The sequence below is a fragment of the Nocardia abscessus genome (genome assembly GCF_015477775.1).
Taxonomy (GTDB): domain Bacteria; phylum Actinomycetota; class Actinomycetes; order Mycobacteriales; family Mycobacteriaceae; genus Nocardia; species Nocardia abscessus_A.
In genome coordinates, this window is record NZ_JADLQO010000012.1 from 1 (window position 1) to 230686 (window position 230686).

Genomic DNA, 230686 nt, shown 5'->3' on the forward strand with positions numbered 1-230686 from the left:
TTCGCCGACGCAGGTGCGGATTTCGCCGGATCTGGTGCCGCCGGGGGTGTTGTCGCCGGGTTCGGATATGTCGGCGGTGCGTACCGGTGTGCCGGGCACTGATCCGGGCGAGCAGGCGCGGGCGGCGAGTCAGGCGCCGCGCCCGCGGCCGCGGCCGCTGCCGACGCAGGTGATGATCACGATTCCGGGTCTGCCGCCGATTCCGTGCGGGATCTTCTGCCCACCGCCACCGGTGAATCCCTGCGCGGGACAACCGGCTCCCGCGCCGATGCCGTTCCCGGAGCTACCCGGGACCGCACGCGTGCCGCTCGTACCGGGGCAGCCCTACGGCGGCGCACCGGCCGACTCCCGCAATTCCGGTGCAGGGGGCCCTGCCGATCCCGCAGGGGCGGGCACCTCCGCCTATGCCGGAACCGCGGGCCAGCCCGGCGCCCCGGACCAGCTTGCCGCCGGATGCGCCCAGCCCGACGCCACTCTCGCCACCAGCGAACCCGCCCTCATCCCGGGTGACCTGCCCGCTCACGACGACGCCTCGCGCACTGATCCCGAACCGACCACCGCCACACCGCCCGCGCCGGAACCCGAACCGGCGCCCAGCGCGGAAGCCCCACCCACGCCACCACCCGGGATCACCCTGCCCTTCGGAATCGTCATCCCGCTCCCCGCTCCACCGGCCGTGCCCCCACAGTAATTCAAACCTGATATCAGATCACGAAGGAGTAACAAAACTATCTCGGATGCGGTAACCTTCCCTTGTTCGATCACAAAGGGCTCACAGCGAGTCAGTGGGAGGGTCACCACACCGTGGGGCGTCATCGAAAACAACCGCCTGCCACCGTCCGGCGGAGTTCCGTTATCGCATTGACCGGATTGGTTCCCGCTGGGCTCGTATCCGTCACCGCCGCCTCCGAGGTCGGCGACGCCGTGCCACTCGCGGCCGCGGTCCAACCGACGGAAGGCGACCAGGAAGCACAGGGCGCCAGACCGCAGGTGGCGGCCGAGCCGGTCGCCGAATTCGTGACGCACGCGATGGCGAAGGCCGCGCCCACCGCCACGCCGGTGGTGAAAACCGTTGCGTTACCGAATGGCCGGCAACGCGCCGCGATGCCCGCAGGGCCGCTGGGCGTCCCCGGTGTGGCGGTCGCGGCCTATCAGAACGCCGAACGTGTCCTGGCGGCCGAGAATCCCGTGTGCGGCATGCCCTGGTCGCTGCTGGCCGGCATCGGCCGGGTCGAGTCCACCCACGCGTTCGGCGGCAAGGCCGACACCGACGGCAACCCGCTGAGCCCCGTCTACGGCCCGGTGCTGGACGGCTCGCTGAACGGCAACCACGTCATCCGCGACTCCGACGACGGCGCGCTGGACGGCCTGGACGGGTACGACCGCGCGATCGGCCCGATGCAGTTCCTCCCCGAAACCTGGAAGCGCTACGCGGCCGACGGCAACGGCGACGGCATCGCCGATCCGCAGAACCTCTTCGACGCCGCCCTGACCGCCGGGAAGTACCTGTGTGACGGCGGCTTGAACATGCGTGACCTGGCCCAACAGTCCAAGGCCATCCTGCGCTACAACCACTCCATGGCCTACGTCGCGAACGTCATGGCGTGGGAGACCTCCTACAGCACCGGGGTCGCACCCCGGGCCGGGGACTTGCCGAAAATTTGACACGCCTAAAATTTCTGCCATGCCAGTGCTTACGGAATCGGATGTGCGGGGTGCCCTCGCGAAGGTCGACGACCCGGAGATCCGCAAGCCGATCACCGAACTGGGCATGGTGAAAAGCGTCGCGATCGGCGCCGACAGCGATGTCCACGTGGAAATCTACCTGACGACGGCGGGCTGCCCCCTGCGGACCGAGATCACGCAGCGGGTCACGAAGGCCGTCGCCGACGTGCCGGGTGTCGGCGCGGTCACCGTCGACCTCGATGTGATGGACGACGAGCAGCGCACCGCGCTGCGCAAGCAGTTGCGCGGCGACGCGGCCGATCCGGTCATCCCGTTCGCCCAGCCCGGCTCGCTGACCCGCGTCTACGCGGTCGCCTCCGGAAAGGGCGGCGTCGGCAAGTCCAGCGTCACGGTGAACCTGGCCGCCGCCATGGCCGCGCGCGGCCTGTCGGTCGGCGTGCTGGACGCGGACATCTACGGTCATTCCGTCCCGCGCATGCTCGGCACCGACGCCCGGCCCACCCAGGTCGAGCGGATGATCATGCCGCCGGTCGCGCACGACGTGAAGATGATCTCGATCGCGCAGTTCACCCAGGGCAACACGCCCGTGGTGTGGCGCGGCCCGATGCTGCACCGGGCGCTGCAGCAGTTCCTCGCCGACGTGTTCTGGGGCGATCTGGACGTCCTGCTGCTCGACCTGCCGCCGGGCACCGGCGACGTCGCGATCTCCATCGCGCAGCTGATCCCGGGGGCCGAGATCCTGGTGGTCACCACCCCGCAGCCCGCCGCCGCGGAGGTGGCCGAGCGGGCGGGCGCGATCGCGCTGCAGACCCGGCAGCGCATCGCGGGCGTCGTGGAGAACATGTCCTGGCTGGACCTGCCGGACGGTACCCGGATGGACCTGTACGGCTCCGGTGGCGGGCAGGCCGTCGCCGACCGGCTCACCCGCGCGGTGGGCGCGACCGTGCCGCTGCTCGGTCAGATCCCCATCGAGCAGGCGCTGCGCGAAGCAGGCGACGAAGGCACCCCCATCGTGCTGCGCGATCCGGAGAACCCCGCCGCCAAGGCCTTGCTCGAGGTGGCCGACAAACTGGCCGTCCGGCGCCGCGGCCTCGCGGGCATGTCCCTCGGCATCGACACCACCAGGCATTTGTAATATCGCCGGCTGACCACAGCTTCGAAGTCACCCGGCATCGAGGTGCCGCGGTTCGCCGCTGCGCACGGCCACTCGGCCCGAACTCCGCGTTTCGAGCGCAGCGAGACCGGGCGCGGAAGTCAGCACTAATAAGCTGATCTCATGCTCACGATGCTGCTGTACGTGCTGATCGTCGGCTTGGTCGCCGCGGTGCTGTTCCTGCTCGCCAGTGCGGTGTTCGGGCGGTCGGAGGAACTCGGTCCGCTGCCGGAGGGGACGACGGCCACCGTGCTTCCGGTGGAAGGGATCACCGGGGCGGATGTGCGCGCGTTGCGGTTTCAGCAGGTGGTGCGCGGATACAAGGCCGCAGAGGTGGACTGGGCGCTGGCCAGGCTGGCCGCGCGGATCGATGAGCTGCAGCACCAGCTGGCCGAGGCACAGGCCGCGCGGTGGCAGACGCCGATCGCGCCGGAGTCGAAGTGACCTCCCCCGCGGGCGACGGCCTGGTCCGCTGCGCCTGGCCGCTGGAAACCCAGCTGTACCGGGACTACCACGACTACGAGTGGGGCAAGCCGCTGCACGGCGACGACGCGTTGTTCGAGCGGCTCTGCCTGGAGGCGTTTCAATCCGGCTTGTCCTGGCTGACCATCTTGCGGAAACGCCCCGCCTTCCGCGCGGCGTTCGCCGGGTTCTCGATCGAGCGCGTCGCGCGGTTCGGTGACGACGACGTCGCCCGCCTGATGGCCGACGCGGGCATCGTCCGCAACCGGAGCAAGATCGACGCGGCCATCGCCAACGCCCGAGTCGCCCGGGACCTCGACGTCGGCTTGGACGAGTTGCTGTGGTCGTTCGCCCCGCCGCCGCGCCCGCGCCCGCGCACCGGCGCCGACGTGCCCGCGACCACACCCGAATCCACCGCCCTGGCAAAAGAATTGAAACGGCGCGGATTCCGTTTCGTCGGACCGACAACGGCCTACGCCCTGATGCAGGCGACCGGAATGGTCGATGACCATGTGGCCGATTGCTGGGTGGGCGGCGACCGGTCCGGCACGGGCCGACCGGTCACTTTTTGAACTCAGCTATCCGTCCACATCAGCGATAGGGAAGAATGGGACGGGTGTAGCTCGCCAAACGCCGGCGAGCTCACTGGTTGGTGACAACTGGAGTTCCAAGAAAGTGCGCAGCAGACCGCGCAGATCTGGAGGGAGCAGAGGATGGCGGCCATGAAGCCCCGCACCGGGGACGGTCCCCTCGAGGCAACCAAAGAAGGGCGTGGAATCGTCATGCGGGTTCCACTCGAGGGTGGCGGGCGTCTGGTCGTCGAACTCACGCCGGACGAGGCAGCGGCGCTCGGGGACGAACTGAAGAGCGTCACGAGCTGAGTGGCCCCGGCTGAGCGCTCGGCCCTCGCCCTCGCGGCCGGCGTCCTGGCCTGCCCGGAATGTCTCCGGGCGCGCCAGGACGCCGCGCCGCTGGCACTGGAACCGCGGGATCGAGCACTGCGCTGCGGTCGCGGGCACAGCTTCGACGTCGCCAGGCAGGGCTACGTCAGCTTGCTCACCGGCGCGTCGACCAAGATGACCGGCGACACGGCGGCCATGCTCGACGCTCGTGCCGCCTTCCAGAGCGGGGGACACTTCGCGCCGATCGCCGACGCTGTGACGCGTGCCGTCACGGCGCACCGGACCGACGGCGCGGTACTGGAAATCGGCGCGGGCACCGGCTACTACCTGGCCCGCGCGCTCGACGCCGCTCCCCCGGCCGTCGGCATCGGACTGGACGTCGCCAAGCCGGCCGTCCGGCGCTGCGCCCGCGCCCACCCGCGCGCCGCGGCGGTGCTGGCCGACGCGTGGCGCGACCTGCCGATCCGCGACGGCGCGCTCGGCGGCGTGCTCTCGGTCTTCGCGCCGCGCAACCCCAGCGAAATCGCCAGGGTGCTCGATGACAACGGGCGTTTCGTCGTCGCCACCCCCACCGAACGCCACCTCGGCGAGCTGATCGAGCCGCTGGACATGGTGCGGGTCGACCCGGACAAGGACCGCAGGCTCGAGGCCGCGATGTCGGGGCATTTCGAGCCGGTCGACCAGAGGCTGGTCGAGTACCCGATGACGCTCGCCGGAACCGACGTCGCGCACGTGGTGGGCATGGGGCCCTCCGCGCACCACTCGGCCGCCGGTGCGGCACGCCTCGCGCGGCTGCCGGAATCCGTCGAGGTGACCGCGTCGGTCATGGTCGGCACCTACCGGCGCGCGGCCTGAGCGCTCCCGGTTCAGCCTTTCCTGATCTCGTCGTACACCGCGACCGTGCGCGCCGCGATCCGCGACCAGTCGAATTCGGAGATCGCGCGCTCCCGGCCCGCGGCGCCCAGACGGGCGGCCAGCGCCTGATCGCCCGCGACCTCGTTCACCGCGGCGGCCAGCGCCCGCTCGTAGTCCTCGGCGGTGCCCGCGTCGTAGTGCACCAGCCGACCGTTGCGACTGTCGACCACCTCGGGAATGCCGCCCACGTCGGAGGCCACCACCGCGGTCGCGCAGGCCATCGCCTCCAGGTTCACGATGCCCAGCGGCTCGTACACCGACGGGCACACGAACACCGACGCGGCGGCCAGGATCTGCCGGATCCGCTCGGTAGGCAGCATCTCGCGCACCCAGAACACGTTGCCGCGCCGCTGCCGCAGCTGTTGGACCGCCGTGGTGACCTCCTGGGCCAGCTCGGGCGTGTCCGGCGCGCCCGCGCACAGCACGAGCTGGATGTCGGGGTCGAAGTGGCGGGCGGCGGCGAGCAGGTGGCCGACGCCCTTCTGCCGCGTGATGCGGCCGACGAAGGCGACGATCGGGAGGTCGGGCCGCACGCCGAGTTCGGCGAGCGCCGACGGCTCGTCCTCGGCCACGGGACCCGGGTGCCAGATGGTCCCGTCGATGCCGTTGTGCACCACGTGGACCCGGTCCGGATCGACCGCCGGATAGGCGTCGAGCACATCGCGGCGCATGCCCTCGCTCACCGCGATGACGGCGTCGGCGTGCTCGACGGCGTTGCGCTCCGACCAGGACGAGAGCCGGTAGCCGCCGCCGAGTTGCTCGGCCTTCCACGGCCTGCGCGGCTCCAGCGAATGCGCGGTCAGCACGTGCGGCACGCCGTAGAGGGTCGCGGCCAGATGACCGGCCAGACCGCTGTACCAGGTGTGCGAGTGCACCACGTCCACTTCGCCCACGGCGTCGGCCATCCGCAGCTGGGCGGACATCATCTGCAGCGCGGCATTGGCGGCGTAGAGCGACGGATCCGGTTGATGCACCACCGCATCCGCGCGATCGACGCCCATACAGTGCACGGTCACCTCGCACAGGTGACGCAAATGCGCCGTCAGCTGCGTGACGTGCACTCCCGCGCCGCCGTACACCTCGGGTGGATATTCGCGGGTCAGCATCGCGACGCGAAGCCGGTCCCGCTCGCCGGAATCCACCGCCGAACGTCCGCCATCCGTGCCGAAACTCACCGGTTCAAAGTAGACGTTCGGGTCCGCGGCGGCCACTCACAGCCGCTCCACCCGGTAGTTTGGCAGGTGTGAGGAGCCAGCCGCACGTACTCGGGATCGTGCTCGCCGGTGGCGAGGGCAAGCGACTCTTTCCACTCACGGCCGACCGCGCCAAGCCCGCGGTCCCGTTCGGCGGCGCGTACCGCCTCATCGACTTCGTGCTCAGCAATCTGGTCAACGCGGGTTTCCTGCGGCTGTGCGTGCTCACCCAGTACAAGTCGCACTCGCTGGACCGGCACATCTCGCAGACCTGGCGGTTGTCCGGTTTCGCGGGCGAATACATCACGCCGGTGCCCGCTCAGCAGCGGCTCGGGCCGCGCTGGTACACCGGCAGCGCGGACGCGATCATGCAGTCGCTGAACCTGATCTACGACGAGGATCCGGACTACATCGTGGTTTTCGGCGCCGACCACGTGTACCGCATGGACCCGGAGCAGATGGTGCGCCATCACATCGATTCCGGCGCGGGCGTCACCGTGGCCGGCATCCGGGTGCCCCGCAGCGAGGCGAGCGCGTTCGGCTGCATCGACAGCGACGAATCCGGCCGCATCACGCAGTTCCTGGAGAAGCCCCCGCACCCGCCCGGCACCCCGGACGACCCGAACGTCACGTTCGCGTCCATGGGCAACTACGTCTTCACCACCAAGGTCCTGGTGGACTCGATCCGGGCGGACGCCGACAACGCCGACTCCGACCACGACATGGGCGGCGACATCATCCCCTCACTGGTCGCGGCGGGCCAGGCGGGCGTCTACGACTTCGCCGACAACGAGGTGCCCGGCGCCACCGACCGCGACCGTGGCTACTGGCGCGATGTCGGAACCATCGACGCGTTTTACGACGCGCACATGGATCTGGTGTCGGTGCATCCCGTGTTCAACCTGTACAACCGCCACTGGCCGATCCGCGGGGCGGCCGAGAACCTGCCCCCGGCCAAGTTCGCCCAGGGCGGGCTGGCACAGGAGTGCATCGTGGGCGCGGGCAGCATCCTGTCCGCCGCCACCGTCCGCACCTCGGTGCTCAGCGCCAACGTCGTGGTGGACGACGGCGCCACCGTCGAAGGCTGCGTGCTCATGCCGGGCGTGCGGATCGGTCGCGGCGCGGTGGTGCGTCACGCCATCCTGGACAAGAACGTGGTGGTCGGCGAGGGCGAGATCATCGGGGTGGACCTGGCGCGCGACCGCAGCCGCTTCGCCGTGAGCAACGGCGGCGTCGTCACGGTCGGCAAAGGCGTCTGGGTGTAGTCGGCGTATGGGCGTAGGCGGCCGGCCGGGTGTAGTCGCCCCCGGTGAGCGGTCACGGCCCGCCCGGCTCCGGCGCGGGCGAGCCGATGCAGAACGGCGCGCAGGGCCCCGGCGTGCGCGGCACGGTCGATTTCGAGGCGTCACCGAAATCGGCGGTGCTCACCAAATAGACCATCAGCAGAGCGAACAGCAGCACGGCGGCGAATGCCACCATGGCCCGCCCCCAGTGGATCGGCTTGGGACGACGCTCGTCCTCGTCCCAAAGGAACATCATCATCACCACACCGCACCTCTTCCGCACCCGCTCGGAGCGTGACCTCACCAGTATCGGTGATCATCGGCTTTTCATTGCAGAGTGCGCCGAACCGTCGCGGTGCGGTGGCTTTTTCGCAAACTTCGCCGATCATCGGCCGAGGCCGCTTTTCCTGGAAGACGAGGGTCCAGCGGCGGGATACCCGGAAAAACTTCGGCGGCAGGCATATTCGGCCGCAATGGGGCGACCGACGACAACGGCCGCTGCGGCGATGACTACTGGGCGGGCGGGGCGCCGTTCTGGGGGCAGAAAGGCTCGCAGGATCCCGGTGGCGGAGGGGTCTTCTCGGGGCCGGTGTCGAAATCGGTGTTGCTCACCACCACCATCACCAGCACAGCTCCCAGAATCACGAGCAACAGGGCCAGCATCGTGGGCCGCAGCCAGCTCGTTCGACGTTCTGTTACGACGTCCCCCATGGCCGCCATCTCTATGGGAGTTAGTTCACGCATAACTGTTTTCCTCACTGAGTTGTTTCTCAGCGCATACCCCGGATTCCGGGAAGAAATCAGCCCGCGGCGCGGCGGCCGCGCGAATCACTAACCCCGTGAGGCACAGAGCAATCCGTCGCCGACCGGAATCAGCACGCAGGTTAGTTCCGGGTTTTCCGCGATGGCGCGGGTCGCGGCGCGCACCGCCTGGGTGGCCGGATCGCGTTGCGCCGGATCGGGTACCCGCCCGCCCAGCAGCGCGTTGTGCAGCAGAATGGCGCCACCGTCGCGCAGCAGACGCACCGCTTGGGCGACGTACTCCGGGTGCTCGAGCGGCGCCGCGTCGATGAAGACCAGATCGTAGGCGCCGTCGGCGAGCCGGGGCAGCACATCGAGCGCGCGCCCGTTGATCAGCCGGGTGCGGGCCGGCGGGATATCGGCGGCGCGGAACGCCTCCTTGGCCGCGCGCTGGTGTTCCGGCTCCGAATCGATGGTGGTCAGCGTGCCGTCCTCGCGCATGCCGTCGAGCAGCCACAGCCCGCTGATTCCCGCGCCGGTGCCGACCTCGACCACCGCGCGCGCCCCGAGCAACTGCGCGTACATGCTCAGCAACGCGCCCACCGAGGGCGGTACCGGTACCGCGCCGAGTTCGGTGGCCCGTTCACGCGCGCTGACGAGGATTTCGTCCTCCACGACGGATTCCTCCACGTAGGCGAGATTCCGCTCCAGATTCGATGCCACGGGTATGAGGCTAACGCCGGGCGGGTGATCTCGGCGTTCCGGACAACACGCGCCGCCCGCCATTTCCGCCGCCGGTTTTCTCAGGTGTCCCTCAGGGTCTCCATACCCCGGCCATATCAGGACCAGAAAGAGTATGGGCAACGCAAGACCACCGACCGTGTTCAACACGGGGCGCGGGAACAACGACATACCGGTTGTCGGTTGTATCCGTACGCAACGGTCCGCAGACCCGGGCCCGAGCGAGTTCCGACGTTTGCGGTCCCTAGTAGGAGGTAGCCCCATCCACATGGTCGATGCGGCGCGCGAATACGCCACCCTGCCCGAGCAGATCCTGCCGGTCGAAGCCGACTCCGCCGCGGAGGCGGGCGAGCTGACCGGCACTGCTGCCTTCGATGCCACCGGTGACCGGTCGGCGATGCCGACGTGGGACGAACTCGTCCGCGAGCACGCCGACCGGGTCTACCGCTTGGCCTACCGCCTGTCCGGCGACGCCCAGGACGCGGAGGACCTCACCCAGGAGACGTTCATCCGGGTGTTCCGTTCGCTGTCGAACTACCAACCGGGCACTTTCGAGGGGTGGTTGCACCGCATCACCACCAACCTGTTCCTGGACATGGTCCGCCGCCGCAACCGGATCAGGATGGAAGCGCTGCCCGAGGACTACGACCGGGTGCCCGCCGAGGGCCCGGGGCCGGAGCAGGCCTATCACGACGCCCGGCTGGATCCCGACCTGCAAACGGCCCTGGATTCGCTCGCGCCGGAGTTCCGTGCCGCCGTGGTGCTGTGTGACATCGAGGGGCTGTCCTACGAGGAGATCGGCGCTACGCTCGGCGTGAAGCTGGGCACTGTGCGCAGTCGGATCCACCGTGGACGCCAAGCCCTGCGCGACTACCTTGCGCATAATGGAAGTGAGCAGCGGTTGGCCGCTGACGCGAACATAGGGTGATTCGTCGGACGCCGGCGTCGCCCGAACATCGGTCGAGGTCGGTTGAAAGGGTGAGCACCGAATGAGTGGCGACTCCAGCACGTCCGGTCGTCGTCCGCCCCGTTTCAGCCCCACCGAGCATCTGGCGAGTGAGGCGGTCGCGGCATACGTGGACGGTGAGCTGCGGATGAACGCCTACCTGCGGGCCGCTCAGCACCTCTCACTGTGCCCGGAGTGCGCGGCGGAGGTGGATGCCCAGCAACAGGCGCGCATCGCGCTGCGGCATGCCGGGCAGGTCGCGATCCCGACCGGGCTGCACGACAGCCTGACCAGGATCCCGCTCGCGGAACTGCCCGGGGGCGCGTCCAGCGGGCGCACACCGTCCTCGTCGTCCGACCAGTCCCCGCGCAACGACGCGGTTTTCGGATTTCTGACCGATTCGTTCACCGCGACACGGTGGACTACTTGGTGGCGCAAGTAGAGTTTTCCGCGTGACCACCGAATCGACGAATTCCGGATCGGCCGACACCTCGGATTCGGCGGCCAACCGCGGGAATCTCCGTCCGCCGGACGCACCCGTGCTCGGCCCGCGCCCGGTCTATCGGCCCCATGTCGACACGCACACCGCGCGCGCCTTCCGCAGGCCGTCGGGCCTCTCCGGCTCGTTCGCCGAGCCGCTGCCGCTGCGCAAGGCCGGTGCGGCGCCGCAATCCGGCCCCCTGATGCAGAATCGCCCGCCCGACGCGGTGCTGGCCGAGGCGTTCGGCCGCCCGGAGGGCTCCACCGAAATCCTGCAGCGCGACCCCGACGCCGCCGATGGTCCCGCATCCGTCGCCGGACCGGCCGATCCCTGGCGTGACCCCGAGGCGGTCGCTCGTCTCGGCTCCCCCGCGGTGCCCACGCCCAAGGCGCAGTCGCTGCCGCAGGCCGAGAAGCTCAGCGCGCGCGAAGTGCTGTTCGGCTCCCGCGTCGCGCCCAAGGCGCTGGCCCTGCTCGCGCTCGTCGCACTCGTCATCGGGCTGCTCGGCGGGCTGGTCGGACGATTGACCGCGGAAACCGCCTCGACGCTCACCTCCCGCAAGGTCACCCTCGAACAGTCCGGCGACGCCAGCCGTCCCCACGGCCTGATCGCGCAGGTGGCCAATGCGGTGCTGCCCTCGGTGGTCTCCATCCGGGTGACCGTCGGCGACAACGGCGCCACCGGCTCCGGCGTGGTGATCGACGGCGGAGGCTACGTGGTCACCAACAACCACGTGGTCTCGATGGCCGCCCAGGACAAGAGCAACCGGGCCGCCATCCAGGTGCAGTTCTCCGACGGCACCCGGGTACCCGCGCAGATCGTCGGTCGCGATCCGAAGACCGACCTGGCGGTGCTGAAAGTCGATGTGAAGAATCTCACCGTGGCCCAGCTCGGCAAATCCGGCGACGTCCAGGTCGGTGACGACGTGCTCGCCATCGGTTCGCCGCTGGGCCTGAGCAAGACGGTCACCTCCGGCATCGTCAGCGCCCTGCACCGTCCGGTGAAGCTGGAGGGCGAGGGCAGCGACACGAAGGCCGTGATCGACGCCGTGCAGACCGACGCGTCGATCAACCCGGGCAACTCCGGTGGCGCGCTCGTGGACATGGATGGCCGGGTCGTCGGCATCAACACCGCCATCCGCAGCGAGACCGGCGGCTCGGTCGGCCTCGGCTTCGCCATCCCGGTGGACAAGATGACCGAGGTCGCCCAGACCTTGATCCGCGATGGCGTCATGCACCATCCGACCATCGGCTTGAGCGCGCGCACCAAGCAGGTGGCCAACGAGGTCATGAGCGGCGCGGCCGTGGCGGACGTCGTGGCGGGCGGTCCCGCGGCGCGGGCCGGGATCGTGGAGGGCGACGTGATCGTGAAGGTCGGCGATCGCGAGGTCACCAACCCGGACGAACTGGTCGTGGCGGTGCAATCCCGCGAGATCGGCGAAACGGTGAACGTGCAGTTGATCCGCGATGGCAGGCAGGTAGACGTGCCGGTGACGCTGGAATCCGACTGAACCGCTGGTCGGATCGCCGGGTAGCCTGGTTACGTGTTCAGCAACATCGGCTGGAGCGAGATGGTCATCCTGCTCGTCGCCGCCCTCGTGATCCTCGGCCCGGAGCGTTTGCCCGGCGCCGTGCGCTGGACCACGCGCAGCTTGCGGCAGGTGCGCGATTACGCGAGTGGCGCCACCTCGCAGCTGCGGCAGGAACTCGGGCCGGAGTTCGACGACCTGCGCAAGCCGCTGGCCGACCTGAACGAATTGCGCGGTATGACCCCGCGGGCGATGGTGACCAAACACCTTCTCAACGGCGACGATTCGCTGTTCAAGGATTTCGACGGCGCCCTGCCCGATCCGAAGGATCTCTACAGCACCAACAGCGGCATGCCGGACTACCCGATGCCCAAGTTGGATAAGCCGTTGGAGCGCAACGAACGCCCTCCGATCGACACCGACGCCACCTGATTTGTCAAGAAGTCTAGACGCATTGCGCTGTTCAGCTGTCTAGACTTCGCACATGTCGGCCGATGACGTGGCGCGCGTGTTCGCGATCGAGGACAAGGTCGAGCGACTGAAGGCGGCCACCGATGGGGTGGCGGCGGCCCAGCAGACCATCAACGAACTGACCAGGATTCGGCGTGCCGTGATCCGGGAGCTCCATGCCGAAGGCTGGACGTTCGCCAGAATCGGTGCGGCGGCGGGGCTTTCCCGTGCCCGCATCCACCAGGTGAGTACGCAGGGGCCCGCGCCGGAGGGATTGTTCTTCGGGCACGGTTCACTCACCGTGCTCGTCCCCGAGGTGCGCGCCGGACGGGTGATCGGCGCGCCGGATCCGGCTGCGCCGCAACGCTTGGCCGAACTGCTACGCGAACTCGGCTTCGGTGTCGCGGTCGAGCATTTCCTCCCGGGCCGCCCGATCGACCTGCACCGCGACGGCCTGATCGTGTTGGGCGGTCCGGAGCTCTCCCCGAGTCTGCGCCAGTTGGTCGCCGCCGATCCCCGACTGCGGCGCGCGGTGGCCCGAATGGGTGACGCGCGACGGGGAATCGAGGACCGGGCGGCCCGGCGGGTCTACCGGCCGGGCGGACCCGAGCCGCACGACATCGCCTATCTGGGCAGGCTTCCCCGGCCCGACGGACGCGGCAGCGTGCTGATGATCGACGGCATGCATCCGCCCGGCTCGCTCGGCGCCATCCGGCTGCTCGCCACGAGGCTGGCCACGCTGCACGAACGGGCGGGCAATTACCTGTTCTCGGTGCTGATCGCCTGTCGTTTCGACCGCGCCACCGGCGAGCCACTCGAGGCCGAACTGCTCACGCCGGTCTACCGTCACGACCCCGAGAACCGATCACCGGCAACAGGTCTGCGTCGCTGAGCCGAGGGCAAAGAACGCCTCATCAGTCTCGTCCTGCGCGGCGCCGTTTCGCGGCGACCGAAATCCCGTGCGGTTGGTGGCGCCGGTCGTCCGCTGGCCTCTCGATGGGGAACCTCCACCGGCTGCTCGACGCCCGTTACCGGAGACCGGGTTCCGAGCGTCCCTGCGAGTTCGACCGAACCAAGGGCGGCGGACGCACTGCCGCAACGCGATTCAGCAAATCGATGGCACCGCAAGGGAGCGCCGACCACCCGTCGCGATGAACGCTGCGGAGCAGCCTGGTTGACCGGCAAACCCCTCCGCCGACAACCAGGTCATAGCGCCTATGCGAAGTCTCCTGAGCATGCCCACCCCTGTGTGGCACAGGTCACCAGCCCTCCCGCGAGCGGGTTCATACACAGATGATTGAATAGCTGGACGATAACCGCATGTGATAGGTGAACTCTGATGCGTGATCGAAAGTCGATGTCTGCGAGTTCGGTGTCCCTTCGTTCCGTACTGCGGTGCGAGCCGTACGGCATCGCGGCCCCTGCCCGCACCGGCGATCCGGCGGTGTCCACCCACCGGGTCACCTACAGCGACCGGCTGAAGGTCTTCCTCGGACGCGGTGCGGCCCTCGACAGCTTTCTCCGTCCTCTGCGCAGGTTGGACGGCTTCCACCGCTACTCGGTGAACATGACCCGGCTCGCCGAGCCGATGCGACCTGCCGACATCGACCCGGTGATCAGCGCCGCACCCGGCCGGGAGTACCTGCAGTGCACCGGCTCGGCGGACGCGCTGACCGTGGAGATGCGCACCGCCGTGGACGGCATGCCGCACCGCTTCACCGTCGGCCTCCCCGGCGACCGGATCGGTCCGCCCGCCGTCGAGGTCCCGGTTCCGCTGGGCGTGCCCACCCGCAGGGTCTATCCGGACGAAGTGTTCACGGCGGAGCAGGCCGCCGAGATTTTCACGGCGTACTTCGAGACCGACGCCGTCCCGCCCCATCTCCAGCTCCGCGAAACGGACGCGTGAGGCGTCCGGCAAGGAGGAAATCGTGAATCCGCTACTGCTCATCGGCGGCGCCGTCCTGGCGGTGGGGCTGCTCGGCCTGCTCGTCAGCGTGCTGCTGCGGCCAGGAAAGTCGAAAGCCCATCTGACCGTCGCCGATCTCCAGGCCCGGCTCGCGCACGAGCAGTCGGCCACCTCGCCCGAACCCGACGGTTCGGACGAACCGGCGGCCGACCAGCCGCACACCGACGACGCCGAGGCAGTCGACCCCGCGCGTCCGGAAGCCGAGGGACCTCGCACGGATGGCCCCAGTGCCGGGACCGCGAAACCCGCCGAGGCGCCCGCAGATCAGGTGCTGCTGCCGGATCACCGTCGCCGCGCCGAATAGCCTCTGAATAACTAGGCTTGGCGGTACGGCGCGGATTCGCCGTTCGCCTCGGGCCCGATGCGCCGGACCCGCTCGGGAAAGGACCGGTCGCGGTGCGCGCGATACTCGGGCAATTGATCACTCTGCTGCCGCACGGGCCGGTCGCGCTGGCCCGCGTGGTGGACACCACCGGCCCAGGACCTCGGGAACCGGGCGCGGCGATGATCGTCACCGGCTCCGGCTCCGTGCACGGCTCACTGTCCAGCGGATGCGTCGAGGCCGCCGTCGTCGCGTCGGCGCAGGATGTACTTGCCAGCGGCCACGCGGTGACCGACCGGTTCGGCTATGCCGATGCCGACGGGCCCGCCGTGGGCTTGACCTGCGGCGGGGAGATCGAGGTCTTCGTCGAGCGGATCTCGCGCGAGCGGCTGCCCCTACTCTCGGCGCTGCGGCGGCGGATCGAGGACGGCTTCCCCGTCGCCGCGGCCACCACGTTGGACGCCACACCGGAATGGAAACTACTGGCGCCCGAGGACACCGATCCGTGGCACGGCGTGGACCGCGACGCGCGGGCACTGCTGGCCGCGGGCCGCTGCGGCGTGGTGGGCGCCGACGAGTGCGCGGCACACGGGGCACCACGCCCCCGGACGTTCGTGCAGGTCTTCGCGGCCCCGGCCCGCATGATCCTGGCGGGCGCGAACGACTTCGTGCGCGCGCTCAGCCGCACCGGCCGCCAGCTCGGCTACCGGGTGACCGTCGTGGACGCCCGCGAGACCTTCACCACCACCACTCGGTTCCCCGCGGCCCACGAGGTCGTCGTGGACTGGCCGCACCGGTATCTGCGCGGGGAACAGCAGGCGGGGCGGATCGACCGGCGCACCGTGGTCTGCGTGCTCACTCATGACGCCAAGTTCGACGTCCCGATGCTGGTCGAGGCGCTGTCGTGCGCGCGGATCGGCTTCGTCGGCGCCCTCGGCTCCCGCCGGACGCACGCCGAGCGCGTCGAGCGATTGCGCGCCGCAGGCGTCACCGACGACCAGCTCGGACGGCTGCGAAGTCCGGTCGGGCTGGACCTCGACGCCCGGACGCCGGACGAGACGGCCATCTCCATCGCCGCTCAGATCCTGGCCGACCGCGGCGGCGCCTCCGCCCTTCCGCTGGATCGCCTCGACGGCCCCCTCCATCGCTGATCAGCTCGAAGTTCGCTGCGCGAAGCGGATTGGACGCCGGATCGCCGGGAATACCCGACCATAGAGCCGCACATACCGCCCAATTGCAGTCTCAATCCGCCTTGCACCGCGCGGCATGCGGCCGCACACTTGATTTGCTGAAAGTTAACTATGAGTAGGTGACGGTGCGTTGCGCTTCGGCCCCGCCACGCTCTGCCCGGCCCGCCCCACCGAGAGGAGAAAGCGCCGTGACCGCCACCCAGATCGCCGTCCTCTGCTCGCTCGCCGGCGCCGCCGGCCTGGTCGCCACCATCGGGTTGCTGCACGGACCGGCGAACCGGCGACGCAGGCTCGGCCTGGCCCAGCACGGGATCCCGCAGCGGATCCCCGCCACCGTGCTACCGGTCTGCCCGATCGGCAGACCGCAGCGAGTGCCCATCGAGCCGTTGACCGTCGCGGAAGCGCACGAACTCATGCAGCGCCACCGGATCTGTGAACCGTCCGAGTGCGTCTACAAGCTCGCCGCCTTCCGCACCCTGATCGAGGCGGGGTACATGCGGGACCCGCACGCGGAAGGCGCCTGAGGAGGCGATGCGCGGACCCGAGGGCGCTGGAGCGGCTCAGGCCGCCGCGCACGCGGGTCGCAGCGTGATCATCGGCGGGCGGTCCGCCAGCGACACTTCGGTGCTGTGCGCGGTGAATTCGCCGCCGATCAGCGGGAATTGCGTCAGCGCCGCACCGGAGTCCTGGACACCGCTGCGACCGAGCACCGTGCCGAGAATCTGACGGCTCATCACACCGAGGTCGGCCAGCGGCCGGTTGCGATGTGTGCGCACGCCCAGATTGACCTGGCCGATCGCGGACATGCCGAGCCGGTCGTAGGTGTCGAGCAGCAGCCCGATCTCCACGCCGTAACCCGGCGCGAACGGCACCGAGGTGAGCAGTTCGCGGGTGCCCGCGTATTCACCGCCGAGCGGCTGCAACACCTGCGAGAGCTCGGGTCGCAGCGCGGCCAGCAAGGGGCGGGCGACCAACTCGGTGACGCGGCCCCCGCCGTGCGCGTCCACCGCGCCGCCTTGCCGCAGCGGCCTGCGGTAGTAGGCCTTGGACAAGTGCATGTCGTCGACCGTGAGCAGCGGGCCGAGCAATTTCGGCACGAAGGCCGGATCCGGGTCGATCAAGTCGGAATCGACGAAGGCGATCAGATCACCGCTGGTCACCGCCAGGGAGCGCCACAACACCTCCCCCTTGCCCGGCACCGGCTCCAGCTCCGGCACCGCCTGCTCCCGGCTGATCACCTCGGCGCCCGCCGCGCGCGCACGCTGCGCGGTCGCGTCGGTCGAGCCGGAGTCCAGCACGATCAGCTCGTCGACGAGCGTGCCGAGCAGCGGGCGGATGCTGGCCACCACGTCGGCCACGGTCCGCTCTTCGTTCAACGCGGGCAGCACCACCGACACGGTGCGCCCGGCTTTGGCGGAGACGAGTTCGTCCACCCGCCAGTCCGGGGTGTCCCAGGTATTGGTCGTCGCCCAGGCGGGCTCACGGTATTTGAATGTCATGCCAGACCTCGCAAGGTTCGTGCGGGGGGCCGGATGCCCTGGATCGCGGCGATCATGTCCACCACCCGCCGGGTCGCGGCGACTTCGTGAACACGAAAGACTCGGGCGCCGGCCGCCGCCGACCATGCTGTTGCCGCCAATGTGCCCTCCAGCCGTTCGGAAAGACCCACACCTAAAGTCTCCCCGATGAAATCCTTGTTGCTCAGCGCCATCAAGACTGGCCATCCGGTTTTTACAAGAACGTCGACTCCGCGCAACAGTTCGAGACCGTGATAAGTGTTCTTGCCGAAATCATGGGTCGGATCGATCAGAATCGAATCCCGGGGTACCCCGGCCGCGAGCGCGTTCTCGGCGGCGTGCACCACGGTTTCGGTGACTTCGCCCACCACATCGGCGTAACGGACCCGGTGCGGCCTCGTGCGCGGCACCGCGCCGCCGGTGTGGCTGCACACCAGACCGGCGCCGTGCGCGGCGGCCACCGGAACGAGATCGGGGTCGGCGCCCGCCCACGTGTCGTTGATCAGATCCGCCCCCTCGCCCACCGCGGCCAGCGCCACCTCCGCGCGCCAGGTATCGATGCTGATCAGTAGCTGCGGGTACTTCGCCCGGATGGCCGCGACGAACGGCACCACCCTGCGCGTTTCCTCGGCCGCGTCCACCGAATCGCCGGGCCCGGCTTTCACCCCGCCGATGTCCACGAGATCGGCGCCCTCGTCCACCGCGCGCGCCACGGCGTCCATGGCCGCCGCATCGGTGAACGTGGCGCCGCGGTCGTAGAAGGAGTCCGGGGTGCGATTCACGATCGCCATCACCAGCGCTCGATCCGTCGCCACCGGCCGTCCGCACAGCGTCGGAAGCGGCGCCACGGAGCTGAACATGTCAACGACTGTAGCCAAGCCATCCGCCTCTCCGAGCCTTCAGGCCGTACCAGTCAGTTTGGCAGGCGATCTGCGTGCAGGTCCTGCGTTGAGTGCTGCTCAGGTTTGGGCGTACCCGGTGAGTTACCCATGTGCGTGCGAGATCGGTTCGCTCGTTCGAGGGCGTCGTGGGGAGATCGACGCCGGCAGGGTGCGCCGGGTTGTTCGGGTGCTGGATCAGCTCTTCGGGGCGCGGCCCGCCGCTACCTCTGCGGCGTAGTCGCCGTAGGCGGGGACGTAGCCTTCGGTGCGGCCCGCGAGTACGTACAGCGCGCTGTCGGAGTCGGGGGTGTAGCCCTGCTTGCGCAGTTCGACCTTGCGGCTTTTGAACGTGGAGGTCTGCTCCAGTTCGTGGACGATGCGGATGAACAGCGGGACGGCATAGCCCGGCAATTGCTCGTAGGCCAGTTTCGCCACCGCTGCCCCGTCGAACTCCGCGTCGGGGTGCAGCGTCACGGCGGCCATGCCCGCCTTGCCGTCGGTCCCGGGGATGTCCACGCCGTAGACCACCGCCTGCGCGATCGATTCCGCCTTGCTCAGCGCGCCCTCCACCTCCGTGGTCGCCACGTTCTCGCCCTTCCAGCGGAACGTGTCGCCGAGCCGGTCCACGAACGCGATGTGATGCCAGCCCTGCTCGCGGACCAGATCACCGGTGTCGAACCAGACATCGCCCGGCTCGAAGCCGTCGCGCACCAGTTTGGCCTCGGAGGCGGCCTTGTCGGTGTAACCGTCGAACGGGGAGCGGTCAGTGACCTTGGCCAGCAGCAGCCCGACGCCGCCGGTGCCGACCCGGAGCAAGCGCCCGTTCTTGTCACGCTTGGCCTTACCTGTCTCGTCGTCGTACTCCACGACGGCGTACGGCAGCGGACCGAATCCCGCCGTGCGGTTCACGCCGAACGCGTTGACGAACGCGATATTCGCCTCGCTCGCGCCGTAGAACTCCACGATCCGCTTGATGCCGAACCGGGACTTGAACTCGTCCCACAGTTCGGGGCGCAGCCCGTTGCCGACGGCGAGCCGGACCGAGTGCTGCCGGTCGGTCGGCTTGGCAGGCTGATTGACCAGGTAGCGGCACAGCTCGCCGATGTAGATGAACGCTGTCGCCTGTTCGCGAATGACCTCGTCCCAGAACCGGGACGCGGAGAATCCCCGGCCGAGGGCGAACGTGCCGCCGGAAGCCAGCACCGCCGACAGCGCGACGGTGAGCGCGTTGTTGTGATACAGCGGCAGGCAGCAGTACAGCGTGTCGTCGCCGCGCAGGCGGATCCCGAGGCCGCCCAATCCGGCCATGCTCTTGGTCCAGCGCAGGTGGGTCATCACGCTGGCCTTCGGCAGGCCCGTGGTGCCCGAGGTGAAGATGAGGAACGCCCGCTCCCGCGCGGTCACCTCCGCGCAGCTCGGCGGGTCGGTGTCGGCGGCGCTGCGGGCCGCCTGCTCGAGTTCGTCGGCCGGGAGGACGTGGGCGGGCGGCTCGGACAGCGAGTCGATCGCCTCGGCGCATTCCGCGCCGACCACGTTGAGCACGCTGTCGAGCAGGCCGAAGCTGTGCGCCAGCACTCGGTCACGCTGATGGTGGTTGAGCAGGCCCACGGTGGCCCCGAGCTTGACCGTGGCCAGCACGACGAACATCGTCTCGGGCCGGTTGGTCATCAGCACGCCCACCACGTCGCCGCGGCCGACCCCGCGCGCCGCGAGCACGCTCGCATACCGGTTCACCTGCGCGTTGACCTCGCCGTAGGTGTAGGCCGCACCCTCGAACCGCAGGAACACACGGTCTGGATGCCGGTGGGCGTTGCGCTGGAAGTACAGCCCCACCGAAGCCTTGGAATCCGGCGTCACCAGCATGCCCAGCGCGTTGCGCAGCATGCCCGGCGCGTCCAGGGCCATCGCGGGCAGGTTGCGGGCGAGGTCGATCAAACTCACCGTCGAGCGGGCGTCGGTGCTCACGTCTTCAGCTCTCCTCATCCCGGGTATGTACCCCCTCCAGCGCCGCGAAAGCGGACGGAAGATCGGTCACCACGGTAATCCGGGACAGGGCTGTCTGGGGCACGAACTTCCGCTCGTACAACTCGTCCAGCCAGGAGAACAAACCGCGGAAGAATCCATTGGGATCCAGCACAACAACGGGCTTCTCGTGCTGTCCCAGATAGCCACCGGTCCAGGTCTCGAAGAACTCCTCCAGGGTGCCGATGCCGCCGGGCAGGGTGAGGAAGGCGTCGGCGCGGTCCTCCATCACCTGCTTGCGCTGGCGCATCGTGTCGGTGACCACCAGTTCGTCGGCGTCGACGTCGGCGACCTCCCGGTGCACCAGGTGTTTCGGGATCACGCCGATGGTGTTCGCCCCACCCGCGCGCGCCGCGGTGGCGACCGCGCCCATCATCGACACGTGCCCGCCGCCGGACACCAATTGCCAACCGCGCCGGGCGATCTCGGTACCCACCCGGGCGGCCAGCGACAGGTAGTCCTGGTCGGTCGTACTCGCCGAGCAGTAGACACAGACGGCGAAAGGCTGTTCGCTCACCACTGATCCTCCGTCCCGATCGCGTCTTCGGCCCCGCCTGCCTCGGCGGCGGCCTGAATGATGTGCACGACCTCCTCGACGCTGTCGGTCACGTGCAACAGGCCGAGGTCACCCGGTGAGATCTTGCCGGAGCCGCCGAGCGAATCGCGCAACCAGTCGACCAGCCCCGACCAGTATCTGGTGCCGAACAGGATGATCGGGAACCTGGTGATCTTGCGGGTCTGCACCAGCGTCAGCGCCTCGAACAACTCGTCGAGGGTGCCGAAACCGCCGGGCAGGCAGATGAACGCCTGGGAGTACTTCACGAACATCGTCTTGCGGACGAAGAAGTACCGGAAGTTGATGCCCAGGTCCACCCACTCGTTGAGGCTCTGCTCGAACGGCAGCTCGATGCCGAGACCGATCGAGTAGCCGCCCGCTTCGCAGGCGCCCCGGTTGGCCGCTTCCATCGCGCCGGGGCCACCGCCGGTGATCACCGCGAAACCCGCCCTGGCCAGCGCGGCGCCGATCGCCAAGCCCGCCTGGTATTCCGGATGGTCGGCCGACGTGCGCGCGGAACCGAAGACGGTCACCGCCCGGGGCACCTCGGCGAGCGCGCCGAAGCCCTCGACGAACTCGGCTTGGATGCGCAGCACCCGCCAGGGATCGGTGTGTACCCAGTCCGTGTCACCGCGCTTGTCCAGCAGGTTCCGGTCGGCGGTACCCACGCCGTCCGCACGATCGCGGCGGAACATGATCGGCCCACGGAACTTCGGTGTCGACTTCGGCTTGTTGGCGACCTCATGGTCCGCGGCGTCGGTGGACATGCGTTCCACGCTACCGCCCGGCCGGGGCCGCTCAGGGGCCGGACGAGAGAAGTCGTCCGACGTTCAGCCGGGCGCCGCGGCGGCGAGACGCAGCCGCGATCTCGGCGCACGTCACGGCTGCGCGCCCAGCCGTTCAGTCCGGCGTGCCGCTCAGGTAACTGCGCAGCATGGCGGTGACCGCGGTGATCTGGTCGACGGGGACGTGCTCGTCGCGCTTGTGCGCGAGATTGGGATCGCCGGGACCGAAGTTGACGGCGGGAATGCCGCGCGCCGCGAAACGCGAGACGTCGGTCCAGCCGTACTTCGCGCGCACACCACCGCCGCCGTGGCGCTGCACCGAGGCGATGAGGTCCTTGGCCGCCGGTGCCGTCAGCCCCGGCAGCGCGCCCGGCGCCGAGTCGGTCACCTCGAAGGAGAGCTCGAGTCCGGCGAAGACTTCGCGCACGTGCTCGACGGCCTGGTCGACAGTGCGGTCGGGCGCGAAGCGGAAGTTGACGTCCAGCTCGGCGGCGTCCGGCACGACATTGCCCGCCACGCCGCCCTCCACCCGGACCGCGGACAGGCCCTCGCGATAGATGCAGCCGTCGATGTCCACTTCTCGTGCGCGGTAGTCGGCGAGCCGCTGCAAGATCGGGGCCAGCCGGTGAATCGCATTGTCGCCCAGCCACGCTCGCGCCGAGTGCGCGCGAACGCCGGAAGTGCGCAGCCGAGCGCGCAACGTGCCCTGGCAACCGGCCTCGATCCAGCCCCCGGACGGTTCGCCGAGCACGGCGAGGTCGCCGGTCAGCCAGTCCGGCAGATCGCGCTCGATGTGGCCGAGCCCGTTGAACTCGGCGGCGATCTCCTCGCCGTCGTAGAAGATCAGCGTCAGGTCGTGCACCGGGTCGGCGACGGTCGCGGCCAGGTGCAGGAACACCGCGTCGCCGGACTTCATGTCCACCGAACCGCAGCCGTAGAGCACCCGCTCGCCCGCCGGGCCCACGGCGAAGCGGCCCGGCACATTGTCGGCGATCGGCACGGTGTCCAAGTGCCCGGCCAGAATCACCCTGGTCGGCAGCCCGCGATGGGTGCGCGCCAGCACCACGTTCCCGTGCCGGACGATTTCGAAGCCCGTCGTCTGCTCCCGCAGCGCCCGCTCCACCACGTCGGTGACGGCCGCCTCGGCACGTGAGACGCTCGGGATGTCGACGAGGGCGGCGGTCAGCGTGATCGGGTCGGCATGCAGGTCGATGGTCACGCGCTTCACCCTACGGCCGCGCACCCGTCACGCCCGCACGCCACTTCCCTCCGGCCGGTCCCGAAATGCGGGCGGCGTACCTTCCAGGACCAGTCGGGCGAGGCCGATGCACCGCCTTCGTGGGTCCTTGTCAGCCGCAGGTTCCGGCACGGGCACGCCGCCGATCGGTCCCGAGTCGGACGCGTGCGAAGCCGGGTGACCGCGGTCGCCGGAGCAGCCGCACCGTTGTCCGGCGCGGGTCGGTAACCTCTAGGCCGTGAGCATCCAGGGAGCAGCAGCAATCGGTATCGCCAACGTGACCGCGGACGGGACCGTACTGGACACGTGGTACCCGAACCCGCAGCTGGGCGAGTTCGCCGAGACCGGCACCAAGCGGCTGGACGAGGCGCCCGCCGAGTACGCGGCGCTGCTCGGCTTCGACGACGCGCGCGGGGTCGACGTGATCGCGGTGCACACCACGATCGCCGACCTGTCCGCCGCCCCGGTCGACGCGCACGACGTCTACCTGCGCCTGCACCTGCTCTCGCACCGCCTGGTCAAGCCGCACGAGGTGAGCCTGGACGGCCAGTTCGGCCTGCTGACCAACGTGGTGTGGACCAACCACGGTCCCGCCGCGGTGGAGGGCTTCGAGGCGACCCGCGCCAAGCTGCGCGCCCGGGGCCCGGTCACCGTGTACAGCGTGGACAAGTTCCCGCGCATGGTCGACTACGTGCTGCCCTCCGGCGTGCGCATCGGCGACGCCGACCGGGTCCGCCTCGGCGCGCACCTGGCCTCCGGCACCACCGTCATGCACGAGGGCTTCGTGAACTTCAACGCGGGCACGCTCGGCGCGTCCATGATCGAGGGCCGCATCTCCGCGGGCGTCGTGGTCGGCGACGGCTCCGACATCGGCGGCGGCGCGTCCACCATGGGCACCCTGTCCGGCGGCGGCACCACGGTCATCTCCATCGGCGAGCGGTCGCTGCTCGGCGCGAACTCCGGCCTCGGCATCCCGCTCGGCAACGACTGCGTCGTGGAGGCGGGCCTCTACCTGACCGCGGGCACCAAGGTCACCACCCCCGACGGCACCCTGGTCAAGGCGGCCGAACTGGCCGGCCGCGACAACCTCCTGTTCCGCCGCAACTCCGCCACCGGCGCGGTCGAGGTGGTCCCGCGCAAGGGCACCGGCATCGAACTGAATGCCGACCTGCACGCCAACGACTGAATTCCACATCCGCTGGTAGACACCGAACGCAGATCGACAAGACCCGAGGGCCTGAGCCCGGCGCAAACCGGACTCAGGCCCTCGTCGGCTGAACTTGTACCCGGGCCGGTCCGGCTCCGAGGAGAATTCACCGGAGGTGGGGCTTCGGATCAGGCGTGGAAGGGCTCAACCGGTACCCGTCGTCCGTCGCAGGTCTGCACGTAGATACGTGGATCTTCACTCGTCCGCGCCCTGACGACCGCGAATGCCAGCCCGTCGCTGCCGATTGGTGCGATCCGCTCTTCGAGTTCAGAGGTCACCGACACATGGACGGCATCCCGGGCGGCGAGACCGGTGACGGCGAACCAGCTTTCGTCTCGGCGTGTGCCGTCCGGGTTGGGTAGCGTGAACAGCTTGGTCGACTTCCGTTGCAGCGGAAGGTGGTTCGGTGTGCGGTCCGCGCGTGGACCCTCCGGACGAGGTGATCCGATGATCATGCCCGGCGCGATCCAGCCCTCATCCTCGAACCGCACGAAACTGACGTAACGCCCTCGCTCGCCGTCGACGAGCACGGCGACGATCTCGTCCCGGACGATAACGCGGACCGGGGTGAGGTCCCGGTCAGCGCCCGCCAGCGCATCGATCGCCACCGTGACGGCTGGGTGGTCCAGTGTGTCCATCGGCCGTGCCCCTTCCGTCCAGGTCAGCACAGAGCCGCGATGGTTATGCTGTCGTCGTACTCCCGGTCCCAGTTGCCATTGAACGCCGTCATCGTCGCTTTGGTGTGGAACTGGTACAGGATTCCAGCCGTCGAGCACGAGGCGCTATAGAGGGTTTCCACATCCGGGTCTGTGGAGTCGTCGTTGCGCTCAGAGTGCACGTAGTACTTACCGTCTGCCGAGTCGTATCTGTACAACTTCGTGTTGACAGTGCGCAACGAGGGCCTGCCGGTGCAGTGCACGCGGAACCCGAAGTTGATCGAGGCGATGCTGCCCCCTCCGGTCTTGTAGGGCGGAATGGCGCTGATGAAGCACACCACATTGTCGGCGGCGGCCGAGGCGGGTTCAGCGTGTGCGGCGGTGGCCGTGCCGAGCAACAGAACGCTGGTGAGCAGAGCAATGCGGATTGCGGTGACGATGGTCATCGTTTCCTCTGTGGGTATCCAGGTTGTGCCCGGGGATGGCTAGTGGGTTCTGCGCGGCGGTCGAGCGCAATCACGGATGGCCCCGACGACCGCGAGCGCGGACGAACGGTAGGAGTCGCGCGGGGCCTGTGCCCACACCCGAAATCGCCCGCCTCCAACGTCATCGGCGGGCGACGGCAGCGCGATCTGCGCTCCGAACGGCGTCAAGGTCGCGTTGAGCCGGAACAGCTCGGCGAACAGCGACATGTCGTGCGGGATGTCCGGCACCACAAGGAAGGTCCATCGCTTCGAGCGTGGATGCGAGATGATCGGCCCGGCCGGGCCGCCGAACTTCTGCATCCGAATCTTCACGAGCGCACGAGTTGCGCAGGCATGGTGATCGCGCCAACGCTGCCCGACGGCACAAAGATTCGTCCCATCGGCTCGATCCGCGCGGGCAGCCCGCATACGTTCCGGTAGAACCGGCATCGAGACACCGGGGTGTCGGCCAGCACCACGGTGGCATCGTCGGCGAGAACCGTTGTCGTCTTAATCATCACGGCAACTCGCCCCAGTCGGCCAGCGCCTACGGTCGACTCCGGTGACGGCACCGAGGGTGATCAAGTATTTGCGCGGGATGTCGTGGCGGTCATCGACTATGGCGGCTCCGACCCATACGCAGAGGCCGGAAATATTGCGGTCATGCGGCCCGATCCGCCCGTCGTCGTAGGGTGCCAGCCGTTGGCAGTGCTGGGTTTCCGGGCATCGCACCCGCGATAGCGGCCCGTATGGTGATCCGTCTGTCGTTTCCCACTGCCCCACCTTCGACAGCCGGAACTTGTCTGCCTCTCCCATCCACGCCCCTCCGTATCAGTTGGAAGGCCGCCCGGCACAGGAGCTTCCACCGCTGATCGGTGACGGAAGCCGAAGGAGTGCCTCGGATGAGGACCCGAGGCTCGCCCAGCGCCGGGGGCCGTTCGAAGCGTGCACTGGGCGAGCCGCCGCAACTGGTTGCATCTCCCCACCATTCGGGATGGGGGAAGTCTCCCGACCTGCGTGGGTGGCACGATCTCCCCGCCCCTGGCCGCAACGGTGGCTATCCTGGTGTCACCTCTTCGCGGAGGCAATTGCCCCCGGTCGACGGGCCGGGGAGATCGCGACGAGGAACCGGATCCGCGAAGAAGGTGACAGGCATATGCCGACTCCTGACGAACTCGCCGGACGCTCCATCGGCGAACGCATCCAGATCATCCGTACGCGCACGGGTAAGTCACGCGCCGTCGTCGCCGGTCTCGTCGGCCGGTCCGAGGATTGGCTACGCGATGTCGAGCGCGGAAGGCAGGGAGCACCCGGCCTCGAGATGCTGCTGCGACTCGGGCAGGCGCTCGGCGTACGAGACCTCACCGAGCTGACTGGAGAGCATGAGTTGCTGGTCGGATTAGCCCGGCGTGCAGGACATCCTGTCGTGCCCGCTATCCGTAAGGCGATCGAATCGGTCGACCTCACCCCTTCGCCCTCGCCGGTCGCCCCCGCCGAACTCCGTGCCCGCGTCGACCGAGCTTGGCGGCTGTGGCACACCAGTTCGACACCGCGCGCGGACGCAGGCGCCATGCTGCCCGAGCTGATCCGTGACGGCCGCCGCGCGCTCCGGACACTCGACGGGCAGGAACGCCGCGCCGCCGCCGCCGCGCTGTCCGGCGCGTACGCGCTGTCCGAACAGGTGCTTGCGTGGGTCGCGGACGCACCGCTGCTGTGGCTTGCTGCTGACCGCTGCATGGCCGCAGCCGAAATCGCCGACGACCCTGTGACGCTCGCGTCAGCGTCGTGGGTGCTCGGTAACGTCTGGCGCTCCACCAACCGCGAAGAGGACGCCTACCGGCTGACACAGGGGGCGGTCGCGCTCCTCGAGCCACGCCTCGACGGCGACCATGAGGCACAAGCCCTGTGGGGGGCCTGCCACCTGCACAGTGCCATCACCGCCGCCCGGCTGGGACGGGAAGGCGACGCGCTGCGAAGCGTGGATCAGGCTATGGGAATGGCCCGCGCGCTCCCTTCCGGCAGCTCGCACCCCTGGACGCTGTTCGGTGTCGCCAACACCGAGGTGACTGCGGTGTCGGTTCAGGTGGACATGCGCAAATCCGGTGGCGCGCTGGAGGCTGCGAGCATGGTCGATCCGGACGCCGTGCCGAGCGTCGACCGGCGAGCCCGCCTGTGGCTGGAATTGAGCCGCGCTTACGGACAGCAAAAGGACTGGCTCGGCACACTCGGCGCGCTCAAGACAGCGGCCTCCGTATCCGAGGAATCGATGCGCTGCCATCCGCTGTCGCGCAATCTAGCGGCCGAGTTGGTTACGCACGGTGGCCGAATCGTGGAGCGCGAGGCCCGAGTACTCGCCAATCGCCTCGGTGTCACCGCATAGGAGTTTTTCTTCGTCTGGGTGTGGCCCGACGGCGCGGCCAGGGGATGACTACAGCCGGTCAACGCGCGGCGGGCAGACCTTTTGTGTCGACGGTCGACAGGAGTTCCACCCGGAAAGATGCGACGTAGTTCTCCCGCTGGCTGAGGAAGTGACGCGTGTGGGGCTGCCGCTCGTGCTCCCGGAATGCCTCGCGGTCGCGGTACACCTCGTAGAACACCCGCGACAGTGGTTCTCCCTCGACGGTATGCGTGGCGTACACCAGCGTTCTGGGTTCGAATTGGGTGACTGCCGAGACGGTTTCGGCTACCAGCTCATCGAACTCGGCAGCCTTCTCGGCATCCTGCAGGTCGAACCTCACCACGAGCGCGAACATAGCCCTCCTCGGCACCGGTACACGGTCACCGTACAGGGCAACAAGAGCCGCACGCGCTAACCCGAGCCTCGCGTCGGCTCGTCGCCGTCGCCGGGTGGGGCAGACGCCGAACAGACTATGACGCGCCCGCCCGCAAAACGTCGAGGACGATCAGGGCTTGTCCGGAGTCTCGTCGGTCAAACCGAAGGCGATGACCCGCTGGGGATGGATGCGGATCATTTCGCGGGAGACGCCGGTGATGTAGGGGTCGACGTCGGTGAGCGCTTCGGCGGTGCCGCGGATCTCCAGGCAGCGAACGCGCCACGGCTGGACCGAGGCCACGTCGTCGACGACGAACGCGACGTGGTCGTTGGTGGCGAGGTTGCGGAACTTCCGAGACGCGCCCATGTTCCAGCCCGCGATGTCGATGGTGCCGAGGTCGGCGTTGTAGCGGAAGCCCACCGGGTTGTTCTGCGGGGTGCCGTCGGGCCGGACGGTGGCCAGGCGACCCAGCTGCTGGGTGTGCAGGTAGTCGATCTGTTCGGGGGTCAGGGTCGAAGTCATGTGCCCGACCGTAGAACCTCTACCGAACTCGAGGTCAACCCAGCTTCTTCTTCTGCACCTTGCCCATGGCGTTGCGGGGCAGCGCGTCGACCACCCGGATCTCGCGCGGGCGCTTGTGCACCGAGAGTTGTGCGGCCACATGGTCGATCAGTTCGCGTTCGGTCGCGGACTCGCGCAGCACGACGAACGCGGTGATGCGCTGGCCGAGGTCGTGGTCGGGCAGGCCGACCACCGCGGCCTCCGCGACCGCGGGATGACCGAGCAGCACCGTCTCGACCTCCCCCGCGCCGACCCGGTATCCGCCGGACTTGATCAGGTCCACCGATTCCCGGCCGACGATGCGATGGAAGCCCTCCGCGTCGATGGCGGCGACGTCACCGGTGCGGAACCACCCGTCCTCGGTCCAGCTCTGCGCGGTGGCCTCCGGGCGGTTCAGATAGCCGTCGAAGAACATGGGCCCGGAGACCTCGAGCCCGCCGATGCTCTCGCCGTCGTGCGGGACCGGTGCGCCGGACTCGTCGCGCAGCCGGGTACGCACCCCGCGCACCGGCGTGCCGACCCAGCCCGGCCTGCGCTCGCCGTCGGCCCGGGTGGACAGCGTGATCATGGTTTCGCTCATGCCGTAGCGCTCGACCGGCGCGTGCCCGGTCAACTCGCGCAGTCGCTCGAACACCGGCGCCGGCAGCGGCGCACTGCCGGAAACCAGCAACCGCGCGTCGGCCAATTGCTTCGCCGAGTCGGGGTCCTCGACCACACGCGACCACACGGTCGGCACGCCGAAATACAGCGAGCCCTTGGCTGCCGCGTATGCCTGCGGTGTCGGCTTGCCGGTGTGGATCAGCGGACTGCCCACGCGCAGCGGGCCGAGCAAGCCCAGGATCAGCCCGTGCACATGGAACAGCGGAAGCCCGTGCACCAGAGTGTCGTTCGCGGTCCACGCCCACGCGTCGGCGAGGGCGTCCAGACCCGCGGCGATCGCGCCCCTACTGAGCAGCACGCCTTTGGGCAGGCCGGTGGTTCCCGAGGTGTAGAGCACGAAAGCCGTTGTGGCCGGATCGGGTTCGGGGTAGGTGTGCCACGACCTGGCGTGCCGCCGCACCGGCACCACGGGCAGTTCGGCGCCCTCCGGCGCTTTCCCCAGCCACGCCTGAGCGCCCGAGTCGGCCAGGATGTGACCCCGCTCGGTGGTGCCGGAGTCCGGGGGCACCGGCACCACCGTGACGCCCGCGATCAGGCAGCCGACCACCGCGAGCGCGGTCTCCACCGTCGCCTCGGCCAGCACCGCCACCCGCTCCGCGCGCGCGACGCGTTCGGCTACCGAAGTGGCCGCGCCCAGCAGGTCGCTGCGTGAGAGGGTGCTCCCGTCGATGGTGAGGGCGTCGGGGATATCCGCGCCGCCCGCGACGGCGAGCGGGTTCAGGGAACTGAGCAGCAACGGCGGGCCGAACGACATTCGACCACGCTACTTCGCCCGGTTCCGTGGCGGCGTCGCGACGTCCCGTGCCGACGCCGCAGAGTCTGCGTTGTGACGGTTGACACAGCCGCTGACGCGGTGAGAACGTTGTTGCATAGCCTTCTCAGTATTGCGAGGTCGATGATGACCAGGCCACTCCCCGCGACGCGTCACCCCGAACCGCCGGACACGTTCGACATCGGGCAGTACATCGACGGCATAGCCGGCCTGTTCGGCGGCGTCGCGAACGTCATCATGCAGTTGAGCACTCCCCCGGTCGGCTACGGCGTTCTGGAGAGCACGGTCCACAGCGGGAACGTGATGCTGCATCCGGTCAAACGGCTGCGCACCACCCTGACCTACCTGTCCGTGGCGATGCTCGGCACCGACGAGGAACGCGCCGCCTATCGCGAGGCGGTCAACGTCTCGCATCGCCCGGTGCGCTCGACCGCCTCGAGTCCGGTGCGCTACAACGCCTTCGACCCCGCGCTGCAACTCTGGGTCGCGGCCTGCCTGCATTGGGGGGCACGGGATCTGTACGACCGCATGCACGGCCCGATGGACGATGCGACGGCCGATGCGTTCTACCACTTGGCCGCCCGGCTCGGCACCACCCTCCAAATGCCCGAAGCGATGTGGCCTCCCGACCGTCGCGCCTTCGACGAGTACTGGGCGACGAATCTCGCGAAGACCAGCATCGATCCGGTTGTCCGCGCTTATTTCGACGACCTCATCGACCTGCGCATGCTGCCGCGTCCGGCACAGCTGGCGTTCGGGCGCGCGCATCGCTTCTTCGTCACCGGCCTCCTGCCCCAGCACCTGCGCGACGAGATGGGCATGACCTGGACCGACCGCGACGAGCGCACGCTCGGCCACATTCTGCGCGCCGTCGGCGCGACCGAGTCGCGGCTCCCGCGACCCATCCGAGCGTTTCCCCTGAACGCCTATCTGCTGGACATGCGCGTCCGGCGACTACTCGGTCTGCGCCTGGTCTGACGGATTCGCCGGGCTTCGTTTCATAAGAGCAACTGCTGGGCAATCGCAGTTGTACAACCGGATCGCGCCCACAGAGGGCGGTCGCCGATAGCCGTCCGATGCCGCGCCGCCGCGAGCCAGGAGGAGACGATGGGCTACCGAATGACGATGACCACCCTGGTCTCGTGCGCATTCCTGGCATTCTCCGCGCCGGTCGCCTGCGCTGAAGAAACTGCGGAAACCGAGGTAGCCGCAGTGCCGCCGCGCACCGCGATTTCGGTCCGCACGGCGGTCGGCCCTGGCTGGGGCACGGCGAACGAACACGAGTCACGCTCGAGCCTGTCGCTGGCCAAGCTGTTCCTCGCCGACTACGCCCTGCGCCACGGCGACGGCTCGCCCGAAGACCGCTTCCTAGCCGAGCAAATGATCCGCTACTCAGACGATGGGGCAGCGACCACGATGGAGGCCAAGTACCCCCAGGCCATCGCCGCCATCGCCGCCGAGTACGGCCTCACCGAGACGGTGCCGGGCCCCAACTGGGGCGCGAGCGCGACCAGCGTCGCGAACGTGTCCGACTTCCTCGCCACCAAACTGCGCACCGATCCCGGCTCACCGATCTTCGAATGGATGGCCGCCGCGGGTTCGACCGCGCTCGACGGCACCGAACAGGACTGGGGCACCGCGCGGTGGCCGTTCGTGCTCGGTACCAAGTGGGGGTGGTCGGATCTGGGCGAGCCGGAGGTCGCCTCGGCGTCCTACGGCCCCGGTTTCGCGGTGACCGCGCACACCCGTGGCACCGCGGCCGAGCAGACCGCCGACGTGCTCGCCGCACTCGCGGCGATGCTCACCGGGCAGCCCCGCTGAGCGCTCATCGCACCCGGAACGACACCACCACATGGTCGCGTGCGAACTTCCGGATCGACGCGTCGTCACCGAGCGGGATGACGGTCTGCGGCGTGAGCGCCAGTGACAGCGCGGTGCGGGCGATCATCTCGGCCAACGGCTCCGGGTCGTAGTCGGGCAGCTTGCCTTCCCGCTGCAAGCGGGTGATGAACTCGGCGAGATAGTCCCGGCCGAGTTCGATGACCGGCGCGCCCTGGGTGGTGAGGTAGGGCAGCACGAGTTCGGGCTCGGTAGCCAGCAGCCGGTGGATCAGCTGGTTTCCGCGCAACCCGTTGATGAACGCCGCGAACAGCTCGACGATCTGGTCCTCCGCGCTCGCGTCCCGGTCGACCTGCCGCTCGAGCGCGGCGTCGACCTCCTCGATGAACTCGCGGGTCTGCCGTAGCCCGACGGCCCTGATCAGGTCGGTCTTGCTCGCGAAGCGGCGATAGAGCGTGGCCAGGGACAATCCGCCGCGGCGCGCGACTTCGACCATGCTGGTGCGCTTGATGCCGAAGTCGAGGAACGCCAGTAGCGCCGCGTCCAGCACCCGGGTCTGATTGCGGTCCTCCGGGGCGGCGCTGCGCACCAGCGGCAGCAGTCTGGTCAGCCTGGCCATGCCTCAACCCTATCCGCGACAGCGAAACGATGACACTTTCAGCATCGCACATCGTCACCGGTGTCTCACGACGATTGACAGCTCCGCGAGTCGATGAGAAAGTTGGGGCATAATCTTCTCATCGACCGATTCTCCGGGATCGGGCGGACACGAAAGACGAGGTCGACGATGACCGCGCCACTGCGCACCGCCGAGCACGAGCCGGATCCGAGCGAGATTCTCACCCCGGAGACCGTCGGAGAATACGTGGACGGCATCGCCGCGTTCCTCGGCGGAGCCGCCAACGTCATCATGCAGCTGAGCCTGCGCCCCGTGGGCCGCGGCGTCTTGGAGAGCACGGTCGACAGCGGCAAGGTCACCCTGCATCCGATCAAGCGGCTGCGCACCACGCTGACCTACATCGCCGTCGCGCTGCTCGGGTCGGATACCGAACGCGAGGCCTACCGCGCGGCGGTCAATGTGTCGCACCGGTCGGTGCGCTCCACCGCCGCGAGCCCGGTGAAGTACAACGCCTTCGACCCGAACCTGCAATTATGGGTCGCCGCCTGCCTGTACTGGGGCATCGATGACCTCTACACCCGGATGCACGGCCCGATGGACGCCGCCACCGCCGAAGCCTTCTACAGCTACGCCGCGCGGCTGGGCACCACCCTGCAGATGCGGCCGGAGATGTGGCCGGCGAATCGCGCGGAATTCCAGCGGTACTGGGACGAGAACCTGAAGCAGCGCGGCATCGAGCCGGAACTGCGGGACTACTTCAACGGCCTGATCGACCTGAAGATGATGCCGCGACCGGTGCAGGTGGTCTTCGCCGGGCTGCAGCGCTTCGTCGTCACCGGCCTGCTCCCGCAGCACCTGCGCAACGAGATGGGCATGACCTGGACCGACCGCGACCAGCAGCGCTTGGACCGGCTGCTGCGGGCCATCGGCGCGGTGCACCGGCGGCTGCCCGCAGCGGCGCGGATGTTCCCGCTCAACGCCTATCTGTTCGACCTGCGCAGGCGGTTGCGGCAGGGAAAGCCGCTGGTCTGACACCGCGCCTCAGGTCCCCATGTGCGGGTAGCGGTAGTCCACGGGCGGCACGAAAGTCTCCTTGATCGTCCGCGGCGCGACCCAGCGCAGCAGGTTCAACGGCGAGCCCGCCTTGTCGTCGGTGCCGGAGGCCCGCGCCCCGCCGAACGGCTGCTGACCCACCACCGCGCCGGTGGGCTTGTCGTTGACGTAGAAGTTGCCCGCCGCGAAGCGCAATGCGGCGTCGGCTTGTTCGATCGCGTACCGGTCCTGCGCGAACACCGCGCCGGTCAGCGCGTAGGGCGCGCCCGACTCGACTTCGGCCAGAATCGCGCTGTAAGCGCCGGGTTCGGCGTCGTCGTAGACGTACACCGAGAGGATCGGTCCGAAGTACTCGGTGGCGAACGATTCGTCGTGCGGGTTGTCCACCAGGAACACGGTGGGCCGGACGAACCAGCCTTCGCTGTCGTCGTAGGTTCCGCCCACCGGGATGGTGACGCCCGCGTCCGCGGCGCGCCGGATCGCCGCCACGTTCTTGTCGAACGCGCGCCGATCGATCAGGGCCCCACCGAAATTCGACAGATCGGCCACGTCGCCATAGCTCAGCTCGGCCGCTTCGTGCAGGAAGTCCTCACCCATCGTGCGCCAGACCGACCGCGCGATGTAGGCCCGCGAGGCCGCGGAGCACTTCTGCCCCTGATACTCGTAGGCCCCGCGGATCAGTGCGGTGCGAAGTGCGCCCGGGTCGGCCGAGGAGTGCGCGACGATGAAGTCCTTCCCGCCGGTCTCGCCGACCAGGCGCGGGTAGCCGTGATAGCGACCGATATTCGTGCCCACCTCCTGCCAGAGGTGCTGGAATGTCTTGGTGGAGCCGGTGAAATGGATCCCGGCCAGCCGCGGATCGGCCAGGGCCACCTCCGACAACTGCACCCCGTCGCCGGTGACCATGTTGATCACGCCGGGCGGCAGGCCCGCCGCCTCGAGCAACCGCATCGTGTGGAAGGCCGACAACGTCTGCGTCGGCGAGGGCTTCCACACCACCGTGTTGCCCATGAGCGCGGGCGCGGTGGGCAGATTGCCCGCGATCGCGGTGAAGTTGAAGGGCGTGATCGCGTAGACGAACCCTTCCAGCGGCCGATAGTCCATCCGATTCCACACCCCTGCGCTGGACTGGGGCTGCTGCTCCAGGATCCCGCGCGCGAAGGCGACGTTGAACCGCCAGAAGTCGACCAGCTCGCAAGGTGCGTCGATCTCGGCTTGCTGGGCCGATTTCGACTGCCCGAGCATGGTGGCCGCCGCGACCGTCTCCCGCCACGGCCCGGCCAGCAGATCGGCGGCGCGCAACAGCACCGCGGCGCGCTCCTCGAACGGCATGGCCCGCCAGCCAGGGGCCGCCGCTGTCGCGGCGTCGATGGCACCGTGCGCTTCCGAGGGTGTGATGTCGGTGTAGGTCCCCAGCACCTGCCGATGCCGATGCGGTGCGACGATGTCGTGCCGGACACCGATGCCCGGTCGGTGCTTGCCGCCGATCACCAGCGGCACATCGACGGGTTCGGCGGACAGCTCGGCCAGTTTGCCGAGCAACAACTCCCGTTCGCTGGATCCGGGCGCGTAGGAGTGCACCGGTTCGTTGCCGGGTGTGGGGACAACCGTGACAGCGTCCATACCTCAGGCTAGCTCTCCCGGCCAGGCGCGCACCGGTGCCGACACACCCCCAGTCGGATCGGGAAGATCCTCGCGGCTGTGGCTCTGCGCGTCAGCCCGCGGCCAGGCGTTCGGCCGCCGCCGCGATCCGCTCGTCGGTGGCGGTCAGCGCGATCCGCACGTGCTCGCTCGCGCCGGGGCCGTAGAAGTCGCCGGGCGCGGCCAGGATGCCGCGGTCGGCCAGCCAGTCCAAGGTGGTCCGGCACGACTCGCCGCGGGTGGACCACAGGTACAGGCCCGCCTCGGAGTGATCGATCCGGAAACCGGCTCCCTCCAGCGCCTTTCGCAGCACGTCGCGACGAGCCCGGTACCGCTCGCGCTGCCGCGCCTCGTGCGCGTCGTCGCTGAGCGCGGCCGTCATCGCGGCCTGGATCGGGAACGGCACCATCATGCCCGCGTGCTTGCGCACCTCGAGCAACTCCGCGACCAGCGCCGGGTCGCCCGTCACGAATCCGGCGCGGTAGCTGGCCAGGTTGGAGGTCTTGGACAGCGAATGCACGGCGAGCAGGTTCGTGTGGTCGCCGTCGCACACCTCGGGGTCGAGCAAGGAGACGGCGCGCCCCTCCCAGGTCAGGCCCAGGTAGCACTCGTCGGAGGCGACGATCGCGCCGCGCTCGCGGGCGAAGGCCACCACCTTGCGCAGGTGATCGACGCCGAGCACCCGGCCGGTCGGGTTGGACGGCGAGTTCACGTAGATCAGCGCAGGCGTCTGCGGACCGAGCCTGGTCAGTCCGTCGGCGCGCAGCACCTGCGCACCCGCCAGCAGCGCGCCGACCTCGTAGGTGGGATAGGCGACCTCGGGAATGACGACCAGGTCGCTCGCGCCGAGACCGAGCAGCCGGGGCAGTCCCGCGATCAGCTCCTTGGTGCCGATCGCGGGCAGTACGGCCGCCGGCTCGAGTCCGGTGATCCCGTAGCGCCGCTTCAGCGCGTCGACAGCGGCCGCGCGGAGCTCGGGGGTGCCGTGCGTGGTCGGGTATCCGGGCACCGCGGCGACGGAGTTCAGCGCCGTCCGGATCAGCGGATCGACCGGGTCGACCGGAGTGCCGACGGACAGGTCGACGATTCCGCCGGGATGGGCGGCCGCGCGCGCCTTCACCGAAGCGATGGTGTCCCAGGGAAAATCGGGCAGCAGGCTGCTGACCCGGCCACGCGGTGACACGTCAGAACTCACTCACTCGCCATCGGGGGCAGTTCCTTGACGAACGGCGGGTCGTAGTCCACCTTGCCGACCTTCGTAGCGCCGCCGGGCGAGCCCAGCTCGTCGAAGAAGTCGACATTGGCGTTGACGTATCCGCTCCACTGGTCCGGGGTGTCGTCTTCGTAGAAGATCGCCTCCACCGGGCACACCGGCTCACATGCACCACAGTCCACGCACTCGTCGGGATGGATGTACAGCATCCGGCCACCCTCGTAGATGCAGTCCACGGGGCATTCCTCGATGCATGCCTTGTCCTTCACGTCAACGCACGGTTCAGCGATGATGTACGGCACTGCCGCTCTCCTAGTCTGTCCTCGCCTGCGGGATAGTCCGCCCGGCGAAACCCTATCCCGGCACCCCACGTTACTACTGGTCAGCCTGCCCTAACTTCGGGTGTCGCGCACGCCGACGCGGGTGGTGTATTCCACTCCGCCACCCGGCGTACGCGGTGGTCGCCGCGTTGTGCGAGGTCGTTCCGGAGCGAGGCGGGAACCGACCCGTCATTGCGCCGGTTCCCGTGTCACTCGACCAGTACAGCCTGCAGCCCCGCAGAGGCGGTCGGCCTCTTGTGGTCGGGCACGCCGTAAGTGGTCGTCCGCTCCCGGGCGGGCCTGCCGATGCCCGCGGCGATGTCCACCAGCTCGGCGACGGTCTTCGCCGACCCGTGCTGCGAGCCCGCCATCCGGGAGATGGTCTCCTCCATCAACGTGCCGCCCAGGTCGTTCGCGCCGCTGTTCAGCATCACCCGCGTTCCGGTGGTGCCGAGCTTGACCCAGCTGGTCTGGATGTTGTGGATCCGGCCGTGCAGCATGATCCTGGCCAGGGCGTGCGCGGCGCGGTTGTCCCGATTGGTCGGACCGGGCCGCGCTGCGCCCGCGAGGTACAGCGGCGCGCTCTGGTGCACGAACGGCAGCAGCACGAATTCGGTGAAACCGCCGGTCTCGTCCTGGATTCCGCGCAGCACCCGCAGATGCCCGACCCAGTGCTTCGGATTGTCCACGTGGCCGTACATCATGGTCGAGCTGGACCGGATCCCCACCCGGTGCGCGGTGGTGATCACATCGATCCACGCCGAGCTGGGCAGTTTGCCCTTGGTGAGCACCCAGCGCACCTCGTCGTCCAGGATCTCCGCCGCGGTGCCGGGAATGGTGTCCAGACCGGCCTCCTTCAGCGCGACCAGCCAGTCCCGGACGCTCTGGCCGCCGCGCGAGGCGCCGTTCACGATCTCCATCGGGCTGAACGCGTGCACATGCATCGACGGCACCCGCCGCTTGACCGCCCGCACCAGGTCGGCGTACCCGGTGACCGGCAGATCCGGGTCGATGCCGCCCTGCATGCACACCTCGGTGGCGCCGTCGACGTGCGCCTCCCAGGCACGGTCGGCGACCTCGTCCGTGCTCAGCGTGAACGCGTCCGCGTCGCCCTTACGCTGGGCGAACGCGCAGAACCGGCACCCGGTGTAGCAGATGTTGGTGAAGTTGATGTTCCGGTTCACCACGTAGGTGACGTCCTCGCCGACCGTGTCGCGGCGCAGCTGATCGGCCAGCGCGGCGACGGCCTCCAGCTCGGCGCCGTCCGCCGTGGCCAGCGCGAGGTAGTCGGCGTCACTGAGCCCGGCCGGGTCGCGTTCGGCGGCGCGCAGCGCGGCGAGCACGTCGGCGTCCAGCCGCTGCGGGGCGGCGGCGAGGTCGCGCGCCTGCTCACGGATGGTGTCCCAGTCGCCGAAGGCGCCGACGACGTCCTGCCCGAGCGCCGCGTCGCTGCGGGCCTCGGTGTTGCGGCCCTCGGTGTCGATGGCGGTGTTGAGGTCGACGCGCCCGGCCGATTCCCAGGACTCGTCCGGTTCCTGCCAGGGCAGGCCGACCGGGATCGCGTCCGGCTTCGCCAGCCCCGTCGCCGGGTCGGTGAGCGCCGCGACATGCGCGCCGATGCGCGGATCGATCCACGGGTTGCCCGCGCGCACGTACTTCGGGTGCGCGGAGGTCCGCTCGACCAGCTGATAGCCCGCCGCCTCGGTGATCTCGCGCAACGTGTCCAGGTTCGGCCACGGCCGCTCCGGGTTCACGTGGTCGGGCGTCACCGGCGAGACGCCGCCCCAGTCGTCGATGCCCGCCTCGATCAGCGCGCGGCACTCGGCGTGCGACACCAGGTTGGGCGGCGCCTGCACCGGCACGTCGGGCCCGAGCAGGATGCGGGTGACGGCGATGGTGGCGAGGAATTCCTCCAGGCCCGCGTCCGGCACGTCGCGCATCGCGGTGTCGTCCTTGGCGCGGAAGTTCTGGATGATGACTTCCTGGATGTGCCCGAACGCCTTGTGCTGCTTGCGAATCGCCATGATCGACTCGGCCCGCTCGGCCATCGTCTCCCCGATGCCCACCAGGATGCCCGTGGTGTAGGGCACCGAGAGCCGGCCCGCGTCGGTGATGGCGCGCAGCCGCACCGCGGGGTCCTTGTCCGGGCTGCCGTAGTGGCAGTTGCCCTTCTCGGTGAACAACCTGGCCGAGGTGGTCTCCAGCATCATGCCCATGGACTGCGCCACCGGCTTGAGCCGCGCGATCTCCTCCCAGGACAGCACGCCCGGGTTCAGGTGCGGCAGCAGGCCGGTCTCCTCCAGCACCATGATCGACACGGCGCGCAGATAGTCCAGCGTGGAGTCGTAGCCGCGCTCGTCCAGCCACTGCGCCGCCTCCGGCCAGCGGTCCTCGGGCCGGTCACCCAGCGTGAACAGCGCCTCCTTGCAACCGAGCGCGGCGCCCCGGCGGGCGATGTCCAGCACCTCGTCGGGTTCGAGGAACATCCCCTTGCCCTCGGCGCGCAGCTTGCCGGGCACGGTGACGAAGGTGCAGTAGTGGCATTTGTCCCGGCACAGCCGGGTGAGCGGGATGAAGACGTTGCGGGAGTAACTGATCGTCTCGGGACGCCCGGCGGACGCCAGCCCGGCGTCGCGCACCCGCGCGGCGCTGCGACACAGGTCGGCGAGATCGTCACCGGTCGCGTGCAGCAGCACCGCGGCCTCGTCCACGTTCAACGTGACACCGTCGCGGGCCCTGCGCAGCGCCCGGCGCATGGCCGATGGACTGGGCGGCGCGGACGGAACGCTCGGGTTCGGTAGGTCGGTCACGCCCTCGATCATGCGCTACACATCCGGAACTGTCTCCCTCCAGTGCTGGTTGCGGCAAAGCGGACGAGCCACTCGGGCCACTGCTCCGCTCACCACGGAGCCCACGCGGGGACGGAGGCGCCGTTGAGCGTTGACAACTGTGCGGTGCCCGAGGCTATTCCAGGGCACCGCACGCCTCCGTGCCCGCGCTCAGCCTTCGACTGTGCTCGGTGAGCACCGCCGAGCCGACCGTGCCCATGCGGTGGAACGGGAGTTCCGTGGTGCCGTGGGGAGTGATCGCGCCGCCGTCGATGCGCCGCCCCGCGGTCTCGCACCTGCCTGCCCGTCAGGTCGGCGGGATCGCCGGGCGCCGCTGACGATTGCCTGCGACAGCGCACGCGTGGTCGTGCAAACATTGGCAGCATGTCGCAGCCGCGCACGATCATGGCCGAGCCGGCCTGGCGCCCGAGTCCGAAGGCGAAGCTCCTGTGGACCGTGCAGGCCGCGCTGGCCTGGATGATCCCGTTCGCGGCGCTGCTGGTGTGGGCGGTGCTGGACTCCGCGCACCGCGGCTGGCAGCTCGGATGGTTCCTGCTCGCGCTGGTGCCCGCCGCGCTGAACATCGGGGTGGCGCCGTGGTGGCGGTACGCCGTGCACCGCTGGGAGGTCACCGACGAGGCGGTCTACACCCGGGTGGGCTGGCTCACCCAGGAGAGCCGGGTCGCGCCGATCTCGCGGGTGCAGACCGTCGACACCGAGCGCGGTCCGCTCGAGCGCCTGCTCGGCCTGGCCACGGTCACCGTGACCACCGCGTCTTCCGCGGGAGCGGTCCAGATCAGCGCGCTGGATCTCCCGGTGGCCGAAGAGACCGTGACGCGGCTGGCCCGCATCGCCGCCCAGCACCGCGGCGACGCGACATGAGCGGCGAGCCGGCGGCGGACCCCGCGCAGGCCGAGCAACCGTGGCAGCGGCTGGACAAGCGGATGCTGCTGGTCCATCCCATTACCGAGTTGGTGAAGTTCATCCCGGTGCTGATCGGGTCGGTGATCCTCGGCACCAGCAGCGGCAACCACATGTGGAGCATCATCCCGATCGTGCTGATCGTCGGGTTCGCGCTGACCCGCTGGTTCACCACGACCTACCGGGTCGGGCCGACGCACGTCGAGTTGCGAACCGGACTGCTGGCACGCAAGAAACTGTCGGTGCCGCGATCGCGGATCCGCTCGGTGGACATCGAGGCGGACCTGCTGCACCGGATGCTCGGGCTCGCGGTGCTGGCGATCGGGACCGGCCAGCAGGCCGACTCGGGTGAGCAGTTCAAGCTCGACGCTCTGGACGCACGGGGCGTACCGCCGTTGCGCACCGCACTGCTCGCCCACACGGCGGGTCCCGCGCACGCGCCAGAGGATCGAAAACAATCGCAGGAGAACGTATCCGGTGGTTTCACCGGGACGCGTACCCGGGGGCGCGAGATCGGGCACTGGAGTCCGGCCTGGGTGCGCTACGCCCCGCTGTCGCTGACCGGGTTCGCGATCATCGCACCGATCGTCGGCCTCGCGTTCCAGTACGGGCTCGGCGAGGTCGTCTTCCGGTCGGACGCGGTGCACGACGTGGAGGACGGCGGCGCGTTCGTCCTCGCGCTCGCCGGGGCCGCACTGTTGTGCGTCATCGTCCTCGTGGTCAGCGGCGCGGCGTGCGCGCACTATCTGACCACCTATTTCGGGCTACGCGTCCGCGACGACGGCAAGACCTTGCAGCTGCGCCATGGACTGTTCACCACCCGCCAGATCACCCTCGACCGGGCGCGGCTGCGCGGGGCCACGGTCAAGGAACCGCTGCTGCTGCGCCTGGCGGGCGGCGCCGAACTCGAAGCGATCATGACCGGTGAGAACCCGCGGCAGAAGATCCTGCCGCAGGCCCCGCGCGGCGCCGTCGAGCACACCCTCGGCCATCTGCTGGCCCCCGACGACGTACGCGAGAGCGACCTACCCGGCGGTCCCGACGCGCGGCCGTCGGGAGCAGGGGCGTCGGACGCGCACACCGTCCCGGCGCCGGGCAGCGCCCCTCTGATCGCGCACGGCCCGGCCGCGCGGCGCCGCAGGCATACCCGCGCGCTCGCGCCGGTCGTCTTCATCGCGGCGGTGATGGCGGCTATCTCCCTTGCGGGACAGCACTATTCACCGTGGTGGTGGCTGCTGCCCGGCCTCGCGCTGCCGCTCGCGCTCGCACTCGCGGAGGACCGCTACCGCGGCCTCGGGCACGCGGTGCTCCCCCGCACGGCAGCAGGCCCGACCTGGCTGATCACCCGGACCGGATCGCTCGACCGGGATCGTGACTGCCTGGAGGCGCCCGGCGTGATCGGCTGGACAGTGCGTCAGACCGTGTTCCAGCGGCGCGCCGGGGTCGCCACGGTGGTCGCGGCGACCGCGGCGGGCAAGAAGCGCTACGCGGTGGTCGACCTTCCCGCCGACGAAGCATGGCAGCTCATCGAAGCCGTCACCCCGGGGCTGACCGCCGCGCGCTGAGCACCCGCGCATCGGTGTCGCTGATCAGTTGCCGAGCGACTGCGGGGTTCAATGGACGCCGTGGTGACCAAGACCGAGCCGCACCCGCGGGAGCCGCGGATCGCCGACCGCCGCGTCCGGCAGATGCAGCGCGCGGACAAGTTCCGGCTGACCGCGATCGGCGGGCTCGCCGCGCTCTCGCTGGACGCGCTGTCCAGCGTCGCGTAACAGACCGCCGCCGGGCAGGGTCCGGCTCGCTCGAGCCGCCCGGCTCAGTGGCGGGTGAAGATGTGCGCGTTCGCCTGGATGTAGATGTACGCCAGCGGCGGGAGCAGCCCGCTGAACAACAACAGCGCTGTGCGCCAATCATTGCCGAGCAGTACGTCACCGCCCGGCCCCCTGCTCGCGCAGACCAGGAAGCCGAACGCCCAGGCCACCACCGGAAGACCCAGGACCGCGGGGCGCCGGGTGACCGTTCGCACGCCCGCGACGAGCAGGACGTTCACCACCCCGGCCGCCACCACGGATACCGGAAACGCGAGGGAGCCCAGATAGGTCGGCAGGTACAGCACTTCGAGCGCCAAGGTGACCAGGGCGTCGAAAATCAGCAGCACGACGATCACCTGGCCCAGAGCGACGCTTACCGGCAGCCGGGTGGCGCCGGCCGCCACGGGAGCGTGATCGCCTGCGTGGTCGTCGACCTTGGTCGTCACGGCACCGGAGGATAGCCGAGGAGGGTCAACAGGTGGCTCTGCATATCGGCGAACGCGTACAGCACGGTCATATACAGATCGTGCTGCTCCTGCCAGTGCGGCCGCATACTGTCGACGAACGCCGCGATCGCGTTCTGGAGCTCCCAGTTGTACATACTGCCGAGTCTATTCCGGCGCTCCGAGGCGCATGATCAGTTCTCCCGGTCGGCGACCACCCGGGTATTCGCCGGTGGTCGCGCCACGCAGATGATGCTCGTGGCAACCCTCAGGCAACCCTCAGGCAACGCGGAATCGCCGGGATTCCGTCATTCCACTCCGGCGATCAAATCGTGCTCCCGGCCGTCCGGGCCGAGCGGTCCGCGCCGACCTCGCACCAGGATGAAATGCTCCTCGGGCAGCACCGGCTGGGCGACATTGTTCGACAGCGCGAATTCCCGACCGGACGGCGCGACGGTGACCTGGGTGGCATGTGCCCGCAGCGCGGCGCGCTTGGCGGCCAGCACGTCGGAGACGTCGATCGTGGTGGTGACCTCGTGGCTGGGCACGCTGGCGAGCTCGCCTTCCGCGGGCAGCCGCCAGCCCGACGGCAGCGCGCCGGGCAGGCCGGCAGCCGTGCGCCGGGCCAGCGCGGTGGTGTGCGAGCGAAGCATGTCGGCGTCGGTGACGGTCCAGTAGAACTTCGGGGTGTCCCAGCCCTCGCCCGCGGCAACCCGCACCGCGGCCGTGGTGATCTCGTGCGCCCGGATGTGGTCCGGGTGGCCGTAGCCGCCTCTCGGGTCGTAGCCGACCACCACGCGCGGTCGCAAGCGCAGCACCACGTCCGTGAGAGCCCGCACCGCTTCGTCCCCGGAACGCACGAAGACCCGCGGCTTGTTCGCGGCCGGGGTTCCCGCCATTCCGGAGTCCCGCCAGCGGCCCGCGCCACCGAGGAAGAGCGGCGGCCCCGCGTCCAGCGCCTTCAGCGCACGAGACAGCTCCAGCACGCGATAACCGCCGAGCTGGTCGGCGTGCTGCGCGGCGAGCAGAGCCCACTCGTCGCCGATCACCTCGCCCTCCTCGCCGAGGGTGCAGGTGACCACGGTCACCGGCACGCCGCGACGACGGTAGAGCGCGATCGTCCCCCCGGTGGTGATGGACTCGTCGTCCGGATGGGCGTGCACCAGCAGCAGCCCGCCGGTCGCCGCCGTCACGGGATCCTGCGCCACATGGACGCGTCGCCGAAGACGCCGACCTGGATCGCGCCGCTGAGCGAGGCGCCGTCCACCCGGGGACCGGACGCGGCGACGGCGTTGTCCTGCACGATCGGCAGCACCGTCGCCATGGCCCACAGCTTGGGCTCCGCTTCGGCCAGCACGCGTGCCACGTCGCCGCCCCGCAGAGCCTCGTCGATCGCGGGTTGCAGGGCCGGATCACACACTCCGGACAGGTTGCTCGGAGCGCGCTGCGCCGCCTCGGCGATGGCCTGCGCCGGGCCGGTGACCCCCGGCAGCGCGGGCGGCGGGCATCCATAACGGGACGCCAACACGGTCGCCGGATCGGAACCAGCCACCTCCCAGCCGACGATCGCGTCGACCGTGCCCTCGATCAGTTCCTTGCCGTACAGCTCGTCGGCGGCGACGCTGCGCACCGTCGCGTCGATGCCCGCGCTGCGCAACTGGTCGGCGGCGGTGTTGGCCACCGCCAAGGCGGTCGCGTCCCGATCGACCGCGCCGATGCGCACGACCAGCGGCTTGCCGTCCTTCCCGATGGTGCGCGGCTGCGGTGCGGGCGAGGTCGGAGAGGTCGCGGGCGGCGGCTCCGGCGCACGTCCGTACCCCGCGGCGGCGAGCAGCCCGAACGCCTCCTCCGCGGACGGCCGCGGCGGGGCGGTCGGGGCGTAGCCGGGGTCGGACGGCGCGAGCACCTGCGCGCGAGCCGGTTCCACCCAATTGCCGGTCTGCGCGCCGACCGTCGCCAGCAGGGCGGGATCGAGCAGCGCCAGCACACCCGAACGCACCCGAGGATCGCTCAGTTCACCTTTGCGCCCGTTGAGCACCAGTTGCAGCACCCGCGACTGCGGCATGATCGCGGTCCGCACCGAGGGAATCGCCCCCAGCTGCGCCTGCGTCGCCACGCCGCCGTGGACCAGCGCCATCTGGACGTCGCCGGTGCGCAGCGAGCCCGCCAGCTGCGCGGTGGTGCCGCCGCGGCGGAGCAGGATCTGACCCGGCATCGCCGGTGTACCCCAGAACCGGTCGTTGCGTTCCAGCAGCATCTCGTCGCGGCCGGGGTCCGCCGAGCGGATCCCGAACGGGCCCCCGGACACGCGGACGCCGTTGACCTGACCGTTCATTCCCCGGGCGAACCCGCCGGGGGCGTCTTTGAGCAGATGGGACGGCAGCAGATCGGAGAACAACTGGTGCCAGCCGGGGTACGGCTGCGACATCACGACGGTGACCGTCTTGCCGCCGGCCGACGAGTTCACATCCGAGATCAACCGGTATCCGGCCGGATCGACCACGCCCGGTTCGGAGATCATCTCCTGCCACAGGTAGCGGAAGTCCTCGGCCGCGATCGGCGCCCCGTCCGACCAGGACGCTTCGTTGCGCAGCTTGTAGGTGATCGTGAACGGTTCCTGCGCGGTCACTTCGGCGGAGATCAGCAGCGACGAATCCGGCACCCAGGCCGTCGCTCCGGGCCGCGCCGGATCGAGCACCGGCCGGAACGGGCTGGGCAGCACCAGCGAGGCGATCGCCGAGGTGGCCGGGGACTGGTCCGAGCGCAGATGCGGATTGAAGGCGGTACCGATGGTGTCCAAGGCGACCACCACGGTCGTCTCCGCGGGCTTGACCGGTGTGGTCTTCGGGCTGTCGGTGCTCTCGATGGGCGGCGGCGGGTTCGCCGCACAGCTGCTGATCAAGGTCAGCACTGCCACGGCCGGCAACAACGTGCGCCACGCTGCGCGTTTTCCTGCGCCCACTTTCACGCTCGGGAACTCTACCGTACGGTCGAGTCCGGTCGCAGATTCCTGCCGACGTCGAGGGAATCGCCGTGAGCGCGCTGTTATCGGCGTAGAAGAACGCAGAAGAAACTGCAAGCGCGCCGCCGGTCGATGAGGTCACGCGCCGTACGGTGCCAAACCTCGGCAAATATTCGGCGTACCCGCCACGGCCGCAATACACGGTTGCGGAACCGCGCGAGGGAAGGCCGGAGGATGCACGGCGGCGGCGTCTGCGGAACCGGACGAGGCATCGCCGCGCTCCGAAAGTGAACAATTGCGCCGAGACGTCGAACAGCGCGGAAGCTCGACCCTTCGAGCGGCATCGGGCGGTAGCGCCGACGATCCGACCAACTCGCTCGATACTTGCACGTCAAGCCGGTTTCGGTCCCCGCGCGCAGTTCGTCGGACGACAGCTCATCTCCGCCACATGCGCGGTGCGAGACGATGCCGCGAACACACCCCCCGCCGACGAATCTTCCCGAACGACGGGAGACCTCCGATATGACTATCGCGTCGCCCATGGTTCACAATTTTCCCACAGCCGGAAATCACCCGTGCGCGATTATCCACACGGTACCGCTCATTTCTCATAGCCGCGCGTCACATGGACTGCACGAATAGCGGAGTATTCCGAACCATATGGCCAGCAAACACGGTGAATTCAGCTTTTCGATCCACCGCGACCCGGAGCCGAAAATTACAAATTGTTCTAGGACAGTTGCGTCCACAGCAATTTCCGACCTATCGGAACGAATTGCGAGGTCGACCCATCTGTGCGCGGCCCCTGCGCGGCGATCACGCGGACGACGCGTGAAAGCCACCCCACCGGCACGAGTTCCGGCGTCACCACAGCGACACCGGAACCCGTTCAGCCGGAAGAGAACTACAGCGCCGCGCGGTCGCGTGCCTTGCGCCGCGACAGTTCCCGCGCGCGCTCGTTCTGCCCGAGGATCACCTTGCGCACCCGGACCACTTCGGGGGTGACCTCCACGCACTCGTCGGCGGCGCAGAACTCCATCGCGCCTTCGAGATCCAGTTGCAGCGGCTTGGCCAGGGTCTCGATCACGTCGGCGGTCGAGCTGCGCATATTGGTCAGCTTCTTCTCCCGCGTGACGTTGATGTCGAGATCCTCCGCGCGGGGATTCACGCCGACCACATGGCCTTCGTAGGTGTCCGCGCCGGGCTCCACGAAGAACTGCCCGCGGTCGGCCAGCTGGATCATGGCGAACGGCGTCACGCTGCCCGACCGGTCCGAGACCAGCGAGCCGGTGTGCCTGGCCCGGATCTCGCCTGCCCACGGCGCGTAGCCGTGCGACACCGCGTTGGCGATGCCGGTGCCGCGGGTCTCGGTGAGGAAGTCGGTGCGGAAGCCGATCAGGCCACGGGAGGGGACGATGAACTCCATGCGCACCCAGCCCGCGGCGTGGTTGCTCATCTGCACCATCTTGCCCTTGCGCGCGGCCAGCAGCTGGGTGATCGCGCCGAGGTATTCGTCGGGGCAGTCGATGGTCAGCTCTTCGTACGGCTCGTGGACCTTGCCGTCGACCTGCTTGGTGACCACCTGCGGCTTGCCGACGGTCAGCTCGAAGCCCTCGCGGCGCATGGTCTCGACCAGGATGGCCAGCGCCAGCTCACCACGGCCCTGTACCTCCCAGGCGTCCGGGCGGCCGATGTCGAGCACGCGCAGCGACACGTTGCCGACCAGCTCCTGGTCCAGGCGCGCCTTCACCATGCGGGCGGTCAGCTTGTGGCCCTGCACCCGGCCGACCAGCGGCGAGGTATTGGTGCCGATGGTGACCGAGATGGCCGGCTCGTCGACGGTGATGCGCGGCAATGCGACGGGTTCGTCGATGTCGGCGAGGGTGTCGCCGATCATGATGTCCGGAATGCCCGCGATGGCGACGATGTCGCCCGCCACGGCGAGCTCACCGGGCTGACGCTCGACGCCGATCGTCTGCAGCAGTTCGGTGATCTTCACCTGCTTGACGCCGTCGGCGTGCATCCACGCCACGTTCTGGCCCTTGCGCAGTTCGCCGTTGTGGACGCGGACCAGCGCGAGGCGGCCGAGGAACGCCGAGGCGTCCAGGTTGGTCACGTGCGCCTGCAGCGGCGCGGTCGGGTCGCCCTTCGGCGCGGGGATGTGTTCGAGCAGCACGTCGAACAGCGCGTCGAGATTCTCGGCGGCGGGCGCGTTGCCGTTCTCCGGACGTTCCTTGGACGCCTTGCCTTCTCGCCCGGAGGCGTACAGCACCGGGAGGTCGAGCGCGAGCTCGGCGGCCTCGGCGGCGGCGTCGTCCAGATCGGAGGCCAGGTCCAGCAGCAGGTCGTGGCTTTCCTCCACGACCTCCTCGATGCGGGCGTCGGGGCGATCGGTCTTGTTGACTACCAGGATCACCGGCAGCGACGCGGCCAGCGCCTTGCGCAGTACGAACCGGGTCTGCGGCAACGGTCCCTCGGACGCGTCGACCAGCAGCACGACGCCGTCCACCATGGACAGGCCGCGCTCGACCTCGCCGCCGAAGTCGGCGTGACCCGGGGTATCGATGACGTTGATGACGGTGACCGAGCCATCCGGATGATGGCGGTGCACCGCGGTGTTCTTAGCGAGAATGGTGATGCCCTTCTCGCGTTCCAGATCCCCGGAGTCCATCACGCGATCGACGGGCTCGGCCCGCTCGGCGAAGGCGCCCGACTGGCGCAGCATGGCGTCGACCAGGGTCGTCTTGCCGTGGTCGACGTGGGCCACGATGGCGACGTTGCGGAAATCGCGTGCAGACGACACGCCTGAATCCTCCTGCTGTTCGGTGTGGGGCGCCGACGGTGCTCGGTGTCCGGCGTGAGTGGACCCTACGTGGTTACGCAGGCAGCCGCCTCCGGGTCCTGACGCTCACGCCGGGCTCCTTGCAAACGGGTGGAGAATCGAAACTCACCGGGCATCGCGGCCAGGTACACCCTACCGGCAGTCTGTTTCGCGCCGCGTTTCAGGCTTTGTAGTTAGGGTAAGCTAACCGCCGTGGGCAAGGTCAAAGCAAAGAAGGTTTCGAGCCTGAAACCGAAGAAGAAGTGCTGTCGGAAGAAGACGCGCTGCTTGAAGTGCCCCGTGGTCATCATGCGGATGAAGAAGTGCGAAGCAGCCGGTGTCACCGGCAAGGATCTGAAGAAGGCACTCAAGCAGGCCCGCGCAGCCTGACCCCCGCCGCCACCGTTTCCGGGGCGGCCCGAGGCGAGTAGTAAGGAGTGTTATGGCCCAGCAGACACTGCTTTCCGATACCGAGATCGCCGAGGCCCTCACCGAACTGCCGGACTGGACCAGATCAGGGGACAACCTGGTCCGCACTGTCCAAGCGCCCACCTTTCCCGCGGGCATCGAACTCGTGCGCCGGGTCGCGGAAGCCGCGGAGGAGGCCGATCACCACCCGGACATCGACATCCGCTGGCGCAAAGTCACCTTCAGTCTGTCCACCCATTCCGCGGGCGGACTCACCGCGCTGGACGTCGCCCTGGCGCACGAGATAGATCGGTTGTGTTGAATTGCCGCGACTTCGTCGCGGCGGGTTCGCGGCCCTCTTGTGGCTCGCGAGCCGGGCCGCGAACGGCGGATGCTCGGTCTCGCTTCGCTCGAAATCTGGGGTTGAGGTGGGCTGGGCGCGTTGGTCTTCGGGCGCTGATACATAGTGCGGGCGGTTTGTAGCGGCTGACCGATGGACCGTGGCATTTATGCGGCGCGCGCGGGGCCTTCGGTCGGTACGCGCGTTTCCTCGTGCGGGCCCGAGCGCGCGTGCCGGGGCCCGAAGCGGATCACCCAGAGATAGAAGACCACGACGCCGAGCACGTCGACGGCGCCGAGCCAGGCCAGCACGCCCGGGCGGGAAATGGTCCAGATCGAATCCTGGAAGAACGACAGCACCCACGGCACGCCGACGAGCATGGTCACCAGCCAGTATCCGGCGATGATCCGCGCGCCGGGCGCCCGGCGCAGCGGCCCGTAGACCAGCCAGAGCACCGTCGGCAGCAGCCACACCCAGTGATGCGACCATGAGATGGGCGAGATCATCAACCCGAACAACTGCACGATGATCAGCGTGCCGAGCCGGTCGTCGGGGGCGAGCTTGCGCCAAGCCAGGAATGCCAGCGCCGCGACCACGACCACGGCCGCGATCCACCACGGGCCGGATTCCACGTCGTAACCGAGGATCCGGCTCAGGGCGCCGCGCAACGACTGGTTCCACACCGAGCCCACCGGGCCGATCCGATCGGCGTCCCCGAGCAGCGTGCCGAAGTATCGGCGCGCCTCGGTCGGCGCGATCAGGAAACTCACGCCGACCGTCGCGCCGAACACCACCGCCGACCACGCCACAGTCCCCCAGCGCCTGCGCGCGACGAAATACAGGCCGGTGATCGCGGGCGTCAGCTTGATGCCCGCGACGATCCCGACCAATCCGCCGGAGATCCACCATCGCGAACTGCGCACCGCGAGCATCCCGCCGAGCACCAAAAACACATTGACCTGGCCATAATCCATCGTGGTCCGCACCGGCTCCAGCCATAGCCCCAGCGCGGTCCAGCCGACGGTTGCGGCCCGCCACTGTGGCGAGCGCAGCCGCTGCGCGCCGAACATCAACTCGAAACCGATGTGCACCACCGCGTACAGCGCCGCGGCGATGGCCAGCAGCCAGGCCACCGCGACCACCGTGAACGGCAGATAGTGCAGGGGGAAGAAGACCAGCGCCGCGAACGGCGGATAGGTGAACGGCAGCGGGAAGTCCGGCGTCTTCTCCGCATAGGTGAAGTCGTAGAGCTGATCGGTCAGCAACGCGGCCGACCCACCGACGTAGACGTGCAGATCGACCAGGTTCATCCCATTCGGGGACAACAGCATCCAGAGCAGCCGGGCCAGCACGGACAGGCCGAGCATCGACACAGCCCATCGGAGGTGACGATTCAAATCGCTGGCTTTCGGCTCGGGAGCGGTGCGTCGGTTCGGCGCGCCCGGACTTCGATGTTCTGGCGACAGCGCGGACGGCACGGATTAGATTAACCGCAGCGCGAATGCGGTCGGCGCCCCCCTGGAACCACCGGTAACATTTGCATCAACTTTCACACCAGTAACACAAAGGCGCGGTATGTTCTGCTAACACTGATCGTCCCCGGCGCCTTTCGGACGCCGCGGCTGTACACGTAGCCGCAATGTCCCTAGAGTGACCCCGAAACGATGGCTTTTAGCAATCGAACCCAGATGTACCCGAGGTAAGGACGGCCAGACCAGTGCTTCGCACCCGAGGATCGCGGATCGCATTGTCCGCACTCGCCATCGCGGCGAGTGCCACGCTCGCCGCGCCGACGACAGCAATCGCGGCCCCCGCGACCGCCCCCGCGGCGACAACGAACAGCGTTCCCATGGTTCCCGAAGGTGTTCCGGTGGATGCGCTGGCCGCGCTCGCCCCAGCCATAGTCGGCGCCATCGCGGGCCCCGCGGATATCGCGAGCCCCGCCGGGATCGCGGGCCCGCAGTCGGCCATCCTGGATCAGGCGCGCAGGCTGTTGGCTACCTTGAACCTGCCGCCGCAGATCAAGTCCACACTGGAACGGATCATCACCTTCCTGGACGGCAGCGGTGGCGGTGGCCCCGAGGTGCCGCAGGACGGCCCGGTGATCGCGCAGTTCCTGTACCCGACCATCGGCAAGGGCTGCATCGGCCCGACCTCCGACTCCGTCGGCACCGCGCTGGCCGTGCCCGGCCCGGCCACGCTGCCGCCGCCGGGACCGCAGGCGGGTCAGACCGGGTTCGTCTTCACCGCCCTCGGCACCAAGTCGCCGACGCCGGTGCAGAACCCGCCGATGACGGTGCAGTGGCTCAACCTCGACACCCGCCAGTCCGGCGTCCAGCCGCTGACCGACGAGGCCAAGATCAACCCCGATGGCCCCGCCACGCTGTCCGCGATCGCCGACACCGGCTTCGGCCGGGTCGTCGCGGTCGTCTCCGGTTCGCTGACCACCAAGTCCGGTGACGACGCGCCGCGGACCTGCTCGTTCCTGCCGACACTCGGATTCTTCACCGTCGGCTGAGCCTTCCGGCCGAGGGCGGCGATCCCATCGGGATCGCCGCCCTCGTCGTTTCCGTGAAGACCTCGAAAAGATCCGCCGCCTCGCCCCACGAGCGGTCCGCACTGTGGTAGACCGCTAACTATGGCGACCACCGATTGCTCGAAATCCAAGGACAGTTCGACACGGCCGGGTCACTCCATCCGGAGCAGGCGCTCACACCGATCCATCCTGTCGATCCGCTCGGAGGGGTCGATCCTGTCGATCGGATCGGCCTACTCCATCCTGTCCATCGGCAGCGTCGGCTCGGTGCTGTCGATCGGATCGGTGGGATCGTTCGGGTCGGCGATCTCGTCGTTCTCCTTCGCCAGCCTCGGCTCCGCGTTCTCCGGCGCGTCCCGGTGGTCGCTGTTCTCCTGGCTCGGCGACCACGAAGCGCCGGACAGCCGCCCGTCGCTGCGCGTCGTCCCGGACGACGAACCCGACTTGCGCGTCGCACCGATGAGCCACTGCCAGACGTAGGATTCGCAGCGCCTTCGGGGCGCTGCGTGTTCGCGGCCCCTCATGGCTCACTCCCGAGCAACCGCCGCTGGTGACTCCGCCGCGGACGCGGCGGCCGCTAGCCGCTGGGGGGATACGGACCTTCGGATGCGAGCGGCCGGGTAGCCGGTCGAACCGGATTCCGTTTCACCACTGCCCGTACTCGGGTGTGAGCACGTTGTTCACATCGATCCCCACCCCGTCGATGGATCGTTTGTCGATCTCGAACTGGTGCAGATGGGCGGTGGGGTGCACGAAACCCTTCGGGGTGCCCCAGTTGTGCTGCCAGTACCAGGAACACAATCCCGCGGTCCGGGCCAGCTCGATGGTGGGAGTGTTCGCGTAGACGCCGGTGTTCTCCTTGCCGAGCACGGACTGCCAGCCCAGCAGGTACGGCGCGATCATGGTGGCGAAGTCGACCGGGGAGGGGTTGTCGTCGATGGACGCGTAGATCGGCACGTTGTCGGGGCCGCCCGCGGCGCGGTGCAGCGCGAGCCCGCGCTCGGCGTGCCGCTTGCCCGCCTCCAGACCCCCGCGCCAGTCCGCGGACGGCCCCTTGCCGAACTGGTAGCACGAAACGATCCGCAGACCCGCCGCTTTGAGGTCGTCGACCTCGGCGGAGCGCAGCGGTTTGCCCGCCATCCACTCGGCGCCGGGCCTGCGATCGGACACGTAGCGGATCACGCCGAGATGTCCCGCGTCGCGGATCGCCGCGGCCGATGGCACGCCGCCCGCATAGTCGATCAGGGTGCCGAGCGAGGGCCGGGCGGAGGCCGGGGCCGCCGCCGCGGTCACGCCGACCACGGCCGCGGCGGCCGCGTAGGCGAACAGATCACGCCGGGATACCGAGCTGGAACGCATCGTGGACTCCTTCGCGCAACCCGACATGGATGGCAGCGTGCCCGGCGCACCTTCCCCATACCTGATGCGCGCCGGGAGCCTCGAACGTGAACTCATTTCACCACATTCACATTAGAACCGCTAGACCCAGGAGAAACACGTTTCACATTTGCCACAGAAGCAAACGCCGTCTCGAGGCTCAGGCGACGCCGTCGATGCGTGCGGCGACGTCGATGGTGCGCATCGCCGGGTCGGCGAGTTCTCTGCGGATCACCGCCGCCACCTGTGCCACCACCTGCTTCTTGATCCCGGCGAGCGCACCGAGGGCGGCCGCCCGCGCGCCGTGCGCGGTGAACTCCATCCGGATGTCCGCCGGGTTCGGCGGCGGCACGTCGATCACCACGCGCAACGGGTCGGCGGCGCGGGCGGTGAGCACCAACGGCACCTCGACGTCGGCGCGATAGCGATTGGCTTTCAGCACGTCCACCGTGATGTCCAGGCTCACCGGCAAGGTCAGGTCGAACGCGACCGGTTCCGCCGCCCGGTCCGTCAGTCGCGGTATCCGGACCGCGCCGCGGACGGTCACCACCACACCGGCCCGCGGCCCCGTCCGCAGCGGCCCGACCTCGATCGGCCGGCCCGCCAACCGCTCCACGACGTCGCACACCCGTTCGCGCGTCACGATGCGGGAGAAGAATCGATGACCGAATTCGTCGTAGCCGATCCAATCGAACGCGGTCTTGTCCCGATGCGGCGAGCGCTTGCCCGCGACCATGGCCTCGACGTCGAACACCAGGCCGCGGCGGGTGTGCGGATCCGCCAGCATGGCGTTGACCCGGGAGGCGACCTCCCGCTGCACGACGCCCGCGATCGGGTCGAGCAGCCATTCCCACGCCGAGTCCACCGCTTGGGCGCGCAGGACGAAGCTGATGTCGCGCTGGGTGATCGGCGGGATTTCGATGATGATGAGCACGGGTTCGGCGGTGCGGGCGTGCAGGGTCAGATCTATTTCGACCCTGGCCTCCAAGCGCAGCTTCCGGCCACCGAGCAGCACCTTCAGCGTCAGCGACACCGGAACGGTGACCTCGAAGGTCACGCGTGGACCGCTGTCCAGGACGCGCGGGGTGCCGACCTTCCCTTCGGCGACGAAACCGGCGAGCCCGGCCGGGCCGATCGAGACCGGGCCGATGGTGATGCCGCGCCCCGCCATGCCCGAGACGGCGGACTCGATCCGCGCAGCGTTCACGGCGTGCGTGACGAAACGCGCACCGAACTCGGCGTAGTCGATCCAGCCGGGCGCACTACCCGCGTCGTCGGTCGGATGCATCAATAGTCCCGGAACCCTCACCTCTCGATGGACACCCGACACGGTACGCGACCGATCTTGTCCCGCCCCGGAACGCGCTGGTCTGCCCGAGATCCCCGTCCTGCCGATGAGGGGGAAGCAGGGCGGGGACCGGCGACGGCGCTGCCGGGCGCCGCCGTCTCCATCGTAGGACTATCCGGCACGCCGTTTCACCCGCATATCGAACAGAATCCGCTGCGGGGAGGCGCTCGTCACAGTCGTCCGAAACCGACCACACCGGGTAGATCGGCCAGGGCGAGCCGGTACATGCGGACCTCGCCGAACTCGTTGCCGCCGATGGTGGTCACCTCGCCCGCGTCAGCCCACAGGACGATGTTGGTGTGCTGCCCATAGGGACTGGACTCTCCGTACAGCAGCACGTCGCCGGTGCGCGGGTGGTAGCCCGACCCGACTGCGGAGAACCGTCCGTTGCTCTCGTAGTACTCCTGCAGCGTGTACACGCCCGGAATCCGCCACGAGCCCGAATGCGGATTGGACAGCGGCACGCCCGCCTCGCGGAACACCCAGCTGACGAAGTCGGCGCACCATGCCTCATCGACCCCCTCGGCGTATTTCGTCCCGGCTCCCGGATCGTTGAATTCGCGCTCGGCGACCGCCACGATCCTGGCCTGAGCCGGATCCAGCGCCGACCGATCGAGGGCAGGGAACTCGGTGAGACGTTCCTCCCCGATCGCCGGATCGCCCCAGCGGTCCTGCCACAGATAGACCCCGGCGACTGCGGCGGCGGCCACACCGAGCGCCACCAAGACGAGCGCGATCCACCGACCCGTCTGTGATCCCGATTGTCGTCGCACCGTCCCGGTCCCTCCGTACTGCCGACTGTCGACCGTACCGAATGCAACGCGCGAACCCGCCGAACAGTTCCGGCCGCACCCCACGGCAGGTTTCGATTCCACGGCGACAGGGCAACCTCTACGAGCCGAAATCGTTTACGGCACCGGGACAACCGCGCTAGTCTCCGGAGAGACCAGCCGATGGGGAGGTACGGCCCTGGACACGCTGTGGACATTCATCGTGCACCGCCGGCACCAGTTGCTGGTCGACTCCTACCTGCACGTCTCGGCCGTGGTGCAATCGGTGCTGCTGGCCACGGTGGTCTCGGTGCTGATCGGAATCCTGGTCTACCGCAGCCCGCTCGGCTCATCGATCGCCTCCGCCCTGGCCGGCGCGGTGCTCACCGTTCCGTCGTTCGCACTGCTCGGCCTGTTGATCCCGGTTCTCGGCCTCGGTGTCGCACCGACGATCACGGCGCTGGTGGTGTACGCGCTGCTGCCGATCATGCGCAACACCATCATCGGGCTCGCCTCGGTGGATCCCGCCGTGACCGACGCGGCGCGCGGGGTCGGGATGAACCGGCTGCGCGTACTCGCCCGGATCGAACTGCCGCTGGCCTGGCCCGCCATCCTGGCCGGAATGCGGGTGAGCACCCAGCTGATCATGGGGATTCTCGCGCTCGCCGCCTACGCCAAAGGTCCCGGGCTGGGCAACCTGATCTTCTCCGGACTCGCGCGCCTCGGCAGCCCGAACGCGGTACCGCAGGCTCTGGTCGGCACGATCCTCGTCGTCGTGCTCGCCCTCGTGCTCGACGGGATCTACGTCCTGATCGGACGGCTCACCACCTCGAGGGGAATTCGTGACTGACACCGAAACCAGCGGCGCCGCCGCGTCGGTCGTCTCCGGCGTCGAGATCGTGCTCGACTCGGTGACCAAACACTATCCGGGACAACGTGATCCGACCGTGGACCGGGTCTCGCTGGCCATCCCGGCCGGTGAGATCGTGGTCCTGGTCGGACCGTCCGGCTGCGGCAAGACCACCACCATGCGGATGATCAATCGGCTGATCGAGCCCACCTCGGGCACCATCACGATCGACGGACGCGACGCGGCCACGATCCATCCCGACCGGTTGCGCCGCGGCATCGGCTACTCGATCCAGCAGGCGGGCCTGTTCCCGCACCTGACCGTCGCGAAGAACGTCGCGACCGTGCCCGGTCTGATCGGCTGGGACCGGCGGCGCATCGCGGCACGGGTCGAGGAGATGCTGGAGCTGGTCGGTCTGGACCCGGACACCTTCCGCGACCGCTATCCCCGCCAGCTCTCCGGCGGCCAGCAGCAGCGGGTCGGCGTGGCCAGGGCGCTGGCGGCCGACCCGCCCGTGCTGCTCATGGACGAGCCGTTCGGCGCGGTCGATCCGATCACGCGGGGACTGTTGCAGGACGAGCTGCTGCGCCTGCAAGGCGAACTCGGCAAGACGATCGTCTTCGTCACCCACGATTTCACCGAGGCGGTCAAGCTCGGCGACCGCATCGCCGTCTTGGGCGACCGATCCGAGATCCTGCAGTACGACACGCCCGCGGCGATCCTGGCCGACCCGGCCGACGAGACGGTCGCCGGGTTCGTCGGCGCGGACGCCTCGCTCAAGCAGCTGACGCTGACCCGGGTCCGGGACGTCGAACTCGGCGACTGCCCCACCGCGAGCGAGCAGGACCCGGTCGAACAGCTGCGCGCCGAGCTCGCCGACCGGGACTGGCCGTGGGCGCTGGTGCTGGACGCTCAGCGCCGCCCACGCCGGTGGGTTTCGGCCGGACAGCTGGCGCACGCCGCGTCCTTGCGCGACGTCGGCTCGCCGGTGCCGGAGACGTTGTCGCTGAAATCGACCCTGCAGGACGCGCTCGAGGCACTGCTGACCTATCAGAACGCGACCGCGGTGGTGACCGGGACGCGCGGCGAGTACGCCGGGCTGATCACCATCGACACCTTGATCGGCCATCTGTCGGCCCTGCGCGCCGAGCACGGCGCCGACCACGCCGCGGCGGACGGCGCGCCATGACCACGACAGCGTCACCCGCCGCCCAGCGCAGGGCCGAGCGCATCCGGCTGGTCGCCCAGCCCGCGCTCGTGCTCGCGCTCACCGCGGGCGTGCTGGTGTGGGCGTACGCCCGCGACCTCACCGTCACGCAGCAGGCCAGCCTGAACGCGGGCAACGTCGCGACCGTCACCTGGCAGCACGTGCTGATCACCGCGACCGTGGTGCTGATCGTCGTCGCGGTGGCCGTCCCGCTCGGCACCCTGCTCACCAGGCCGGGATTCCGCCGCCTGGCACCGGTTTTCGTCGGCATCGCGAACATGGCCGCTGCCGCACCGGCCATCGGCCTGATCGTGCTGTTCTATCTGGCCACCCGCACCACCGGCTTCTGGATCGGCGTGGCGCCGATCGCGCTCTACTCGCTGCTTCCGGTACTGCGCAACACCATCCTGGGTTACCAGCAGGTGGACCGGACGCTCGTCGACGCGGGCCGCGGCCAGGGGATGTCGGCGGCGACCGTGCTGCGACGCATCGAATTTCCGCTCGCGGTGCCCTACATCCTGGCCGGGCTGCGCACGTCGCTGGTGCTCGCGGTCGGCACCGCGACACTGTCGTTCCTGGTGAGCGCGGGCGGGCTCGGCATCCTGATCGACACCGGCTACAAGCTGCGCGACAACGTGACCCTGGTGGTCGGCGCGGTGCTGGCGGTGGCACTGGCCCTGCTGGTGGACTGGCTCGGCGCGCTCGCCGAAGCGTTCCTCGGGCCGAGGGGGCTGAAATGACCCGGGCGTGGCGCGCACTCGCGCTCGCGCTCGGTATGGCGCTGGTGGCCGCCTGCGGGCTGCAATCCGGCGGCGCGGTGCCGCTGCGGGTCGGTCCGGGCAGCATCGGACCGGTGCCCGAGCTCGAGGGCGTGCGCGTGACGGTGGGCTCCAAGGATTTCACCGAGCAGAACATCCTCGGGTATCTCATCGAGTTCGCCCTCTCGGCAGCGGGCGCCGACGTGCGCGACTTGACCAACATCCAGGGCTCCAACAGCGTGCGCGACGCCCAACTGCACGGGCAGATCGACATCGCCTACGACTACACCGGCACCGGCTGGATCAACTACCTCGGCAACGAGACGCCGGTGCCGGACGAGATCGGCCAGTTCGAGGCGGTTCGCGACGCCGACCTCGCCGAGCACGGCATGGTGTGGGCGGCGATGGCGCCGATGAACAACACCTACGCGCTGGTCATGAGCGCCCGGACCGCGCAGGAGACGGGCGTGCGGACGCTGTCGGACTACGCCCGGCTGGTCGGCGCCGACCCAGCCGCCGCGTCCATCTGCGTCGGCACCGAATTCAACGTCCGCCAGGACGGATTCCCCGGCCTGACCCGCAAATACGAGATCGACGCAGGCAAGGTGCGCAAGCAGATCGTCCAGGACGCCGTGGTCTACCAGGCGACCGCCGACGGCAAACAGTGCCGCTTCGGCTCCGTCGCCGCCACCGACGGACGCATTCCGGCGCTGAATCTGGTGCTGTTGCAGGACGATCGCGGCTTCTTCCCGAAATACAACGCCGCGCTGGTGATGCGCGCGAGTTTCGCCGAGGCGCATCCGCAGGTCGTCACCGTGCTGACCCCGATCTCGCAGCGCCTCACCAACGAGACCATCACCGAGCTCAACCGGCAGGTCGACGTGGACGGACGCGAACCCGCGGATGTGGCGCGGGATTGGATGGTCGCGCAGGGTTTCGTCACCCCGCGCTGACCCTCGGCACACACGGGTTACTCGGCCGGGCGAGTGCCGGGAACCGCCCGCGCCCGATCAGCACGGTTCGGCCCGCGACACCTTCGGTCGCACCATGCCGATGAACCCGGAGACGCCGGCCCAGGACGACGAGCTCTTGTCGCTGTTCGGGTTACCGTGTGACCGACAGGTTGCCGGTCGCCGCACCGGGCGGGCGACCGGCAAACCGCCTACCGGCGCTCAGGCGCGCGGCTCGCGGCCGAGGTAGCGCAGCAGGGCCGCGACGGCGGTGCTGTCGGCCGGGCCGTCCACGATCGCGGCGTACGCGCCCCACTGGCGCAACGGTTCTACGATCTCGGCCGCCTCGCCGCTCCCCGGCGCCGGATGGATCGCGCGGGCCGCGGTGAGCAGATGACCGGCCAGTTCGTCGGTCAGCGGCGAGGGCTGGCCGGTGGCGACCGCGATGTCCCAAGCGTGTACCGCGGCGTCCAGCGCGCACATGACCGCGGCGACCGGGGTGGCGAGCGCGCCGTGCGGCAGCGGCGTCGGCACGGTCCCGGTGGCGTCGTCGACCGTCGCCCAGGCGACGGAGGTCTGCTCGACCGCCTCGCGCACCAGGTCCGACGCGGTCCCGTCGATCGCACCCGAGGGGGCGAACGGGTTGTACGCCGGCCCGTCGCCGATGCCGAGGAACTTCGCGAAGGCCAGCTGATCACCCGCCGCGTGCTGAACGACCTGCGTCACATCCCATTCCGAGCACGGGGTGGGCAGGTGCCACTGGTCCGCGCCGACGCCCGCGACCACGGTCTCCAGGGCGCGGTAGGAGTCGGTGAGCACATCGCGCCAGACGGTCTGCAGGGCGGTGGAGGTGGCGTTCATGTCAGAGCCTTTCGCTTCGTTCTTGCTGCTGACACCAGCCTATGCGGCAATTAGGTTATTTCTGTTCCTAATAGTGCGAGGAGAAAAAGTGGCCTCGACCACGACGCGTCTGCTGCGGTTGCTGGCGCTGCTCCAAGACCGCGCGTACACCGGGCGCGAGCTCGCCGAGCGCCTCGGCGTCACCGATCGCACACTGCGCCACGACATCCAGCGTCTGCGCGAGCTGGGCTACCCGGTGCACGCCACACGCGGCGCGATCGGCGGCTACCGGCTCGGCCGCGGCACGACCATGCCGCCCCTGCTGCTCGACGACGACGAGGCGGTGGCCGTCGCGGTCGCGGTCGGGCTCGCCGAAGACGGCTCCACCGGCATCGCGGACATCGCGGAGCACGTCACGAAAGCCCTGGGCAAACTGGATCAGATCCTGCCGAAACGCTTGCAGCGCAAGGTGTCCGCACTGCGCGAGGCGACGGCGATCGGCCCGGCCACGACCGGATCGCGGGAGCCGGACGCGCCGGTGCCCGCCGCGGTGCTCACCACCCTGGCCGGCGCCATCCGCGACGGCGCGACGGTCCGGATCGCGGAAGCCGGAAGCGGATCCTCCGTCGAGATCGAGCCGTACCGGTTGATCAACTGGCAGCGCCGCTGGTATCTGGTCGCCTACAGCTTGGAAAACCACTCCTGGCGCGCGATCGCGCTGGCCGGGGTCCTTCGCGCCGAGCCGAATTCCCGCCGTTTCGCCGCCCGCTCACTCCCCGACCACGACCTGGTCGCTTTCGTCATGCGCCACATCGCCACCACGGGGTGGAAGGTGCAGGCTCGGGTCACCGTGCTCGCGCCCGCCGAAACCGTTGTCGCCCGGATCAACCCCGCCGTCGGCGTGGTCGAGGCAGTGAACGCGGACACCTGCGTCCTCTACACGGGCGCGGACGCGCTGGAGACGATCGCCATCTACCTGTCCATGCTGATGATGGACTTCCGCGTCGACGGCCCGCCGGAACTCGTCGCCCACATCCGCACCCTCGGCCGCCGGTACACCGCTGCCGTCCCGGACGCCTGAATCCCGGACGAGGTCAGGAATGCCCGGTAGTGGTCGCCGCGTCGGCCGTCTTCCGCATCGGGATCAGCGCGGTCAGGGCGATCGCGACCAGCGCCGCCGCCATCGCGATGAGGAAGGTGGTGTGGAACCCGTCGCGCGAGGGCAGCAGGTGCGGGCCGAACTGGATGGTCATGTGCGCCAGCACCACGCTCATCACCGCCGCCGAGGTCGAGGTGCCGATCGAGCGCATCAGCGAGTTCAAGCCGTTGGCCGCCGCGGTCTCGGTGATCGGCACCGCGCCCATGATCAGCGCGGGCATCGCCGCGTACGCCAGACCGACGCCGCCCGCGACGATCACCGAGGCGAGCATGATCTCCCAGACGCTGTTCATCAGGACCACCGCGCACAGGTAGCCGACGGCGATCACCGACGACCCGAGCGCGAGGGTGACCTTCGGTCCCCGGCTCGCCGACAGCCGCGCCGACACCGGGGAGAGCAGCATCATCACGAAACCGGTCGGGGCCAGCGCCAATCCCGCGCTGACCATGGACAGCCCGAAGCCGTATCCGGTCTGCTCCGGCGCCATCAGCAACTGCGGGAAGGTCAGCGACATGCCGTAGAGGGAGAACCCGACGGCGATCGAGGCGACGTTGGTGAACAGCACCCTCGGGCGCGCCGATACCCGCAGGTCCACCAGCGGCGAGCGTTGACGCAGTTCGAAAGCGCCCCAGCCGAGGAACACCACCACCGAAACGGCGAACAGGATCAGGATCGGCGCGCTGGCCCAGCCCCAGTCCGCGCCCTTGGTTATCGCGACCAGCAGCGCGAGCAGCGCGACCGACAGCCCGATCGCGCCGCCGAAATCGAACCGGGCGGGCGTCCGCACCGGCGACTCCGGCACGAACGCGAAGACCAGTGCGGCGCAGAGGACGCCGAGTCCGGCCGAAGTCCAGAACAGCACATGCCAGTCCGCGTTCTGCGCGATGGCCGCCGCGACCGGCAGGCCGATCGCGCCGCCGACGCCGAGCGTGGCGCTCATGATCGCCATCGCGGAACCGACCCGCTCGGCGGGTAATTCGTCCCGCATGATGCTGATGCCCAGCGGAATGGCCCCGACCGCCGCGCCTTGGAGGGAGCGGCCCACGATCTCGGGCAGCAGGGTGGAGAACGACGCGCAGACCACCGAACCGGCCACCAGCAGAAGCAGATTCGCGAACAAGACGCGGCGCTTGCCGAACATGTCGCCGAGCCGGCCACTGATCGGGGTCGCCACCGCACCCGCCAGCAGTGTGGCCGTGACGACCCAGGAGGCATTGGATGCCGAGGTGTGCAACAGGGCGGGCAGCGACGGAATGATCGGAATGACGAGCGTCTGCATCAGCGAGACGACGACACCGACCATGCCGAGCGTCGCGATGAGCAGTGCCGGCGCTGGACCGCGCCGATCGCCGGAACCGGAGACGGTCGAGGACGCGTCGGCAGATACAGTCACATATGCACGGTACATATCATGTGTATGGTGCACAATTTGATCTCGGCGTGATGCGCGCGACATAGTGGGGCATGTCCGATTTCGGCTCAGGCGACAGCGCAGCGCTGACCCGTCTCGCCTTCGAACTCTCGCTGCTGTCCAGGCACTTCCCCGCCGCCCTGCTACGCCGTCCCGGCTTCCGGCTGGACCGCTCGGCATATCTGATCCTGACCAGGCTCGAACTTGACCACCCGCTGAGCCTGCGCGAGCTGTCCGAAGCGTTCCGATTGGACATTTCCACGATCAACCGTCAGGTCGGGGCCATGCTCAAACAGGGATTGGTCGACCGGGTGCCCGACCCCGACGGCGGCATCGCCCGCAAGATCCGCGCCAGCGCCAAGGGATTGGACTTCCTGGCCGCAGACCGCGTGCAGAGCCGCCTGGGTATCGGCGCGGTGGTAGCCGAATGGAGCGACGCCGACGTCGATCAGTTCAGCAGGCTCATCGCGCGCTTCAACCAGTCGGTCGAAGACCGAGAGGACAACCCATGGCCCCGCCCGCAGGGGCTGGAGTGAGGCCGGATCGAACGGTCACGCCGCGGCGTACACGCCGGGGGTGATGGCGTAGCAACGTCGAAACCACCGGGTGAGGTGGGCTTGGTCGGCGAAACCGGCGGCGGTGGCCGCTTCGGCGACCGGACGGCCCGCCGCGATCAGGCGCCTGGCCGCGCGCAAACGCAGTAGACGCTGGTAATCGCTCGGCGCGAGGCCGTAATTCGCCCGGAAGGCGCGGTACAGCGCGAACCGGCTCGCGCCGCTCGCCTCGACCAGGTCGTCCATGGAGAGCGGGTCGAGATAGCGGTCGTCGAGGACGGCGCGCACGCGACGTGCGACGGCCGCGTCCGGCCGGGCCGTCGAGCGAACCTGCGGCCGCCGTGCCCCCCGCTGCACCAGCGCCGCGACCGAAGCGGCCAGCGCTTCGTCGGCGGCGAGTTCGGTGGCCGGGCCGGTCAGGCTCGCGCAGAGGCGGCGTAGCGCCGAGGTGAGCACCGGATCGCGCAGCACCGGGTCGGCGAACAGCGGCAGCCCGGTCGGACGGCCCGCCTGATCGGACAGCAGGTCGGTGACCAGCTCGGTGCCTATGTGCACGATCGAGTAGGTGAAGCCCTGCTCGGTTGTGCTGTGGCCGTTGTGCGGCTCGTCCGGGTTGAACGCCATCACCATGCCCGCCGCGCTGGTCCGCGCTGCACCGCGGCAATCGAAGCTCTGCGCGCCGAACTCGGTGAAGCCGAACGAGTAGGTCTCGTGGCTGTGCGAGTGATAGACGTGCCGCTCGAAGTGCGCGTGCATCAGTTCCACCGGGCGGTTCGGCATTCGCCGGTACCGCACCCACTCACCGTCGGCCACCGTCCCATTGTGCGCCGCGCACCAGCGTTCAATACCGCGGGGCGATGGCTCCGCAGGATCGGATCCGTGCGTATCCGATTGTTGCTCGTTGTGGTCGTGGCGTTGTGGGGCAGCGCCTTCGCGTGCTCGAAACTCGCGATCCAGGAGATCCCGCACGAGGTGGCGGGATTCCTGCGCTTCTTCCTCGGCGCCGTCGTTCTGCTGGTCGCCCTGCGTATGCCCAGGATCGCGGTACGGGACTTCGGGCGTGTGGCGGCGCTCGGCCTGATCGGCGTCTTCGGCTACAACTTCCTTTTCTTTTTCGGACTGGCCATGGCGCCCGCCGCGGACGGCAGTGTGATCGTGCCGATGGCCGCGCCGGTCATCACCGTCGCCGTCACGGCCGTGCTGACGCGCACCCGGCTGCCGCTGGCGCGCGCCGTCGGGATCGCCGTGGCGGTCTGCGGCGGCGCCGTCTTCTTTCTCGGTATTCCGTCCGGCGGCGCTCACCGGCTGCTCGGTGACCTCCTCTTCCTCGCCGCGGCCGCGTGCTGGGCGTGCTACACCATGTTCGGCGCTCCGGTCCTGGCCCGCCTCGCGGCCCCGGCCGTCACCGTATATGCCACGGCCACCGGCGCTTTGGCACTGGGCGTGGTCGCGCTGCCGCACCTGTCCGGCGTGGCGTGGTCCGAGCTCGGCCCCGGGTTCTGGCTCAACCAGGCATATCTCGGCGTCCTGCCGACCGCGCTCGCGTACGTCCTCTACTATCGCGCGGTCGGCGAGGTCGGCCCGGCGACCGCCGCCTCCGCCATGTTCCTGGTTCCCGCCTTCGGCCTCGCCTGCGCGTGGGTGCTGCTCGGCGAATCCATCGCGCCGGTCCAAGCGCTCGGCGCCGCACTGATGTTCGCCGGAGCATGGCTCAACACCCGCGACGGCAAGCCGCGTGCGGCCGTCGTGCCGACGATCGAACCGGATGCCGACAATTTGCCCCTCTCGCCGGGAGCGCGGCGCTAGGCTCCGCCCATGCGAGAGGTACATCGACCGAAGGGAACCGCGTGGTGGGACAACTACCTGGTCGCACTGGTCGGTCTACTTCTGGCCGGCGGACTGGCCTTCGCCGCCGTCACCGCGGCTCAGGCGGGCGCGTATCCACTGGCGATTGCCCTGGGAGTGCTGGCCATTCCCTTCGCCCTCCCCACGGTCGTGCAGATCGTGAGCGAACTCGTCGTCTACCTGACCCTGATCGGGCTCGTTCTGCTCCTGCCCGCGCTGCTCGTCAGCCCGGGATTGCGCAGGTGGGGGAAGAAACAGTGGCAGAGCCTGACGCAGTTCGGCTAGCCGCCGCAGACCTGCCGGTGCGCATTACGCAATGCGACCGCGAGCGGCTCCTGCGACAGGCCGTAGGGGTCGATGCTGTTGCGCACCACCCAGATGGCTCCGCCCACCACCAGGCACAGCGGAGTCGGTGGCTGCGACGGCGGATTCGCCTGGGCGATCGCCGTTCCCCCGGCCATGAACGAACCGGCGATCACCAACGCCGCGAGCATTTTTCGCATCGTGGAGTCCTTTCGTCGCCGCACAGCGTACGCCGGATCCCCCCTACCGAACCGAGGAATCCGGAGTCTCGGACGAAACCGGTGTGCGGGTCAGCGCTCCGTGCCGGGTGCCGCCCGTTGATGCCCGCAGACGGCTCGGCGATCTCGAACCGAAGGTGGTATCGACAGAAAGAAGGTTGCGACGTGAGCAGTGACGCGCCCACCGCCGAGCAATTCGCCGATCGCGTGGTGGCATCGGCCCTCTGCGCCATCGACATGCTCGCGATCCATCTGGGCGATCGGATGGGCTGGTATCGAGCACTGGCCGAGCACGGTCCCGCCGACGCCGCCGAACTGACCGGCCACGGGGGCGGCGACGAACGCTATGCCCGGGAATGGCTGGAGCAACAGGCCGCCGCCGGGATCCTCGCCGTCACCCCGGACCGCCGGTTCGAGCTGCCCGAGGGCGCCGCGGAGGTGCTCACCGACGCCACCAGCCTGAACTATCTGGCTCCGTTGGCGCGCATGCTGGCCGCCGCGGCGGTGCAGTCACCGGCACTGCTGCGGGCCTATCGGGACGGTGGCGGCGTCGGTTGGTCGGAGTTCGGCACGGACATGCGCGAAGCGCAGTCCGACATGAACCGGCCGTGGTTCGAGCAACGGCTCGCCGCCGCGCTGGCAGAGGCCCCGGACATCGCCGCGGCACTGTCGGAGCCGGGCGCGCGGGCCGCCGACGTCGGTTTCGGCGGCGGCTGGTCCAGCATCGCGCTGGCCAGGGCCTTCCCGGACCTGAGCGTCGACGGCTACGACATCGACGACCCGTCGGTGGCCATGGCGAACCACCACGCCGCGCAGGCCGGTCTGTCGGATCGGGTGCGGTTCCACCGCGCCGATGCCGCGTCCGCCTTGGGCGAGCGGACCTACGACGCGATCTTCGCCTTCGAATGCCTGCACGACATGCCCTATCCGGTCCAGGTACTGGCCGCCATGCGCCGGGCGCTGCGTCCCGGCGGCGCGGTGGTCGTCATGGACGAGGCGGTGGCGCCCGAGTTCCGGGCGCCCGCCGACGACCTCGACCGGCTGATGTACGGGTTCAGCCTGCTGATCTGCCTGCCCGACGGACGCGCCCATCCCGGCTCGGCCGCCACCGGCACCGTCATGCGCCACGACACCCTGCGCCGTTACGCCCACGAAGCGGGCTTCGCCGGCGCGGAGGTGCTTCCGATCGCGGACTTCGGCTTCTGGCGCTTCTATCGCCTGATCCCCTGAGCGCGCCCCGTCGACGAGCCGAACCTCGCAAGCGTCACGCGGTATAGGGATGTTCGGCGCGGGCCGACCGCAGCGCCCTGCCCCACCAGAACAGCTGGCCGAGCAGTTGATCGGCGGCCGCGACCGGCATTTCCGGGTCCGTCGGCTGTCCAGCGGCATCGAATCGCCTCCCGGCATCGTGGAAGCTCACCGTGTCGCGCACGGTGACCGCGTGCAGTTCGGCGAAGACGTGCCTGAGGTGCTCCACGGCACGCAAGCCGCCGGAGATGCCGCCGTAGGAGACGAATCCCACCGGCTTGGCCCGCCATTCGGTGTAATGCCAGTCGATGGCGTTCTTGACCGACGCCGGATAGCTGTGGTTGTACTCGGGTGTCACGACGACGAAAGCGTCCGCCGCGGCCAGTCTGGGGCCGACCGCTGCCAGCGCCCGCGCCGCCTCGGGTTCGGGACTGTGGGAAAGATGTTCCGGCAGAGAAGTTTCGGCCAGATCGATGACGTCCACGATGACGTCATCGCGCCGGTCGGCGTGTTCGACGAACCATTTCGCGACGGTCGGGCCGAAGCGGCCCGCACGAGTGCTGCCGATGATGACGGCGAGCTGGATCGGATTGTCAGGCATGGCACATTCCCTTCGATGCGTATCGATATGGGAACAGCCTCGAGCCTGAACAAAGGTTCAGGTCAAGTCGGCGCGATCGCCGGTCAGACCTCCAGTTCCTCCTCGATGCCCTTCAGACGATGCCGGGCCATCGCCAGGTTCGCCCGGCCCCGGTCCAGCGCCAGGTAGAGGAACAGGCCCTTGGACTTGCGGCCGGTCATCGGCCGGATGATGTGGTACTGGCCGGACAGCGTGATGAGGATGTCCTCGATGTCCTCCTTGAGACCGAGCTGGTCCATGGTGCGCATCTTGGCGCGCACCACCTCGGTGTTGCCCGCACCCGCGACCTGGAGATCCAGGGACTTGGAACTGCCGAGCATGCCCAGCGCCATGCCGCTGTTGTAGTCGACCACGGCGGCGCCGATCGCGCCGTCGATCACCATCATGTCTTTGAGTGCCAGATCCATATTGGACATATCTGTTCCTTTCAGTGGGTTTTCGTTGCCTGTTCGCTTCCCGCGTCGGTCGCTACCGGCGTCAGCAAGTCGGCGATCGCACGGGCCGTCGGGCGGGATTCCAGATGCAGCCTGCCGATGTTCACCTCGGGGGCGGCCAAGACGGTCAGCGAGGTCCAGCCCGCCGCGTAGATCACCACGTGCCCGCCGGTGCCGTGCACCACGACCTCGCTGAACCCGCCGCCGTGCGCGGTGCCGGCCAGCCGGTGCGACAGCGACAGCTGCGAGGCGGCCATCGCGGCCATCCCGTTGGGCTCGATCTGCGGAGGCAGATCGTGGGCGACCAGCAGCCCGTCGTTGGACGCCACCAGCGCGCCGGTCAGCCGCGGGACCCGATCACGCAGTGCCTTCAGTTCCGTGAGCACCGCCGCGTTCGGTTCGGGTCCGGACATCGCCACCTTGGTCAACCTTCCCATCAAATCGCCGAGCAGTTTCTTCCGCGCGGTCACGCGAGCTCCTCCAAAGCCGCTTGCAGGCGGACGAGCAGGTCGCGGTCCGGCGGCTCCGAACGATCGGCGACGGGGACCGGCGCCGAGTGCCGCCCCCGGCGTCGCGGAAGCCGTCCCGGCTCGGCGGGAGCGCGGGCGATCGCTACGGGCTCGGCGGTCGCCGGCGCGAGCACCGCGGGCTCGACCGCCATGGGAGCCGACGTCGCGCCGGGCGGCTCGATCAGTCCCGCGGCAGTCAGATCCCGCACCGCGACCAGACATCCATAGGTGGTGCGGCCGAGCTCACGACCGATCCCCGCGACGCTGCGCTGGGCGTCGGCGGCGGCCAGCACCTCGGCCTGACCCCCGGTGAGCATCACGCGCCGTCGCCGCACCCGCCGGACCGGGATGACCGGGACGCGATCGACCAGTTCCGCGGGCCACGGCCCGGACTCCGGATCGCCGCGCCGCGCGCACTCCTGTACCAGCGCCCGGGGCGTGATGTGGCAGACGGGAGCGAGCCAGTGCGGTGGCGCGGGCCGGAATTCCGGAACGGCCGGCGTGGCCAGCAAGAAGTAGGCGGCATCGAAAACCGACAGCATCGCGAGCGTTTCCAGCCGTGGCCGCCCCAGCACACGACCGGGATCACCCGACCCGGCGCGCCTCCAGTCCTCGGCGGTCGCCACCCCCGCCTCGACGACCAGCCGGTCCAGCCCGGTGGTACGCCTACAGTCGGCGGAAACGATCGCGCCTTCGGCGAGATGAAACGCACCGTCGCCCGCGTGCAGCACCCCCGTTCGTCCTTCCTGCTCCAGCCGCCGCAATTCGACCGCGAGTTCAGGGCTCATCGCCGTCCTCGGCCATTTCATCGAGAATTCCGCGGAGCTGGTATCGCGCCATCGCCAGATTCCCGGTGTCCTCGTCGAACAGAACGTGCACGAAAAGCCGTCCGTCGAAGTCGCCGTTCACCAGGTTCAGCAGGTGATATCCGCGGGTACCGCAGACGATGATCTCGGTGACGTCGTCGCCGTCGGTGGACAACGCCGGACAGGCGAGCACCGCGCGCACCACATCCGTTGTGGCCGCGGCGTCTTCGTGCTCGTCCACGAGGTCGTGCCTGCCGTCTGCGGCGATCGCCAGACCGCTCGCACCGTCCACCAGCGTCACACTGCGCGCACCCGGAATATCCATGATGCGTTTCAGAGAGCCGTCGATACCGATCACGCGCCACCACTTGTCATGTGAGGGGTTTACGGGTTCCAGACGCTACACACGGGCGCGGCGGGCTGTACAGCAAATCGGGGAGAAATTTCCGGTAAAAATTATTTTCCCTGGCAGCGCGGAATAATACCCTTCGGTATTCAATACCTTTTGGTATTCAATACCCGTCGGTTTTCCATGGTGACATACCGGATCCGGCCACAATAAGTCCTCGATACGGCCACCCGACTGCTTCCGTGCCACTTACACGACACGACTGCGACTATTCACGCACGGCCATGCGCCGCCGGAACCACACGGGCACACGCAGTTTCCCGATGTGGCGCCGCGACCCGGCACGCGGGCCCTGCTCGCCCAACAGCCACCTCGTAGCAATTACAAGATCGGCGACATGCCGATGCGGGCGGACGCGGACTCGGCCGCGCCGCCGGATGCCGGACGGGTCAGCCGCCGGTGATGCCGGTGGAGATCTTGACCACGACCTTGTCGTCGGTGACCTCTTGCACCGTGACGGTGCTCCCGTCGGCGGTCTGGGTCTCCCCGACCGGGACGGTGACCTCCTGACCGCCCACCGACAGGGTGACCAGGTTGCCGTTCACGGCAATGAGTTTCGCTTCGATACCCAGGATGCTCGCTCTGGCGTCCACACCGCGGGCGAAGGTCACCGTGCAACCGCTCACGGTGCAATCGGTCTTCGTACCAGGGCCTTCCGTTGTGCAGGCGGCCACGCCGAGCGGAGTCACCAAGGCGAACAAGGACACTGCGACGAGCCGGCGAAGAACCACACGCTCAGTGTAGAGCCGATCGACCGCCCCGTCCGGCGCATCCGCTTCGTGCGGCGGACCCGCCGTCCGTCACCGAAGACACCGCGCGGCGCGGGAGAACTTCAGCGCCTGCCGCGCAGGTAGTCGCTCACCACGGCGGCGCCGAGACCGTCCAGGTCCGGCGCCACCACGCGGCCACCGCTGCGACGGGCCACCAGGTCGACGAACGCGGCCAGGCGCGGGTCGTCACCGAGCATGAACACCGTCACCGACGCACCCAGTTTCGCCAAGGCATCGACCTGGGCCATGGTCACGGCCAGCGTGCGCTGCTCAGGTGGCCAGTTGAAGTACGCCTCGCCATCCGGCTCCAGATGCGCCGTCGGCTCGCCATCGGTGACGACGAGCACGACGGGCACCGCGTCCGGATGCCTGCGCAGGTGCGCCGCCGCCAACAGCAGCGCGTGGTGCAGATTGGTGCCCTGCTCCCACACCCCTTCCAGCGCGGTCAGTTCACCGATGCCGACGGTCGTGGCGTGCCTGCCGAAGGTGATCACGCTCAGCGCGTCGGAGCGGAACCGGGTGCCGATCAGGTGGTGCAGCGCGAGGGCGGTGCGCTTCATCGGCACCCACCTCCCGTCCTGCACCATCGACCAGGACGTATCCACGCACAGCGCGACGGCGGCCCTGGACCGCTGCTCGGTCTCCATGATCTCGACATCGGACACGTCCAGCGTCACCTGGCGGCTGCCCGTCGACGCCGACCGCAGCACGGCATTGCGCACGGTGCGCGACACGTCCCACGGCTCGGTGTCGCCGAATCGCCATGCCCTGGAACCGCCCGTCGGCTCGCCTGCCGCACCGGCCAGGGCCGTGTCCCGTTCACCACGCCGGGACCGCAACTGCCCGATGACGTCACGCAGCGCCACCTCGCCGAGCCGCCGTAAAGCCTTGGGCGTCAACCGCAACGAGCCGTCCTGCGCCCGCTCGAAGATGCCTTGCCTGCGCAACTCGCGCTCCAGCTCGGCCAGCCGCGCCGCGTCCACGCCTGTCTCCGCGCCGAGGTGGCGCGCCAACGCCTCCAGATCGATGTCCTCCAGCCGCGCACCGGCGTAGGTCTGGCCGAGTTGCTCGGCGAGTGCGTCGAGTTCGGCGAGATCCTGTAGAGCCTGCGCGCCCGCGCCGAGGCCCAGCGGGTCCTCGCCGCGGAAGCGCCGTCCGGACTCCCAGTCCTCGCTCGGGCGCAGCGCTCGTAGATGCGCATCCAGCGCGGCGACCTGCTGGGCGATCCCAGGGTCGCCGAACGCCTGGCCGATCAGCTCGGACAACTCCGCGCGCTGCTGCTCGGACATCGAATTCATCATCCGCTGCGCGGCGGCCGCGCGGGCGGCGAGCGCGTCGATCAATTCCTCGGTGTCGCGCGGGTTCTCCGGGAAGAACTCGCCGTGCTCGGCCATGAACTCGGCGAACCGCTGCTCGGTGTCCTCGCCGCGCGCGTGGGCGGCGAGCAGGTCGTTCAGGTCGGACATCATCCGCCTGACCCGCTCGACGTCCTGCGGCGTGGTGTTCCGCAAGGCCTCTTTCATGCCTTGGAAGCGCGATTCGAGCAGCTCGCGGCCGAGCAGGTCGCGGATCTTCCGATAGTTCTCGCGGCCGGTTTCCGACCGCCAGGGGTACTCGGCTAGTTCGGTGACGGCGGCGGCCGTGCTCGACGGCAGCGCGTCCAGCTGCGCCTCGGCGAACCTGGCGTCGTCGGAGGGGTCGGGGAACAGCGCGCCGCGCTCGGCTTCCAGTGCCTGTTCCAGCAGTTCCCGGACCTGCTGCAATGTGCCGTCGAGCCGGTGCCGCCGGGAGATCTCCGCGCGGCGCTGCCACAGTTTGCGCGTCAGCTCCTCCAGCCCCGGCATGCTGCGGGTGCCACGGCGCAACAGCTCTTGCAGGGCGTTGCGCGGCGAGCTGCCCTCCATCACCTCGCGGCCGATCCGGTCCAGGGCCTCCCGCAGGTCCAGCGGAGGCGCCAAGGGGTCGGGCCCGTCGTGGTAGGGGCCGTAGGAGTAGCGGTCCGGCGTCGTCACGACGCCTCGCCGGGAACCGCGGCGGTCATCGTCCGTACACCGCCGTGCCGTCGTCGGAGTCCTTCGCGATCTGGCGGGCCAGGTAGAGCGCCTCCAACGCGAATTCGACGGCCGAGGCGATCCGGGGCGGCGGATCGGCCGCGTCGACGCCGAGCCGTCCGGCGACCTCGTGCAGGATCGGCAGCTCGGGCAGCGCCGAGAGCACGTCCTCGCCGGGCACGCGTTCACCGGTGGTGACCAGGTGCCCGTCGCCGACCGCCTCGGCCAGCGGCCGCAGGTTCAGACCGCCGAGCAAGGCCCGAGCCGTCTCGGAGAACGAGCGGCGCAGCAGGTGTGTGAGGTGTTCCTGTTCACGGCCCTCCTCGCCGGACTCGAACTCCAGCTTGCCGCGCAGCACCGCGGGCACGGATTCGAGGTCGACCGGACGCGCGACCGCGGGACGCTCGCCGGTGACGGCCGACCTGCGCAACGCCGCCGCGGCCACCGTCTCGGCGGCGGCGACGGCGAACCGCGCGGAGACGCCGGACCGCTGGTCGATCGCCGACGACTCGCGCAGCTGCCGCACGAAACGAGCGAGCACCTCGATCAGCGGATCGCCGACCTCGGCCACCAGTTCGGCCTCCTGACGGACCAGAGCCACTTCGGCCTCGACGCTGAGCGGGTAGTGGGTGCGGATCTCCGCACCGAACCGGTCCTTCAGCGGCGTGATGATCCGGCCGCGGTTGGTGTAGTCCTCCGGGTTGGCGGTGGCGACGAGCAGAACGTCCAACGGCAGGCGCAGCGTGTAGCCGCGGACCTGGATGTCGCGTTCCTCCATGACGTTCAGCAGCGCGACCTGGATGCGTTCGGCGAGGTCGGGCAGCTCGTTGATGGCCACGATGCCGCGATGCGCTCGGGGCACCAACCCGAAGTGGATGGTCTCGGGATCGCCGAGACTGCGCCCCTCGGCCACCTTGACCGGATCGACGTCACCGATCAGGTCGCCGACGGAGGTGTCCGGCGTGGCGAGCTTCTCCGCGTACCGCTGCGAGCGATGCCGCCACGCGACGGGCAGATCGTCGCCCAGTTCGTCCGCCAGCCGCCGCCCGGCCGGGCTGATCGGGTCGAGTGGGTGCTCGCCCAGTTCGGCGCCCGCGATCACGGGTGTCCACTCGTCCAGCAGGCCGACCAGGGAACGCAGCAGCCGGGTCTTTCCCTGGCCGCGCTCGCCGAGCAGCACGACGTCGTGCCCGGCGAGCAGCGCGCGCTCCAGTTGCGGCACGACCGTCCGTTCGAACCCGACGATGCCGGGCCACGGGTCGGCGCCGGAAGCCAGCAGGGCGAGCAGGTTCTCGCGGATCTCGGTCTTCACGCCACGCGGTAGGTAGCCGGCCGAACGCAGCTCGCCCGCGGTGGTGGGCAGGTGTGCGGGAACTTTCACGAATTCGACGCTACGTCCATTCCGCCATCGGGTCGACCGGGAACGGCCACACCCAGCTAGCTTGCTAGCATGCTAGCATCGGCGGGTGGGCGACGAGGAAGTGAAGCAGTTCAACGTGTACCTGCCGATCGGACTGATCAAGCAGGTGAAATTCCGCGCCATCGAGTCGGGCACGTCCTTGTCCGCGCTGGTGGCGGAGGCGTTGCGCGCCTACCTCGAGGACACCCAAGGCAACGATCGCGACTGAAGGAGATTCGCTGTGACGACGAAGGGCATCGAGGGCGTGCACGTGGAGACGCACAACTGGGGGAAGACGGCGCGGTTCTTCCTGGCCCTGGGCTACGAACCGGAGTTCACCACCGACCACAACTCCGGCATGTTCCGCAACGGCGACGGACCCTACGTCTTCATCGCGGAGATCCCGAACAACCGGACTCCCCGGACGCAGCTGATCCTGACCGTCACCGACGCCGACGCGTTCCCGCCGGACAGCGACCTCGACGTGGTCACACCCTTCGAGGCAACCCATTACGGGACAAAGGAAATGACGGTGCGCGACCCGGACGGGCGTACGTGGAGTCTGCAGGCTCAGGGCTGAGATCGCCGAACTCCACGAGACAACGCCGAGTCGCCTATCGAATAGTGAGCTGAGGTTCGCCGTTCGCGCGCGGCGCTGCCGCAACGGTCGTGTCGTCGGTTTGGGGCGCGATCGGTGACAGGTCCGCGGCCACGACCGGTATGACCTTCTCCATCCGCGCCGGGCGATCGTTGTCGTCCGAGCTGGGCACGTAGTGCTGGGCCACGCCCGCACCGATCGGCTCCAGCGCACGGGCATCCGGCTCGGAGTGCGTCTCTGCGGTCTCCGACCGCACCGCGTGCTCCTCGGCGGCCGCGCGTACGGTAACCGCCTCAGCGACGTCAGGACGCGCCTCGGCGGTCTCCCCGCGCGCCCCCTGCTCGTCGGCCGTCTCCGCGAATCCGGCCGGGCTCGGTTCGGGCAGCGCAGCGGTGGGGTGCTCCCCCGGCTGCTCGGGCGACTCCGGCTGCCTGCTGAACCGAATCCGGTCGAGCGTCTGGCGCACCGCCGCCGCCAATCGTGCGTCCAGAACGGCCTCGTCCGCAGTGGCCTCGGCGGGCGCTTGCGCACCGTCCTCGGCAACGGCGACGGGCCGCTCGATCACTGGAAACGGCGTCGTGGCCAGCCACAGCTCTGTGAGTTCCGGCGCGGGATCGGGGGCAGGCGCGGCGGTTTCGGAGGCAGGCTGCACCGCCGCGGTCCGTTCGTGCGGCGGCGCATCGGCGGGCTGCGCCGAGCCGGCGGCGCCTTCGGCGTTCGAGGCAGGCTGCTGCGCGGTGGCAGGCTCGTGGTGAGCGGGCGCCTGCGGCTCCATGAGAATGCTCGGCAGGATCTGGTTTCCGGCACCGCCGACCTGAGTGAGCGCCGCCAGTCGCTCCTGGAGATCTTCGTGATCCGGTACGGCGGCGGTCGCCTGCTCGATCGCGCGCCCGTATCGCTCCGCGACCAGCCGGTGGGTGACGAGCGCGACGCCGATCATGATCGGCGCGATGGCGTGGATACCGATTCCGGCCAGGTCGCCTACTCGAAAGTACGGGAAGGTGTTCAGCGCGATGCTCGCCGTCAACAGGACGCCCTCGACGGTGTAGACCTGCCACAGCCGATCGATCACACCCCACTCGGCGGTATCCCCGGTGGACAGCATCAGCGCGACGAGCACCGCACTGATCAGGGCTTCCAGGCCGTAGGACAGCCAGAACATCGGATTGGCCACACCGCCGGTCGGCGCGATGTTCTGCTGCACCGTGACCGCGGAGAACAACATCGAGAACGCGACCACACCCGCGAGCAGCCCCAGCACCCGCGGCTTGCGCTGGTGCAGGCGAGCGACTTTCGCGTGCGGGCTACTGCTGTGGCGCTGCTCACCGATCGCCTGCGCGGCGCGAAGCAGGTCGGCGGCCTCGCGTTCGGCCAGCTCGGCGGCCGTGCGCCGCACCCGCTCCGCGGCGTCGGCGGCCGCCTGGATGCGCGCCCGTTTCTCATGGCGTTCGTAGTCGCGCACGAGCTCGGCCAACTCACGGGAGGCGGCGAGCTCACGCTCCGACAATGCTTCGAGCAGCGCAGGATCGTCCTGGTGGGCCAACCGCTCATGCGCGATCTGCACCCGATCCGGCAGTGCGCCGGCCACCAGATCATCCACCGGCGGCGCCCCAGTGGGCGCCTGGGTCGTGAAACGACGGAACATCAGCAAAGAACCTTTCCGACGATCGAGTGTTCCAGACGCAGCGCGCCATAGCTGCCTCGGCCGTCGACCACTTCCGCCGAACCGGACGACCGACCCGGCCCAGACCGAAAAGATAACCCGTCATCGAAATCCGTTCGACCCGACGAGCAAACGAGCCAGGTCGGAGGCCGTCGCCGGGTGACGGGACGAACCGCCCAGGACAGAGCTCGGGCCGCGACGCGGATCTCCTCGCGCGATCGTCGCTCAGTAGCCTTTCGGCGAACGGTTCGGATCGGCCTGCTGGACCTTCGCCTGCAGGTCGTGGCCGTCTCGGGAGACGCCGTATCGTTCCATGACATAGTTCATACTCGCGGCGACATTGGCCACCGGATCGTGAATGTTGTTGGACGTTCCGGCCACGTGATAGGCCGAGAACGTGCCAGGGATGGTCTGGGTAAGCCCCCTGGATGCCTTCCCCGCGGCGGCGTTGCTGTCCCAGTTGTTGACGGCGTTGGGGTTTCCGTTCGATTCCCGTTCGATCAGCACCTGATAGCCGCGCTTCCAGTATTCGCGGGCCACCGGATCGGTGATACCGAGTGCGTCCAGCGCGCCCTCGATCGCGGCGTCGACCGACACGTTGCCCTGGTAGCGGGCGTAGTCGGCGGTCGTCGCGGCGGGCACGAAGCTCGGGCCCGGCGAGTAGCTGCGCTGCATGTAGTTGCTGGGCACGTAGTTGCTGCCCGCGGACGCCGGACTGTACGTCGGGGTGGAGCCATTGATGTTGTTCGCGTGGGTCTGGACTTTGTCGTTGGCTTTCTCGATCTCGTCGTTCACGTTGTCGATCGTCTTCAGCACCGTGTTCGCCAGGCGCCTTTCGACGTCGCGGTCGATGAATTCCTTGTCGGGGCTCGGTTTCGGGGCCTCGCTCAGGGCGGACTGCAGATCCGTGACGTGCTGCTTGACCGCCGCGAAAGCGCCGCTGGAGGTGTCGTAGGCTCCGTAGGCGGACAGGTCGACGCTGTTGTCCTGCTTGTGGATTTCATCCTTGATGTCGCGAAACTCTTGCGCGCGGTCGGAGTAACCATCGGCCATGACGGACTTGTTCTCGTCACCGGTGACGAGCTTCTCATCGCGCAGCAGTTTCAACAGATCCGGCGCCTGCGAAGGCGAGCCCGTCGCCAGCAGATCCGCGGAGGTCTGAATCGCCTCCCGCGTCGCCTCGAGGAGACCGATGAAACCGGGGCGCACGCCTGCGGGCGGGTCGAGCTTCACTATCCAGCGTTCAGGGCTCATCGCGGCACCCGAACCCGGGTCGGCTGCCGACCTGCGAACACCGCCATCATCACCTCACGCCTGACAACCTTCATCAGGCCCTACGCGGCCTGCCACTGCGACACCCCGAGTATCGCGCAGCGGGGAATCGCCCATTCCCGATACTGGGAGTAGCCGGCAGCGCTCGGCGAAACCGCAGCTATCGACCCGATGGGACGATAGCTGCGGCTGTCGCGTTCTCGTGGCGGTATCCGGTCGGCTGCTCAGGTCGGCCGAACGACGATCGGCACCGTCATTTCGAGGGTGCGGTCATTTCGAGGGTGCGCCGAACCAGGAGGACAGCGCTTCTCGCAGCGCGAGCACGTCGGTGTCCGCGGATCCGTCGACGGGTGCGGCCCAGGCGATGTGGGCGTCCGGGCGGATCAGCAGAGCATCGGCTGGTCGGTCGTCGGTTTTGGCGGTGCGGATGTCGATCCGATGCTGCCAGTCGCGGGCCACCTCGCGGAGGTCCGCACGGTCAGCGAGGTCGAGCAGGACAGGCCGTGCGGTTCGCATGAGTTCCGCGACGCTGGTGATGCCCTGATCGGTGTGCAGGGTGAGGTCGGGCGCGAAGGTACCGGCCGAAGGGTGGTGGTCGGAGCCCGGCATCGGATAGCGAATGTCGGTGTGGCCCACCAGGGCGCCCATCCGGCGCAATGCCGGCTCATCGACGAGCAGTTCCCGGAAGACCTGCCGAAGCGCTTCGGCCGCCGGGTCGTGTCCGCGCCGCAGCGCCACCTGAGCTCGGGTCTGCAACCGCGCCCGTGCCCCGGCGAAGTGGCGCTCGTCGTGATAGGTGTCCAGCAGGCCTGCCTGCGCCCAGCCGTGGATGTCGGCGCCCAGCTTCCAAGCAAGGTTGACCGTGTCGAGCATGCCGACATTGAGCGCGGTGCCGGTGGCGGGGAACAGGTGGGCCGCGTCGCCGGCCAGCAGGATCCGCCCCTCGCGGTAACGTTCGGCCTGCCGGTCCTTGAAGGTGTAGCGCGTCAGCCGGGTCGGTTCGCCCAACGGAAGCTCCGCGCCGAGCACGCGGCGAGCACTGTCCGCGAGCTCAGCCGAGGTCAGCGGCTCGTCGTCGTCGTATTCGCCGGGCTCGTCCTCGGTGGTTTGCAGGAACATGACCCCGGAATCGACCGCGAAGGCGAACACACCGCGGTCTGTTCGCGTGAAACCCGTGTGGATCCTGCCCAACCCGGGGACGTCGATGTCGCCGTTGTCGAGCACGGTCACCGAATCGTGCACGGCGACCTGGCCGAGTCTGTTGACCTCCGGATACGTGGTACCGGAGAACGCGATTCCGGCCATGTCGCGGACCCGGCTGCGCCCGCCGTCGCAACCCACCAGATATCGGGCGGTGACCTGGTACGGCCCGTCCGGCCCACGCACGTCCACGGTCACCGTGGCGTCGTCCTGGCTCAGCCCGACCACGTCGTGTCCGCGACGGATCTCGGCGCCGAGTGCGCGGGCGCGTTCGTCGAGCAGTCGCTCGATTTCCAGCTGTGGGATCGGCAACGCCCGCATCGGGGGATCAGCCAGGTGTGTGAAGTCCAAATACAAATTGCCGAACGGGAATCGGGGAGCCAGGTTGGGGTCGCTGCTGGCCGCCTCGAACTGGTCAAGTAGGCCGCGGTAGCGCAGCAAGTCCAGGATCCGCCCGCCGAGACCGCTGGCCTTCGGGACATCGCGAGGTTGCGGATGCCGCTCCAGCACCAGCGGACGCACGCCGGCCAGGCGCAGTTCGCCTGCCAGCATCAGACCCGTCGGGCCCGCGCCCACGATGATCACATCGGTATCCGTCACTCGGTACTCCCATTTCCACTGGTTCTTGCAACGGTCAGCGATTCTGCGGCATACCCCGGGCCTTGCCGCAAGCCCCCCGGTGCGCTATAGATTGAAAACGGAAAGAGGAGCATCTGCTCCGTCACCTGCCCGAGTAACCGCAGACGTTGATCCGCCGGGCGCCTCGCCAGCCGGTCGGCGGCATGGAACAAACGGGCGCTATTGCGTGTTGTTGCTAGTGCCGCTACTGTAGGTGCGGTCTCCATCTTGTGGATGTAGGTGACAACTCCCTCCCACAAGAGTCCACATTCGCCACGGCGGTCTCGCATGCCGTGCACCCGGCACAGTGTCCGGGCTGGACGGATTCCAGCCACACGCCACGTCGGCACGTGCAGCGAGCGCCATTCCCAGCAGGCGGCATTCACGGCGGCCCGCCGCACCCATAACAAGCCTCAGGAGAAGAAATCATGCAGGACAACACTATTCGCAAGACAACTGGAGAGAGCCGGACGACGTCGGTCACCGGCATCCTCGACATCACCCCCAACCACGCCTCGCTGCACGTCGACGGCTATCTGCCCGGGCCCAACGACGCCCACGTGCCGCCGCGTTCGATCCGCGAGCACGGACTCCGCCGTGGCGATATCGTCACCGGCACAGTCGGACCCGCACGTGATGGCGCCAAACTCGCGCCGCTGATCCGAGTCGAGAGCATCAACGGTCTGCCCCCCGGTAATGCCAAGTCGCGACCGCACTTTTCCGACCTGGTTCCCATCTATCCCCAGGACCGTTTGCGGCTGGAGACCGAGCCGCATGAGCTGACCACGCGCGTCACCGATCTGGTCATGCCGATCGGCAAGGGTCAGCGCGCTTTGGTGGTCGCACCGCCCAAAGCGGGCAAAACGTCCGTGCTGCAGTCCATCGCCCACGGCATCGCCAAGAATCATCCCGAATGCCAACTGATGCTGGTACTGGTCGGAGAACGCCCGGAAGAGGTGACCGACCTGTCCCGCACGGTGCCGGCCGAAGTCGCCGCCGCCACCTTCGACCAGCCGGCCCACGAACACATCGCGCTCGCCGAACTGGCCATCGAACACGCCAAACGCCTCGTCGAAACGGGCCGCGACGTGGTCGTACTGCTGGACTCGCTGACCCGGCTCGCCCGCGCCTACAACCTGGCGGCCGCCGGTTCCGGCCGCATCCTCTCCGGCGGCGTCGACGCCGGGGCGCTCGCGCCACCGAAGAAATTTCTCGGCGCCGCACGCAATATCGAGAACGGCGGCTCACTGACCATCATCGCCAGCGCCCTGGTCGAAACCGGCTCACTCGCCGACACCGTGATCTTCGAGGAATACAAGGGAACCGGAAACGCCGAACTGAAACTCGATCGGCACCTCGCCGACCGCCGCCTGTTCCCCGCGATCGACATCGACCGCTCGAGCACACGCAAAGAGGAACTGCTCCTCACCCCCGATGAACTCACCGCAACCCAGTCCCTGCGAAAGACCCTCGCGGGCCGGGACCCGCGCCAAGCAATCGAACTACTACTGACCGGCCTCTCGCAAACCGAAACCAATCACGAATTCCTGACCCAGATCCGGGCCGCAGGGTGAGCCGGTGCTGGGCCTACCAGCGCCGAGTACCTCGCTCCTGGCCGCGGGCTTCTTTCGGACCTGCGGTGAGGTAGGTCCGCAGGCCCAGGGTCGATAAATTGCAGCGCCATAAGGGGAACGCAAGCCATCCGTACACGAACCAAGCGAAGCAACGTAGATTCACGATCGCGCGGCCGCGAGTTCGGCTGATGAACGATCGATTAAAGGAGCGACGAAGATCAGGGACGCGCTGCTTGATAGGCGTGACAAGTCACGAGCGGCTGAGCTGGCACGTAGGCCATAGGCACAGACCCTCTCGACGGCACCGACTAGACATTGAAGCGGAACTCGACCCCGTTGACATCCCATACCTGCACGTCAAACCCCCTACTCACACATCGCGTCACGTTCCGAAGCAGAATAACCTCTGCGCCTCTCCTCAACCCAACCAGCGCCGACGCCTCGTGAGATCCGACGCTCCGGCCGCACGGTCCGGCTGACTCTAGCGAACTCAAGTGCGCGCTCATGCCGATGTGCGCGCATCGCACAAGGCAAGCCGAGGTCCTTCGGTCCAAGCGAAAGTCTGCCGTTGGATCGACATTGTGTGCGTCGAAGCCGGGCGGGTTCGCCGGGTCCGCTTCGTAGGTGCTGCCGACCCAGCAGTGATCTTCCAGTCCGACCACGGCGGCTTGAGCAGGGCTGCCGCAGCGTATCAGGGCGGTGCCGCCGAGTGGTGGGTGACTGTCGGCGGGATGTGGTACATCAACTGTCGTGAGTGTTTCAAGCCCTGCCCGCACGGTGCGGCGGCCAATAATGTTGATCACATCCATCCTGCTCGGTGCGTCGTCCGTCGTCATCCTGATTTCGCTAGTTGTCGCACACTCATCACGCGCATTTTGGAGCGTGGCCGCCCAGCCCTTAGCGACGGTTTTCACCGGAACAGGTGCAATCGTGGCCGCCGGTCTCGTGCTTCTCAATGGGCACCTCGGCCGCAAGCAGGAAAGGGGTCAGCACGCCGACAAGGAGCACCGCGAACGGATCAGTACCTTGCACGGTCGGTACTCGACGATCGCTGGCCACATGGCGGATAAGTCGCACACTACAAGGCTTTTTGGTGTGCATGCACTGCTTGCGTTGGCCGACGATTGGGAAGATATCGGCCACGACAGGCAGAAAGATGTCTGCATCGGCATCTTGATAGATTATTTGCGGCATCCCATACCATTTACCGGCGCAAGTAATGCTAATGCCGACGTGCTGGGTGAACGGCAGGTGCGTCAAACAATTATTCGCGCTATTGCAGACCGCCGAGTGCTTCGAATCGAAGATACCGGTGAATCAGTACTCAAGGCTGAACAATGGATGTTCTCCAAAGAATCGAATCTTGCCCACATATCATTGGCGGGCTGCGATTTGTCGCAAATCCGACTGCGTGGAGCCTACCTGGGGAACGCAGACCTTCGAGGCGCGAATTTTGAAGGGTGCGAGTTGCGAGAAGCCAATCTGAACAGTTCAAACCTTTCGTCCGCCTGCTTCTCTCTGACTGATTTGGAGGGCGCAAACTTGGTTGGAGCAAACCTTACGGGTGCGTCCTTGGTGGCGGCTCATCTTGATGGAGCTACATTGTTGAATTCGACCTATTCCCAGACGACCTCTTGGCCCGATGGGAGTACACCGCCCGAGTCATCTCTCTTTATCCAGACTGGTGAGCGTCAGGCAAATGTGCGGTGCCAGTGGTGCGGGCGCTCGCATGGCAGAGATGCCGCAGGACCGATGTGAGACCAGTACGCCTGCTCGCAACACAACCGATTCCTCGCCACACAGTCGCAGATGACAAGAGCTGTCAGAAACTCAGAGCTGGCTTCAGCTCACTCAAGTGCGCGCTCATGCCGCATACCGCGCTGACCGAACGGGCCAGCGCGGGGTGCCGGCGACCGAAAACTGCTGCAGCGATACACGCGCTGCCCTACTTCTTCGCAGACGCTAATCCGCTACGGAATTCGACCCGCTCGCAAGATCCGGAGAACGTCACCAGCGCCAGGCTCACCTGCGTGGATGTACAGGTTGCCCATGCGCACGACACCTCCGCATCCCAGCCCCGAACAACCTAACCTTCGGGTAACGCCGCAGTTCCGGCCCAGGCCTCGTGGCGGTCCCTTGCAGCGACGAGCAACCGCTCACGAAGCTGGTGGCGCGACTGTCCTCGAGTCTTGACCGCATGGCAGTCCGGGCACAGCGCAATCATCTGCACCGGGTGGTCCCGGCCGCCTGTAGCGATGTCGGATACATGATCGACCTCTAGGACGGGTTGGCCCCGGTCAGTGTGATCCGGTGCGGGCTTGCCGCATGCTGGGTTCTCGCATAAACCTCCGCTGCGGAGGATGACAGCTTGCCGAGCTGCGGCCAGTCGGATCGGATCGTTGCCGACTACTGCACGTCGCTTACCGCGAGTGCTCGGTTCACGTCTCGCGACTACCTCGATCAAGTCCTGGTAGGTGCGCTTGGGATCGTCGCTGCCTGCGTCTTCGTCGGCCAGCGTGGGATCGTCATCGAGAATCGCGTCCCCCTCAAGGCCTACGGCCTTGGTCACCGCGGCGTAGTCGAAGTCATCGAAGAATTTGTCGATGATCGCAGCGACAACCCGCATCCGAGCCAAACCAGACGAGCGGAGCAGCTCATAGACCGGCTCGGGAAGCCCACCTTTGGGCTGGTGTTCGTCAAACCACCTGCGCAGCAGCGCATCACCATGAGCGGCAGGAACGGACGCCGAGGAATCGAGTGTCCACAGTCCAACACGACACAGCGCGGCAATAGGGTAGTCCGGGCGTCCCTCGGCGCGCTCACCGGATCTATGGTGTGCGGTCAGCAAAGGAATGAGTTCGGCCTGTGTGCGCTCCCACGTCAACACACGGTCCTCTCCCCGCTGTGCTCGACCGATCGCCCACAGCAGCACGACTGCCTGCTTGAGCATCGGACCGCTCGCCACCGTCGCTGGGCGAAGTGTATCGATCGCGCGGACCAGGTCGTGGACCGTCAATGTGGGAACGCGGTCGATGACGTCGAACCCCAGGCGCTGCAAGATCCCCGCAGCATGGCCCCAGCCGCCGGAGATTTCCGTGGCCTTCAAAGGAGACCCCCCGCTCATGAACGCGTGCGCGGCACCGGCGAGGGCTTTGGAATCGTAGAACTTGCCCTCGTACACGACGAACAATCGCCGAGACCCGGCGAACCCGTACTTAGCAAGGAACTGCTCACGCCCAGCACTATCGAACTCCTCGATCGCCGCGATGACCGCTTCTCGTGTCAGGTCCTTGAGCGCCACGTCGACAAGATAGGCGACCACACCGACAACATGGTCATCTCGTCAAGGATTCGTGCCTAACACACACTCGGGCTGTCTGTGGCCGCTCTATGCCGATTCACTCCGACACCCGCAATCGTCGACGCACGAGAGGACACGCTTGATCGGCGCTATCCGGCGTAATAGTGCCCGTTCGCCAGCGGAGAGACGACATCGGTATCCGGTTCACCAGTCTCCGCTGCGGGCAGGTCTGGCATGTCGTAAGCAATCCCAACGGTATATGGGGTGACCTCCTGACGATGGGCGACGATCGCGGTCACCGGTACGTTCAAGAGCCTGCCGGCGCCCGCTAGAGCCCGTCGACCGAGGTTCGATCGCGATTCTCGATCCTGACTCGCAACGCCCTGCCTTGGACTGCCGCCTGCTCGCGGCGCGCCCTCCCCGCGCCGCTGCCGACCCGGGCTGTCCTCACCTCCACTTCGCCGGTCGCCTCCACGAGAGGCCGGAGGCGCTATCGGTAACCGTGTTCGGTAACAAGGAGTTGCGAATGTGACTCATACCCAGATGCGCAGAGCGGGGCATAAGAGTCTTCAGCTCGGCGGAAAACCGGTCCGGCGGGAACATAGCGATCGTGACAAAGCTCGGATTGACGCGGCGAGCCATCCGTACCGCAGGTGCCAGGTCGCTGTCAGCCGAGATCAACAATGCCGTGTGAATGGACTTACTCGCGGCGTCGGCGACGAGTGAGACTGCAATGTTGACGTCTGTCTCTTTCTCCTCGTGGCGCTGCCACTGCCCTCCACATTGGTGGCATGTCATCGTCTTCGACTGGTATCGCCCCTGGACGATCTCGATCCGGCTGCCGTTCGTGGCTTTCAACGCTGCCAGATAGTCGCTCTGACGCGCCGCGGCCTGTGCATCGTTCAGCACTTGTGCGGTGAAGTAGTGAACCTTGGTCAGGGTGCTTCGCGGGCGAAGGCGCTCGGCAAGTTTGACCAGGTCGAGCCACAGATACTTGTGCGCGCTCTTCGCCTTGAGTCCGTAGTACAGATTGAACCCATCGACGTAGACCGAGAACTTTTCGGACACCGGTATGGCAGCTTTCGGACGTAGGGATGCGTGACGCAGGTCTAGTACTGGGCACACCATCCATACGTTATGATGACTCTGTACCCCGCCACCGCCTCGCGGCGATTGGCTCGACGGCCTCTCCTTGGAGAGGCCGTCTTTGTGTCTAGGACGCCAGAAGTCGCCGGGGGATCTACCGTCGATTGCGACTCCCGACAAGCTCGGGCGAACCTCCGGCCCAGGGAACCGAACCTCACATGAAGAGCGAGGTCGTGCAGACGCTGTTCACGAGGGCCAGTGGACGAAGATTTGCGTTGTCTATCGCAGGGCCAAGCTGGGACTATTCGGCGATGTCAGCTCCCCGCCTCGGTGGTCGTGCTGTACTCCGAGCTGCGCAAACTCAGCTGCTGCTTGACGTTCTCGGCCGCCTGCTTGACGGGCGCCCGGTTCGTTGAAATCTTTCCGTCGCTCGAGACGATGGTGCCCTCCCAGATGGCGGCGTTCCGGCGCCAGTCGATCTCAACTGCCAGACGCTTGTACTGCTCTTTGCGCCACTCCACGTTCGGGTTCTTCCGGATCTCGTAGGCGACCCGAGCGATGACGACGAGTCCGGTGGCGGTCATGTTCACGTACTTCTGCCGGTAGTCGGGAACCTTGGTCGCTGGTCCACCCGACTTCGGCAGATCAGCGATGGCGGCCCATGGGTCCATGTTCTCTGTCAACACGTCGAGGAGTGCGAGCGTGTCCGCCACGAACTCATCTTGCTGGGGGCGCGCCCCGATGAGTTGCTGACTTTGCTTTGCCACCGTGGTCTCGGCAAGGGCGTAGTCGGCGAACAGGAACTCCTTGACGAACTGCCGGACCTGGTTCAGCAGAAACACCGACTGCGACATCTTGGGTAGCGTCTTCGACGTCCTGTCAACCCGGCCGTTGAGCAGCGTGGACTTCTCGACGATATCGGTTAGCACGGCGTTCAGCGGCTCGCGGGTGTTGTAGACCGCAAGGAGGCTTGCCGGGATCTGCTTGGTCTGGGCGGCGTCGGCGAAGTCTTGATGTACGCGCTTGATGTCCGGCTCGACAACGATGACTACGGCCATGCTGTCCCCATCGAACCTCTGCTCGGCGTCGTCGACGAGTCCGACGATCGCGGACCTTCCGCTACCAGTGCCTTTGATCGCCACCAACCGGTGCTGCCCGTCGGTGACCTGGAACCGAGTTTCGTCCCCGATCACCATGAAGCCCATGACACTCTTGAAGTTCCCCCTCGGGACGTGGAGTGCGGGCAACTCGCGCGCGTTCAGCGTCAGCGGCGGCAGGATGTAGTCGGTCGCATTGGACTTCACGTAGTTGTTGATCGTCTTCACGTGGTCTGTCAGGAGCGGACGATTGGTGGCATTTCCCGGGTCGCCCCCCTTTGCCGCCGAGTCTGCGACAACCTGCCGGGCGAGGAACTGATACGGGAACGAAGTCGCGATCATCGTCCGTCCGCCCTGCTGGAACACGGTGCATGGGAACACCCGCGCACCGGAAGCTGCCGCGTCCAAGGACGCGGCACGCTGCGCTTCGTCCAAGCCCTCATGGCGCTTGAGGCCGAATTCGGACCCTGGGGAGCTATTCGTCATGATCGGCCTCTCAGCAATCCGTAGCGGCTAACGCCCTCTTACGTAGAGTACAGCACGTAAGACGTGCGCGTCAATCGCAACGGGACTGTGGCGCCATCGAAATAAGGTATCTGTATCGTCGGTCCAGGTGCAATACCGACCAATTCGACGCACCGCAACATACCACCAGCAACCCCGTGTGACCCAATCGACAGGTTGGCTCAATCAGATGGCCGAGCGAGACACTCCCCCACGGCGGGCAAACGCGCGTTCAATGCCGGTAAAACCACGCACGCCGAATCGGACAGCGCACCGACCCGAGGAACGACCGAGCCCCCACCCAAATGTCAGATGGAGGCTCAAAACCAGCAGCGATACGCGCGTCGCGCTACTTCTTCGCAGACGCTAATCCGCTGCGGAACTCGACCGTCTTGACATCCAATATCCGCACGTCAAACCCCCGGTCCACAACGAACTCCGGTTCCGAAGCCGAATAACGTCTGTACCTGCCTGCCGTGCCCACGGCCGCCAGCACCAGTAGGGGTCCACCTCGGAGCGAGATCAGGCAACAGTATCTGCCACACCTAGACCAGGGCACCGGGCCTCAAACCAACTACGCCACAACTGATCCGACCGCAGCCCAAGCGGCCCAACCTGGCCACAGGCCAACTTGCGGTAGCGCGCCTCCCGCGTCAGGAATGACTGCTGATGCTGAAGGGGGGACCACGTCGACTTCGGCACGGATTCCGTCGCCGAATGTCCCTTCTCGTGGTAGCCGACCGATGCAGCAAACCGCACGGTGGTGGAACTGCTACACGCCGCGGCAGGCGGTTCGGTGCCGGCCGGAACGAGGTCGGTCATTCGCATGGGTACAGGTAGCGGCCTAGCGCGTCGGTGACCGCTTCGACGAGAACGCTCTCGTCGACGACAACGTCGCGTGCCTGAAAGATCTAGACCTCAGCCGGGCGGATGCGCACGCAAGCGCCCGACACCCTTTGACATCGCATTGGTTCCCTGGATCGACGCACGAGTGGGCCACTCCAATGAAAGAGTTGGCGTATGCATGACAGTTGGCCTCTGCTGCGGAATGACCGGCTCAACGGCACGTATTCGATCGAAAGACTCTTCCGTCCACCTACACCGGCCCAGATTGTTGCCAGGGACAACTTTGCCAGTGCGTGCGAAGTGGTTGTCTCACTTTGCGACTCCTGGGGTGGCGCATACATGCCTCTGGTGCCGATAAACCCTGGCCAGCCGATCGATGATCTCTGGGTCCAGCTAGTCGATCGTAGTCCGGTCGACGGGATCAACGAGAGGGACCTAGTTGACACACAATCCCAACTCGGATACGGCTACTTCACGCACACCCCGACAGGGCTCTATTTGCTACGTATGCTGATGGATCTGCCCATCCCCACCAACCACGTGACAGTCCAAACTGCGCGTGGCGTTTCACCTGACGATCCTTGGTACCTCTCATATCTCGGCACCTTCGGCGATCATCCTCCAGAGGTGACGGAGGATCGACGAGAGTGGCACGGAATCGCGGCCGGTTTCAACTATGACGGTGTGGTCCCCATCAAGCAGTTCAGCGGGACGACTGGACCGGCTGACATCCTCAATCGCCTACGTAAACCGAACACCATGACTGCCGTGGAACTTACACTCAGTCGGCTTGGATACACCGAGGCACCAGTCGATCTCGGGTTTCCGTACTCCAATTCTATGGGCCTCCGGGAGTGGGCAGAAAGCTGGCGTTTCGGTCCTAATGTTGTCGTGGTCTATGAACAAGACAGTGTTGAGGACCTCGCCCTACTCTGGTACCTCCGTGCATTGAACGGCTTCCACCGTGGATTCCCGCTCGCGGTTCCAGCAGTTGCCGACGTGCCGGCCGCTCTAAGCTGCTGGCAGCATATGGGAGCACAACGACATTGGGGCTTTGCTGGCGGCGACATGGCAGTCATCTCAGCAAGCGTGGACTCCGATCTCCTCAAGGAGCTAGTAACTAACACCCGCTTCGAAGTGGCATCGGCGTCAGAAGTCTTGCGCCCGCTCGGTGGTTGCCAACTTCATGTTACGGACACTGCTCACTACACCAACGGGCGCGCTGAGATACCGCGCTTTGTTCCAACTGAAATCGAGGCGCTTGGTCGCGCGGCACTGAAAGAGGCGGGTGGTTGGAGCAGAGTCACGACAATTGTCACCGACAGCTACCTTCCGCCAAGCCGTACCTTGAGGCGTAGCGGCTACCCGCACCATGGCTACCTTCATGGCTACATTGCGCAGACCTCGACCAATGACAATATTTTAGAGGTGTTTCACCCTAGCGGGCTAGAGGTTCTGGATGCCCTCGCTCGTGATCAGAGTCAGACTGTTCGCCGCTCGGTACCTGGTCGTGCGGCGGCACAGTTGATTGAAATGATTGGCGGCATGCCAGGCATTACCAGGTTGGCATGCCCAACTGTGACCATACTCCTTGGCGAACTTACCCGTGGCCGGAGCAGCAGCATCGTCAAGAAGCAGCTCCGCCAGTTCTTGAAGGTGGAGAACGATGCCGAGACAAAAAACGACCGCTACCGCCTCCTCGAAAGCCGCCTTGAGGAGGCGCTGGCGAAGCCAGACGTCGAAGATGTCGGCTACAAGACCGTCAACGAGATCCGCACGATTGCAAAACTGAGTCGAGAAGCGGGAAATGAGTGGATCCAGTGGGCCAACCGGCGAGGCATGCTACTGCGCGGCTTCCAGTCCTCTTGCGAAAACTGCAGCCACAAGCAATGGAGACCGCTTGCTGATGCCGTCCCTGAGCTTATCTGCCATGGCTGCGGGCAAGTGGTGCCAGACCCGCTTGGTCTCGATACCGCACAGATCCGCTACCGAGCCGGGGAAACACTGCTGCGGGCTATGAATTTCGACGTACTCTCACATGTCCTCGCTTTGCGCTATCTGTGCGAGGTATGGGATGGGAGAGTCGGAGGGGGGCCACGGAACGTCTTCGGCGCATATCCCGGCCTTGAGCTCGTTGATGCCGAAAGCAAGCAAGTCGTTGCCGAAGCCGACGTCGCCGTAATTCTTTCGAACGGACGGTGGATCGTTGGTGAGTGCAAGACGACCGCCCTCGGGCTACGCGAGTCTGATCTTACGAAGTTGTGGGACTTCGCAGATCGTGTCAACGCCCCCGCCACGTTCGTCGCGACGCTACAGTCGTCGGCTGAGTGCGGGGAAATCTGGCAGCGTACGTCCAGCCCAAGCGGTCGCCCACACTTTGCTCTCACCGCTGAGCACCTCTACAACCTCAACTTCAGCACCGTATCCCACTTGGGCAAGGACCCTCTGGCCTGGAGAACGCAATACAACACTTCGGACGGTACGGCTGGATCAGCTGCATCAGATTTCAGCGCATTCCTCAGCAGCGTTGACGAGGACACCACCGCATGGAGGCGTGCACCTTGGACTCATGCCGAGGACTGATAGATTCCCGCTAGTGCCGGCGGAACGCCAGTATCTAAAGGAACCGGCGAACGACCCGGGCCTCCGGGGCTCAGCAGAGTCTCTACCAGCAACGATCAAACAGAACTGCCTACTTCTTCCCAGACGCTAATCCGCTGCGGAACTCGACAACGTCGCCGTCGGCCATGACGTAATCCTTGCCTTCCATGCGGACCTTACCCGCGGCTTTGGCGGCGGCCATGGAGCCGGCTTCGACCAGGTCGTTGTAGGCGACGACTTCGGCCTTGATGAAGCCGCGTTCGAAGTCGGTGTGGATGACGCCTGCGGCCTTGGGGGCGGTGTCGCCCTGGTGGATGGTCCAGGCGCGGGCTTCTTTCGGGCCTGCGGTGAGGTAGGTCTGCAGGCCGAGGGTGTGGAAGCCGGCGCGGGCGAGGGCGTGCAGGCCGGGTTCGGTCTGGCCGATGGATTCGAGGAGTTCGATGGCGGATTCCTCGTCGAGTTCGAGGAGTTCGGCTTCCACCTTGGCGTCGAGGAAGACCGCGTCGGCCGGGGCGACGGACGCTTTCAGCTCGGCGACCTTCGCTTCGTCGGTGAGTACCGACTCGTCGGCGTTGAAGACGTAGAGGAAGGGCTTGGTGGTGAGCAGCGAAAGTTCCTTCAGCAGCTCGGCGTCGACCTTGTCGGCCGCGGCGAACAGGGTGGTGCCGCTGTCGAGGATCTCCTGCGCGGCCTTGGCGGCGTCGGCGACCGGCTTGCGCTCCTTCTTGACCTTGGCTTCCTTCTCCAACCGCACGACCGCCTTCTCCAGGGTCTGCAGGTCGGCGAGGATGAGTTCGGTCTCGATCACCTCGATGTCGGCGCTGGGGTCGACGCGACCGTCGACGTGCACCACGTCGTCATCGGCGAACACCCGCACCACCTGGCAGATGGCGTCGGCCTCGCGAATGTTGGCGAGGAACTTGTTGCCGAGGCCCGCGCCCTCGGAAGCGCCCTTCACGATGCCCGCGATGTCGACGAACGACACGGTGGCGGGCACGATCCGTTCCGAGGAGAAGATCTCGGCCAGCTTGTTCAGCCGCGGGTCGGGCAGCGGAACCACGCCGACGTTGGGCTCGATGGTCGCGAACGGGTAGTTCGCGGCGAGCACGTCGTTCTTGGTCAACGCGTTGAACAGCGTCGACTTTCCGACGTTGGGCAGGCCGACGATTCCGAGGGTGAGACTCACGAGGAACAGAGTCTACGCGGCGCACCGGCTCCCCTCCCCCGCGCCCGCCCCGTCCACACCAGCACGGACGTCCCTTCTGACCAGGACACCCGCCCACCGACCGCAATCACACCGTGTCCCCACACGAGAACTGGACCACGGCGCACCACTACACCTCCACGAGTGGCACATGGCGGAGGGGGCCTCTGGGACTTTGCCGCGACCACGCGCCACTCGCGGTACCCCGTCAGGGGATGAGGACGACTTTGCCGAGATTGGCGCGGGCTTCGATGACGGCGTGGGCGGCGGCGGCTTCCTCGAGCGGGAATTCGGCGTGCACGGCGGGGCGGAGCTGTCCGGAGGCGAAGTATTGCCACAGCTCTTGGCGCCAGTGCTCGTAGCGGTCGGGCTGTCCTTGCGCGATGCGGGCCATCTGGAAGCCGATCACCGATTTCGCGCCGACGAGCAGGTCGTAGGCCTGAATGGCGCCACCGCCGGAGCTGTAGGCGACCAGTCTGCCGCCGGGGGCGAGGGCCGCGAGCGCGGGAGAGAGCAGGTCGCCGCCCACCGCGTCGAGCACGTAGTCGGCGGGAGCGCCCCACGACTGCCTGCCGTACTCGACCACGTCGTCGGCGCCGAGCTTTTGTACGAACTCGGCCTTGGCGAGATCCGACACCGCGCCGACCACACGCGCAGCACCGCGCACCCGCGCCAACTGAAGCGCGAGGTGGCCCACGCCGCTCGCGGCGGCGGTGATCAGGGCGGACTCGCCCTCCGCGGGAGCCGCGGCGTCGAGCGCGCCGAGCGCCACCAAGCCGCTGCGCACCAGGGCGACCGCGTCGACCGCCGACGCTCCGTCGGGGATCGGCGAGGCCATGGCCGCCGAGAGCAGGGCGTAGTCGGCGTAGCCGTGGCCGAACACCAGGCCGGTCACGCGGTAGCCCGGCGCGTACCGGTCGACGCCCTCGCCTACCGCGACCACCTCGCCCGCGACCTCCCCGCCCAGAGCGATCGGTTCGCGCTGCTCACGTACCTTCCGCACCACCGGCAGGGTCACCCCGACCGCCTCGACGCGGACCAGGAGCTCCCCCGGCCCGGGCGTCGGGACCTCGACCGAGACGAGCTCGAGCACCTCGGGACCACCGCTGCGCTCGTACTGCACCCGCCGCATCACACCTCCAGAAATCGTTAGGAGGCGCAACGGTAACCGGGTCGAGGCCGGTGACCCCAGTCAACTACACGCTGTAGTGGTACATCTCACCGTCCCCTGGCACCGGCGGAGAGGCTCCCTGGCAAGCGTTCGCCGTCACGATCGACGCACCCGCCGCGCACACTGCCCGAGACTACGAACCAGGGTCCGTGCCGATTCGCGAGCGGGTTCAACCGGCGCTCGTGCGGCGTCCGCACCGCGGTCGAGCGGAACGTACTGTTCGGCATCCGCATCGCGGCCGGCGACCGAGCCGGCTGCCTGCTCGACCCGGCCACCGACGAATCGGCCATTCACAAGCACGTCGGCGTGGCGAACTGATCGACCTCGCGACGGGCCACATGTCGGTCTCCCGGCGTAGCGTGACCCGTATGGAGCCGACCACGGAGGTGGTGACGGCGCGTCCGGCACCCGCGCTCGCGGCGTTCATCGACCGCTATATCGGCTATCGCATGTCCGGGTTCGCGGCGGGGCTCCATCGCGGGCTGCCCTCGCGGCACATGACGTTCATCGTCGCGATCGGCCCCACGATCGACGTCGTGGAGCAGACCGATCCGCGCCAGGCTCCGCAGAACTACCGGTGCGTGCTGAGCGGCCTACAGGCGAGCACGGCGCTGATCGCGCACGACGGTCGCCAAGAGGGCGTGGCCGTAGCACTGACGCCACTCGGTTGCCGCACCTTGTTCGGCATCCCGGCGGCGGCGCTGTGGGACACGTCGGTCGAGTTCTCCGATGTCGTCGGCCCCGCAGGCCGGGAGTTGTGGGAGCGGTTGCAATCCGCGCCGACTTGGCCGGCTCGTTTCGCCACCTGTGATCGGGTGCTTTCGGCGCTCGCCCATCCGGATCGCGCGGTCGGTCCCGAACTCACCTGGGCTTGGCGCAGTGTGGTCGGTTCGGGCGGCGGCATCGCGATCGGCCCGCTGGCCGAGGAGATCGGGTGGAGCAGGCAGCATCTGACGCGCCGATTCGGTCGTGAGTTCGGTCTGAGCCCGAAGCTCGCCGCCCGGATCACCCGTTTCGAGCGGGCGCGCCGCATGCTCGCGCAGACGCCTTCGTACATCACGATCGCCCAGGTGGCCGCCGCGTGCGGGTATTACGACCAGGCCCATTTGGATCGCGACTTCGCCGACCTCGCCGGAACCAGCCCGACCGGCTGGCTGGCCGAGGAGGTTCCATCCGTCCAAGCCGCCGACGAGTCCGCCGGATGACGATGAACGCATGACGAATCCGACAGAAATCAGCACCCGCACCGCCGTCTGGCCCGTCCTGACCTTCCGCGATGCCCGCGCCATGGCGACCTTCCTCGTCGAGGCGTTCGGCTTCCAGGAGGCCGCGCTCTACGCTCGGGAGGACGATCCGTCGATCGTCGAGCACGCGGAACTGCGCTGGCCGCTGGGCGGCGGCGTCATGTTCGGCTCGGCGGGCAAGGACGACGGACCGTTCGGCACCCGCCCGACCGGCACCGACTCGGTCTACCTGGTCTGCGAGGAGCCGGACGCCTTGTTCGCCCGAGCGACCGCCGCGGGCGCGGAAGTGGTCCGTGGCCTGCGCGACGAGGACTACGGCTCGCGCGGCTTCACGGTCCGCGACCCGGAGGGCAACCTGTGGAGCTTCGGCACCTACTGGGGTTCGACCGACTAACGACCGCCCAGTCCCGACATCGCGATGCCGCGGATGAACGCGCGCTGGGCGATCGCGTAGATCACCAGCAGCGGAAGCAGGATGACGACCGCGGCGGCCATGAGGATCGGCCACTGGGTGTGGTACTGGCCTTGCAGCCGGACCAGGCCCAGTGTCGCGGTGGCCACGCCCTCGCGCTGGATCATGACCAAAGGCCAGAGGAAGTCGTTCCACACGGTGATCCAGGTGAGCACGGCGAGCACCATCAACGCTGGACGGGTGTGCGGCAGCAGGACCCGCCAGTAGACCTGCCAGGTGGAGCAGCCGTCGAGGATGGCCGCCTCCTCCAGTTCCTCGGGCAGCGTGCGGAAGAACTGCCGCATCAGGTACGTGCCGAACGCGCTGCCGAACAGTCCGGGCACGATCATCGCCCACGGCGTGTCCACCCAGCCGAACGCCCGCATCAGCAGGAACTGCGGGATCACCGTGACGGTCAACGGCACCATCAGCGTCGCGAGAAAGGCGAGGAACAGCATGTCGCGCCCGCGAAAGCGCAAGCGCGCGAACGCGTAACCGGCCAGTGAGCAGAAGAAGACCTGCCCCGCCGTGACGCACACCGCGTAGATCGTGGTGTTGAGCAGCATCCGTCCCATCGGCAGCAGATCGAAGACCTTGCCGTAGTTCGACCATTGCGGCCGCTGCGGGAGGAACGCGGCGTCGGCGATCTCCCCGTCCCGCTTCAGCGAGCCGGACACCGCCCACAGGATCGGCAGCAGCGCGCACCACGCGATGCCGACCAGCACGGCGTACATCGCGGTCCCGCGCACCACCCGCCGCACGATCGCGCGGTCGACCCGGCCGGACGCGACGATCGCGCGATCACGCCGGACCGGCAGCGCGCGTCGCACGACCTCGTAGGTGTTCACTGTTCCACCTCCGAGCGCCGGGCCATCCGCAGTTGCACGAGCGTCAGCACGAACAGCATCGCGAAGATCACCCAGGCCAGTGCGGAGGCGTAGCCCACCTCGTAGAAGCCGAACGCGTTCTGGAACAGCATGATCCCCAGCAGATAGGTCCCGGTCTCCGGGCCGCCGTTGCCGCCGGTCAGCGCGTAGGCCTGGTCGAAGGCCTGCACCGAGTTGATGATCGTGATGATGAAGACGAACGACAGCGGCCCCCGGATCAACGGCACGGTGATCGCGAAGAACCGCCGCAGCGCCCCGGCCCCGTCGATCTTCGCGGCCTCGTAGAGCGTTTCCGGCACTCCCTGCATCGCGGCGAGCAGGATGACCGTCGCGAAGGGCACGCTCTTCCACACGGTGACGATGCTGAGCGAGACCAGCGCCCAATCGGGGTCGGTCAGCCAGGGCACCGCGTCGATGCCGATCCAGCCGAGCGCGACGTTCAGCAGCCCGTCGTCGGTGAACAGGAACCGCCACACCACCGCCATCGCGACCGCCGACGCGACCAGCGGCAGGAACGCGATCGTCCGAAAGATACCGATACCGGCCAGCTTTCGATTCAGCGTGGCGGCGACCGCGAGTCCGATCGTGACGGTGGGCACCAAGGTCAGCACCGTGAAAACGGCCGTGTTGCGCACGGCGATGAGAAACAACGGATCGGATCCGAATAACCGCCGATAGTTGTCCAGACCGACAAAACGCATGGGGCTGAACAAGTCCCACGAATGGAAACTCAGATAGAGCGAAAAGCCCAGCGGAAACAACAAGAAAATCGCCACGGCCGCCACGTTGGGCGCGACGAATGCCCATCCGGCACGCTCCCGCCGTCGCGCCAGACGAGACGAAACGCCGCCGAGGCCTTTGCCCGCGGTTTGCGACGGCCGCGCCCGGCTCATGGCGTGTCCAGCAGCGCGTCGACGTCGGCGGCGAAACGCCCGTCCAAGGACGCGGCGGTGGCGGCGCCGCGCAGCACTCGATTGGAGCCGCGCTCGAGCAAGGCCGAGACTTTGCCCCATGCGGGGGTCACCGGCAGCGGACGGGAACTGGCCGGGCCTTCGGTGAACACCTCCAGGTTGCGGATCTCACGGTGCGCGGCGGCGAAACCCGGCGAACTCATGGCCGATTTCAGCACCGGAACGAAAAGCCCGGACGCGGCGATGATCGCCTGCCCTACCGGACCGGTAGCGAACTTCACGAACTCCCAGGCCTGTTCGATGCGCGGGCTGTCCGCGGCGATGGCAAGCCCGGTGCTGCCGACGTCGGTGACGGCGCCGGGACCCCCGCGCGGGCCGACCGGCAGCACCGTGACGTCGATGGCGAGATCGTCGTGTCCGGCGAATTCGGAATACAGCCAGTGCCCGCCCAGTGCCATCGCGGCCCGGCCCCGCCGGAACAGGTCGGGCGCCGAAACCGAGAGCGTGTCGGCGGCTTTCGGCGCCACGCGATGACGTACGGCGAGGTCGGCGTAGAACTGGAATCCTTCGGCGAACCGCGGATCGCCGAGGTTGGTCCTGGTCGGATTCACCGGGGGCGAGAACCACTCGGCGCCGTTGTTCATGCCGAAGCAGGCCGCCGAGAAGTACGGCACCCAGGCGTCGGCGAAGCCCCACCGGGTCCGGCCGGACGAGTCGTGCCTGGTCAACGCGGTAGCGGCAGCCAGGAACTCGTCGAACGACCAGGCATCGCGCCAGCGCACGGGCGCGCTGATCCCAGCCTCTTCGAACAGTTTCCGGTTGTAGTACAGAAAGATCCCGGACCACTGTTCGGGCAACGCGTACTGCCCGCCCGCGTAGCCGAAGGTGTCGTACAGCGCCGGGTAGCTGTCGGCGCGGAGCTGGGCCGCGTATTGCGGATCGCGATGCAGCAGCGTGTTCAGATCCAGCAGAACGCCGCGCTCGGCCAATCCGGAATACAGCAGCTCCCAGGCCATCAGCACATCCGGGCACTTGCCGCCCGCGCAGTAGGTGAGCATCTGCTGCAGCGGGTCCGGGCCCGACATGATGGTGCGAATCCTGATGTCCGGGTGCAGCTTCCGGAACTCGTCGATGATCTTCAGCCGGACCCGCGCCTCCTCCGGCCTGGCCTGGAAGAAGAAGGTCAACGCGTCGTCATCGGAACCGCATCCGCCGCTCGCCAGCAGCCCGGCGGCCAGCGCCGACCCGAGCAGCGTCCGGCGACGGACCCGGGCGACAGGATTCGCACGCAACTTCACACGCACGCAGCCCTCCTCCCAGGGCGGATGTGGAGCTTCTCGAACCGCATGGCAGCATACGTTCGGCAATCACATGGTGACGGCCGACACATGAACAATATTTCACGGTGCCCGCCTGGCGTCCGGAATCGGCACGACGGCGAACTCCGATCGGATACGTTGTCACGTGTTTCAGCAAGATCCTGCGCGTTTCACAGGAGAGTAGGCCGATGGCGACAATCGAATATCTGCGGACCGATCCCGATCTGCCGCCCGTCGGCGTGGTCGACAAGTCCCCGATCACTCCCGCCAAGAAATTGATCTTCGCCGGTATCGGCGTGCTCGGCGCCATAGCTTGGGCGGTGCTCGCCATCTCGCGAGGCGAATCGGTGAACGCGGTGTGGATCGTGATCGCGGCGGTCTGCACCTACGTCATCGCGTATCGGTTCTACGCCAGGTTCATCGAACGCAGGATCACCAAACCGCGCGACGACCTGGCCACGCCCGCCGAGATCCTGGAGAACGGCAAGGACTACATGCCGATGGACCGGCGGGTGCTCTACGGGCACCACTTCGCCGCCATCGCCGGCGCGGGTCCGCTGGTCGGGCCGGTGCTGGCCGCGCAGATGGGCTACCTGCCGGGGACCATCTGGATCGTCGTCGGCGTGGTCGTGGCCGGCGCCGTGCAGGACTACCTGGTGCTGTGGGTCTCGATGAAGCGGCGCGGTCGCAGCCTCGGGCAGATGGCCCGCGACGAGCTGGGCGTGATCGGCGGCTGGTCGGCCATCGTCGGCGTTCTGGTGATCATGATGATCCTCCTTGCCGTGCTCGCCCTGGTGGTCGTCAACGCGCTCGCGCACAGCCCGTGGGGCGTCTTCTCGATCGGCATGACCATTCCGATCGCGTTGTTCATGGGTGTCTACCTGCGGTTCCTGCGGCCGGGCAAGGTCGGGGAGGTCTCCGCCATCGGGTTCGCCCTGCTGCTGCTGGCCATCGTGAGCGGCGGCTGGGTGTCGGAAACCGACTGGGGCGCGGACTGGTTCACGCTCTCGCCGGTGACCATCTCCTGGCTGCTGATCGCCTACGGCTTCTTCGCCTCGGTGCTTCCGGTGTGGCTGCTGCTGGCTCCGCGCGACTACCTGTCGACGTTCATGAAGGTCGGCACCATCGTGCTGCTCGCGGTCGGCATCCTGGTCACGCTGCCGGTGCTGCAAGCGCCCGCGGTCTCGTCGTTCGCGTCCACCGGCACCGGACCCGCCTTCGCGGGCTCGCTGTTCCCGTTCCTGTTCATCACCATCGCCTGCGGCGCGCTGAGCGGTTTCCACGCGCTGGTGTCCTCCGGCACCACGCCGAAGCTGCTGGAGAAGGAATCGCACGCCAGGATGATCGGCTACGGCGGGATGCTGATGGAGTCGTTCGTCGCGGTGATGGCCATCATCACCGCCTCGATCATCGACCAGCACCTGTACTTCGCGATGAACGCGCCGGTCGGTCTCACCGGCGGCACCGCGGAGAAGGCCGCCGCCTACACCAACAGCCTCGGACTCAGCGGACCCGCCGTGACGCCGGCGGAGCTGAGCCAGGCGGCGAGCGATGTCGGCGAGTCGACGATCATCTCCCGCACGGGCGGCGCGCCGACACTGGCGGTCGGCATCTCCGAGGTGTTCCACCAGTTCCTCGGCGGCGCGAGCATGAAGTCGTTCTGGTACCACTTCGCGATCATGTTCGAGGCGCTGTTCATCCTCACCACGATCGACGCGGGCACCCGCGTGGCGCGGTTCATGCTCTCCGACGCGCTGGGCAACTTCGGCGGGCCCGCGAAGAAGTTCCGTGATCCGTCCTGGCGGGTGGGCGCGTGGCTGTGCTCCGCCATCGTGGTCGCCGCCTGGGGTTCGATCCTGCTGATGGGCGTCACCGATCCGCTGGGCGGCATCAACACGCTGTTCCCGCTGTTCGGCATCGCCAACCAGCTGCTCGCGGCCATCGCGCTCACCGTGGTGCTGGTGATCGTGGTGAAGAAGGGTCTCGCGAAATGGGCCTGGATTCCGGGCGTTCCGCTGGTCTGGGACCTCGTGGTCACCATGACGGCGTCGTGGCAGAAGATCTTCTCAGCCGACCCGAAGCTCGGATACTGGAAGCAGCACAGCATCTGCCAGACCGCGCAGGACGCCGGAAAGCTCTGCCTGACGGCGAAGACCCAGGACGACATGGACGCGATCGTGCGCAACACCTTCATCCAGGGCACGTTGTCGATCGTGTTCGCGGTGCTGGTGCTGATCGTGGCGGTCGTCGGCGCGGTGGTGGCCTACCGCGCCTGGCGCTCCGGCGAGACGACGACCACCGAGACGCCGGAGGAGCCGTCGAAGATCTTCGCGCCCAGCGGATTCGTGGCCACGGCCGCGGAGAAGGAAGTCCAGAAGCAGTGGGACGAGTTGATCGCGACCGGAAAGGTGCGCGCCCCCGGCGCGGCACACGTCCACGCGCAATGAGTGATTCCGCGACCCAGGGCGCCGACCGGTCCGCGCGACCGGTCGGCGCCCGGCTGCGCGCGGCCGCCCGCGTCTGCCGCGACGGCTTCCGCGCGGGCGTCTGGTGGTTCGACTCGATCCTCGGCGGGCAGGACTACCGGCGCTACGTCGAGCACCTGCGCCGCAGGCATCCGGACCGCCCCGTTCCGACCGAGCGGGAGTACTGGCGGCAGCGGCACGCCGAGGCGGATCGCAATCCGGCCAACCGCTGCTGCTGAGCGGGACGATTTCGGCGCGCGCCGCCACACGTCGTTTTGGCAGTTTCCACACCTGTGGCAGGGCGACAGTTGTGCGATGTCATGGCCGTTGTGCGAGGTGGCGACCACTGCCCGCGATCGTGGCCGATTCCCGCTAGCACGGGTTCGCCGCAGCTGCCATTGTGGTGTGCGTGACGATCACGGCATTGGATTTCGAACGTTGCTACCGGGCGGTGTCGACCCGGGACTCGCGATTCGACGGGCAATTCTTCACCGCGGTGCGGACCACCGGAATCTATTGCCGCCCTTCGTGTCCGGCGATCACGCCGAAGCGAGCCAATGTGTCGTTCCTGCCGACCGCCGCCGCGGCGCAGCAGGCGGGCTACCGAGCCTGCCGTCGCTGCCTGCCCGACGCGGCGCCCGGCTCACCGCTGTGGAACACGAGGGCGGACCTGGCCGCGCGCGCGATGCGGCTGATCGGTGACGGCGTGGTCGAACGGGCCGGGGTGCCCGGACTGGCCGCCACGCTCGGCTACTCCCAGCGTCAGCTCACCCGGGTGCTGACCACCGAACTGGGCGCTGGGCCGCTGGCACTGGCCAGGGCGCACCGGGCCCACACCGCGCGGCTGCTGATCCAGACCACCGCGATGCCCATGTCCGATATCGCGTTCGCGGCGGGATTCGCCTCCATCCGCCAGTTCAACGACACGGTGCGCGAGGTGTTCGCGGTCAGCCCCACCACCATGCGGCTCGAGGCGCAGCGCGCGAAGACCGCGGCCCCCGCCCGGCAGGCGCCCGCCGGCAGCGGCTCGCTCACACTGCGCCTGCCCTATCGAGAGCCGCTCGACCGGGCCTGGCTGGAGTGGTTCCTGTCCGCGCACGTCGTGCCGGGTATGGAGCTGTGGGAGAACCGCACCTACACCAGGAACCTGCGCACGCCCCATGGGCACGCCACCACGCGGCTGAGCTTCCAGCGCGACCATGTGCGGGCGGAATTGTCTCTGCACGACATGCGCGATCTCGCGCCGACGGTGACGCGACTGCGGCACCTGCTGGATCTGGACGCCGATCCGGTCGGGATCGATGAAGCGCTCGGTGTGGGGGCCGCGGCACGCGAAGGCTCCGCGGCACGAGTGCCCGACCGCGCCGCCGAGGACCTGCCGGACGCGGGAGCCGGATCTCCGCCCGAAGGCGAGGCGCTCACCGACGTGAACACGCTCGACGCGGGGCGGCCGTCGTTCACGCCGGGTATTCGTGTGCCCGGGTGCTTGGACGGAGCCGAACTCCTGCTGCGCACCATGATCGGGCAGCAGATCTCGGTGTCCGCCGCGGCCACGCACACCGCCCGGCTGGTCGAGGCGCTCGGTGAGCGGGTGGACGGGCCGATCCCGCTGCTGTTCCCGACGCCGGAGGTGATCGCCGAACGGGGCGCCGAGATCTTGACCGGACCGGCGCGGCGGATCCGTTCCATCGTCGGGGCCGCCGCGGCACTCGCCTCCGGTGAGCTGCTGCTGCACCAGGGTCGCACGGCCGCCGACCTGCGCCGCGACCTGCTCGCACTGGACGGCGTCGGACCGTGGACGGCCGACTACGTGACCATGCGGCTGCTCGCCGACCCGGACATCCTGCTCGGCACCGACCTGGTCGTCCGCCGCGGCGCGACCCTCCTCGGCATCGACCTGACGGACACCGCGCGCTGGGCGCCGTGGCGGTCGTACCTGTCGATGCACTTGTGGAAAGCGGCGCTGACCAGCCGCGCCACGCCTGCCGAAGTTCCCGCGCTCGCCACTACGAAAGGCCGTGTCGAATCATGAACGCCAGCATCGCCGTCCGCACCGAGGTTCGCGGCATCCCCGCCGCCACAGCGGATTTCGCTGTCACGGATACCCCGCTCGGACCGTTCACCACCCTCGTCGACTCCGACGGCGCGGTCCTGGCTTCCGGTTGGACATCCGACGCGGAGAACCTGCGCGGCCTGATCCATCCCGCCCTCCGCCCTGCCGGGCTACGGCAGCGAGATGCGCTTGGCGAGGTGACCAGCGCGGTCGCCGCCTACCACGAGGGCGACCTCACAGCGATCGACCCGATCCCCGTTCGCCAGCAGTCCGGGGAGTTCCTGCTGCACGCGTGGGAAGTGCTTCGCGCCGTCCCCGCGGGCAGTCCGCTCACCTACACCGAATTCGCCGCCCGATCCGGCCGTCCCGACGCCACCCGCGCCGCGGCCAACGCGTGCGCCCGCAACGCCGCCGCCCTCTTCGTGCCCTGCCACCGAATCCTGCGCATCGGCGGCGCACTCGGCGGCTTCCGCTGGGGGTTGCCGATCAAGCGTTGGCTGCTCGACCACGAGGGGTGAGCCGCCGGACGGCGATTCGGTGCACGAGCCGTGTGCCCCTCGCACACTGCCCGACGCAACAGGTGTGCGCTCGGAGCCGAGCAACCGCGGCTGTATCCGGGCCTCAGTTGCCCCCTCGCGGTGGGTGCATCTGGCGGTGACCTGAGCGATGGGATGGGCAATTCGGCTGGGCCGAGGCGGACGGTCGAGGCCCGCCGTCGCGGTTCGGCCGCACTTTCGGCGTGCGCTGAGTCCAGCGCATCGTTCTCTTGGGGAATCATCGTTCTCTTGGGGAATCATCGGGTCCGAGCGTTGGTTGGAGGTCCTGTTTGTTCGCCCGTCACGGCTCGAGGAGATTGTGTTGAAGGTGATCGTCATCGGAGCGAGTGGCACCATCGGCTCGGCGGTCGTCGCGGCGTTGGAGCCGAATCACGAGGTAGTGCGGGCGTCTCGGCGCGGCCCGGTGCAGGTGGACATGGACGACACCGCCTCGATCGACGCGCTGTTCGAGACGGTCCGTGATGTGGACGCCGTGGTGGTCACCGCGGCGAGCGGCAAGCTGACCCCGCTGGACTCGAACGACGACTTCCTCCAGGGCCTACAGGGCAAGCTGCTCGGGCAACTGCACTTGGTCCGTCGGGCGATCCGGTATCTGCGGGATGGAGGTTCGATCACCTTGACCAGTGGCGTGTTCGACCGCCCGATGGTGGGCGGCTCGTTCGGTGCACTGGTCAACGCCGGTCTGGAAGCGTTCGTCGAACACGCCGTCATCGAGATGCCGCGCGGCCTGCGGGTCAACGTGGTCGGGCCGGGCTGGGTGGCGGAGACACTCGAGAGCATGGGACTCGATCCTGCCGACGGAACTCCCGCCGAGGTCGTCGCCCAGTCGTATGTGCATGCTGTCGAAGGAACCGCCCAGGGAAAGACCTTCCGCCCGGAAGGTTGATCGAGCGGTTTCGGACCGAGACGAGGCGCCGTTGAATGGCAGGCGCCCTGGTCGGCGCGCATACAGCCGATCCCGCTGTTGGGCGAACGGCGCATCGAACAGGCGGCGGCTCGGGTGCTGCGCCGCAGCGGGCGCTGTCAGGCGAGGGTCGCTTGCAGGTGGGAACCCGCGCGGCCGCGTAGGACGTGCAGGCGGCTCGGGATGCGTTGGCGCATCTCGTCCACATGGCTGACGACGCCGACCACCCGGCCGCCCGCGCGAAGTTCGTCGAGTACGCCCATCACGGCGTCCAGGGTGTCGGCGTCCAAGCCGCCGAAGCCCTCATCGATGAACAGGGTGTCCAGCACCAGGCCGCCCGATTCGGCGGCGACGGTGTCGGCCAGGCCGAGCGCCAGCGACAGTGAGGCCATGAAGGTCTCGCCGCCGGAGAGGGTCTTGGCCGGGCGGACGGCTCCGGTGTAGTCGTCACGGATGTCGAGGCCGAGCCCGCCTCGACGACCGCGCGGACCGGCTTTGTCGGAGTGGACGAATTCGTAGCGGCCGCTGGACATCCTGCGCAACCGCAGTGACCCGGCCTGGGCGACCTCTTCCAAGCGAGCGGCCAGAACGTAGGAGTGCAGGGACATGCGGCGGTTGTTCGCACCGCGTCCGGCGACCACGTCGGCGAGGCCGTCCAGTTCCTCGAACGCCCGCCGCGCCGGCGCGATCCGGTCCACGGCGGCCCAGAGCTGACCGCCGAGGTCCTCGAGCTGGCTCGCCCGCCTGCTCGCCTCGGCGTGCGCGGCCACGGCGGCGTTGAGTTCGTTCTGTGCGGCTGCCACGAGCGCGTCGAGTTCGGCCAGGTCGCCGGGCTCCTGCTCCGACGCCGCACGGATCTCCGGTTCGGCCAGGACGGCTTCCGCCGCGGCGCGGGCGCGGTCGGCCGCCACGAGTTCCGCTTCGATCTCCGCTTGCCGCTGCGGGCCGCGAGCCGCGGCGGCGACGACCTTCGCGTAGGCGGTCAGGAGTGCGACATTGTCACGGGCGTCCGGGCGGCCGTCGGCGTCGCGGTGCACCCGTTCACCTGCACCAGCGGGGCCCGAGCCAGGGCGGAGCACCCCGCCGGATTCCTCGGGCACGGCCGACCCCGCACCGGAGGTGTCCGCCGACGAGGAGCCCGCAGCCGGCGCCGCACCGTACTCCTCTTCCGGTACGAAACCCGCGGCACGCGCCAAGTTTTCGACCCGATCCGCGATCAACGACACCTGTTCCCGCGCCGCCGCTGCTTCCGCACGGGCATCGCGCAGGGCGGCCGCCTCGGTGACCAGAGCGGCGAGCCGGGCACGGCGTCGGTCGATGGTCTCGTCGGCGCCTGCCGCGGCGCGCAGCCGTTCGGTGAGCTCGGTAAGGCGCGACTGCGCGGACGCGATGGTGGCGGCGACCGCGCTGCGACGCGCTTCGGAGGCGCGCAGCTCGTCGTGCAGGCGCGCCTCGTCGTCGCGGAGACGGGTCAGCTCGGTTCGCAGGCCCTCGGCGCCGGCGGCCAGTTCGGACGTGTCCTCGTAGCGGTCGGTCGCGGCGCGTAGGGCAGCGGCGAGTTCGACGCGGTCGGTGTCGCCGCCGCGGGCGAGCAGCGCCTCGATCTCCCGCTCCAGCCCGGTGATGCGGGCCAGCGCGCGGTCGCGGGTGTCCTCCGCCGCGCGCTCGGCCGCTACGGCGGCTTCCTCCTCGTCTTTGGACACCGCGGTGTCGGTGGGCCGGGCGGGCGCCGGATGCTCCGCGGAACCGCAGACCGCGCACGGGCTTCCGTCGACCAGCCCACCGGCCAGTTCGGCGGCCATGCCGGACAGCCTGCGCTCGCGCAGCTCCAGCACGAGTTCTTTGGCGTCGAGGTGTGCCGAGCGGGCGGTATCGAACTCGATTCGGGCGTGGTCGAGGTCGGTGCGGCGGGCGGCCAGTTCGACCGCGGCCGTCGCGGCGGCCTGCAACCGCTCGGTCTCGCTGGTGATGCCGGGTAACGCCGCGACCGCTTCGGTGGCTTCGCGCAGCCTGGCCTCGGCCGCGGTGAGCGCGGCGGGCAGCTGGTCGCGCCGCGCGGCGAGTTCGGTGACGTGCCGGGCGAGCGTCGCGTCCTCGGCGCGCAGGGCGCCGAGTTCACCGTCGAGCCGGGTGGCGCTGGCGGCGACGGCCAGCACCTCGTCCAGTGCGCCGATCCGCCCACTCCAGCGCTGGATCGCCGCGTCGATGTCGGCGTCGTCGCGCACCTGCGCGCCGTCGGGGTCGACCAGCTCGGCGCCGCCGAGTTCCACGCTCGCCGGTTCCTGGAGCCGGGCCGCCAGTCGCTGTGCCGCGCCGCGCTCTTCGCCGTCGCGCAGTCGCTGGGTGCGCACCGCCGAACGCGCTTCGTCGATGGCGGCGGCCACCGGCTCGGCCCGGCGCGCGAGGTCGAGTTCGGCCTGTCGCGCGGCCCGAATCTCCGCGCCGGCGGCGTAGTCGTCCAGTTGGGCACGCGCGGCGGCCATGCGGCGGCGCAGCTCGTGCAGCCGACGCTGCTGTTCGGCCTGCTCGCGGGCTCGGGCCGATTCCCGCTGGCAGCGTTCGAGTTCCGCGACGGCGGTAGCCAGATCGGCACGGGCGCTGGACAGCAGATCCTGCGACCAACCGACGCATTCCATCAGACCGGCCGAATCCGCCACCCCCGCCGCCATACCCACCTGGGTGATCAGCCGCTTGATGCCGTCCGCACGAGCGTCCAACTCCGCTTCGGCGGCGCGGCGCTTCTCGGCGAGCCAGTGCTCCGCGGTGCCGAAACGTCCGGTGTCGAAGAGTTTTTCGAGCAGCTTCTCCCGATCCTCGTTGTCCGCCCGCAGGAATCGGGCGAAGTCGCCTTGCGGTAGCAGCACCACCTGGAAGAACTGGTCGGCGCTCATGCCGAGCAGGCGCAGCACTTCCTCGCCGATATCGGGGATCCGGGAGAGGTTCTCCCCGCTGCCGTCCAGCCAGGTCAGCGTCGCCTTGGGGTTGATGGTGCGCAGGCCGGTGCCGTCTCGCTTGAGACGCTGGAACTCGGGGCTGCGCGTGAGACGCAGCCGCCTTCCACCCAGAGTCGCCTCGAGCGTCACCTGCGGTGGCGTCTGCTCCGGTGCGTGATCGGAATGCAGCCGCTTGCTCTCCCCGCGCGCGCCGGGGACTCTGCCGTAGAGCGCGAACGCGATCGCGTCCAGCACCGTGGTCTTGCCCGCGCCGGTCTGGCCGTGCAGCAGGAACAACCCGTCGGCGCCGAGCGCGTCGAAGTCGACGACCGTGGGCTCGGCGAACGGACCGAACGCGATCATCTCCAGCTTGTGCAGCCTCATGCCACCGCGCCTACGCCCGGCCTCGGCAGTGCGCTCATGCGGTCATTTCCTCGGTGGCGCTCACCGTGGCCACCTGTTCGGGCTCGGCGACGGCGGCGGCAAGCGCCCGCTCCAGCCAGGTCATCTCACTCGCGCTGGGTAGGCCGCGGACGTCGGTGAGGAAGCTCCGGGCTACTTCGATGTCGCGGCGGCCGTGCACCCGCTCACGGTAGCGCAGTTCCGGGTTCCCCTCGGGCCGCATCCATTCGACGTGCACGGCGTAGCGGTACCGTTCGCGCAGCTTGCGCATCGCGTCGACCGGGCGGGCGACATCGGTGAGCACGGCGGACACGTAGTGCTCTTCGGCCGCGGTGTGCTCCGCGCCGCTGAGCAGTTCGTCCAGGGTGCCGGTGAGCTTGCTCAGCCCGCGAACGGTGGGCAGGTCCCGGCGTCGCACCGCGCTCAGGCCGGAGGCGTCCAGGTCGATGATCCAGACCGCTTTGCGATGCGCGTTCTCGCCGAACGAGTACGGCAGCGGCGAGCCGGAGTAGCGCACCGGCTCGGACAGCGTCTGCGGTGAGTGCAGGTGGCCGAGCGCCACGTAGTCGATGCCGTCGAAGGCCGACAGCGGCACCGTCTCCACGCCGCCGACCGAGATCGAGCGCTCCGATCCGGTGGCCTCCCCGCCGACGACGAAGGCGTGTGCGAGCACGACGGTCCGTGCGCCCGGCCGCCGTGCGATGTCGGCACGCACACGCGCCATGGCCGCGTCCAGGATCTCGGCGTGCGAGCGCGCCTGCGGCACTTCGAGTTCGGCGCGGGTGATCTCCGGTTCCAAGTACGGAATGCCGTAGAACGCCACCGGCCCGTGCTCGTCCGCCAGCAGGACGGGGCGATCGGCGTCGGCGACGGTGGTGCGCAGATGCAACCCGCCCGCCGCGGCGAAGCTCGCGCCCGCCCCCAACCGGGCAGGCGAATCGTGGTTGCCGGAAGTGGCCACGATCTGGGCCCCCGCGGCGCGAATGGCCTCGAATCCCCGGTTGCACACCGCGATCGCGTCGGCGCTCGGAATCGACCGGTCGTACACGTCGCCTGGCAGCACCACCACGTCGACCGACTCCTCGGCCACCAGCTCCGCGATCGCGGTCAGTGAACGAGTCTGGTCGGCAAGCAGATCGACCCCGTGGAACGTGCGCCCGATGTGCCAGTCCGAGGTGTGCAGCATCCGCATGCCGCGAAACCGTAGGGCAAGCCACCGACAGACTTCAATCGCCCCGCCCGATGTGTCGGATCTGCCCAGCCGGGCTGCGGCGTGTCCACTGGAAGGAGCGGACGTGTTCGGGCCGGAGGGCAGGATTCGCCGACGCGCCCAATGACCGCACATCCCTTTGCCTCCCGTCCCGCACGACGCAGGCGATTCCGGATGCCGGAATCTCGAATGGCGTGCGGATCTTACGGAACGCGCTGGCAGCACCAGTTGCCGACGCGATGCCGAACAGTTGCCCGCCGCTGCTTCTTGTCGGTGACGTACGGCACTATCGGCGCTATGACCGCATCGACGCTCGTCGCACTGCTGCTGGTGTTCGCCGCCGGTCTCGGCCTCGGCTGGCTGGGCCATGCCGCGCGCGCCGGTCACCGCGCTACGGCGGCGGAGGCGCGCCTGGCGGTCGCGGCGGACAACGAGCGATTGCTACGCCAGTCGCTCAGCGCCGCCAACGAGGATGCCGCGCGCAGGCATTCACACGCCGTCGGTGCGATGGTGGAGCCGCTGCGCGCGGCGGTCGGCGCGCTGAACGAACACATCCAGCAGGTCGAACGGCAGCGGATCACCGCGTATTCGAGTCTGCGCGAACAGGTCGCGAGCATGCAGCGCACCTCCCACCAGCTCACCGGCCAGACCGGCCAACTGGTCGCGGCACTGCGCGCGCCCCAGGTGCGGGGGCGATGGGGCGAGATCCAACTGGAGCGCGTCGTCGAACTCGCCGGGATGACCAGGCACTGCGACTTCCAGACGCAGGTGCACCGAACGGGCCGCGGCGAGGACGAGCGGACAGTGCGGCCGGACCTGGTGGTGCGGCTGGCGGGCAACCGGCGGATCGTGGTGGACGCGAAGGTGCCGTTCGCCGCCTACCTGGACGCCTGCGGCACCGACGACCCCGACGTGCGAGCCGAGCTGCTCACCAGGCACGCCAAACATCTGCGCGCGCACGTCGACCAGCTGTCGGACAAGGCGTACTGGGCCGCCTTCGAGCCCGCGCCGGAATTCGTGGTGCTGTTCGTGCCCGGCGATCCGTTCCTGGACGCGGCCCTCACCACCGATTCGGAGCTGCTGGAGTACGCGTTCGGCCGCAACGTGATCCTCGCTACGCCCACCACTCTGATCGCGTTGCTGCGCACCATCGCCTTCGGCTGGCGGCAGGAGGCGCTGTCGGAGGACATGGCGACGGTGCAGCGTCTGGGGCGTGAGCTGTATCACCGGCTCGGCATGACCGGCAAGCATCTGGACCGGCTCGGAGCGCAACTCGGCAAAGCCGTGGAGGCGTTCAATTACACCGTGGCCTCCGTGGAGTCACGGGTGATGGTCACCGCGCGCAAACTGCACGACCTGGAAATAGCCGAGCAGGACGTGCCCGCGATCGGGCGAGTGGATTGCCTGCCCCGGGCGGTGGGCTTCGCCGACGCGGGTGAGTAACCAGCCCGATGGCCGTGCCGCCACGCCGCCGAGCGCGGCGGCAACTAGTGTGCATATCGTGGCTGCTTCCGAACGTGTGCGATCCCGGGTGCCCGCGCCGCAACGCTCGATCCTGCCGTCGGTGCCGGGGATCCCGGTCGGCGCGGCGATCCTGATCGCGGTTGCGTGCACGTTTCTGGGGTTTCTGATCGATGCCAACGGCGGCAGCGCCGAACTGACCGGCACGTTCGCCGCGCTGTACGTCCTCGGGTGCGTGGCGGCCGTCGCCGCCGTGCGCTACCGCGGCTTGTTCAGCACGATGGTGCTGCCGCCCCTACTGCTGTTCATCGCAGTGCCGCTGGCCTATCAGCAGCTCACCGGCCGTGGCTCCACCTCGATGAAGGACATCCTGCTGAACCTGGCGATCCCGCTGGTGAACCGATTCCCGACGATGATGCTCGCCACGCTCGCCGTCCTGCTGATCGGTGGCGCCCGGATCTACCTGCACCGCCGCGAGCAGGAGGCCGCCCGCCCGGCCTCGTCGCGCCGCAGCGAGAGCTGGGGCAAGAGGTCGCAGGCGAAGAAGAGCAGGCCCGCCCGTTCGTCCGGCGGCCTCGCGGACTCGGCGCGCCGCAAAGCCCGCCGCCCGAAAAAGGAGCCCGACGAGCCCACGCTGGACGACGCGGAGGAACCCGCGCCCCGCCCGGCCCGCCGACCGGCGGCGCAGGTCGCCGACGCCGCGCCCCGTGTCGCACCGTCTCGTCCGCGCGAAGGCCGGGGTCCGGCCCGGGGTGGAGGCCGCCCGGCCGCCGCCAAGCCCCGTCCCGAAGGCGAACCACCGCGCGGCGCGAGCCGCCGACGCGACATGCCGCCGCATCCCCAACCCAATGTGCGCTACCGCGAGCGTGATCCGAGCCGCACGGAACGGCGCAGGCCGGAGAATTTGTAGGCGGGTTCGCCGCGGCAGCACCAACGAAGGTGCGATACGTCCCCAGGGACCCGACGCGCACGTACTTAAGCCCGCACCACCGGCGCGGGCCCGGCGTCAGCGACGGGCGTCGCGCAGTTCCCGGGGCAGCGCGAAGACGAGGGTCTCGTTGGCCGTGGTGACCGGCTGGACGTCCCCGTAACCGTGCTCGGCCAGCATGTCCAGGACACCGCGGACCAGGATCTCGGGGACCGAGGCCCCTGAGGTGATACCGATCGTGCGGACGCCCTCGAGCCAGGCCGGGTCGATTTCGCGGGCGAAGTCAACCAGGTAGGCCGCCTTGGCGCCCGCCCCGAGCGCGACCTCGACCAAACGCACCGAGTTCGACGAGTTGCGGGAGCCGACCACGATCACCAGGTCGCATTCCGGCGCCATCGCCTTCACCGCGACCTGGCGGTTCTGCGTGGCGTAGCAGATATCGTCGCTCGGCGGGTCCTGCAGTCCGGGGAAGCGCTCGCGCAGTCGCTGCACCGTCTCCATCGTCTCGTCCACGCTCAACGTGGTCTGCGAGAGCCAGATCACCTTCGACTCGTCGCGCACGCTGACCTTGTCCACCGCGTCCGGCCCGTCGACCAACTGGACGTGCTCGGGCGCCTCACCGGCGGTGCCCTCGACCTCCTCGTGGCCCTCGTGACCGATCAGCAGGATGTCGTAGTCGTCGCGGGCGAAGCGCTTGGCCTCCTGGTGCACCTTGGTCACCAGCGGGCAGGTGGCGTCGATGGTGTGCAGACTGCGCGCGGCGGCCGACGCGTGCACCGCGGGCGACACGCCGTGCGCGGAGAACACGACGACCGCGCCCTCGGGCACCTCGTCGGTCTCGTCGACGAAGACCACACCGCGGTCGCGCAGCGTCTCCACGACATGCCGGTTGTGCACGATCTCCTTACGCACGTAGATCGGCGCGCCGTGCTTCTCCAGCGTCTTCTCCACGGTTTCGACCGCGCGGTCCACGCCGGCGCAGTACCCGCGCGGCTCCGCGAGCAGCACGCGTTTTCCGCCGTCGGCGACGGCGTTTGCGGCGCCTGCCGAGCGGGCGATTCCGACGTTCAAGGGAATGGCCGAAGACATGCCCACAGGATACGTGCGGCCCGGGACCGCGCCACCTCCGGGAGTTGTCCGTCACATCCTCCGCGAGATCCGTGGAGCACGGGCCGCGAGCTGGGACGGAAGGCGGTCACGGCGGGGTAGCCGACATGCCGCGGCGAATGTCTCGGACACTTCGCCGGGACCTGCGTTTATTCTCCGCATTATGAGCACATCGCCGCGCAATTCCGGCCGATCGGCAACGCGCCGGAACGGGCGAATATCCGAACCACGCCTGTCCCTCCTTTGCATAACACACCATTTCGGGCAGGCTAGGACCATGTTTCGACCACCCTTTCTGGCCCGGGTCGCAGCCGGAGCCGCCGTATACGCTCTCGAGGAATCCCGTCGGCTACCCACGGCGGCAATGAATTTCCCTATCACGGCCATCAGTCAGATGCTGCAGACGACGATGCACGTCCAGCAGTTCGTGACCAGTCTGGCGCTGAAGGGCGACGCGGTTTTCGATCGACTGTCCAACCGCCCGGTGGAGCAGCCGGAGTGGGCCACGTTCGACGAGGACCTCGCCGACGAGCCGAACCCCGCCTCGCTTCGCACCAGCCGATTCGATCTCTACACCGCCGACGATCCGGAACCGTTCCGCGCGGGCGAGACCAACGGCCATGCCGCCCCGGTGACGACGATCGGCGAGCAACCTGCCGAGGAACCGAAACCGGCTGAGCCGGAATCGGATCCCGCCCCTGTCGCGGACGCGCCCGCGATCGCCGAGCCGGAAGTCGCCACCCGGTACGACTACGCCAACATGACCCTGGCCCAGCTGCGCGCACGACTGCGCATGCTGACCCTCGAAGACCTCGTCGCGCTGCTGGAGTACGAGCAGCACACCCGCGCCAGGGCGCCGTTCGTGACCATGCTGACGAACCGGATCGCCACCGTGCAGGCCCAGTGACCGAACCCAGGACACCCTCGTCGCCCGCGATCGGCCGGGAAACCCCCGGCCAATCCGCCGCACCGGCCAATTCCGCCGAGCACCCGTGGCCGGTGCGCTCGGTGTCCATCAAGGTCGCCCAGTGGATCGACCGGCTCGGCAGCATCTGGGTGGAGGGCCAGATCACCCAGATCAATCTCCGTCCCGGCGCCCGCACCGCGTTCCTGGTGTTGCGCGACTCGTCCGCCGACATGTCGCTGTCGGTGACCTGTGACCCCGATCTCATTCGCAATTCCCCCGTGCCCCTGCAAGAGGGCAGCCGGGTGGTCGTCTACGGCAAGCTCTCGTTCTTCACCGGGCGCGGCACGATCTCCCTGCGCGTGCTGGAGATTCGGCCGGTCGGCATCGGCGAACTGCTGGCCCGCATCGAACGACTGAAGGCATTGCTGGCCGCCGAGGGCCTGTTCGATCCCAGGCTCAAGCGCCCGATCCCGTTCCTGCCCGGGACGGTCGGCCTGATCACCGGCCGCGCCAGTGCCGCGGAGCGCGACGTGCTGAGCGTCGCCAGGAATCGTTGGCCCGCGGTCCGTTTCGAAATCCGCAACACCGCCGTGCAGGGACCGACCGCGGTGCCGCAGATGCTCGCGGCCTTGGCCGAGCTGGATCGCCACCCGGCCGTCGAGGTGATCGTGCTCGCGCGCGGCGGCGGCAGCGTGGAAGACCTGCTGCCGTTCTCCGACGAGGCGCTGTGCCGCGCGATCGTGGCCGCGACCACGCCGATCGTGAGCGCGATCGGCCACGAGCCGGACAACCCGCTCAGCGACCTGGTCGCCGACCTGCGCGCGGCCACCCCGACCGATGCCGCCAAGCGAATCGTCCCGGACGCCGCCGCCGAACTGGCCTGCATCCACGAACTGCGCGAACGCACCGCCGCCGCGCTGCGCGGCTGGGTCGACCGGGAGACCAGGGCGCTCGCCCAGCTACGGTCGCGGCCCGTGCTCGCCGACCCGCTGCGCGAGATCGATCGCCGCCAGGAAGAGGTCGAACGCCTGCGCACGGCCGCGCACCGCTGCGCCGAGCAGCTCATCCGCACCGAAGCCACGGCTGCCCGGCACTTGCGCGAGAAACTCACCGCCGTGGGCCCGGCCGCCACACTGTCGCGTGGCTACGCTGTCGTACAGCGCGTCACCGGCCGGGAACGGGAGGTGGTGCGCTCGATCGAGGACGCGCCCGCGGGCAGCCAGCTGCGCATCCGGGTCGCCGACGGCGCCATCACGGCCGCCGCGCTCGGCACCCAGGCGCTGGGCGCCGAGCACACCGACACAGGGAGGAACTGACCTTGGCCGAGTCCGGCAAGTCCGCGGGGAAGAACGGGGCGGGAGCCGACCCGGCCGACGAATCGGCGGAGATCGCAGGCTTCGGTTACGAACGCGCGCGCGACGAACTCGTCAACGTCGTCAAGATCCTCGAGCAAGGCGGCCTCGACCTGGACGAATCCCTCGCCCTGTGGGAGCGCGGCGAGGCGCTGGCCAACCGCTGTGAAGAACACCTGGCGGGCGCGCGCAAGCGCGTCGAGGACGCGCTGCACCGCACCGACCTGGAACAGCCGCAATGACCATCCGCCGCGCCACGCCCGACGTCCGCACCGCCGACCTGGCCGCGAGCCGCGCTTTCTACCGGCTGCTCGGCTTCCGCGAGGCGATGGACCTGGGCTGGGTGGTCACCATGGCCTCGCCGTCCAACCCGACCGCCCAGGTCCTGCTCGTCGGCCCGGAGGCCGAACAGCTCCAGCCGGACATGAGCGTGGAGGTCGACGACGTCGACGCCGTGCACGCGGCGGTCGTCGACGCAGGCGCCGACATCGTCTACCCCTTGCGCGACGAGCCGTGGGGCGTGCGCCGCTTCTTCGTCCGCGATCCGAACGGGACCGTGGTCAACGTGGTGAGCCACCGCTGACCACAGCCCCCGGACTCGCCGTTACCGCGATGCGGCCACGGCTCGGAACCGCGCGACGCCGTCCTCGCTGCGCACCCGCTCGTACCCGCCTTTCTCCAGCACACGCACCGATGACGGATTGGCCAGTTCAACATCGGCGTGCACCGCGCGGACGCCGGGCGCGGTGAACGCGTGCGCCGTCAGGGCGACGGTGGCCTCGGTCGCGTAACCACGACCGCGCCGCGAGGCGACGATGCCGTACCCGAGCTCCAGCTCACCATCGGCGGGCGGCCAGAACAGCCCGATCGATCCGACGACGAGTCCACTCGATCGCTCGATGATCAGCCGGTGCCCGAACGGTCCGAGCCAGTCCGGATGCGCGGCGAACAGCCCCGCGATGACGCGATCTCCCCCGGCCGGGAAATCCGCCGCCCACGTGGCGTGACGCCGGTCGTCGAGCACGGCGGCCACCGCACCGGCGGTCCACGGCCGCAGGATCAGGCGTTCGGTGAGCAGATCGGAAGAGATGGAAACAGACACGTGACACTCCTGGTCATCGATGAAAGACCGGTCCGCGTCGACGCGCTGCGGAAGAATCAGGGGCGCGCGAACCGGCGAAGGGCAGGCGAAATACGGCTGACGGCAGCCATATTCATCGACCTCCGAGATCCGGTTCGGCACGTGTCTCGTACCGCGGCAAACCTAACGGTCACGCGCGGCCGAAGGCAAGGGGGTTTCAGGGCTTCAGCGGTTGCGCCGCGGTGATCGCCTGGGCGAGCGTGCTGAACGCCGCCTGGTTTCCCGCGCCGGTGATCAGCACGCGGGACCGGCCGAGGTCGGTGATCCAGGCGGTCTCCGAGCCCTGCTCGGCGTAGACGATCCACTTCTGCGCGCCGACCTGCTCGGTACCGCTGGCGTACCGGGAGCCGAGCACGAACCGGGCCAGCGCTTCCTCGGTGGCGTTGCTCTGGGTGAATCGCATGTAGGTGCCCTGCGGCGTGATGTAGCCGACGGTGCTGGCCGCTCCGCCGCCGGTGCCGCCGATGGACTCCCGGCTGCCGGAGTTCGGCGTCCAGTCCGCGGGCAGGTCCGGGTTGCGGATCGGGAACGGCATGGAGCGAGCGTCGGCGGTGAGCGCCGCCCGCGCGTCGAAGTGCGGGATCTGCCCCTGCGTCGGACCGTTCGCGGCGAAGCTGCACTGGCTGGCCAGGCCCGCGAAAACCAGCGCGATCAACACCAACGGGATCAGCGACCAGAACAGATCCCGGTAGTCGTTCAGGATGCGTGGCTTTTGGTACGACACGCTCCCAGTATCCACTCGGAAGATGACACTGCCCCGCGCACCCCGCACCGCCGAGCAGGGGTGTACGCCCGTGCCACATCGAATGAGACAATCGACCGGTACGTACCGACGCACAGGAGGCACCCCGCAATGACGGCAACTTCCCCCACACCTAGCCGCCGCGAGGCGCCCGACCGCAACCTCGCACTCGAGCTGGTCCGCGTGACCGAGGCCGGGGCGATGGCCGCGGGCCGGTGGGTCGGGCGCGGCGACAAGGAAGGGGGTGACGGCGCCGCCGTCGACGCCATGCGGCAGCTGGTCAGCTCGGTGTCCATGCGCGGCATCGTCGTCATCGGCGAGGGCGAGAAGGACGAAGCGCCCATGCTGTACAACGGCGAGGCCGTCGGCGACGGCACCGGCCCCGAAGTGGACTTCGCGGTGGACCCGATCGACGGCACCACGCTGATGTCCAAGGGCGTACCGGGCGCGATCTCGGTGCTCGCGGTGGCCGAGCGCGGCGCCATGTTCGACCCGTCCGCGGTGTTCTACATGCACAAGATCGCCGTCGGCCCCGACGCCGCCGACGTGATCGATATCGCGGCCCCGATCGGCGAGAACATCAGGCGGGTCGCCAAGGCCAAGAGCTTGTCGAAGTCCGACCTGACCGTCTGCATCCTGGATCGTCCCCGGCACGCCGAACTGATCCAGCAGGTGCGCGACGCGGGCGCCCGCATCCGCCTGATCTCCGACGGCGACGTCGCCGGCGCGATCGCCGCGGCCCGCCCGGAATCCGGCACCGACATCCTGGTCGGCATCGGCGGCACGCCCGAGGGCATCATCGCCGCCGCCGCGATCCGCTGCATGGGCGGCGAGTTGCAGGGCATGCTCGCGCCGAAGGACGACGAGGAACGGCAGAAGGCCATCGACGCGGGCCACGACCTCGACCGCGTGCTGACCACCGAGGACCTGGTCTCCGGTGAGAACGTCTTCTTCTGCGCCACCGGCGTCACCGACGGCGACCTGCTACGCGGCGTGCGCTACTACGGCGGCGGCGCGTCCACCCAGTCGATCGTCATGCGCTCGAAGTCCGGCACGGTCCGCATGATCGACGCCTACCACCGCCTGACCAAGCTGCGCGAATACTCCTCGGTCGACTTCATCGGCGACGAACACGCGGTCCCGCCGCTGCCGTGATATCTGGCCGCGACTTCGTCGCGGCGTGTTCGCGGCCCCCTTGTGGCTCGCGTCCGAGCGACCGCCGCTGGCGACTTCGTCGCGGACGCGGCGGTCGCTCGGACGCGAGCAGGGCCGCGAACGGCGCATGCTCGGTCTCGCTTCGCTCGAAACCGGGAGTGGGGGTGAGTGGTGCCGCGGGGCGGGGACCGCAACACCCCGTGTACGCGGTCTCGCTGCCCGGGGCGAAACAGGTATCCAGGAATGCCCGCGCGCAGACCGCAGCATGCGGCGTCTCTGCGGGTGCGCCCGCGAAGCCGCAGATACTCGGACTCGAGCCGGCGGCGAATGGGCGATGCTCGGTGTCGTCGCCGTCCGTTTGTCGACGAATCGCTATCGGAATGTTCGCGGGCATGACTACCGGCCGAATTTGTACACAGCCATGCACAGGGAATTCGGCCTCGCGCGGCACGAGACTCGAGTCGGGGCCGGGCAAGCGCTTTGCGCAGTTATCGCGGCAGCTCAGCGTTTGCCCTTTCGCCTGTACGGCGTGGCCACCGCATTCGGGTCGTGGGTGGTGCGGGCAGCCGGATAGGCGGTTTCGTATTCCGGGTGCGGGGCCTCTGGGGTGTGCGAATGACCTCAGGCGTGGCTGCCCCATGGGGGGCGGCTGCGGCATAGGGTCGGAATCATGACCGAGGAGCAGCAGTACCGCATCGAGCACGACACCATGGGTGAGGTTCGGGTTCCGGTGGACGCCTTGTGGCGGGCGCAGACGCAGCGGGCCGTGGAGAACTTCCCGATCAGCGGACGCGGCTTGGAGCGCGCGCAGATCCGCGCGCTCGGCCTGCTGAAGGCCGCGTGCGCCACGGTGAACCGCGACCTGGGTCTGCTCGATGCCGGCAAGGCCGATGCCATCATCGCCGCGGCGAACGAGATCGCCGATGGCGAGCACGACGATCAGTTCCCGATCGACGTCTTCCAAACCGGTTCCGGCACCAGCTCGAACATGAACGCCAACGAGGTGATCGCCTCGCTGGCCAAGGCGAAGGGCGTCACCGTCCACCCGAACGACGACGTGAACATGTCGCAGTCGTCCAACGACACCTTCCCCACGGCGACGCATCTGGCCGCCACCGAGGCGGTCATCACGGATCTGGTTCCCGCGCTGGAACATCTGCGGCTGGCGCTGCTGGACAAGTCGGCGGAATGGCGGACCGTGGTCAAGTCCGGGCGCACCCACCTGATGGACGCGGTGCCGGTCACCCTGGGTCAGGAGTTCGGCGGTTACACCCGCCAGATCGCGGCGAGCATCGACCGCATCATGGCGACGCTGCCGCGGCTGGGCGAGCTGCCGATCGGTGGGACGGCGGTCGGCACCGGGCTGAACGCACCGGACGGCTTCGGCGCGAAGGTTGTCGCGGAATTGGTGCGCGCCACCGGCATCGATGCGTTGCGCGAGGCCGAGGACCACTTCGAGGCGCAGGCCGCGCGCGACGGTCTGGTCGAGGCGTCCGGCGCGCTCCGCACGATCGCGGTGAGCCTGACCAAGATCGCCAACGACATTCGCTGGATGGGCTCGGGCCCGCTGACCGGTCTGGCCGAGATCCAGCTGCCGGATCTGCAGCCGGGCAGCTCGATCATGCCGGGCAAGGTGAATCCGGTTCTGCCCGAGGCGGTCACCCAGGTCGGCGCCCAGGTGATCGGCAACGACGCCGCGGTCGCCTTCGCGGGCGCGAACGGCGCTTTCGAACTGAACGTGTACATCCCGGTGATGGCTCGCAACCTGCTGGAGTCGATTCGCCTGCTGGCCAACGTCTCCCGGTTGTTCGCCGACAAGTGCGTGCGCGGCCTGGTCGCCAACGTCGAGCACCTGCGTACGCTCGCCGAGTCCTCCCCCTCGATCGTGACCCCGCTGAACTCTGCGATCGGCTACGAGGAGGCGGCCGCGGTCGCGAAGGAAGCGCTGAAGGAGAAGAAGACGATTCGCCAGACCGTCATCGATCGGGGGCTGCTCGACGAGAAGCTGACCGAGGAGGAACTCGACCGCCGACTCGACGTGCTGGCCATGGCGAAGGTGAAAGAGCAGGGCTGAAGGGACCGCAAACGAACGCCACCTCGGTAACCGTGGGGCTACCGAGGTGGCGTTCGACTGGAACGTTCCGCTCGCGGAGCAGGCGACCCGCCCGCTGACGGGTCCGGATCGGATGACGGCAGGTCAGTCGCGCAAGCGCGAGAGCTCGTCGCGGGCCAGCTCACCGTCCGGGCCGAAATCGGTGCGGGTGAAGATGTTCCACCGCCGCAGCAACGGCGCGAAGACCAGCTCGTCCTCCTTGGACCGGTCGTAGACCCCCGCCTCGGCGAGCGCCTCGTCACTGCTGCGGCCGCCCGGCAGCGTCACCGTCGGGACCTCGAAACCGGCGACCCGGTCGGCGATGGCCCGCACGGTCTGGTCCGGCGCCAGGTCGAGCGCGGCGGCGATCAGGTCGGCGAAGAAGACCGACTGCAGTTCGTCGTCCTGCGCGATGCGCTCGGCCATGGCGGTGACCAGGGGGTTCTCACCGAGTGCGGCGATGTTGCGGTGCCGGATCGCGCTGGCGGACTCCTCGAACGCGCAGCTGGCCAGCACATCGAGCAGGTGCATCGCCGGGCGGCGGAAGCCCTTGGTCATGTGCTCCATCCGCAACCGCTCCAGTTCCACCGGGTCGACGGCCCTGGTGACCATGAGGTAGTTGCGGATCATGATCTCGTGACGGTTCTCCTCGGCCGTCCAGCGGCCGACCCAGCGCCACCACGCGCCGGTGCGCAGGTACTTGCCGATCTCGCGGTGATACGAGGGCAAGTTGTCGGCGATCAGCACGGAGACGGTCAACGCCAGTTTGGCGGTGTCGCTGAGCTCGGACTGTTCCGGCGTCCAGTCGGTACCGCCGAGGAAGGCGAAGTTGCGCCCGTCGTCCCACGGCACGAAGTCGTGTGGCTGCCACCCGTCGGCGACATCGACGTGCTTGCGCAGCAGCAGTTCTACGTCCACCGCGAGCGATTCGAGCAATTCGCGGTCGGTCAGGAGAGTTTGCACCGAGATAACCTAGCGGCTTGGCCCGCGAAGCGGGGGCGGATGGATGGAATGGGCGGGCTACCGGGACCGCAGTGCGGTCCCGGACGCCGAAATCCCGGGTTACTACTTCGGCGTGACGGTGATAGTACCGTCCACCCAGGTGATGGTGCCGCCGGTGAAATCGCTCTGCTTACCGCCGGGAATGTCCTTCTCGTCGCTGATCGGGTAGCCGAGCTCGCCCTGCGCGCCGCCGTTGTCCTCCCACGCCTTGCGGATCTCGCCCCAGACGACGTGTGGCTCGCCTTCCTTGGCCTCGTAGATCGTGCCGCCCGCGAAGTCCTGGTACTCGCCGTCGTCGGGGCCCTTCTCCTCGGCTTCCAGCGGGAGGCCGAGCGTGCCCGTGGGGCCGCCGAGCTCGGTGTACTTCTCGTAGATGTCGCCGTCGACGGATATCTCGCCGGCCGGGGTGGGGATCTTGGTCCCTTCGGCGGCCGGGCCCGCGGTGCCCGTCGCACGGTTCTCGGTGGTGGTCCTGTCGTTGTCGGTGGTGGTGGCACCGGGCGCGAGCGTGGTCATCATGGTCGTCACCATGCCGGTCATGGTGGCGGCGGTGTCGGAGTCGTCATCGTCGCCACAGCCGGCCAACGCCAGCCCTGCCGCGGCGAGCACTGCGGTGAATCCAGCCGTTCGTCGAGCGAAGTGGTGCATGTCCATCCTCTCGCTGTGGGCTACCGGCACACCACGGGCTCCGTGACGCCGCGCGTAGCCTCGGCCGATTGTCAGGCGATGACCCGGTGACCGACGAGGTCACCGGGTCATACCGAACAGCTATCGCGGCGGATATTACCCGTCGGATGTGCCGTGAAACACACCCTCGGGCGGTGCTCCGGGATCAGGCGTTGGGGCCGTACTCCTCCAGCATCTCGGTGACCAGCGCCGCGATCGGCGAGCGCTCGCTACGGGTCAGCGTGATGTGCGCGAAAAGCGGATGACCTTTGAGTTTCTCGACCACCGCCGCCACGCCGTCGTGCCTGCCGACGCGCAAATTGTCGCGCTGAGCCACATCGTGGGTGAGCACCACCCGCGAGCCGGTTCCCAGGCGGCTGAGCACCGTGAGCAGCACATTCCGCTCCAGCGACTGGGCTTCGTCCACGATCACGAAGGAGTCGTGCAGCGACCGCCCGCGAATGTGGGTCAGCGGCAACACCTCCAGCATGTCGCGGCTGAGCACCTCCTCCATCACCTCGCGGCTGGCCAGCCCGTCGAGCGTGTCAAAGACCGCCTGCGCCCAGGGGCCCATCTTCTCGCTCTCGCTGCCGGGCAGGTAGCCCAGTTCCTGGCCGCCGACCGCGTAGAGCGGGCGGAAGACCACCACCTTGCGCTGCGTGCGCCGTTCCAGCACCGCCTCCAGGCCCGCGGTCAACGCGAGCGCCGACTTGCCCGTGCCCGCCCGGCCGCCGAGCGAGACGATGCCGACACTCTCGTCCAGCAGCAGGTCGAGCGCGATGCGCTGCTCGGCGGACCGGCCGTGCAGCCCGAACGCCTCGCGCTCGCGCACCAGCTGCACCCGCTTGTCCGGCGTGACCCGGCCGAGCGCGCTGGAACTGGCGCCGAGCAGCCGGATGCCGGTGTGGCAGGGCAGCTCTCGCGCCTCGTCCAGATCTATCACCGACTCGGCGTAGAGCTGATCGATGCGCGCCGTGCTGACGTCGAGCTCCACCATGCCGGACCAGCCGGAGGTCACCACGTCCTGGGCGTGGTACTCGTCGGCGTGCAAGCCCACCGCGCCGGCCTTGACCCGCAGCGGAATGTCCTTGGACACCAACACCACTTCGCGGCCCTCGGCCGCGAGGTTGAGCGCACAGGCCAGGATCCGGGCGTCGTTGGTGTCGGTACGGAAGCCGACCGGAAGGACCGCGGGATCGGTGTGGTTCAGTTCCACCTGCAGCGTTCCGCCCTCGGCGCCGATCGGCACCTGCTGATCCAGCCTGCCGTACTGCAGGCGCAGATCGTCCAGATTGCGCAGGGCTTCTCGCGCGAACCAGCCCAGTTCGTGATGGTGCCGTTTGGCTTCGAGTTCACTGATGACCACCAGTGGTAACACCACGTCGTGCTCGCCGAACCGAGTGAAGGACCAGGGATCCGACAGCAGGACGGACGTGTCGATGACGAAGGTTTTGCCGGCTGATTGCGAGGGGCGGGCCCCCTTCGCGGCGGCTCCGCCTTTCGCGGAGCTGGAGTTCGCCGAGGGAGCGGAAACGGAGCGTGCAGCAGTCACGGTGGGCTCCTCTGTGTTCGCGCGGCAGTCGCACGAACGATCTCGCTGGACCGGTCCGTCCTGATGGACCCGACGTTGCCGTCAGGCGCCACGAGGGCCGGGGACCGGCCCCCTCGTACTGAGTAGCTCAGTCACGGTCAGGACCTCCCGTACGAGCCACACCGCCGCGGCCCGCACACCCGACGCTACCTCCGACTCGGGCATCCGCGCTCAGGGACCGGAAGGCGTGTCCGTGAATTTGTCGTAAACCCGCACTTCGCGCGGGTTCAACGCAGCACGTCGAGCAACACCGGAACATGGCTGTTCGCCGGATCCTGTACGGCGGTGAGCAATGTCACCGGACCTTCGGCGGCCAAGGTGCGCAATTCCCGCAAATCTTGCTGAACATCCGGCGCCGCCAATTCCGCGCGGTAACGGCGGGCGAATTCCGGGCCGCGCGCGTCCCGGTCGGCATGGAACCAACGGCGCAACTCGGTGGACGGGGTGAGCGCTTTGGGCCAGCGATCGACCCGCGCTTGTGCTTTGGTGATCCCCCTCGGCCAGAGCCGGTCGACCAGCACCCGCGTGCCGTCGTCCGGGTCCGGGGTGTCGTAGACGCGCTTCACGCGGAAGCCGGGCGGCGTTTGCGGTGTCATAGCAGTCATCGCAGCACGGCGTCCGGGCACGATAATGATTCGCCACGCGGTCGCTGTCGGCCCATTCGGCGGTTAGAGTCGCTGGTATGTCCGGTAACGAGGATTTGGAGAAGCTGTCGTCGAAGGAGCTGCACGACCGGGCGATGAAGCTGGCCGTGCGGCGCGGCGATGTGAGGTTCCTGTGGCGGCTGCTCACCTCGATCCCGGCCGCGGAGGCCGCGGCGGGCAACGTCGGCGCGAGCGAGGCGGACATCAAGTACGTGCTGCCGATGCTCGACGACTACGTCCACGCGGGCGACGGCGCGGTCGCCGAGGTGCTGCGGCCGGTCTACCTGGACTACCTGACTCAGCACTCCTGAGCCGGGTCAGCCCCGCTTCAGCGCCGCGCGCCAGAGGCCGACTCCGGTGCCGCGCAGGACGTTCTCCCAGCTGAAGTGGTCGTGCCACAGGATGATTCGGCCGTCGCGCAGCTCGAACGTGCCGGTCACCCAGAATCCGACGCGCACCGGCCCGAAGCGCAGGTAGTCGGTGCGGTCGGTGAGCACGACGTCGCCGTCGGCGGCGATGTGGTGCAGGTCGACGCCGAAGCCGAGCCAGTCGCGGCGCAGGCCGCGCAGCACGCCCGCCACCCGTCGCAGGCCCTTCACGTCGGGCAGCGAGGTGTTCTTCCAGACGATGTCCGGGTGCAGCAGGTCGATCGCCTCTTCGGCGGCGCCGATTTCCAGCGCGGCGAAGAACTCCCGCACGGTGGTGATCGAGTCCTGTGTCAGATCGGGTTCGTCGGTCATGGTCCGAGCGTAGGCCGCGCCGGTCATCCGCGGCGCGCGATGAGCACGGCCAGTCCGTCCAGAATGCGCCCGATGCCGAATTTCAGCGCGCCCTCTCCGCCCGCTGCCGCACCCTCCTCGGCGAACGCGGCGACCGCGGCCGGGTAGCGATCGGCCGCGGCGGCCACCATCTCGGCCAACTGCCCGGCGATCTGCTTCTCGAACTCGTCGGCGTCCCCCACCCGCGTCTGCTGCACCAGGCTGCGGGCGTGCCCGGTCAACAGGACGATGGTGTCCAGGCGCTCGGCGGCGGTGAGGCCGGTGTCGACGAGCGCCGCGAGCGCGGACTCCATCCAGGCCATCTCGTTCGGCCCGACCGGCCGTACCCCCACCGATACCTCCAGCGACCAGGGATGGGCGCGCAGGCGTTCGTAGATCGTCTCGCACCACAGGCTCAACCGGCCGCGCCAAACCTCCTCCGCCGCGTCCTCGCCGCCGTCCATCTCCGGGGGTGCGCCCAGCGCGGTGTCCAGCATCAGCGCGACGAGTTCGGCCTTGCCTGGCACGTAGCGGTACAGCGACATCTTGGTGAAACCCAGGCGCTCGGCCAGCCGCTGCATGGACAGGTTCGCCAGCCCTTCGGCATCGGCCAGCGCGATCGCCTCCGCGACGATCCGCTCCACCGACAGCGCGGGTTTCGGACCGCGCGTCGGGCGGTGACCGGTACCCCAGAGCAGTTCGAGTGTGGTTGGTGTCGGCATGCCCGAATCCTTCCGGAGAACGTCTTGACCCGAAATTGTGTCTACCATACGCTAATCCGCGTCCATCGAATACAGTTTCCATCGGACACAGATTGCCGACACAGGAGATCCGCCATGCGCAACACCACCGTCCTCATTTCCGGCGCCGGCATCGCCGGGCCCGCTCTGGCCTACTGGCTGCACCGCTACGGATTCGCGGTCACCGTCGTCGAGCGCGCTCCCGGGCTTCGCCCCGGCGGTCAGGCGATCGACTTCAAGGGCCGCACGCACCGCACCGTGCTGGAACGGATGGGCATCCTGCACGACGTCGAGGAGCGCAGGACGGGCACCACCGACACGGTCTTCGTGGACGAGCGGGGCTCACGGCGGGCGCTGATGTCGGGCGAGTTCACCGGCGGCGACGTCGAGATCCTGCGCGGCGACCTGTCCGAAATCCTCCACAGTCGCACCGCCGACCGCTGCGAGTACCTGTTCGGCGATTCGGTCACCGCGCTCACCGAGACCGCGGCGGGCGTGCGCGTCGAATTCGAGCACGCGACCGCGCGCACCTTCGACCTCGTCTTCGGCGCGGACGGCATCCACTCGCGGGTCCGCCGCCTGGCCTTCGGCCCCGAGCGCGACTTCGTGAAGTACCTGGGCTACTACTACGCCGTCGCGGGCGCGAGCCCGTGCGGCGCAGAGGCGGCCGGATCACCCGAACGCGTGACCGCCTACGGTCACAACGCTCCCGGACGACTCGCGATCAGCGGCGGCCCGAAGGCACAGCAGATGTACATGTTCGCCTCCCCCGAACTCGATTACGCGCGCGACGACAGCGCGGCCCAGCGCCGCATCCTCACCGAGACCTTCGCCGAGGTCGGCTGGGAGGTGCCGCGCATGCTCGCCGAACTGGCCGAATTCGACGATTTCTACATGGACTCGATCAGCCGGGTGCGCATGCGGGACGGATACACCAAGGGTCGGGTCGCCCTGGTCGGTGATTCCGCGTACGGAAACACGCTGGGCGGCTTCGGTACCGGGCTCGCCGTGGTCGGCGCGTACGTCATCGCGGGGGAACTGGCCCTGGCGGACGGCGATCACGCGGCCGCCTTCGCCCGCTACGACGAACTCATGAAGCGCTACGCGAAGATCGCGGGCAACAACAACGCCGGTCGTTTCCTGGCGCCGAAGACCGCGCGCGGCATCAAGATGCGCGACTGGTTCCTCGAATCCCGGCTGTTCGCACTGATGACCGAGTACGGCGACAAGGCCGCCAACGACATCGATCTGAAGGACTACCCCGCCTTGGTCGGCACCGCCGACGCGCGCTGATCATCCGCCACCCGCCTTGACAGCAATTCTGACCCGTCGCGTCCGCCTTGGCGGGGCACGACATCCCAGTTCGCCACAGCCGCACCGCCGATCCCGAGAGGCGCGACCGGGCGGCCCCGTGCGATCGGCTGTGTTTCGATGGAACCGGAGCGAGATGGGACGCGTCTATAAAGTCAGACGGCACTGACGGAAGGGGCGGCTATGGCGGACAGCCCGTTTCCCGGGTACATCGAAGCTGCGAAAACCGGGGCATTGCAGGTGCGGATGGACCCGCAAGGGTTCGTCGAGATCGACCAGGCGTGCCAGGAGTTGATCGACCAACTCACCGGTGCTCGCGCTGATGCTCGCGATCTCGGTGAGAAGACGCAGTGGGGATTGGGCGAGGACAATCCGCGCCTTTCATCAGCGGTCGAACTGGTCCGGCTGTTCCGGGAGAAAGCCTTCGGGGGCCCGAACAATGCCTATGACACTCTGAGCGACTACATTTCCGTAGCCGAGGAGATCCGAGCCATGTTCAAAGCGATCTGCGACACCTACCAGCGCACCGATGCCGAGTTCGCGGCCAAGATGCGGGAACTCAGCGCATGAGCGGCAGCCGGCACAGGGTTCTTCGGCCGACGGCAGGTTTCGCAGCAGCGGCGACACTGGCGGTACTGCTCACCGGATGTGGGGACGAGACCACGTCATCACAGACAGCGACATCGACGACGCAGCCGAATGCCGCAGGCACGGGAACGAGTCCGACTGTCGGGCCGGGCTCGCAGACATCGTTCGATCCCTGCACCGCCCTGACGCCCCAGTTCTTGGCCGACCACCAATGGGACGCATTGCCGCCTGCCCCGAAGCAGAACAGCATGAGCGGGATCAGCTGGAAGGGCTGCCGGTATGTCGCGCGAGCCGGGTACAGCCTCACGATCCAAACGACGAACGGCACGCTCGATCAGGTGAAGGAGAAATTCCCTTCCGCCACAGGTGTCGCGATCGGGAGTCGGAATGCAGTGCGGTACGAAGCTCGTCCCGACGTTCCTGGCGGCTGCACGGTCAACGTCGAGTTGCGCGGTGGCTCGCTGTACATCCTCGTCGACGATCCGAGCGGCAAGCACCCACGCAAACTGTCACCGTGTGACAACGCCACCGATATCGCCCGAGCAGTCGCACCACTGCTGCCCGCGGGCAGCTGAACACCGGGGGAAGCGATCATGAGACAAACCGACGGCCGCGCGATCACCAATCCGGAGAACGCGCAGAGTTTCTCGCACGCGGAGATCAAGCAGGCGGCCGACGCGATGAATCCGGCCGGGCTCGACAGCGCGCTCGCCGCGTGGTCGGCCATCGCCGCGGCGGTCACGAACGCGGGGCAGCAGTTCGAGTCCGCGATCAAGAAGGCCGTGGAGCAGCAGTGGGAGGGCGCGGCGGCCGACAGCGCGGTTCGCGGCGTGCGGGACTACGCGGCGCGGATGGGCGAATTCGGCGAGGCAGTCGGCGCGCAGAGTGTGCCGCTGTCGGCGGCGGCGGACGCGGCGACCAAGTTCAAGATGTCGGTGCCCGACCTGGCCGACACTTCAGGTAGCTCGGCCGATCCCGAACAGCGCAACTCGCGGGAGGAGCAAGCCCGCGACGAAATGAACACCCAGTACATCCAGCCGTACGGGGCCACCGCGCCGGCCATTCCCACGCTGCCGCCCCCGGTCAGCCCTGCCGCCGCGGCACCGACGGGTATCGAGACCGGCGCCGGTACGGAAGCAGGCGTGAACGCCGGTTCGCAGCCGGTGGACGGCACTCGCCCCGCCGACACGTCCTCCTCGGGCGACAAGTCGTCTTCCGGCGGCAATCCCACCTCCGAGGACACCGCCGCACCCAGTGACACGGCGGAGGAAGGCCACCAGGACGACCAGTCACAGCAGGCGAGCGAAAACACTCCGGAGACGACTACCCCGCAGGCCGTTTCGCAGAGTCAGGACGCGGCGGCCACCACGCCCGCCTCCACCACGAGGACGCAGACGCCGACTTCGGCTACACCGTTCCTGTCCACCGCGCCGCTGCCGACCGCACCCGACGCCGTCGCCCCGGCGTCGTTCGACAGCAGGCCGAACGGCACGCAGGCCAGGCCGGGCACGCCCGGTGCGGTGGGAACACCGAGCGCCGCGGAGAACGAAGCACGATCGGGCACTTCACGTCCCGCGCAGCCCACCGCCCCGGCCGCGTCCCAGGCGTCATCCGCTCCGGCCGGGCGCGCCGGGGCGCCCGGCATCCCCGGCTACCCGGGCATGGTCCCGCCGGGGATGCGCGGCAGGCGCACGGACGACGACGAGCACAAGTCGCCGAAGTACCTGCGCACCGAGGAACACGCGAAGGAATTGCTCGGCGAGGTGCAACCGACCGTGCCGCCCGCCCTCGGAGAGAAATGATGGCGCAATGGTCGCTGTCGGCCGAGCAGTTCGCCGCGGCGTGGTTCGGGACCGGGCTCGATCGCATGCCCTTCCCGTTCCGGTTCACCAGCCGGTTTCCCGGCCTGAACGAGTACCAGGAGTATCAGCGGCAGTTCCGCGCCGAGCTGGACCGCGACGAGCGGCTGCCCCTGCGCAGCGCGATCGGCACGCTGGCCGGCCCCGACTGGCGCATCGAACTGTTCGGCTACGACAACACGCGCGAGGGCGTCGAACTGCGCGCCGTCGCGTGCGGGACACGCACCGGCTCCGGTGTGCTCGCCGTGCAATCACCCGCGCCGGATGGTGGCCGAGTCCAGCTGCGCCGCTGCCGAGTCGACCAGCTCGCCACCGAAGTGGTGCGCCTACTGCCGCAAACCCCCGCTGGAACGGTCGGGGAGAAGAGCTTTCTGCTCGACGATCTCAACGACGATCGCCCGGATCTGTTCGGCAACGCGCCCGCCAGCCAGGCCAAGGAACGCTACCGGCGCTTCTGGCGGCAGTCGTGCACCACCCGCGGCACCGCCGTCGTGCTGCTCGGCCCGCGCAACGACGCGCCGCTGCGGACCGGCCGCCTCCGCTGGATCGACACGGCCGACGGCCGTTACTGCGAGATGCCCGCCAATCGCGCCCTGATGATCCGTCCCGGTACCGGCACCGATATCGCCCGATATCTGGACGAGTCGATCGTGCGGGCGAAAGCGCGCATGGATCGGTAGTTCCGGATCGCCGCGTCGGCTCGTAGTTTGAAGCCATGGCAACTCGGGACGAGATCGAGGCATTTCTGGGCGCGTATCAACAGGCGTTGAGCTCGTTCGACGCCGAGCGTTCGGCCGCGCTGTGGGGCACGCCGGGCACGATCGTGGGCGACGGATTCGTCGGCTCGCTGTCTTCCCGCGCGGACATGGCGGAGGGTCTGCGCCAGTCCTATCCCCTGTATCGAGCGCTGGGACTCGCGAGGGTCGACCACACCTTGCTGGGACAGGTCGAGCTCACCGCGCGCATCACCCGCCTGCACGTCCGATGGCACTTCTTCGACGCGGCGGGCGCATTGCTCACCGACAGCGACTACGAATACCTGCTGCGCCGCGATGACGACGACGTGCTCCGCGTCTACGTCGCGGTAGCCATCGATGAAATGCGGAAGCTCATCGAACTCGCGGCCGCCAAAGGCGTCGAGATACCGGGTTCCTGAGCCCGGCGGCGATCGCCGCGACTCGCGCTCCCGGCTTCGCACATCCGCTGACCGACAGCGGATGTGCGAAGCGGACGCGAGCGTCAGCCCAGCAGGCGCCAGTCCTCCAGACCGTCGTACAGCGGAACGTCCTTCGCCAGCTTGCTCACCCGGGCGCGCAGTGAGTCCAGGTCGGCGCTGCCTGCCAGCGCGCCGGCGATGATGTCGGCGACCTCGGCGAACTCGGTGTCGCCGAAGCCACGGGTGGCCAGGGCAGCGGTGCCGATCCGCAGGCCGGAGGTGACCATCGGGGGACGCGGGTCGAACGGAACGGCGTTGCGGTTGACCGTGATACCGATCTCGTGCAGCAGGTCCTCGCCCTGCTGGCCGTCGAGTTCGGAGTTGCGCAGGTCGACCAGCACCAGGTGCACGTCGGTGCCGCCGGTGAGCACGCTGATGCCCTTATCCTTGACGTCCGCGGCGGTGAGCCGCTCGGCCAGGATCTTCGCGCCCGACAGAGTGCGCTCCTGGCGATCCTTGAACTCCTCGCCCGCCGCGATCTTGAACGCGACGGCCTTGGCGGCGATGGCGTGCATGAGCGGGCCGCCCTGCTGACCCGGGAACACCGCGCTGTTGAGCTTCTTGGCGTACTCCTGCTTGGCCAGGATCAGGCCCGAGCGCGGACCGCCGAGGGTCTTGTGCACGGTCGAGGACACCACGTCGGCGTAGGGCACCGGCGAGGGATGCAGACCGGCGGCGACCAGACCGGCGAAGTGCGCCATGTCCACCCACAGGTACGCGCCGACCTCGTCGGCGATCGAGCGGAACGCCGCGAAGTCCTGGTGGCGCGGGTAGGCCGACCAACCCGCCACGATCACCTTCGGACGCGCCTGCAACGCGATCTCGCGCACCTCGTCCATGTCGACGCGGTGGTCTTCCTTGCTCACCCCGTAGGAGTGCACCTCGTACAGCTTGCCGGAGAAGTTCAGGCGCATGCCGTGGGTCAGGTGACCGCCGTGCGCGAGGTCGAGGCCGAGCAGCTTGTCGCCCGGATCCATCAGCGACATCAGCACCGCGGCGTTGGCCTGCGCACCGGAATGCGGCTGCACGTTGGCGAATTCGGCGCCGAACAAATCCTTGGCGCGGTTTCGCGCGAGGGTCTCCACCACGTCGACGTGCTCGCAGCCGCCGTAGTAACGCCGCCCGGGGTAGCCTTCGGCGTACTTGTTGGTGAGCACGCTGCCCTGCGCCTGCAGCACCGCGCGCGGCACGAAGTTCTCCGAGGCGATCATCTCGAGCGTGTCGCGTTCGCGGGCGAGTTCGCCTGCCATCGCGGCAGCGAGCTCCGGATCGAGCTCACCGAGAGACTGGGAATTGACAGAGGCGGTCGTCTGCGTCACGGCCTCAGTCTATGGGCCGGGGGCCGAGCCCCCGGAGCAGGGGGTTCACCCTTGTGTCACCGCGGGCGGGTCCGGCCGCCCGGTCGTGACGTGCGACACGCCGGTGCGCGGCGAGCGGGCCCTCAGCGAGATTCGCCGTCCTCCGGCAGATAGTTCGCCAACAGCACCGCCAGCTGCCGTTGCGCGTCCTCCAGCGGCCGCGTGGACTTCATCGCCCGCGCCTGGACGATGGCGCCCTCCATCGCACTGAACGCGAAACTGCTGAAGGAGCGCGCCTCCTCGGCGGACACGCCCGCGGCGACGAGCGCCGCGGCGAGCCGTTCGTGCCAGGCGGCGAAGACCTCGCCCGCCGCGGCCTGCACCCGAGGCTCGGACTCGGCCAGCGCGGCACCGACGACAGGGCAACCGGCTCGGTAGCCGGTCTTCTCCAGTGCGGTGACCCACCAGCCGAGCAGCGAATCGAACCACCGGCGCGGCGGCGCGGCGGTGACCTTGTCGATCACCTCGCCGATCCGTGCGCCCGCGACCCGGGTGGCGGCCTCGACCAGCTCGCTCTTGCCCGCGGGGAAATGCTGGTAGAGCGAGTTGCGCGAGGCGTTGCTCCGTTCCAGCAGGGTGGCCAGACCCGCGGCGTGCACACCCTGCTCGCGAACCAGTTCGATGGCGCTTTCGATCAGCCTGGTGCGCGGCCCTGCGGTCATGCGAACTCCTTGTTCGAGGGTTGCGTGAACCGATCGGTCCATGTTGCAATCATGTCAGATGTGGACCGATCGGTTCATCGAAAGGATGGGATTGATGTCCGAAGCCACGGTCGACCCGGCTCAACTGTCCGGTCTCGAACTCCTGCGCACCGCGATGACCAGGGCGGATCGTCCGCCGTTCATCGGAGACCTGCTCGGCATGGAGGTCGACGAGCTCGAGCACGGCAAGGTGGTCTTCGCCCTGCGCACCCGGCCCGACTTCGCCAACCCGCTCGGCACCACCCACGGCGGCATCTGCGCCACCCTGCTCGACTCGGTGATGGGCTGCGCGGTGCACACCACGCTGGAGGCGGGCGTCGGATACACGACCCTGGAGCTGAAGATCAACTACATCCGCGCCGTGCCCACCGACGGACAACGCCTCACCGCCACCGGCACCACGATCCATGTCGGGCGCACCACCGCGACCGCCGAAGGGCGGGTCATCGACGAACAGGGCCGTCTGGTCGCGCACGCCACCACCACCTGCGTCATCTTCCGCGCACGAGCCTGACCCCGAGGAGCCTGCGATGGCCGGACGAACACCGAGCGCCGCGTTACGCAAATTCCGGCGCGAACGCCTGATCGGCCGCTACCTGGTCAACCCGGTCGTCGGCCTGCTGGACCGGCTCGGCGTCCGGTCGCCGCTGATCGCCGAACTGGAGACGGTCGGGGCGAGATCGGGCCTGCCGCGGCGGGTGCCGGTCACCGCGTCGATCGACGAGACGGGCGCGTGGCTGATCTCGCAGCACGGCCACCGCTCCGGATGGGCCCGCAATATCGCCGCCGACCCGCAGGTCCGGCTGCGGCAGGGCCGCCGGTGGCGCAGCGGCACGGCCGCCTTCGCGCCGGAAGACGATGTGGTGGCCCGCTCGCGCACGTTCGTCAAGGGGCGCGTCGCCGCCACGGTCGCCGAACGGACCATGAAAGCGCTGGAGAGCGACCCGATCTCGGTGCGCATCACCTTCGCGGGCGCCTGAGCTCGCACCGGCGAACCGGCGACCACACAGCCGCCGAGGAACGGGCCCCGCACGGACGGGCCCCTGATTCATGGGGCTCTACGAGCCGTAACGAGCGATGGTGCGCCGACCGGTGTTCCTGGTGACAGTGCACATCACCTGACGAAGGAACGAACATGGTCGGCTTGGTCTCGGTACCCAACTCCCCGATCGAGGCGCTGCTGCGCACCCTCTCGCTGCTGCTGTGCAGCATCTCCGCAGGCGGGCAGGGCTGCGCGGTGATCCAGTAGCCCGTCTACCACCCTGAGCCCGCGCGGCTCGGCCCGCTCAGGTCGAGCCGCGCGACCCGCCGGGCTCACGCCGCGGCGCGCACCGCGCCTGGAGTGAGCGGCTCGTCGAGCAGTCTGCGGAAGCGATCGGCGCGGTCGTCGGCGTCGACGGCGCGATCGAGCCATCCGCCCAGCAGCCGGTAACCCTCCACGTAGGTGGAGATGTAGGCCCGCCACAGCGGCGAGGACAGGAACCGCAGCGACTGGCGCGCCCGCTCCGGCGTGGTCAGGCTCCAGGTCTGCAAGAACTCCGCGACCTCGTCGTGCGTGCGCCCCCGATCGTGCAGCAGCAGCGCGGCGTCCTGGCGCACGCCCAGCAGTTTGGCCGAGGCGTTCGAAAGCCGTTCGGCTCGTTCACCGTCGAAGCGCAGCCCGAGATCCGCGTAGATCTCCTGTGCCCACTTGCCCCACCCCGGGCCGACGATGGAACGCAGCGCCAGATCTGCGAGACCTTCGGCCATCAGGCACTGCGGGGTGTTCACCAGGAACAGCGTCTGCTCGGCCTGCCCGGCGGTGACCAGCCCGGCCTCCTTGCGGCAGTGCTCGGTGTGATGCCCCGGGTAGGACTCGTGCGCGATCAGCTGTGGCAGGTGCGCCATGTGCTGCTTCAGGTCGGAGTTGATCGCGACGCGGGAACGGTAGTTGCCCAGGTAGTAGTTGAACCCGGACCAGGGCTTGTCCCCGACCACCTCGTAGGTGACGTGCTCGTGGTCGGGCAGCGGATAGCGGGCGCGGACCAGCTCGCGCAGCGCGCTCGAGAACGCCTCGACGCAGGCCGACAGGCGTTCCGGGGGGATCTCGTCGGCTTTGCGATGCGCGGCCACCCGTTCGGCCAGCGGCCCGTCCCCGGCGAGCACCTCGTCCATCTGCCGGTGCGCGTCGCGGTAGTCGTCCACGTCACCGGGCGCGATGTCGACGTCGAAGTACGCGCGCACTTCCTCCACGAACCCGATGTCGTCTCCGGCGAATTTCCGCCCGGAACATTCCAGCGCGCGCAGGTGCACGTCGAGGAATTCGGCGCGCTGCGGCGCCAATCCGGCCTCGGGCACCGCGGCGCGCAACTCGGCGGCACGACGAGCCAGTTCGCGCGGTTGCGGCGCAGGTGCGTTCTGCACCTCGCGGCGCAGCGCGGGATCGCCGGTGAAGGCGTCCACGAACCCTTCCTCCAACCGGTCGAAGGCGAGGCCGAGCCGCAGGTATTCGGTCACGAGCGGATGCGCTTCCATGCCAGCCGACATTAGCGGCTCACACCTGGCTCATCGAGTCGGTTACCAACCGGTAGTGGTACCCCGCTCATCCCACGATGTTGACGCGGAGCAGAATTCGGCTATGCGGCGACAGCTAGACGGAATCTCACCGGATCCGCACGGTAACTGTGCGTGTTTGCCGAAACGGAGCGTCGGGTAAGTGGCACGAATGAGCGAGCCGAGTCCCTACGTGGAATTCGACCGGAAACAGTGGCGAACCCTGCGTAAGTCGACTCCTTTGGTGCTCACCGAGGAAGAACTGATCGGCCTGCGTGGCCTCGGAGAACAGATCGACCTCGAGGAAGTCGCGGAGGTCTATCTCCCGCTCGCTCGTCTCATCCATCTGCAAGTGGCCGCGCGTCAGCGGCTGTTCGCCGCCACCGCGACCTTCCTCGGCGAAACCCATCCCGACCAGCAAGTACCTTTCGTGATCGGCGTAGCGGGCAGCGTCGCGGTGGGCAAGTCCACCACCGCGCGCGTGCTCCAGGCGCTGCTGGCGCGCTGGGATCACCACCCGCGGGTCGACCTGGTGACCACCGACGGGTTTCTCTATCCCACCGCGGAACTCACCCGGCGCGGCATCATGCATCGCAAGGGTTTCCCGGAGAGCTACGACCGCCGCAAGCTGCTGCGATTCGTCACCGAGGTGAAATCCGGCGCCGCCGAAGTGTGCGCCCCGGTGTATTCGCACATCTCCTACGACATCGTGGCGGGCAAGCTGCACTGCGTGCGCCAGCCCGACATTCTGATCGTGGAGGGCTTGAACGTGCTGCAGACCGGTCCGCGCCTGATGGTCTCGGACCTGTTCGACTTCTCGATCTATGTCGACGCGCGTATCGAGGACATCGAGAAGTGGTACGTGCAACGATTTCTCACCCTGCGCAAGACGGCCTTCGCCGACCCGAACGCGCATTTCCACCACTACTCCGGATTCAACGACGAACAGGCGACCGCCGCTGCGCAGGAGATCTGGAACAACACCAACCGGCCGAATCTGGTGGAGAACATTCTGCCCACCCGCCCGCGCGCGACGCTGGTGCTGCGCAAGGACGCCGACCACAGCATCAATCGGCTGCGGCTGCGGAAATTGTGATTCCGCTTACAATTTCCATGCCTCGTCCAGGCGCCGCGCGACATCGATATCGCGGACCGCGGCGATGTGCGGCTTACGGATCTCGGCGGAGATATAGCGGGCGACGAAACGCTTGATCTCGTGGTCGACGCTGGCGAGGATGCGCAGCAGCTGCCCGCGCTTGGTGGCGGCGGCGACGTCGACGCGCACGTCGCCCGGGCGCGGCTCGGCGATGTCGATCACCACCCGCAGGGGCGCGGCCGTGCGCACCGTCAGGTGCAGGTGCACGGTGCCCTCGGCGTGGAACCGATGCCGGTCGACCGCCAGGTCGAGCAGCAGGTCGAGGTCCAGCGGGATGATCAACTCGAAGGCGATCGGGTCGTCGCCTCGGCGGCGCAGCCGCGCCGCGCCGAGCTGGACCTGCGCGGTCACCTTGGCCAGCCGTGCAGGGCCGACCCCGATCGGGCCGAAATCGAATGCGGTACCGGTCAACTGATCGAACGCGCCGCGGATGCGCTCCTCGGAGGCGGCGTACTCCAGAAAGCGCCTACCGAACTCCGCATAGCTGATCGAGTCGTCCGACCCGTGCCGCACGGCTCCGGCAGCGTCGGCGGACCGGTGGTCGAACGAGCTCATGAGACCGCACGGTACGCGAGAGGGGCGGCGGTGGCGCCGGATTCACCGGACCAAGATCGAATCAGACGCCGAAACGGCGATGGCGCGCGGCGAAGTCGCGCAGCGCCCGCAGGAAATCCACCCGACGGAACTCCGGCCAGTACGCCTCGGTGAACCATATCTCCGAGTATGCGCTCTGCCACAGCAGGAATCCGGACAGCCGCTGCTCTCCGGAGGTGCGAATGACCAGGTCGGGGTCCGGCTGACCGGAGGTGTAGAGGTGCTGGCCGATGGCGTTGACGGTGATCGACTGGACCAGGTCCTCGCCGGTCTCGCCCGCGGCGATCTCCTGGCGGACCAGCGAGCGCACCGCGTCGGTGATCTCCTGCCTGCCGCCGTAGCCGACCGCGACGTTGACGTGCACGCCGCCCCGCCCCTCGGTGCGCTCGGCCGCGGTGCGCAGCCGCTTGGCGATCAGCTCAGGGAAGCCGTCGAGCGAGCCGACGATGCGCACGCTCCAGTTCTGCTCCGGCGCCGACAGCTCCTCGACCACATCGGTGATCACCTCGAACAGCGTCTCCAATTCGTCCGGATCGCGCTGGAGGTTCTCGGTGGACAGCAGGTAGACGGTCACCATCTCGATGCCCTCGGCCTCGCACCAGCCCACCAGCTCGGCGATCTTGAGCGCTCCGACCCGATGGCCGTGACTGACGTCGGTGAAACCGTTCTCCCGCGCCCACCGGCGATTGCCGTCACACATCACCGCGACATGCCGGGGATGCTGTTTGCCGGCCAGCTGCCTGGACAGCCGGGCCTCGTAGATGCGATACGGCAGACCCCGCACCTGACTCGGAAGTTCCACGCGGGCAACCCTACGCCTCGACGACACGATCACGGCATCGACCGCGATACGCCGGTACAGTAGCCAAGAGGTCGCAAGTTACGGTTGCGTAGGTTACCGACGGGTTCAGCCAGGCGGCTGTCTCGTCCCACTCGGCCCGGCGCGGCTACGGACGAACTTCGTCCGCCCGCGCCCACTAGGAGGTACTCGTGTCCGATGCGGCACCGGTCACGGCGGTCCCCGGTTCGGCGAACGAAGCGCTCGCCGAGGCGCTGGTCAAACCCCGTTTGCGGGGCTGGATCCACACCTGGGCGGTCGGCGTCGCCGCGATCGCGGCCGTGGTGCTGGTCGCCACCGCCGCCACGGTCTCGGCGACCGCGGGATGGTCGACGCTGATCTACGGCCTCACCGTGTGCGGCCTGTTCGGCGTCAGTGCCGTCTACCACCGGGTGACCTGGCCCACCCCGCGCGCCCGCATCCGGATGAAGCGGGCGGACCACTCGATGATCTTCCTCTTCATCGCGGGCAGCTATACGCCGTTCGCGCTGCTCGGCCTGCCCGGGCGCACGGGGCAGACGCTGCTGGCGGTGGTCTGGGCGGGAGCGCTGGCCGGAGTCGCGCTGAAACTGCTGTGGCCGACCGCTCCCCGTTGGGTCGGCGTGCCGCTGTACCTGCTGCTCGGCTGGGCGATCGTGCCGGTGGCCGGGCAGCTGAACGGCCAGATCGGCATCGCGCCGCTGATTCTGCTGCTGATCGGCGGCCTTTTCTACAGCGGCGGCGCGATCCTCTACGCCACCAAGTGGCCGAACCCGTGGCCGACCGTCTTCGGCCACCACGAGTTCTTCCACGCGGCCACGGTGCTCGCGGCGCTGACGCACTACGCGGCAGTCTGGCTGGTGGTCCTGCGTTGAACGCCTAAAGTCGACGGGGAGGCAGAACGAGAGGGGGCGATGTGGCCGATCGGTTCCCGGGCCGGTCCGGCGAGATGACCGGGAAACCGCCTGTACCGGTCGTCCTGGTTCTATGCTGCTCGTTCGTGTTCCTCGTCGCCGCCTCGCGCGGCATCGCCGCGCCGCGCACCGCACCGGGCCTGACGCGCATCGGCGGGCGTCGTCCATCGGGGTCGCGCGTCCGATGATCGCGAAGCTCGTCGTCTGGGCGCTCAAAGCGCGGGGTGGTCTGGCCGCACTGGTCACCACGGCGAACCTCAGCGGCCTCGCGGTGATCGTCACCCAGTTGTGGTTGAACGGATTCCTCGGTCGGCTGGGCCCGGACTGGCTGAAGGCGCTGGCCTTCGTCGGCATCTACCCGGCGGTCGGGTTCCTGGCCGGAATCGTGCTCGCGGTGCGCGACCGGAAGGTCTACTTCGGCTGGCTCGACGCCGGGCGCAAACCGACCGAGGTGGAGGCGCGCCGCCTGCTGCTGCTGCCCATCGCGATCAGCATGCGCGCGCTGGCCCTGTGGATTCCCGGCGTGATCGTGGCGACCGCGACCTTCGCGCATCTGAGCCCGGACAACGACCCCGGCGTGACGGCGGCGCTGTTCACGATCGGCGCCTTCGAATCGGCGGCGGTCACCTTCCTGATCGTGGACCGGCTGATCCGGCCGACCATCCCGGTGGTGGCCGGAGTGCTCGGCTGGACGATGCACTGGAGCGCGTCGGTCCTGGTGCGGGTCGTGGTGACCTGGGCGGTGGCGGCGGCGCTTCCGCTGCTCATGCTGATCGTGGTGCTGGCCGACCCGGCCGCGGCCGCACCCGACCGGGTCCGCACCGCCATCTATCTGTCCGGCGTCGGCATCGGCGTCGGCGCGCTGGCCACCGCCTTCCTCGCCCGCTCCGTGGCCGCGCCGATGCGCACGCTGCGCCGCGCGCTGGACCGGATCGCCCAGGGCGACCTCGGCGCCCGGGTGCCGATCGGCAGCACCAGCGAGATCGGCAGGTTGGAGCACTCGGTCAACGAGCTGGCCGCGAACCTGCGTGAGCGGGAGCGGATGCGGGAAGTCTTCGGCAGGCACGTCGGGGCGGAGGTGGCCGAGCGCGCGCTCGGCCGCGGGGCCGACCTCACCGGTGACGTGCGCGAGGTGTCGGCGCTGTTCGTCGACGTGACCGGCTCGGTGGAACTGTCCACGGGATTGCCGCCGCAGGAGTTCGTGGCCAAGCTGAACCGGCTGCTCTCGATCGTCGTCGCGGCGACCGAGGAGAACAACGGCCTGGTCAACAAGTTCGAGGGCGACGCGGCCCTGTGCGTCTTCGGAGCTCCGATCGCCCTGCGCGACAACGCGACCCCCGCCCTACGGGCGGCGCGCCGCATCCGGGACGAGGTGATCGCCACCGGGGAACTCGACATCGGGATCGGCGTGGCGCGCGGCCCGGTCTTCGCCGGTGACGTCGGCTCCGATACCCGGCTCGAGTTCACCGTGATCGGCGACGCCGTCAACGAGGCCGCCCGCCTCACCACGGCGGCCAAAGAGGTCCCGCGGCGAATCCTGGTGAGCCAAGCGGTGATCGATGCCGCCGCGGACCACGAAAGCGCCAAGTGGACGTTCTACGACACCATCGTGCTGCGCGGCATGAAGGAGCCGACGGCCTGCTGGACCGATAGCGACACCCCCGGCTCCGACCCCGAACGCACTGCGACGCACACCGATCGGCTCGACGGCGACGACCTGCCTCCCGACACCAACCCGGTCATCGAAATCCACACGGCCGCACCCGCACCCGACGACACCGAGGTGCCGGACACCGAACTCGACGCCCCGCCTCGGCGTTAGGCAGCGCCCACAGTCCCCCGCCGATGCGAAAGGTCTCGTGTGGCGGTGCGGCTCGGCTAGTTCCGTTGCAGCGCCGTGCGGAGCTGGTCCGGGCTGGAGACCGGGAGGTCGCAGACGGAGCCGCGGCATACGTAGGCAGCGGCCGCGTTACGCACCAGGGGCCGGTCGGCCAGGAGCGGGACGGTGTTCGGGGCGGCGGCGAGCACGACCGAGCCGCCCGGAGCGGCCAGCCGGGCGGCGACGAGCAATTCGGTGGGGTGCGCGGCCGACTCGGTGGTGGCGATGGCGACCTGCAGTGGTCCGCGCAGCGCCGCTTCGGCGACGGTGAGCCACTGGCCCGCCGAACGGGGCGCGCGCGCCAGCACGATCGCGCCGCGCTCGAGAGTGCGATCGGCCAGTTCGCGGTAGCGGGCGGCCCGTTCCGGGTCACTGGTGGCCGCGGCCGTGAGCAGCGCCTCGGCCAAGGCAGAGGCGCCCGCGGGTGTGGCGCCGTCGATCGGGTCGCGCGGGCGGGTGACGAGGGTTTCGGCGTCGTCGGCGGTGTCGAACCAGCTGCCCGGCTGATCGGGGTCGGCGAAGTGCCCGATCGCGGTGTCCAGCAGGCGTTGCGCGTCTTCGAGCCAGCCCAGTTCGCCGGTGGCCTGGTGCAGCGCGAGCAGTCCGGTGACCAGCCAGGCGTAGTCCTCCAGGATGCCGGGCGCCGCGCCTGCGACGCCGCCGAGCGATGCGCGCCGCAACCGCCCGTCCACCAGGTGTTCGGCCAGCAGGAAGCGCGCGCACCGGACGGCGGCGGCGGTCCACTCCGGCTCGTCCAGCGCGGCCGCGGCCTCGGCGAGCGCGGTGATCGCCATTCCGTTCCACGCGGTCACCACTTTGTCGTCCCGCTCCGGCTGCGGGCGGCGATCGCGGGCGGCGATCAGCGCCGCGCGGACACGGTCCAGGCGCGCGGCGTCCTCCGCCGTAGTCGGCTCGGTGTACCTGGTCAGCACCGAGGTGCCCTGCTCGAAGTTTCCCGCGGTGGTGACGCCGAAGAATTCGGCCGCCCATGCCCCGTCCATCGAACCGAGAACGCCGGCCAGCTCGGCGGGCGTCCACACATATGTCGCGCCTTCGACACCGGGTGCACCGGGCTCCAGGTGGGTGTCGGCGTCCAGCGCCGAGGCGAAGCCGCCCTGGGCGGTGCCCAGGTCGTCGAGCAGGAATCGGACGGTCTCCCGCGTGACTCGATGCGACAACGATTCCGGCAGCACCGATGTAGTGCGCCGGGCCAGGTGCGCGTAGGCGCGCAGCAGTTGCGCGTTGTCGTAGAGCATCTTCTCGAAATGCGGCACCACCCACGCGGCGTCCACCGAATACCGCGCGAATCCGCCGCGCAGCTGGTCGTAGATGCCGCCGCGCGCCATCGTCTCGGCGGTGCGGGCCACCGCGTCGAACACCGCGCGGTCATCGGTCCGCTCCCAGTGCCTCAGCAGGCCTTCCAGCAGCGCCGACGGCGGGAATTTGGGCGCGCCGCCGAACCCGCCGTGCTCGGCGTCCTCGTCGCGCAGCACGGCGGCGACGGCGTGGGCGAGCAGCTCCGGCGTGATCGTCAGCTCCGCGGCGGGCAATCCCGCCGTCTGTTCGCGCAACGCCGCCGCCACCTGCGCGGACGCCTGATTCACCTCGTCCCGCCTGGTGCGCCAGGTCTCCGTGATCGCGGTGAGCAGCTGGGTGAACGACGGCATGCCGCCGCGTGGCAGCTTCGGGTAGTAGGTGCCGCAGTAGAACGGCTCGCCGTCCGCGGTCAGGAAGCAGGTCATCGGCCAGCCGCCTTGACCGGTCATCGCGACGGTGGCGTTCATGTAGACCGCGTCCAGGTCGGGCCGCTCCTCCCGGTCGACCTTCACGCAGACGAAGTTCTCGTTCATCTGTTCGGCGGTGGCGGCGTCCTCGAACGACTCGTGCGCCATCACGTGGCACCAGTGACAGGACGCGTACCCGACCGAGAGCAGGACGGGCACGTCCCGCTCGCGTGCTTCGGCCAGTGCCTCGGCATCCCACTCCCGCCAGTGCACCGGGTTGTCCGCATGCTGGCGCAGGTACGGAGACGTCGCCTTTCCGAGCCGGTTCATGGCTCCACCGTACGGCCCATTCCGGCGCCGCGCGGGCAGCACGGGCCGGTGGTCTCGACTCTCCGGCGACAGGAGACCACCGGGCCTCGAAGCGAAGAGAGTGCGCAAACGCTCCATCGCGCCACATAGGCGGCCGAGGCCGCCCGGGCAGGACTTCGTCGCCCCGAAACTGGCGGGCCTGTAGCGGGTCGACTCGACGCCCCGCCGCTGACGGTGCCGCGCGAACAGGGGCGATGGAAGCTGCTGATCCGCATGCCGGAGGCGGTGACCGCCGACATGGTCACCGGCGCGACCTTCGAGCGGCGCACCGCGGGCAATGCGATCCAGGCGCTGCACCGGGGCCCGTGCGCGACCGAACCGGAGACGCCCGCGACGGCATGGACGCCTCCGATGGCGGCCGAGGGGTGGACGGCCACCGGCTGCTGACCATGCGATCTATCTCTCCGATCCGCGGGCGCCGAACGAGAAGACGAAACCATCCTCGGCCGACCGGTGCGCCGGATGAATCGAAATTGATTCGCACCCTTTCGATCCGGCCGGTTACAGTCCTACCAGCGCCCGGTGCGCAGGCAACGGCTACTTCCGTATTCAATGGATGGGTTGCGGGTTCGAGTCCCGTCCGGATCGCGGTGATCCGGTAGCTCAATCGGCAGAGCTATCCAAGGCAGGGTCTTCGGACCCGTCGGGCTCGATTCGCTCGAGCCGGTATTCCGTCGCCGCTCAGATCTCGGGCGCCCAGCGCGCTGTGCGGGAGCGGCCGATATATATCGGCCGCTTCCCACGAGAGATGCGAACCGTCGGCGACTACGCGCCATTGTCTTGCAAGGAACTACAGGCACCAGCCCGGATTGCGCCGAATCGCCCGGATTCGAATAACTTCCGATTGTGCACTCCGGAACACGTCTAAGACGTCCGATGGAGAATCGCGGCAACCGGGCGGAACGTGCAAGGCCCCTGCCGTGCTGCGGTCGGGGCCGTAACCACGACTAGACGGTCCGGGCAAGCACCTCTCGACCCACATATGCCAACAGCCGACGGTGCGCCGGTTCGTCGGCGGCGACGACGACCTCGGGCCCGAAAATGCCCGGCGCGCGGAAGGTCTCGATGCCACCCATGGCTTGCATGGTGGCGAGCAATTCGCCACACAGTTCGTCGTCGGCCAGGTCCGGCCGATCGATGGCCACCGCGATATCGACCCCGTGCACGAGAACCTCGGTGAGATGCACCAGTGCCGCCGCCGGGCCGGGCAGCTCCCCGAGCGAGATGCCCACCGTGCCGTCCAGCGCGTCGGGCCGGTGCCAGGCGGCGCGGTCCACCTCCGCCGCCGCGGCGTACGCACCCTGCGGATCACCGCCGAGCCAGTCGGATTCGTGCTCGGCGCCCGCATCGGTGCCGCTCAGCGCGGCCGCGAAGATATGCATGCCGCCAACGGTGTGATTGAGGACGGCGCGCACGTCCCAGTCCCGGCACGGTGTCGGCGCGGCCAGACCCGCTCCCCCCACGGCGGCGACGATCGCTCCGGTCGCGTCCAGTGCGCGGTCGATCTGTCCGATCACGTTGTCCATGAGCTTCCTTAGGTCGAGCGGTTTGGCTGAATTGGTAACACAGGACGCCGACAAGCGCGCGGCATTGCGAACACCACTCTGCGCCGAGATAGTTGCCGGCAGTGTGCTTCTGGCAACCGCGAAAAATAATCGGATGCGCGGATCGGACGCGCTCGCTACGCTCAGCGGAGCACCCGGTGCGCAGGCAACGGATACTTCCACTTCTAATGGACAGGTTGCGGGTTCGAGTCCCGCCCGGACTACGCGGTCCGGTAGCTCAACGGCAGAGCGGTACGTTCCGTCGCCGCCTTCGATCTCGGGTGCGCTACAAAGCGATTCATGCGCGCGTGAACCGGCCCGGTACGCGGACCACGGCTACTTCGGGATTCCCGAGTTCCGGTTCGAATCCGGACCGCCCCGAGGCGGTGGTGTAATCGGTCTCGGGCCGGTGCTCGCAACGGGGCACGTCCGGTGCGCAGGCAACGGCTACTTCGGGTTCAACTCCCGCCGAACCATTTCGGCCGCTCGATACGGCGAGCACGCCGTCGCCGATTTTCCTCGGACGCCCTCCGCGCAAAAATGAGATGCGGCAATCGAATTCATACCGATACAGTTTTCGTGCACCCGGAGAGAATCCGGGTGCGCCACAATTCCATCGCACCTCCCGGTGCGAAGCAGGCGGCTACTTCTCGACCACGACCCTTTGGGAAGGCCGCAGGCGAATATCGATCTCGGGGGGCATCGCAACGCACCGGCCCGGTGCGACCGATACGGCTACTTCCGCGAGCAGGCCACACCACAACCTGCGTCGACCGGCCCATCGCCGCAACGGATTCCGATCTCGGGCCGCGGCGCCGCGACTGTCCCCGATGCAACTGGGGGAAATCCATGAGCAAGTTCAACCTCGCGCGCCCCGGCGCGACCGCACCGATCACCAGCGAGACCCGTCCGACCGGCCGGACCTTCGAGGGCGGCGTGGGATATGCCCGCACGCCACAGAGCGAGCTGTTCCTGTTGGCCGTCACGAACATGGTCGGCGAGCACACCTTCTACGAGTCCGCCGGTGAGCGCGACGATCGCTATGCCGCGCTGGTGCGCGCGGCGACGATCGCCGCTCCCGAGTGGACCGCCCGCTTCCTGCGCTGGCTGCGCACCGAGGCGAATATGCGCAGCGCCGCGATCGTGGGCGCCGCCGAGTTCGCCAAGGCGCGGCTGGACGCGGGTGCGGCGGGGATGTCGCGGCAGGTGGTCGACTCGGTGCTGCAGCGCGCCGACGAGCCGGGGAACTGCTCGCCTACTGGACCGCGGTGCACGGGCGCGCCCTGCCCCAGCCGGTCAAGCGCGGCGTCGCCGACGCGGTACGCCGGTTGTACGACGAGCGCGCCCTGCTCAAGTGGGACAGTGCCGCGCGAGCCTTCCGGTTCGCCGACGTGCTGCAGCTGACCCACCCCACCCCCGCGACCGACCGGCCGTGGCAGGGCGCGTTGTTCGCCCACGCGCTGGACCGGCGGTACGGACGCACGACCGAACCGGACGCCGCACTGACCGTGCTGCATGCCCGCGCGGAGCTGATGGCCCGTCCGGCGCAGCAGCGCCGCGCGCTGTTCGACGACCCGGAGCGGGCCCGTGCCACCCTGCACGCCGCGGGCATGACCTGGGAGGCGGTGGCCGGCTGGCTCCAGGGTCCGATGGACGCGACGGTGTGGGAGGCGCTGATCCCGTCCATGGGCTACATGGCCAAGCTGCGTAACCTGCGCAACTTCGACCAGGCCGGGGTGAGCGACACCGTCGCCGCGGACGTGGCCGCCGAACTCGCCGACCCGGGCCGGGTCGCCCGTTCGCGGCAGCTGCCGATGCGGTTCCTGTCGGCGTACCGGGCCGCGCCCTCGCTGCGCTGGGGTCACGCGCTCGAGCAGGCGCTCGGACATTCGCTGGCCGCCGTGCCCGCGCTGTCCGGGCGGACGCTGGTGCTGGTGGACACCTCGGGCTCGATGCAGGCCGGGTTCGCCAAGGACGGCTCGCTGGCGCGCTGGGACGCCGCGGCGCTGTTCGGCCTCGCGCTCGCCCGGCGCTGCGCGCACGCGGACGTGGTGTCGTACTCCAGCGTGGGCGGCACCCGGCAGGGCCGCGCTCAGCCCGCCAGCCTGGTGTTCCCGCAGCGGCGCGCCGAGCCGGTGCTCGCCGCGGTGCGGCGGTGGCGCGAGGACGGTTACTTCCTCGGCTGGGGAACCGACACGGTGGGCGCGGTGCGCGAGCACTACGCTGGTCACGACCGGGTCGTCATCCTGACCGACGAGCAGGCCCACGACGGCGACGTCGGCCGGGCTGTGCCCGGCCGGGTGCCGCTCTACACCTGGAACCTGGCGGGATACCGGTACGGGCACGCCCCCAGCGGCACGCCGTACCGGCACACCTTCGGCGGCCTGACCGACGCGGCGTTCCGGATGATCCCGCTGCTGGAGGCGGGCCGCGACGCCGACTGGCCCTTCTGAACGGCCGCGGGGCCGAGACCATCGCCGGTCCCGGCCCCGCGGCCATTCGTCTTGCCGTCGGCGGCGGCTACCCGAGTACCGGCCCAGCAGCTTCCCGGATAGTCGGCCGGCGGCTACCCGAGTACCGGGTAGTTGGCCCGGATGACGCCGTGCGGATCCCGGGCGCGCTTGATCTCACGCAGCCGGGTCAGCGTCGCGGAATCGAACGCGGCGGCGGCGCTTTCCTCGGGTGTGAGGAACGTGTACGGCTTGCGGCCGCTGATCTGCCCGCTCACCGCGCCGACGATGGCGGTGCGCCGGGCCCGGACCGCGTCGGCCAGATGCGGCAGCCCGAGGCCCAGGCAGTACAGCAGATACGGCTCGGTGATCGGGCCGCGCGCGCCCGCGTCCGGCCGGGCTCGGGCCAGCGCGCCGCCCAGATGCCGGATCTGGATGTTGGCCAGCGGGGCGACCGGTTCGTCGATCAGGGTCTTGATCACGGCATCGCCGAGTTCGGTCAGCTGCTCGGCACGCGACAGCGCCGGGCTCGGGTCCGTGGGTTCGCCGGTGACGGCGCCGATGTCGGCGGGCCCGAAAACGCCCCGCTTGTCCAGGATCGGATTCCCGATGGCGTCGAGCGCCGCGAGCAGCGACCGGCCGCGATCCGGATCACCCAGATACACCGCGTCCAGCCCGACCATCGGCGGCGCGTCCGGGATCTGCAGACGCTGCAACCACACCGTCAGCTCCTCCGGCGCCGCGGCGGTGATCTCCTGGAAGACGTCGAATACCTCGTGAACGCGTGTTTCCGGCCACAGCACGCGGCCGCCGAACAGCTCCGGCGCCGGGAACAGCGCGAACTCGAGCCCGGTCACCACGGCGAAGTCGCCGCCGCCGCCACGCAGCGCCCAGAACAGGTCCGGGTCGTCCTCGGCCGTGACCCGGCGCTGGGCGCCGTCGGCGTCCACCACCTCGAACGCGCGCACGGCGTCACTGGCCCAGCCGTGCTTGCGGCCGAACCAGCTCATGCCGCCGCCGAGGGTGTAGCCGGTCACGCCGACGACCGGGTTGCTCCCCGCGAGGCCGGTCAACCCGTGCCGGGCAGCGGCGGCCTGCACCCGGCCCCACGGCACGCCCGCGCCCACCCGCGCCACTCTCCGCTGGGCGTCGATCTCGATGCCGTCCAACTGTCCGGTGCGCAACAGGATCGCGTCCGCCACTCCGCCGGACGCGCCGTGGCCGGTCGGCTGGGTGACCACCGGCACGCCGGCGCGGCCCGCGTACCGGACCACGGTCGCGACGTCGTCGGCGTCCCCGGCCCGCACCACGGCGGCCACCGGCTGGGCGACCGTTGTCGTCCACGGCTGGGCCGCGCTCTCGAAGCCCTCGTCACCGGCCACCAGCACGCGGCCGGGCAGCGCGGTCCGCAGTTCGTCGAATGTCATTGCTCTGTCCTGACTCTCAGCCTTCGGAAGCAGACGCGAGCGACGAATTCGATACCGGCCGCCCGTGGGGGCCGTGGTTCGTGCCGCGACTACCTCGATGACGAAAGAGAGCGCGGAAAGGTAACAACCCGCAGTTCAGCGGGGCCGTGCGCCGGTCAGCCCGACTCGGCGCGCCCTTCGGGGTCGGTGCCCTTCGACTCCTCGGCACGCCGGGTGATGCCGTGCTCGGTCCCCTCGTCGGCCTCCTGGTCCGGCTCGGGGTGCTCGGGCTCGAAGGTCGCGGGCAGGCCCTTGATGTGCCGGTTCATCGACCGGATCAGCAGGAAGGTGCCCGCGAGCAGGAGCAGCACGATGACCAGGCCGAGCGGCGACGCCTTGCCGAACTCGGGGCCGGTCGGCGTGCCGGGCGTCTGGGCGAGCAGGACCAGCGTCACGACCGCTCGTCCTCGATACCCGCGAACAGGTCGGTCTCCGGCAGTTCGGTGCGCACCCTGGTCTTGGCCAGCTCGAACTCCTCGGTCGGCCACAACCGCTGCTGCATCTCCAGCGGAACGGCGAAGAACGCGCCGTTGGGGTCGATCTGCGTCGCGTGCGCGCGCAAGGCGTCGTCGCGCTGCGGGAAGTATTTGGAGCACTCGATCTGGGTGGTGATCCGGGAGAACATGTCACCGCGCTCGGCTGCGTACTTGCGCATCCGGTCCAGCCACTCCTGCATCGGGAACGGCTCGCCGAGACGCTCGTACTCCGCGGCGAACACCTCCATCCGCCGCATGCTGAAGCCGTGGTCGTAGTACAGCTTGAGCGGCGTCCACGGTTCCCCCGCCGCGGGGAAGCGCTCCGGGTCGCCCGCCGCCTCGAACGCCGCCATCGACACCTCGTGGCAGCGGATGTGGTCGGGGTGCGGGTAGCCGCCGGTCTCGTCGTAGGTGGTCATCACGTGCGGCTTGAACTCGCGCACCACGCGCACCAGGGCCTCGACGGCCTCCTCCAGCGGAACCAGCGCGAAGCAGCCCTCCGGCAGCGGCGGCAGCGGGTCGCCCTCTGGCAGGCCCGAGTCGACGAATCCGAGCCAGTGCTGGCGCACACCGAGCGCACTGGCCGCTGCGGCCATCTCCTCGCGGCGGATCTCGTGGATCCGCTCCAGCACGCCGGGAGTGTCCATGGCCGGGTTCAGGATGCTTCCGCGCTCCCCGCCGGTCAGCGTCACCACGAGGACGTCGTGTCCTTCGTCGGCGTAGCGGGCGGTCGTCGCGGCACCCTTGCTGGATTCGTCGTCTGGGTGGGCGTGCACCGCCATGAGGCGAAGGCCACTCACGTCTCGTTCTCCGTCGCTCTCGGTCGCGGGTGTCGGGGCTTCGTTACCTATAGTTCCATTCGACCCACATTTGTTCCGACGTACCCCCCGGGAGCGACCAGCATGAGCCAGCCCGCGCCGGAAGCCGGCGGTGACGCCGAGGCCAGGGCGGCGTCGCCGGGCGGCCCGCCTGCCGACCGCTACGGCACCCGGCCCCGCAAGCGGCGCCGATGGGTCGCGCCCGCGCTCGGCGTGGTCGTGGTGCTCGCCGGGCTCGGCGTCGCCTATCTCGGATACCAGAAGTACGGGCCGGACGACATCGAGGCCGAGCAGCTCGGGTACGTCGTCGTCGACGACTCGACGATGACCATCCGGCTCAAGGTCACCAGGGCCGACCCGGAGCGGCCGGTGGTGTGTTTCGTCCGCGCCATGGCGCGCGACGGCTCCGAACTCGGCCGCCGCGAGGTGCTGGTCGAACCGTCGCGCAGCGGGACGGTGGAACTGAGCACCGTCGTGCGCTCGTCCGCACGGCCCGCCTCGGGCAGTGTTTACGCGTGCAGCGATCAGGTACCCAGCTATCTACGAGCTGGCTGATTTCCGCGCATCCACCGGCGACCTGCCCACGAAATCAACTCCGACCTGCACATTTGTGAATCATGCTAAAATGGCGTGATACACGGTTCCGGGGCTCGGAGCCGTGTTTGCTGCATTGGCGGCCAGCGCTGACGGTTCGGGCTTGCGAGCATGCCCGCGACCAAGGGCCTGTCGGGGTTCGTTGAACTTCCCAGGATCGCTCTAGCCGTCGACTGGTGCGTGCCCGCTTCCGGGTGGGTACACGCCGGTGCTCAGGGAATCCCGGCCCGCCGGGAACAACTACTAGGGAGTGATCGAGATGACTGAGACGCAAGTGACCTGGCTGACCCCGGAGTCGCACGACAGGCTCAAGAGCGAACTCGACGCGCTCATCGCCAACCGTCCGGTCATCGCCGCCGAGATCAACGAACGCCGGGAAGAGGGCGACCTCAAGGAGAACGGCGGATACCACGCCGCGCGCGAGGAGCAGGGTCAGCAGGAGGCGCGCATTCGCCAGCTGCAAGAGCTGCTGAACAACGCCAAGGTCGGGGTCGCCCCCACCAAATCCGGCGTCGCGCTTCCCGGGTCGGTCGTCAAGGTCTACTACGACGGCGACGAGACGGACACCGAGACCTTCCTGATCGCCACGCGCGAGGAGGGCCTCAACGATTCCAAGCTGGAGACCTACTCGCCGAACTCCCCGCTCGGTGGCGCGCTCATCGACGCCAAGGTGGGCGAGACCAGGGAGTACACGCTGCCCAACGGCAACACGATGAAGGTCACCCTGCTCAGCGCCGAGCCCTACCACAGCTGATGCACTCGGCCGTGGCCTCGCGCCCGGCCGACACCCCCGCGGACACGAGCGGCCGCGCCCGATCATCGGGTGCGGCCGCTTCCTCATGTCCGTGAACCTAGCTCAATGCCTGTTCGATGTCCGCAAGCAGGTCGCTGACATCCTCGATTCCGACCGAGAGCCGCACCAGATCCGCGGGCACCTCCAGCTCGGAACCCTCCGTGGAGGCGTGCGTCATCGCGGCCGGATGCTCGATCAACGATTCGATGCCACCCAGGGACTCGGCGAGGGTGAACACTTCGGTGCGCGAGCAGAACTTGCGCGCCGCCTCGACGTCGCCGTGCAGACGCACCGAGATCATCCCGCCGAACCGCCGCATCTGCTTGCCCGCGACGGCATGGCCCGGGTGCTCCGGCAGGCCGGGGTAGATCACCTGCGAGATCGCCGGGTGCCCGGACAGGAACTCGGCCAGGGTTTCGGCGTTGTCGCAATGCCGTTCCATCCGCAGCGCGAGGGTCTTGATGCCGCGCAGCGTGAGGAAGGCGTCGAACGGGCCGGGCACCGCGCCCGCTCCGTTCTGCAGGAACGCGAACGCCGCGTCGAGTTCCGGATCGTCGGTGATCAGCGCGCCGCCGATGACGTCGGAGTGCCCGCCCAGGTACTTGGTGGTGGAGTGCACCACGATGTCGGCGCCCAGCAGCAGGGGCTGCTGCAGATAGGGGGTCGCGAAGGTGTTGTCCACCACCAATTTCGCGCCCGCGGCGTGCGCGACGTCGGCCAGCGCCGGGATGTCTCCGATGCTCAGCAGCGGGTTGGTCGGGGTCTCGATCCACACCAGCTTGGTGTTCGGCCGGATCGCGGCGCGCATCTCGTCCACGTTGAACACGTGCGCGGGGGAATGCTCGATGCCCCACTGGCTGAAGACCTTGTCGATCAGCCGGAAGGTGCCGCCGTAGGCGTCGTCGGGGATCACGATGTGATCACCCGGACGCAGCGTGGCGCGCAGCGCACAGTCGGTCGCGGCCATGCCGGACGCGAACGCCCGGCCGTAGCGGCCCGATTCCAGCGCGGCGAGGTTCGCCTCCAGCACGGATCGCGTCGGATTGCCGGTGCGGGCGTATTCGAAACCGCCGCGCAACCCGCCCACGCCGTCCTGGGCGAACGTCGAACTCGCGTAGATGGGCACATTCACCGCGCCGGTCTGCGGATCGGGTTCATACCCGGCGTGCACGGCCCGTGTGGAGAATCCCAGCTCGCTCATGAGGGCCAGCCTAATCGGGGCGATGCCCGGGCAACTTCCCGGTCTTGCATATCGCGACCGGGTGCGCGGGCAAATCGGGCAAACCTCCGCAACTGCGTCGGCACGGCGCCCTTCCGCCCTCCGACGTGATCGAATTTACGTGCGCATCACGTCTGTGCCGGAAATCTTGCGTCCGAGGCCGCCGACGTGAGCTCGGTCTCCTCGCATTCGTCCCCGTTTACGCTGAGTCCATGGTCACCGTGGAAGAACTGTTCGCCACCGATGCGCTGCTGTCCGAGGACGAGCGCGAGATCCGGGACACCGTCGCGGCCTTCGCGGCCAAGCGGCTGCGTCCGCACATCGCGGAGTGGTTCGAGGCGGGTACCTTCCCGGCCCGCGAGCTCGCCCCGGAACTGGGCGAGCTCGGCCTGCTCGGCATGCATCTGGAGGGTTACGGCTGCGCGGGCATGTCGGCGACCACCTACGGCCTGGCCTGCCAGGAGCTGGAGGCGGTCGACTCCGGCGTCCGCAGCATGGTCTCGGTCCAAGGCTCGCTGGCGATGACGGCGATTCACAAATTCGGCTCGGAGGAACAGAAGCAGCAGTGGTTGCCCGAGCTGGCCGCCGGCCGCGCGCTCGGCTGCTTCGGGCTGACCGAACCCGACTTCGGTTCGAACCCGGGCGGCATGCGCACCCGGGCCGAGCGCGACGGCGCCGACTGGGTGCTGAACGGCTCGAAGATGTGGATCACCAACGGGTCGGTGAGCGACGTCGCGGTGGTCTGGGCGCAGACCGAGGACGCGGGCAAGCAGGTGATCCGCGGGTTCCTGGTACCCGCGGGCACGCCAGGGTTCACCGCGCGGGAGATGCACCGCAAACTGTCGCTGCGCGCGTCGGTCACCGCGGAGCTGGACTTCGACGACGTGCGCCTGCCCGCCGACGCGGTGCTGCCCGGGTCGCGCGGACTGGCCTCGCCGCTGGCCTGCCTGGGCGAGGCGCGGTTCGGCATCGTCTTCGGCGCGCTGGGCGCGGCGCGCGAATGTCTGGCGTCCACCATCGAGTACGCGAGGACCCGCGAGGTGTTCGACAAGCCGCTCGCCGCCTACCAGCTCACCCAGGCCAAACTCGCCGACATGGCGCTGGAGTTCGGCAAAGGCCAACTGCTCGCGCTGCACATCGCGCGGCTCAAGGACCGCGGCGCGGTCACGCCCGAACAGGTGAGCGCGGGCAAGCTGAACAGCACGCGCGAGGCCATCGCGATCGCCCGCGAGTGCCGCACCATCCTCGGGGCCAACGGCATCACGCTCGACTACCCCGTGCTTCGCCACGCGAACAATTTGGAGTCGGTGCTCACCTACGAAGGCACCGCCGAGGTGCACCAGCTGGTGCTCGGCCGGGCCTTGACGGATGCGAATGCCTTCCGCTGAAAACGCTTTCCGTCTTCGTAATTTCTGGAGTCCGATTGCGTAACGGACCGTGGCGGATAGAAATCGCTGATCCGAGAAAACTGGACAATTGCCATGTTCAGGCACATCGCACCGGGGTGTGCCTCCAAACGATTCGCTAGCGGAAATCGTCCTCGTCGAGGTAGTCCGAGAACTCCCCCGACTGTGGGTAGACCGACTTCGCGCTGTCCCCCCGGTGCCGCCCCCGGGGCCGCGCGCCGTGCTGTTCCCAGTGCTGCGCCGGGCCGCTGTGCCACGGCCCTCTGTCGTCACGGCCGACCGGCCGGTCCCACAGCCAGTCCTCGTCCGGGCCGGGCCGGTCTTCCCACTGCTGCCCCCGTGCCGCCTGCTGATCCATCCACAGTTGCTCTCGAGCGGCATCCGCGCCGCCGTACCGGTAGGCCGCGGCGTGTTCACGGACCGCGGGCATCTGCTCCTCCAGACCACTGAGCCAGTTCTCCCAGCGCTGCTGCATCGGGCGGATCATGCCGCCGCCGACGCCGACCACCAGGATGCCGCCGATGGTGGCGAGCACCGTGACCAGGATCGGCAGCGTCACCGAGGTGGCCACGCCGACCTGGTCGAGCGCCGCGACGACGCCGACACCCCAGACGAACACCGCCGCGATCCGGCCGACCATCGCGCCGTAGGACAGCCCGCCGAGCAGGCTGCCCACCATGTCGCGCACCGCGTGGGCGACCGCGCCCGCGACCACCAGGACGACGATCGCGACGCCCGCCTTGGGCAGCCAGGCGATCACGCCGGTGATCGTTTCGCTCACCGGGTTCGGGCCGAACACCCCGAAGCCGAGTTGCAGCGCGATCAACAGGATGGCGTAGTACGCCAGCTTCGCCAGGACCTCACCGGCGTCGTACCGGCTGCGCGAGAGCACCTGCCCGATACCGCCGCGCTCGGCGAGACGGTCGAAGCCGATCCGCCGCAGCACCTTGCCGACGATCGCGGCCGTCGCTTTCGCGACCAGCCAGCCGATGAACAGGACGACCAGGAACCCGGCGAATTCGGGCACGAGCGTCGCCACGGAACTCCACGCGTCGGTCAACCCCTGCTGGTAATCGATGGCCCAACCGGAGGTGCGCATTACCTTCCCTTCGCTGACTGTCGGCGATATGAGTGTTTGCCACGATTGCGTCCCGCCCGGTTATACCTCCAAGACTTGCCTCGAAGTCCGCATTCGCGAACAAATTGCCATATTTATTTCGAACTCCGGTGACTCCGAATTCACCTTGCCGGAGGCCGGAAGCGAGCCCCGGGGCGGTCACGCGCGGGCTAATTCCCCGCATGCGGCACCGGACGCGGATTACGGTCCACGAGAAGCGAATTGGGCCTGCGCGACCCGGGCGCGGACACTACTGTCGGTGCATGTCGTCGATCCGCGCCACCGAGGTGCTCGCGGCGCTGTCGCTCACCACCGATCTCGCCACCGGAATGCCGTTCGAGAAGGGGCTGGCCACCTGCCTGCTCGCCACCGGCCTCGCCGAACGGATCGGACTGCCGGACGCCGAGCGCCGCGCGGTCTTCCTCGCCGCCCTACTCGGCGCGGTCGGGTGCACCGGCCGAGCCTCGGAGAACGCGGAGTCCTACGCCGACGACATCGCCTTCCAGCGTGCGTGCCACGTGCTCGATCCGGGCGATCCCGGCGTCTTCACCGAACAGCTGCGCCGGTTCGGGAGTTGGTCGCCCGCGGCCCAATCGGCGCTGCGCAACCGGTTCGTCGCGCAGATGCCGGCCGGAGCGCCGCAGCAGTCTCTGCGCTCGTCGTGCGAGATCGTCCGGACGTTCGGGTCGCGACTGGGTCTGCCGGACGCCGCCGTTCGCGCCATGACCGAGGTGGAGGAACGCTGGGACGGACTCGGTGTGCCCGAACAGCTGCGCGGGGAGGCCATTTCGCTTCCCGGCCGAATTCTGCACGTGGCCGAGCAAGCGGTGCTCGCGCTGGATGCCGTCGGCGAGGAACCCGCGACCGGGCACGGCGACACCTCGCCCGGTGGCATCGGGCACCCGGCAACCGAACCGGACCGGCCCCGCGCCGCCTTGGGCACTATCGCGCGGCGGCTGGACATCGTCCTCGCCGAGCTGCGGCGACGGGCAGGCGGGCACCTCGATCCCGACCTGGTCGCCGTCTGCGACGCCGCGGTCATCCGGGAGACGCTCGACGTACCCGACCTGCTCGCCGCCGTCCTGGCCGCGGAACCGGGTGTGCCGAGTTCGCTTCCGGCCGAGGAACGCGACCGGCCCAGCCTGGCGCTGGCCATGATCGTCGACTTGAAAGGCCGCTACCTGCTGGGACATTCGGCGCACGTCGCCGGACTCGCCGCGGCAGCGGCCACCCGGATGGGTGTGCCCGCCGACGAGCGGGCGGCGCTGCGCGCCGCCGCCCTGCTGCACGACCTCGGCCGGGCCGCGGTGTCCAGCGCGGTCTGGGACCGCCGCGGCCCGCTCGGCCGCGCGGACTGGAAACGCGTTCGGCTGCACAGCTATTGGACCGAGCGCATCCTGCGCCGCTGCCCCGGGCTGGCTGACCTGGCCGCGCTCGCGGCAGGTCATCACGAGCGGCTCGACGGCAGCGGCTATCCCAGGGGCAAGCCGGATACTTCGCCCGGCTCCCGACTACTCGCGGCCGCGGATGTCTTCGCGGCCTGCACCGAGGCGCGGCCCTATCGTCCCGCGGCCCGGGCCGCCGAAGCCGCGGCTCACCTGGGCGCCGAGGTCACCGCGGGCCGGCTCGACGGCGACGCGTGCGCCGCCGTGATCGCGGCCGCCGCGGACCGCGCCGACCACGCCGCCCACGGCCTCTCCGACACCGAGGTCGACGTCCTCCGCCTGACCGCCCGTGGCCGCAGCGGCCGCGAGATCGCCGCCGAACTGCTTCTTCCCGAACGCACCGTCACCCACCACCTCACCGAACTCCGCGGCAAGACCGGCCAGCGCACCCGCGCGGGCGCCGCCGTCTTCGCCATGTCCCATCAGCTCCTGCCCGGCTGACCGACCGCACGCCTCGAACGAGGTTCTCGCACCGCGCACACCGAGCGAGGATGTATCGGAGGGCGGCGCGGAAGACCTCACAGAATCGGAGAGGGAAGCGGTAGAGGATTGTTACCTCTTGTCATTCAGGTGCCATGTGAGCGTCACCCTCAGGCCAGCGCGAGCGCGGATGATATAGGAGGACACGGGCATTGGGGCGATGCCTCCACCACCATCGCATTGGAGGTGCACGATGCACACGTTCTCGATCGACCGCAGCGCACTCCGCTCGGTTCCGAATGCACTGGGAGCCGGCCATGTTCGTGCGTGACCACCTGCCGCGGCGCTCGCACGGCGTCACCCGCACGCTGCCGGACCAGCGCGAACTGGTCGCCGCCTTCGGCGGTCACCCGAGCGATTCGGGCGAAGACCACCCGCTGGTCGCCTGGGCCGGGACACTGGCCGCGCTGCATCGGCAGCGCCACAGCGATCCGCTGGCCGCCGCCGGAATAGATTGCCGCCGAGCCGAACTGGTGGCGACCATCGACGCGTGGGTGGTGGACCGACTGCCGCGCAAGCGTTCGGCCGACCGCGTGCGCGCCGAATCCCTCGGCGCCACGGTCGACCGCATGGCCGCCGCCCACGTCCACGCCAGCCACCTGCTGCACACCGCCGAGAAGGTGTCCGACGCCCGGGTGCACGCCGCCTGGTACCGGCTGGCCCTGCTGGCCGACGAATGGACCGACCTGATCACCGGCGGCGTACGGGAAACGGTGCGCGGCAGGAGACCGGCCTAGCGCGCGGCCTCGCCTACTTGCCGAGGCTGCCCGTGCTGAGGAAGCCGAGCAGGTCGTGGCGGGTGATCACGCCGACCGGTTTGCCGTCCTCCACGACCATGAGCGCGTCGGTGTCCGAGAGCGCCTTGGTCGCGGCGGAGATGGGCTCACCCGAGCCGATCAGCGGGAACGAGGGGCTCATGTGCTGGGCCACCGAATCGGTCAGGTGGGCGCGGCCCTCGAATACGGCCGACAGCAGATCGCGTTCTGAGACGCTGCCGGCGACCTCGCCCGCCATGACCGGCGGCTCGGCGCCGACCACGGGCATCTGGGACACGCCGTACTCGCGCAGGATCTCGATCGCGTCGCGCAGCGTTTCGGACGGGTGGGTGTGCACCAGGTCGGGCAGCTCGCCGGACTTGCCGCGCAGCACGTCACCCACGAGCGGCTCGGCTGTGCCGTCCAGCCGCTCGCGCAGGAACCCGTAGGAGCTCATCCACTCGTCGTTGAAGATCTTCGACAGGTAACCGCGGCCACCGTCGGGCAGCAGCACCACGACCACCGCGTCCGGGTCGCGCCGCGCCACCTCGACGGCCGCGACGACCGCCATGCCGCAGGAACCGCCGACCAGCAGGCCCTCCTCGCGGGCCAGCCTGCGGGTCATGTCGAAGGAATCCGCGTCGGAGACCGCGATGATCTCGTCCGGCACGGCGGGGTCGTAGGCCGACGGCCAGAAGTCCTCGCCGACACCCTCGACCAGATACGGCCGCCCGGTACCGCCGGAGTACACCGAGCCCTCCGGGTCGGCGCCGATGATCTGGACCTTCCCGCCGGAGACCTCCTTGAGGTAGCGGCCGGTGCCGGTGATGGTGCCGCCGGTGCCGACGCCCGCCACGAAGTGGGTGACCTTGCCGTCGGTGTCGCGCCAGATCTCCGGGCCGGTGGTCTCGTAGTGGCTGTCGGGGCCGCCGGGGTTGGAGTACTGGTCGGGCTTCCATGCGCCGTCGATCTCGCGGACCAGTCGGTCGGAGACGCTGTAGTAACTGTCCGGGTGGTCCGGCGGCACAGCGGTCGGGCAGACCACGACCTCGGCGCCGTAAGCGCGCAGCACGTTGCGCTTGTCCTCGCTGACCTTGTCGGGGCAGACGAACACGCAGTTGTAGCCGCGCTGCTGGGCGACCAGGGCGAGGCCGACGCCGGTGTTGCCGGAGGTGGGCTCGACGATGGTGCCGCCGGGCCGCAGCTTGCCGGACTGCTCGGCGGCGTCGATCATCTTCACCGCGATCCGGTCCTTCGAGCTGCCGCCGGGGTTGAGGTATTCGATCTTGGCCGCGACCAGCCCCGCGTTCGGTCCCACGACCGAGTTCAACCGGACCAGCGGCGTGTTGCCGATGAGATCCACGACATGATCCGCGATGCGCATGGACCCCATCGTTGCAGACGCACTAACTGTGAGTTCGCGCACGCCGCACGCAGCGGGCCCGGACTACCGGCGAACCGGGGCGCGTCCCCTTAGGATCGCTGCCATGAGGCAGCCGAACATCGCCCGCGCCGCAATGCTTCTGGCCGGATCGGCGATGGCTCTAGTGATCGGATCCGGTGCGCAAGCCGAAGCGGCGACTGTCGAGTTCCCGCAGGTGCCCACGCTGGCGCGCGGTGGTCTGTGCTGGACCAGCATCCGTACCTGGGCCGACACCAGTCCGGAGTGGCCCGGTCGCGCCATTCTCAATGTCCGTGCGTTACCTGTGAGCGGCATCGGGCCCGGTATCTATCCTCTGGCGCCGCTGTGCGAGGTGCGCACCACGGTGGCGTGGCGCAATGTCACCACCGGCGCCACGGGCAGCTACGACAACACGGTGGTCACCGGCATCTACGGCAGCATCCAGTACGCGCTGTTCCAGGACACCGGACCGGGCCTGGTGGAGGTCACCATCTCCACCGACGCCGCGAGCGTCCCCGCCCGCGGCGCGTTCCTGGTCCCGGCCTGACGGCGGCAGATCCGGGCGACCGCGCCCGAGCGGTCACCGGCGCTGGGTGACACGGTCGGCCACTGGTCGTCTGGGCCGGATTTCGTAAAATTCCTGCCGTGAGCGCACCTCAGTTTCGCTGGCGTACCGCGGCGGTGACCGGCGCCGCGGCCGTGCTGGCCGGTTCCGGCGCGGGCACCGCATGGTGGGCGACCTATCGCCTGCTCATGGCTCAGGCGGGCGTCGCCCGAGGCGCGATCGGACGGGACACCTCGAAGCCGCCGGAAGCGGACGGCATCTACACAGCGGGCTGCGCCGAGCCCGAGCCGTGGCGCACCGGAAAGCACGCCGACCTGCACCTGATGATCTTCGGCGACTCCACCGCGGCGGGCCTCGGCTGCCTGGTGGCCGACGAGGTGCCGGGCGTCCGCCTGGCCCGCGGCCTCGCCGACGCGACCGGCCTGCGGATCCGGTTGAGCACCAAAGCGATCTCCGGCGCCACGTCCAAGGGCTTGGCCGGTCAGGTGGACGCGATGTTCGTCGCGGGTCCGCCGCCGGACGCCGCGGTCATCCTCGTCGGCGCCAACGACGTCACCAAGAAGCATTCGATCCGGGCCTCCGCGCACCGGCTCGCCGCGGCGGTCGCCCGGTTGCGCCGCGCCGACGCGGTGGTGGTGGTCGGCACCTGCCCCAATCTCGGCACCGTCACGGCCATCCCGCAGCCGCTGCGCACCGTGGTGCACAACTGGAGTTTGCGGCTGGCCAGGGCTCAGCACGTGGCGACGACGGTCGCGGGCGGGCATCCGGTGCGGATGGGCTATCTGCTCGCCCCCGAGTTCCGCGCCGCACCCGAACTCCTCTTCGCGGCCGACGGCTTCCATCCTTCGGCGGCGGGCTACGAGCTGGCCGCTGCGCAATTGCTGCCGGTACTGCTCGGCGCGCTGGGCGGGATGCCCGCTTCCGGTACTCCACGGCGGGACGTAGATTCGGTACGAACCCGTGAGTAACCGAACGAAGGGTTCGTCAGAACCGTCCGACCCAAGGAGTCCTCATGCCTGAGGCCGTCATCGTTTCGACCGCGCGCTCCCCGATCGGCCGGGCCCGCAAGGGTTCGCTGGTCGACCTGCGGCCCGACGATCTGACCACGCAGATTGTGCGGGCAGCGCTCGACAAGGTGCCTGCCCTGGACCCGACCCAGATCGACGACCTGATCCTGGGCTGCGGTTCGCCCGGAGGCGAGCAGGGCTTCAACATCGCCCGCGTCGTCGCCGTGCAGCTCGGCTACGACTTCGTGCCCGGCACCACCGTGCACCGCTACTGCGCTTCGTCGTTGCAGACCACCCGGATGGCCTTCCACGCGATCAAGGCGGGCGAGGGCGATGTGTTCATCTCCGCCGGTGTCGAGACCGTGTCGCGGTATGTGAACGGATCCGCCGACAGCTGGCCGAACACGCAGAACCCGCTGTTCGCCGACGCGCAGGCGCGCACCGCGAAGACCGCGGAGGGTGGCTCGGGCATCTGGCACGACCCGCGCGAGGACAGCCTGATCCCCGACGTCTACATCGCGATGGGACAGACCGCCGAGAACGTGGCGACCTCCACCGGCATCACCCGCGAGGACCAGGACCGCTGGGGCGTGCGCTCGCAGAACCGCGCCGAGGAGGCCATCAAGAACGGCTTCTTCGAGCGGGAGATCACCCCGGTGACACTGCCGGACGGCACCGTGATCAGCAAGGACGACGGCCCGCGCGCCGGCGTCACCTACGAGGCGGTCTCCGCGCTGAAGCCGGTGTTCCGCCCGGACGGCACCGTCACCGCGGGCAACTGCTGCCCGCTCAACGACGGCGCGGCGGCGCTGGTGATCATGAGCGACACCAAGGCCAAGGAGCTGGGCCTGACGCCGCTGGCGCGGATCGTGTCCACCGGCGTGTCCGGCCTGTCGCCGGAGATCATGGGCCTCGGCCCGATCGAGGCGTGTAAGCGCGCGCTGGCGCTGGCGGGCAAGACCATCGACGACATCGACCTGGTGGAGATCAACGAGGCGTTCGCGGTGCAGGTGCTCGGCTCGGCGCGGGAGCTGAAGATCGACGAGGACAAGCTGAACGTCTCCGGCGGTGCGATCGCGCTGGGCCACCCGTTCGGTATGACCGGCGCCCGGATCACCACCACGCTGCTGAACAACCTCCAGACCTACGACAAGCAGTTCGGTCTGGAGACCATGTGCGTCGGTGGCGGCCAGGGCATGGCGATGGTCATCGAACGTCTGAGCTGACCCATACGAAAAGGGCGGTCGCCGGGATTCCCGGCGACCGCCCTTTCGTCGGATCGCTAGTCGTTCTGGAAGTAGCTCAGCAGCCGCAGGATCTCGACGTACAGCCAGACCAGGGTGATGGTGAGACCGAGGGCGACGCCCCAGGCCGCCCGCTCCGGGGCCTGCGCGCGGATCAGCTGATCCGCGGCATCGAAGTCGAGCAGGAAGCTGAACGCGGCGATGGCGATGATCACCAGGCTGAACACGATCGCCAGCGGGCCGCCGTCACGCAGGCCGAGGCCGCCGTCGATGAAGAAGCTCGCCACCAGGTTGCCCAGCGCGAGGACCAGGATGCCGATCATGGCGCCGACGATGATCCTGGTGAATCGCGGCGTCACCCGGATGGCGCCGGTCTTGTAGACCACCAGCATGCCCGCGAAGACACCGAACGTGCCGAGCACCGCCTGACCGATCAGCGCGCTACCGCCGACGCCGCCGAATTCGATGTTGGTGAACATGAACGACAGCGCACCGAGGAAAAGGCCCTCGGCGACGGCGTAGGACAGCACCAGCACCGGGTTGTCCATCTTGTTCGCGAAGGTCGCGATCAGCACCAGCACCAGGCCGACCAGGCCGCCGACGATCACGAACAGCGGGGCGAGCGAGGTGTTCGCGTTGGTGAGGCCGTAGGAGACGATCGCCGACAGCGCGAGCACGGCGAGGGTGATGCCCGTCTTGGTCACCACGTCATCGATGGTCATCGCCCGCGTGGCGGGGGGAGCCTGCTGGTACGGCTGCGGATACTGACCGTACTGCTGAGGCTGCTGACCGTACTGGTTGCCGAACTGTCCCGCGGAGGTCACGCCCGAACCGAAGCTGGCGTATCCACCGCCCTCCTGCCTTGGCAGGTTCCTGAAAACCGGATTGCTCGTGGTACGCATGTGAACGGCGTCCCTTTCTGGAGTCGTTGCCGCTGATCATCGAGTTGGTCCACTCGATATCCAACTGCCCTGTCCAACGTTTGTCATCCGTCGCGAGTTCCCCGGAGGAGTCCCACAGACCAGACAATTCGGACTCTACCGTTGCCGTGGGTCGTGCAGACCACGCACCGAACGAGTCACAGTGAATTTCCGGTTGCGGCCGACCACCTCGGTCCGGCCCACCATCCGTTCGACCACGGCCCGATAGTTCAGATGTGAGTTGTACACGGTCCACAGCTCCCCACCGGGGCGCAGCACCCGCCCGGTCTCGGCGAACATTTTGATCGCCGATCCGGTGTGCACGGCCGCGCCGACGTGGAACGGCGGATTGCACAGCACCAGATCCGCGCTGTTGTCCGCGGCGGAGGACATCGCGTCGTCGCGCACGGCGCACACGCGGTCGGCGACGCCGTTCGCCTCGGCGGTCGCCCGCGCCGAGGCCACGGCGGCGGCGGATTGGTCCGTGGCGGTCACCTTGATGCCCGGCCGCGCGGTGGCCAGCGCGACGGCAAGGATGCCGGTGCCGCAGCCGAGATCGATGGCGTCGCGGGCGTCCGGTTTCATCAGCTTCAGATGCTCGAGCAGGAATCTGGTGCCGATGTCCAGACGCGCCCCGGAGAAGGCCGCGCCGTGCGCGACCACCTCGAGACCCAGTTCGTCCAGCCGATCGCGAACCGGGAACGGCTGACCCGCCACCGGTTTGGGTCCGGCCACCAGCAGGGTCCGCGACTTCTGCCTGCCGCGGCTGGCGCGTACCTCGGAGAACGATTGGGCCAGAACGTCGTTCATCGACTTGGTCAGATACTTGTCCCGCCCGCCGGCGAACACCTCGACCGCCGGGTCGGCGTAGCGCGCTATGGCGTCGGCGACCTCGGCGAGCCCGGCCAGCACCCGAGGCAGGCGAAGCAGCACCACTCGGGCATCACGCAGCAACCCTGCGCCGAGCGGGTGTGCGGTGTAGCGGTCCGACAGGCCGGCCACGCGAGCGTTGTTGGCCAGCGCGAGTTCGCCGGTGAGCAGATCCTGATGCACCCGGACGTCGCGCAGATCGTGCCCCGCGATGGCGCCGAGAGTCAGCGCACCATAGGCGTCGCCGACAATGGCTACCTTTCCGCTATCCACGGTCGCCAGGGCGTCGGCCGCGACGTCGAGCATCAGCCGATCAGCGGCGTCCACGGCGTAGAGGTTCAGTGCCTCCACGTCCGGATACCGCCGCAGCCGGCTCAGTACGTCCTCGACATGTCCCACACCTCAAGTGTGCTAGATCGTTGCCCAGTGGTCGCGCCCACCCCGCCCAATCGATCTCGCGACCTGCGCGGCGAGCCGGTGTGCGCGCTGAAGCGCACGCCGACAGACTGTTTCGCGGTAGACCTGTTTCGCAACAACTTCGGCCAGCGGGCGTGGCCGCCGCATGCCCGTCGTCACCGGATCGTGCGATACGACCGCCGGCCGCGCTCGTCGTAGAGGGAGTGCGGCGGGCAGACATCACCGCGACGCGTGCGGTGCGGCCGGAACACTCCGGACGTCCGAGCGCACCGTCCGCGAGATCGACTGCGCCGTCGCCTGACCAGCGAACTCGGCTCGGCCGCCGCACTGCGCCGCCGACGAACCGGAGATCATCACCGCGGACCGCCGCCCGCGAGCAACCCTGGCACATCCGTAAATCACTGCCCCGCAATTCGATACCGAAACCTTGCGTCGCCGCGGACATCCGCTCCACTCGGCGTCACCGCGAAAGTCAACTGCCGACGGCAACCGGTACACGCGTGGCGCCAGGACCCTTACACGCCGAACACCAGGAATGGCAATCGATTAGCAATTAGCCCGGTCGCACCCGCATACCAGCTGAGTCCACACTCGCCCGCGCATGCGGCCATCTGAGCGCGAATCAGCCGCAACACTCTCCGGTTACGCCATCCGAGGCCTTCCGCTGAGTAGCATCGGGCCATGCGCAACAGGATGGTGCTCACGGTCGCGGTCGCGACGGCACTGCTCGCGGGCTGTGGTGACGACCGGTCCACGCCGGGTCTCCCGGTCGCTTCCATCACCGGCACGTCGGCCGCGGTCGCGCAGGCTCCACTACCCCAGGACACCGCACCGAAGCAGGGCAAGGCGTCCGATGACGCCGCGCTGACGGTGACCGGCATTCGCCTCGGGCGGCAGCCCGGCTTCGATCGCGTGGTCTACGACCTCGGCGGGGTCGGCACGCCCGGCTGGCTCGTCCGCTACACCGACGCCGCCGTGCAGGACGGCAGCGGCAATCCCGTGGCCGTGGCGGGCCGGTCGATCCTCGAAGTGCGCATCCTCGGCTCGGCCTACCCGTTCGACAGCGGCGTGACACCGTACGCGGGCCCGGATCCCGCCGTCGACCCGGCGGTCCCCGGCGTCGCGGGCGTCTACCGGACGACGGTGTTCGAAGGAGCCACCCAGTCGTTCATCGGCCTCCGGGCCGACCGGCCCGCCTTCACCGTCAGCGCGCTGTCCAACCCGACCAGGCTGGTCATCGACATCGCGAGCCCGTAGATACCGGTACACCCAAGGGGTATTTTCAGCGGCGGACCGGCGGCGACTAGACTCGGCTCTCGTGGTCGAACACCGCATCCGCCGCGCCGCCGGGCTCGCCCGGCTGCTCGGTGTGCTGGCGCTGCTCGCCGGGGTGGTCGCCATGCACTCGGTGATCTTCGGGTCCGGGGGCCACGCCCACGTCACCGGTGCACACGCGGTCCCCGCTTCCGACGCAGTATCCAGCGGCCCTGAACGGCCTGGCGCACCACCGGCCGCCTCCCCTCCGCGACCGGCCTCCGACCCTGACGAGACCGGACCGCACCACCGAGACGCAGTACTGCCGCCCGCGGACAGCGCTTCGATGGGCCACGACCGGCTTCAGCCAGGGAAGGCGACTTCCCTCGACAGCAGCGCGCCCTCGCGCGCAGGTGAAGCGCCGATAGTCGCTTCCGACGATTCCTATGCCGCGCAGGTCACAGCGGCGATCACCGGCCGCGCGTCCTGGGCCGAAACAGCACGCTCGATGGTCGCGGCGGCCCACATCGCGGATGACTCCCACTGCGCGGGCGGCGGGTGCGACGGCGCGCGCAGCGCCCTGCACGGCTGCGTGTTCATCCTGGTCTCCCTCGTCGCACTGGTCGTGTTGGTGCTGCTCTACCGCATGGCGGTCGACCGCCCCGGCCACGGTGTCGCGCGACCGCGGCACTGGCGGCCGCGGCCGGAACGACCGCCGCCGTGGACCGTGCTCACCAGGGCTGAACTGGCGATTCTGCGGATCTGACAGGTCCGCCGCCCCCGTGTGTCCGAACCACGGTCGCGGCGTTGTCCACTCCGTCCCCAGACTTCGCACCTCGCTAGGAGCCAACCCATGTTCTCCACCCGTACCCGCCTGCCCCTCGTGCTCGCCGCGGCCGCCGCGGTGAGCCTCGCCGGATGCGGCGACGCCGACACCGGGCACACCACCGAGCACGGCGCCTCGACGACCGCTTCGGCCGCCCCCGGGACATCCGCGCGCGCCGAGCACAACGACGCCGACGTGATGTTCCTGCAGATGATGTATCCGCACCACGCCCAGGCCGTCGAAATGGCGCGGCTGGTACCCACCCGTACCGACAATCAGCAACTGCGCGCGCTCGCCGCCGAGGTCGAGCAGGCACAGGCGCCGGAGATGCAGCAGATCACCACGCTGTTGCAGAGCTTCGGCAAGCCGGCGCCCACCCAGAGCGACGGGCACGGCGGCCACGGAATGCCGGGCATGATGTCCGCCGAGCAGATGGCGGCGCTGCAGGCGGCGTCGGGTCCGGACTTCGACCGTCAGTGGCTGACCATGATGATCGAGCACCACGCGGGCGCGATCGCCATGGCCGAAACAGAACTGGCCGATGGCGAGAACCCCGACGCGAAGGCGCTCGCGGGCACGATCATCGCCGCCCAGCAGGCGGAGATCGAGCAGATGCGGGCCATGCTCGGCCAGAGCTGAACCGCCGCCCGCGCCGATATCGGTTGACCATCGATATCGGCGCGGGCGCGCGTCGCTCGCCCGCACGACGTACGGTCGGAATGTCCGGCTCTGCTCATCTGTCCCGGCCGGACTTCCGAGGGGAGTGAGGGACCGACCATGCGACTACTCGAACGCGCCGGCTTGCTCGCCGCCGCGACGGCCACCACCGCGGGCGTGCTGATCATCGGCGCCTGCGCACAGCAGGTTTCCGGCACGGCAGAGGTCAACCGGACCGACCTGGCCGCGTACGCCTCGGAGGTCACCTCCTCCTCGGCCGCCGCCTCGTCGTCGCGGACCGCGGCCGTGGAACGCGCGACCGGATCGGCGTGCGACGCCTTCCTCGCCGCGAACGGCAGCTCGGTGCGGGCATTCAACGACTACATCGATGCCAGCAATACAAAGGGCCGCGGCGATCCCGACACGAACAGCAAAGCCGACACCGCTGTCTCGACGCTGCGCAACAATGCGCGCTCGGTCGACCAGAACGTGTCCAGAGAGGTGCCGTCCGCGATCGCGAACCCGTTGCGCGCCTACCGCGACGACACCAATGCGTTGGCCGACACGCTGGACCGCCGCGCCGACACCGACACCCTGAACGCGGTGATCGACCGGTTCAACGCCACCAAGAACACCGCACTGACGGCATGTCAGGGGCACGGCACCCGTTAGCGGGCCGCCGTTCGGACCGGTACCGCGGGCGCGTCAACGCCGACAGCACGCGGTGGTCGACACCGTGCAGGCGTGCGTCTTCAGTGCGGTCGGCCGACGATCGAGCCGAGCGCCGGACCGGTCGCACGAGAACGAACGGCGACAAGCGGGCGTCCCCCGACGCCGGTGGTGAGTTCCCCGGTTCGCGCAGGTGTGCGCGAGGCGCGGGATCGAAACGCAAACCAGCGCTTCGCCTTCGGGCACATCCGCGTAGTGGCCGGCAGCGCGGCGAACGCCGCCGGATGACGCGAGCGCCGAGCCGGAGTCGGTGAGCGGCGCCTTCTCATCAGTGAAGAATCCCGCCGGGCGGCTATAGCATCTCCGCGTTTGCTGCTACGCGGAACGGACGAAGTCATGACCAGCGGTATCCGGGATCCTCGTCCACCCGTCCGAGGCGGACGCCGCCGCAGGTCAGCCGATCCGGGTCCGCCCACGCTCGCCGCGCTCCTGGCCGCCGCGGCGGAACACGATCCCGACCGCGTCGCCGTGGTGTGCGACGACACCGAGATCACCTACCGCGACCTCGACGCCCGCTCGTCCCGGCTGGCGCGCACGCTGCTCGCCTCGGGAGCGGGCCCCGAAACGGCGGTCGCGGTGGCACTCCCGCGTTCGGTCGATTCGGTGCTCGCCGTGTGGGCGATCGCCAAGACCGGCGCCGCCTTCGTACCCATCGATCCGGCACTTCCGCCGTCGCGCATCCGGTTCCAGGTCATCGACAGCGGCGCCACGCTCGGACTGACTCGCTCGGGGCACGCGGCGACGCTGCCCACCGAGGTGAACTGGCTCGCGCTGGACGATGCCCAGGTGATCGCACGGGTAACGGCGAACCCGCCGAACTCGATCGCGTACTTCGAGCGGCCCGCACGCCTGCGGGCCGCCCATACCGCCTACCTGATCTACACCTCGGGATCGACCGGACGCCCGAAAGGCGTCGCGGTCACCCATGCCGGGCTCGCCGCGCTGTGCGCCGAACTGGCGGCGCGGCACGCGCTGGACGAGCACGCGCGGGTGCTGCACTTCGCGTCGCCGAGCTTCGACGCCTCGGTGCTGGAGCTGCTGCTCGCCATCGCCCGCGCCGCCACGCTGGTCGTCGCCCCGCCCACCGTCTACGGCGGTAGCGCCCTGGTGGAACTGCTTGCGCGGCAGTCGATCACCCACGTCTTCCTGACCCCCTCCGCCCTGGCCTCGATCGAACCCGCCGGACTGCCCGCGCTGCGCTCGGTCATGGTCGGCGGTGAACCCTGCCCCCCGATGTTGCCGCGGCACTGGGCCACCGAAGGGCGCCTGTTCCACAACGCCTACGGCCCGACCGAAACCACCATCATGGCGACGCTGAGCCCGGCGCTGTCGCCGGACGCACCGCTCACCATCGGATCCGCCGTGCGCGGTATGCGCTGCCAGGTGCTCGATCACCGGTTGCGTCCGGTCGGCACCGGCGTCGTCGGCGAGCTGTACGTGTCCGGACCCGGGGTCGCGCGGGGATATCACGGACGACCGGGCCTGACCGCGCAACGGTTTCTGCCCGATCCGTTCGGGCCACCCGGCTGCCGGATGTACCGCACCGGCGATCTCGTCCGGCGCACCACCACCGGTCACCTGGACTATTTCGGCCGCCTCGACGACCAGGTGAAGGTACGTGGCTTCCGCATCGAACTCGGCGAGATCGACGCGATCCTCTCCACCCGGCCCGGCGTCCGGCTGGCCGTGACCGTCGACCGGAAGACCGCCGCGGGCGAGACCACGCTCGCCGCGTTCGTCCAGCCCGAACCGGGCCACGTCCCGGACCCCGCCGCCCTGGCGGACGCGCTGTCGGCGCTGCTGCCGAAGTACATGGTGCCCAACACGATCACCGTCCTCGAGCGGATCCCGCGCACCCCGACCGGCAAGGCCGATCGACCGGCGCTGCGCGTGCGTGCCCTCGACGAGCCGGACCACCGGCCCGCCGCCGACCTCGGCGAGGAACTGGTCGCCGAGATCTTCGCCCGCGTGCTCGGCCGGGAGCGGTTCGGCGCCGATTCCGATTTCTTCGCGGCAGGCGGCAATTCGCTGCTGGCGACCCAGGTCGCCGCGCGCCTGAGCGAAACCTGGCGGATGCGCATACCGCCGCGGCTGGTGTTCGACCATTCGACGGCGGCCACCCTGGCGACGGCGATCCGCTCGCAACAGTTCGACACGGCCCGCCCGGCGCTGCGCGCACGCACCAGACCGGCGCGCATCCCGCTCTCCCCCGCCCAGCTGCGGTTCTGGCTGCGCAACCAGTTCGACCCGGCGTCCTCGGTGGACAACATCGGCTTCGCGCTGCGGCTGTCGGAGTTGGACGTCCCGGCCGTGCGCGCGGCGTTCGCCGACACGGTCGAACGGCACGAGTCGTTACGCACCATGTATCCCGCCGACGAAGCCGGGCCACGGCAGCAGATCCTCGCCACCGACTGTGTGGCCGCCGATTTCGCGGTGGAGGAAGTGCCCGACGACGCGGTGACCGACCGGGTGCGCTCGATCCTGCGGCAGGGCTTCGACGTATCGGCCGAGGTGCCGCTGCGTGTCCGGCTGCTGCGCACGCCCACCGAGTACGTCCTGGTCTGCGCCCTGCACCACATCTGCGCCGATGGGTCGTCGCTGGCGCCGCTGGCCCGCGACGTAGCCATGGCCTACGCGGCCCGGGCCGCGGGCGCGCCGCCGGCCTGGCAGCCACCGGAGGTGCAGTACGCCGACTACGCCCTGTGGCAGCGGGATCTGCTCGGTTCGCGCGACGACCCGGATTCGCTGCTGTCGCGGCAACTCTCGTACTGGACCGGTGAGCTGGCCGGTCTGCCCGACGAACTCGACCTGCCCGCCGACCGGCCGCGACCGGCGGTGGCCACGCTACGCGGCTCGGCCACCCAGCGCTCGGCGCCCGCGTCCCTGCACCGGGACCTGCTCGCCGTCGCGAGCGCCCACCGCGCGACCCTGTTCATGGTCATGCGCTGCGCGCTCGCCGTGCTGCTCGCCCGCCTCTCCGGAAGCACCGACATCGCCATCGGCGTGCCGATGACCAATCGGGCCGAGCCCGCGCTCGCGGATGTCGTCGGCATGTTCGTCAACACGACCGTCTCCCGGACCGGCATCGATTCCGCCGAGAGTTTCGCCGGGCTGCTGCACCGCACCCGGGAACGGGACCTGGCCGGTTTCGCGCACGCCGACGTTCCCTTCGAGCACGTGGTCGACGCGGTCAACCCGACGCGCTCGCCGGGACGGCACCCGCTCTACCAGGTCGGCTTCGCGTTCCAGAACTTCACCCAGGCCACCCTCGACCTGTCCGGGCCGAGCGTGTCGTTCCTGGACGTGGACGCCGACACGGCGAAGACCGATCTGCACATCGGCGTGGTCGACACCCGCGACGCCGACGGCGAGCCGGACGAGATCATCATCCGGTTCGGTTACAGCACCGATCTGTTCGACGAACACACCGTGCAGCGTTTCCTCGACGGCTACCTCCGCATCCTGCTCCAGGTCGCGGCCGATCCCGACGCCGCGGTCGGCGACCTGGACATCATGGATCCGGTCGAGCACAAGCGAATCCGGTTCTGGGGCACGGGATCCGAGCAGGATGTCCCGGCCGAACCGCTCACCGCCGCATTCGAGCGGCAAGCGACGGCGACACCGGACGCGATCGCGGTGGTGTGCGGGCAAGAGGCGCTCACCTATGCGCACTTGCGCGAGCGGTCCGCGCGCCTGGCTGGATGGCTGATCGAACAAGGCGTCGGTCCGGAAACCGTCGTGGCGGTGGCGATGCGGCGGTCGATCCAGCAGGTCGTCGCGCTGTACGCGATCGTGGCGGCGGGCGCGGCCTGGGTGCCGATCGACCCCAGCCACCCCGCCGAACGCGTCCGGTACGTCCTGGAATCGGCGGCGCCCCGGTGCGTGCTGACCACCGGCGCGGACGGTTTCACGGCCACCGACGCCTACGACGTCGACACCCTGGCCCTCGACCGCTTCGATCCGTCGCCCGTGACCGACGCCGGGCGCCGCGCGCCATGGCACGCCGACCACCCCGCGTACGTCCTCTACACCTCCGGATCGACCGGCCGTCCCAAGGGCGTGGTGGTCACGCACCGGGCGATCGTGCACCAACTCGCCTGGATGCAGGCCGAATACGGCGTCGACGCCACCGACGTGTATCTGCACAAGACCCCGGCGACCTTCGACGTGTCCCTGTGGGGCTACTTCCTGCCGCTGCGCGCGGGCGCAAGGCTGATCCTGGCCGGGCCGGACGAACACCGCGACCCGGCGGCGCTGTGCCGCCTGATCACCGAGCATCGAGTGACGCTCACCGATTTCGTTCCCGCGATGCTCACGATCTTCGCCGAGCACGCGACTGGGAACGAGTTGTCCTCGCTGCGCGCTGTTTTCGTCATCGGTGAAGCGCTGTCCCCGGAGACCACGCGCGGCTTCGCGGGTGTGTGCCGGGCCGGCCTGCACAACCTGTACGGGCCGACCGAGGCCGCGGTCAGCATCACCCAGCACGCTGTCTCGGCCGCCGGCCGCACCGCACCCGGCATTCCCATCGGTGTGCCGGAGTGGAATTCGCGATGCCAAGTGCTGGACGAACGGTTGCGGCCGGTTCCGGTCGGCGTGCCCGGCGAACTCTATCTGGGCGGCGTTCAGCTCGCCCGCGGCTATCACGGCGCACCGAGCACGACCGCGGCACGCTTCCTCGCCGATCCGACGCACCCCGGCGAGCGGATGTATCGGACCGGTGACCTGGTGCGCTGGAACCGCGGCGGCACCCTGGACTACCTGGGACGCACGGACTTCCAGGTCAAGATCCGCGGCCACCGCATCGAACTCGGCGAGATCGAGGCGGCTTTGCTGGCCGATCCGGCGGTCGGCCGGGCGGCGGTGGCGGTCAAGAGCTCCGATGCCGGGGATCGACTGGTCGGCTATGTGGTAGCCACGCCGGGCGTCGCGGTCGACCCGGACACGTTGCGTCACGCGGTCTCGCGCATGCTGCCCGGGTACATGGTGCCGTCGGCGGTGCTGGTCCTCGACACGTTCCCGGTGAACACCAGCGGAAAACTCGACCGGGCCGCGCTGCCGCAGCCGGTGTTCGCCACACGCACCGGCGCTGGCCCCGGCACACCGCTCGAGCGTGCGATCGCGGAGGTCTTCGCCGACGTGCTCGCGGTGTCCCCGATCGGGGCCGGGGACGACTTCTTCGAACTCGGCGGATCGTCGCTGCTCGCCTTCACCTTGCACCGACGGTTGTCGGCCCGGCTGCGGCGCGACGTGCCGATGTCCGCCATCCTCGCGGCTCCGACCGTCGGCGGCCTCGCCGCACGGCTGGCCGGGGCGGCCGCGCCCACCGTCGCGACACCGGAGCGGGACGCCGTCCTGGAACCGGAAATCGGCATCGGCGGATGCGCCCCCGCGCACACCGGCCCGCCGCAGGAGGTCCTGCTGACCGGCGCGACCGGTTTCCTCGGCGCACATCTGCTGCAAGAACTGCTGGACCGCACCGAAGCACGGGTGTGGTGCGTGGTACGCGCCGACGACGCGGAGGAAGGAATCGACCGGATCCTCACCGCGCTCAACCGCTACCGGCTGGCCGGAAGCTGCTCCGCGGAGCGGATCGTGGTCGTCGCGGGCGACCTCACCGCACCGCGCCTCGGCCTGGACACCGGCGATTACGACCGCCTCGCCGACAGCATCGACGCGATCTATCACAACGGCGCGCGCGTCAATCACCTCGACCCGTACGCGCGGCTACGCCGAGCCAACGTCGAGGGCACCCGAGAGTTGTTGCGGCTGGCGACGACTCGGCGGGTCAAGCCGTTCCACCTGGTCTCCACCATGGGCGCGGCCGTCGCGACGACGCCGGACGCGCCGGTGGTCACCGAGGACGTCCGCCTGCGTGCCGACCAGGTGTCCGGCAACGGTTATCTCGCTTCCAAATGGGCCGCCGAGGAACTGGTCCGCCAAGCCGGCGAGCGCGGGGTGCCCATCGCCATCTACCGGCCGGGCACCATCTGCGGCTGCCCGAGCGTCGGCGTGAACAGCACCGACGATTCGCTGTGGAACATGGTGCGGGCCGCCGCGACACTGGGTATGGCGCCCGATGTCGGCGACGCCACCGTCTCCCTGGTTCCGGTGAACTACGTGTCCGGCGCGATCGTCGAGATCTCGGTTCGCCCGCGTTCGGAAACCGTCTACCACCTGGTCAATCGGGCTCCGATAGCGGTCGGCGAGATTCTCGCCAGTCTGCGTGCGCACGGACTGCCGGTGGCGACGGTGCCGGAGGACACGGTGCGCGCGGGTCTGGTCAGGGAGGCCCGGCGTCGCGATGCGATGGGCGACGATTCGCTGGTGCGCGCGGCGCTGCTGAGCACCGATTTCGCCGAATTGGCCGGTCACATCGACTGGGCCGACGCGCACAGCCGCGCCGCGTTGGCGGGCACGGGAGTGGACTGCCCGGCGGTGGACCGCGCGGTGGTGGACACGTTCGTGCGGGAATTCATCGAATCGGGCTTCCTGCCCCGGGATTGAGGAATCGTCAGTATCCCGGCGGCACGGTTGCCTGCTCGGCGGGTTGTTCGGCGTGCTGTCGCGCCTTCGCTCGGGCGCGCACCTGCTCCAGCACGATCAGGCCCACCCCGACGATCAGGAAGACGACGGCGATGATCGCGGCCACGACCGAGAGACGGCCGAACCCCCAGCCCGCGAACACCGCGGACACGATCGCGACCGCCGCGGCGACCAGCAACAATCCGTAGCCCGGCCAGTTCCTCGTGTCGGCCATCGCCGCTCCCGGTTGCGGCGCGCTGTCGCGCGCGATGTCCGGAGCGTCATCGATCGGGGGGATCTCCCATGGCCCATCGTCCGCTGTCACCTGTGTTTCCTCCCGCCGCGATGCCCGCCGTTGTCGCGGCATCTGATGCCAAGAGGATGCCCGCGTCGTCTCCACCGAAACGCGGGCACGACGGGCTTCAGTTGTAGGTCTTGGTCACTCCGTCGAGCAGATGCTCCAGCGTGTCGTAGGTCGGGGTGGCAACCACGTCCAGCAGATCCGGCGCGACCGGGACGTTGCGTTCGGCGGCGACCTTCGCGAACTGGGCTCCGTCGTTGGTGCGGAAGCCGTGCTCGGCGGCCAGCCGCTGCAACTCCGGGTCGGTGGACAACAGCCGGCCCAGCTGGTCACCCGTCGCGCCGAACGGCACCAGCGTGTGCCGGGACAACACCGTCGGAGAGGGATACAGCAGCGTCATCTCGGGTTTGGTCTGTCCGCGCACGGTCGCCTCGACGTACTGCGCCTCGTAGATCCAGACCATCGGCGTCGGGCCCATCCCCGTGGCGAGGTAGTTGTTGAACGGCCCCTCGGTGGTGTTCTCGGTGTAACCCTGGCCGACGAACAGCCGCGACAACGCGGGCAGGACCGCCTGCTCGGCGCTCTGGCCCTGCACGATCGTGTTGTTGTTCGCGACATAGCTCGCCGCGGCCACATACATGGCGGCGGAGTTCGAGCTGCGCGGGTCTGTGGTGGAGATCAGGATGTTCTTGCGCACCGGGTACGCGGAGTTGTCCGGAAGTTCGTCCCAGCGCGTGCCGCCGCGGACCAGATCGAGGTAGCGGCGCAGGTCCAGCGTAGACACCGGTCCGGGTCGCACCGCTCCGGTCTTCGCCAGCAGATCGGCGATCGGGGTGAACGTCGCGACCGCCATCGGCGAGGAGAACGGCGTGTACTTGGCGGTCACATTGCGCTGCCGCTGAATTCGCTCGGCCGCCTGTTCGCTGGACGGGAAAGCGAAGTCGAACTTCGTGAGATCGATGGACGTGGCGATCTGCCGCGACCCGGCGGGCTCGACCTCGACGCGCACGCCGTTGCGTGCCAGCGCGTCGATCACCTTCGGGTCCTGGAAGAACGCCATCTTTTCCGACCCGACCACACCGTGGACCACCGTGAGCGGCGCGGCAGGAGCAGGGGCGGCAGCGGGCGCCTCGGGAGCGGGTTGCCGCACGGCGAGCACGACGGCGATCACCGTCACGATGACGACGGCGCCCACCGCGTACGGCGCGAAACGCTTCTTCGACGACCACAACTCACGCAGATCCGGCAGCTTCCCGGCAACGGCCGCGGCGGGTTCGGGAGCCTTCTCCATCGGTACCGTCGCGGGTTGCACTTCCGCTTCGGGAGCCTTCTCCAGTTCCCGGCGCACCACTCGCTCGACCAGGATCGGCACGAACTGCCGCACCGGGTGGCCGGCGAACTTCTGCCGGGCCGCGCCCACGGTGCTCTCGATATGCTCAGGAGAATAGGTCTCGGTGTAGTTTTCGACCAGCCGCTCCGTCATCTGACGAATCGCCTGTTCCTCGCGGACGGTATCGACAACCACCACATTCTCCTCGGCGTCGGGGGTAACGCGGCAGCGTCTCCGGCCTGCACCGCGCCGGCCAACCCTAGCCCCATCACACGACCACCGACATCCGCACGGACTTCCCGCCAGTGAACGATTTCGGCTGCGCCGGAGCACATCTCACGTCTCACGCAAAGCCGTCCGCCCAGCTCACAGGCCCACGACCGGTCGGAGCACGGCGCACCCGGCATCGCCGTGCCGCCGCGTGCGGTCCCGAACCCGCCATGGAGAATTCAATGGGCAATCCCCGAGCCGCCACCACGCGTTGTATTCCCGTTTCCCGCCGCCGCGCGAACCGGACCGGCGCACTCGTGACGAGATCGCTGCGCACCCGACCGCCCGCGTCGGCGGCGGCGCGAAGTTACTTCCCGGTAGCGCGGATCGGTGTTCTGACGATATCGTCAGCGTGTTGCCGTCGAAAGGAACGCCATGTCTCGCGTCGCTGTGGTCACCGGTGCGTCGTCCGGAATCGGAAAGGCCACGGCCGCCGCGCTGGCCGAGCGGGGGTACCGAGTGATCGGAACCAGCCGTAACCCCGATGCCATCGGCTCCGACGCCCGCGTGCCGGGGGTCGAGTACCGGGCGCTCGACCTGACCGATTCGACCTCGGTAGCAGCCTTCGCGGCGGGTCTGGACCAGGTCGACGTGCTGGTCAACAACGCGGGCGAAAGCCAGGCGGGTCCACTGGCCGAATTGCCCACCGACGCCGTCGAGCGACTGTTCCAGCTGAACGTGCTCGGCCCGGTCGCCCTGACCAAAGCGGTGCTGCCCGGCATGCGCGAACGCGGGTACGGGCGGGTCGTGATGGTCGGGTCGATGCTCGCCAGTTTCCCGATGCCCTACCGCTCCTCCTACGTCGCCACCAAGGCGGCGGTGCGCGGCTTCGCGGTCGCCGCCCGCTTCGAGGAGTCCCCCTTCGGCGTCTGGATCACCGCCGTCGAGCCCGGCCAGATCGACACCGGCCTCCGTGAGCGGCGCACCAAATACCTCACCGAAGGTTCGCCGCACACCAAGGATTTCACGACCTTCATGGCGAAACTCGATGAGAAGCAGGCGAAAGGCATCACCCCGGAAAAGGTCGCCACCACGATCGTCAAAGCGATCGAAGCCGACCACCCCCAACCCCTCTACGCCATCGGCAGCAACGCCCCCGCCCTCTTCACCCTCCGCCGCATCCTCCCCCGCACCCTCATGGAACGCATCATCGCCCGCGCCCACGGCCTTTCGCGCTGAGGCATCTGCACCAACCGACCGATCGATGGCGCTGTACGCAGAGGTTCGAAAGATAGAAGAGGACGAGCAACAAGTCCGCTACGCCTACACCGACGTGTCCGGGACCGAGCACACCCTTCGTCTCGACAAAGTCGCCGAGACGATCCGCCCCGAGACCGGCCGCGACGACGTACTGTTCCGTGCCGTCGCGGGCAAAATCGCCTCGGCCCGGCTGAACGGCGCGGGTGCGCCTGACCGTTTCATCGTGCAGTCGTAGCCCGCACGCACTTACCGCGTGCGCGTCACTACCTCGGTTGATGCCCAGGCGGTCAGCGACGAGTCGTCGACAGCGGGAGTGATAACGGCGGTAGGCGACCGCATGATCTCGGCCTTCCGTTCGACGGCCGATCCTCGTGAGCGGCCGTCTTCACTCCTCGTCGTCGGACGACAGTCGCGACGGCGCCTCCTTCGGCGACACGGGCGCGGCAGAGACGGGCGCGCCCAACCCTATGGTTTCCAGCGCTTCGTGCAGATGGTCGCGCAGCACCTCTTTCGCGGCGGAAAGCGCCTGCTGATAGGCGAGCTGTGCGGCGGCGCCACCGGCGGCCCCCGCCCGGTGGTATCCGCCCCACCACTCGACCACCCGATAGTCCCCGCCCATCGGATCGATGCGTACGACCCAGTACGTTCGCCCCTGCTTGCGCACCGTCCAGTAGGTGCCGTCCGCAGTGTAATTGCGATAGCCGCTGGGCCGTGGTTTGGACGCCATACCCGTATTCTTCCCGTAAGAACGTTGCCGCCGTGTGCAATTCGTTCACGACCGAAGGCTCGCCCAGTGCTGAAGGGCCTGCGCGACTCGGGTTCCACGGGCCTTGCGGGATGTCACTTCACGGATCTCCGGAGTGACCTGGCTTGCACGCAGATATTCGCGGTTCCATGTCGTGGCCATTGCCACGAACGTCGGGCGCTCCGTTGGCCTCGCCCCGCTTGCCCAGGGTTCGTGCACAGCCGACACGCTCTGGCTATGTCTTGGCGACCAGCGTGATGTCAGCACGGCGGCCTCTTGGTCGATGGACCTGGACGGGGCTGAATCGGGGCAGCACCGACTTCTGCGGACTCACTGCGGAGCGGGGTGCCGACGCGGACGAGTCGGGCGGCGGGAAAGACGGTTTACCTGTGGTTTCGTGGTGCCCCCAGTCGGACTCGAACCGACACTTGGCGGATTTTAAGTCCGCTGCCTCTGCCAATTGGGCTATAGGGGCGTCCGGGACAGCGTACCGAGTCGTACGGCTGTACCGGAATTCCGACAATTCGTCGGGGTGGCGGGGCGTCGGCCGTGGCCGGGTGGCGGACGGCGTGGTCGATTGACCGGCGCCGGTGGCGGTGGTTGCGCACCCGGGTTGGCAGGCGTCCCAGAGAACTAGATCGGTGGCGGCGGGCTGGTGTTAGCGTCCGCGGAGCATCTCGGCGTGGCGAATGTCGGCGGCGGGCCGTCAGCGGCGGGGCGGCACCGGGATTCGGGCGAGGTCGGTGGCGATGTGGATCTCGCCGGAGAAGTACTTCGCCGCTTCGGTCAAGTGCTCGTCGAGGTCACGGTAGCGCTGCGAAAAGTGGGTCAGGACCAGGGCGCGGGCGCCTGCGTCGGCGGCCGCCCGCGCCGCCTGGCCCGCGGTGAGGTGACCGTACTCGGTGGCCAGATGTTCGTCGGCGTCCAGGAAAGTGGCTTCGATGACGAGCATGTCGACGTCGGCGGCGAGTTCCTGGACGCCGGCGCACAACCGGGTGTCCATGACGAAGGCGAAACTCTGGCCGGATCGTGGCTCGCTGATCTCCGCCAAAGTGATTGTGCGACCACCCAACTCGACACTGCCGCGCTGTTGCAGCTGGGAGATGACCGGACCGCGCAGCCCCAGGGCGCGCAACCGGTCCGGCAGGATGCGCCGGCCGGGCGGCTCGCTGAGCCGATAGCCGAAGGTGTCCACCGGGTGCGAGAGCCGGACCGCGGTCACCGTGAACGGCGCCTCGGGCAGGTCCACGGGGCCGGGGCCGATCACCGGACGCGGTCGCAGCTCGGCGCGGTGATAGTAGGACGTCGCGTTGACCAGGCGGTCGTAATACGCGGCGCCCGACGCCGGGAAGACGACATCGACCGGATGGGGCACCCGGTCGAGATTGATCCGCTGCACGACTCCGGCCAGGCCCAGGCTGTGGTCGCCGTGGAAATGGGTGATGGCGATCCGGGTGAGCCCGGTGACGGTGACGCCGGCGTAGGTCATCTGCCGCTGCGTACCCTCACCGGGGTCGAACAGGATCGACTCGTCGTCCCACCGGAGCAGATACCCGTTGTGGTTTCGCTGTTTCGTCGGCACCTGACTCGCGGTACCGAGAACAACCAACTCACGCTGCGACACCGCGTCAGGCTATCCGCCGATACCCCGTGAGCCCGAACAGACCCGTAGGTGACTACGCGACCGGTGTCTTCCGGAGCAAGGAGTTGCGCCGGGAGTAGGCGAAGTAGATGACGAAGCCGATCGCCATCCACACCAGGAACCGCAGCCAGGTCTCCACAGAGAGATTCAGCATCAGCCACAGGCACGACAGCACCGCCAGGACCGGAATCAGCGGCACCAACGGAACACGGAAGCCGCGCGGCAGGTCGGGGCGCGTACGCCGCAGGATGAGCACACCGACCGACACCAGCACGAACGCGAACAGCGTCCCGATGTTGACCATCTCCTCCAGCGTGCCGAAGTCCACGAATCCGGCCAGCAGGGCGCACCCCACGCCGACGATCACGGTGACGCGGACCGGCGTGCCGTTCTTGCCGGTGTGCGCGAGTTTGCGCGGCATCAGCCCGTCGCGCGCCATCGCGAACAGCACCCGGGTCTGCCCGAGGTACATCACCATGACCACCGTGGTGAGCCCGGCCAGGGCGCCGATGGAGATGATGTTCTTCGCCCAGGTCACCCCGTGGATGCCGAACGCCGTCGCCAGCGTCGCGTCGCCGCCGGACAACTCGGTGTAGGGCACCATGCCGGTGAGCACGAGCGACACCGCGACGTACAGGATCGTCACGATGAGCAGCGAACCGAGAATGCCGCGGGGCACCGCCCGCTGCGGGTTCTTGGTCTCCTCGGCCGTCGTGGCGACCACGTCGAAGCCGATGAACGCGAAGAACACCAGGCTGGCCGCCGCGAGCAGGCCGTACCAGCCGAAGTTGCTGTGCCCGGCGCCGGTCAGGTAGGAGAACAGCGACTGCCGCAGGCCCTCGCCGCGCTCGCCCGGCTGCGACGGCGGAATGTACGGCGAGAGGTTCGAGGACTTGAAATAGGTGAGACCGACGACGAGCACCAGCGCGATCACGCCCAGCTTGATGGCGACCGCCACCGCCGACACCCGCGAGGACACCTTGGTGCCGGTCGCGAGCAGCACACCGAGCACGGTGATCAGCAGCACCGCGCCCCAGTCGAAACTCACCGAGCCGATGTGCACGACCGGGGAGGTGGTGCCGAGCACTTCACCGAGATACTGCGACCAGCCCTTGGCCACCACCGCCACGGCGAGCGCGAACTCCAGGATGAGGTCCCAGCCGATGATCCAGGCGACGAGCTCGCCGAAGGTGGCGTAGGAGTAGGTGTAGGCGCTACCCGCGACCGGGACGGTGGATGCGAACTCGGCATAGCAGAGCGCGGTCAGCCCGCAGGCGATCGCGGCGAACACGAAAGCGAGCGAGACGGACGGACCCGCGACATTGCCCGCGGTGCGCGCGGTGAGGGTGAAGATGCCCGCTCCGACCACGACGGCCACGCCGAAGACGGTGAGGTCCCAGGCGGTCAGGTCCCTGCGGAGCTTGGAGTCGGGCTCGTCGGTGTCACGCATCGACTGTTCGATGGATTTGGTGCGGAACAGACCGCCCCACCGAGACGAGACGTCACCCGCCGGATCGGCTTGTGGCCCGGGGTTGGTCACGCGTTCTCCTTAGATCGTGCTGCTGTGCTTGGTGTTCTGTACCCATGCGGCGCGCCGATGCACGCCTGCCGAGAGTTCGCTGATCCGCGGTGCGATGGCGGTGACGATCAGTCCCGCATACACCACGACCGTCCGGTGATGCCGAAGTGGGCGAACTCGTGACCTGGGTCATAGAACCGGGTCAAACTACCCGACATCGACGTTTCGGTACCAACCGAGAAAAAATACAGTGCCGTCACGTGAGCCAGGAAAGCTTCCGGCGCGAGCCCGGTGGTCACGGCAAGTCCGGGTCCAGCGCCACCGGCGCCCCGCCGGGTCGACCGGGGTGCGGCGCCCGGCCGTGACACGATGCCGCCGCATGACAGTTCCGCGACCGAGCAACCGATTGGCGAACCAGCCGCTCGGCCCGGTGGACAAGTACCCGAGACCGCCGTAGGCCCCGGCCGCGGTCGGTAGTCGTAGTTGGCCCTGCAACCATGCTCCGAAGAGTCCCATCCGGGACAATGTGGCGGAGGATTCGTGTGTTCTGTTCAAGCGAAACCGGAGCGGGCCACGAGGGAGGTTTGCATGCCGCACGTCCGGGCACCCCGCAAGCGACAGGCAAACCAGCCACGGCCCCCACCCAGAAAGCGTTGAGCTGATGGTCCACGTGGAAATCACCGTGCCGACTACACCGGAACAGGTTTTCGCCGTCCTGGCCGACGGGTGGCTGTTCTCCACCTGGGTGGTCGGCGCCACACACATCCGTGACGTCGACGACGACTGGCCCGCCGTCGGCACCAGACTGCACTACAGCGTCGGCGTGTGGCCATTCACCGCGGACGACACCACGCAGGTCATCTCGGTGGAGCCGCCGCACATGCTGGAACTCGAGGCGAAGCTCTCCCCGCTCGGCTCCGCGTGGATCCGCCTGGAACTCGTCGAGACCGCGTCCGGCGAGACCGAGATCCGCATGTACGAGCACGCCAAGAAAGGGCTGGGCACGATGGTGCCCAACGTGCTCCAAGAGATCCTCTTGGTGCCGCGCAACAAGGAATCGCTGTCCCGGCTCGCCGACACCGCGGTGGGCAGGGCGCGTCGCTCGGCCCGCGCCGGAACCGGAGCGCGTACCGGAGCCGAGCCGCGCGCCGAGATCGGGCTGGACGGAAACGCCCCGCGGGGCTGATCGGGCGGCCGGTCAGGCGATCGACAGGGCGATACCGTCGAGGATGTCGTGCTCGCTGACCACCATTTCGGTGATACCCGCGCGCCGGGACAATTCCTCCGCGAGCACCTCGGTGATGACCGCGCCGCCGCCGATCACATCGACCCGGCCGGGGTGCATCGGGCCCAGCGCGGCACGCTGATCGTGGTCCATGGCGACCAGCCGGTCGCAGACGTCGTGGATCTGGTCCATGGTCAGCCGGGTGAGGTGCACCCGTTCGGAGTCGTATTCGGGGAGATCCAGCGCCACCGCGGCCAGGGTGGTCATGGTGCCCGCGACGCCGACCCAGGTATGGGCGCCGTCCACGGGGACGTGGGTGAACGCCTCGGTCAACCGCTCGGTGGCGAAGGCTCGGGCGGCGACCACCTGTTCGGCGGTGGGCGGGTTGCCTGCCAGGCAGCGCTCGGTGATCCTGACACAGCCGATGTCCGCGGAGAACGCGGCCCGCACCCCGGCACTGTCCCCGAACACCAGCTCGGTCGATCCGCCGCCCAGGTCGACCACGACGAAGGGCCCTGCCGCCTCGGACAGTTCGCCGATCGCGCCCGCGAACGAGAGCCGCGCCTCCTCGTCACCGGTGATCACCTCGGCCTCGGCGCCCGCGACCACGGCGCCGAGTTCGGCCCGGGCCATGGCGAAGAAGTCCTCCCGGTTCGCGGCGTCCCGGGTGGCGGAGGTGGCCACCATGCGCACCCGGCCGACCCCTGCCTCGCGCATCAGCGCGGCGTAGTCGGCCAGGGCGGCGCGCGTGCGTTCGATCGCCTCCGGCGCCAGCGAGCCGGTCGCGTCGACCCCTTGCCCCAGGCGGACGATACGCATCTCACGGTGCACGTCGGCCAAGCGTCCGTCGCCGAGCACGTCGGCGATCAACAGGCGGATGGAATTCGTGCCGCAATCCACGGCGGCTACGCGGTCACTCATCGCTGTGCTCCAGTCTCTCGCGGGCCGGTCGGTCGAGGCGTCGGCCAGTCGGCCGGAATCGCGGTGCCACGCAGGCCGTGCTCGGCGGCCAGCGCCACGGATTCGTCGCCGAGCGGGTTCACCCCCGGCCCCTTGGCCAGCGAGTGGGCGATCAGGACGTGCAGGCACTTGACCCGCTCGGGCATCCCGCCGCCGGTGAAATCCGTACCGAGCGATTCGATTTCGTCCCGTTCGGCCAGATAGCTCTCGTGCGCGGCGCGGTAGGCGGCGGCCAGCTCCGGGTCGGCGGCGAGCCGCTCGGTCATCTCCCGCATCACACCGGCGGATTCCTGCCTGCTCGCCTCGGCGGTGAGCCGGGGGTCGGTCAGGTAGTACAGGGTCGGGAAGGGGGTGCCGTCCGGCAGGCGCGGCGCGGTCTTCACAACGGCCGGGATCCCGTCCGGGGTGCGGTAGGCGATGGCGAGCACGCCGCGCGGGGCACGGCCCAGCTGCTCGGCGATGATCGCAAGATCCTGGTCGTTCGGTGCGGTCACCTGGGTCCTTCCAGTCCTTCCGGTGCTTGCGGTCGGGGGGCGGCCGGCGCGGCCGCCGGTGTGGGCTGCGGCTCGGAGATACTGCGCCACAGTTCGGTGTACCAGGGATCGGGTTCCCGCGCCCTGGTCGGCGCCGGGGGCGGGGCGGGCGCCTCGATGCCGGGCACCTGCACGATGTACGGCGTCTCCCCCGGCATCACCAAGCGCAGCCGGTCGCGCGCCTCGGTGCGGATGAAAGCCGGATCCTGTTGCTGCGCACGACGATCCCGCAGCCGGGCCAGATCCGCTTCCAGTTCCGCGCGCTGCTGCGCCAGCTGCGCGGCCTCCGCGCGCTGGGTGAAGTACGTGCGCATCGGCACCGCGAGGGTGAGCGCGAGCCCGCACACCACCATCGCGAGGATCACCGCCTTGCCGGTGGACAGGCCGAGGAACGTGTGGTCGTGCCGGTCGGCGGCGGCACGCGACGCGCTCTTGCGCGGCTTCGGCTTCTCCGCCGCCTCCGATCGCCTGCGGCCGCGCTTGGCCGCGGAATCGGCCGGGCGGGACGTGGCGGCACGCGACGTGCGGCGGTCCCCGCGTCCGGCCGGACTGGTCCCACGCGCACGTCGCTCCGTCATCTCACGCCTCGGTCTCTACTTCGCGGTACTCCCGTGGCCCTGCGAGGTCACGCACGCCACCTCCGCAGGGGCCGTCGCTCGCACCGCAGGTCAGCCTTCGAACGCGAAGCGGGGAAACGCGACGTCGCCCGCGTAGCGCGCCGAATCCCCGAGCGCGTCCTCGATGCGCAGCAGCTGGTTGTACTTGGCGACCCGCTCGCTGCGCGCCGGGGCGCCGGTCTTGATCTGGCCGCTGCCCACCGCGACGGCGAGGTCGGCGATGGTGGTGTCCTCGGTCTCGCCGGACCGGTGCGACATCATCGTCTTGTAGCCGTTGCGGTGCGCCAGCTCCACCGCGTCCAGCGTCTCGGTCAGCGTGCCGATCTGGTTGACCTTCACCAGCAGCGCGTTGGCGGCGCCCTTGGCGATGCCCTCCTCCAGGCGCTCCGGGTTGGTGACGAACAGGTCGTCGCCGACCAGCTGGACCTTGTCGCCGATCTGGTCGGTCAGGGTCACCCAGCCGTCCCAGTCGTCCTCCGACAGCGGGTCCTCGATGGACACCAGCGGGTAGGCGCCGATCAGCTCGGCGTAGAACTGCGCCATCTCCTCGGCCGAGCGCACCACGCCCTCGAACTTGTAGCCGCTGCCGGAGGTGTAGAACTCGGTGGCCGCGACGTCGAGCGCGAGCGCCACGTCGCTGCCCAGCTTCAGGCCGGTCTTGGCGATGGCCTCGCTGATCAGGTCCAGCGCCACCTTGGTGCCCGCCACGTCGGGCGCGAACCCGCCCTCGTCACCGAGGCCGGTGGCCAGGCCCTTGGCCTTCAGCACCGCCTTGAGCGCGTGGTAGACCTCCGCGCCCCAGCGCAGCGATTCCTTGAAGGTCGGCGCGCCGATCGGGGCGACCATGAATTCCTGCACGTCCACGCCGGTGTCGGCGTGCGCGCCACCGTTGAGGATGTTCATCATCGGGACGGGCAGCACGTGCGCGTTCGGGCCGCCGAGGTAGCGGAACAGTTCGAGGCCCGAGGACTCGGCCGCAGCGCGGGCCACCGCCAGCGACACGCCGAGCAGGGCGTTGGCGCCGAGCCGGGACTTGTCCTGGGTGCCGTCCAGGTCGAGCAGCACCTGGTCGACGGTGCGCTGCTCCACGGCGTCCAGACCGATGACGGCGGGCGCGATCTCGTCGAGCACACCCTCGACCGCCTTGCGGACGCCCTTGCCGCCGTAGCGCTCACCACCGTCGCGCAGTTCGACGGCCTCGTGCTCGCCGGTGGACGCGCCGGAGGGCACGGCCGCGCGGGTCAGGGTGCCGTCGTCGAGAGCGATCTCGACCTCGACGGTGGGGTTTCCGCGCGAATCCAGGATCTCGCGAGCTCCGACCTGTTCGATGATGGCCACGAAAACGACACTCCTTCGGCTGCTGACACGGTTGGTCTCACGGGATGGGCCGTGCGCTGCGAGCCTATCGTCCCGGCCGCGCGGCGGGTAACCGGCACTCCGGGGACCGGCCGATCACACCCGGCGGCCGACGCTGTAGCTCGCGGCCCGGTCACGCACCGTCAGCAGGTAGCTGTGCGACTGGTTGTAGGTGAGCAGCGCCCGCTGCCACCCGTGCTCGGAGGTGAGGTCGCCGCCGCTGGCGCACAGGTACCTGGCCGCGGTGAGCGCGGCGTCATCGATGCTCTGCGGATCGGCGGTGCCGTCTCCGTTGGCGTCGACGCCCCAGCGCTTCCAGGTCTCCGGGATGAACTGCAGCGGACCGACGGCGCGGTCGTGCACCGGGTCGTGGTCGAGCGCGCCGCCGTCGGTGTCCTCGATCAGCGCGACACCCGGTGAACCGTCCAGCGGGACGCCGATGATCGGCGGCCGGACCGAGCCGTCCGCGCCGACCTCGGCGCCGCGATGGGTGCCGTGCTTGCTCTCCACACTCGCGATGCCCGCCAGCGTCGTCCACGCGACGCCGCAGTCCGGGCGGGCTCTGGTCATCACCGCCGCCGCGTAGCCGTACGCCTCCAGCGCGATCGACGGGATACCCAGCCGATCGGCCTGATCGTCGGCCCAGCCGCGCAACTGGACGGCCGTGCGGCCGGGCGCGTCCAGGTCGATCAAGGGCAGCGGCGTACCCGGCCCGGGCGGAATGCCCTCCGGGATCGGGGTGCGGTCGATTCCGCAACCGGCGAGCCCGAGAATCACCATGACGGCGGCCGAGGCGCCGATCTTTCGCAACACCCTTTCCATGATCCAGATGAGGACGAGTGCCCGCGGTGATCCGGTGACGCGGTCCACCGCGTGTCGGATGCGCGCATGACCTCGGGCCGGGCCTGCTCAGACGAGCAGCTCGCCGGTGGCGTTGTGCGTCGGCGCGGCGAGCACCGTTGCGGTGTGCCCGGATTCGACGATGCGCCCGTGATCGAGGACGAGCAGCGCGGGGCAGTATTCGGCGACCAGAGCCATGTCGTGGGTGATGATCAGCAGGGCGGTGCCGCGCTCGGCCCGGATCCGGTCCAGCAGGCCCATGATCGCCACCGCGGTGGTGTGATCGAGAGCCGAGGTGATCTCGTCGCACAGGAGCACGGCGGGCTCGGCGGCGAGGGCGCGGGCCAGCGCCACCCGTTGGCGCTGTCCGCCGGACAGCTCGTGTGGGTAGCGGGCGGCCAGGTCGGCGGACAGCTCGACCGCGGCCAGGAGTTCGGTGATCCGCCCCGCGAGGTCCCGGCGCGCGACGCCTCCGATCCGCCGCAGCGGGCGGCCGAGCGTCTGCGCGACCGTGCGGCGCGGGTTGAGCGCGGACCTGGGGTTCTGGGTGACCAACTGAATGCCGCCCGCGCCATATCGGATTCGCCTCTTCGCGCCCACGGCGATCCGGTGCCCGCGCAGCTCGAGCGAACCGTTCGCCGAACGGTGCAGGCCCGCGATCACGCGCGCCAAAGTGGTCTTGCCCGCGCCCGACGCACCGACCACCGCGAGCGCCGAACCCGCCTCCAGCGCGAGGTCGATGTCGGCGAGCACCTGGTGTCCGCTGATCGAAGCGCTGATGTCCCGAGCGCGCAGCACGACGTCCGGCGACCGGTTGTCCGTCGCGACAACGGCCGGAGAGCTGTGGCCGTTGCGCGAGACCGCTACGTCCCACGCCCGAGCCGAGGCGAGGTCGCCGTCGCCGTCGCCGTCGCGGTCGCGGTCGCGGTCGTTGCAGGCTTCGGGCACAGCGGGTTTCGACTCGCGTCCGCCGATGGATTCGCCGCCGATCGGCACCGGCACGGGTTCGGGTTCGGCACGGCCACCGAGCGCCGGGCCGTCGGCCGGGTCCGCGGACGAGACATGCGGGTGCTTCGCCGACTCGGCCGCGATGTCGAAACGTGGTGTGGGCCCGGAGGCTTTTCGTCGAATCGCAGCCGAGAACACGGATGGGCGGAGGGCGCCGAGTTCGACCACGTCGTCCGCGATCGAGTGCACGAGGGCGGTGTCGTGACCGGACAGCAGGATCGCCGCCGACCGCTCCCGCGCGATTTCCGCGAGTTGTCCGGCGATGTCGGTGCGCAGCGCGCCGTGCAGTCCGGCCAGCGGCTCGTCGAGCACCAGCACACCTGTCCGGCGGATCAGCGCCCTGGCGAGAGCGACGCGGCGCTGCTGGCCGCCGGAGAGTTCACCGGGGCGGCGGCGCAGGTACTCGGACGAGAGGCCGACCAGCGCGAGCGTCTCGGTCAACGTGGAATCGGACGCCTTCGGCGCCACCTCGCGCAGCAGGGCGCGCACCCGCAGCAGCGGGTTCAGCGCGGAACCCGGATCCTGTCCGACGTAGGCGATGTGTCGACGCCGAAACCGCTGCAATGCAGCAGGGTTCAGCGCGAATACCTCGTGCCCGGCGACCGATGCCGACCCGGTCGCCCGCGCCGAGGCGGAGGGCAACTGTCCGACCAAAGCCCGCATCACCGTCGTCTTGCCCGAACCGGACGGACCGGTGAGCGCCGTGACCGTGCCCGCCGGTATCCGGAACGTCGCGGGACCGGCCAATTCCCGCCCGTCCGGGCCGAGCACGGTCAGACCGTCGACCGCGACGAGGGCGCTGGTCACCGGTTCGGCATCGTCCGCCCCCGCCGTCCGGCGGTCCCGTTTCGTGACGCTCACGTTCATTCCCGTTCCCCTCGTCCGAACGCCGACACCGCCAGGTTCACGCTCACCGCGACGATCGCGATCGCGAGGCTCGGGGCGAGCACCGCCCAGGGATTGAGCAGCATGCCGGAGGCGTTCTCGCGCACCATGACCGCCCAGTTGCTCGCACCGAGCGTGGTGGGCAGTTGCAGGAAGGACGCGGTGCTCACCAGGTAGACGCCAGCGACGAAACGCAACCCGAGCTGAGTCGTCCACACCGCACGCAGATTCGGGATCACTTCCCGGAAGACCAGATGCGTCAGCGATTCACCGGCGGCTTGCGCGCTCTCGACGTATCCGGATGCCGCGACCCCCGCCGCGGCGGCCGTGAAGATCCGCGCGCAATAGGGAACTCCGAACAGCAGTGCCACCACGATCAGCCCCGGGACGCCCGCGTCCGGCCACGAGGTCAGCACGAGCAGGATTCCCAGTACCGCGGGGACGAGGATGAAGAATTCGGTGCCGAGTTCGATCCACGCGCCGATCCGCGGGCGCAGTGCCGCGACCGCGCCGAGCACGCAGGCCGCGCCGGTCACCAGCACCGCGATGACTGCCGCCACCAGCAGCAATCCCCAACCGCCGTAGAGCAGCTGGCTGAGCACGTCGCGGCCGAGCCGGTCGGTGCCCAGCGGCGCGCCGCCGCCGGGATCGCCGAACGGGATGCCGATCGCCTCCTCGGCGGGGTGCGGCGCCAGCGTCGGCCCCAGCGCCGCCAGCAGGGTGACGAAGAGGGCGGGAGCGACGATCAGCCGGCCGAGCCCTCGCCGGACCGGACGCGTGAGGTCGATCGATACGTTCATCACGTTCACCGCCGCCCCCGCAACGACCAGCTGCGGATGCCGTCGGCGACGGCCAGCATGACCATGATGACGACTCCCGACAGCGCGACCACCGCGGCGACCACCGAGGTGTCGCGGTCGGCCACCGAACCGGCCAGCACCGCGCCGAGACCGGGGTAGTTGAAGAGGGTCTCCACCACCAGGGCGCCACCGAGCAGCATCCCGACCGTGGTGGCGAAACTGGCGACGATCGTCGGCAACGCGAACGGCAGCACGTGCCGCGCCAGGACCACGCGGCCCGAAAGCCCGTCCAGCACCGCGCTTTCCACGTGCGGCGCCAGCGCCGCGTCGGACAGGGCGGCGCGCACCACCCTGGTGTTCCAGCCGATCTGGGGCAGCGCGAGCGCGAGCACCGGCAGTACCAGCATCTCGGGGCCCGCCGGGAATCCGGACCGGCCGGTGATGGTGACCGCGGGCAGCCAGCCGAGAGCCAGCGCGAACACCAGGATCAGCACCGTGGAGATCACGAACTCGGGAATCGCCACCGCCGCGGTCGTCGTCGGCTGCAACACCCGCGCCGCCGCGCCGCCCGGACGGCTCGCCCACCACGCGCCGAGCGCGAGCGACGCGAGCACGGTCACCGCGAGAGCGAGCCCGCCGAGCAGCAGCGTGGGCGGGAACTTGTCCACCAGCAGGTCGTTGACCGGCCGCCCGCGCGCGGTTCGCCCGAAATCGCCGGTCACGACGCCCGCTATCCAGTCCGAGAACCGCACCGCCAGCGGACGGTCCAGCCCGAGTTCGCGTTCCTTGGCCGCGATCTGCTCCGGGGTGGCCTCCCGGCCGAGGACCGCGCGGGCGGTGTTGCCCGGCAGCAGGTCCACGGCGACGAAGACGCAGGCCAGCAACGTCACCAGGAGGGTGACGCGCCGCAGCAGGAGTCGCGCGAAGGAGATCACCCGGCCAGCCAAGCCCTTTCCAACTGAACGCGGGCGAACCCGCCGAGCGTGGGCAGGTCGCGCACTCGGGAGGACGCGATGTCGATGCCGTCGGCCATGCCCCAGACCAGGTAGCCGCCGCGCTCGTACTGGATGCGCTGCAACTCCTGCGCGGCCTGCTCGTACTCCGCGTCACTGTGCGCGGCGAGCGCCTTGGCGGTGGCCGCGTCGAATGCCGCGTCCTTGAAATCGGTTTCGTTCCGGTTGGATCCGCCGGCCAGCAGTCTGCTGGCGAAGAAGAGGGCGGAATCGTTGGTTCCCCAGGAGACGGTGTACAGCGGCGCCTTCAGCCAGGTCTGGTCGTAGAAGGCGTTCGGCTCCTGGGTGACCACGTCCAGCCGGACGCCGATCTCGGCGAGCTGGGTGGCGATGACCTTCGCCGATTCGACCTCGCCGGGCGCCTCGGCCTTGGTGACGAACGGATAGCTGCGGCCGGTGTCGAAATTCGCCTCGCGAAGCAGCGCCTTCGCACGGTCGGTGTCCCGGGTGCGCTGCGCGATGGACCTGTCGTAGAGCGGGTCGCCGGTGCCGAGAATGTCGTTGGCCACCGTTCCGTAGCCGGAATGCACCTGCGTGACCAGGGCTTTGCGGTCGACCCCCAGCCGGACGGCTGTGCGTACCCGCGCGTCTGCGAACGGCCCGTCGGAGGTCCGCATGGCCACGCCGAGCATCGTGTCGTTTTGGCGGCGCACGACCGTCAAATCGCCCCGCCCCTCCGCGGTGCGGCCGGCGATGGCGCCGACGTTGGAGGCGAGGTCGATCTGCCCGCCGAGGGCCGCGTTGCCCAGCGCGGTCACGCTCTCGAACATGGTGACCTCGATGGCGTCCAGCAGCGGCGGGGTGCCGTGCCACCGATCGTTGCGCACCAGCCGGGCGTTGCCGCCCTGGTAGGACTCCAGCCGGAACGGTCCGCTGCCGATCGCCTTGGTGAAGTCGGTGGTGTCCTTTTTGACCGTGAAGGTCATCAACCGGACCAGCAGCGGCAGTTGGGTATTGGGCTCGGGCACCGCGAGGATCACCCGGTTCGGTCCGTCGGCGGTGATGTCCTCCACGGCCACCGGCATCTTCGACGCTCCGCCGACGGTGCGCAGTCTGCGCAGCGACCACACGACGTCCTCGGACGTCACCGGCGACCCGTCGTGGAAGGTCGCGTTCTCGGCCAGGGTGAAGCTCCAGCGCCGCCGATCGGCGTCCGGTTCCCATCGCGTCGCCAGGCGCGGCACGACATTCGGGTCTCCGCCCGGCACGGTGAGCGCGTCGTAGACCAGGGAGGCGATCAGGAAATCACTGTCGTTGCTCAGGTTGGCGTGCGGGTCGCGTTCGAGGCGAGCCGCGGTGCCGAGCGCGCCGACCCGCAGCGTGCCGCCGCGCCGCGCGGGTCCGGACGAGTCGGCTTCGTCGGAACAAGCGGCTACCAGCAGCACCGCCCCTACCCCGAGACTCGAGCGCAGCAGTTGCCGTCGATTCAAAACCATTGCACTGCCTTCTTCCTGAACCGACGCACTGCGGTACCCGCGAACTAGTGTATTGATCAGGACAGGCTAGCCTAATGGATTGCGCGACTCGCCGATACCGGCACCGAAACGGCAGCGCAAGGGCGTACCGGCCGCAAACCGCCGACCGAGTCCCGGAGTCCTCCCTCGCCCGGCAGCCGACTACCGGGCGGAAGCTATACGATTCGGCTATCTTTTCTCCGACTCGCTTAGGTAAGCCTTGCTTCACTAGCCCGGAAGGGCTACCTTCGCATTACCAATCGCGACCCCTGCTTTTCGAACCGATGCGAAGAAGGGAAACCCGGTGAAAAGCGTTCTCTCCGAACGTAAGACGCTTCACCCCAAAGACCTCGAACGACGCGAATTGTCCGCGGAAGCGGGCCGGTCGGTGCGCGAACTCGCCAGAGAGATATCCGCCACACTCGACCTCGCCCTCACCGATCCGGCCGCCGCCGCGCGCACCCTCACGGATCCGGCGCTCATCGAACGGATCGATGCCGGCGTCGCGGAACTGCCCGCCGAGGTGCGCCGCACCATGCGCCCGCCCGCCACCACGGCCGGAGCCGCCGTCGTCGGTCGCCTTCCATTGCAGGACAACGAATTCGGGCCTACGCCGCCGAGCTGGCGGGAGGCGGCGCGCTGGAGCGGCGATCCGGCGCTGCGCGCGCACTCGTTCGAACTCGACCTGGCCATGCTGCTGCTCGCGCGCAGCGCGGGTGAGCCGTTCGGCTGGCAGGGCCAGCAGGAGGGACGGCTGGTCAACAACATCGTTCCCGCGGCCGGTCACGAACACGAACAGTCCGGCGCCAGTAGCAAAGTGCTGCTGAGCCCGCACACCGAGGACGCCTTCCACCCACGGCGCGCGAATCTGCTGATGCTCGGCTGCCTGCGCAATCCGGATTCGGTAGGTACCACCGTCTCGTCGGTGCGCCGGATCGAACTCTCCACTCGGCAGCGTGAATTGCTCAGCACACCCGCGCTGCCGATCCTGCCGGACGTCTCCTACGGCGACGGCCACGAAAGCTATTCCGCCGCACCGATTCCGACGCTGTGGAGCGCCGCGGGGCCGGACCAGCAGACCCTGCGCTACGATCCCGCGTACACCCCGCTCGCGCAGGCAGGCCCCGAATTCCGCGCCGCCTACGAACAACTCACCGCGGAACTCGAACGCGTCTGCGTCACCGCCGTGCTCTCCCCCGGCGAGCTGTTGCTGGTGGACAACGACGTCGCGGTGCACGGCCGGGTGCCGTTCACCGCGCGGTACGACGGCACCGACCGGTGGCTCAAGCGAGTGAACATCCGGCTTCCGGAACGACGGCGGCGGACCGAGGAAGCCGACGAGAATGGCTACGGGCAACAAATCGTGGCCCCGTTCCGAGCGGCGGACACCCTGCCGGTCGAGAACGGCACTCATGAGCGGGATGCAGTACGACATGATCGAGGACCCCTTGAGCACGCGTGACCGAAGCACACCCCTGCGGGTGTTGAGCCGCAGCGACCTCGCCGACGTGCCGATCACACCGGCGGCGGTGGTGCGCGCGGTGGAAGAGGCGTATCTGGCCTTCGCGGCGGGCGATTCGGACAACCCGCGCAAGCTCAGCGTCGCGAACCCGGACGGGTGGTCGGTCGCCTACGCCATGCTGGGCCGCGACGGCCGCAGACGCGTAGTGGCGATGAAGACCTCCTACAAGTTCGACCCGGGACACGACCGCAGCACGAAGCGGTACTACACGACCATCACGCTCTACGACGACGCCACCGGCGCGCCGATCGCGATGATGGACTGCGCGCGGGTCGGCGCGCTGCGCACCCCGGCGGTATCCGCGCTGCTGGTGCGGGAGACCGTGCGGCGCGGCGCGGAGAGCGTCCTGCTGATCGGCACCGGAACCCAGGGCCGCAACGCGCTTCCGCATCTGCTCGCCGCGAACCCGCAGCTGCGCAAACTGATGGTCTACGGCACGCACCGCGAGGGGCTGGAAGCCGTGCACCGCGAACTCGCCGTACACCATCCGCACGCGCTGCTCGAGACCGTGACCGATCCGCGCGAGGCCGCCGCCGCCGCCGATGTCGTGCTGGCCACCGCGGGCCCGGGCACCGAGGTCGCGCTCGAATCCGGTGATCTGGCACCGGGTTCGGTGGCGGTGCTGGTCGGTTACGGGCTCGCGCCGTCGACGCTGAACGACGCCGACCGGGTGATCGCGACCAGCGCCGAGCAGATGGCGCTGACCGGCACCGACATGGTCGGACCCGACGGCACACTGCGTGCGGTGGACGCCGAGCTGCCGCAGATCCTGAATCGCCGTGCGGTTGCGCGCCGCTCGGACGAGGAGCGCATCTTCGTCTACAACAGCGGGCTGGTGCTGACCGATATCGCCGTGGCCCACGCGCTGGCCGAGCGGGCGATCGCGGAAGGCCGTGGTACGGAGGTGCCGCTGTGGGACTAGCGCACGGAGGCGCGTGGTGGACCTAGAACACGCGAGCATCGCCATGGAACCGGCGGCGGACGCGCACGATGCGATCGGCGCGTCCCCGATGCCCGCGCATCTCGATCCGTGGGAGCGGCGCCTGCTCGCCGATCCGTCCCTGCTCGGCGACCTCGCATTCGCGATGGGCGGCCCATTCCATGTGATGTACCCGGAGCGGGTGGCGCACAACATCCGCGCCTTTCACGCCGCCTTCACCCACGCCGGAGTACACGGCACGATCTACTACGGCAAGAAGGCGAACAAGGCGGCGTGCGTCGCGCGGGCGTGCGCGGAACACGGTGCGGGCGTGGACGTCGCCAGCGTCGGGGAGCTGACCGCCGCGCTGGCGCAGGGAGTGCGCGGTGACGAGCTCATGGTGACCGGCCCGGCCAAGGCGGACGAGTTGCTCTGGCTGGCCGCCCGGCACGGTGCGCTGATCGCCGTGGACGACCTCGGCGAGCTGGGCCGGCTCGCCGCGCTGGCGTCGCAGGGTGCGCCCGCGCGCGTGCTGATCCGCGTGCTGCCCGCGGCCTCGGCCAGCCGGTTCGGCATGACCTCCGGCGAGATCGAGGACGCGCTCGCGGTGTGCGGCGGGCACGATTCGATCCGGCTGGAGGGCTTCAGTTTCCACCTGTCCGGCTATGACGCGGTGGCGCGCGCGGAACTCGCGGGCGAGCTGATCGCCCGCTGTCTGCACGCGCGCACGCTCGGGCATCCGGCCACCACCGTGTCGATCGGCGGGGGTTTCGGCGTCGACTACGTGGCGGCGGAGGCCGCGATGGAGTTCACCGAGGGAATGCGCAGGCAGTGGTTCCACTCCGGGAAGTCCTTCGATTCGTACTATCCGTATCACTTTCCGGCGCCCGGTGCGGCCATGCTCGCCCAGATCCTCGACCACGACGATCTCGCCGGACGGCTGCGCGACAACGCCGTGCGCCTGGCGATCGAACCGGGACGCGCGCTGCTCGCGCACGCGGGGTGCACCGTCTTCCGCGTCCAGGGCAGCAAGACCAGGCATGCGCACGGCCTGCCCTACCGGTTGCTCACCGTCGACGGCACCAGCCTCAGCCTCTCGGAGCAGTGGTTCGACAGCGAGTACCTGCCCGATCCGCTGCTGTGGCCCGCGCGGCCGGGCGCCGTCACACCGACCAGCGTCGGCGCGGCCACCTGCCTGGACTCCGACATGCTCAGCTGGCGCCGGGTGCCGTTGCCCCGGCCCGCCGAGGTCGGCGACCTGCTGATCTACCCGAATACCGCCGGTTATCAGATGGATTCGAACGAGTCCGCCTTTCACGACCTGCCCATCCCACCGAAAGTCGTGCTGTACGACGCGACCGGCGACCGCTTCCGCTGGACCCGCGACGGCAGCTGAGCCCGACTTCCCCGAAACGAACCAGGAGATAGCAATGCCGCTCGTCACGCGCGTGACGGATCTGATCGGTCGCACGCCGCTGTTCGAGCTCGCGGCCACCGCGACGGGCACCCGATTACTGCTGAAGTTGGAGCAGTTCAACCCGACCGGCGCGGCCAAGATCAGGATGGCGCGCGAGATGGTGCTCGACGCCGAGCGTCGCGGTTTGCTGCGCAGTGGCGGACATATCATCGAGTCCACGTCCGGGAACACCGGGCTCGGCCTCGCGGTAGTTGCCGCCGAACGTGGGTATCGCTTCACCGCAGTGGTCGACCATCACGCATGTAAGGACAAACTGCGCGCGATGCGGGCAATGGGTGCGGAACTGGTGTACGTCGCCGACGAAGGCGACGACAACCTCGCCACCTCGGCACGGGAGGACCTGGCCGAGGCGATGGCGGCCGAGCGCGACGACGCGTTCTTCACCGAGCAGCACAACAACGACGCCAACGCGGTGGGCTACTACGCGGTGGCCGAGGAATTGCTCGAAGACGTCGAGCGGGTCGACATCCTGCTCTCGGCGGTGGGTACCGGCGGATCGCTGTTCGGCACCGCCACCCGGTTGCGCCAGCTCGGCTGCGTCCCCTACGTGATCGGCGTCGAGCCGGTCGGCTCGATCGCCTTCGGCGGGCCGGGCGGCCCGTACTGGCAGTCCGGCACCGGCACCCCGCCGGGCGCCACCATCGGCACCGCGGTGGACTACTCGCTGCTGGACGAAGGCGTCAAGGTCACCGACGTGGCGGCGTTCGCGACCGCGCGCGCCGTGGCGGCCGAGCTGGGCCTGATGATCGGCGGCTCGGCGGGCGGGTCGGTGCACGCCGCGCTCACCCGGCTCGAAGAGTTCCCGCCGGGTTCCACCGTGGTCACCATCGTGTGCGACGGCGGAGAGAAGTACTTGGACACGGTGTTCGACGACGAGTGGATGATCGAACGCGACCTGCTCGACGCCGATGCCGAACGCGAGGTCGCGGACATGCTGCGGCGCTACACGCCCGCCGCCCGGAACACATTGGTGGAGGTGCGGTGAGCTCCGGACGCTCGTACGGCGCGACGCTGCCCCAGCGCGGGGCGACCCGCACGCCATCTGCGAAGGAGGACCGGTGATCGCAACGAGCTTCCGCGGCGACGGCGGGCGGCTCACCGCCCTCGCGACGCCGATCGCACTGACCCAGCTGGCCCAGATCGCGGTATCCACCACCAACATCGCGCTGATGGGCACGCTCGGCGTGCGGCAGGTGGCCGCGGGCGGGCTGGCGATCGTGCTGTTCAACCAGATCCGCACCATGTGCGTCGGGTTGATCACCGGCAGCGGCAACCAGATCGCCACCGCGGTGAGCGCGGCGGGCAAGCGCGGTGAATCGCCGGATCCGGAGATCCGCGACCTGCTGCGGTCGAGCTTCGCGATCGCCACCGTCGCCGGGCTCGTCGGCGGGGCGCTGCTGATCGGGCTGGGCTGGGTGCTGCCCTGGCTCGGGCAGGACCCGGGAGTGCTCGCCGACGCCCGTCCCCTGATGGTGGCGCTCGCGCCCGGCCTGCTGCCCTGCCTGTGGTTCCAGGTGCTGCGCCAGTACACCGTGGGCATGCAGCGCCCGCAGGCGCTGCTGCTGGTGACGCTGGGTTCGGTGGTATTGAACCTGCTGCTGGCCCTCGGCTTCATTCACGGCAAGGCCGGACTGCCCGAACTCGGACTCACGGGTATCGGCGTCGCCACCTCGCTGGTGTTCCTGATCACCTTCGGCGTGTTCTGGGCGATGGTGTGGCGCGACGAGGAACTCGGCCGCACCCTGCCGATGACCCCGCTGCCGGTGCGGTGGACGACGATTCGCGCCGAGCTGAAATTGGGCACGCCGATCGCGCTGACCTACGGCTCCGAGGCGGGCATGTTCTCGGTGCTCGCCCTCGTCATGGGCAGCATCGGACCGGCGGCGCTGGCCGCGCACAACGTCGTCTACCAGATCATCTACATCGTCTTCCAGGTGGCGATCGGCCTGTCGCACGGAGCATCGATCCTGGTCAGCCACGCGGTGGCGCGGGACGAGCACGCGCACGCCCGCGCGCTGGCCTGGCTCGCGCTGCGCCATGCCGCCGTGATCGCGGCGGTGACGGGCGCGGTGTACGTGGTCGCGCCGGATCTGGTGCTGCGCCCGTTCCTGGAGTCCTCCGACACCGACACCATCCGGGTGGCGCACACTCTGCTGCTGATCGGCATCGTGCTGCAGTTCTTCGACGCCGCCCAGAACATCGGCACCGGCCTGCTGCGCGGCCTCAAGGCGACCAACGCGGGCTTCCGGCTGTCGCTGATCGGCTACTGGGGCGTCGGCCTGCCCGTCGCACTGCTGCTGGCCTACCCGGCCGGCCTCGGCGCCGCAGGCGTCTGGTGGGGACTCACCGCGGGCCTGGCCACCACGGCGGTCCTCATGCTGCGCCGCTATTTCGCGCTGCTCGACGGCATGGAGCGGGACCGTCCGCGCCTGCTTCCGGAAACCCTCACCACCCCGAGCTGACCGGGCCGCGAACGCGTCGTACGCCACCGTGCGGCGCGGGCGCGTGGCCGTGACGAGTTCGTCGACCATGCCCGAGGGATGCCGCGCGTCACGTAGCGTTGAAGTGTCGTCGGACTGAGATGGCGCGTGCGATTCGCAGCCCTCGGATCGGGAGGTGCCAGGTGCTGAGCGTGTTCTCCTCACCGGGACATTACGTGCAGGGCCGGGACGCCACCGCGGCGCTCGGCGCCGAGATGACCCGGCTCGGCATCGGCGGGCCGGTGCTCATCGTGTGCGGCTCCAGCGCTTTCCGGCTGCTCGCCAGCACCTGGGAGCGCGCGCTCACGGATGCGAAGATCGCCTATTCGATCCACCTGTCCGGCGGGGAATGCAGCAGGGCGGAGATCGCCCGGATCGCCCACGCCGTCGAAGAGACCGGCAGCACGGTCGTCCTCGGCGCGGGCGGCGGCAAGGTGCTCGACGCGGCGCGCGCGGTCGCCGACGATCTCGACCTGCCGATGATCAGCTGCCCGAGCACCGCCTCCAGCGACGCGCCGTGCAGCGCGTTGTCGGTGATCTACACCGAGGCGGGTGAATTCGAGGCGTATCAGCTGGTACGGCGGAATCCGGCGCTGGTGCTGGTGGATACCTCGGTCGTCGCGCAGGCGCCGGACAGGCTGCTCGCCGCGGGCATGGGCGATGCTCTTGCCACCTGGTTCGAGGCGCGCACGTGCAGCGCCGCGCAGGTGCGCAACATGCGCGGCGGCGCGTCCACGCGCAGCGCCACCGCGCTGGCCGAACTGTGTTACCGCACCCTGCTCGCCGACGGCGCCCAGGCGCTGGCCGCTGTTCGCGGCCACAGCGTCACACCCGCGCTGGAGCGCGTGGTCGAGGCCAACACGCTGCTGTCGGGGCTCGGTTTCGAATCGTCCGGGCTGGCCGCGGCACACGCGGTGCACAACGGCCTCACCGCCGCCGCGCAGACCCGCCCGTTCCTGCACGGCGAGAAGGTCGCCTTCGGCACCGTCACCCAGCTGGTCCTGGAAGGCGCGCCCACGTCGGAGATCGACGTGGTGCTCGATTTCTGCGTCGAGATGGGCCTGCCGACCACGCTCGCCGCACTGGGGCTGCCCGATGCCGACGACGAGACGCTCTCGGTCATCGCGCACCGGGCGACCGCTCCGGGCGAGACGATCCACAACGAACCCTTCACCGTGAACGCCGCGATGGTGGTGGACGCCCTGCGCACCGCTGACGCCCTCGGACAGTGACGAATACCACTCCGGCCTGCGTTTCCCCAGCGTTCGACACCGAAAACTCACCTTCCCGCAAGCGTGTCTTCATCAACCGTCGGGAAACCTGTCCGTAACCGACGCTATCGTGGCGACGGAGCCAAGCCAATGGCGGGCAAACCGCCAGGAGGGATTCGGTCCGGTGTCCATCACCAGAGTCGCGGAGTACCCGCGTCCGGATCACGTGTTGTTCCACTTCAGCGACACACATCTCATCGCAGGCGACGACCCCCTGTACGGCGACGTCGACGCCGACCTGCGGTTACGGCAACTGCTCGAGCAGGCCGCCGCGAGCCGGATCCGCCCGACCGCGATCGTGTTCACCGGCGACCTCACCGATCGAGGCGAGCCGGCCGCGTACGCCAAGCTGAAGGCGATCGTCGAGCCATTCGCGAGAAGTTTGCAGGCACCCATCGTCTGGGTCACCGGCAACCACGACGACCGCGCCGCCCTCCGCGCCCGCCTGCTCGGCGAGTACCCCACGACCTCCCCGCTGGACCGGGTGCACCTGATCGACGGGCTGCGCATCATCTCCTTGGACACCTCGGTTCCCGGACACCACCACGGGGAGATCTCCGACGCCCAGCTGGAGTGGCTGCGCTCGGTACTGGCCGAGCCCGCGCCCTTCGGCACCATCCTGGCCATGCACCATCCGCCGGTGCCCTGCGTGGTAGACCTCGCCGTCACCGTGGAACTGCGGGACCAGCGCAGGCTGGCCGACGTGCTGGACGGCAGCGACGTGCGCGCCATCCTCGCCGGGCACCTGCACTTCTCCACCAGCGCGACCTTCGCGGGCATCCCGGTCTCGGTGGCGTCGGCCACCTGCTACAGCCAGGATCTCGGCGTGGCGCAGGGCGGCCTGCGCGGCCAGGACGGCGCGCAGGCCTTCAACTACGTGCACGTCTACCCGGACACCGTGGTGCACTCCGTGGTGCCCATCGAGCGCGGCCGCACGGTCGGCGCTCCCGCTACGCCGGAGGAGGCGCAGCAGCGGCTCGCGGAGGAGGGCATCGTGATCCCGCCCGCCGCGCGCATCCCGCACGTCATGCGGCGCCCGGCGTCGACTCCGGAATCGGACGACGAGGCGGTCTACTGAGCCGCTCCCACGGCGCCGGATCCGGGTAGTACCCGGCCAGGAACTCCGAGACGATCCGCACCCGCTCGGACTCGGCGACCTCGGGGAAACTGCCGTCGTTGAGGCAGAAGAAGTCGACGTCGCGATGGCGCGCCAGCCCGTCCAGCAGGGCAAGGCCGTGGTCGCTGGTCGTATCGACGTATCGCACTCTCGCCGTCTCCTGCGGCACCGCTCGACCGGTCAGCAGGGCGTAGTAGTGATACAGCGAGTTGGTGACCGAGATGTCGGTGGCCGCCCGGAACCGGCTCGCGCTCGTGCGCGCGAAGTCCGCGGCGAATTCCTCCTCCATCTCCAGCAGCACGCTGCGCCGCAGCGGAGCGGGCGTGTGCTCGAGATGCCGGGTGATGACGTGACCGAAGCGGTCGGCCAGCAGCGCCCGGTTCACCCGCGCGGCGTTCTCGAAACCACTGCGCCGCTCATGGTTGCTTCCCGGGCCGATCCGGAGGTCCGCTTCGATGAACCGGCTCACCCCGCCCGGGGTGAAGAACATCGACGGGCGCACCGGCCGCGCGAAGAACATGTCGTCGTTGGAGTAGAGGAAGTGCTCGCTGAGCCCCTCGATGTGCTGCAACTGACATTCGACCGCGTGCGAATTGAACACCGGCAAACCGCTCACGTCGCGGAAGTGGTCCACCGCGCGCACCACGGTCACCTTCGGATGCGCGGTCAGCCAGTCCGGCGGCGTGGAGTCGGTCGCGATGAAGATCCGGCGGATCCACGGCGCGTTCTTGTGCACCGACCGCAGGGCGTACTTCAGCTCATCGATCTGCCGGATCCTGGCGTCCGCGTCGTCACCCTCTCCGACCACGACCTGGGCCAGCATGCCGGCGCGGCGGGCGCGGAACGCGGGGTCGGAGCCGTCCACCCAGGAGAACACCAGGTCGATGTCGAAACCGACGTCGCCGGTCTGCGGCGCGAACATGTCCACCAGGGTCGGCCAGGTTCGGTCGAACAGCCGCACCTGGGTGCGCTGGACGTCGGCGAGGTCGAAGACCGGGCGGGTCAGCGCGTTCGGGCGCGGGCAGGTCACGGTGTCGCCGTGGTACTCCCACAGTTCCAGCTCGACGTGATGCGCCGGATCGTGGTCGCGCCCGAGCCGGAATACGTTGTGCTGCAGTTCCACACAGGAGAATCCCGCCGACATCGCGGCGGCGGTCACCCGGCGCACCATCAGGCGATGCGCCGCGTCGGCCGCGAGCACGAGCCGGTGGCCGCTGTCGCGCACGAGCAGGAACGGCACCTCCGCCGCCGCCAGTTCCGCGCGCAGGTACCCGAGATCCTCGATCATCGCCGCGGACACGGCGAGATTGCTCGCCACGTGCCGCGTCACCATTTCCACCGCCCCCGAATTCACTGCTCCCCTGTCCACCATCACTGTCTCCACATCCGTCTGTCCGCCGGTTTCCGATTGCATCCGGGGCACCGCGCCGAGCCGTGGTTCCGCCGATGCGGAGGCATCGACAGAGATGACCGCGCCCGGCGCGGTGACATTCAGAAATGGGGAAGGGTGCCGAAGCGGGGGTGCGAATTGATCACCTGGCATGCAGACGACTGGTGGACCATTTCGTTTTCACCTCACTCACGGCCGGACGCGCGAAGCGTCGTGGATGGAAGCGCTGTACTCGTGCGGGGACTCGAAGGGCACGGGCGGCAGCCGCGGAGCCGGACAGTCATCGGCCGGCGGAAAGTGGTCTGCCCAGAAAATACCGGGCACCTCTACGAATGATGCAACGCGCTGGAGATTCCGTCAATCGGCGCTGCTGAACTGGCCGTGCCCGTGCGCTGCCGCTGACCGCGTGCGGACAGGCGCGACGTGGCACACCGCAGGCTACTTAGTTAGGGTAGGCTCACCATATTGACTGGAGAAAGGTTGTGCCGGTGCGTGTCATCATCCTGTTCGGAACCGAGATGGGCACCGCGGAGTCCGCGGCGGACAGCATCGCCGGAGAACTCCACGGGGCGCACGACGTCTCGGTGCACGACATGACGGACTTCGACATCGCGGATCTGGACCCGCGCCACTTCCACGTCGTCGTGTGCTCGACCTACGGCGACGGCGACCTGCCGACCGGCGCCGAACCCTTCTACGAGGCGCTCGACCGGCACCGCCCGGATCTGCGCGGCCTGCGGTTCGCCGTGTTCGGGCTCGGCGACACCGTCTACGGCGACACGTTCAATCGCGGCGGCGAGATCATCGCCGAGAAACTCGTCGAGTGCGGCGCCACCCAGGTCGGCGAGCACGCGCGGCACGACGCGTCGACGGAGATCCGCGCCAGGGACCTGGCTGCGCAGTGGGCCGCCACGCTCGACATTCCCGCGCTGGTCTCGGCCTGACCGTCGCCGGGGGCGGGGCGGGGATCACGCGATAGCGGTCCGGACAAAGTGCACAGCGCCAGCGGACAAGTGGCGCAGCACCTTAGACTGCTATCAAGCGCGGCACAGCCCGCCGCGCTCGACGATCCATGAGGTGACGAAGATGGCAGCCGGAGCGAGCCCCGCCCAACGTCAGCACAACTCGACAGATCATCCCGAGCTGGACGTGCTCCCGGAATGGCCCCTGGAGACGATCGGCGTGCTGGTGACGACCGACCCCGCGCCGCACGCGATTCCGGTGTCCTGGCCGGTGCGCGCCGGCGATCGGCGAATCCTGCTCAGCCTGAAGTACGATCGCGGGTCACTGGCCCGGCTGCGTGAGCATCCCGAAGTGGCGCTGCTGATCCTCGGCGGCGGCAACGTGGCGATGTGCGCCCGGGGCACCGCGCATGTGGTCGCCGAGCAGATGCCCGGCGCCGACGACTACGTCGCGGTCCGCATCGACGTCGACGTGATCGATGACCACCGCCAGTCGGCCTTCGCCGTCGTGCAAGGCATTCAGCGCACCGTGCTCGACGACGAGAGCGAGCTGCGCGCGCTGAAGGACCGGGTCAGCACCTTGAAAACCTGGGCAGACCACCAGAACTGAATCGGCCCGGCGGCCCCGGGCAGCAAGGAAGAAGGCGGCACCGTCCGTGCCGCGCGGAAGGGGATCATGAGCGTCACTCTGGCCAAAGGCGGCAACGTTTCGCTGTCGAAGCAGGCGGCGAATCTCACCAAGGTAGCGGTGGGACTCGGCTGGGACGTGCGCACCACCACCGGCGCCGACTATGATCTCGACGCCAGCGCGCTCGCCTGCGGGTCGAATCTGAAAGTGCTGTCCGATCAGCACTTCATCTTCTACAACAACCTGCGCTCTCCCGACGGATCCATCGAGCACACCGGCGACAATCTCACCGGGGCGGGCGAAGGCGACGACGAGGTGATCAATGTCGACCTCACGGCCACGCCGCCGAACATCACCAACATCTTCTTCCCGGTGTCCATTCACGACGCCGACGCTCGCGGCCAGTCGTTCGGTCAGATCCGCAACGCCTTCATCCGCGTCGTCGACGCGGGCACCGGCGTCGAACTGGCTCGCTACGACCTCACCGAGGACGCGTCCACCGAAACGGCCATGATCTTCGGCGAGCTGTACCGCCACAACAACGAATGGAAGTTCCGCGCCATCGGCCAGGGCTACGCCTCCGGTCTGGCGGGAATCGCCCGCGACTACGGCGTGAACATCTGACTCCTCCTCGACCACGGCCGGTCGATGTGGAACACCACACGACCTGCCCGGCCGACCACATTCAGCCGCAGCAGACCGGGTCGTCGCAGGGGTCTCCCACTTCGCTGCCGTATGCCGTGAAGGCCTGGATGGGCGCCACGGCTTGCTCGGCGATGCGGGGGTCCAGCGACGGTGCGGAGCGGTCACTCGGGCGGCCCCAAGTCGGCGGCGTGTCGTCGAGGTCGAAACGACGGGCGCCGTCGACGAAGAGTGTCCAGAGCGGATGATCCGGGAAGCCGTTGATCCGCAGGACCCACCACTGGTCGTCCACGAGGGCGGCGACGGGAAACCGGCCGATCCCGGTCCGTTGCCACTGCGGTCGCGCGTGGAGTTCGGGGTAGGGCATCGTCCCAGTCTCCCTGATCCAGCCGTCACGTGGCGGCCGCATACCCCGGCCTTCAGCCTACTCACATCCTTCCGGCCAGAAGGCGCGCCAATCCTCGGCTGTGAGGGGTAGGCGTTCACCGCGGTCCTTTTCCGCCGCGTCCTCCGCCGCGCGGATAGCGGCGGCGAACCTCAGCGTCGCTTTGCGGAGATTTTCTTCGGCGCTTTCCGGCCCGCCGAGGCGCACGACGCGGAGAGCCTCGGGCACGAGATCGGACGGCAGGCCCGCCTTCGTGCTGCGGGAGACGATCTTCTCGGCGAGAGCCAGGGCGGGCTGGGCCATGGCGATGCCGTCCAGGCAGGAGCGGCGGGACTTCTCGGCGGATTTGCGTTCTTCCCAGGCGCGTTCCTGCGCGGCGATCTTCTCCGCCACCGACGCGGACGGATCGATCGCGGAGCCCGCCAGGTGCGGGCTGCGGTTGACCAGCTTCGCGACGAGAGCGGCGGCGACATCGTCCACGGTGAATTCGCCTGCGGCCTGGGCAATCCGGGAATGGAAGAGCACTTGCAGCAGCAGGTCGCCGAGTTCCTCCTTGATCGTCTCGGCATCGCTGTGCTGGATGGCGTCGAGCAACTCGTAGGTTTCCTCGAGCAGGTAAGGTCGCAGCGAATCGTGGGTCTGGGTGACCTCCCAGCCCCCGAAGTGCCAGAGACGGTCCATGACCTCGACCGCCCCGGCCAAACCGGCCGCGACCACCGCCGTGTCCGTGCGCGGGATCGCGTCGCCGTTCGGCGCGGCGCGATTCACGCCGTCGGCCCTGCGTTCGGCGGCACGGTGACGGGCAGCCCGCAGGACGGACTCGTCGCGATCGGCCGAACTCATCGGGGAGCCATCTCGGCGGCGACGGTGAGATCCACCGCGCCCTGTGCCTTCCCGTCCAGCGCCAGCAGCAGATCGGCCACGAACTGCAGCAGCACCACATCGCGGACGCGCTCGGCTCCGACGCTGTCCTCCACGCGGGGCAACGGAAGCTGCACCACCCCGGAGGCGGCGCGGTATCCCGCGCTGGGGTAGAGCCGCTTGAGGCGCAGCTGCTTGGAATCCGGCAGATGCAGCGGCGAAATCTTCAAAGTTGTTCCGGTGACCGCGATTTCGGTCACCTCGTACTCGCGGGCGAGCAGCCGCAGCTTGGCCACCGACACCAGCCGCCCGACCTCGACCGGCAGCGGCCCGTAACGGTCGACGAGCTCGTCCACGACCAGCGCCAGCGCCGAATCGTCTTGCGCGGCAGCCAGTTTGCGGTACGCCTCCAGGCGGAGCCGGTCACTGGCGATGTAGTCCGGCGGGATGTGCGCGTCGACGGGCAGGTCGATGCGCACCTCCTTGACTTCCTCCGTGATGATCGGCTTGCCGTCGGCCGCGGCGCGGTAGGCCTCGACCGCCTCGCCGACCAGGCGCACGTAGAGATCGAACCCGACCCCTGCGACGTGCCCGGACTGTTCGGCGCCGAGCACGTTGCCCGCGCCGCGGATCTCCAGGTCCTTCATCGCGACCGCCATGCCCGCGCCGAGATCGGAGTTCTGCGAGATGGTGGCCAGCCGGTCGTAGGCCGTCTCGGTGAGCGGCTTCTCCGGCGGGTACAGGAAGTAGGCGTAGCCGCGTTCCCTGGAGCGCCCGACCCGGCCACGCAGCTGGTGCAGCTGTGAGAGCCCGAGCGCGTCGGCGCGTTCCACGATCAGCGTGTTGGCGTTGGAGATGTCCAGACCGGTCTCGATGATCGTGGTGCACACCAGCACGTCGTATTCGCGCTGCCAGAAGCCCTGCACGGTGGACTCCAGCGCGTCCTCGTTCATCTGGCCGTGCGCGACCACCACCCGCGCCTCCGGCACCAGATCGCGAATCCGCTTGGCCGCCTTGTCGATCGACGCCACCCGGTTGTGCACGTAGAAGACCTGGCCGTCGCGCAGCAACTCGCGCCGGATCGCGGCGGTGACCTGCTTGTCGTTGTAGGCGCCCACGTAGGTGAGCACCGGGTGGCGTTCCTCCGGCGGGGTGAGGATGGTCGACATCTCGCGGATACCGGCCAGGCTCATCTCCAGGGTGCGCGGGATCGGGGTCGCCGACATGGTGAGCACGTCGACGTGCGTGCGCAGCGCCTTGATGTGCTCCTTGTGCTCCACACCGAACCGCTGCTCCTCGTCGACCACCACGAGACCGAGGTCCTTCCAGCGCACACCGGTCTGCAGCAGCCGGTGCGTGCCGACCACGATGTCCACGCCGCCGTCGGCCATGCCCTCCAGCACGGCGCGCGCCTCGGCCGGATCGGTGAAGCGGGACAGACCCTTCACGGTGATCGGGAAGCCCGCGACACGCTCGGTGAAGGTCTGCAGGTGCTGCTGCGCGAGCAGCGTGGTCGGCACCAGCACCACGACTTGCTTGCCGTCCTGCACGGCCTTGAACGCCGCCCGCACCGCGATCTCGGTCTTGCCGTAGCCGACGTCGCCGCAGACGACGCGGTCCATCGGGACCGGCTTCTCCATGTCCGCCTTCACCTCGGCGATGGCGGTCATCTGGTCGACGGTCTCGGTGAACGCGAACGCGTCCTCCATTTCCTGCTGCCACGGCGTGTCCGGCGCGAAGGCGTGGCCCGGCGCGGCCTGGCGCGCGGCGTACAGCTGCACGAGCTCGCCCGCGATCTCGCGAACCGCCTTGCGCGCCTTGCGTTTGGTGTTGGCCCAGTCCGAGCCGCCGAGCTTGGACAGGCTGGGCATCTCACCGCCGACGTAGCGGGAGAGCTGGTCGAGCGACTCCATCGGCACGAACAGCCGGTCGCCTGGCTGGCCGCGCTTGCCCGGCGCGTACTCGATCACCAGGTACTCGCGCCGGGCGCCGCCCACGGTGCGCTCGATCATCTCGACGAACTTGCCGATGCCGTGCTGGTCGTGCACCACCATGTCGCCCGCGCTCAACGCGAGCGGGTCGACCTGGTTGCGGCGCTTGGCCGGCATCCGCTTGCCCTCGCCGGGCGCGGTGACCCGGTTGCCGGTGAGGTCGGACTCGGCGACGACCACCAGGCCGGCGTCCTCGAACACCAGCCCGTCGTGCAGCGAACCGCACAGCACGCCGACCACGCCCTCGTTCGGCTCGGCCCCCTGCTCCAGCGCCGCGGCGGGCACGTCCGCGTCCGCCAGCCGCTCCAGGATGCGCTGCGCCGTGCCGTGACCTGCGACGACCACGGCGGCCCTGCCGCCGGTGATGACGTGGGCGCGCAGCGAGGCGAACAGGGTCGCCACCAGCTCGTCCGAGCCGCGGGCGGCCGGACCGGGCAGCACCGGCAGCGCGACCTCGGACGCATCGCCGGAGGCGAGCGGGCTCAGCGTCCACCAGGGCAGACCCTGCTCAGCGGCGCTGGCCTGGACCTCGGGCAGCGGGCGGTAGGCCGAGGCGGCCAAGTCGAGTCCGTGCCCGCCGAGCGGCGCGGCGCCGCCGAAGGACGCCGCGGTCCAGGAGGCCTCCAGGAATTCCTCGCCGGTGCGCACCAGGTCGGCGGCGCGGGTGCGGATCTTCTCCGGATCGCACAGCAGCACGTGGGTGCCCTCCGGCAGCACCTCGGTGAGCAGGCGCAGTTGCCCGGGCCGCAGCACCGGCAACAGCGCCTCCATGCCCTCGACCGGGATACCCTGCGCCAGTTTCTCCAGCATCTCCACCAGCGCCGCGTCGGCCGCGTTGGCGGCGGCGACCTCGGCCGCCCGATCGCGCACATCCGGGGTGAGCAGCAGTTCCCGGCACGGCGGCGCGACCACCAGGTCCACCGTCACCTCGGGCAGGGAGCGCTGGTCGGCGACGGCGAACGCCCGCAGCTCGGTAACCTCGTCGCCCCAGAACTCCACCCGCACCGGATGGTCGGCGGTGGGCGGGAACACGTCCAGGATGCCGCCACGCACCGCGAATTCGCCGCGCTTGCCCACCATGTCGACCCGGGTGTAGGCGAATTCGACCAGCCGCGTGAGCATTTCGTCGAAGTCCAGCTCGGCGCCGACCCGCAGCACGATCGGCTCGATGTCGCCGAGCCCGTCCGCCATCGGCTGCATCAGCGACCGGACGGTGGTGACCACCACGCGCAACGGCGCGGGGAAATACGGGTCGGCGGGGTGCGCGATCCGGCGCAGCACCTCCAGCCTGCGCCCCACCGTGTCGGCGCCCGGTGAGAGCCGCTCGTGCGGCAGCGTCTCCCAGGACGGGAACTGCGCGACCGTGGGGCCGAGCATCTCCTCCAGCTCGACGGTCAGATCGTCGGCCTCCCGCCCCGTCGCCGTCACCACCACCAGCGGCCGCGCGGCCGCCACTCGCGCCGCGACGAACGGGCGCACCGCCGAGGGCGCGACCAACTCGACCGACGAGGTGCCGATCAGCTCCGCGACGGTCCGTAGCGAGGTATCGGCACCGGCCGCGGCGGCCAGTCCCGCCAACGGCGGGCGGTGGGTGGACATCGACAACTCCTGAGCGCAGGCGAGACGGTTCGAGCGGCCAACCGAGTCTAGTTAAGCGGGTGTCCCGTTTTTGCAGCGCCTGCGGCGACGCGTGTTCGAGACCGCCTTCGCCGTGCGCAGGCGCGACCGCCGTCGGGCGTCTCGGTCTCGAACGCGACGATTACCTGGATTCGCTCCGGCCTGGCTGATCAGGAGAACCGGGATAGAGCGCGAACCGCGGAGCGTCTAGCCCTGGACGCCGTCCGCGAAGACCATTCGCACCTCGACCCCGGACTTACGCACCTCTCGCGCCTTCAGGTACTCCGGGGAGTCGTACCACGTCCGGACCCGATCCAGATCGGGGAACTCGAGGACCACAGCGCGCCGGCCCGCAGGCCAAGCCCCCTCGATCGCCTCCGGCACGGTAGCGACGAGGTAACGCCCGCCGTACTGCCGGATCGACGGCTCCGCCAGCCGCCAGTACTCCAATCCGACTTCCTCGTCCGACACTTCGGCTTCGACGATGACGTAAGCGGGCATGCGCAACTCCGGTAGGACGAGCGAATCGAACCCGAACCACCCTAGCGTCGCGATCGCCACGTCCGCCTATGACCGCAACCACTCCCACCGACCGGCCCGACCACCGGTTTCGAGCGAAGCAAGACCGAGCATCGTCCGTTCCCGGCCCGGCTCGCGTCCGAGCGGCCGCCGCGTCCGCGACGAAGTCGCCAGCGGCGGTCGCTCGGACGCGAGCCACAAGAGGGCCGCGAACACCCAGCGCCGCAGGCGCTGGAAAAAATTACGGCACGTAGCGCCGCAGCCGTCTGGCCGCGAATTCCCGGAAGTACGAGAGCTTTTCCGCCGGGACGAGGGCCGGGAGCAGGAAGTACCAGGCGCGCTCCATCCGGACCGCCATCTGGTCGATGGATTCGGTGCCGACGGCGATGATGTGCACGCCCGCGGCCATCTCCTGCCACAGCAGGCCGATGACCTCCGCGTCCAGGTCGGCGATCAGGTCGCCCTGGGCGATGGCTCGCTCGGCGAGCAGGCGGTAGGTGTCGCCCCAGTTCTTGGCGATGTTGTCGCCCTGGGCGCCGCGGTAGTCGCCGATCTGGTGGGTCAGCTTCAGCATGGCGCCGACCATCGGGTCGTTCATCGATAGATCGGCGACGACGTAGGTGATGCCGATGCACGCTTCCAGCGCGGGCACCCGGGGATCGAAGAAGCCCTGACACGAACTGGTCAGTCGCTCGTTGCCCTGGTCGACCACGGCGCGCGCCAGTTCTTCCTTCGAGCCGAAGTGAAAGTACAAGGCGCCCTTGGTCACATTGGACTGCGCGATGATCTCGCTCAGGCTCGCATTCGCATATCCCAAGCGCAGAAAGACATCGGCAGCGCCCGCCAGGACGGAATCGCGGGTGATCTCCGCGCGCGCTTGCCTAGCCATCAGATCCGCCTGTCATCCCAAAACCAGCCATCCTGAAGTAGACCGACATCTCGAAGTTGACCGACTTACCGCCCGAACAGCACCCAAAGGATGGGTGAACCGTACCACCAGGCGCGCGCCCGGCAGCCAATTCGAGCATTCGGCCAGACCTGCCGCGCAATTTGCTAGTTAACAATCCGGGTCACTCACCGGCGCCTGCGCGCCACTCCGAGCTCAGTTGCGGATCGGCTTCGAGATGGCTCAGCCCGTTCCAGCACAGGTTCACCAAGTGTGCCGCCACAACCTCTTTCGACGGTTTGCGCTCGTCCAGCCACCAGGTCGCTGCCGTGGCGACCTGTCCGACGAGCGCCTGGGCGTAGAGGGTGGACAGGCTGGTGTCGAATCCCCTGCGTTCGAAATCTGTGGCCAGGATGTGCGCCACCTGATTGGTCGCCTCGTTGAGCAAACTGGAATACCTGCCCTCGGCGGCGGCAGCGGGCTGATCGCGCACCAGAATTCGAAACCCGTCGGTTCGTTCTTCGATGTAGGTCAGCAGCGCCAACGCGACCTGTTCGAGCCGGATCCGCGATCGGTTCTGGGTGAGCGAGGAGGTGATCATGTCCAGCAGCATCGACATCTCGCGGTCGACGACGACCGCGTACAGCCCCTCCTTGCCGCCGAAGTGTTCGTACACCACGGGTTTGGAGACTTGGGCGCGCTGCGCGATCTCCTCGATGGAGGTCGCGTCGTAGCCGCGTTCGGCGAACAGCGCGCGCCCGATCTCGATCAGCTGCTGACGCCGCTGGGTGCCGGTCATACGCGGCCGGGACACTCGATGTGACTCACCCGAAGACACTGACACTCCTCCGCCTCTCCGCGTTCTCGCCGACCCGAGTGCATCGACGGTCCACCGTCCGGCCCGCCGATCGCCTGCCCGGCACAGCCGTGGGCGCGCCCGGCGAGTACTCATGTGCGTGCGAGACGGCGTCGCATCGGGGTTCCGACGCAGGACGCCGACGTTCGCATACCACTGTTCCAGACAGCTCGGCGGCGCGACCGCTCGACCCTCCGCCCAACAATTCGCGGGGAGGCGGCCGAGTATGCGAGGATTCATCTCGTGCCATGGCACAGCGGCGGGGGTTCGCCAACCGCCGGTGTGGCAATCCGCCGTGGTGTAATGGCAGCACATCTGATTTTGGTTCAGAGAGTTCAGGTTCGAGTCCTGGCGGCGGAGCTCGAGAGCACGATGACTATCGTTGGCCCGCACATCGCTGACCAAGCACGACGCTGACCAAGCACAACGCTGACCAAGCACAACGCTGACCCGCACGATGACAGGCAGCCGAGGGAGATCCATGCCACAGCAGACCGCCGTCGTCGTTCTCGCAGCTGGTGCCGGGACGCGAATGCGGTCGAAGACCCCCAAGGTACTGCATTCGCTGGCCGGTCGGAGCATGCTCGCGCACGCGCTGCATGCGGCGAACGAGATCGACCCCGCGTACCTCATCACCGTGGTGGGGCACGACCGCGAGCAAGTCGGCGCCGCGGTGACCGCGGTCGCCGACGACCTGGGCCGGGAGATCACCCCGGCGCTCCAGGAACAGCAGCTCGGCACCGGGCACGCGGTGCAGTGCGCGCTGGACGCCCTGCCGGTCGGATTCACCGGCGACGTGCTGGTCACCTCCGCCGACGTGCCGCTGCTGGACGGGCACACCCTGGCCGCGCTGCTCGACGAGCACCGCAGCTACGCCGAACGCCCCGCGGTCACCGTGCTGACCTTCGTGCCGGAGGACCCGAACGGTTACGGCCGCATCGTGCGCGACGCCGATGGCCAGCTGGCCGAGATCGTCGAGCACGCCGACGCCACCCCGGAGCAGACCGCGATCACCGAGGTGAACTCCGGTGTGTACGCGTTCGACGCCGCGGTGCTGCGCACCATGATCAGCAGGCTGTCCACCGCCAACGCCCAGCACGAGCTGTACCTCACCGACGTGCTGCGCCTGGCCCGCGAGGCCGGTCACCCGGTGCACGGCGCACGGCTGGTCGACGCGGCCAAGGTCACCGGCGTCAACGACCGGGTGCAGCTGGCCGCGGCGGCGCGCACGCTCAACCGCTACATCCTGGAACGCCATATGCGCGCGGGCGTCACCATCATGGATCCCGCCTCCACCTGGGTGGACGCCGGCGTGCGCATCGGAAGGGACGCGGTGCTGCGGCCCGGCGTACAACTGCTCGGCAACACGATCCTCGGCGAGGACGCCGAGGTCGGCCCGGACAGCACGCTCACCGATGTGGTCGTCGGCGACGGCGCGAAGGTGATCCGCACCCACGGCGAGGGCGCGACCATCGGCCCGAAGGCGACCATCGGCCCGTTCAGCTACCTGCGTCCCGGCACCGTCGTGGGCGACGAGGGCAAGCTCGGCGCTTTCGTCGAGACCAAGAACGCCTCGATCGGCGCGCATTCGAAGGTGCCGCACCTCACCTACGTCGGCGACGCCACCATCGGCGAGCACAGCAACATCGGTGCGTCCAGTGTCTTCGTCAACTACGACGGCGTGACCAAGCACCACACCGTCGTCGGCTCGCACGTGCGCACCGGTAGCGACACCATGTTCGTCGCGCCGGTGACGGTGGGTGACGGAGCGTATACGGCGGCGGGTACTGTACTGCGCAGAAACGTTCCGCCCGGAGCTCTCGCGGTCTCCGGTGGTCCGCAGAAGAACATCGAGGGCTGGGTGCAGCGACACCGTCCAGGGACGGACGCGGCCCGCGCGGCGGCGGAAGCCATCGCGGCCAAGGAGATGTCGGGTCAGGCAATAGAGCAAAAGGATGGCAATCAGCAGTGACCGCGTCATGGATCGACAACCAGAAGAACCTGATGCTCTTCTCGGGACGCGCCCATCCTGAGCTGGCCGAACAGGTCGCCAAGGAACTCGACGTCCACGTCACGCCGCAGATCGCACGGGACTTCGCCAACGGCGAGATCTTCGTCCGGTTCGAGGAGTCGGTCCGCGGCTCCGACGCCTTCGTCCTGCAGAGCTTCCCCGCGCCGCTGAACCAGTGGCTGATGGAGCAGCTCATCATGATCGACGCGCTCAAGCGCGGCTCGGCCAAGCGGATCACCGCGGTGCTGCCCTTCTACCCCTACGCGCGCCAGGACAAGAAGCACCGCGGCCGCGAGCCCATCTCGGCCCGTCTGGTCGCGGACCTGCTGAAGACCGCGGGCGCGGACCGGATCATCACCGTCGACCTGCACACCGACCAGATCCAGGGCTTCTTCGACGGCCCGGTCGATCACATGCACGCCCAGGTGCAGCTCGCGGAGTACATCCGCACCAACTACAGCCTCGAGCACATCACCGTCGTCTCCCCCGACTCGGGCCGCGTGCGCGTCGCCGAGAAGTGGGCCGACTCGCTGGGCGGCTCGCCGCTGGCCTTCATCCACAAGACCCGCGACCCGCTGGTGCCCAACCAGGTGAAATCCAACCGCGTGGTCGGTGAGGTCGAGGGCCGCACCTGCATCCTGATCGACGACATGATCGACACCGGCGGCACCATCGCGGGCGCGGTCAAGGTGCTCAAGGCGGCCGGCGCCGGTGACGTGGTCATCGCCGCGACCCACGGCGTGCTGAGCCCGCCCGCCGCCGAGCGCCTCGCCAGTTGCGGCGCCAAGGAGGTCGTGGTGACCAACACCCTCCCGCTGTCGGAGGACAAGAAGTTCCCGCAGCTGACCGTGCTGTCCATCGCGCCGCTGCTGGCCCGCACCATTCGCGAGGTCTTCGAGAACGGCTCGGTCACCGGCCTTTTCAACGGAAACGCGTAGCGCGCTCGCTGTTTCGCCTCCCCGCCCCTTCAGGCCGTACAAGTAGGGTGGCGCAAAAGTCGCGTTCAGGTCCCGCGCCGGGTGCCGCTCAATTCTGGGCGTACCCGGCGAGTTACCCATGTTCGTACGAGACCGGGTGTCGCGTTGCAAGCGGCGAGTCTTCGCGTTCGACACCCGTTAGGCGCAGCGATCACTGGGGATACTGATGGTATGACCCGTGACCCGTTGGACACCGATATGGGGGATGACGACCAAGAGGACGAGATCCGCGAGTATCAGCGCAACATCGAGGATCCGCCCGACGATCTGCGCATCCGCTATCACGAGGACGAGGACGACGGCAGGCTGGGCATCGGCGACGAGCTGGACCAGGAGTGGACGCCGAACGACGGCCGCGCAGGAGACGTGGAGGCCGACGACCGCTCGGCCGAGGTCGCCGCGATCGAGATCATCGACGATCAGGACCTCTGAGACGAGTTCCCTCGACGCGCCACGCTGGCGCAATCGGGTATGACGGCGCGTTCACCGTGGTAGGCATAGGTTGCGTGACCGGGACGATACGAGGAGGGTGCGATGAGCACGCCGAAGGATCCGGAGCACACAGGCGACGAGCAGCGGCCGTCGGAGTCGCCGTCGTTGTCGAAGCGAGCCGGGGACAGTTCCGGTCACGAGCCTGCCCAGCCCCTGACCGGCGCCGCTCCGGCCCAGACACCTGGCGGACAACCTACCGAGCACGACCCCGCAGCCGCGCGGCCGCCGCAGAGCGAGGCGGGACCGCCGGACCAATGGTGGCAGCCGACCGGGCCGCCGCCCGCCGGACCGCTGGGCGGCCAGTGGGGCGCCGAGCCCAGCGGCCAGCCGGCCGAGCCGCAGCCTTGGGGTGCCGACAGCCCGGGTGGCCAGCAGTCCTGGGGCGCCGAACCCGCCGCGCCGGGTACTCCGCTGTCGGGCTCCGCGCCGCAGCCCACCGACGAATCGACGCACCGGTTCACGCCGGACGAGCACACGCGATACGGCTCCGGTGGGCAACCGCCCTATCCGCCGACCGGGCAGTCCGCCGAAGCCGAGCAGCTGTATCCGCCGACCGGTCAACCCGGATATCCGGCGGGCGGCGGGTACGGCTACCCGCCGTCGGGGCAGCAGCCGCCGTACGGCTATCCGTCCTACCCACAGCAGGGGTACGAGCCCTACGCCACCCAGCCGAGGCAGGCGGGCAGCCAGGTGTACTCGATCATCGGGTTCGTCTGCGCGGTCACCGCGCTGCTGTTCTGCCCGATCCTGTTCGGCCCGGCCGGGATAATCCTGGGCATAATCGGGCACAACAAGGGCGAATCGCTCGGCAAATGGGCAGCGATCGCGGCGGCCGTCGGAATGGTGATCGGCTTCATCGTGGGATTCGCCGTGTTCGGCGGAGACTTGTCGACGTAGATTTTCGGTATGCGTCTTTTCCGTGGCACCGGCACGACAGGTGCGCGAGCATGACCGGATTCGCGGGCTTCCCGCTGGCCGGACTCGACTTCTACGAGGACCTGGAAGCCGACAACTCCAAGGCGTTCTGGACCGCGCACAAGCAGATCTACGACGAGGCGGTGCTCGCGCCGATGAAGGCGCTGGTCGCCGAGCTCGAGCCGGACTTCGGGCCGGCCAAGATCTTCCGACCCTACCGGGACGTGCGGTTCGCCAAGGACAAGTCGCCGTACAAGACCGCGCAGGGAGCCGTGGTGCGGGCCGCACCGGGCGCGGGCTGGTACGTCCAGGTCAACGCCGGTGGCCTGTACGTCGGCGGCGGTTTTTACCAGGGCTCCCCCGACCAGCTCGCGCAACTGCGCGCCACCATCGATGACAACGTGCGCGGACCCGAACTGGCGGCGATCCTCGCGGAGCTCGCCGCCGCGGGCTTCACCATCGGCGGCGAGAAGCTGAAGACCAAACCCAAGGGCTACGACGCCGACCACCCGCGCATCGACCTGCTGCGGCACAAGTCCATCACGTGCGGCAGGGAATTCGGCGCGCCCGCCTGGCTGGAGACGCCCCGGGCGGCGAAGGAGGTCCGCGCCGCGTGGGAGACGATGCGGCCGCTGGTCGAATGGCTCGCGGCGGTGGTCGGCGGCGCACCCTCGCGGTGACCGCCGCCGACCGGCGCGCGGTCAGCGCCGCTGGGCGAGCACCAGGGCGAAGCGGTCGTCGGAATCGGTCCACACGTGACCGGTGGCGAAGCCCGCGGCGGCGAGTTCGGCGTCGAGGCCCTCGACCCGGAACTTCGCCGAGATCTCGGTGCGGATCTGTTCGCCGCGGCCGAAGCGCACGGTGAGGTCGAGGTCCGCGACCGTGACGGTCATGTCCTCGCTCGCCTCCAGCCGCATCTCGATCCACTCGCGCGCCGCGTCCCACACCGCGACGTGCCGGAACTTCTCCGGCGCGAAGTCGGCGTGCAGTCGAGAGTTCAGCACGTGCAGGACGTTCCGGTTGAACTCGGCGGTGACACCCGCCGCGTCGTCGTAGGCGGGGACGAGCACCGCCGGGTCGATGACCAGCCCGGCGCCGAGCAGCAGGTGCTCGCCCGGCTCGAGCACGGCGTGGATCCTGGCGAGGAATTCGGCCCGTTCCTCGGGGATCAGGTTGCCGATGGTGCCGCCGAGGAAGGCGATCATCCGGCGTCCCCCGCGCGGCAAGTTCCCCAGTGTGTCGGTGAAGTCGCTGACCACGCCGTGCACGGCGAGGCCGGGAAACTCGGCGGCGACCTCGTCGGCGGCGGCTCGCAGCGCCGCGGGCGAAACGTCCTGCGGGACATATTTCTTCAAGGGTGCGCGCGCACTGAGCGCGGTGAGCAGCAGGCGCGTCTTGGCCGCTGATCCCGCGCCGAGCTCGACCAGCACCTCGGCTTGCGCGGCGTCGGCGATCTCGTCGACCACCCGCTCCAGGAGTGCGCGCTCGGTGCGCGTCGGGTAGTACTCGGGCAGCTCGGTGATCTGTTCGAACAGTTCGCTGCCCCTGGCGTCGTAGAAGTATTTGGGCGGCAACCACTTCGGGTCGGCGGACAGCCCCAGCCCGGCGTCCGAGCGGAGCGCCGCGTCGAGGTCGGCTTCGGTGAGGTGGATGTCCAGCGAGGCTGCGGTCATGGCACGGGCCTTTCGGGTCAGAGGAGGGCGTCGACGGACAGCGCGCCGGGCCGGGCGCTCACCAGGCAGCGGTCCGGGATCGCCCGCCACCGGGGGTCGTCGTCGAACGGTTCGGAGGACATGAGCGCGAACTCGTCGGTGACCAGCACCGACAACGAGTGGTGGCAGGTGGTCGCCCACAGCTGCGCACCATCGGAGAGCAGAAGATTCAGGCGCGCTTCCGGCGCCCGGTCGAGGATCGCGGACACGAGCAGCCGCAGCGCCGCGGGCGCCGCCGACCACTCGCCGTCCGGTGCGCTGGTCGCCAGCAGATCGCACAGCAGCACCCAGAGCGTCGCCGCGTCGGTGGCCGATTCCGCCTCCAGCAGCCGGGCCGGGGTGAACAGATCCTCGGCGCCGAGCTCGGCCGCGATGAGCGCGAACTCGGCGGCTACGCCGGACAGGGTGCGGCGCCAGTCCGGAACCACGCCGTTGTGGCTGAACGCCCAGCGGTCGCGGGTGAACGGCGCGCACGCCGAGCGCTCGACCGGCATGCCGACCGTGGCCGAGCGCACCGCGCCGAGCACCGCGGCGGACTCCAACTGCCCGAGTACCTCGTCCACCGCCGGATCGGTCCAGATCGGTGCGGCGTTGCGGTAGCGGCTGGCGGTGACCGCGTCGTTCTCCGCGACGCGCCACCAGGCGACGCCGAAGCCGTCGGCATTGATGGTGCCGCCATGGCGCATATCGCGCGGGGCCCACGCCTGGGTGCGCAGTGAATGGGAGCCTAGGGTCAACATCTCGCCCACCCGCACCGGCGGGCCGACATAACCCAGGTGTCTACACATCCGCACCCGCCGAGGCCGCCTCCGCGAGGTACCGATCACACACCGCGGCACCGCGGTCCGACCGCCGCCCGGCGGGACGAGCGTCGCTCACTCGCCTTCTCCCGCGCGCAGGTCCCGCGCCAAGCGGAACCCCGCGAAGATCTGGCGGCGAATGGGGTGGTCCCAGTTGCGGAACGTGCTGCGGCAGGCCACCGGATCGGTGCCGAAGGAACCGCCGCGCAGCACCCGGTAATCCCCGCCGAAGAACACCTCCGAGTACTCCCGATACGGGAACGCCCGGAAACCGGGGTACGCCTCGAAACCCGAGGCGGTCCACTCCCACACGTCACCGATCAGCTGGTGCACGCCCGTCGCGGACGCGCCCGCAGGATACGCGCCGACCTCCGCCGGTTCCAGATGACGCTGTCCGAGGTTCGCGGTGGCGGCATCGGGTTCGGCGTCCCCCCAGGGGAAACGCCGCGACGCGCCGGTGTCCGGGTCGAACCTGGCCGCCTTCTCCCATTCCGCCTCGGTGGGCAGGCGCTTGCCCGCCCAGTTCGCGTACGCCTCGGCCTCGAACCAGCACACGTGCACGACCGGCTGGTGCGGCCGCAGCGGGGTCATCACCCCGAACACCCGCCGCCACCAGCGGCCGGACGGATCGCGCTCCCAGAACTGCGGCGCGACCAGACCCGCCTCGCTGCGATGCGCCCAACCCCGCTCGGACCAGAGCTCAGGGCGCTCGTAGCCGCCGTCGTCGATGAAGGCCAGGTACTGCTCGTTGGTCACCGGCGCGGCTTCGATCGCGAAACCTGGCACCACCACCCGATGGGCGGGGCGCTCGTTGTCCAGCGCCCACGCCTCGGTGGAGGTGCCCATGGTGAATTCGCCCGCGGGGATGACGACCTCCCCGGTGACCGGCGCCGCCGAGGTCGGCGCGCCCGCCGCGGACAGCACCGGCGAGCCGGTGCGCAACTGGTGGGTGGCCAGCATGGTCTCGTCGTGCTGCTGCTCGTGCTGGGCGATCATGCCGAACGCGAAACCACCGTCGATCAGCGGACGGCCGCGCAAGTCGCTGCGCTCCAGCACATCCCACACTTTGTCGCGGACAGTGCCGACATACCCGCGGGCCTGGGCGGGATCGAGCAGCGGGAGCTCGGGCCGGTTGGCGCGGGCGTGCTTGAAGGCGTCGTAGAGTTCGTCGATGTCGGAACGCACCGGGTCGCGCCCGCCGACGTCGCGCACGAGCCAGAGTTCTTCCTGGTTGCCGATGTGCGCGAGGTCCCAGACCAACGGGCTCATCAGTCGCGAATGCTGGACCACCAGTTCGGCTTCGTCGACGCAGTCGGTGAGGGTGTGGGTGCGCTGCCTGGCGCGGGTGAGGACCTCGGCGATCCGGTCGCGGAGCTGTTCGGCGCCGGAGTTGTCGGTCAGGGGGGAACGCGAAGTGGTCACGGGAAACGTCTCCGAGATTCGTGAGGATCGGCGTCGGCATCGGCACGGCCGCGGGACTCGATGCGGCTGCGGGCGATTCGGCACACGCCGGCCTGGTCGACCGGGGCGCCGTCGGGGAAGCGCGGCTGGTTCCTGGTCACGTGGCGGCTCCCGGAGGCTGCGCGTCGAGGCCGTGCTCGGTTTCCTCCTCGGTCGGGGTGTGACCACGACGACATCGTTCGGCGGCGGATTCGACGGCGCGGGCCGCCTCGTCGGTAGCGGTGTGCGCGGCAGCGAGCCGCAGCAGGGCGACCGCGGCGGCTCGCAGATCCGGGTCGGCCAATCCGTAGCGGGCGGCGTCGACCCAGCGCCCGGCCAGCGGCGCGGCGATCGAGCTCGCCTCCGCGACCACCGCGGGGCTGGACATGAGCGCGTCGATCACGTGCACCGGGACGGTCCACCCGTCGCCGGGCTGGGCGTCGATGTAGCGGACTTCCAGGTGGCCCGAGGCGCGCACCGGCGGGAACAGCGTGGTCAGGTGATAGTCGAGGTCGCCGATATCGGGGCGGCGGCCCACCTCGTCGTCCAGAGCGCCGGACAACCAGTCGGCGAAAGTCGCACCGGGCGGCGCGAACCACCCGTCCTGGCCGTCACCGGGTGCCGCGACGCCTTCCGGCCTGCGCACGCACAGCAGCGGCACGTCCAGCGCCCACTTGCTGTACGCGGCCACCGGATCGGCCCAGTCGAGCACCGGCGGGCGGGTCCGGGTGTTGTCCAGCCGCAGCCAGGCCCGCATGCGCTGAGACGCCCAGGTTCCGGGCGGCGCGCCACGCAGGGCGGGGGAACATGCGAAGGCGGCCACCAGCGCGGGGCCGACGGCGTAGAGGGCGGTCCAGCGGGCGGTGACGTCCGCGTGGTCGGCGCCCGCGTCCACGCTGACCTGGGTGGCCGCGGTATTGCACATCATCAGCTTGCCGAACGGCCCGATGCCGCCGAAGGCTCGCTCCATCGCGCGGTAACGCGGGAGCTGGAGCAGGCGTTTGGGGCGACGGTCGGCGTCCGCGGCGACGGAAACGGGACGGATGGACCGGGATTCGAGGAGTTCCCGCAACAGGCGGGCATCGTCGCGCAGGCGATCACACAGCTGCGCGGCAGCGTCGTAGGGAGCGCTGGAGAGTTCGATCTGACCACCGGGTTCGAGAGTGACCCGGCTGCCCCCCGGCAGAGCGAGCGCCGGTGAATCGGGGGCGATGGACCGTGGTGCGTACGGTCCGAGCGCGTCCGCCAAGGCGGACAGCTGGGGGCGCGGAGCGGCCGCGGGGCCGGACGCCGAACACTCACCGTGCACCGTGAGCCACTCCAGTTCGGCGCCTATCAACGCGGGTGGGCCGAGCTTGAAGCACACCCCGCCGATATACGCCTCCGCCGCCGCTCGGGAGGACAGTTCCCCCTGCTCGGTGGCACAACCGGCCGACTCAGGACTCTCGAGCGTGACCGCCATGCCAACCTCCAGTAGGCGTTCGGGACGTAGTCCGCTGCTGTTCGGTTATCGCCGTTCGGCGCGGCGGTATTCCACTCCCCGGCCGAAATCGCATGCGGCGACCCATCCAGCGTAGCCACGCATGCCGACAAGAAACCGACATGAAGCCGAACATTCCACCCGATAAGGTCGGCTGCATGCTGGATGACGATCGCGTACGAGCCGACACGCCCGGGTGCGTATCCGGGCCTGGACCCGGCCCCGTTTTCCTCGACAGCGCCGGATCGTCGCTTCCGCCGCGGGTCGTCACCGACACCGTCGTCGCGCATCTACGGCGAGAATCGGAGATCGGCGGCTATCGCGCGGCGAACGAGCGGCTCGACGACCTCGCCGAGGTCAAGACCGCGATCGCCGCGCTGATCAACGCCACGCCCGAGAGCATCGCGCTCAGCGACAGCGCGACCCGCTCGTGGGCGGACTTCTTCTACTCGGTCCCGCTCGCCGCGGGCGACCGCATCCTGGTCTCCGAGGCCGACTACGCCAGCAATGCCATCGCCGCCTTGCAGCGCGCCCGCGCCACCGGCGCCACGGTGGAGAAGATCCCGAGTGACGGCAGCGGGCAGATCGATCTCGACGCGCTGGCCGCGCTGGTGGACGAACGGGTCAAGCTGGTCTCGGTGCTGCACGCGCCGACCAACGGCGGGCTGGTGAACCCGGCCGCCGAGGCGACCAGGATCGCGCACTCGGTCGGCGCGCTGGTGTTGCTGGACGCCTGCCAGTCGGCCGGGCAGCTGCCCATCGACGTGGCCGAACTCGGCGTGGACGCGCTGTCGGCGACCGGCCGCAAGTGGCTGCGCGGCCCGCGCGGCACCGGGTTCCTGTACCTGCGGCCGGAATTGGCGCGCTCGATGGAACCCGCGCGCCTGGACCTGCACGGCGCGGAATGGACCGGCCCCCACGATTACCGGCTCGCGCCCGATGCCAGCCGCTTCGAGTTCTGGGAGTGCGACGTCGCGGGCCGCCTCGGCTTGGGCGCGGCCGTGCGATACCTGCTCGAGCTGGGCCCGCACGAGGTCTACGCGGCGATCGCGGCCCGCGCCGAACACCTGCGCAAGGCGCTGCCGGAGATTCCCGGCGTGACGGTGCGCGACCTCGGCATCCGGCACAGCGGCATCGTCTCCTTCACCGTCGACGGCGTCGACCCCGTCGAGGTGCGCGACCGGCTGCTGGCGCAGGACATCACGGTCACGGTCAGCCACGCCGGCTCGACCCTGCTGGACATGACCGGGCGCGGTCTGCGGTCGGTCGTGCGCGCCTCGCCGCACTGCTTCGTCGGCTTCGATGAACTCGACCGATTCGTCGCCGCGGTGGCAGCGCTGCGAGCCTGAGCGGCGGACGCGGAAACCCGTCCCGGACAGCGGTTCAGGCCAGGTGCACTTCGAGTGCCCTGGCCACCAGAGCCGCCACGTCGACGCCCGGTTCGACCAGACGCAAGCTGCGATCGGCCCGCACGGTGGCGATCCCGTGCAGATTGGTCCACAGGGCGATGGCGCGTGCGCGCGGATCGATCGAGCCGGAGGTCGCCGCCGCGGCGACCAGGTCGGCGAAGCGCGCGAACAGCGGCAGGGTGACCGACCGCAGATTCTCGCCGGAGCCCTCGAGCAGGTCGTGCCGGAACATCAGGCTGAACATTTCCGGCCTGCGCCCGGCGAACTCGATGTACTCGGCGCTCATCCGGGTGAGCCGCTCGCGCGCGGACCCGGCGTCCACCTCGGCGAACCGTTCCGTGAGGTCGGCGAACCCGCGCGCGGCGACGGCAGCCAGCAGTGCGCGGTGAGTCGGGAAGTGCCGCCGCGGCGCACCGTGGGAGACGCCCGCGGCCCGGGTGATCGCACGCAGTCCCAGTTGCGCCGCACCGACCTCTTCGAGCAGGTCGACGCCCGCGTCCACCAGTCGATCCCGCAGCGATTCGCTCTCCACCATGAAGACATTGTCTACGGCCGGGACCGCCGGGTCACATCGAGTAGACAGTGTCTGCCGAATCGGGTAGACAGTGTCTACGAATTCGCCTCCTGGAGGTTCCCGTGTGGTATCCGCTGTTCAAGTACGTCTTGCTCGGCCCGGCGCTGCGGTTGCTCGGCAGACCCGCGGTTACCGGGCTGGACAACATTCCGCGCACCGGGCCGGTCATCATCGCGGCCAATCACCTCGCCGTGATCGACTCGCTGTATCTCGCGCTGGTCGTCCCGCGACGCGTGACGTTCCTGGCGAAACAGGAGTACTTCACCGGAAAGGGCCTGCGAGGCCGGTTCAACCGGTGGTTCTACTCGGTCTCCGGACAGGTTCCGGTCGATCGGACCGGTGGCAGCGCGGCCGCGGACGCACTCGCCGCCGCCACCCAGATCCTGGCGGCGGGCGGGGTCTGGGCCATCCATCCCGAGGGCACCCGATCCCCGGACGGGCGGATCTATCGCGGCCGCACCGGCACCTTGCGGGTCGCGATGGCCACCGGAGCGCCGGTCGTTCCGGTGACTCTCGCGGGCACCGACCGGGTGAACCCGCGCGGCAGCCGTCTGCCGCGTTTCGGCAAGGTGCGCATCGAGTTCGGGGCCCCGCGCCGCTATCCGGCGACCGAGCAGCGTCACCTGGTGCGCGCCGCCACCGACGAACTGATGCGCGAGATGGCCGCGCGCTCGGGCCGGCACTACGTCGATCGCTACGCGGCTACCTTCCGGACACGCGCATCCCGCCGCTGACCTGCGCCCCCAGAAAGGGGGTTAACGCGGCACCGCGATGGCGGGATAGTTGGGGGAGGCCGGTTCCCGGCGAGAGCTGGTGGTTAGGAGATGAACATTGAGCAGGTTCACCGACGAGATGTATGCCACGGCGCGGACCTCCGAGCGCGGATTGGTGACCGGCGAGCCGGGCGCCCCGCTGCGGCGCACCTGGGCCGAAATCCACCGTATCGCTCGACGGATGGCGGGCGGGCTGGCCGAAGCGGGCATCGGGCACGGCGACGCGGTCGGCGTGCTCGCGGGCATGCCCGCCGACATCGCCCCGTCCTGCCAGGCCGTCTGGATGCGCGGCGCGTCGATCACCATGCTGCACCAGCCCACTCCGCGCACCGACCTGGTGGTCTGGGCGCGCGACACCGAGACCGTGCTGACCATGATCGAAGCGCGCGCGGTCGTGCTCGGCGCGCCGTTCGAGGCAGCCGAGCCGCTGCTGCGCGAACGCGGCATCACCGTGGTGCGCATCGACCAGCTGCCCGACGGCCCGGACACCGACCCGGTGCCCGCCGCCGAGGGCGATATCGCCTTGCAGCAGTTGACTTCCGGTTCGACCGGGTCGCCCAAGGCGGTGCGGATCACGCACGAGAACTTCTTCGTCAACGCCCACGCCATGTTCGACCGGGTGAAATTCCAGCTCGATGACGACGTGATGGTCAGCTGGCTGCCGCTGTTCCACGACATGGGCATGGTCGGATTCCTCAGTGTTCCCATGCAATTCGGCGCCGAAGTAGTCTGCGTGACGCCGCTGGACTTCCTCACCAGGCCGCTGCTGTGGGCCGAGTTGATCAGCAAGTACCGCGGAACCGTCACCGCCGCGCCCAATTTCGCGTACTCACTGCTGGCCAGGCGACTGCGGCAGGCCGACGACGGCGCGTTCGACCTCAGCAGCGTGCGCTACATGTGGAACGGCGCCGAACCGGTGGACCCGGACACCATGGACGCCTTGGCCGCGGCCGGGAAGCGCTTCGGCCTCAATCCCATGGCGCTCACGCCGGTCTACGGCATGGCCGAGACCACGCTCGCGGTGTCCATCCCGGATCCCGGCCACGGCCAGGTGCTCGACGTGATCGACGCCGATCTGCTCGAGGCGCTCGGCAAGGCGGTGCCCGTACCGGAGGAGCACGGCCACCCCGCCAACATCCGCCGGTTGCCCACCCTCGGCTACCTGGTCGACCACTTGGAGGGCCGGATCGTCGACAGCGAACGGCAGCCGCTGCCCACCCGGTCGGTCGGCGTGATCGAATTGCGCGGTCCCGCCGTCACTTCCGGGTACGTGACGATGGACGGGTTCCAGCCCGCCCAGGACAACGAGGGCTGGCTGGACACCGGCGACATCGGCTACTTCACCGACGAGGGACTGATCGTGGTGTGCGGCCGGATGAAGGACGTCATCATCATGGGCGGCCGCAACATCTACCCCACCGACATCGAGCGCGCCGCGACCAGGGTGGACGGGGTCCGTCCCGGCAACGCGGTGGCGGTGCGGCTGGACGCGGGCCAGAAGCGGGAGAGTTTCGCCGTGGTGGTGGAGAGCGGCAGCCACCAGAACCCCGAGGAGGTCAAGCGCATCGAGCGCGAGATCGTGCACGCGGTGTTCGCGGAGGTAGGCGCGCGGCCGCGCACCGTCGCCGTGCTCGGGCCGGGCGCACTGCCGAAGACCTCCTCCGGCAAACTGCGCAGGGCCGCGACCGCGATGCATCTACCCCGGGGCTGACCGTCCCGGCGCCGAGTGCGGGTGCGGCTCAGTGCAATTGGTTCTGCGCGGTCTCCAGCCCGACGCGCAGCAGCAGCTCCACCGCGTCGGCGGCCTGCTCGACGATCACCGGCACCTCTTTGCGCTCCGGCGCGGAGAACGGTTTCAGCACGTAGTCGGCCGGGTCCTGGCGACCCGGCGGACGGCCGATGCCGATGCGGGTACGCAGATAGTCCTTGGTGGTCAGAGCGCTGGAGACCGAGCGAAGGCCGTTGTGCCCGCCCTCACCGCCACCGCGCTTGAGCCGGATCGCGCCGAAGGGCAGGTCGAGTTCGTCGTGCACGACGATCACCTCGGTCGGCGGCACCGAGAAGAATTTCGCCAGCGCGGCCACCGGCCTGCCGGACACGTTCATGAACGATCGCGGCTTGGCGATCAGCACCTGGCGTCCGTCCAGCCGCGCCTGCAACAGGTCGGCGCCGGATTTCTTGTGCACACCGAAACGGCCGCCGACGCGCTCGGCGAGCACGTCGGCGACCAGGAAACCGACATTGTGCCGGGTGCGCTCGTACTCGGGACCGGGGTTACCCAGTCCGACGACGAGCGCGGGCCCGGCGGACGATTCGGTGCTACTCAGCGCTCTCGCCCTCGGCCTCGGCCTCTCCCTCGGTGGGCTCGGCGGCCGGGGCGGCGATGACGTTGACGATCAGGGTCTCGGCATCGGCGGCCAAGGTGACACCGGCGGGCAGCTCGAGCGCGCCCGCGGTGATCTGGGTGCCCGCCTCGATGCCCTCGACGGAGACCTCGATGGCCTCGGGCAGCTTCATGGCGTCGGCCTCGATGGAGACGGTGGTGGCCTCCTGGGTGACCAGGGTGCCGGGGGCGGCGTCGCCGGTGACGGTCACGTTCACATCGGCGACGACCTTCTCGCCGCGCTTGATGATCAGCAGGTCGGCGTGCTCGATGTAGCGGCGGATCGGGTGCACCACAACGGACTTGGTCAGCGCCAGCTGCTTCTTGCCGTCGATGACGAGGTTCAGCACCGCGTTGGTGCCGTGCTCGCGCAGGATGGCGGCGAAGGCCTGGGCGTTGACCGACAGGTGCTGCGGGTCGGACTGGTGGCCGTACAGCACGGCCGGGACGTTGCCCGAACGACGGGTGCGGCGGGCTGCGCCCTTGCCGAACTCGGTGCGTACGGATGCTTCGAGAAGGTTGACGTCGGACATGACTGGATCTACTCCTACGGCTCTTCCGGGCTGGCAATTACACGTCAGGGGTTCCGCACACCTGACGGGGTGGTCTACTCGTCGGGGCGAAGACCGAACGAGGACGGCCGGAAGCCGCGCCGCGTCGATCACGGTGTCGCAAACTTGGTCTGCGGTCACCCTCGCCGAGACAACCCGAACACCATACCCCAGCGCACGAGCGCTCTTTGAATCGGGTGGTCACCCGCGGTTCGGCTCGCGCTCGGGCGCGTCGCGTACGCTGGCGGGGTTGCCGATCGGTCGTCTGCGAAAGGTTGTCTTGCGTTGAGCGCCTCCCCTGAGGGTGTTGTCGCGCCCGCACCCCGCGGGTTACCCGCCGAGGTAGCCCGCCGGCGCACGTTCGCGGTGATCTCCCACCCCGACGCGGGCAAGTCCACGCTCACCGAGGCGCTCGCCCTGCACGCCAGGATGATCTCCGAGGCGGGCGCGATCCACGGCAAGGCCGGGCGCAAGTCCACGGTCTCGGACTGGATGGAGATGGAGAAGGCGCGCGGCATCTCGGTCAGCTCCACCGCGCTGCAGTTCAACTACCGCGCCGCGGGCTCCGACGTCGACAATGTGATCAACCTGGTCGACACCCCCGGGCACTCCGATTTCTCCGAGGACACCTACCGGGTGCTCACCGCCGTCGACGCCGCGGTGATGCTGATCGATGCCGCCAAGGGCCTCGAGCCGCAGACCCTGAAGCTGTTCCAGGTGTGCAGGCACCGCGGCATCCCGGTGATCACCGTGATCAACAAGTGGGACCGGCCGGGCCGGGCGCCGCTGGAACTGCTCGACGAGATCGATGAGCGGATCGGCCTCACCCCCACCCCGCTGTTCCTGCCGGTCGGCATCGCGGGAGACTTCCGCGGCCTCCTGCGCCGCGGCCCGGACGGCGCCCCGCTGGAATACATCCACTTCACCCGCACCGCGGGCGGCGCGACCATCGCGCCGGAGGAGTCGCTCACGCCCGAGGCCGCCGAGGCGCGCGAAGGCGAGCCGTGGAACACCGCCGCGGAGGAGAGCGAGCTGCTCTCGGCCACCGGTCAGGACCACGATCAGGAACTGTTCCTCGCCGGGCAGACCTCACCGGTCATCTACGCCTCCGCGATGCTGAACTTCGGCGTGCGGCAACTGCTGGAGACGCTGGTCGCGCTCGCGCCGCCGCCGGGCTCGCGGCGTGACGTCGACGGCAAGCCGAGGGAGACCGGCGAGCCGTTCAGCGCGGTGGTGTTCAAGGTGCAGGCCGGTATGGACGCCGCGCACCGGGACCGCCTGGCCTTCATGCGGATCGTGTCCGGCGAGTTCGAACGCGGCATGGTGGTCACCCACGCGCAGACCGGGCGGCCGTTCGCCACGAAGTACGCGCTGACCGTGTTCGGCCGCGAACGCGCCACCGTCGACACCGCCTACCCGGGTGACGTCGTCGGCCTGGTCAACGCGACGGCTCTGGCGCCGGGCCACACGCTGTTCGTGGACAAGAAGGTGGAATTCCCGCCGATCCCGTCGTTCGCGCCGGAGCATTTCGCCGTGCTGCGGGCGCGGTCCGCGGGCAAGTACAAGCAGTTCCGCAAGGCCGTCGACCAGCTCGACTCCGAGGGCGTGGTGCAGGTGCTGCGCAACGACATCCGTGGCGACGCCTCCCCCGTCCTGGCGGCCGTCGGCCCGATGCAGTTCGAGGTGGTGACCGCGCGCATGCTGACGGAGTTCAACGTCGAGACCACCATGGAGCACCTCGGCTACACGCTGGCCCGGCGCACCGATGCCGCGTCGGCGGAGGAGCTCGGGCGCCAGCGCGGCGTGGAGGTGTTCACCCGCTCAGACGGTGCGCTGCTCGCGCTGTTCAGCGACAAATGGCGGCTGCAATACATCGAGAAGGAGCACCCGGCGCTCACCTTGGAGCCCCTGGTCGCCACCGCCGACTGAGTCAGCCGGCCTCGGACTCCGTCCGCATCGGCGGAGTGCCCGGGTCGCGCTCGACCGAGGAGATGCCGTCTTCTTTGGCGATCAGGCCCCAGCGGCTGGAGGTCAGGCGCAGGCTGGGCAGGTCGCTGAGCGAGAGCACCACTTCGTAGGTGCGTTCGTAGCCGGTGTGCGAGATCCGCCAGCGGCCGTCGTCGCAGCGGACGTAGCGGTCGGTGTAGAAGGCCGCGCCGCGCAGCAGCATGTTGTGGCCCGGAATGAGGACCGTGTCGGCGAGGTACCAGGTGCCGTCGGCCGTGTCGCCGTCCACATCGATCTCGGGATGATCGCAGCGGTGCTCGGTGATCACGTGCGGCCCGAGCGTGTTGCGCATGAACGCGATGAACGCCTCGCGCGATTCGAACTGGAGATATTCGCTGTAGGTCGCGGTCGCCTCGGGGATCATGGTGTCCGCGAACTCATCCCATGATTTGGTGTCAAGGGTGCGCAGATAGCGGTACTTCAGCCGGGAGATCGCCGCGATGTCGTCCACCTCGCGCTCTTGGCCGACACCCGGTCGCGGATCGCCGCGCACCTGGCCGAAGTCGATCGGTCCCGCGTCGAAGCGCAGCCGACCGCCACCGGCGCGCCGGTCACCCTGATCCCGCTCACCGGTGGTCGTCGCCCGCTGGCCGCGACCCGGCCCCGAACCGCCCGGATCGACGTCCCGCTCACCCTGCTCCGGTCCGCCGGAATCGATGTCCACCCCGCCGCGCCCTTGCCGGCCCGGGGAGAATTCCGGGTCGTCGCGCTGCTGACCACCGGAGCCCGTACCCCGGTCACTACGCACTTGCCCAGCGATGCCCAAACCTGGGTCGCCGCGCCCCTGCCCGCCGGTTCGCTGATCCATACCCTCAACAATCCCATCCCGGAGGCCGGATTGGGAGAGTTGTATCAGATTGCTATCACGGCGTAGGGAAACAATCCGTCGAAGATCAACTCGGGCGTCAGGACCCGATCGTGAAGCAGGTGCGGCAGAAGTCCTCGCCGAACTCGGTCAGCCGGAGACTCTTGCGCACGATCTTCGGCGCCCGGCCCGCTTTCTTCAGCGCCGCCTCCACCACGGGCTGCACCTCGAGCACCATGTACCGGCTCAGCACCACCGGATCGTCCGAGGTCAGGGTCAACCCGAGGCGGTTGAGGTTGATCAGGTAGGAGCGCGCGCGGTCCGGGTAGCGCACTCCGGCCTGCTCTGGCACCGAGGTGAGATCGCCCTGCACCAGTTCCGAGCCGATCCCGAGCGGGCGGTTGGTGCGCACGTCGACCGACGGCTGCGGGCCGTTGAGCGCCATGAAGCGCAGGATGCGCGCCTCGTCGGGCGCGAGCTCGTCGAGGATGCGGTCGTAGGCCGGGTGCACGTCCTCGGTGAAGTAGACGTCGGCGGACCTGGCCAGCAGCGCGTCACCGCGGCGGCGCAGTTCCTCGCTGCTGGCCGAGCGGAAGTAGGAGTTCACCGGCAGCGCCTGCTGCGAAGTGGGGCCGTTGGAGGTCGGGACGTAGCTGACGATCTCCCGGACCGAGCCCTCGGTGACGCCGAGCGCGCTGCGGGCGATGGAGCGCAACGCGTTTCCGGTCCGCTCGGCGATCTCGGCCGAGGACTCCCCGTCCAGGGCGGCCTGGGTGATCTCCCTGGTGACCTCGTAGGTCGTGCCGACCGCCCACTGGCTCCCGCGCACGACGGTACCCGCGGCCACGCCTGCCGCTCGGAACACGCCGCGGATCAGCCGGGCCTCGTTGCTGATCTGCCGCTGTTCGACATCCGAACTGCGCTCGACGGCGCGGGGACCTGGCCTGGCCACGTCCTGTCCGGTCCTGTCGTCTGCCACGTTTTCTCCGATATCGCCGGGGGAACGAATCCGCTCCACAGATTACTTCCCCTTGTGTCGCGGGTCATTCGCACCACCTGACTCGGACAGTCCGACCGGCACGCGGCGCACAATAAGGTTTCTTTGCCGAGGGGGTGCTAGTTTTGGGTGCCGGTGAGGCGGCGATCACCGGTGTATCGGCAGGAGGGTGTCGTGTTAGAGAGCGTATTCGGAATCCACCCCACGATCCTCCTCGAGCTCGTGACCATACCCCTTTTCACCGGCGTGATCGGCTACATCACCAACTGGACCGGCGTGCTCATGCTGTTCAAGCCGGTCGCCTTCCACGGCTTCCGAGTTCCCGGTCTGCGCGCGGTGTATCCGTTCCTTCCCAAGCGAATTCAAGTTCTTCCCCTGCTGAGCTACGACGGCCGCTTCGGCTGGCAGGGCATCGTCCCCTCCCGTGCGGACAAGATGGCCAGCATCGCGGTCGACAAGGGCCTGGCCAAACTGGGCAGCGTCTCCGACTTCTACCGGGAACTGGAGCCGGACAAGCTGGCCGAGCACCTGGCGAGCATCGCCGACGCGCAGATCAAGGACATCGTCGAGGACATCCTGCGCCGCGAGCATCCCCAACTCTGGTACAACCTGCCCGCCCAGGTGCGCGACATGGTGCACGACCGGGTGCGCCAGCAACTGCCGGAGATCCTGCGCGAGCTGACCGAGGAATTGGGCGCGAATATCGATCAGCTGCTCGATGTGAAGCAGATGGTGATCCGCTACTTCCAGGCCCGGCCGCATCTGCTCAACACGCTGTTCCAGGTGCTCGGCGCGAAGGAACTGCGATTCATGCAGAACTTCGGTTTCTACTTCGGCGCGCCGATGGGCGTGGTGCTGGTCGCCGCCCTGCATCTGACCGGATGGCCCAGCCTGGTCGTACTGCCGCTCGGTGGCGTGATCATCGGCTGGGTGGTCAACTGGATCGGCATCAATATGATCTTCGCGCCCGCCTATCCGAAGTGGTGGGTTCCGTGGCGGCAGGGCCTGCTGATCAAACGTAAGTCCGAAATCACCGACGGCTACGCGGAATTGGTTTCCAGCCAGGTGATCACCGTGGCGAATATCGGCGACGAGTTGCTCAACGGCCCGCGCTCGGATCGCACCATGCAGATGCTGGAGGACACGCTGCGCCCCGCCGCCGACCGCGCGCTCGGCCCGGCGCGTCCCGCCGTCAAGTTCATGCTCGGCAGCCGCGAATACGACTCGTTGCAATCCACGTTCACCAGCGAAGCCATGGCCATCGCGCCGATCGCGTTCGCCGACCCGGAGTTCAACGTCCGCCAGGGCAGGCAGATCAACGAATACATCGCCAGGCAGATGGCGATGTTGTCGCCGCCGGACTTCGTCGACATGCTCCGCGCGGCCATCAAGCAGGACGAATGGCTCCTTTTCGTCCATGGCGGCGTGTTGGGGCTGTTCGCCGGATACGCTCATATCCTGATCTTCGGAACGGGAGTGGCGACATCATGGCTGTAGCGGGTCCGGACGGCGGCGATATCGAGGCCGTCGAGCACCTCGACGCGGCGGCGGCGAATGCCGAGCCATCGCAGGAGATCGCCCGGCGGCCGGCTTCGGACATCGCTCGCACCGACGAATTATCCAGACGGGTAACGGTTCCCGTGGCCACCGTGCGCGCCGCGACGGGCGTCGCCCGGGTCGCGTGGACCGCCGTCACCGGGGTGACCTCCTGGGGTGTCGGCACCGCGGTCGGCGTCACCTCGACCGTCGTGCGGCGCAGCATCGAGGGAGCGCCACCGCGAGAGGTGTTGGCCGAGGCCGAGTCCGAGGTCCGCGACGCGATGCGCAAAGCGCTGGGCCTCCCGGTCGCGGCGGAACCGACCGCGCAGGACGCCGTGCCGACGCTGCGTGAACAGGGCGCCGCGCTGCTGCGATTGTCGGCCAACCCGCACGGCGAGGACGACAATCACCCGGCCTTCGCGGGCATGATCGCCGAGCTGACCCCGGACGAGGCGCGCATCCTGCGTTTCCTGCATCTGGACGGGCCGCAGCCCTCGATCGACATCCGCACCGGGCGCCCGCGCGCACTCGGCTCCGAACGCCTGGGCTCGATGCTCACGCTGATCGGCGAGCACGCCGGCCTGCGC

The 230686-nt window shown here is 69.0% G+C and carries 221 protein-coding genes, 2 tRNA genes and 1 pseudogene (1 of these 224 cut by a window edge); 113 read left to right on the plus strand and 111 right to left on the minus strand.

Going from position 1 to position 230686, the window contains the following annotated elements; genetic code table 11:
* The 7 genes and pseudogenes from IU450_RS26375 to IU450_RS26405 all read left to right on the plus strand — a co-directional run.
* Nucleotides 1-691 (plus strand): annotated as a pseudogene (locus IU450_RS26375) (lytic transglycosylase); the annotation flags it as partial.
* 113 nt (nt 692-804) lie between these two features.
* Complete coding sequence (locus IU450_RS26380; protein WP_195152456.1) at nt 805-1665, plus strand: lytic transglycosylase domain-containing protein; 861 nt, start codon at nt 805-807, stop codon at nt 1663-1665.
* A 19-nt stretch (nt 1666-1684) separates the two neighbouring features.
* Nucleotides 1685-2821 carry an Mrp/NBP35 family ATP-binding protein gene (locus IU450_RS26385; RefSeq protein ID WP_195152457.1) on the plus strand — a complete coding sequence of 379 codons (1137 nt, stop codon included), beginning with the start codon at nt 1685-1687 and terminating at the stop codon, nt 2819-2821.
* Between the two features lie 141 nt (nt 2822-2962).
* Nucleotides 2963-3283 (plus strand): DivIVA domain-containing protein, encoded by a 321-nt coding sequence (locus IU450_RS26390; RefSeq protein ID WP_043697329.1) that lies wholly within the window; start codon nt 2963-2965, stop codon nt 3281-3283.
* The gene (locus IU450_RS26395; protein ID WP_195152658.1) at nt 3280-3873 is read left to right on the plus strand and encodes a DNA-3-methyladenine glycosylase I; all 594 of its coding nucleotides are present in this window, start codon (nt 3280-3282) and stop codon (nt 3871-3873) included. The genes IU450_RS26390 and IU450_RS26395 overlap by 4 nt, the downstream gene beginning before the upstream one ends.
* 141 nt (nt 3874-4014) lie before the next feature.
* Nucleotides 4015-4182, plus strand: coding sequence for a DUF3117 domain-containing protein (locus IU450_RS26400; RefSeq protein ID WP_011211259.1), 168 nt, complete (start codon nt 4015-4017; stop codon nt 4180-4182).
* 45 nt (nt 4183-4227) lie between these two features.
* Nucleotides 4228-5058 carry a putative RNA methyltransferase gene (locus IU450_RS26405; protein WP_195152659.1) on the plus strand — a complete coding sequence of 277 codons (831 nt, stop codon included), beginning with the start codon at nt 4228-4230 and terminating at the stop codon, nt 5056-5058.
* Between the two features lie 11 nt (nt 5059-5069).
* On the opposite strand, the gene glgA is transcribed toward IU450_RS26405, so the two are convergent.
* Nucleotides 5070-6224: a glycogen synthase gene (gene glgA / locus IU450_RS26410; RefSeq protein ID WP_195152660.1), complete on the minus strand. Its 1155-nt coding sequence runs from the start codon at nt 6222-6224 to the stop codon at nt 5070-5072.
* A gap of 137 nt (nt 6225-6361) precedes the next feature.
* Between glgA and glgC the strand changes: the two genes are divergently transcribed.
* Nucleotides 6362-7576: a glucose-1-phosphate adenylyltransferase gene (gene glgC, locus IU450_RS26415; RefSeq protein ID WP_195152458.1), complete on the plus strand. Its 1215-nt coding sequence runs from the start codon at nt 6362-6364 to the stop codon at nt 7574-7576.
* A 52-nt stretch (nt 7577-7628) separates the two neighbouring features.
* Here the strand turns inward: glgC and IU450_RS26420 are convergent, their stop codons facing one another.
* From IU450_RS26420 to IU450_RS26430, 3 genes are all read right to left on the minus strand, one after another.
* Nucleotides 7629-7853 (minus strand): hypothetical protein, encoded by a 225-nt coding sequence (locus IU450_RS26420; RefSeq protein ID WP_228835163.1) that lies wholly within the window; start codon nt 7851-7853, stop codon nt 7629-7631.
* Nucleotides 7854-8104: 251 nt separating this feature from the next.
* Nucleotides 8105-8338 (minus strand): hypothetical protein, encoded by a 234-nt coding sequence (locus IU450_RS26425; RefSeq protein ID WP_195152459.1) that lies wholly within the window; start codon nt 8336-8338, stop codon nt 8105-8107.
* Between the two features lie 87 nt (nt 8339-8425).
* Nucleotides 8426-9058, minus strand: coding sequence for an O-methyltransferase (locus IU450_RS26430; protein ID WP_416382904.1), 633 nt, complete (start codon nt 9056-9058; stop codon nt 8426-8428).
* A gap of 286 nt (nt 9059-9344) precedes the next feature.
* Between IU450_RS26430 and sigE the strand changes: the two genes are divergently transcribed.
* The 9 genes from sigE (at nt 9345) to IU450_RS26475 (ending at nt 16483) form a co-directional block, all read left to right on the plus strand.
* Nucleotides 9345-10004, plus strand: coding sequence for an RNA polymerase sigma factor SigE (gene sigE / locus IU450_RS26435; protein WP_228835165.1), 660 nt, complete (start codon nt 9345-9347; stop codon nt 10002-10004).
* 61 nt (nt 10005-10065) lie between these two features.
* Nucleotides 10066-10464: a hypothetical protein gene (locus tag IU450_RS26440; protein ID WP_195152460.1), complete on the plus strand. Its 399-nt coding sequence runs from the start codon at nt 10066-10068 to the stop codon at nt 10462-10464.
* A gap of 10 nt (nt 10465-10474) precedes the next feature.
* Nucleotides 10475-12013 carry a S1C family serine protease gene (locus IU450_RS26445; protein WP_195152461.1) on the plus strand — a complete coding sequence of 513 codons (1539 nt, stop codon included), beginning with the start codon at nt 10475-10477 and terminating at the stop codon, nt 12011-12013.
* Between the two features lie 33 nt (nt 12014-12046).
* Nucleotides 12047-12463 (plus strand): Sec-independent protein translocase protein TatB, encoded by a 417-nt coding sequence (gene tatB, locus IU450_RS26450; protein ID WP_195152462.1) that lies wholly within the window; start codon nt 12047-12049, stop codon nt 12461-12463.
* Nucleotides 12464-12515: 52 nt separating this feature from the next.
* Nucleotides 12516-13373: a hypothetical protein gene (locus IU450_RS26455; RefSeq protein WP_195152463.1), complete on the plus strand. Its 858-nt coding sequence runs from the start codon at nt 12516-12518 to the stop codon at nt 13371-13373.
* Between the two features lie 447 nt (nt 13374-13820).
* Nucleotides 13821-14387, plus strand: a complete 567-nt coding sequence (locus IU450_RS26460) for a hypothetical protein (protein ID WP_195152464.1) — start codon at nt 13821-13823, stop codon at nt 14385-14387.
* 22 nt (nt 14388-14409) lie between these two features.
* Nucleotides 14410-14751 (plus strand): hypothetical protein, encoded by a 342-nt coding sequence (locus IU450_RS26465; RefSeq protein ID WP_195152465.1) that lies wholly within the window; start codon nt 14410-14412, stop codon nt 14749-14751.
* A gap of 92 nt (nt 14752-14843) precedes the next feature.
* Nucleotides 14844-15920: an XdhC family protein gene (locus IU450_RS26470; protein WP_195152466.1), complete on the plus strand. Its 1077-nt coding sequence runs from the start codon at nt 14844-14846 to the stop codon at nt 15918-15920.
* Between the two features lie 227 nt (nt 15921-16147).
* Entirely contained in the window at nt 16148-16483 is a 336-nt protein-coding gene (locus IU450_RS26475; protein ID WP_195152467.1) for a hypothetical protein, read from the plus strand.
* A 36-nt stretch (nt 16484-16519) separates the two neighbouring features.
* Here the strand turns inward: IU450_RS26475 and IU450_RS26480 are convergent, their stop codons facing one another.
* The 6 genes from IU450_RS26480 to dapE all read right to left on the minus strand — a co-directional run bounded on the left by IU450_RS26480 (nt 16520) and on the right by dapE (nt 22939).
* Nucleotides 16520-17458 (minus strand): glucosyl-3-phosphoglycerate synthase, encoded by a 939-nt coding sequence (locus IU450_RS26480; RefSeq protein WP_195152468.1) that lies wholly within the window; start codon nt 17456-17458, stop codon nt 16520-16522.
* The gene (gene folP / locus IU450_RS26485; RefSeq protein ID WP_195152469.1) at nt 17455-18336 is read right to left on the minus strand and encodes a dihydropteroate synthase; all 882 of its coding nucleotides are present in this window, start codon (nt 18334-18336) and stop codon (nt 17455-17457) included. The genes IU450_RS26480 and folP overlap by 4 nt, the downstream gene beginning before the upstream one ends.
* 216 nt (nt 18337-18552) lie before the next feature.
* Entirely contained in the window at nt 18553-20322 is a 1770-nt protein-coding gene (locus IU450_RS26490) for a long-chain-acyl-CoA synthetase (protein WP_324197835.1), read from the minus strand.
* 4 nt (nt 20323-20326) lie between these two features.
* A complete protein-coding gene (locus IU450_RS26495) occupies nt 20327-20899 on the minus strand; it encodes a TIGR00730 family Rossman fold protein (RefSeq protein WP_043697365.1) in 573 nt (190 codons plus the stop codon).
* Nucleotides 20893-21702 (minus strand): TIGR00730 family Rossman fold protein, encoded by an 810-nt coding sequence (locus tag IU450_RS26500; RefSeq protein ID WP_181723216.1) that lies wholly within the window; start codon nt 21700-21702, stop codon nt 20893-20895. The genes IU450_RS26495 and IU450_RS26500 overlap by 7 nt, the downstream gene beginning before the upstream one ends.
* Before the next feature lie 133 nt (nt 21703-21835).
* Nucleotides 21836-22939, minus strand: a complete 1104-nt coding sequence (gene dapE / locus IU450_RS26505; protein ID WP_195152471.1) for a succinyl-diaminopimelate desuccinylase — start codon at nt 22937-22939, stop codon at nt 21836-21838.
* Between the two features lie 256 nt (nt 22940-23195).
* Between dapE and dapD the strand changes: the two genes are divergently transcribed.
* Complete coding sequence (gene dapD, locus IU450_RS26510) at nt 23196-24143, plus strand: 2,3,4,5-tetrahydropyridine-2,6-dicarboxylate N-succinyltransferase (protein ID WP_195152472.1); 948 nt, start codon at nt 23196-23198, stop codon at nt 24141-24143.
* Between the two features lie 149 nt (nt 24144-24292).
* On the opposite strand, the gene IU450_RS26515 is transcribed toward dapD, so the two are convergent.
* From IU450_RS26515 to IU450_RS40065, 4 genes are read right to left on the minus strand one after another with little or no spacing between them, the layout of a single operon-like run.
* Nucleotides 24293-24802 carry a hypothetical protein gene (locus IU450_RS26515; protein ID WP_195152473.1) on the minus strand — a complete coding sequence of 170 codons (510 nt, stop codon included), beginning with the start codon at nt 24800-24802 and terminating at the stop codon, nt 24293-24295.
* A gap of 23 nt (nt 24803-24825) precedes the next feature.
* Nucleotides 24826-25266, minus strand: a complete 441-nt coding sequence (locus tag IU450_RS26520) for a hypothetical protein (RefSeq protein ID WP_195152474.1) — start codon at nt 25264-25266, stop codon at nt 24826-24828.
* Between the two features lie 39 nt (nt 25267-25305).
* A complete protein-coding gene (locus IU450_RS40060) occupies nt 25306-25617 on the minus strand; it encodes a hypothetical protein (RefSeq protein ID WP_228835166.1) in 312 nt (103 codons plus the stop codon).
* Nucleotides 25614-25802 (minus strand): hypothetical protein, encoded by a 189-nt coding sequence (locus IU450_RS40065; RefSeq protein ID WP_228835167.1) that lies wholly within the window; start codon nt 25800-25802, stop codon nt 25614-25616. Before IU450_RS40065 ends, IU450_RS40060 begins: the two co-directional genes overlap by 4 nt.
* A gap of 638 nt (nt 25803-26440) precedes the next feature.
* Here IU450_RS40065 and IU450_RS26530 point away from each other — a divergent pair.
* The gene (locus tag IU450_RS26530; protein WP_195152475.1) at nt 26441-27664 is read left to right on the plus strand and encodes a helix-turn-helix domain-containing protein; all 1224 of its coding nucleotides are present in this window, start codon (nt 26441-26443) and stop codon (nt 27662-27664) included.
* A gap of 58 nt (nt 27665-27722) precedes the next feature.
* On the opposite strand, the gene IU450_RS26535 is transcribed toward IU450_RS26530, so the two are convergent.
* The 3 genes from IU450_RS26535 to IU450_RS26545 all read right to left on the minus strand — a co-directional run bounded on the left by IU450_RS26535 (nt 27723) and on the right by IU450_RS26545 (nt 30033).
* Entirely contained in the window at nt 27723-28037 is a 315-nt protein-coding gene (locus tag IU450_RS26535; protein ID WP_195152476.1) for a putative quinol monooxygenase, read from the minus strand.
* A gap of 150 nt (nt 28038-28187) precedes the next feature.
* Nucleotides 28188-28580, minus strand: coding sequence for a PPOX class F420-dependent oxidoreductase (locus IU450_RS26540; protein WP_195152477.1), 393 nt, complete (start codon nt 28578-28580; stop codon nt 28188-28190).
* A 34-nt stretch (nt 28581-28614) separates the two neighbouring features.
* Nucleotides 28615-30033, minus strand: a complete 1419-nt coding sequence (locus IU450_RS26545; RefSeq protein ID WP_195152478.1) for an acyl-CoA synthetase — start codon at nt 30031-30033, stop codon at nt 28615-28617.
* A 144-nt stretch (nt 30034-30177) separates the two neighbouring features.
* Between IU450_RS26545 and IU450_RS26550 the strand changes: the two genes are divergently transcribed.
* Together IU450_RS26550 and IU450_RS26555 are read left to right on the plus strand one after the other, a co-directional pair.
* Nucleotides 30178-31029 (plus strand): oxygenase MpaB family protein, encoded by an 852-nt coding sequence (locus IU450_RS26550; protein WP_195152479.1) that lies wholly within the window; start codon nt 30178-30180, stop codon nt 31027-31029.
* A 129-nt stretch (nt 31030-31158) separates the two neighbouring features.
* The gene (locus IU450_RS26555) at nt 31159-31872 is read left to right on the plus strand and encodes a hypothetical protein (protein ID WP_195152480.1); all 714 of its coding nucleotides are present in this window, start codon (nt 31159-31161) and stop codon (nt 31870-31872) included.
* Between the two features lie 4 nt (nt 31873-31876).
* Here IU450_RS26555 and IU450_RS26560 read toward each other — a convergent pair whose 3' ends face one another.
* A complete protein-coding gene (locus IU450_RS26560) occupies nt 31877-32509 on the minus strand; it encodes a TetR/AcrR family transcriptional regulator (protein WP_195152481.1) in 633 nt (210 codons plus the stop codon).
* Between the two features lie 168 nt (nt 32510-32677).
* Here IU450_RS26560 and IU450_RS26565 point away from each other — a divergent pair, with 168 nt between their 5' ends.
* The gene (locus IU450_RS26565) at nt 32678-33541 is read left to right on the plus strand and encodes an oxygenase MpaB family protein (protein WP_195152482.1); all 864 of its coding nucleotides are present in this window, start codon (nt 32678-32680) and stop codon (nt 33539-33541) included.
* A gap of 9 nt (nt 33542-33550) precedes the next feature.
* Here the strand turns inward: IU450_RS26565 and pruA are convergent, their stop codons facing one another.
* From pruA to IU450_RS26585, 4 genes are all read right to left on the minus strand, one after another.
* Nucleotides 33551-35185 carry an L-glutamate gamma-semialdehyde dehydrogenase gene (pruA, locus tag IU450_RS26570; RefSeq protein ID WP_195152483.1) on the minus strand — a complete coding sequence of 545 codons (1635 nt, stop codon included), beginning with the start codon at nt 35183-35185 and terminating at the stop codon, nt 33551-33553.
* Nucleotides 35186-35276: 91 nt separating this feature from the next.
* Nucleotides 35277-36386: a succinyldiaminopimelate transaminase gene (gene dapC / locus IU450_RS26575; RefSeq protein ID WP_195152663.1), complete on the minus strand. Its 1110-nt coding sequence runs from the start codon at nt 36384-36386 to the stop codon at nt 35277-35279.
* Between the two features lie 8 nt (nt 36387-36394).
* Entirely contained in the window at nt 36395-36718 is a 324-nt protein-coding gene (fdxA, locus tag IU450_RS26580; RefSeq protein WP_043697397.1) for a ferredoxin, read from the minus strand.
* A 227-nt stretch (nt 36719-36945) separates the two neighbouring features.
* Nucleotides 36946-39558: a bifunctional FO biosynthesis protein CofGH gene (locus IU450_RS26585; RefSeq protein WP_195152484.1), complete on the minus strand. Its 2613-nt coding sequence runs from the start codon at nt 39556-39558 to the stop codon at nt 36946-36948.
* Between the two features lie 197 nt (nt 39559-39755).
* On the opposite strand from IU450_RS26585, the gene IU450_RS26590 reads away from it, so the two are divergent.
* The 4 genes from IU450_RS26590 (at nt 39756) to IU450_RS26605 (ending at nt 42257) form a co-directional block, all read left to right on the plus strand.
* Nucleotides 39756-39902: a hypothetical protein gene (locus IU450_RS26590; RefSeq protein ID WP_195152485.1), complete on the plus strand. Its 147-nt coding sequence runs from the start codon at nt 39756-39758 to the stop codon at nt 39900-39902.
* A 46-nt stretch (nt 39903-39948) separates the two neighbouring features.
* On the plus strand, nt 39949-40446 hold the full coding sequence (locus IU450_RS26595) for a PH domain-containing protein (RefSeq protein ID WP_195152486.1): 498 nt from the start codon (nt 39949-39951) through the stop codon (nt 40444-40446).
* Nucleotides 40443-42050, plus strand: a complete 1608-nt coding sequence (locus tag IU450_RS26600; protein WP_195152487.1) for a PH domain-containing protein — start codon at nt 40443-40445, stop codon at nt 42048-42050. Before IU450_RS26595 ends, IU450_RS26600 begins: the two co-directional genes overlap by 4 nt.
* A gap of 63 nt (nt 42051-42113) precedes the next feature.
* On the plus strand, nt 42114-42257 hold the full coding sequence (locus tag IU450_RS26605) for a hypothetical protein (protein ID WP_195152488.1): 144 nt from the start codon (nt 42114-42116) through the stop codon (nt 42255-42257).
* A gap of 44 nt (nt 42258-42301) precedes the next feature.
* Here IU450_RS26605 and IU450_RS26610 read toward each other — a convergent pair whose 3' ends face one another.
* The 5 genes from IU450_RS26610 to typA form a co-directional block, all read right to left on the minus strand.
* Entirely contained in the window at nt 42302-42742 is a 441-nt protein-coding gene (locus tag IU450_RS26610) for a hypothetical protein (RefSeq protein ID WP_195152489.1), read from the minus strand.
* Nucleotides 42739-42897, minus strand: a complete 159-nt coding sequence (locus IU450_RS26615; RefSeq protein ID WP_169334215.1) for a hypothetical protein — start codon at nt 42895-42897, stop codon at nt 42739-42741. Before IU450_RS26615 ends, IU450_RS26610 begins: the two co-directional genes overlap by 4 nt.
* Before the next feature lie 150 nt (nt 42898-43047).
* Nucleotides 43048-43932: an N-acetyl-1-D-myo-inositol-2-amino-2-deoxy-alpha-D-glucopyranoside deacetylase gene (gene mshB / locus IU450_RS26620; protein WP_195152490.1), complete on the minus strand. Its 885-nt coding sequence runs from the start codon at nt 43930-43932 to the stop codon at nt 43048-43050.
* A complete protein-coding gene (locus tag IU450_RS26625; RefSeq protein ID WP_324197836.1) occupies nt 43929-45656 on the minus strand; it encodes an ABC transporter family substrate-binding protein in 1728 nt (575 codons plus the stop codon). Before IU450_RS26625 ends, mshB begins: the two co-directional genes overlap by 4 nt.
* A 949-nt stretch (nt 45657-46605) precedes the next feature.
* On the minus strand, nt 46606-48504 hold the full coding sequence (typA, locus tag IU450_RS26630) for a translational GTPase TypA (protein ID WP_195152492.1): 1899 nt from the start codon (nt 48502-48504) through the stop codon (nt 46606-46608).
* Between the two features lie 231 nt (nt 48505-48735).
* Between typA and IU450_RS26635 the strand changes: the two genes are divergently transcribed.
* On the plus strand, nt 48736-48912 hold the full coding sequence (locus IU450_RS26635) for a hypothetical protein (RefSeq protein WP_085994939.1): 177 nt from the start codon (nt 48736-48738) through the stop codon (nt 48910-48912).
* 52 nt (nt 48913-48964) lie between these two features.
* Nucleotides 48965-49252, plus strand: a complete 288-nt coding sequence (locus IU450_RS26640; RefSeq protein ID WP_043697419.1) for a 4a-hydroxytetrahydrobiopterin dehydratase — start codon at nt 48965-48967, stop codon at nt 49250-49252.
* Between the two features lie 185 nt (nt 49253-49437).
* Here IU450_RS26640 and IU450_RS26645 read toward each other — a convergent pair whose 3' ends face one another.
* Nucleotides 49438-50748 (minus strand): mannosyltransferase, encoded by a 1311-nt coding sequence (locus tag IU450_RS26645; RefSeq protein ID WP_416382905.1) that lies wholly within the window; start codon nt 50746-50748, stop codon nt 49438-49440.
* Nucleotides 50749-50987: 239 nt separating this feature from the next.
* Here IU450_RS26645 and IU450_RS26650 point away from each other — a divergent pair, with 239 nt between their 5' ends.
* Both IU450_RS26650 and IU450_RS26655 read left to right on the plus strand, forming a co-directional pair.
* Nucleotides 50988-51788, plus strand: coding sequence for a hypothetical protein (locus IU450_RS26650; protein WP_195152493.1), 801 nt, complete (start codon nt 50988-50990; stop codon nt 51786-51788).
* A 120-nt stretch (nt 51789-51908) separates the two neighbouring features.
* Nucleotides 51909-52286: a hypothetical protein gene (locus IU450_RS26655; RefSeq protein ID WP_195152494.1), complete on the plus strand. Its 378-nt coding sequence runs from the start codon at nt 51909-51911 to the stop codon at nt 52284-52286.
* Between the two features lie 165 nt (nt 52287-52451).
* On the opposite strand, the gene IU450_RS26660 is transcribed toward IU450_RS26655, so the two are convergent.
* The 3 genes from IU450_RS26660 to IU450_RS26670 all read right to left on the minus strand — a co-directional run bounded on the left by IU450_RS26660 (nt 52452) and on the right by IU450_RS26670 (nt 55304).
* A complete protein-coding gene (locus tag IU450_RS26660) occupies nt 52452-53165 on the minus strand; it encodes a DUF1906 domain-containing protein (protein WP_195152495.1) in 714 nt (237 codons plus the stop codon).
* Between the two features lie 178 nt (nt 53166-53343).
* Nucleotides 53344-54471 carry a hypothetical protein gene (locus IU450_RS26665; protein ID WP_195152496.1) on the minus strand — a complete coding sequence of 376 codons (1128 nt, stop codon included), beginning with the start codon at nt 54469-54471 and terminating at the stop codon, nt 53344-53346.
* Nucleotides 54472-54701: 230 nt separating this feature from the next.
* The gene (locus tag IU450_RS26670) at nt 54702-55304 is read right to left on the minus strand and encodes a CHAP domain-containing protein (RefSeq protein ID WP_416382906.1); all 603 of its coding nucleotides are present in this window, start codon (nt 55302-55304) and stop codon (nt 54702-54704) included.
* A 196-nt stretch (nt 55305-55500) separates the two neighbouring features.
* Between IU450_RS26670 and IU450_RS26675 the strand changes: the two genes are divergently transcribed.
* The 4 genes from IU450_RS26675 to IU450_RS26690 are packed head-to-tail and all read left to right on the plus strand — an operon-like array spanning nt 55501 to nt 59069.
* Entirely contained in the window at nt 55501-56151 is a 651-nt protein-coding gene (locus IU450_RS26675; RefSeq protein ID WP_195152666.1) for an ABC transporter permease, read from the plus strand.
* Entirely contained in the window at nt 56144-57340 is a 1197-nt protein-coding gene (locus tag IU450_RS26680) for an ABC transporter ATP-binding protein (protein ID WP_195152497.1), read from the plus strand. Before IU450_RS26675 ends, IU450_RS26680 begins: the two co-directional genes overlap by 8 nt.
* Complete coding sequence (locus IU450_RS26685; RefSeq protein WP_195152498.1) at nt 57337-58098, plus strand: ABC transporter permease; 762 nt, start codon at nt 57337-57339, stop codon at nt 58096-58098. Before IU450_RS26680 ends, IU450_RS26685 begins: the two co-directional genes overlap by 4 nt.
* Entirely contained in the window at nt 58095-59069 is a 975-nt protein-coding gene (locus IU450_RS26690) for a glycine betaine ABC transporter substrate-binding protein (RefSeq protein ID WP_195152499.1), read from the plus strand. Before IU450_RS26685 ends, IU450_RS26690 begins: the two co-directional genes overlap by 4 nt.
* A gap of 219 nt (nt 59070-59288) precedes the next feature.
* Here the strand turns inward: IU450_RS26690 and IU450_RS26695 are convergent, their stop codons facing one another.
* Entirely contained in the window at nt 59289-59927 is a 639-nt protein-coding gene (locus tag IU450_RS26695) for a TIGR03086 family metal-binding protein (RefSeq protein WP_195152500.1), read from the minus strand.
* An 88-nt stretch (nt 59928-60015) separates the two neighbouring features.
* On the opposite strand from IU450_RS26695, the gene IU450_RS26700 reads away from it, so the two are divergent.
* A complete protein-coding gene (locus IU450_RS26700; protein WP_195152501.1) occupies nt 60016-60987 on the plus strand; it encodes a helix-turn-helix transcriptional regulator in 972 nt (323 codons plus the stop codon).
* A gap of 13 nt (nt 60988-61000) precedes the next feature.
* On the opposite strand, the gene IU450_RS26705 is transcribed toward IU450_RS26700, so the two are convergent.
* A complete protein-coding gene (locus tag IU450_RS26705; protein ID WP_324197837.1) occupies nt 61001-62458 on the minus strand; it encodes an MFS transporter in 1458 nt (485 codons plus the stop codon).
* Between the two features lie 71 nt (nt 62459-62529).
* On the opposite strand from IU450_RS26705, the gene IU450_RS26710 reads away from it, so the two are divergent.
* Entirely contained in the window at nt 62530-63012 is a 483-nt protein-coding gene (locus IU450_RS26710; RefSeq protein ID WP_195152503.1) for a MarR family winged helix-turn-helix transcriptional regulator, read from the plus strand.
* A 15-nt stretch (nt 63013-63027) separates the two neighbouring features.
* On the opposite strand, the gene IU450_RS26715 is transcribed toward IU450_RS26710, so the two are convergent.
* Entirely contained in the window at nt 63028-63843 is an 816-nt protein-coding gene (locus IU450_RS26715) for an AraC family ligand binding domain-containing protein (RefSeq protein ID WP_324197838.1), read from the minus strand.
* A 66-nt stretch (nt 63844-63909) separates the two neighbouring features.
* Here IU450_RS26715 and IU450_RS26720 point away from each other — a divergent pair, with 66 nt between their 5' ends.
* Together IU450_RS26720 and IU450_RS26725 are read left to right on the plus strand one after the other, a co-directional pair.
* Nucleotides 63910-64836, plus strand: coding sequence for a DMT family transporter (locus tag IU450_RS26720; protein ID WP_195152504.1), 927 nt, complete (start codon nt 63910-63912; stop codon nt 64834-64836).
* Between the two features lie 9 nt (nt 64837-64845).
* Entirely contained in the window at nt 64846-65160 is a 315-nt protein-coding gene (locus IU450_RS26725; RefSeq protein WP_195152505.1) for a hypothetical protein, read from the plus strand.
* Here IU450_RS26725 and IU450_RS26730 read toward each other — a convergent pair.
* The gene (locus IU450_RS26730; protein WP_043697454.1) at nt 65157-65378 is read right to left on the minus strand and encodes a hypothetical protein; all 222 of its coding nucleotides are present in this window, start codon (nt 65376-65378) and stop codon (nt 65157-65159) included. The genes IU450_RS26725 and IU450_RS26730 overlap by 4 nt on opposite strands.
* 183 nt (nt 65379-65561) lie before the next feature.
* Between IU450_RS26730 and IU450_RS26735 the strand changes: the two genes are divergently transcribed.
* The gene (locus IU450_RS26735) at nt 65562-66626 is read left to right on the plus strand and encodes a class I SAM-dependent methyltransferase (RefSeq protein WP_324197839.1); all 1065 of its coding nucleotides are present in this window, start codon (nt 65562-65564) and stop codon (nt 66624-66626) included.
* A 34-nt stretch (nt 66627-66660) separates the two neighbouring features.
* Here the strand turns inward: IU450_RS26735 and IU450_RS26740 are convergent, their stop codons facing one another.
* From IU450_RS26740 to IU450_RS26775, 8 genes are all read right to left on the minus strand, one after another.
* Entirely contained in the window at nt 66661-67245 is a 585-nt protein-coding gene (locus IU450_RS26740) for an NADPH-dependent FMN reductase (protein ID WP_195152507.1), read from the minus strand.
* Between the two features lie 83 nt (nt 67246-67328).
* Nucleotides 67329-67700, minus strand: coding sequence for a hypothetical protein (locus IU450_RS26745; protein WP_174186256.1), 372 nt, complete (start codon nt 67698-67700; stop codon nt 67329-67331).
* An 11-nt stretch (nt 67701-67711) separates the two neighbouring features.
* The gene (locus IU450_RS26750) at nt 67712-68188 is read right to left on the minus strand and encodes a roadblock/LC7 domain-containing protein (RefSeq protein WP_324197840.1); all 477 of its coding nucleotides are present in this window, start codon (nt 68186-68188) and stop codon (nt 67712-67714) included.
* Entirely contained in the window at nt 68185-69015 is an 831-nt protein-coding gene (locus tag IU450_RS26755) for a hypothetical protein (RefSeq protein WP_195152508.1), read from the minus strand. The genes IU450_RS26750 and IU450_RS26755 overlap by 4 nt, the downstream gene beginning before the upstream one ends.
* Nucleotides 69005-69358 carry a hypothetical protein gene (locus tag IU450_RS26760; protein WP_220135733.1) on the minus strand — a complete coding sequence of 118 codons (354 nt, stop codon included), beginning with the start codon at nt 69356-69358 and terminating at the stop codon, nt 69005-69007. The genes IU450_RS26755 and IU450_RS26760 overlap by 11 nt, the downstream gene beginning before the upstream one ends.
* A 473-nt stretch (nt 69359-69831) precedes the next feature.
* Entirely contained in the window at nt 69832-70173 is a 342-nt protein-coding gene (locus tag IU450_RS26765) for a hypothetical protein (RefSeq protein WP_195033452.1), read from the minus strand.
* A gap of 101 nt (nt 70174-70274) precedes the next feature.
* Nucleotides 70275-72224, minus strand: coding sequence for a VWA domain-containing protein (locus IU450_RS26770; RefSeq protein WP_195152509.1), 1950 nt, complete (start codon nt 72222-72224; stop codon nt 70275-70277).
* 25 nt (nt 72225-72249) lie between these two features.
* Entirely contained in the window at nt 72250-73644 is a 1395-nt protein-coding gene (locus IU450_RS26775) for an ATP-binding protein (protein ID WP_195152510.1), read from the minus strand.
* A gap of 85 nt (nt 73645-73729) precedes the next feature.
* Between IU450_RS26775 and IU450_RS26780 the strand changes: the two genes are divergently transcribed.
* Together IU450_RS26780 and IU450_RS26785 are read left to right on the plus strand one after the other, a co-directional pair.
* Nucleotides 73730-73891, plus strand: coding sequence for a CopG family transcriptional regulator (locus tag IU450_RS26780; RefSeq protein WP_195152511.1), 162 nt, complete (start codon nt 73730-73732; stop codon nt 73889-73891).
* A gap of 12 nt (nt 73892-73903) precedes the next feature.
* Nucleotides 73904-74242 (plus strand): VOC family protein, encoded by a 339-nt coding sequence (locus IU450_RS26785; RefSeq protein ID WP_195152512.1) that lies wholly within the window; start codon nt 73904-73906, stop codon nt 74240-74242.
* 34 nt (nt 74243-74276) lie between these two features.
* Here the strand turns inward: IU450_RS26785 and IU450_RS26790 are convergent, their stop codons facing one another.
* The 3 genes from IU450_RS26790 to IU450_RS26800 form a co-directional block, all read right to left on the minus strand.
* On the minus strand, nt 74277-75905 hold the full coding sequence (locus IU450_RS26790) for a hypothetical protein (protein WP_195152513.1): 1629 nt from the start codon (nt 75903-75905) through the stop codon (nt 74277-74279).
* Between the two features lie 243 nt (nt 75906-76148).
* On the minus strand, nt 76149-77177 hold the full coding sequence (locus IU450_RS40070) for a transglycosylase SLT domain-containing protein (protein WP_228835169.1): 1029 nt from the start codon (nt 77175-77177) through the stop codon (nt 76149-76151).
* A gap of 288 nt (nt 77178-77465) precedes the next feature.
* Nucleotides 77466-78995: an FAD-dependent monooxygenase gene (locus IU450_RS26800; protein ID WP_195152514.1), complete on the minus strand. Its 1530-nt coding sequence runs from the start codon at nt 78993-78995 to the stop codon at nt 77466-77468.
* A 461-nt stretch (nt 78996-79456) separates the two neighbouring features.
* Between IU450_RS26800 and IU450_RS26805 the strand changes: the two genes are divergently transcribed.
* A complete protein-coding gene (locus IU450_RS26805) occupies nt 79457-80587 on the plus strand; it encodes a transcription termination factor Rho, short form (protein ID WP_416382910.1) in 1131 nt (376 codons plus the stop codon).
* A 792-nt stretch (nt 80588-81379) separates the two neighbouring features.
* Nucleotides 81380-82345, plus strand: a complete 966-nt coding sequence (locus IU450_RS26810) for a pentapeptide repeat-containing protein (RefSeq protein WP_195152516.1) — start codon at nt 81380-81382, stop codon at nt 82343-82345.
* 328 nt (nt 82346-82673) lie between these two features.
* On the opposite strand, the gene IU450_RS41015 is transcribed toward IU450_RS26810, so the two are convergent.
* The 3 genes from IU450_RS41015 to IU450_RS26825 all read right to left on the minus strand — a co-directional run bounded on the left by IU450_RS41015 (nt 82674) and on the right by IU450_RS26825 (nt 86506).
* Entirely contained in the window at nt 82674-83909 is a 1236-nt protein-coding gene (locus IU450_RS41015) for an HNH endonuclease (protein WP_195152517.1), read from the minus strand.
* A gap of 426 nt (nt 83910-84335) precedes the next feature.
* On the minus strand, nt 84336-84956 hold the full coding sequence (locus IU450_RS26820; RefSeq protein WP_324197841.1) for an NYN domain-containing protein: 621 nt from the start codon (nt 84954-84956) through the stop codon (nt 84336-84338).
* Between the two features lie 332 nt (nt 84957-85288).
* On the minus strand, nt 85289-86506 hold the full coding sequence (locus IU450_RS26825; protein ID WP_228835170.1) for a DNA sulfur modification protein DndB: 1218 nt from the start codon (nt 86504-86506) through the stop codon (nt 85289-85291).
* A 1089-nt stretch (nt 86507-87595) separates the two neighbouring features.
* Between IU450_RS26825 and IU450_RS26830 the strand changes: the two genes are divergently transcribed.
* Nucleotides 87596-90004 (plus strand): hypothetical protein, encoded by a 2409-nt coding sequence (locus IU450_RS26830; RefSeq protein WP_195152520.1) that lies wholly within the window; start codon nt 87596-87598, stop codon nt 90002-90004.
* Between the two features lie 109 nt (nt 90005-90113).
* Here the strand turns inward: IU450_RS26830 and ychF are convergent, their stop codons facing one another.
* Entirely contained in the window at nt 90114-91208 is a 1095-nt protein-coding gene (ychF, locus tag IU450_RS26835) for a redox-regulated ATPase YchF (RefSeq protein WP_195152521.1), read from the minus strand.
* A 226-nt stretch (nt 91209-91434) separates the two neighbouring features.
* Nucleotides 91435-92358, minus strand: coding sequence for a quinone oxidoreductase family protein (locus IU450_RS26840; RefSeq protein ID WP_195152522.1), 924 nt, complete (start codon nt 92356-92358; stop codon nt 91435-91437).
* A gap of 407 nt (nt 92359-92765) precedes the next feature.
* On the opposite strand from IU450_RS26840, the gene IU450_RS26845 reads away from it, so the two are divergent.
* On the plus strand, nt 92766-93602 hold the full coding sequence (locus IU450_RS26845; protein WP_195152523.1) for a helix-turn-helix domain-containing protein: 837 nt from the start codon (nt 92766-92768) through the stop codon (nt 93600-93602).
* A 10-nt stretch (nt 93603-93612) separates the two neighbouring features.
* Nucleotides 93613-94035 (plus strand): VOC family protein, encoded by a 423-nt coding sequence (locus tag IU450_RS26850; RefSeq protein ID WP_195152524.1) that lies wholly within the window; start codon nt 93613-93615, stop codon nt 94033-94035.
* Here the strand turns inward: IU450_RS26850 and IU450_RS26855 are convergent.
* The 3 genes from IU450_RS26855 to IU450_RS26865 all read right to left on the minus strand — a co-directional run bounded on the left by IU450_RS26855 (nt 94032) and on the right by IU450_RS26865 (nt 97194).
* A complete protein-coding gene (locus IU450_RS26855; protein WP_195152669.1) occupies nt 94032-94826 on the minus strand; it encodes a carbohydrate ABC transporter permease in 795 nt (264 codons plus the stop codon). The two genes, IU450_RS26850 and IU450_RS26855, sit on opposite strands and share 4 nt — an antisense overlap.
* Before the next feature lie 110 nt (nt 94827-94936).
* Nucleotides 94937-95812: a carbohydrate ABC transporter permease gene (locus tag IU450_RS26860; RefSeq protein ID WP_228835201.1), complete on the minus strand. Its 876-nt coding sequence runs from the start codon at nt 95810-95812 to the stop codon at nt 94937-94939.
* A 56-nt stretch (nt 95813-95868) separates the two neighbouring features.
* A complete protein-coding gene (locus tag IU450_RS26865) occupies nt 95869-97194 on the minus strand; it encodes a sugar ABC transporter substrate-binding protein (protein WP_324197842.1) in 1326 nt (441 codons plus the stop codon).
* Between the two features lie 203 nt (nt 97195-97397).
* On the opposite strand from IU450_RS26865, the gene IU450_RS26870 reads away from it, so the two are divergent.
* From IU450_RS26870 to IU450_RS26890, 5 genes are all read left to right on the plus strand, one after another.
* Nucleotides 97398-99656: a carbon starvation CstA family protein gene (locus tag IU450_RS26870; protein ID WP_195152526.1), complete on the plus strand. Its 2259-nt coding sequence runs from the start codon at nt 97398-97400 to the stop codon at nt 99654-99656.
* A 53-nt stretch (nt 99657-99709) separates the two neighbouring features.
* Nucleotides 99710-99913, plus strand: coding sequence for a YbdD/YjiX family protein (locus IU450_RS26875; protein WP_228835202.1), 204 nt, complete (start codon nt 99710-99712; stop codon nt 99911-99913).
* A 161-nt stretch (nt 99914-100074) separates the two neighbouring features.
* The gene (locus tag IU450_RS26880; protein ID WP_324197843.1) at nt 100075-101706 is read left to right on the plus strand and encodes a DNA-3-methyladenine glycosylase 2 family protein; all 1632 of its coding nucleotides are present in this window, start codon (nt 100075-100077) and stop codon (nt 101704-101706) included.
* Nucleotides 101703-102245, plus strand: coding sequence for a methylated-DNA--[protein]-cysteine S-methyltransferase (locus IU450_RS26885; RefSeq protein WP_195152529.1), 543 nt, complete (start codon nt 101703-101705; stop codon nt 102243-102245). Before IU450_RS26880 ends, IU450_RS26885 begins: the two co-directional genes overlap by 4 nt.
* A gap of 346 nt (nt 102246-102591) precedes the next feature.
* A complete protein-coding gene (locus tag IU450_RS26890; protein WP_324197850.1) occupies nt 102592-103170 on the plus strand; it encodes a short chain dehydrogenase in 579 nt (192 codons plus the stop codon).
* A gap of 137 nt (nt 103171-103307) precedes the next feature.
* Here the strand turns inward: IU450_RS26890 and IU450_RS26895 are convergent, their stop codons facing one another.
* Nucleotides 103308-106505, minus strand: a complete 3198-nt coding sequence (locus IU450_RS26895; protein ID WP_195152531.1) for an AAA family ATPase — start codon at nt 106503-106505, stop codon at nt 103308-103310.
* Between the two features lie 34 nt (nt 106506-106539).
* A complete protein-coding gene (locus IU450_RS26900; RefSeq protein ID WP_195152532.1) occupies nt 106540-107715 on the minus strand; it encodes an exonuclease SbcCD subunit D in 1176 nt (391 codons plus the stop codon).
* A gap of 315 nt (nt 107716-108030) precedes the next feature.
* On the opposite strand from IU450_RS26900, the gene IU450_RS26905 reads away from it, so the two are divergent.
* Both IU450_RS26905 and IU450_RS26910 read left to right on the plus strand, forming a co-directional pair.
* Nucleotides 108031-109176, plus strand: coding sequence for a DNA recombination protein RmuC (locus IU450_RS26905; RefSeq protein WP_195152533.1), 1146 nt, complete (start codon nt 108031-108033; stop codon nt 109174-109176).
* Between the two features lie 58 nt (nt 109177-109234).
* Complete coding sequence (locus IU450_RS26910; protein ID WP_195152534.1) at nt 109235-110104, plus strand: DUF6542 domain-containing protein; 870 nt, start codon at nt 109235-109237, stop codon at nt 110102-110104.
* A gap of 96 nt (nt 110105-110200) precedes the next feature.
* On the opposite strand, the gene IU450_RS26915 is transcribed toward IU450_RS26910, so the two are convergent.
* Nucleotides 110201-111211 carry a 4-hydroxy-3-methylbut-2-enyl diphosphate reductase gene (locus IU450_RS26915; protein ID WP_195152535.1) on the minus strand — a complete coding sequence of 337 codons (1011 nt, stop codon included), beginning with the start codon at nt 111209-111211 and terminating at the stop codon, nt 110201-110203.
* Between the two features lie 295 nt (nt 111212-111506).
* Here IU450_RS26915 and IU450_RS26920 point away from each other — a divergent pair, with 295 nt between their 5' ends.
* From IU450_RS26920 to IU450_RS26935, 4 genes are read left to right on the plus strand one after another with little or no spacing between them, the layout of a single operon-like run.
* The gene (locus tag IU450_RS26920) at nt 111507-112136 is read left to right on the plus strand and encodes a lipid droplet-associated protein (RefSeq protein ID WP_195152536.1); all 630 of its coding nucleotides are present in this window, start codon (nt 111507-111509) and stop codon (nt 112134-112136) included.
* A gap of 29 nt (nt 112137-112165) precedes the next feature.
* Nucleotides 112166-113452, plus strand: coding sequence for an exodeoxyribonuclease VII large subunit (xseA, locus tag IU450_RS26925; protein WP_324197851.1), 1287 nt, complete (start codon nt 112166-112168; stop codon nt 113450-113452).
* Nucleotides 113453-113454: 2 nt separating this feature from the next.
* Nucleotides 113455-113730 carry an exodeoxyribonuclease VII small subunit gene (locus IU450_RS26930; protein WP_228835171.1) on the plus strand — a complete coding sequence of 92 codons (276 nt, stop codon included), beginning with the start codon at nt 113455-113457 and terminating at the stop codon, nt 113728-113730.
* The gene (locus tag IU450_RS26935; RefSeq protein WP_195152538.1) at nt 113727-114071 is read left to right on the plus strand and encodes a VOC family protein; all 345 of its coding nucleotides are present in this window, start codon (nt 113727-113729) and stop codon (nt 114069-114071) included. The genes IU450_RS26930 and IU450_RS26935 overlap by 4 nt, the downstream gene beginning before the upstream one ends.
* A 21-nt stretch (nt 114072-114092) precedes the next feature.
* Here IU450_RS26935 and IU450_RS26940 read toward each other — a convergent pair whose 3' ends face one another.
* Nucleotides 114093-114590: a GNAT family N-acetyltransferase gene (locus tag IU450_RS26940; protein ID WP_324197844.1), complete on the minus strand. Its 498-nt coding sequence runs from the start codon at nt 114588-114590 to the stop codon at nt 114093-114095.
* 196 nt (nt 114591-114786) lie between these two features.
* Nucleotides 114787-115353: a DUF4245 domain-containing protein gene (locus IU450_RS26945; protein ID WP_195152539.1), complete on the minus strand. Its 567-nt coding sequence runs from the start codon at nt 115351-115353 to the stop codon at nt 114787-114789.
* A gap of 129 nt (nt 115354-115482) precedes the next feature.
* On the opposite strand from IU450_RS26945, the gene glpX reads away from it, so the two are divergent.
* A complete protein-coding gene (gene glpX, locus IU450_RS26950; RefSeq protein ID WP_195033485.1) occupies nt 115483-116526 on the plus strand; it encodes a class II fructose-bisphosphatase in 1044 nt (347 codons plus the stop codon).
* A gap of 670 nt (nt 116527-117196) precedes the next feature.
* Complete coding sequence (locus tag IU450_RS26955) at nt 117197-118600, plus strand: class II fumarate hydratase (RefSeq protein ID WP_195152540.1); 1404 nt, start codon at nt 117197-117199, stop codon at nt 118598-118600.
* Nucleotides 118601-118723: 123 nt separating this feature from the next.
* Here the strand turns inward: IU450_RS26955 and IU450_RS26960 are convergent, their stop codons facing one another.
* The 4 genes from IU450_RS26960 to IU450_RS26975 all read right to left on the minus strand — a co-directional run bounded on the left by IU450_RS26960 (nt 118724) and on the right by IU450_RS26975 (nt 122473).
* The gene (locus IU450_RS26960) at nt 118724-119581 is read right to left on the minus strand and encodes an acyl-ACP desaturase (protein ID WP_195152541.1); all 858 of its coding nucleotides are present in this window, start codon (nt 119579-119581) and stop codon (nt 118724-118726) included.
* Nucleotides 119582-119683: 102 nt separating this feature from the next.
* Entirely contained in the window at nt 119684-120268 is a 585-nt protein-coding gene (locus IU450_RS26965) for an LGFP repeat-containing protein (protein WP_195152542.1), read from the minus strand.
* A 184-nt stretch (nt 120269-120452) separates the two neighbouring features.
* Nucleotides 120453-121838, minus strand: coding sequence for a PhoH family protein (locus IU450_RS26970; protein WP_195152543.1), 1386 nt, complete (start codon nt 121836-121838; stop codon nt 120453-120455).
* Nucleotides 121839-122104: 266 nt separating this feature from the next.
* The gene (locus IU450_RS26975; protein ID WP_195152544.1) at nt 122105-122473 is read right to left on the minus strand and encodes a DUF488 domain-containing protein; all 369 of its coding nucleotides are present in this window, start codon (nt 122471-122473) and stop codon (nt 122105-122107) included.
* Nucleotides 122474-122559: 86 nt separating this feature from the next.
* On the opposite strand from IU450_RS26975, the gene IU450_RS26980 reads away from it, so the two are divergent.
* On the plus strand, nt 122560-122832 hold the full coding sequence (locus IU450_RS26980) for a hypothetical protein (protein ID WP_195152545.1): 273 nt from the start codon (nt 122560-122562) through the stop codon (nt 122830-122832).
* A 6-nt stretch (nt 122833-122838) separates the two neighbouring features.
* On the opposite strand, the gene IU450_RS26985 is transcribed toward IU450_RS26980, so the two are convergent.
* Nucleotides 122839-123261 (minus strand): limonene-1,2-epoxide hydrolase family protein, encoded by a 423-nt coding sequence (locus IU450_RS26985; protein ID WP_195152546.1) that lies wholly within the window; start codon nt 123259-123261, stop codon nt 122839-122841.
* A 23-nt stretch (nt 123262-123284) separates the two neighbouring features.
* Nucleotides 123285-124001, minus strand: coding sequence for a TetR/AcrR family transcriptional regulator (locus tag IU450_RS26990; protein ID WP_195152547.1), 717 nt, complete (start codon nt 123999-124001; stop codon nt 123285-123287).
* 114 nt (nt 124002-124115) lie between these two features.
* Between IU450_RS26990 and IU450_RS26995 the strand changes: the two genes are divergently transcribed.
* From IU450_RS26995 to IU450_RS27020, 6 genes are all read left to right on the plus strand, one after another.
* The gene (locus IU450_RS26995) at nt 124116-125312 is read left to right on the plus strand and encodes an FAD-dependent monooxygenase (RefSeq protein ID WP_195152548.1); all 1197 of its coding nucleotides are present in this window, start codon (nt 124116-124118) and stop codon (nt 125310-125312) included.
* A 201-nt stretch (nt 125313-125513) separates the two neighbouring features.
* On the plus strand, nt 125514-125900 hold the full coding sequence (locus tag IU450_RS27000) for a hypothetical protein (RefSeq protein WP_195152549.1): 387 nt from the start codon (nt 125514-125516) through the stop codon (nt 125898-125900).
* Nucleotides 125897-126493, plus strand: a complete 597-nt coding sequence (locus IU450_RS27005; RefSeq protein WP_195152550.1) for a DUF3558 domain-containing protein — start codon at nt 125897-125899, stop codon at nt 126491-126493. The genes IU450_RS27000 and IU450_RS27005 overlap by 4 nt, the downstream gene beginning before the upstream one ends.
* Before the next feature lie 18 nt (nt 126494-126511).
* A complete protein-coding gene (locus tag IU450_RS27010; RefSeq protein ID WP_195152551.1) occupies nt 126512-127720 on the plus strand; it encodes a hypothetical protein in 1209 nt (402 codons plus the stop codon).
* Entirely contained in the window at nt 127717-128457 is a 741-nt protein-coding gene (locus tag IU450_RS27015; protein WP_195152552.1) for an ESX secretion-associated protein EspG, read from the plus strand. Before IU450_RS27010 ends, IU450_RS27015 begins: the two co-directional genes overlap by 4 nt.
* 35 nt (nt 128458-128492) lie before the next feature.
* Nucleotides 128493-128933, plus strand: a complete 441-nt coding sequence (locus IU450_RS27020; RefSeq protein WP_195152553.1) for a nuclear transport factor 2 family protein — start codon at nt 128493-128495, stop codon at nt 128931-128933.
* An 83-nt stretch (nt 128934-129016) separates the two neighbouring features.
* Here IU450_RS27020 and glyA read toward each other — a convergent pair whose 3' ends face one another.
* Together glyA and IU450_RS27030 are read right to left on the minus strand one after the other, a co-directional pair.
* Nucleotides 129017-130312 (minus strand): serine hydroxymethyltransferase, encoded by a 1296-nt coding sequence (gene glyA, locus IU450_RS27025; protein WP_195152554.1) that lies wholly within the window; start codon nt 130310-130312, stop codon nt 129017-129019.
* Nucleotides 130313-130434: 122 nt separating this feature from the next.
* The gene (locus tag IU450_RS27030; protein WP_195152555.1) at nt 130435-131013 is read right to left on the minus strand and encodes a TetR/AcrR family transcriptional regulator; all 579 of its coding nucleotides are present in this window, start codon (nt 131011-131013) and stop codon (nt 130435-130437) included.
* Nucleotides 131014-131107: 94 nt separating this feature from the next.
* Here IU450_RS27030 and IU450_RS27035 point away from each other — a divergent pair, with 94 nt between their 5' ends.
* A complete protein-coding gene (locus IU450_RS27035) occupies nt 131108-131566 on the plus strand; it encodes a PaaI family thioesterase (RefSeq protein WP_416382907.1) in 459 nt (152 codons plus the stop codon).
* Nucleotides 131567-131582: 16 nt separating this feature from the next.
* The gene (locus tag IU450_RS27040) at nt 131583-132032 is read left to right on the plus strand and encodes a nitroreductase family deazaflavin-dependent oxidoreductase (RefSeq protein WP_195152557.1); all 450 of its coding nucleotides are present in this window, start codon (nt 131583-131585) and stop codon (nt 132030-132032) included.
* A gap of 334 nt (nt 132033-132366) precedes the next feature.
* Here the strand turns inward: IU450_RS27040 and IU450_RS27045 are convergent, their stop codons facing one another.
* Entirely contained in the window at nt 132367-133566 is a 1200-nt protein-coding gene (locus tag IU450_RS27045) for a DUF885 domain-containing protein (RefSeq protein ID WP_195152558.1), read from the minus strand.
* Between the two features lie 181 nt (nt 133567-133747).
* Between IU450_RS27045 and coaA the strand changes: the two genes are divergently transcribed.
* Entirely contained in the window at nt 133748-134680 is a 933-nt protein-coding gene (coaA, locus tag IU450_RS27050; protein ID WP_195152559.1) for a type I pantothenate kinase, read from the plus strand.
* Nucleotides 134681-134686: 6 nt separating this feature from the next.
* On the opposite strand, the gene IU450_RS27055 is transcribed toward coaA, so the two are convergent.
* Nucleotides 134687-135295 carry a hypothetical protein gene (locus IU450_RS27055; protein ID WP_228835173.1) on the minus strand — a complete coding sequence of 203 codons (609 nt, stop codon included), beginning with the start codon at nt 135293-135295 and terminating at the stop codon, nt 134687-134689.
* Nucleotides 135296-135356: 61 nt separating this feature from the next.
* Entirely contained in the window at nt 135357-136136 is a 780-nt protein-coding gene (locus IU450_RS27060) for an isoprenyl transferase (protein ID WP_043697657.1), read from the minus strand.
* 188 nt (nt 136137-136324) lie between these two features.
* Between IU450_RS27060 and trhA the strand changes: the two genes are divergently transcribed.
* Together trhA and IU450_RS27070 are read left to right on the plus strand one after the other, a co-directional pair.
* Complete coding sequence (trhA, locus tag IU450_RS27065) at nt 136325-137026, plus strand: PAQR family membrane homeostasis protein TrhA (protein ID WP_416382908.1); 702 nt, start codon at nt 136325-136327, stop codon at nt 137024-137026.
* Nucleotides 137027-137249: 223 nt separating this feature from the next.
* Nucleotides 137250-138887, plus strand: a complete 1638-nt coding sequence (locus IU450_RS27070) for an adenylate/guanylate cyclase domain-containing protein (RefSeq protein ID WP_195152560.1) — start codon at nt 137250-137252, stop codon at nt 138885-138887.
* Between the two features lie 56 nt (nt 138888-138943).
* On the opposite strand, the gene IU450_RS27075 is transcribed toward IU450_RS27070, so the two are convergent.
* A complete protein-coding gene (locus IU450_RS27075; protein WP_195152561.1) occupies nt 138944-140998 on the minus strand; it encodes a thioredoxin domain-containing protein in 2055 nt (684 codons plus the stop codon).
* Between the two features lie 213 nt (nt 140999-141211).
* Here IU450_RS27075 and IU450_RS27080 point away from each other — a divergent pair, with 213 nt between their 5' ends.
* Complete coding sequence (locus IU450_RS27080) at nt 141212-141424, plus strand: hypothetical protein (protein ID WP_195152562.1); 213 nt, start codon at nt 141212-141214, stop codon at nt 141422-141424.
* A gap of 560 nt (nt 141425-141984) precedes the next feature.
* Here the strand turns inward: IU450_RS27080 and IU450_RS27085 are convergent.
* Nucleotides 141985-142563 (minus strand): TIGR03086 family metal-binding protein, encoded by a 579-nt coding sequence (locus tag IU450_RS27085; protein ID WP_195152563.1) that lies wholly within the window; start codon nt 142561-142563, stop codon nt 141985-141987.
* An 867-nt stretch (nt 142564-143430) separates the two neighbouring features.
* Here IU450_RS27085 and IU450_RS40080 point away from each other — a divergent pair.
* Both IU450_RS40080 and IU450_RS40085 read left to right on the plus strand, forming a co-directional pair.
* Nucleotides 143431-143985, plus strand: coding sequence for a hypothetical protein (locus IU450_RS40080; protein ID WP_228835174.1), 555 nt, complete (start codon nt 143431-143433; stop codon nt 143983-143985).
* Nucleotides 143986-144275: 290 nt separating this feature from the next.
* Nucleotides 144276-145034, plus strand: a complete 759-nt coding sequence (locus IU450_RS40085) for a TROVE domain-containing protein (RefSeq protein ID WP_228835210.1) — start codon at nt 144276-144278, stop codon at nt 145032-145034.
* Between the two features lie 113 nt (nt 145035-145147).
* On the opposite strand, the gene IU450_RS27095 is transcribed toward IU450_RS40085, so the two are convergent.
* The 3 genes from IU450_RS27095 to mca form a co-directional block, all read right to left on the minus strand.
* Nucleotides 145148-146458 (minus strand): FAD-binding oxidoreductase, encoded by a 1311-nt coding sequence (locus IU450_RS27095; protein WP_195152564.1) that lies wholly within the window; start codon nt 146456-146458, stop codon nt 145148-145150.
* Nucleotides 146459-146613: 155 nt separating this feature from the next.
* Nucleotides 146614-146892 carry a hypothetical protein gene (locus tag IU450_RS27100; protein WP_195152565.1) on the minus strand — a complete coding sequence of 93 codons (279 nt, stop codon included), beginning with the start codon at nt 146890-146892 and terminating at the stop codon, nt 146614-146616.
* Nucleotides 146889-147755 carry a mycothiol conjugate amidase Mca gene (mca, locus tag IU450_RS27105; RefSeq protein WP_195152674.1) on the minus strand — a complete coding sequence of 289 codons (867 nt, stop codon included), beginning with the start codon at nt 147753-147755 and terminating at the stop codon, nt 146889-146891. Before mca ends, IU450_RS27100 begins: the two co-directional genes overlap by 4 nt.
* 120 nt (nt 147756-147875) lie before the next feature.
* Here mca and IU450_RS27110 point away from each other — a divergent pair, with 120 nt between their 5' ends.
* Entirely contained in the window at nt 147876-148346 is a 471-nt protein-coding gene (locus tag IU450_RS27110) for a DUF4307 domain-containing protein (protein WP_195152566.1), read from the plus strand.
* Nucleotides 148347-148644: 298 nt separating this feature from the next.
* The gene (gene greA, locus IU450_RS27115; protein WP_043697694.1) at nt 148645-149139 is read left to right on the plus strand and encodes a transcription elongation factor GreA; all 495 of its coding nucleotides are present in this window, start codon (nt 148645-148647) and stop codon (nt 149137-149139) included.
* A 97-nt stretch (nt 149140-149236) separates the two neighbouring features.
* On the opposite strand, the gene IU450_RS27120 is transcribed toward greA, so the two are convergent.
* Complete coding sequence (locus tag IU450_RS27120) at nt 149237-150379, minus strand: cystathionine gamma-synthase (RefSeq protein ID WP_195152567.1); 1143 nt, start codon at nt 150377-150379, stop codon at nt 149237-149239.
* Between the two features lie 230 nt (nt 150380-150609).
* Between IU450_RS27120 and IU450_RS27125 the strand changes: the two genes are divergently transcribed.
* Nucleotides 150610-151785: an acyl-CoA dehydrogenase family protein gene (locus IU450_RS27125; RefSeq protein WP_195152568.1), complete on the plus strand. Its 1176-nt coding sequence runs from the start codon at nt 150610-150612 to the stop codon at nt 151783-151785.
* A gap of 136 nt (nt 151786-151921) precedes the next feature.
* Here the strand turns inward: IU450_RS27125 and IU450_RS27130 are convergent, their stop codons facing one another.
* Nucleotides 151922-152902 carry a mechanosensitive ion channel family protein gene (locus tag IU450_RS27130; RefSeq protein ID WP_195152569.1) on the minus strand — a complete coding sequence of 327 codons (981 nt, stop codon included), beginning with the start codon at nt 152900-152902 and terminating at the stop codon, nt 151922-151924.
* Nucleotides 152903-153183: 281 nt separating this feature from the next.
* Here IU450_RS27130 and IU450_RS27135 point away from each other — a divergent pair, with 281 nt between their 5' ends.
* Together IU450_RS27135 and IU450_RS27140 are read left to right on the plus strand one after the other, a co-directional pair.
* Nucleotides 153184-154806 carry an HD domain-containing phosphohydrolase gene (locus tag IU450_RS27135; RefSeq protein WP_195152570.1) on the plus strand — a complete coding sequence of 541 codons (1623 nt, stop codon included), beginning with the start codon at nt 153184-153186 and terminating at the stop codon, nt 154804-154806.
* Between the two features lie 296 nt (nt 154807-155102).
* Complete coding sequence (locus IU450_RS27140; RefSeq protein ID WP_195152571.1) at nt 155103-155582, plus strand: DUF4254 domain-containing protein; 480 nt, start codon at nt 155103-155105, stop codon at nt 155580-155582.
* Between the two features lie 13 nt (nt 155583-155595).
* On the opposite strand, the gene IU450_RS27145 is transcribed toward IU450_RS27140, so the two are convergent.
* Entirely contained in the window at nt 155596-156984 is a 1389-nt protein-coding gene (locus tag IU450_RS27145; protein WP_043697701.1) for a cystathionine beta-synthase, read from the minus strand.
* Between the two features lie 103 nt (nt 156985-157087).
* Here IU450_RS27145 and IU450_RS27150 point away from each other — a divergent pair, with 103 nt between their 5' ends.
* The 3 genes from IU450_RS27150 (at nt 157088) to IU450_RS27160 (ending at nt 159800) form a co-directional block, all read left to right on the plus strand.
* Nucleotides 157088-157549, plus strand: a complete 462-nt coding sequence (locus IU450_RS27150) for a hypothetical protein (RefSeq protein WP_195152572.1) — start codon at nt 157088-157090, stop codon at nt 157547-157549.
* Between the two features lie 98 nt (nt 157550-157647).
* Nucleotides 157648-158535, plus strand: coding sequence for an SGNH/GDSL hydrolase family protein (locus IU450_RS27155; RefSeq protein ID WP_195152573.1), 888 nt, complete (start codon nt 157648-157650; stop codon nt 158533-158535).
* Between the two features lie 44 nt (nt 158536-158579).
* Complete coding sequence (locus IU450_RS27160; RefSeq protein ID WP_195152574.1) at nt 158580-159800, plus strand: acetyl-CoA C-acetyltransferase; 1221 nt, start codon at nt 158580-158582, stop codon at nt 159798-159800.
* A 56-nt stretch (nt 159801-159856) separates the two neighbouring features.
* Here the strand turns inward: IU450_RS27160 and IU450_RS27165 are convergent, their stop codons facing one another.
* On the minus strand, nt 159857-160720 hold the full coding sequence (locus IU450_RS27165; RefSeq protein ID WP_195152575.1) for a Bax inhibitor-1/YccA family membrane protein: 864 nt from the start codon (nt 160718-160720) through the stop codon (nt 159857-159859).
* Nucleotides 160721-160855: 135 nt separating this feature from the next.
* Complete coding sequence (locus IU450_RS27170) at nt 160856-162007, minus strand: class I SAM-dependent methyltransferase (RefSeq protein WP_195152576.1); 1152 nt, start codon at nt 162005-162007, stop codon at nt 160856-160858.
* Between the two features lie 699 nt (nt 162008-162706).
* On the opposite strand from IU450_RS27170, the gene IU450_RS27175 reads away from it, so the two are divergent.
* The 5 genes from IU450_RS27175 (at nt 162707) to IU450_RS27195 (ending at nt 171995) form a co-directional block, all read left to right on the plus strand.
* On the plus strand, nt 162707-163282 hold the full coding sequence (locus IU450_RS27175) for a hypothetical protein (RefSeq protein WP_195152577.1): 576 nt from the start codon (nt 162707-162709) through the stop codon (nt 163280-163282).
* A gap of 61 nt (nt 163283-163343) precedes the next feature.
* Nucleotides 163344-164045, plus strand: coding sequence for a hypothetical protein (locus IU450_RS27180; protein WP_195152578.1), 702 nt, complete (start codon nt 163344-163346; stop codon nt 164043-164045).
* An 87-nt stretch (nt 164046-164132) separates the two neighbouring features.
* Nucleotides 164133-164744, plus strand: a complete 612-nt coding sequence (locus IU450_RS27185) for a DUF305 domain-containing protein (RefSeq protein WP_195152579.1) — start codon at nt 164133-164135, stop codon at nt 164742-164744.
* A 138-nt stretch (nt 164745-164882) separates the two neighbouring features.
* Nucleotides 164883-165434, plus strand: a complete 552-nt coding sequence (locus IU450_RS27190) for a hypothetical protein (RefSeq protein WP_195152580.1) — start codon at nt 164883-164885, stop codon at nt 165432-165434.
* 393 nt (nt 165435-165827) lie between these two features.
* The gene (locus tag IU450_RS27195) at nt 165828-171995 is read left to right on the plus strand and encodes a non-ribosomal peptide synthetase (RefSeq protein ID WP_195152581.1); all 6168 of its coding nucleotides are present in this window, start codon (nt 165828-165830) and stop codon (nt 171993-171995) included.
* A gap of 7 nt (nt 171996-172002) precedes the next feature.
* On the opposite strand, the gene IU450_RS27200 is transcribed toward IU450_RS27195, so the two are convergent.
* Nucleotides 172003-172338 carry a hypothetical protein gene (locus IU450_RS27200; protein WP_195152582.1) on the minus strand — a complete coding sequence of 112 codons (336 nt, stop codon included), beginning with the start codon at nt 172336-172338 and terminating at the stop codon, nt 172003-172005.
* A 97-nt stretch (nt 172339-172435) separates the two neighbouring features.
* Nucleotides 172436-173839, minus strand: a complete 1404-nt coding sequence (locus tag IU450_RS27205) for a three-helix bundle dimerization domain-containing protein (RefSeq protein WP_324197845.1) — start codon at nt 173837-173839, stop codon at nt 172436-172438.
* A 450-nt stretch (nt 173840-174289) separates the two neighbouring features.
* Between IU450_RS27205 and IU450_RS27210 the strand changes: the two genes are divergently transcribed.
* Both IU450_RS27210 and IU450_RS27215 read left to right on the plus strand, forming a co-directional pair.
* Complete coding sequence (locus IU450_RS27210; protein WP_195152584.1) at nt 174290-175093, plus strand: SDR family oxidoreductase; 804 nt, start codon at nt 174290-174292, stop codon at nt 175091-175093.
* A 25-nt stretch (nt 175094-175118) separates the two neighbouring features.
* A complete protein-coding gene (locus IU450_RS27215; RefSeq protein ID WP_195152585.1) occupies nt 175119-175349 on the plus strand; it encodes a hypothetical protein in 231 nt (76 codons plus the stop codon).
* 150 nt (nt 175350-175499) lie between these two features.
* Here the strand turns inward: IU450_RS27215 and IU450_RS27220 are convergent, their stop codons facing one another.
* The 4 genes from IU450_RS27220 to IU450_RS27235 form a co-directional block, all read right to left on the minus strand.
* Nucleotides 175500-175841: a hypothetical protein gene (locus tag IU450_RS27220; RefSeq protein WP_195152586.1), complete on the minus strand. Its 342-nt coding sequence runs from the start codon at nt 175839-175841 to the stop codon at nt 175500-175502.
* Nucleotides 175842-176257: 416 nt separating this feature from the next.
* Nucleotides 176258-176334: transfer RNA gene (locus IU450_RS27225), tRNA-Leu, on the minus strand.
* 231 nt (nt 176335-176565) lie between these two features.
* Nucleotides 176566-177483: a ribonuclease Z gene (locus IU450_RS27230; RefSeq protein WP_195152587.1), complete on the minus strand. Its 918-nt coding sequence runs from the start codon at nt 177481-177483 to the stop codon at nt 176566-176568.
* A 52-nt stretch (nt 177484-177535) separates the two neighbouring features.
* On the minus strand, nt 177536-178951 hold the full coding sequence (locus IU450_RS27235) for an amino acid permease (RefSeq protein WP_228835216.1): 1416 nt from the start codon (nt 178949-178951) through the stop codon (nt 177536-177538).
* Between the two features lie 730 nt (nt 178952-179681).
* Between IU450_RS27235 and IU450_RS27240 the strand changes: the two genes are divergently transcribed.
* Nucleotides 179682-180206 carry an SRPBCC family protein gene (locus tag IU450_RS27240; protein WP_195152589.1) on the plus strand — a complete coding sequence of 175 codons (525 nt, stop codon included), beginning with the start codon at nt 179682-179684 and terminating at the stop codon, nt 180204-180206.
* 12 nt (nt 180207-180218) lie between these two features.
* Here the strand turns inward: IU450_RS27240 and IU450_RS27245 are convergent, their stop codons facing one another.
* From IU450_RS27245 to IU450_RS27285, 9 genes are all read right to left on the minus strand, one after another.
* Complete coding sequence (locus IU450_RS27245; RefSeq protein WP_195152590.1) at nt 180219-181166, minus strand: Ppx/GppA phosphatase family protein; 948 nt, start codon at nt 181164-181166, stop codon at nt 180219-180221.
* Nucleotides 181163-181699: a DUF501 domain-containing protein gene (locus IU450_RS27250; protein ID WP_195152591.1), complete on the minus strand. Its 537-nt coding sequence runs from the start codon at nt 181697-181699 to the stop codon at nt 181163-181165. Before IU450_RS27250 ends, IU450_RS27245 begins: the two co-directional genes overlap by 4 nt.
* A complete protein-coding gene (locus IU450_RS27255; RefSeq protein ID WP_195152592.1) occupies nt 181696-182316 on the minus strand; it encodes an FtsB family cell division protein in 621 nt (206 codons plus the stop codon). Before IU450_RS27255 ends, IU450_RS27250 begins: the two co-directional genes overlap by 4 nt.
* A 90-nt stretch (nt 182317-182406) precedes the next feature.
* Complete coding sequence (gene eno, locus IU450_RS27260) at nt 182407-183693, minus strand: phosphopyruvate hydratase (RefSeq protein WP_043731780.1); 1287 nt, start codon at nt 183691-183693, stop codon at nt 182407-182409.
* Between the two features lie 114 nt (nt 183694-183807).
* Complete coding sequence (locus IU450_RS27265) at nt 183808-184533, minus strand: lytic transglycosylase domain-containing protein (protein ID WP_195152593.1); 726 nt, start codon at nt 184531-184533, stop codon at nt 183808-183810.
* A gap of 87 nt (nt 184534-184620) precedes the next feature.
* Entirely contained in the window at nt 184621-186420 is a 1800-nt protein-coding gene (locus IU450_RS27270) for an ABC transporter ATP-binding protein (RefSeq protein ID WP_324197846.1), read from the minus strand.
* Nucleotides 186421-186422: 2 nt separating this feature from the next.
* On the minus strand, nt 186423-187244 hold the full coding sequence (locus IU450_RS27275; RefSeq protein ID WP_195152594.1) for an ABC transporter permease: 822 nt from the start codon (nt 187242-187244) through the stop codon (nt 186423-186425).
* Nucleotides 187245-187249: 5 nt separating this feature from the next.
* Nucleotides 187250-188191 carry an ABC transporter permease gene (locus IU450_RS27280; protein ID WP_228835175.1) on the minus strand — a complete coding sequence of 314 codons (942 nt, stop codon included), beginning with the start codon at nt 188189-188191 and terminating at the stop codon, nt 187250-187252.
* Entirely contained in the window at nt 188176-189693 is a 1518-nt protein-coding gene (locus tag IU450_RS27285; RefSeq protein WP_195152595.1) for an ABC transporter substrate-binding protein, read from the minus strand. Before IU450_RS27285 ends, IU450_RS27280 begins: the two co-directional genes overlap by 16 nt.
* Nucleotides 189694-190015: 322 nt before the next feature.
* On the opposite strand from IU450_RS27285, the gene IU450_RS27290 reads away from it, so the two are divergent.
* The 7 genes from IU450_RS27290 (at nt 190016) to IU450_RS27320 (ending at nt 198458) form a co-directional block, all read left to right on the plus strand.
* Nucleotides 190016-191173 (plus strand): TauD/TfdA family dioxygenase, encoded by a 1158-nt coding sequence (locus IU450_RS27290; protein WP_195152596.1) that lies wholly within the window; start codon nt 190016-190018, stop codon nt 191171-191173.
* Nucleotides 191145-192155: an ornithine cyclodeaminase family protein gene (locus tag IU450_RS27295; protein ID WP_195152677.1), complete on the plus strand. Its 1011-nt coding sequence runs from the start codon at nt 191145-191147 to the stop codon at nt 192153-192155. The genes IU450_RS27290 and IU450_RS27295 overlap by 29 nt, the downstream gene beginning before the upstream one ends.
* A gap of 43 nt (nt 192156-192198) precedes the next feature.
* Entirely contained in the window at nt 192199-193548 is a 1350-nt protein-coding gene (locus IU450_RS27300; RefSeq protein ID WP_195152678.1) for an alanine racemase, read from the plus strand.
* Between the two features lie 34 nt (nt 193549-193582).
* Nucleotides 193583-194614, plus strand: coding sequence for a PLP-dependent cysteine synthase family protein (locus IU450_RS27305; RefSeq protein WP_195152597.1), 1032 nt, complete (start codon nt 193583-193585; stop codon nt 194612-194614).
* 73 nt (nt 194615-194687) lie between these two features.
* Complete coding sequence (locus tag IU450_RS27310) at nt 194688-196091, plus strand: MATE family efflux transporter (RefSeq protein ID WP_195152598.1); 1404 nt, start codon at nt 194688-194690, stop codon at nt 196089-196091.
* Nucleotides 196092-196261: 170 nt separating this feature from the next.
* Nucleotides 196262-197341, plus strand: a complete 1080-nt coding sequence (locus tag IU450_RS27315; RefSeq protein ID WP_324197847.1) for a glycerol dehydrogenase — start codon at nt 196262-196264, stop codon at nt 197339-197341.
* Between the two features lie 163 nt (nt 197342-197504).
* Nucleotides 197505-198458, plus strand: a complete 954-nt coding sequence (locus IU450_RS27320; RefSeq protein WP_195152600.1) for a phosphodiesterase — start codon at nt 197505-197507, stop codon at nt 198456-198458.
* On the opposite strand, the gene IU450_RS27325 is transcribed toward IU450_RS27320, so the two are convergent.
* Entirely contained in the window at nt 198406-199869 is a 1464-nt protein-coding gene (locus IU450_RS27325) for a stealth family protein (protein WP_195152601.1), read from the minus strand. The two genes, IU450_RS27320 and IU450_RS27325, sit on opposite strands and share 53 nt — an antisense overlap.
* 506 nt (nt 199870-200375) lie before the next feature.
* On the opposite strand from IU450_RS27325, the gene IU450_RS27330 reads away from it, so the two are divergent.
* From IU450_RS27330 to IU450_RS27340, 3 genes are all read left to right on the plus strand, one after another.
* The gene (locus IU450_RS27330) at nt 200376-200831 is read left to right on the plus strand and encodes a flavodoxin domain-containing protein (RefSeq protein ID WP_195152602.1); all 456 of its coding nucleotides are present in this window, start codon (nt 200376-200378) and stop codon (nt 200829-200831) included.
* Between the two features lie 142 nt (nt 200832-200973).
* Complete coding sequence (locus tag IU450_RS27335) at nt 200974-201459, plus strand: hypothetical protein (RefSeq protein WP_195152679.1); 486 nt, start codon at nt 200974-200976, stop codon at nt 201457-201459.
* A 66-nt stretch (nt 201460-201525) separates the two neighbouring features.
* Nucleotides 201526-202101 carry a TerD family protein gene (locus tag IU450_RS27340; protein WP_195152603.1) on the plus strand — a complete coding sequence of 192 codons (576 nt, stop codon included), beginning with the start codon at nt 201526-201528 and terminating at the stop codon, nt 202099-202101.
* A 61-nt stretch (nt 202102-202162) separates the two neighbouring features.
* On the opposite strand, the gene IU450_RS27345 is transcribed toward IU450_RS27340, so the two are convergent.
* The 6 genes from IU450_RS27345 to IU450_RS27370 all read right to left on the minus strand — a co-directional run bounded on the left by IU450_RS27345 (nt 202163) and on the right by IU450_RS27370 (nt 209177).
* Nucleotides 202163-202486 (minus strand): hypothetical protein, encoded by a 324-nt coding sequence (locus tag IU450_RS27345; RefSeq protein ID WP_195152604.1) that lies wholly within the window; start codon nt 202484-202486, stop codon nt 202163-202165.
* 57 nt (nt 202487-202543) lie between these two features.
* Complete coding sequence (locus tag IU450_RS27350) at nt 202544-203185, minus strand: MazG family protein (protein WP_228835225.1); 642 nt, start codon at nt 203183-203185, stop codon at nt 202544-202546.
* Nucleotides 203186-203343: 158 nt separating this feature from the next.
* Entirely contained in the window at nt 203344-206955 is a 3612-nt protein-coding gene (gene mfd / locus IU450_RS27355) for a transcription-repair coupling factor (RefSeq protein WP_195152606.1), read from the minus strand.
* Between the two features lie 225 nt (nt 206956-207180).
* Entirely contained in the window at nt 207181-207474 is a 294-nt protein-coding gene (locus IU450_RS27360; RefSeq protein ID WP_195152607.1) for a DUF1330 domain-containing protein, read from the minus strand.
* Between the two features lie 259 nt (nt 207475-207733).
* Nucleotides 207734-208381: a TetR/AcrR family transcriptional regulator gene (locus tag IU450_RS27365; protein ID WP_039800936.1), complete on the minus strand. Its 648-nt coding sequence runs from the start codon at nt 208379-208381 to the stop codon at nt 207734-207736.
* Between the two features lie 181 nt (nt 208382-208562).
* On the minus strand, nt 208563-209177 hold the full coding sequence (locus IU450_RS27370) for a TetR/AcrR family transcriptional regulator (RefSeq protein WP_195152608.1): 615 nt from the start codon (nt 209175-209177) through the stop codon (nt 208563-208565).
* A 346-nt stretch (nt 209178-209523) separates the two neighbouring features.
* Here IU450_RS27370 and IU450_RS27375 point away from each other — a divergent pair.
* The 6 genes from IU450_RS27375 (at nt 209524) to IU450_RS27400 (ending at nt 214309) form a co-directional block, all read left to right on the plus strand.
* Nucleotides 209524-209594, plus strand: a tRNA-Gln gene (locus IU450_RS27375).
* Nucleotides 209595-209715: 121 nt separating this feature from the next.
* The gene (gene glmU, locus IU450_RS27380; RefSeq protein ID WP_195152609.1) at nt 209716-211206 is read left to right on the plus strand and encodes a bifunctional UDP-N-acetylglucosamine diphosphorylase/glucosamine-1-phosphate N-acetyltransferase GlmU; all 1491 of its coding nucleotides are present in this window, start codon (nt 209716-209718) and stop codon (nt 211204-211206) included.
* The gene (locus IU450_RS27385; RefSeq protein WP_195152610.1) at nt 211203-212183 is read left to right on the plus strand and encodes a ribose-phosphate diphosphokinase; all 981 of its coding nucleotides are present in this window, start codon (nt 211203-211205) and stop codon (nt 212181-212183) included. The genes glmU and IU450_RS27385 overlap by 4 nt, the downstream gene beginning before the upstream one ends.
* A 210-nt stretch (nt 212184-212393) precedes the next feature.
* The gene (locus IU450_RS27390; protein WP_195152611.1) at nt 212394-212654 is read left to right on the plus strand and encodes a hypothetical protein; all 261 of its coding nucleotides are present in this window, start codon (nt 212394-212396) and stop codon (nt 212652-212654) included.
* Nucleotides 212655-212756: 102 nt separating this feature from the next.
* On the plus strand, nt 212757-213611 hold the full coding sequence (locus tag IU450_RS27395; RefSeq protein WP_195152612.1) for a DUF4190 domain-containing protein: 855 nt from the start codon (nt 212757-212759) through the stop codon (nt 213609-213611).
* 50 nt (nt 213612-213661) lie between these two features.
* Nucleotides 213662-214309, plus strand: coding sequence for a DUF2461 domain-containing protein (locus IU450_RS27400; RefSeq protein ID WP_195152613.1), 648 nt, complete (start codon nt 213662-213664; stop codon nt 214307-214309).
* Between the two features lie 21 nt (nt 214310-214330).
* Here IU450_RS27400 and egtD read toward each other — a convergent pair whose 3' ends face one another.
* The 4 genes from egtD to egtA form a co-directional block, all read right to left on the minus strand.
* A complete protein-coding gene (egtD, locus tag IU450_RS27405) occupies nt 214331-215302 on the minus strand; it encodes an L-histidine N(alpha)-methyltransferase (RefSeq protein ID WP_195152614.1) in 972 nt (323 codons plus the stop codon).
* 17 nt (nt 215303-215319) lie between these two features.
* Entirely contained in the window at nt 215320-216129 is an 810-nt protein-coding gene (gene egtC, locus IU450_RS27410; protein ID WP_195152615.1) for an ergothioneine biosynthesis protein EgtC, read from the minus strand.
* Nucleotides 216130-216216: 87 nt separating this feature from the next.
* Nucleotides 216217-217563, minus strand: coding sequence for an ergothioneine biosynthesis protein EgtB (gene egtB / locus IU450_RS27415; protein ID WP_195152616.1), 1347 nt, complete (start codon nt 217561-217563; stop codon nt 216217-216219).
* Between the two features lie 136 nt (nt 217564-217699).
* Nucleotides 217700-219043: an ergothioneine biosynthesis glutamate--cysteine ligase EgtA gene (egtA, locus tag IU450_RS27420; RefSeq protein ID WP_195152617.1), complete on the minus strand. Its 1344-nt coding sequence runs from the start codon at nt 219041-219043 to the stop codon at nt 217700-217702.
* A gap of 176 nt (nt 219044-219219) precedes the next feature.
* On the opposite strand from egtA, the gene IU450_RS27425 reads away from it, so the two are divergent.
* On the plus strand, nt 219220-220410 hold the full coding sequence (locus IU450_RS27425) for an aminotransferase class V-fold PLP-dependent enzyme (RefSeq protein WP_195152618.1): 1191 nt from the start codon (nt 219220-219222) through the stop codon (nt 220408-220410).
* 34 nt (nt 220411-220444) lie between these two features.
* On the opposite strand, the gene IU450_RS27430 is transcribed toward IU450_RS27425, so the two are convergent.
* Nucleotides 220445-221005: a TetR/AcrR family transcriptional regulator gene (locus tag IU450_RS27430; protein ID WP_195152619.1), complete on the minus strand. Its 561-nt coding sequence runs from the start codon at nt 221003-221005 to the stop codon at nt 220445-220447.
* Between the two features lie 101 nt (nt 221006-221106).
* Here IU450_RS27430 and IU450_RS27435 point away from each other — a divergent pair, with 101 nt between their 5' ends.
* Nucleotides 221107-221778, plus strand: a complete 672-nt coding sequence (locus IU450_RS27435) for a lysophospholipid acyltransferase family protein (protein WP_195152620.1) — start codon at nt 221107-221109, stop codon at nt 221776-221778.
* A 97-nt stretch (nt 221779-221875) separates the two neighbouring features.
* The gene (locus IU450_RS27440) at nt 221876-223528 is read left to right on the plus strand and encodes a fatty acyl-AMP ligase (protein WP_195152621.1); all 1653 of its coding nucleotides are present in this window, start codon (nt 221876-221878) and stop codon (nt 223526-223528) included.
* Nucleotides 223529-223556: 28 nt separating this feature from the next.
* Here IU450_RS27440 and pth read toward each other — a convergent pair whose 3' ends face one another.
* Nucleotides 223557-224144 carry an aminoacyl-tRNA hydrolase gene (pth, locus tag IU450_RS27445; protein WP_043697814.1) on the minus strand — a complete coding sequence of 196 codons (588 nt, stop codon included), beginning with the start codon at nt 224142-224144 and terminating at the stop codon, nt 223557-223559.
* Nucleotides 224137-224733, minus strand: coding sequence for a 50S ribosomal protein L25/general stress protein Ctc (locus tag IU450_RS27450; RefSeq protein WP_195152622.1), 597 nt, complete (start codon nt 224731-224733; stop codon nt 224137-224139). Before IU450_RS27450 ends, pth begins: the two co-directional genes overlap by 8 nt.
* Before the next feature lie 303 nt (nt 224734-225036).
* On the opposite strand from IU450_RS27450, the gene IU450_RS27455 reads away from it, so the two are divergent.
* Nucleotides 225037-226680, plus strand: coding sequence for a peptide chain release factor 3 (locus tag IU450_RS27455; protein WP_195152623.1), 1644 nt, complete (start codon nt 225037-225039; stop codon nt 226678-226680).
* A gap of 1 nt (nt 226681) precedes the next feature.
* Here the strand turns inward: IU450_RS27455 and IU450_RS27460 are convergent, their stop codons facing one another.
* On the minus strand, nt 226682-227209 hold the full coding sequence (locus IU450_RS27460; RefSeq protein ID WP_195152624.1) for a nuclear transport factor 2 family protein: 528 nt from the start codon (nt 227207-227209) through the stop codon (nt 226682-226684).
* 9 nt (nt 227210-227218) lie between these two features.
* Between IU450_RS27460 and IU450_RS27465 the strand changes: the two genes are divergently transcribed.
* Nucleotides 227219-227632, plus strand: coding sequence for a hypothetical protein (locus tag IU450_RS27465; protein WP_195152625.1), 414 nt, complete (start codon nt 227219-227221; stop codon nt 227630-227632).
* Nucleotides 227633-227663: 31 nt separating this feature from the next.
* On the opposite strand, the gene IU450_RS40095 is transcribed toward IU450_RS27465, so the two are convergent.
* Nucleotides 227664-228542, minus strand: coding sequence for an Abi-alpha family protein (locus tag IU450_RS40095; protein ID WP_324197848.1), 879 nt, complete (start codon nt 228540-228542; stop codon nt 227664-227666).
* 240 nt (nt 228543-228782) lie between these two features.
* On the opposite strand from IU450_RS40095, the gene IU450_RS27475 reads away from it, so the two are divergent.
* Nucleotides 228783-230057, plus strand: a complete 1275-nt coding sequence (locus IU450_RS27475) for a hypothetical protein (protein WP_416382909.1) — start codon at nt 228783-228785, stop codon at nt 230055-230057.
* Nucleotides 230048-230686: the 5' portion of an Abi-alpha family protein gene (locus IU450_RS27480; RefSeq protein WP_195152627.1), read on the plus strand. It continues 255 nt past the right edge of the window; the window shows 639 of its 894 coding nt (coding positions 1-639); it begins with the start codon at nt 230048-230050; its stop codon lies beyond the right edge, outside the window. Before IU450_RS27475 ends, IU450_RS27480 begins: the two co-directional genes overlap by 10 nt.

What these genes read in the sequence shown, in the direction of transcription:
- IU450_RS26385 (WP_195152457.1), top strand. Translation starts at nt 1,685, where the DNA reads ATGCCAGTGCTTACGGAATCGGATGTGCGGGGTGCCCTCGCGAAGGTC.
- IU450_RS26390 (WP_043697329.1), top strand. Translation starts at nt 2,963, where the DNA reads ATGCTCACGATGCTGCTGTACGTGCTGATCGTCGGCTTGGTCGCCGCG.
- IU450_RS26400 (WP_011211259.1), top strand. Translation starts at nt 4,015, where the DNA reads ATGGCGGCCATGAAGCCCCGCACCGGGGACGGTCCCCTCGAGGCAACC.
- glgA (WP_195152660.1), bottom strand. Translation starts at nt 6,224, where the DNA reads ATGCTGACCCGCGAATATCCACCCGAGGTGTACGGCGGCGCGGGAGTG.
- IU450_RS26420 (WP_228835163.1), bottom strand. Translation starts at nt 7,853, where the DNA reads ATGATGATGTTCCTTTGGGACGAGGACGAGCGTCGTCCCAAGCCGATC.
- IU450_RS26425 (WP_195152459.1), bottom strand. Translation starts at nt 8,338, where the DNA reads ATGCGTGAACTAACTCCCATAGAGATGGCGGCCATGGGGGACGTCGTA.
- sigE (WP_228835165.1), top strand. Translation starts at nt 9,345, where the DNA reads ATGGTCGATGCGGCGCGCGAATACGCCACCCTGCCCGAGCAGATCCTG.
- IU450_RS26440 (WP_195152460.1), top strand. Translation starts at nt 10,066, where the DNA reads ATGAGTGGCGACTCCAGCACGTCCGGTCGTCGTCCGCCCCGTTTCAGC.
- IU450_RS26455 (WP_195152463.1), top strand. Translation starts at nt 12,516, where the DNA reads ATGTCGGCCGATGACGTGGCGCGCGTGTTCGCGATCGAGGACAAGGTC.
- IU450_RS26460 (WP_195152464.1), top strand. Translation starts at nt 13,821, where the DNA reads ATGCGTGATCGAAAGTCGATGTCTGCGAGTTCGGTGTCCCTTCGTTCC.
- IU450_RS26480 (WP_195152468.1), bottom strand. Translation starts at nt 17,458, where the DNA reads ATGACATTCAAATACCGTGAGCCCGCCTGGGCGACGACCAATACCTGG.
- folP (WP_195152469.1), bottom strand. Translation starts at nt 18,336, where the DNA reads ATGTTCAGCTCCGTGGCGCCGCTTCCGACGCTGTGCGGACGGCCGGTG.
- IU450_RS26500 (WP_181723216.1), bottom strand. Translation starts at nt 21,702, where the DNA reads ATGTCCACCGACGCCGCGGACCATGAGGTCGCCAACAAGCCGAAGTCG.
- IU450_RS26515 (WP_195152473.1), bottom strand. Translation starts at nt 24,802, where the DNA reads ATGGACACACTGGACCACCCAGCCGTCACGGTGGCGATCGATGCGCTG.
- IU450_RS26520 (WP_195152474.1), bottom strand. Translation starts at nt 25,266, where the DNA reads ATGACCATCGTCACCGCAATCCGCATTGCTCTGCTCACCAGCGTTCTG.
- IU450_RS40065 (WP_228835167.1), bottom strand. Translation starts at nt 25,802, where the DNA reads ATGATTAAGACGACAACGGTTCTCGCCGACGATGCCACCGTGGTGCTG.
- IU450_RS26530 (WP_195152475.1), top strand. Translation starts at nt 26,441, where the DNA reads ATGCCGACTCCTGACGAACTCGCCGGACGCTCCATCGGCGAACGCATC.
- IU450_RS26535 (WP_195152476.1), bottom strand. Translation starts at nt 28,037, where the DNA reads ATGTTCGCGCTCGTGGTGAGGTTCGACCTGCAGGATGCCGAGAAGGCT.
- IU450_RS26540 (WP_195152477.1), bottom strand. Translation starts at nt 28,580, where the DNA reads ATGACTTCGACCCTGACCCCCGAACAGATCGACTACCTGCACACCCAG.
- IU450_RS26545 (WP_195152478.1), bottom strand. Translation starts at nt 30,033, where the DNA reads ATGTCGTTCGGCCCGCCGTTGCTGCTCAGTTCCCTGAACCCGCTCGCC.
- IU450_RS26550 (WP_195152479.1), top strand. Translation starts at nt 30,178, where the DNA reads ATGACCAGGCCACTCCCCGCGACGCGTCACCCCGAACCGCCGGACACG.
- IU450_RS26555 (WP_195152480.1), top strand. Translation starts at nt 31,159, where the DNA reads ATGGGCTACCGAATGACGATGACCACCCTGGTCTCGTGCGCATTCCTG.
- IU450_RS26560 (WP_195152481.1), bottom strand. Translation starts at nt 32,509, where the DNA reads ATGGCCAGGCTGACCAGACTGCTGCCGCTGGTGCGCAGCGCCGCCCCG.
- IU450_RS26565 (WP_195152482.1), top strand. Translation starts at nt 32,678, where the DNA reads ATGACCGCGCCACTGCGCACCGCCGAGCACGAGCCGGATCCGAGCGAG.
- pruA (WP_195152483.1), bottom strand. Translation starts at nt 35,185, where the DNA reads ATGGACGCTGTCACGGTTGTCCCCACACCCGGCAACGAACCGGTGCAC.
- IU450_RS26585 (WP_195152484.1), bottom strand. Translation starts at nt 39,558, where the DNA reads ATGATCGAGGGCGTGACCGACCTACCGAACCCGAGCGTTCCGTCCGCG.
- IU450_RS26595 (WP_195152486.1), top strand. Translation starts at nt 39,949, where the DNA reads ATGTCGCAGCCGCGCACGATCATGGCCGAGCCGGCCTGGCGCCCGAGT.
- IU450_RS26600 (WP_195152487.1), top strand. Translation starts at nt 40,443, where the DNA reads ATGAGCGGCGAGCCGGCGGCGGACCCCGCGCAGGCCGAGCAACCGTGG.
- IU450_RS26615 (WP_169334215.1), bottom strand. Translation starts at nt 42,897, where the DNA reads ATGTACAACTGGGAGCTCCAGAACGCGATCGCGGCGTTCGTCGACAGT.
- IU450_RS26640 (WP_043697419.1), top strand. Translation starts at nt 48,965, where the DNA reads ATGGCCCAGCAGACACTGCTTTCCGATACCGAGATCGCCGAGGCCCTC.
- IU450_RS26655 (WP_195152494.1), top strand. Translation starts at nt 51,909, where the DNA reads ATGGCGACCACCGATTGCTCGAAATCCAAGGACAGTTCGACACGGCCG.
- IU450_RS26660 (WP_195152495.1), bottom strand. Translation starts at nt 53,165, where the DNA reads ATGCGTTCCAGCTCGGTATCCCGGCGTGATCTGTTCGCCTACGCGGCC.
- IU450_RS26665 (WP_195152496.1), bottom strand. Translation starts at nt 54,471, where the DNA reads ATGCATCCGACCGACGACGCGGGTAGTGCGCCCGGCTGGATCGACTAC.
- IU450_RS26685 (WP_195152498.1), top strand. Translation starts at nt 57,337, where the DNA reads ATGACCACGACAGCGTCACCCGCCGCCCAGCGCAGGGCCGAGCGCATC.
- IU450_RS26690 (WP_195152499.1), top strand. Translation starts at nt 58,095, where the DNA reads ATGACCCGGGCGTGGCGCGCACTCGCGCTCGCGCTCGGTATGGCGCTG.
- IU450_RS26695 (WP_195152500.1), bottom strand. Translation starts at nt 59,927, where the DNA reads ATGAACGCCACCTCCACCGCCCTGCAGACCGTCTGGCGCGATGTGCTC.
- IU450_RS26710 (WP_195152503.1), top strand. Translation starts at nt 62,530, where the DNA reads ATGTCCGATTTCGGCTCAGGCGACAGCGCAGCGCTGACCCGTCTCGCC.
- IU450_RS26725 (WP_195152505.1), top strand. Translation starts at nt 64,846, where the DNA reads ATGCGAGAGGTACATCGACCGAAGGGAACCGCGTGGTGGGACAACTAC.
- IU450_RS26730 (WP_043697454.1), bottom strand. Translation starts at nt 65,378, where the DNA reads ATGCGAAAAATGCTCGCGGCGTTGGTGATCGCCGGTTCGTTCATGGCC.
- IU450_RS26740 (WP_195152507.1), bottom strand. Translation starts at nt 67,245, where the DNA reads ATGCCTGACAATCCGATCCAGCTCGCCGTCATCATCGGCAGCACTCGT.
- IU450_RS26745 (WP_174186256.1), bottom strand. Translation starts at nt 67,700, where the DNA reads ATGTCCAATATGGATCTGGCACTCAAAGACATGATGGTGATCGACGGC.
- IU450_RS26755 (WP_195152508.1), bottom strand. Translation starts at nt 69,015, where the DNA reads ATGAGCCCTGAACTCGCGGTCGAATTGCGGCGGCTGGAGCAGGAAGGA.
- IU450_RS26760 (WP_220135733.1), bottom strand. Translation starts at nt 69,358, where the DNA reads ATGGATATTCCGGGTGCGCGCAGTGTGACGCTGGTGGACGGTGCGAGC.
- IU450_RS26790 (WP_195152513.1), bottom strand. Translation starts at nt 75,905, where the DNA reads ATGTTCCGTCGTTTCACGACCCAGGCGCCCACTGGGGCGCCGCCGGTG.
- IU450_RS40070 (WP_228835169.1), bottom strand. Translation starts at nt 77,177, where the DNA reads ATGAGCCCTGAACGCTGGATAGTGAAGCTCGACCCGCCCGCAGGCGTG.
- IU450_RS26810 (WP_195152516.1), top strand. Translation starts at nt 81,380, where the DNA reads ATGTTGATCACATCCATCCTGCTCGGTGCGTCGTCCGTCGTCATCCTG.
- IU450_RS26830 (WP_195152520.1), top strand. Translation starts at nt 87,596, where the DNA reads ATGCATGACAGTTGGCCTCTGCTGCGGAATGACCGGCTCAACGGCACG.
- IU450_RS26840 (WP_195152522.1), bottom strand. Translation starts at nt 92,358, where the DNA reads ATGCGGCGGGTGCAGTACGAGCGCAGCGGTGGTCCCGAGGTGCTCGAG.
- IU450_RS26845 (WP_195152523.1), top strand. Translation starts at nt 92,766, where the DNA reads ATGGAGCCGACCACGGAGGTGGTGACGGCGCGTCCGGCACCCGCGCTC.
- IU450_RS26850 (WP_195152524.1), top strand. Translation starts at nt 93,613, where the DNA reads ATGACGAATCCGACAGAAATCAGCACCCGCACCGCCGTCTGGCCCGTC.
- IU450_RS26855 (WP_195152669.1), bottom strand. Translation starts at nt 94,826, where the DNA reads ATGTACGCCGTGCTGGTCGGCATCGCGTGGTGCGCGCTGCTGCCGATC.
- IU450_RS26870 (WP_195152526.1), top strand. Translation starts at nt 97,398, where the DNA reads ATGGCGACAATCGAATATCTGCGGACCGATCCCGATCTGCCGCCCGTC.
- IU450_RS26885 (WP_195152529.1), top strand. Translation starts at nt 101,703, where the DNA reads ATGAACGCCAGCATCGCCGTCCGCACCGAGGTTCGCGGCATCCCCGCC.
- IU450_RS26895 (WP_195152531.1), bottom strand. Translation starts at nt 106,505, where the DNA reads ATGAGGCTGCACAAGCTGGAGATGATCGCGTTCGGTCCGTTCGCCGAG.
- IU450_RS26900 (WP_195152532.1), bottom strand. Translation starts at nt 107,715, where the DNA reads ATGCGGATGCTGCACACCTCGGACTGGCACATCGGGCGCACGTTCCAC.
- IU450_RS26905 (WP_195152533.1), top strand. Translation starts at nt 108,031, where the DNA reads ATGACCGCATCGACGCTCGTCGCACTGCTGCTGGTGTTCGCCGCCGGT.
- IU450_RS26915 (WP_195152535.1), bottom strand. Translation starts at nt 111,211, where the DNA reads ATGTCTTCGGCCATTCCCTTGAACGTCGGAATCGCCCGCTCGGCAGGC.
- IU450_RS26920 (WP_195152536.1), top strand. Translation starts at nt 111,507, where the DNA reads ATGTTTCGACCACCCTTTCTGGCCCGGGTCGCAGCCGGAGCCGCCGTA.
- IU450_RS26935 (WP_195152538.1), top strand. Translation starts at nt 113,727, where the DNA reads ATGACCATCCGCCGCGCCACGCCCGACGTCCGCACCGCCGACCTGGCC.
- glpX (WP_195033485.1), top strand. Translation starts at nt 115,483, where the DNA reads ATGACGGCAACTTCCCCCACACCTAGCCGCCGCGAGGCGCCCGACCGC.
- IU450_RS26955 (WP_195152540.1), top strand. Translation starts at nt 117,197, where the DNA reads ATGACCGAGGAGCAGCAGTACCGCATCGAGCACGACACCATGGGTGAG.
- IU450_RS26965 (WP_195152542.1), bottom strand. Translation starts at nt 120,268, where the DNA reads ATGCACCACTTCGCTCGACGAACGGCTGGATTCACCGCAGTGCTCGCC.
- IU450_RS26975 (WP_195152544.1), bottom strand. Translation starts at nt 122,473, where the DNA reads ATGACACCGCAAACGCCGCCCGGCTTCCGCGTGAAGCGCGTCTACGAC.
- IU450_RS26980 (WP_195152545.1), top strand. Translation starts at nt 122,560, where the DNA reads ATGTCCGGTAACGAGGATTTGGAGAAGCTGTCGTCGAAGGAGCTGCAC.
- IU450_RS26985 (WP_195152546.1), bottom strand. Translation starts at nt 123,261, where the DNA reads ATGACCGACGAACCCGATCTGACACAGGACTCGATCACCACCGTGCGG.
- IU450_RS26990 (WP_195152547.1), bottom strand. Translation starts at nt 124,001, where the DNA reads ATGCCGACACCAACCACACTCGAACTGCTCTGGGGTACCGGTCACCGC.
- IU450_RS26995 (WP_195152548.1), top strand. Translation starts at nt 124,116, where the DNA reads ATGCGCAACACCACCGTCCTCATTTCCGGCGCCGGCATCGCCGGGCCC.
- IU450_RS27000 (WP_195152549.1), top strand. Translation starts at nt 125,514, where the DNA reads ATGGCGGACAGCCCGTTTCCCGGGTACATCGAAGCTGCGAAAACCGGG.
- IU450_RS27005 (WP_195152550.1), top strand. Translation starts at nt 125,897, where the DNA reads ATGAGCGGCAGCCGGCACAGGGTTCTTCGGCCGACGGCAGGTTTCGCA.
- IU450_RS27010 (WP_195152551.1), top strand. Translation starts at nt 126,512, where the DNA reads ATGAGACAAACCGACGGCCGCGCGATCACCAATCCGGAGAACGCGCAG.
- IU450_RS27015 (WP_195152552.1), top strand. Translation starts at nt 127,717, where the DNA reads ATGATGGCGCAATGGTCGCTGTCGGCCGAGCAGTTCGCCGCGGCGTGG.
- IU450_RS27020 (WP_195152553.1), top strand. Translation starts at nt 128,493, where the DNA reads ATGGCAACTCGGGACGAGATCGAGGCATTTCTGGGCGCGTATCAACAG.
- IU450_RS27030 (WP_195152555.1), bottom strand. Translation starts at nt 131,013, where the DNA reads ATGACCGCAGGGCCGCGCACCAGGCTGATCGAAAGCGCCATCGAACTG.
- IU450_RS27035 (WP_416382907.1), top strand. Translation starts at nt 131,108, where the DNA reads ATGTCCGAAGCCACGGTCGACCCGGCTCAACTGTCCGGTCTCGAACTC.
- IU450_RS27040 (WP_195152557.1), top strand. Translation starts at nt 131,583, where the DNA reads ATGGCCGGACGAACACCGAGCGCCGCGTTACGCAAATTCCGGCGCGAA.
- IU450_RS27045 (WP_195152558.1), bottom strand. Translation starts at nt 133,566, where the DNA reads ATGGAAGCGCATCCGCTCGTGACCGAATACCTGCGGCTCGGCCTCGCC.
- IU450_RS27055 (WP_228835173.1), bottom strand. Translation starts at nt 135,295, where the DNA reads ATGAGCTCGTTCGACCACCGGTCCGCCGACGCTGCCGGAGCCGTGCGG.
- IU450_RS27070 (WP_195152560.1), top strand. Translation starts at nt 137,250, where the DNA reads ATGATCGCGAAGCTCGTCGTCTGGGCGCTCAAAGCGCGGGGTGGTCTG.
- IU450_RS27075 (WP_195152561.1), bottom strand. Translation starts at nt 140,998, where the DNA reads ATGAACCGGCTCGGAAAGGCGACGTCTCCGTACCTGCGCCAGCATGCG.
- IU450_RS27085 (WP_195152563.1), bottom strand. Translation starts at nt 142,563, where the DNA reads ATGGACAACGTGATCGGACAGATCGACCGCGCACTGGACGCGACCGGA.
- IU450_RS40080 (WP_228835174.1), top strand. Translation starts at nt 143,431, where the DNA reads ATGAGCAAGTTCAACCTCGCGCGCCCCGGCGCGACCGCACCGATCACC.
- IU450_RS40085 (WP_228835210.1), top strand. Translation starts at nt 144,276, where the DNA reads ATGGCCAAGCTGCGTAACCTGCGCAACTTCGACCAGGCCGGGGTGAGC.
- IU450_RS27095 (WP_195152564.1), bottom strand. Translation starts at nt 146,458, where the DNA reads ATGACATTCGACGAACTGCGGACCGCGCTGCCCGGCCGCGTGCTGGTG.
- mca (WP_195152674.1), bottom strand. Translation starts at nt 147,755, where the DNA reads ATGGCGGTGCACGCCCACCCAGACGACGAATCCAGCAAGGGTGCCGCG.
- IU450_RS27110 (WP_195152566.1), top strand. Translation starts at nt 147,876, where the DNA reads ATGAGCCAGCCCGCGCCGGAAGCCGGCGGTGACGCCGAGGCCAGGGCG.
- greA (WP_043697694.1), top strand. Translation starts at nt 148,645, where the DNA reads ATGACTGAGACGCAAGTGACCTGGCTGACCCCGGAGTCGCACGACAGG.
- IU450_RS27120 (WP_195152567.1), bottom strand. Translation starts at nt 150,379, where the DNA reads ATGAGCGAGCTGGGATTCTCCACACGGGCCGTGCACGCCGGGTATGAA.
- IU450_RS27125 (WP_195152568.1), top strand. Translation starts at nt 150,610, where the DNA reads ATGGTCACCGTGGAAGAACTGTTCGCCACCGATGCGCTGCTGTCCGAG.
- IU450_RS27130 (WP_195152569.1), bottom strand. Translation starts at nt 152,902, where the DNA reads ATGCGCACCTCCGGTTGGGCCATCGATTACCAGCAGGGGTTGACCGAC.
- IU450_RS27135 (WP_195152570.1), top strand. Translation starts at nt 153,184, where the DNA reads ATGTCGTCGATCCGCGCCACCGAGGTGCTCGCGGCGCTGTCGCTCACC.
- IU450_RS27140 (WP_195152571.1), top strand. Translation starts at nt 155,103, where the DNA reads ATGTTCGTGCGTGACCACCTGCCGCGGCGCTCGCACGGCGTCACCCGC.
- IU450_RS27145 (WP_043697701.1), bottom strand. Translation starts at nt 156,984, where the DNA reads ATGCGCATCGCGGATCATGTCGTGGATCTCATCGGCAACACGCCGCTG.
- IU450_RS27150 (WP_195152572.1), top strand. Translation starts at nt 157,088, where the DNA reads ATGAGGCAGCCGAACATCGCCCGCGCCGCAATGCTTCTGGCCGGATCG.
- IU450_RS27160 (WP_195152574.1), top strand. Translation starts at nt 158,580, where the DNA reads ATGCCTGAGGCCGTCATCGTTTCGACCGCGCGCTCCCCGATCGGCCGG.
- IU450_RS27165 (WP_195152575.1), bottom strand. Translation starts at nt 160,720, where the DNA reads ATGCGTACCACGAGCAATCCGGTTTTCAGGAACCTGCCAAGGCAGGAG.
- IU450_RS27175 (WP_195152577.1), top strand. Translation starts at nt 162,707, where the DNA reads ATGCGCAACAGGATGGTGCTCACGGTCGCGGTCGCGACGGCACTGCTC.
- IU450_RS27185 (WP_195152579.1), top strand. Translation starts at nt 164,133, where the DNA reads ATGTTCTCCACCCGTACCCGCCTGCCCCTCGTGCTCGCCGCGGCCGCC.
- IU450_RS27190 (WP_195152580.1), top strand. Translation starts at nt 164,883, where the DNA reads ATGCGACTACTCGAACGCGCCGGCTTGCTCGCCGCCGCGACGGCCACC.
- IU450_RS27195 (WP_195152581.1), top strand. Translation starts at nt 165,828, where the DNA reads ATGACCAGCGGTATCCGGGATCCTCGTCCACCCGTCCGAGGCGGACGC.
- IU450_RS27210 (WP_195152584.1), top strand. Translation starts at nt 174,290, where the DNA reads ATGTCTCGCGTCGCTGTGGTCACCGGTGCGTCGTCCGGAATCGGAAAG.
- IU450_RS27215 (WP_195152585.1), top strand. Translation starts at nt 175,119, where the DNA reads ATGGCGCTGTACGCAGAGGTTCGAAAGATAGAAGAGGACGAGCAACAA.
- IU450_RS27220 (WP_195152586.1), bottom strand. Translation starts at nt 175,841, where the DNA reads ATGGCGTCCAAACCACGGCCCAGCGGCTATCGCAATTACACTGCGGAC.
- IU450_RS27235 (WP_228835216.1), bottom strand. Translation starts at nt 178,951, where the DNA reads ATGCGTGACACCGACGAGCCCGACTCCAAGCTCCGCAGGGACCTGACC.
- IU450_RS27240 (WP_195152589.1), top strand. Translation starts at nt 179,682, where the DNA reads ATGGTCCACGTGGAAATCACCGTGCCGACTACACCGGAACAGGTTTTC.
- IU450_RS27245 (WP_195152590.1), bottom strand. Translation starts at nt 181,166, where the DNA reads ATGAGTGACCGCGTAGCCGCCGTGGATTGCGGCACGAATTCCATCCGC.
- IU450_RS27255 (WP_195152592.1), bottom strand. Translation starts at nt 182,316, where the DNA reads ATGACGGAGCGACGTGCGCGTGGGACCAGTCCGGCCGGACGCGGGGAC.
- IU450_RS27265 (WP_195152593.1), bottom strand. Translation starts at nt 184,533, where the DNA reads ATGGAAAGGGTGTTGCGAAAGATCGGCGCCTCGGCCGCCGTCATGGTG.
- IU450_RS27275 (WP_195152594.1), bottom strand. Translation starts at nt 187,244, where the DNA reads ATGAACGTATCGATCGACCTCACGCGTCCGGTCCGGCGAGGGCTCGGC.
- IU450_RS27285 (WP_195152595.1), bottom strand. Translation starts at nt 189,693, where the DNA reads ATGGTTTTGAATCGACGGCAACTGCTGCGCTCGAGTCTCGGGGTAGGG.
- IU450_RS27295 (WP_195152677.1), top strand. Translation starts at nt 191,145, where the DNA reads ATGATCGAGGACCCCTTGAGCACGCGTGACCGAAGCACACCCCTGCGG.
- IU450_RS27300 (WP_195152678.1), top strand. Translation starts at nt 192,199, where the DNA reads ATGGAACCGGCGGCGGACGCGCACGATGCGATCGGCGCGTCCCCGATG.
- IU450_RS27305 (WP_195152597.1), top strand. Translation starts at nt 193,583, where the DNA reads ATGCCGCTCGTCACGCGCGTGACGGATCTGATCGGTCGCACGCCGCTG.
- IU450_RS27325 (WP_195152601.1), bottom strand. Translation starts at nt 199,869, where the DNA reads ATGGTGGACAGGGGAGCAGTGAATTCGGGGGCGGTGGAAATGGTGACG.
- IU450_RS27335 (WP_195152679.1), top strand. Translation starts at nt 200,974, where the DNA reads ATGGCAGCCGGAGCGAGCCCCGCCCAACGTCAGCACAACTCGACAGAT.
- IU450_RS27340 (WP_195152603.1), top strand. Translation starts at nt 201,526, where the DNA reads ATGAGCGTCACTCTGGCCAAAGGCGGCAACGTTTCGCTGTCGAAGCAG.
- IU450_RS27345 (WP_195152604.1), bottom strand. Translation starts at nt 202,486, where the DNA reads ATGCCCTACCCCGAACTCCACGCGCGACCGCAGTGGCAACGGACCGGG.
- IU450_RS27350 (WP_228835225.1), bottom strand. Translation starts at nt 203,185, where the DNA reads ATGGACCGTCTCTGGCACTTCGGGGGCTGGGAGGTCACCCAGACCCAC.
- mfd (WP_195152606.1), bottom strand. Translation starts at nt 206,955, where the DNA reads ATGTCCACCCACCGCCCGCCGTTGGCGGGACTGGCCGCCGCGGCCGGT.
- IU450_RS27360 (WP_195152607.1), bottom strand. Translation starts at nt 207,474, where the DNA reads ATGCCCGCTTACGTCATCGTCGAAGCCGAAGTGTCGGACGAGGAAGTC.
- IU450_RS27365 (WP_039800936.1), bottom strand. Translation starts at nt 208,381, where the DNA reads ATGGCTAGGCAAGCGCGCGCGGAGATCACCCGCGATTCCGTCCTGGCG.
- IU450_RS27370 (WP_195152608.1), bottom strand. Translation starts at nt 209,177, where the DNA reads ATGACCGGCACCCAGCGGCGTCAGCAGCTGATCGAGATCGGGCGCGCG.
- glmU (WP_195152609.1), top strand. Translation starts at nt 209,716, where the DNA reads ATGCCACAGCAGACCGCCGTCGTCGTTCTCGCAGCTGGTGCCGGGACG.
- IU450_RS27390 (WP_195152611.1), top strand. Translation starts at nt 212,394, where the DNA reads ATGACCCGTGACCCGTTGGACACCGATATGGGGGATGACGACCAAGAG.
- IU450_RS27395 (WP_195152612.1), top strand. Translation starts at nt 212,757, where the DNA reads ATGAGCACGCCGAAGGATCCGGAGCACACAGGCGACGAGCAGCGGCCG.
- IU450_RS27400 (WP_195152613.1), top strand. Translation starts at nt 213,662, where the DNA reads ATGACCGGATTCGCGGGCTTCCCGCTGGCCGGACTCGACTTCTACGAG.
- egtD (WP_195152614.1), bottom strand. Translation starts at nt 215,302, where the DNA reads ATGACCGCAGCCTCGCTGGACATCCACCTCACCGAAGCCGACCTCGAC.
- egtC (WP_195152615.1), bottom strand. Translation starts at nt 216,129, where the DNA reads ATGTGTAGACACCTGGGTTATGTCGGCCCGCCGGTGCGGGTGGGCGAG.
- egtA (WP_195152617.1), bottom strand. Translation starts at nt 219,043, where the DNA reads ATGGCGGTCACGCTCGAGAGTCCTGAGTCGGCCGGTTGTGCCACCGAG.
- IU450_RS27425 (WP_195152618.1), top strand. Translation starts at nt 219,220, where the DNA reads ATGCTGGATGACGATCGCGTACGAGCCGACACGCCCGGGTGCGTATCC.
- IU450_RS27430 (WP_195152619.1), bottom strand. Translation starts at nt 221,005, where the DNA reads ATGGTGGAGAGCGAATCGCTGCGGGATCGACTGGTGGACGCGGGCGTC.
- IU450_RS27450 (WP_195152622.1), bottom strand. Translation starts at nt 224,733, where the DNA reads ATGTCCGACGTCAACCTTCTCGAAGCATCCGTACGCACCGAGTTCGGC.